This is a genomic window from Xanthomonas sp. NCPPB 2922, assembly GCF_041520885.1.
Lineage (GTDB): Bacteria > Pseudomonadota > Gammaproteobacteria > Xanthomonadales > Xanthomonadaceae > Xanthomonas > Xanthomonas campestris.
The window spans coordinates 1-230,686 of record NZ_JBGOFY010000001.1 but is presented as its reverse complement, the minus strand read 5'-3'; the positions used below and the strand labels follow the sequence as shown (position 1 = coordinate 230,686).

The following is a 230,686-nucleotide window of genomic DNA, read 5'->3' as shown; positions in this document are numbered from 1 at the left end:
AGCGATGGCTCCTATATCGACCAGGACGTGCACCGGCTGTGGTTGCCATTCACGGTGACCGCGGTGGACAAGGCCAGCGGCAAGTTCCGCACCCGCGATGGATTGTCCTCGCCGATAGGCATGGGCTACGAATACCTGGATGGCGCTGCAGGCGAAAAGCATCGCCTGCCTGGCGGGCTCATCGGCTACGGGCGCAGCTACGATGCACGCGAAGATGCGATCGCCGCGGCCAAGCAGGCGCGCGAAAAGCTCACCGCGCCGTCGGTGAAGGCCGGCAAGTACGATCTGGTGATCGACCCGAGCAATTTGTTCCTCACCATCCACGAATCGGTGGGCCACCCGCTAGAGCTCGATCGCGTGCTGGGCTACGAGGCCAATTATGCGGGCACCAGCTTCGCCACGCTGGACAAGCGCGATGCCGGCTACCGCTGGGGCAGCGATGCGGTGACCTTCGTTGCCGACAAGACCCAGCCCGGCAGCCTGGGCGCGGTGGGGTACGACGATGAAGGCGTCAAGACCAAGCAATGGGACCTGGTGAAGGACGGCATCCTGGTCGACTACCAATGCACGCGCGATCAGGCGCACCTGCTCGGCAAGACCGCCTCCGATGGCTGCAGCTATGCCGATTCATGGTCGAACGTGCAGTTCCAGCGCATGCCCAATGTGTCGCTGGCCCCGGGCAAGACGCCACTGGCGGTGGCGGACATGATCAAGAACGTCGAGCGCGGGCTGTATATCCACGGGCGCGGTTCGTACTCGATCGATCAGCAACGTTACAACGCGCAATTCGGCGGGCAGCTGTTCTACGAGATCGAAAACGGCCAGGTCACGCGCCTGGTCGAAGATGGCGCGTACCAGATCCGCACGCCGGAGTTCTGGAACGCCTGCAGCGCGGTCTGCGACCAACGTGACTTCCGCCTGGGCGGGTCGTTCTTCGATGGCAAGGGCCAACCCAGCCAGGTCTCGGCGGTCTCGCATGGGTCATCCACCGCGCGCTTCGATGGCGTCAATGTGATCAACACCGCGCGTTCGTTGGGCTGAGAGCTGCCAACAAACGGTTTGTAGGTCACTTTGTTAGAGCTGTCCTGGTTGCAAGTAGACACACCCACAATCTCAGCAGGTCGTTGCGTCGTTTAGGTGCGATCAAAAGCTTGGTCAGTCGAGTGCGCGGTGCCCTCGCCGCTCGCGGGACACGCCGCAAGTACGCCCATGTAGGCTCGGTGGCGGCATCCATGCCGCCACACGGTCCCGCAATCGGCGAGGACACCGCACCAGAAAGTGAGTCGGTTGCTTTGTTGAAAGCCTGCGTGTTACTCGGCTTGCCTTGCGACACTGATCGGACGCGCCGTTATCCGAACAACGCACGTCGTGCACTGCTTGCACCACGCAAACCGACACTCTCCACTGGTCCTTGCCCGCCCACCGTCGCGGGACCTTACGCGGCATGGATGCCGCGTAAGAGCCTACAGTGACGTACTTGCGGCGTGTCCTGCGAGGGTGAGCGGGCAAGGGCCCTGCAGCCACGCGGCAGACGATCTCTTCATCTTTAGCCTCTTTGAGCTATATGCAGCAGGCACTGCGCACGAGGGCGTGCGCGTCGCGCATTGCACGAGCGCCAATAAGAGAATGCACGCCGTTCAGCGATCCCATCGCATGCCGACACGATGACGCATCAAGCGCACGCAACCAGCCCCGCTCGCCACAGTTGCATGCAGTCAGCGTGTGCCGCTCGACTCACGCGAGCACAGCGATTGCCGCTACACCCCTGCCGAAAGTCATTTGACGCGGGATTCACCGTCCAGCAAGAATCGGGATCGACACGCGTGGGCAGCGATCCGCGCGTCAAATGGATACCCGCGCACCGCGCGGGACTAGTGGGGAGTTCGCCGTGCAGCGACGTGATTTCCTGGCCCTGACCGGGCTGACCATGGGTGGGCTGATCGTGCCCGCCTACTTCGGCAAGGCCATTGCCGCCGAGCAGTTGTTGACACCCTTTGATGTGGGCCGCAAGAAGCGCCTGGCCGATGCCGGCCTCACCGCGGCGCGTCAGGGTGGTGCGAGCTATTGCGATGTACGCATCGGCCGGTATCTGCGCCAGTTCGTGATCACCCGCGAAGACAAGGTGCAGAACGTGGTCAACACCGAGTCCATCGGTGCCGGCATCCGCGTGATCGTGGCGGGCGCGTGGGGCTTTGCGGCCACCAACGATCTCACCGAGCAAGGCGTGGCCAAGGCCGCGCAGCAGGCGACCGCGATCGCCAAGGCCAATGCCAAGGTGCAGGGCACACCGGTCCAGCTCGCTCCCACACCCGGCGTGGGCGAGGTCAGCTGGAAGACGCCGATCAAGAAGAACGCGATGGAAGTGCCGATCAAGGACAAGGTGGACTTGCTGCTCGGCGTCAACGCCGCGGCGACTGCCGCCGGTGCCAACTTCGTCAACTCGATGCTGTTCGTGGTCAACGAGCAGAAGTATTTCGCCAGCACCGATGGCTCCTACATCGACCAGGACGTGCACCGCATCTGGGCACCGATGAGCGTGACCGCCATCGACAAGGCCAGCGGCAAGTTCCGCACCCGCGATGGGCTGTCCGCACCGATGGGGCTGGGCTACGAGTATCTGGATGGTGCGGCCTCGGGCAAGTTCGTTTCGCCCAACGGCGTGGTGAATTACGGTTTGTCTTACGACATGAAGGAAGACGCCATCGCCGCGGCCAAGCAGGCGCAGGAAAAACTCAAGGCGCCGTCGGTGAAGCCGGGCAAATACGACCTGGTGCTGGACCCCTCGCACACCTGGCTCACCATCCACGAGTCGGTGGGCCACCCGCTGGAACTGGACCGCGTGCTCGGCTACGAGGCCAACTTCGCCGGCACCAGTTTCGCCACGCTCGACAAGCTCAAGGCCGGCTTCCAGTACGGCAGCGACAAGGTGCATATCCTGGCCGACAAGACCCAGCCAGGCAGCCTGGGCGCGGTGGGTTACGACGATGAAGGCGTCAAGACCAAGCAGTGGGATCTGATCCGCGACGGCAGGCTGGTGGACTACCAGGCCATCCGCGACCAGGCGCATATTCTCGGCAAGACCGCCTCTGATGGTTGCTGCTACGCCGACTCGTGGTCGAGCGTGCAGTTCCAGCGCATGGCCAATGTCTCGCTGGCGGCCGGCAAGACGCCACTGAGCGTCAGCGATTTGATCAAGAACGTGGAAAACGGCATCTACATCATCGGCGATGGCTCGTTCTCCATCGACCAGCAGCGCTACAACGCGCAGTTCGGCGGCCAGCTGTTCTACGAAATCAAGAACGGCGCCATCACCCGCATGCTCGAAGACGTGGCCTACCAGATCCGCACCCCGGAATTCTGGAATGCCTGCAGCGCCGTGGCCGACCAGCGCGACTACCGCCTGGGCGGTTCGTTCTTCGACGGCAAGGGCCAGCCGAGCCAGTCCTCGGCGGTGTCGCATGGTTCGTCCACCGCCCGTTTCGACGGCATCAACGTCATCAACACCGCCCGCTCGCTCGGCTGACAGGAGAAAACTAGATGAGCATCCTTACCGAAGCGCAGGCCAAGGCCATCCTGGACAAGGTCATCAAATTATCCAAGGCCGATGAGTGCACCGCACAGCTCACCGGCTCGATCGACGGCAACATCCGTTTTGCGCTGAATAACGTATCCACCAGCGGCATCGTCGACAACACCGACCTGCAGGTGCAGGTGGCGTTCGGCAAGCGCGTGGGCGTGGCCACCATCAACGAGTTCGACGATGCCTCGCTGGAACGCGTGGTACGCCGCGCCGAAGACCTGGCACGGCTGGCACCGGAGAATCCGGAATTCATGCCGGCCGTCGACAAGCAGACCTACACCGCCAGCCCCACCTTCAGCGAATCCACCGCGGCCATCGACCCGGCGTTCCGTGCGCAGGTGGCCGCCGATTCGATCGCGCCGTGCAAAGGCAAGGGCCTGATCGCCGCCGGCTTTCTGGAAGATGGCCAGAGCTTCACCGCGTTCGCCAACAGCAAGGGCAACTTCGGTTACCAGCGCGGCGCCCGCTTCGACTACACCTGCACCGTGCGCACCGAAGACGGCCGCGGCTCGGGCTGGGTGGGGCGCAACCTGAAAGACGCCGCCGATTTCAAGGCCGAGCAGGACGTGCGCATTGCGATGCGCAAGGCCAGCGATTCGGCCGAGGCCAAGGCGCTGGAACCGGGCAAATACACGGTGATTCTGGAGCCCGCCGCGGCCGCTGGCCTGATCTCGTTCATGATGCGCTACTTCGATGCGCGCATGGCCGATGAAGGCCGCAGCTTCCTGTCCAAGAAGGGTGGCGGCAACAAGCTCGGCGAGCAGGTCTACGACCCGCGCGTGAACATCACCGCCGACCCGTGGGACCCGCGAGCGGCGGTCATGCCGTGGGATGAAGAAGGCCTGCCGCGCGAGAAGATGCCGATCGTGGAAAACGGCAAGATCGCCAACCTGCAGTATTCGCGCTTCTGGGCGCAGAAGAACGGCAAGCGCGCGATCGGCGAGCCGGGCAACCTGTTGATGGCCGGCGGCGAGAAGAACATTGCCGAGCTGGTGCGCGGCACAGAGAAGGGCATCCTGGTCACGCGCACCTGGTACATCCGCATGGTCGACCCGCAGACGGTGCTGCTCACCGGCTTGACCCGCGATGGCACGTTCTACATCGAGAACGGGCAGATCAAATACCCGGTGAAGAATTTTCGTTTCAATGAATCGCCGATCATCATGCTCAACAACATCGACGAGCTGGGCAAGCCGGTGCGCGTGGCCGGTGACGAGTCCAGCTACGTGATGATGATTCCGCCGATGCGGCTGCGTGATTTCACGTTTACCTCGTTGTCGGATGCGGTGTGAGTCGGAGCCGGGAATCGGGAGTGGGGATTCGGGAATCGAAGAGCAGAAACCGCTCTTTGCAGACGGATACCTTGCAGGCGCGCGCGCCTGCGGCTCCCCTTCACGGTTTCCCGGCTCCTATTTCGCGGCGCCACGTCCTCGGCCTGCTGCTCGGTAGCGTCGCCACCCTTGCGCTGCCGTTGCGCGCGCGCGCGGCCGGCAACTACGATTTCTGGTTTACACGTTTGCGCTACGACTCCGGTGACTGGGATGTGGATGCGCGCATGCCGTCCAACCTGATCACCTCGCTGATCGATTACACGCAGCTGCGTGTGGACCCGCAGGAACATGTGATCGCCTTGTCCGATCCGCGCATGCTGCAGGCGCCGTTCTGCTACCTGGCCGGGCACAAGCTGGTGGAGTTCAATCCGGCCGAGCGGCGCAATTTCGAACGCTATGTGCGCAATGGCGGGTTCGTGTTTGTGGACGACTGCAATCACGATATCGATGGTTTGTTCGCCACCTCGTTCGAAGCGCAGATGGCTTCGATCTTCGGCAAGAGCGCGCTGCAGAAATTGCCAAAGAACCACCGGCTGTACAACGCGTTCTTCAAGTTTCCGGACGGCCCGCCGGCCACGAGCTTCGAGCTCAATGGCTGGGGCGACGACCTGGTGCACGACTACCTCAAGGGCATCGCCATCGATGGCCGGCTCGGGGTGCTCTACAGCAACAAGGACTATGGCTGCGAATGGGATTACGACTGGCGCAACAAGCGCTTCCTGGCCGAAGACAACACCAAGTTTGCAGTCAACATTGTCATGTATGCATTGACCAATTGATAGAACCAGCTGGGCGCGCGTTTGGGGTGTATCGGTAAGGCATCGCGCACAAGTGCGCTCCTACCAAGTCAGATGGAACATTGCAGAACCGAGCTGGAGATTCATAGGGTGATAAAGGCGATGAGCAGCCACCATCCCCGCAGGAGCGCTTGCGCGCGATGCTGCGTTACCGGTCACCCATCGCGCCCAAGCACGCTCCTGCATCGCCACATCCACACGCATCGCACCCTCGCCCTTGCAATGACACGCACCACGCTACGCACACCGCCCACAACGAGACTTCCCGCATGAGCTCCCCCAATGACGACCTCCTCACCGCACAGCTCTCCAAACTCGGCGCGCTGCGTGCAGCGTTGGCGCAGGCGGTGGTGGGCCAGGAGGCGGTGGTCGAACAACTGCTGATCGGCCTGCTGGCCGGCGGCCACTGCCTGCTCGAAGGCGCGCCCGGGTTGGGCAAGACGCTGCTGGTGCGCTCGCTAGGCCAGGCGCTAGAGCTGCAGTTCCGGCGCGTGCAGTTCACTCCGGACCTGATGCCCAGCGACATCCTGGGCACCGAACTGCTGGAAGAAGATCACGGCACCGGGCACCGGCATTTCCGCTTCCAGCAAGGTCCCATCTTCACCAACTTGCTGCTGGCAGACGAACTCAATCGCACCCCGCCCAAGACCCAGGCCGCGCTGCTCGAAGCGATGAGCGAGCGCACCGTCAGCTACGCCGGCACCACCTATGCATTGCCGGCGCCATTCTTCGTGCTGGCCACGCAGAATCCGATCGAACAGGCCGGCACCTATCCACTGCCGGAAGCGCAGCTGGACCGTTTTCTGCTGCATGTACGCGTGGATTACCCCAGCGAGCAGGAAGAGCGCGACATCCTCACCCAGACCACCGGCACTGCCAGCGCACAGGTGCCCAAGGTGATGGATGCGGCCAGCGTGCAGGCGCTGCAGCAACATGTTCGCGAGGTGCACGTGGGCGCGGATCTGCTGACCTGGATCAACCGCCTGGTGCGCGCAAGCCGGCCTGGTCCGCAGGCCAGCGAGGAGGTGCGCCAGTGGATCAAGTGGGGCGCCGGCCCGCGTGCCGGGCAGTCGCTGGTGCTCGCGTCCAAGGCGCGTGCGTTGCTGCATGGCCGCCTGGCCGCCACGCGCGAGGACGTCACCGCACTGGCCGCGCCGGTGATGCGCCACCGCCTGCTGCTGTCGTTCGCCGCCGAGGCCGAACAACGCAGCGCCGACGATGTCATCGCCGCGCTGCTGCGCGCCGTGCCGTACCCCGCGTAAGGCATCCACACGCGTGAGTATCGACGTGCCGGCCCTGATTCCCGCCGCGCTGCGCAGCCGCCTGCGTGGCCTGCAGTTGCACGAGCGCAACGCGCAGGGCCAGCAGGGCATCGGCCAGCACGCCAGCCGCAGCCGCGGTGCCGGGCTGGAATTTGCCCAGTACCGCGCCTACGAACCCGGCGACGCGCTGCGCCAGATCGACTGGAAACTGTACGCACGCTCGGACCGTTTCTTTGTGCGCGAAGCCGAGCGCGAGAGCCCGCTCACGCTCTGGCTGTTGCTTGACGCCACCGCCTCCGCCGGCCAGGCCGATCAGGCGCGCCCGGGCAGCACCCGCCTGCAGGCGATGGCCACACTGGCCGCCTGCGCGGCCGAAGTGGCGCTGCGCCAGGGCGACCAGGTCGGCCTGTTTGCGGTGCATGGCGGTGGGCTGGTGGCGGTGCCGGCCGGCGGCGGGCCGCGTCAACGCGACCGGCTGTGGCTGGCCTTGCACGGGCTGCGGGCCGGCGGCGCCTGGCCGGGCATGGACGCGCTGCACCCGCTGTGGGAACGCATCGCCGCGCATGCGCTGGTGCTGTCGATTGGCGATGGCTTCGACGATGCCTTGCTGGAGGCACTGGAAAAACTCGCCGCCGCACGTCGCGACGTGCTGCAGCTGCAGGTGCTGACTTGCGACGAGCGCGACTTCCCCTTCGACGGCGGGCACCGCTTCCGCGACCCGGAGACCGGCGAGGAACTGCTGGGCGATGGTGCGGCTATGCGCGCGGACTACCTGCTGCGCTTCGATCAGGCGCAGCGCGCGCGGCAGGCGCGCTGGCACGCCGCCGGCATTGCGCACACCGTGCATTACCTGGATGCGCCGCCGGACATGGCACTGCGGCAGTTGTTCGCGCGCGAGGCGCGGCGATGACGCACGGCTGCGTTCTCGCCAGTGCAATGCGGCGGCCTGATGCAGCATGCGTGCACGCTGCATGTTTGCCTTCGTTGCATGACATGCATGACGTCCGCACGCCATCCGCACGCATGCAGGCATCGCCGCATCCATCTGCATCCACGGCAGCGGCGCGATGATGCTGTTGCTCTTCCCCGCCGGCCTGGCCGCCCTCGCCGCCCTGGTGCTGCCGTTGCTGATCCATCTGGCGCGGCGCAGCGAGCACCGCCCCACCGACTTCGCTGCACTGCGTTGGTTGCGTGCCGTGCCGCGCCCGCGTCACCGCGTGCGTTTCGACGAATGGCCGCTGCTGCTGGTGCGCCTGTTGTTGCTGGCGGCGCTGGCCGTGTTGCTGGCCGAGCCGGCGCTGCGTGACCACGACGATGCACGCCCGCGCATCGCGGTGAGCCCGGGGGTGGATCTGGCCACCGTGCGCCTACACGCGCACGCAGCCGATGCGCAGTGGGTGTGGCTGGCGCCTGGCTTCCCGCCGATCGATGCGCAGACGCGCGCGCCTGCGGTGCCGGCCGGCAGCACTGCCACGGCCACCAGCCTGCTGCGCGAGCTCGACGCCAGCCTGCCCGCCGCCAGCACGCTTGGCGTGATCGTGCCGGCGCAGTGGGGCCGGCTGGATGCGCAGCGCCTGCAGCTGGGTCGCCAGGTGGAGTGGCAGGTGGCGCCCGGACGCTCGCCCGTGCCCGCGGACACGCCCCCCGCACCACTGCGCCTGCAGGTGATTGCCGATGATGCCGCCGCACCGGCACTACGCTATCTGCGCGCGGTGCATGCCGCCTGGGCCACGCCTGGGGCGCTGCCGGTCAGCACGCCGGAGACGGCGGTGCCCAGCCGCTGGGCACCGGGCACGCTGGTGGTGTGGCTGCCGCAGCGCGCGCCGCCGGCGTCGGTCATTGCCTGGGCCACGGCCGGCGGCCAGCTGCTGCTCGCTGCCGGCACGCCGTTGCCGCCATCGCTCAACGCACCGCTGCAGCCGCTGTTGCGTGATGCCCAGGGCGCCCGCGTGCTGGACGCCGCCGCGCTCGGGCGCGGCCAGGTGCTGCGCTGGGCCGCACCGCTGCAACCGCAGCCGCTGCCGGCGCTGCTGGACGCCGACTTCCCCACCCGCCTGCAGGAGGCCCTGCAACCGCGTCCCACTCCGCAGCGCGCGGTGGCGCAGGCCGTTCGCCCCATGCGTGGCCCCGCCATCCGCCTGACCATCGACCCACAGCCGCTGGCGCCGTGGCTGATCGGCCTGGTGCTGCTGCTGTTCGGTATCGAACGCTGGCTGGCCACCGGCCCGCGCCGGGGGAGGGCGGCATGAGCACGCCCGCACTGCAACGCGCCTGGCAGGCGGCACGGCGGCGGCGCGCGGCAGCGGTGCTGCTGTTCTGGCTGCCGTTGGCGCTGCTGCCGGCGCTGCTGAGCTGGCGGCTGGGCGCGGGCACCGCTGCTTGGCTGGTGCTGTTGGCGAGCGTGGCCGCGCTGGCCGTGGCGGCCTGGCAAGCCGCGCGGCGGCTGGACCAGGCCTGGCTGATCCGGCGCCTGAACCAGGCGCCGGACCTGGACGACAGCAGCGACCTGCTCTTCGCCACGCCCGCCGCCCTGGGCCCCTTGCAGACCTTGCAACGCCAGCGCCTGGAGCAGCGCCTGCACGCCCGCCCGCGCGACCTGCGCCCGGCCTGGCCCTGGCATTGGTGGCCGTGGACCCTGCTCGGCGTGCTGGCCGGCGTCGCGGTGCTGGTGTGGCCACAGCCCAGCGCGCCCGCCGCGCCCACCACCGACCCAGTCGCCACGACGCGCGCCGCAGCCGGCAAACCCGCCCTGCGCCAGGCCCGGCTACGCAGCACACCGCCGGCCTACACCGGGTTGCCGCCGGCCGAGCTGCCGGAGCTGGATGGCCGCGTCCCGGCCGGCACCCGGCTGCAGTGGCAGCTGCAGGTGCAGCCGGCGCCGCACACGGTAGCGCTGCGTCTCAACGACGGCCGCGTGCTCCCGCTGACCCGGCAGCCAGATGGCGAGCAGTGGCGCGGCCAACTGCTGGCCGAGCGCCCCACGCTGTACCGCATCCTCATCGACGGCCAGCCGGCCGACCGCCACCTGCACCGGCTCGACGTGGTACCCGACCGCCCGCCGCAGGTGCGCGTGCTCGCGCCCGAACAGAGCCTGGTGCTGTGGACGCCAGCCAACGGTGCCTGGACGCTGCGCTTCGAGGCCAGCGACGACTACGCCGTGGCCGCCGGCGCCGAGCTGCGCCTGACCCTGGCCCAGGGCAGCGGCGAGAACATCACCTTCCGCACCGAGCGCCGCCCGCTCACCGGCAGTGGCCCGGCCACCCGGCGCAGCTTCGTGGCCACGCTGCAGCCGCAGGCGCTGGGCATGGCCGCCGGCGATGACCTGATCGCCCAGCTGGTGGTGCGCGACACCCGCCAACCCGCCCCGCAGGAAGGCCGCAGCGCCAGCGTGATCCTGCGCTGGCCGCCGCCCCAGCAGACCCAGGCCGCCGGGCTGGAGGCCAGCGTCAAGCAGACCTTGCCCGCGTATTTCCGCAGCCAGCGCCAGATCATCATCGATGCCGAGGCGCTGCTGAAGGACAAACCGCGCCTGGATGCGGCCACCTACCTCAAGCGCTCGGATGCCATCGGCGTGGACCAACGCCTGCTGCGGCTGCGCTATGGCCAGTTCCTGGGCGAAGAGAGCGAAGGCGCGCCCAAGGGGCCGCCCACTGCCGACGAGCCGCCCACCAGCGATGCGCCAGCCGACGACCTGCCCACGGCCGACATGCCCACCGCCGATGCACCGGCAGCACCTTCCGCAGCCCCCGAGCACGTACATGCCGAGCACACAGCCAAGGCCACCGGTGAGGCTCACGACGCTCACGACCATCCACCCGGCGCAGCCGCGCTGGACCCACACGATCATGACCATGACGGCGCGCAGCCGGCCCGCGGCGGGTTTGGTCAGGAACAGGACGTGCTGACCGAGTTCGGCCACACCCACGACCACGCCGAAGCAGCCACCCTGCTCGACCCACAGACCCGCGCCCTGCTGCGCGCCGCGCTGGACCAGATGTGGCAATCCGAAGGCGAGCTGCGCCAGGGCCACCCCGAGCGCGCATTGCCGTACGCCAACAAGGCATTGGGTTTCATCAAGCAGGTGCAGCAGGCCGAGCGCATCTATCTGGCGCGGGTGGGGCCGGAGTTGCCGCCGATCGACCCGAGCCGGCGCATGACCGGCAAGCGCGATGGCCTGGGCGACCGCCCCGCCGCGCTCGACACCCGCCCGCCAACGGACCCCACCGCGTTGGCACTGTGGAGCGCCTTGGACGAAGACAGCGCGGTGCCCGACGCGCTGCTCGACCGGTACGCACGCTGGCTGCAGACCGCACAGGACCAGCTGCCCGACCCGCTCAGCCTGGCCGCCGCGGTAGAGACCCTGCGCAGCGAACCGGCCTGCCGCGCGTGCCGGGCGCAGCTGCGTGCCCTGGTGTGGCGCACGGTCACCGCGCCGCCGGCCCCGGTGCACCGCCGCCCGGCCGCAGACGCGCGCGGCCAGCGCTACCTGGATGCCCTGCGCGAGGCGCCACAGCCATGACCGCTGCCGTGCCGCCGATGCTTGCCGCATCCCGTTCCCGCAGGTCCTGGTTCTGCCAAGCACACGGCAGCCTTCAACCGTGTGCGCTGAGCCGTGCGACGCGTCCGCCAGCATCGGTGCTTCGTGATACGGCTCAGAGGGGGCAGTCATGAACGTCGCCCTGCCCTGGATGGTCGGCGCGGCCTTGCTGCTGGTCGTGGTGCTGGGCTGGCTGCGGTTGCTGCGCGCGCACGCACGCCACCCGTTGCCGCACGGCAGGCTATGGCTGTTGCTTGCGGCCCAACCGGTGCTGGCTGCCCTTCTCTACCCGGTGCTGTTGCCGCCGCCGCGTCTGCAGGATGGCGGCCCGCTGCACGTGGCGACCGCCGGCACCCAACCGGCGCAGGTGGGCCAGGCCGCGCAATGGGTGGCGTTGCCGGAAGCCCCGCACCTGCGGGGCGTCGCCCGCATGCCGGACCTGGCCACCGCGCTGCGCCGCGCGCCCGGCACCACCACCGTGATCGTGCATGGCGACGGCCTGCCCGCGCGCGACCGCGACGCCCTGCGTGTGCCGGTGCGGGTGCAGCCGAGCCCGGCACCGGCCGGCCTGGTCGCCGCCTGGGCACCGCCGTCAGTGGCGCCCGGTGAAGCGCTGACCATCGCTGCGCAGGTGCAGGGCCTGCCGGGCGCGCAGGTCGAACTGCTCGACCCGGCCGGTAAACGCGTCGACCGCGCCTCGCCGGATGTGCACGGCCAGGTGCGCCTGCACGGCCTGGCGCGCGCGCCCGGGCAGGTGCTGTTCGGCCTGCGCCTGCGCGATGCGGCCGGCGCCGAGCGCGGGCATCTGGCGGTGCCTGTGCAGGTGGTCCCGGTGCCGCCGGTCCGGCTGCTGTTGCTGGCTGGCGCCCCGCAGCCGGAGGTCAAATACCTGCGCCGCTGGGCCAGCGATGCCGGCCTGACCGTACGTAGCCAGGTGACCGTGAGCGCCGGCCTGCAGCTGGGCGATGCGGCCAGCCTGGACGCCGCCAGCCTGGACAAGCCGGATGTGCTGGTGCTGGACACCCGCCGCCTGCTGGCCTTGAGCGCAGCACAACGCCAGCTGCTCGGCGCCGCCATCGCACGCGGCCTGGGCGTGCTGGTGCGGGTGACCGGCCCGGTGGATGCGGCCACCCGCAGCGCGCTCGCCGCGCTCGGCCTGCCGGTGAGCGGCGGCGACACCAGCACCGCAGTTGCCGTGGCAGCGGCGCCGGCCGACGCCGGCATCGACCCCGACACCACTACCAACACCGGCAGCACAACCACCGACACCGCCCTGCCGCCCCTGCAACGCCACACGCTGCAGCCACAGGTGCAAGACGCCATTGTCGCCGCACGCGGCAGCGATGGCACCGCGCTGGGCTGGTGGCGCAGCGCCGGCCGCGGACGCATCGGCGTGAGCGTGGTCGACGACAGCTATGCGCTGGTATTGGCAGGCCGCAGCGACCTGCATGCACAGCTGTGGGCGCAACTGCTCGGCGCGGTGGCACGCCCAGGCGCCGCACTTCCCGCACCAGTGCAGGACGGCTGGGCGCAGCAACGCATGATCCTGTGCGATGTCGGCGCAGACGCCCGCGTGATTGCGCCTGATGGCAGCCGCCACCCGCTGCTGCCCGAACGCAGCGGCAGCGCACCGCCTTGCGCCGGCTACTGGCCGGCCGCCACCGGCTGGCATCGCCTGCAGACCGGCACCACCCAACGCTGGCTGTTTGTCCGCGCCCCCACCGACGCGCCCGCGCTGTATCGCCAACAGCTGCGCGAGGCCACCGCCGCATTGGCGGCCAGCGGCTCCAGCCGCGCGAGCGCTGCCACACCAACAGCACACCCCGGCGCACGCTGGCCGTGGCTGCTCGCCTGGCTCACCGTGGCTGCGGGAGTGTGGTGGTTGGAACGGCGGCGCACCTGACAGGACCGTGCCGCGTTGCCAACGGCGCGAATGAGTTCCTTCCAACGGAAAAAGCGCGGCGTCATCGTCACCGAAGGATCAAGCGCGCTGCCACACCCGGCAGCGGTTGTTCGCCGGCATGTCCACATCGTCCACCAGCTGCAAGCCCACCTGCGCGGCCAGTGCATCCACCTCCGCGGCATCGCGGATGCCCGATGCCGCATCGCGCGCTCTCAACATCGCATCGAAGTCGCGATTGCTGTCGCTGGTGAATTCACCGTTGCGGTTGAACGGCCCATAGATCACCAGCACCGCCTGCGGCGCCATCACCGCAGGCAAGCCGGCAAACAACGCCTGCACCTGTGGCCAGCCCATGATGTGCAAGGTGTTGGCGCTGTAGATGGCGTCATACCCGGCCGGCGTGCCTGCCTGCACCGGCGGCAACGGTGGCGCCGGTGCCAGACCCGGCGCGGGCGTCAACACCGCCTGCAGTGCAACCGGCGGCGGCGTATTGGGCAACGCGGCTTCGTCCAGCCACTGCCGCATCCCCGGCAGATGGTCCGGATGATCGCTGGCCTGCCAGCGCAGCCACGGCATCGCTGCAGCGAAGTGCACCGCATGCTGCCCGGTGCCCGCACCGATCTCCAGCACGTGCTGCCGGTCAGCGAAGTACCGCTGCAGCACGCTCAGAATCGGATCGCGGTTGCGTGCGGAGGCGGGGGCAAAGGGTTTGGTCATGGAGACTTCCAAAGAGGGCGAATCGCCGAGTGCGCGTGGTGATGATGGAGCAAGCGCGAAGCAGCGGCATTGCTCTACACGGCGCCGGGCACTATGCCTGAGCAGATGCGTCAGCGCGGGGCGCTCGGTCCGATGTGTCTTACGAACGTGGTGCAGGCTGCTGCTACGCATGCGGTATGCACATGCCACCGTGTGATCAGCGTGGCGCAGGCAACGCGTCATACGCGCGGCGCACGGCCTCGGCGCCGAAGCGGCGTTCCAGCCGGCGCACGATGAAGTGCCCGCGTGCCATCGCCTGAAAGTGGCGCATGAACAAGGTGTTGAGCGTGGCGCCGCTCACCGCGCCCACCAGCGGTACGGCCTGCACGGCGAGTTTTTCGCCCACGTTGACCGAGAACTTGGCGGCGATGCGCGAGACCAGCGACACCAATGCCGGCGCGCCCTTGCTGGCGAAGCCGTGCGCGGCCACGTAGTGCGCGGCGGCGCTGAGCTGCTGCGCCATCGCAGTGCGCACCGCGAAGTAGCCCGATTCGGCGCCGTCGTCGCTGGCGCTGCGGCCGCCGTGCGCCAGCACTTCCAGACAGGCCAGCGCGGTCTCCGGGTCGTGCAGCGATTCGCCTTCCGAGCGCGCAATGTCGGCGATGGAGCGCAGCATCACCGTGGTGGTCACCGGCAATTCCACCATCAGCCCAGGCAGGCCGAAGAATCCGCCAGCGCCGCCGGCCACAGCCACCGCCAGGGTGTGCCGCGCGGTGGCGGCCGGCGCGTGCGCCACGGTCTTGCCGCGCAGGCTCAGCAGCGCGGATTTCATCGCCACCTGCAGCGCGCGGCGGGTGACGCCGTCGATGCTGCGCGTCACCACCTTGGGCAGCCGCTTGGCCACCAGGCTTTCGATGGGCGCGCCGAGTGTATTGGCGATCTGTGCGGCCACACCGGGGTTTTCCAGCAGCGCATGCGCTGTGGCCAGATCGTGCTGCGCTGCGGCATCCATCACCGGGATCGGGAGCGTCGTCATGGCGGTCGTCATCGTGTTGGGGCCTGTGGCGATGGTACTCAGCCGCATGTGAGCGGTGCACAAGCGGGCGCAACCTTTGCGGCGAAAACTGCATGTTGCGCGCAAGATGCGCGATCATCGGCCTCCGCGCAGGCAACACCGTGACCGATGAACCGCGAGATCCGCCATCGCTTCGTCATTGCCGCCGCCCCGGAGGTGGTCTCCGCCGCGTTGTCCGAGCCCGCGCAGTTGGCGCGCTGGTGGACACGCGAGGTGCGGCAAGTGGGCGAGCGCGTGTGTCTGGACTGGAGCGGCCACGGCTGGCAGGTGGAACTGCGCATTGATGGCGGTGCCGACCACCGGCAGGTGTGCTGGCGCTGCGAGCGCTCCAACATGCTCGACACCACCGCGTGGGAGGGCACGGTGATGCGCTTTGATCTGCTGTCCACCAGCGATGGCACGCGGCTGGACTTCGTGCAGTCCGGTTACCGCGACTCACCGTGCTTCGAGGTCTGTGCGCAAGGCTGGCAGTTCTTCCTGGGCAGCAGCCTCAAACGCTACGTGGAAACCGGGCAGGGCATGCCCTACCCGGACATGCCCGACACCCGCGACCCGGCCTTGCGCTGAGCGCGCCGCCCGGCCTTACGCCGGGCGCGGCTGACCGATCGACGGCGTGCCGCTCAACGGCAACTGCGCATCCACTGTGACCGGGCTGTCGCCCTGCAGCAGCGCGCGCGCTTCGGCGTCGCTGGCCACTGCCGGCGGCGAGCCACGCAGCGGCAGCCCGGCGGTTTCGCGCACGAACAGCATCGTCACCAGGCCGATCGCCGCCGCGCCCATCAGGTAATACGCCGGCACCAATGGGTCGCCGGTGCGCTCCACCAGCCACGCGGTGACCAACGGCGTGGTGCCACCAAACAACGACACTGAGACGTTGAAGGCGATCGACAGCGCGCTGTAGCGCACCGGGGTGTAGAACAGCGCCGGCAGTGTCGAAGGCATCGAGCTGGTGAAACACACCAGCGCCAGGCCAAGCAGCATCAACCCGGTGAAGATCAGCACGTCCGAGCCACTGCCGATCAGCAACAGGCACGGGATGGCCAGTGCGAATAACGCCGCGCACGCGCCGATGATCATCGGGCGCCGGCCCAGCTTGTCGCTGAACATGCCACCGACCACGTTGAGCGGCATCATCACCAGCATCACCAGGATGATCAGCAGCAAGCCCTTGCTCTCGGCGTAACCCATGGTGACGCTGAGATAGCTGGGCATGTAGGTCAGCAGCATGTAATCGGTGACGTTGAACACCAGCACCAGGCCCACGCACTTGAGCAGCTGCGGCCAATGCAGGCGCAGCAGGGTCATCAGGCCCTGGCCTGCGGTTTCGCGTTCGCGCTGTTCGGATTGTTCGGTATAGGCGCGAAACGCCGGGGTTTCTTCCAGCTTCATGCGCATGTACAGGCCGAGCAACCCCAGCGGCCCGGCCACCAGGAATGGCACCCGCCAGCCCCAGTCCAGCATCTGCGCCTGGCTCAGCGCCATGTGCAACGCGGTCACGGTGGCCGCGCCGGCGATATAGCCGCCCAACGTGCCAAATTCCAGCCAACTGCCCATCAAGCCGCGATTGCGGTCGGTTGCGTATTCGGCAATGAAGGTCGCCGCGCCGCCGTATTCGCCGCCGGTGGAAAACCCCTGCAGCAACCGCGCCAGCAACAACAGCGCCGGCGCCCACAGGCCGATCTGCGCGTAGGAGGGAATCAGGCCGATGCTGAAGGTGCCCAGCGCCATCAGGATCATGGTGGCCGCCAGCACCTTTTGCCGGCCATAGCGATCACCGAGCGGGCCGAATACCATGCCGCCGATCGGCCGCACCAAAAACGCCACGGTGAAGGTCGCAAAGGTGGCGATCAACTGCGCGGTGGGACTGCTGGACGGAAAGAACACCTGGCCCAGCGTCACTGCCAGATAGCCATAGACGCCGAAGTCGAACCATTCCATTGCATTGCCCAGCGCGGCCGCGCCCACGGCCTTGCGCAGCATGCCGCGGTCCACCACGGTGACCTCGTCGAGTTGCAATTGGCGGCGGCGTTTGAACCAACCGAAATGCGAGCGGATCGCGCGCGTGTCGTGCATATGCGGAAGTCTCCTGGTGCGGCCATCGCTGCCTGCTCGCCCTGGCACTACGCTAGGCACGGCACATCACGCGCTGCACGGCTAAGGCACATGCAGTGGACGACGCCGGAGGCATTCCCGGACGGCCGCGTGAACTCAGCGACGCTGCGGGACAGACGACCAAGGGGTGGGCAGTGCCCAAGGGCTTGATCAGCCCGACATGTTACACCAGCGTGCACAGCATTGCAGGCGCGAGCGTGGGACGCTGCGGGAGATGACCTGATTTCAGGGGTTTTCCTGAATGTGTCTTCAGCAAGTGCGTGGTTTTGCAGGCATGAGTCATCCGCACCCGCTTGTCGTAGGGGCGTGCTTGCGCGCGATGAGGCTCTGTCGGTAGAGCTTCATCGCGCGCAAGCGCGCTCCTACGGAGCTATCGATCTCTGCATGGTGCGCGCTTGCGTTATTGATGCTGCAAACACCCTCGCTCTGAAGGCGCAACGACTTCTGCACAACCTGCTTTTAGTAGGAGCGCGCTCGCGTGCGATGAAGCCTTCCCGGTAACGCCTCATCGCGCGCAAGCGCGCTCCTACGGAGCTATCGATTTCTGCATGGTGCGCGCTTGCGTTATTGATGCTGCAAACACCCTCGCTCTGGAGGGGCAACGACTTCTGCACAACCTGCTTTTGGTAGGAGCGCGCTCGCGCGCGATGAAGCCTTCCCGGTAACGCCTCATCGCGCGCAAGCGCGCTCCTACATGGTTTGCCTGATGTGCCAGGGCACTGCAGCGGTGCTTCATACCAGCAGAACAGCAGACTGCGCCGACTGCACCAGCGGATTCACCCCACCGCCTCCAACGCCGATAACACGGCCTGCAAATCCTCACGCGTCTGCGGCCTGACGGCGCGGGCGACTTCTTCGCCATCGCGCAGCAGGATGATGGTGGGCCACAGCTTCACGCGAAACGAGCGGCCCAGCGGCCGCCCTTTTCCGTCTTCGATCTTGCGGTACTCGATATCCGCGTAACCGCCCAGCAGCTTCTGCAACAGCGGTTGCGCGGCCATGCAGTGGCCGCACCAGTCGGTGCCGAACTCCAGCACCTGCAGCCCCGGTTGCGCATCGACCGCGCTACGGTCCGGCGCCTGCGCTGCGTACTCCCGCACGAACGCCATCGCTGCGTGCGCTCCTTACGACAGCGCGCGCTGGATATCTTCCAGCGGCAGGTTGGTGAAGTCCTTCGCCAAATCGCCCACCAGGCGCTGCTGGGTTTCCTTGTGCAGCAGCGGGCGCACCCGGCCGAGCGTGGTCGGGTCGGCCACCAGTACCAAGTGGTTGTACTCGTGCTTGAGCGCCCCGTCGTTCAAGGCCTGCGACAGCTGCTTGGCGAAGGTCATTTCGTCGAGTTCCGCCTCTGCAGTGCGGGGCGGAACTTTGCCGGCCGGGCCTTCGTCATCGACGTTCTGCACATCGGTGCGGGCATGCTGGCGCAGCACCACCTTGGCTTCGTCGCCGGTATTGGTGAACCACCGCGCTTCGCCGCCATCGGCCACCACCACCAACGCACCCTGGGGAATTTGCAGACTCATCCGTCGTTTCTCCTGTTTCAGTGTCAGCGCTGCAATTGCAGCGCCGTCGACCTCAACCTAAGCAAGCCGATGTAAGCACCGCGGGTAGCCGGTGTGTGTGCCGCGTTAGCGTGCCGCCGGTAGTGGCGGCGGCGGCAGGCCCAGATGCTTGCTGAAAAAGCGCGCCATCACCCGCAAGGCCTGCTGGCTCTCAGGCAGCGTGTCGGTGAGATGGAAGGCATGGCCCAAGCCGTCCCAGACATGCAGGTCCGATTCGCGTCCCAGATCCACCAGGCGCGCGTGCGTATAGGACGCATTGCTCAATTCTGCTGCGCGTGTGGCGGTGATCAGCAAGGTGGGCGGGAACTGGCGCAGCACCGCATCGGAGAACACCGGCGACACCAGCGGGTCGCGGAAATCCACATCCGGCCCGTAGTACAGGTCCTCCATGATCGGCAGGGTGCCTGCCGCATCAGGCAGCAGGGCATCGTTCACCGCTGCGACCACGCGCTGCGAATCGCCGCGGTAACGCGCGTCGCCCGCAGCGCAGAACAGGCCTGCCGCCGCCGGCATCGGCAACTGTTCCTTGGCAAACCACGCCAGCGCCTCGCCGGTGAGCACGCCACCCGCCGAACAGCCGAACAGGCCCACCTGCGCGGGAGTGTGGGTCTTGAGGGCGGCGCGATACACCGCGGCCACGTCCTCGCTCGCCGCGGGAAACTGGTGCTCCGGGCCCATGCGGTAATCCACCGCCACCACGGTGATGCCGGTCATCGCCGCCACCGGAATGGCTTCCATCAACCCGAAGGAGGCCGCACTGCCCATCACGAAGCCGCCGCCATGCAATTCGATCAGCAACCGCTTGGCCTGCTCGGGCGTGCGCGTGCGCGGCTGCACACGCAGCACCGGTACACCGTTCCACTGCTCGGGCGTGATCTCCACCGCGTAGCGCGTGCGCATCTGCGCGATGACGCCTGCGGCCCAACGTTCGGTATCGGCGCGAATGGTGGGCAGCTGGCGCAGCAGCGTGGCGTTGTCGGCCTTGGCCAGCGGGTCGCCGCGGTCCACGTCGCCACTGACCTGCGCACGTGCCGCAGGGCTCAGGTACTCAGACACGGGCAGATCGAACGCGGGCACATGCCGAACGCCCTGCGTTGCCGCCGGCTTCGATGCGGCTGCAGCTGCGGGCGTAGCGGCACTCGCGCTCGCCGCACTTAGCAACGCCAGGCAGCCCAGCAGCATGCGTCGTGTCCATCGATGGTGTGTCATGCAATGCCCTCCCAGGCGTCGGTCAACGCACGAGCATAGCCTGCGCACTGCGGCGCGCCGTGTGCGCGGCTGCCATGGGAGACGGCGCTGCAGTGATCGCGTCGTAGGCGATGCGCAGCGCACAAGCAGGCACATCCATTCCTGGACAACACGCTTGCATTGCAGCGTTGCCGCTTACGCAGACGCCTTACTCAGTGGTGCTTCTGCCCGGGGATGGAGGTGGGCGTGTGCAGTGCTTCCTGCACATACAGGCGCTTGACCAGCACGAAGGCCACCACCGTCAACGGTGCAGCAAGCAGCACACCTGCGGGCCCCAGCAAGGTACCGATGCCGAATAGCGAAAACAGCAGCAACACCGGTGGCAGATCCACAGTGCGTTGCTGGATCAACGGCAGCAGGATGTTGCCTTCGATCTGCTGCACGACCACGAACAACGCCGCCGTGGCCAGCGCCATCTGCGGGCTCACCGTAAAGCCCAGCAGAATGGCCGGAATGGCAGCCAGGATGGGCCCGACGATCGGCACGAAATCCAGCAGCCCGGCGATGATGCCCAGGGCCAGTGCGCCGGGAATGCCCAGTGCCCACAGGCCCAGCCCGGTGAGTGCGCCCACCACCACCATCGCCAGCAATTGCCCGCGCAGCCATAGCCGCAACGCGGTGCCGCTGGCACGCACGGCATCGTCCATGGTGGCGCGCGCCTGCACGGGAAACAGCAACAACAGCCCGCGCCGATACAACTGCGGTTGCGCGGCCAGATAGACCGCACCGGCCAGCACCAGGAACAGGTTCGCCACCCCACCGGTGATGCTGAGCGCGAAGGCGCCGGCACGCGGCGCCAGATTGGACACGCGCGCCGGTGCCTGGCGGGTGAGTTCTTCCAGCGCTGGCCCCAACGGCCCGGCCGCAACCCAATCATGGAAGCGCGCCCAGGCCTGCGGCAAGGTGCGTTGCAGGGCGCCGAGCTCCGTTGCCAGTTGCGAGCCGAACAACCACAGCAACGCCGTGAATCCCACCGCCACCACGACCACCACCAGCCCCAATGCCATGCCATCTGACAGCGGCGTATAGCGGGTGACCCAACTGGCCAGCGCGCGCAGCAGCACCGCCACCACCACCGCACCGAACACCATCAGCAGCAGGCCCGACAGCGCCCACAACAACCACGCGCAGGCCACCAGGGCCAGCACGATGACCACACGGACGACGAAGGCACGCAGATCGGAGGACGGCATGGACAACAGCTCGCAACGCGGAAACAGCACTCAGCCTAGCGAGGCGTGCGAGAAGATGCTGTGCCCGTGCTGGCGGGGCTGCATCCGTTGCGCATGCGGTGTGCGACGTGCGGCACGCGCAATCGCATTCGCTGAAGCGTTCTCCGGGCCACACGAGCAAGCAGGCGTTGCGCCGCTACATCAGCGCCTCAAACAGCAACACCGCTTGGCGGCAGCGTACCAAATGCCGGAGGTGTCTCACTGCGCTCCTGATCAGGCCACACGTCTGCATCGAACGCGCCAGTCGAGCCACGTGAGCTAACGACGCCGGTCGCGCCGCCGCACCGTCTCTTCAAGCAGGGGCCACCGCTTGGCGGCAACCTGCCGCAAATACCGGGGTGTATCCCCGCGCCCGCTTCGGTGTACACACCTCTGGATCCAACGTGGCAAGCGTGTCGCGCCGTTGCACCACTACCCCGTGCAGCACTCACACTATGTGGATGTCCCGCTCAAGCAGCCGCCTCATGCGCCAGCTGCTGCACCGCCAGCGTTGCCGAGCGGGTCAGCGGCGTGGGCAACGCATCGAGTGCGAACCAGCCAAGGTCGTGCAGTGCTTCCGGTTCGCGCAGCACGGCGGTTTCGCTGCCGTCGATCGCGGCCAGGTACACCGGTGCCACCCAGTGCTGCGGCGGCGACAGCGCCCGCTCGAACTGGCTCACCACGCACAGCACGCGCTGCAGGTGAATGTGCAGGCCGGTTTCTTCCAGGGTTTCGCGCACTACCGCGTCTTCCACTGTCTCCATCCAGTCCACCTTGCCGCCGGGCAATCCCCAGTGGCCTTGTTCGGGCGCGCGTCCACGCAGCACCAGCAACAGGCGGCCGTCGCTGCGGCGGATAAAGGCGCCGCAACCAACGCGGGCGTGGGAATCAGACGGAGCGGTCATCGGTGGGTCCGGTACGCCACGGTGCGTGGCGGACGCATTGTCCGGCAGCGCTGCGGGCGCGGGCAAACTGCGGAAATGCCGTGGCCGCCCTGCGTCACCGCGGCGGCGCCGTCAGGGCATCGCATGCATTTGTTGCCAACGCCTTGCGAACGCAACCAATGACATCGCCTTAGCGCTGCAGCCGTCACGCTAGGTCATCACGCCTCGCAGCAGGCGCATTGGCTGGAACTCCATGTCTCGCATTCTGTTGATCGGTGGCCACGGCAAGGTGGCGCGACTGCTCACCCCGCTGCTGCTGGCCGGTGGCCACCACGTCACCGCGCTGTTTCGTAATCCCGACCACGCAAGCGATGTGATCGCCGATGGCGCCACACCCGCGCTATTCGATATCGAACATGCCGACACCGCGGCGATCGCCGCGCACATCACCGGCCACGATGCGGTGGTGTGGTCGGCCGGTGCCGGCGGTGGCGATGCCGCACGCACCTATGCGGTGGACCGCGATGCCGCGATCCGCTCGATGCACGCGGCCGAGCAGGCGCGGGTGCGGCGCTACGTGATGGTGTCCTACCTGGGCGCGGGGCTGGAGCACGGGGTGAGCCCGGAGGATGGCTTCTTCGCTTATGCGCAGGCCAAGGCAGCTGCCGATGCGCACCTGCGCGGCACCACGCTGGACTGGACCGTGCTTGGGCCGGGCCGGCTCACCCTGGACCCACCCAGCGGCTGCATCGCCCGCGACCCGGGCAGCGACACCACCGAGGGCGTGTCGCGCGCCAATGTCGCGCAGGTGATCGCCGCCACCCTGGCCACGCCGGCCACCATCGGCAAGACCGTGGGATTCGTGGATGGGCCCACCCCCATCACGCAGGCGCTCGCGCAGCTGGCATGAACGCCAGCCCGTCCGCAGCGCGCTGCCATGGCAAGGGCCGCTGGCAGCTAACGATTTCCTAAAGTCGCACCGCGCATAGTCGCCGGCGCAGCCCCCACTGTGGAGATCGCTATGTCTGCGTTTGTTGCGCCCCGCCGCGCCGGCATCCTGCCGCCGTATCTGCTGGACCACGTGGCGCAGGCCGCACCGGAGCGCGCACGGCACTGCGCGCAGCTCACCCGCCACATCACCGCACAGCTGCGCCAGCGCCGCGCGCGGGGGTTGCTGGCGCGCGACAGCGCCGACGATGCGCCCACCGCCACCACTGACACCGCAGTGCGGCGGCATCTCTACGACGCCCAGCAAGGCACTGCCCTGCCTGGCGTGCTGGTGCGCGAGGAAGGCGCGCCGCCCACCGACGATGTCGCCGTGACCGAGGCGTACGATTACCTCGGCGCCACCCATGCCTTCTTCCAGCAGGTGTATGCGCGCAACTCGATCGACGATGCCGGCATGCCGCTGCTCGGTACCGTGCACTACGAGCGCAACTACGACAACGCGTTCTGGACCGGCGAGCAGATGGTGTTCGGCGATGGCGACGGCGAGATCTTCACCCGCTTCACCATCGCCATCGACGTGGTGGCCCACGAGCTCACCCACGGTGTTACCGAGCGCACCGCCAACCTGATCTACCAGGGCCAGTCCGGTGCCTTGAACGAATCGGTCTCGGACATGTTCGGCGTGCTCGTCAAGCAATACGCGCTGCGCCAGGACGCCGCGCAAGCCGATTGGCTGGTGGGTGCCGGCATGTTCCTGCCCGGCGTGCAGGGCGTGGCGCTACGCTCGATGCAGGCGCCGGGCACCACCTACGATGACCCGGCCTTAGGCAAGGACCCGCAACCGGCGCATATGGACGCCTACGTGGACACGCAAGAAGACGACGGCGGCGTGCACTACAACTCCGGCATTCCCAACCGCGCCTTCCAACGCGCCGCGGTTGCCATCGGCGGTTACGCCTGGGAAAAGGCCGGGCGCATCTGGTACCGCGCCCTCACCGGCGGCGCGCTGTCGGCCAGTGCAGACTTCGCCACCTTCGCCGCACTCACTGTGCGCGTGGCCAGCACCGATTACGGCGCGGGCAGTGCCGAGGCCAGCGCGGTGGAACAAGCCTGGCGCGACGTGGGCGTGCTCGCATGACCGTGCAACTGCCGCCCTTGCAACCGGGTGTCGTGTTGCGGCTGGCACGCGAAGGTGGCGTGGCCGCATTCCCGGCCATGCGCCGCGAGCGCCAGCTGGTGCTGGAAGAGCTGGACGAGGTGCAACGCCAACACCTGGGCGCGCTGCTGGATCAGTGCGTGGCGCATGCACTCCCCGCCCCGCAAGCCGGCGGCGGCGACCGCCGCTATTTCAGCATCATCTGGGACGGCGCCAGCGAACCGCTGCGCATCCCCGAAGAACACGCCCCCGCGGAAATCGTGCGGCTGTGGAAGCAGGGCACGTTGTAGATGAGTGACGCGCCAGCCCGGCACGCGGAGACGCAGAGGCGCCGGTCACGTCGCGGGCGATCGACGCCTCGTAGGAGCGCGCTTGCGCGCGATGAGGCTTCACCGGTAACGCCCCATCGCGCGCGCGCTCCTACAAAGGCGGCCTGGTCGCGGGTGCCGCAGCGGCGGCCCAAAATCAGTGCGCCAGGGCGGCAATCTCCGCCACATTCGACATTGGGCAGAACGCGCGGCTCAGGACAGATGTTGTAGCGGCGATGACGCGCAAGCGATCGCAGCACGTGACGCGCCAAGCAAATGCAACGTAGGAGCGCGCTCGCGCGCGATGAGGCTTTGCCGATAACGCCCCATCGCGCACAAGCGCGCTCCTACAAAGGCAGCTTGGTCGCGGTTGCCAAAGCATCAACGTACACAAGACTGGTGCGCTTATTCGGCGTACAGCCGCCACAGAGCGTGCGACTACAGCTCGAAAACCTTGGAGCGGCCAGCACGCAAACGATCAGAATACGTAACCACGCAAGCAGCCGCGTAGGAGCGCGCTCGCGTGCGAAGAAGCTCTACCGGTAACGCTCCATCGCGCGCAAGCGCGCTCATACGGATACCGCCGGCGGCGTCGACCAGCACATCCAGCAAACGCCACACACGGCGCGACAGACCTCCATGCCTGCACGGGGTCTGTCGAAGAAAGTGGTCCAACTGCGGATGCCTGCACCCTTTAAGCTGCCTAGATGCTCTAGGGCTGCACAGCTGGTGACGCATAGTCGCGGTGTCCCCGTTAGCACCGCGTGCAGCGCAGCGGTCAACCTGAAGACAGCCCGCTCATCGCTGCACCGACGCATCGATCGTGCAGCGGCCGCTGCGGCCGCTGCGGCGCCAGGTTCACTCAGCGTGCTGCGCTTCCACCAACAACGCCAGCAAGGTCAGCGACTCCTGCCAGCCCAGGTAGCAGGCGTGCAGCGGGATATGTTCGGGAATCCCCTCCTGCACCACGTGCAGGTCGGTGCCGCACGGCAACGGCAGCAACCGCACCGTGGTCAGCAGCGTGCCGGGCAGTGACGGGTCGTCGAAGACATCGTCGTAGCGCAGCAGCGCGTTGGGCACCAGCTCCCGGTAGGTGCCACCGAATGCGTGCCGCTGGCCGCTGCCAAACTGGGTGAATGCCATGCGGAAGGTACCGCCGACGCGAGCATCCAGATGCTCCACCGTGTTGGTAAACCCATGCGGCGGCAACCACTTGCTCAACGCAGCGGCATCCAGGAAGGCGCGGTAGACCCGCTCGGGGCTGGCACGCAGAACACGGTGCAGGGTGACAGTGGACATGGCGCTCGCAGCTGGCAGAGGACGACCCTCTACCCGACGACGCACCAGGCCGCCGGAAATCGACATGACCGCGCCAGGCCGCGCCCGCACGCGTGCCACGTTGCCGGCACGGCCCGCTTCGCGGATAGTCGCGCCACTGATCAAACGATTTCTCAAGATGCTTGTGATTGTGCTGTTGGCTGTTGTGGGGGTGCTTGCCATCGTGCTCGGCGTGGTCGCCGCCTCGCGTCGTGGGGACCCGCCCGCCGTCTCCACCGCCGACCCCGCACCGTTGCCCGAGTCCGCGCCAGCGGCACCGGCTGCGGGCGCCACCGCGGCGCCCGATGGCGCTGCCACCGCCATGCCTGCAAGCACACCCGAGCCGCGCGCGGTGATGGCCGAGCCGCCGCCGATGCGCCCGTTGCTGCGGCGCATGTATGCCGCGGTGATGGACACCCCTTCGCTGGCCGATGCCGACGTCGCCATCGACTCCGCCCAGGCCACCGTGCTGGCCAGTGCGGTCAGCGCGCTCGACCACGTGGACATGCGTCCGCAGCTGCTGCCGCGGCGCCCGCACCTGTTGCCGCAACTGATGCGTGCGGTCAACGACCCGGATGCGTCCGGCCGCGGCATCGCCGCGATCATCGCGCAGGACCCGACGCTGGCCGCCAACCTGCTGCGCATCGCCAACAGTGCCCTGTACCGCCCGCAAGGCGGACCGCTGGAAAGCCTGGAACGCGCGGTGGTGCACATCGGCACCGAAGGCGTGCGCCAGATCGTGGCCGCCGCGGTGATGCAACCGGTGCTCAGCCTGGAAGGTGGCCTGTACGCCCGCCTGCCAGCGGCGGTCTGGGACTACGCGCTGCGCACCGCCACCGCCGCGGCCGCCTATGTGCGCGAGCGCGGTGGCGACACCTTGTCGGCGCAACTGGCCGGCCTGCTGCAAGGCCTGGGCGCGGTGGTGATCCTGCGCGTGCTGCGCGACGCCTACGCCGAGCAGCCGTCGGTGCCGTACAGCCTGGAGGTGGCCGCCACCCTGGTCGACCGCCACACCGCCGCGGTGGCCAAGACCATCGCCACGGCCTGGGAGCTGCCCGCCCAACTCGGCACCGCGCTGGACGAACAACGCCCCGAGCACGACAGCACCCTGCTGGCCACATCGCTCGGGCGCGCATTGCGCTACGGCCGCCTGGCCGCCGCCCTGGCCATGCTGGCCCGCCACGGCGCCGAAACCGAAGCCCACGCCCTGAGCGTGCTTGCCACGCTGGAACCGGACGAGGCGGCCAATGCCGCGCTGTGGCAGCGGCTGGTGGCGGCGAGCGTGGAGTGAGTTGCTGCAACGCAATGACAGCTGCCTTTTCTGCACCAGCCAGCGAACGACCATTTCAATGACCAAATCAGAGCGTTTCCACTATGCTTCGGCACACGCCCTGCGAGTGATCAAAATGCGCGAACGGAGTCCTGACGGGCAACCTGGCAAGCCAAATAGGCTTTCCTTTGCCAAGCATCACCGATCGATAGCGCAGCAAGCGCGCGCGCATAGTCAAGCAGCGCGAGCCATCGCGTTCGCGGCCCTTTTACTCCTCACTTCATTGACGGCGTGTGCCATGCAAACGACACAAGACTTCGACTCAACTGCCTGGAAATCACAACGCGGCGTCGCCTTTGAAGACAACACACGCATCTACATGACTGGGGCGCTGAAACAGGTCATCCATGTGGGAATGCGCAGAGACGACGTCATCGTGCTTTTGGGCCCGCCTGATTATATGAAAGAGAGTGAAACCACCTCGACTGATGCGTATTACCTTGGTATCTCGCCCTATGCGGCTGATACAGAGAAATACATTATTCAATACCAGGATGGAAAAGTGATCAGCCATCACAGCGTACAGGGCTAAGGAGGAAACAAGGATGTCGGACAAACCTGATTTGGATCGAATCCGCAGCCAGTTCCAGGTGCAGGACGATGAAATGATCCAGTATCACCCCCGTTTGGCGGGAAAAGTGGATATCCCGTTTTCGCCTACGATTCAGGTCACCCGGACCGAGGGAAAGCTCCTGGACGAGATGACCTGGAGCAGAGGCCTGCAAGGCTTGTTGGAACTCAAAGAAACACATGATTTGGCGTTCCGCGAAAGCAAGCAGCACGTACCGGACCAACCAGTTCCCGACGGTATTCCAAATGAGCAAGCCGAGGAGTGGCAACTCAATGACGGACACCGTGATGCCTTTCGTCATACGTACTGGAATGCACTGCTTGCCAAGGAGTTCGGAAACGAATGGGCACAGGCATTCGCCACCGCGCACGAGGGAAGGCCGGGCAATCCTGCAAACCGCGAGGCGATGGACCTGTACAACAACCAGGTCGGCAGAGGCATCGCCGCAGCCCACCCCAGCGCGTCCAAAGAGCAGCTTGCGCAGCTGGTAGGCGACGCAATGAAGGAAGGTAAGTTGATCCTCATGGATCACCAGGGAAAGCTTGCCTGGAGTGATCAGGTGCAGGTGGGGCAGCATGGTCTATCACCTGAGGACGCGATCCAGCCACATCTACAGACACCCGCGGTTGTACCAGCAGCGCCGCGCACGTCTGGTTTTTTTGGTGCCAACGCGCCAGGTGACCAGGGCCTAACACCAGATGATCCAATTCATCCGCGTTACGCGCTGCATCAGCAATGCAAGACAGGCGTCGGTGCGTTGGATCAGCAGTTGGGACGGGTGCCTGACGAGAAGAGCGCTTGTATGGCCGCAAGCCTTACCAACCTCGCCGTGACCAATGGCCTGGAGCGTGTGGATCACGTGCTGCTAAGCGACCAGACCAAACCGGCGAGCCTGGGACAAAATGTCTTCATTGTTCAAGGCGAACTGAGCGACCCTGCCCATTTACGCGCCCATATGTCGGCGGACCAGGCAATTTCTACGCCGGTAGAAGCCTCATTCCGGGAGTTAGCTCAGGTGGAGCAGCGCAACGTGGCGATGCAAAGTCAGCAAGCTCTGACGCAACAGCAGGATGAGCAAGTCAAAGCCGTGCAGCGCGTGTAACTTCAAAATGCACCAGTTCCAGGTGTTCAACTGCACAAGCGTTGTGAGAGCAAACGACCTTCAATCCCACGTTAACTCTCCTGCACACAGGTCTCAGCAGTTTTTGCTTCAGCGCGTTCGGCGTGTGGCTGTACTGCAGTATCTGAAAAATTTCTGGATGCTTGCTTCATCAGACAAAAAACACCGGGCCATCTGCAGATGGCCCGGTGTCGACTGAGTTACTGCAGACACCGCTGGTACCTTCGCTGTCTGCCCGATCGTAACTCTCAGCTCACAGCGCGGTGTCCATACAGGGCTCCGCGTAGCAGGCAGACATAGCCGCGCGGCGGCTTACCCCTCCACCACCGGATCGCTACGGCGGCCCACCCGGCCGGCGGCGAACGACACCGCGGCGCCCAATAGCAGCAGCACCAGCGTGGTCCAGGCAGCGCGCGAGACACCGCGTGCGGCGGTGTCGCCGGCTTCGCGTGCCTTCTGCTCGGCGGTGCGCTTGAGCGCGTCGTACTGGGCCACGGCCTTCTGGTAGGTCTGCGCGTAGTTGTCGGCCATCTGCTCGGCCTCGGCGCGTGGCTTGCCGGTGCGGGCGACGATCAGGTTGATCAGCGCGTCGCGGTCGGCGGCATCAATGGCCGGCTTGGCCTGCGCGCGGACGCGGTCGAACCAGGCGGCCAACGCATCACCGGCCACCTGCGGGGTCTGTGCGGCGTCGCTGGCGGCGGCCTTGCCGTCGGTGGCCGCGTCCTGGGCCTGGTCCTTCAGCCGCTGCGGGTCCAGTTCGGCCTTGCCGGTTTGGCGCAGCGCAGTGTCCAGCTGGCCGCGCAGGTCGGCCCAATCCAGGTCGATGCCCTGCTGCTTGAGTTCCTGCTGCACACCATTGCTCAGCGACGGCGCGGCCGCGGCAATGCCCTGCCCGGTCAACGACAGGCCCTTGCCGACCACACCGGACACCGCGCCCATCGCACTGCTGGCCAGCGCGGCCACCAGCCAGGTGGTGATCAGCGAGGTCACTGCCCAGCTCAGCAGGCCATGCAGCCCGCCACGTGCGGTGGCCAGGCGGCCGGCCACGAACGCGCCGACGGCGATCGACACCAGCGTGCTCAGCGCAAGCCAGATGCCGGCACCGGTGCCGAGCCCGCTGACCGGGTTGGCCTCGCGCAGCGGGTCGATGGTGGAGGCGCCAATCGCGGTACCCAGCACGCTCAAGGTGAGATAGGTGACCAGCGCGAAGGTGCAGCCGGCAAGGACCGCGCCCCAGGACATGCGGGGCGCGTAGGAAGAACGGACGACGTGGGCCATGGAATGCCTCGTGGAGGGAACGTGCCGCCAGTGTGTGAGCCGGCCTGCGGCGATGCCTGAGCCGAATGCACCAGGCCGGCTAGTGCATTCGCGTCAGGCAGCCGCTACCGTTGGGCGCCACGCTTGGTGTGGCCTGCCGCCGTCCTCAGGAGTTAGTGCATGTCGTCCGCGTGTGAACCCACAGCGCCGCTCGCGCCGCCGCCACAGTCCACCAATCGCCGCCAGTTGCAGCAGATCATCACCGGCCTGAGCGAAGGTGTGATCCTGGTGGAGCCCGACCAGACCATCACCTGGGCCAACGAGGCCGCGCTGGCCATGCATGGCGCCAGCGAGTTGGCCGAACTCGGCGCAACGGTGAGCGACTACCGCGCGCGCTTCCAGCTGCGGTACCGCAACAACCACCGCCTCAACGCCGGCAACTACCCCATCGACCGCGTCATCGCCGGTGAAGTGTTCAACGACGTGGTGGTGGAAGTAGTCCGCGCCGACACCGACGCGCAATGGGTGCACCGCGTGCGCAGCCTGGTGCTCACCGACGCGCAGGGCGCGCCCGACTGCCTGGTGCTCATCGTCGCCGACGCCAGCGACTGGGCCAGCGCCGAGCAGCGGTTCGAACGCACCTTCAATGCCAACCCGGCACCGGCGGTGATCTGCCGGCTCGCCGATCAGCGCTACATCAAGGTCAACCAGGGCTTTGTGGAAATGACCGGCTACACGCGCGAGGCAGTGGTGGGCAAGAGCGTGTTCGAGGTGGATGTGCTGGAGCTGGCCGAGCGCCGCGAGCTGGCACTGGAACGGCTCAACGAAGGCGCCACCATTCCGCAGATGCAGGCAGAACTCAGCCTGCCCGATGGCAGCACCAAGATGGTGGTGGTGGCCGGCCAGCCGATCGAGATCGGCGAAGAGGCCTGCATGCTGTTTACCTTCATGGACCTGGAACCGCGTCGCCGCGCCGAGGCGGCGCTGCGCCAGAGCGAGGAGCGCTTTGCCAAGGCATTTCGCATCACGCCAGTGCCTACCTTGATCTGCAACGCAGAGAGTCTGCAGATCGTGGAGATCAACGATGCCGTCTCGCAAACCACGCAGTACGCCAGCGAAGACATCATGGGCAAATCCATCGATGAAATCGGCCTGCTTGCCACGCGCCAGGCGTACCAGCAGTTCTGCCATGCACTGGCCGAAAGCGGCAGCATGCTCAATGTCGAATATGCCATTGCGCGCAAGGACGGCGAACCCCTGGATTGCCTGGTGTCGGCCGAGACGGTGAGCATCCACGGCGTGCAGTGCTATCTGGTGTCGCTGATGGACATCACCGACCGCAAACGCACCGAGATGGAACTGGTCACCGCCATTGAAGCGGTGATGCAGGACGCCTCGTGGTTCAGCCAGACCTTGCTGGAAAAACTCGCCAACGTGCGCCGCGCCAACCGCCCCAGCCAGGCGCACGGCTGTGGCGTGGCCGACCTCACGGGCCGCGAGCGCGATGTGTTGGGCCTGCTCGCCGAAGGTCTGGCCGACAAGGAGATCGCCCAGCAACTGGGTGTGTCGCCCAACACGGTGCGCAACCATGTGGCCGCGCTGTATTCCAAGATCGATGTGCATAGCCGCGGCGAAGCCATTGTCTGGGCGCGTGAGCGCGGCTTTGCCCGCCGCCCGGCAAAGAAATCTGCACGCAAGCCGTGAGCGCGGGGTAGATGACGCGAATGCACCAGCCCAGCTAGTGCATTCGCACGTGGGCAGCGCCGCAACAGACGCACACCATGCTCACACCGGCCCAGACAAACTGGACCGGTTCCCCAAACTACGAGAAACGTCCCATGGATAAGAACCGTATCGAAGGCGCCGCCAAGCAGGTCAAGGGCTCGGTGAAGGAAGCCATCGGCCGTGTCACCGGCGACAAGAGCACCGAACTGGAAGGCGCCGCCGAAAAGAATATCGGCAAGGTGCAGCGCAAGGCCGGCGAACTCGCCGACGACGTGCGCGACGCGACCAAGTCCACCAAGTAACTCCTTCGCTTCAGCGCTGCTGTTGCAGATGCTGTCGGTGGTGCGTGTGCCAGGTTGAGTTGGTGCGCAGTGCTGCAGCCTGCGGGTAGTGCACAGTCGATGGAAGGCGGAATGCGTTGAGGGCCATCGCCGTTGAATGTCCACGCGCACTACGCCAATGAGTCAAACGCCAAACGCCCCGGCTTGTCCGGGGCGTTTGGCGTTTAAGGCTCTGCGCGTGCGTTCCGTACACAACGCCCCGCTCACACGTATCAATGCCGCGTCGGCATGATCACCTTCCTGCATGCAAGACAGCGCGTGGATGATGTCGGGAAGGCAGGCCCTGCTATGCGCGACGCAGATGTCTTGTGTCCAGCAGCCACCGCGCTACTGACAACGAGCGGCGCCAGGCATTCCTACGCGGGCCGATACGTTTGCGCCATGAAGCCGCTGGGGAAGGTGTGGGTGCTCACCAGCGTGAGCGGCCTGGGGGCCGGCAGGTCGTTGAAGATCGGCACGCCCTTGCCCAGCAGGATCGGGTAAACGCCCAGCACATATTCGTCTGCCAGGTTGTGCGCGATGAGGCTGCGCGCGAAGGCAGCGCCGCCGTGGGCAATGATCGGTTTGCCGTCCTGGGGCTTGAGCCTGGCGATTGCATCGGCCAACGGGCCGCTGGCGACCGTGGCGTTGGCCCAGCTGTCCGCGCCGGCCTGCAGCTGCGCGCCCGGCAGGGTACTCAGTTGCGCGCGCGCAGCGGCGAGTGATGCGCGGGCCACCTTCAGCACTGCCGGGCCCTGTGCCGAACACACTGCCTTGGGGATCTGGTTCATCGGCGCGGCAAACGGCGAGGTGGCCGTCGGCCAGAAGCTGGCCATGCCCGCCGTGGAGGGCCGCCTGGATGACCCTGCCCACAAGCGTGTGCATGTGGACGTGGAGCAGGCCATCAAGACACCGGTCGAACAGTCCGACCAGCAACTGCTGGCCACCAATCAGGCGCTGGTGCAGGAACGCATGCTCACCCAGCAGCACGAGGTGTCGCGGAGCATGGGCGAGCCAAGCCAGACGGCGCCGGTCCGATAAGCGGTGCAGTTGCGGCGTGCCTGCATGGCGACCACGCCAGCGTTGCGGCGGCAGGGTACGTCCTTTGCCTTCTTTTTCATGCGGGCCGTCGTACATAGCACAAGCCATCCTCGGGCAATCGCGCGCGAGCTGCATCTGGCTTGACCCTGAGAAGCCCTAGCAGCACACTCCGACACGGAGCCTAGAAACTCTACACAGACAGCGGCACCCACCTCCGAGAATTTGGTGGGTTTTTTGTGCTCGGCCATCTGGCCTGGCACTGCTCGGCGTTCTTGCGCCGGGAGGGCGGCGAATACAACACCCGCAAGGGGAATAAGCCCGCCGGCTGTCTGCGGTTTCTAGCCTCCCGGCATCCCGCTGCGTTGTGCAGCGGGAGCTGCCTGATGGCAAGGAGAGCGGCATGCGCGACGAACCCGGTTACTGGATGCCCGAAGGCACGCAATACCACCTACTACGCGTGCGCGACCAACTGCGCCTGCTCGCCACCCTAGCCAGCCCACGCACACGCGACGAAGGCGCCATGGGCGTGCCCGCCATTCCCCTGCAACAGTGGGCGCACTGTCTACAGCATCTGGCCGAGCAGGTGGAGGATGTGCTGGAGGATTTGGGTGATGCGCGGTAGTGGCGTGTGTCTGGTTCGTGCGTGAGCTGCCTGGCCGGCGGACTGGCCGGTTGGAGCCAGGGCGAGTACCTTGCTTCGTATCACCGCGCCGCGCTGGCTCATACGACATCAATGACACGCTTTCGCTTACTTACGCTGTTTCTTTTCTTGGTGCTCATCTCGATGCTGCCGAGCGCGTGCGCCCGGCCGTCTGAGAACGCCAGCGCCCTGTCCGCTACTACATCGCCGCTACCTGCCGTAGATTCTGAGCCGGCCGGGCTGAGTCAGAACGCATCCCTCAGCATCCAGGACATTGAGACCAATCTGTTGAGATTTGCGGCGTCGCTAAAACAGCCAAGCGACATGAGTTACAGGCGGGTGGAAGAGATCCTGGGCATCCGATTCGAGACGCCAAAGGATCTGGCGGTGTCTCGGCGTGTGTTGAAAAGCCGTCCGCTCGCGCACGGCTATACGCTGTATGTCTCGCACAGCCCGCAGAAGAAGGGCTATTCCTTTATCAACCTGCTAATTGGCCTACCCGATCAGCAAGATCCCACGCTGTCGCTGAATGCACAATGCGTGTGGAACGCAGCTGAATTTTCCAAGAAACTCGAGGCTATGGGCTACACGCGTGGCGGGCAGCGCCCATTCCAGGGCGGTATGCTTCGGCAGCATTGGCGCCCTGTCCAGAACGGAGCGCAAGGTTTCTCGGTGGCCTTGATGATTTACGAAACCAACGACGGCGGCGCAAAACGCGAGTGCGTGTATGGCGCACAGATCGATGGAGGTGATGAGTGACGCCAGTTGATCCAAGAATTGAGCCCCTGCTCTTGCAGATGAGGAAAGACCCCAGCCTTCCCAAAGAGGCTGAAGCTTCCATCCGGCAGGCCATCTCCGAATCGCCATATCTGTCCAACCTGTTGGGGAACGCCATCGAGAAAGGGCAGATTGGTGCTATCGCTGTCTCCCATGACCAAAACAATGCTGGTCACTTTCAGGATGGCAAGGATGGAAAGGCAGGCACGCTCAACATCAGTGGGTCGCTCTTTCAGGATTGGCAGGGCCGCGCACGCATCGATCACCTGACAGAAGTACTGGGCCACGAGACGATGCATGGTGTTTTGGCAGAACATCGAGCCAGTGCGTTGGCGGAGTTCGGCAGGACCATGGGCGAGAAGATGCAGGACGCGCACTCTCAGCGCGAAAGTCAGGTAGATCTGACAGAGCCGACCCGTGCATATCTGGACAAGACACGGCAGGACGAAGCATTAGCAGAGATCTCGGCCTTGCGTGCACTCAACAGCCGTATCAAGCATGAAAACCCTGGCGTATCTGCAGAGGATGCCGAAGGCATGCTGTTGGACCGCTCTGTCACCCGCTGCGTTGACAAGCATGTGACACCCCCAGCGTTTGCCCGGGGCCTTAGCTATGAGGCGCTGACCACACACGAGCAAGGGCGTGGAAAGCCGCTGACGCGTGCTGTAGAGCAATGCTTCTACGACAGCAGAGGCACGCTTGGGCCGCACAGTGACTCCGACTACCGCAACTATTACGGCGTAGGCCCGATCAGCCATATTGCGAGAAACTACGATCATCTAGCCCATGATCGCCAGCCTCCGGAGGTGCGCATCGACCTCAAATCTTTGGGGCTGGAGCCAGAGCAACTGGAGCGCAATGGGCTGGACCTGGGTTCTGCAAAAACGTTCAACATCGTAGACCTCGGCAAAGACGGCTACGGGATGGTCCAGCTGAAGAACACGGGCGCGCGTGACATTGACCCGCAAGCCATGGCAACTCCTGCCCCATCAAGCCAGCTATTAACGCCTGCAGATGCAGGCCACCCGGACCACGCAATGCATCAGCAGATCCGAGGCAAGGTGGAGCAGCTGGATATAGCCAGCGGCCGCACGTTCGATGCGACCAGCGAGCGTATGACCGCCAGTCTCCTGACGTTGGCCAAGGACAATGGCTTGACCCGTGTGGACCACGTGCTGCTCAGTGACAAGACAAGAGAACTGACCGCCGCACAGAACGTATTTGTGGTGCAGGGTGACCCGCAAGATCCCGCAAAGCTACGCGCACACATGCCGACAGCGGAGGCTGCACAGCGACCCGTGCAGGAAAGCTTTACGCAGCTTGAGACGGTGAACCAACGGCTGGCGCAAGAACGTATGCAAGAGCAGGCGTTGGATCAGCAGCGGTCGCAGGAACAGCAGCGTGGACAGGTGCACTCGCTTTAATCCCGAGGGGCGCGTCAGCGTGTTACTTAGCTCAGTACGCCCTCTACTCAAGGTGATCTACAGCGATCCACCGCATCTGAGTGAGGTGAGCACCGCGGTACGCACGACCATTCAAGCGGGCTGAACCACCCGCGCGCGTGGCACGTGGGCTAGGATCCGTGCGTACAGGGGGAACATCATGGACAGGATCACCACCGCGCGCCGCGGCGCGCTGACGTTGGCCGCGCTGTGCCTGCTTGCGTGCGCATATGGCGCAGCAGCACAAAGCATGCGCTCGGCCACGGGCAAGGCCACGCAGACGTACATCCCGCCGGTGCGGCAGCCGCATAACTACCTGGCGCGTGACACCACGCCGTTCAATTGCGAGCAGTACCGCACGCACCCGCATCCGGGCATGGTGCGTTACTGCCAGGGCATCGAAAACATGACACTGCGCAACGAAGCACAACGCCAAGGGCGCCCCGCGCCGTCGGATTCCATCATCGCACTACCTGGCCTGGGCACCGCCGAAGCCAAACAACTGGGTTATGCGTGTGTGGCCGGGCAAGCGATGAAGCGGCTGCGCAACGGGTGGGAGCAGGTGTCTGCTGCTGCGGGTGGGTGGCAGCGGTGTCGGGGTGGATAAGCACCCCGACAACTCCCACTCTAGTTAAGAGCTTTGGGTAGAGGAATTAAACCTTCCTCGCTATGCCTTGCGTGTTTCCTAATGCCTTCTTCGCACGGTAGCCGCGAAACGCATCAACCTTACGCTAGGAGTGAACTCAATTAAAATTTAAATTTAAATAATAGAATTTGTAAGATTGAGCATTTCGTACTGCGCGAGTGCGATTACCAGCCAGCGCCTTCGTTCCGGCGTATGTGTAACCTGAGGGGTCATCAATCGTGCCGTTTACGATTTCATCTGAAAAATGCGTAATTTCGTGTAAAAATGTTCCCACTTGAGAAAATTCATCGTAAACCGTTGGAAACTGTGGCGATTCAAAAAAACGGGGGCATAAATTCACTTGGTATAGCGTTCCAGGAGTGACCCAAGCTAGAGCATTCGGAGAAATGTTATTTTCCACCGGGTCGCATTGGCAAGTAATAGAAACCGGCGGCTTAGGATTCATTGGATCGTTGGTTAATCGATACCATGTGGCGAATACCATACTGTCATTATATTGGTCGTCCGGCAGGTAGTCATCAGGATCACCATGAACGCCGAACCAAGTCGTAAATCGCGCGGTCGGTTCAAACGACATGTCAACATATGGCGGAACATCGAAGGTCTGAACTTTCGTCTGCTGGCCGTATTCAGTAAGAGCTTCGTAAGCAATCGCGGTTGATTGCGGTATAACATTTTGTCCAACATGCTGGACCTGAGCTGCGCTGCAAGATGCGAATTCCGCCTCAGTTGTCTTGTGATGACTCGTCTTTGGAGATGTTAATTCAGTCTTTAGCTGATCGCCAGCAAAAATTCTAACTTCATTTGATGACGCTTCAAGCCACGATGCCCGAAGTGAGTCTCGGGATGCATTCTTATAAGCCAGTTTAGGCCTGTTCAAATAACGAGAGGGACTTCTTAAGCTAACAGTGTAGTGCCGCCCTGGCTTGAGACGATAATTCAATTGAATATTTACGTCCACCACCTTTTTCTGCTTTGGACCCACTTTGACATATACATCTTCTGGCGCACCGTCCATGTTGACATAGATGCCAAAATAGGGAGCTTCACTTCCATCATCTGCCAAGACACGAAAAACATTGTTCATCAAAAGACCACTTTTGTTGGTCTTTGGAAACCACTGATCTACGACTTCGATGTCCTGATCACCTAGATTAGTAGCAATGACGCGTATACCTGTTTCATCTTGCTTGTTACTTACAGGCTTATCGCTATTAATAGCTTTAACTGCTTGTTCAATCTTAATATTCAATCGCCCCGCCGCTGATGCCGAGTGAGACCAGATTATTAAGGCCACTATTGCCATTACTCTCCATGCATGCATTGCCAACTCCTTGTTAGTAAGCAAACTTTGTCGATTTTTTTATTTTGCAATGGTGCTTAAATATAAAATCATACTTATAGCGTAGCGTCAACGGAGCCCGATTTATCAAAACACAAATATAGGTGGCCTCCTGCATAGGGACAGCAAAATTCTTTGCCATCTTGCGTGGATGACAACGGTTTCCTGCGTGACTAAGCTCGCCGGTGTGATCGCCTAGTGCATTCGTCGAAATGGTCGTGACGCACTACCAACTGCCGTTGGCGGCGCGTGCCGGAGGATGCAGACGTGGCCGAGGTGGCGCAGGCCATCGTGCGGGTGGTGGATGCGCCGTTCGGCAAGCGCCCGTTCCGCGTGCATATCGACCCGGCCGGCGATGGTGCCGACGTTGGCTTCGGCGTGCTCGATCGCCTACGTGCGGAGATGCTGCACCGGGTGGGATTGGGTGATCTGTTGGCACCACGTGTGGTGGGCTGATGAGATGCGGCAGGCGTTTTGCGCGCCTGCCGGCTATGCTGTTGTGCTGACTGCGCGGGTGCATACGCGTGGTGCTGGTTGGGAGGCGGCGTGGTGGTGTTAGCGCCACGCAGGTATTCACGCAGCAGCGTTGTGGTGCGCTTGCTGTTGTACGCACCGGCTTTTGGCCATGCAGGCCTGACGTTAGGTCGCGCCCAGGTGCGCTCCTACGCGTAGGTCCAAACTTGGTACGTGTTTTCTCAACTCTTACAAGGACGTCGCCGTTGTTGACCGTTGCCTTCCGCATCCTCTGGCCCGTGGCCCTGGTTGGCCTGATGACTTCCTGCAACGGCAGCCACACCGCTGACCCGCCGCGCCCGGAATCCGATCACTTCACCCTGGCCGAGCTGCAGCAGCTTGGCTGCACCGTCAAGGCAACGCCCAAGCGCAGCCAGAGCAGCATCCCGTTGGTGGGCACGGTCGATGGCTATGGCATGACCAGCACCACGCCGTGCGCCACGCAATTGGTGAGCCTGCTGCAGCCCATCAACTATGAAGATGCCGTCTGGGAAGGCGCGCGCTCGGCCGCCAAGAACTTCGCCAAGGAGCACGGCTACACGCAGGAACGCTTCGAGGGCGAGATCGGCGAGTACAGCGAGATCGAGGTATTCAGCCGCAACGGCAAGCAGGTGGGCTTCGAATACAGCGTGCAGGCGCGGGGCACGCTGCATTCGGTGATCGTGCTTTCCGATAGCCTTGAGCCGGATGCGGCGTTCGAGGCGGTGCTGAAGACCAAGCTGTGAGGGTGCGAGCCTGACCGACAGCCGTTAGCTGGCGCCCCTGATCAATGGCAAGGTGAATGCCATTTAGAGCGGCTAACAAAACGTAGCGAGCAGCCGTCAGGTGGGTGCGGGCGGCGCGGAGGAACCGGAGTGTACGTGGGTACATGAGGATTCCGAGCACCGGCCGCGCCCCCCTGGCGGCTGCGCAGTAGTTTTGATAGCTGCTCTTAATCGTTAACTGGATAGCGCCATGACGAATCTAGTCAAGCTGGCGACCGCATGCGCCCTGGTCGACGCCAGTGCGGTCAGGCAGGCGTCGGTCATCGGGGAAGCCGGTGCCTGGACCGTGCGGTTGCAGACCCATAACCAGACCCGTGTGCTGGCCACCAAGGCGAATGCGCCGCGCCAGTTGGCAGCTTCGAAAGTGCGTTGAAGGTCTTGCGCGAGATGGGCATGCCATTGGACGTGCTTCATGTGGACGCTGCGCAGTGGGACGCCAAGGGCGGCAAGACGAAGCGCCGGCCTGACTGCTCCGAGGCGATGAAGGTCAAGGAGTTGGACGCACGCTATGCGGTGTCGCTACTCACCCAGACCGAGCATGCCCTGGCCGACCCCCGCCCCGCACTCTCCAGCGCGCAGGCGAGCAGCAGATGGAGACGCTCAAGACGCAACAACGTGCGGCGCTTGAGGCAGCACTGGCTGCAAAGGGCACGCGTGCGTGAGCGTGGCCTGGAAGCAGAGCGCGCTGGATGCGCGCACCGCATTGCTCGCCTCAGCACTGGCGCGCGCGATCGACATCTCCGACCCGCAGATGTATTCCGCCGCATGTGAACAGGACGACCGGATCGAAACCGAGGGCGACGCGCTGGATGGTGCCGCCATCTATCACTCTGGGCCACTGCCGTGAACGCGTTTGTCCACCTGCCAGGACGGCAGATATCTCTTGATCTACACACGCGACGGCGACGATGTGCTGATCCTTGTCCTTGTACCTGCGCGCTCTGATTGGAAGCCGACGTCGTCAGGCGATCAATAGATCCATGACGTGTCGATGCTGGCGAGCGAGGGGCATACGCGACTGCGCGACGACATCGACAGCGCGCTACACCTCGCCCATCGGCCGCAGGCACAGCCAGATGGCGCACCAGTGCGACAGTGCGCCGCCCAGCACGTGGGCGTGCCAGATGGCGCGGTTGTAGACCATGGACTTGCGCACGTAGAAGCCCACGCCCACGGTGTAGAACGCGCCGCCGGCGGCGATGAGCCACAGCACGGTGCTGTCCAACCCGGCGACGATCTGCTTGATCACCACGATGCCGGCCCAGCCCAGCAGCAGGTAGATGGCCACCCAGAAGCCCTTGGCGATGCCGGGCAGGAATAATTTGGCGAACACACCGAACAAGGCCACACCCCACACGCTCAGGATCATGGCCCAACGCCAGCTGCCATCCAGCGCCAGCAGGAAGAACGGCGTGTAGGAGCCGGCGATCATCACGAAGATGCCGGCGTGGTCGAACTTGCGCAGCATCGGCTGGCGCTGCGGCGGGGCGAAGTTGTAGGCCGCCGAGCAGGCGAACATCACCAGCAGCCCCAGCGCGTAGACGCAGGTGGCCAGCACCATCGTGCCGTTGGCATGCGCGCGCCAGATCATCCAGGCGCCGCCAACGATGGCCAGGAACAACCCGGCGGCGTGCACCACAACGTCGGCACGGCGGGCGGAAGGGGTCTTGTAGTGCGGGGCGAGAGCGCTGGGGGGCACGGGCACGGCAGGTCTTCGAGGTGGGGGAGCCCGCCGGTGCCGCATGGCGCGGCCCGGTGGGGCCCGACAGGATACCCGCTTGCTGAATCCGCTCAGTGACACAGGCTCGCCGGTTTGGCGCTGATGTCACGTGTGCCCAGTTGCCATCGCCGCGACGATGCGGTACCTGGCCAAACCTGCAGCACGCTCCGGCTGACCCTCCGTCGCGTAGCAACGAGGTGTTTCACAACGCCCTGTCTTATTAAGGCATTCTTTAATAGCCAGCACTACTAGGAAAGGATCCTTGAATGACCCGTGTCACCGGCTCCTATACCGTCATCAACACCCATGACGAGACCGTGCGCGCGTTTGTTCCAGCGCCGCTGCCGCCGGCCGCCCCTGCGCTGGATCCGGCCGCGTATCTGGAGCGTAATCGCCTTGCCGAGGTCGCCCTTGCGCGGCTGACAGGCATGGCCGGGCTGGTGGCCTCGAGCGAGTGGCTGATCTACAGCGCGGTCCGGCAGGAGGCGCTGCTGACCTCACAACTGGAGGGAACCCAGGCCACCCTGACCGACGTCTTCGATGAGGAGGCAGGGCTGACAGTGGCCAACGCAGACGATGTGGAAGAGGTCACCAACTACCTGCAGGCGTTCAAGTTCGTCCGTGAGCAGTTACAGGCGCCCACCGGATTGCCCATCTCGCTGCGCCTGCTTGCCGAGGCGCACAGGATTCTCCTGGCTGGCGTCCGTGGCGCGCACGCACTGCCGGGCAGCATGCGCACCAGTCAAAACTGGATCGGCGGCACCCGGCCCGGGAATGCGGCATTCGTGCCGCCGCCGGCCGAGCGCCTGGCCGAGGTGTTCGGTGATCTGGAGCGCTTCATCCATGACACGCGCCCGACGTTGCCGCCTCTGGTCCGCATTGCGCTGGTGCATGCGCAGTTCGAAACCATCCATCCGTTTCTGGATGGCAACGGCCGGATCGGGCGGTTGTTGATTGCCGCGCTGCTGGAGCACTGGCAGTTGCTGCCCGAACCGTTGCTATACATGTCCGGCTACCTCAAGGCCAGGCAGAACGACTACTACCGGCACCTGTCGGCCATTCGAACGCATGGCGATTGGGAAGCATGGGTGGCCTTCTTCCTTGAGGGCGTGGAAGCCTCTGCCGAACAGGCCCAGCGCAGCATCGTGGCGATTGCGGCGTTGATCGCGGCCGATCGCAAGCGCGTGCTGGGAACCGGCAGCAGCACGCTACAGGCGCTGCGGCTGTTCGAGTTCCTGCCGACCATGCCGAAGCTGACCGTTGATCGCGCGCAGCAGGCGCTCGAGGTCTCTTATCCCACAGCGCGCGCGGCGGTGACCACGCTGCAGGACATCGGTGTGCTGGTGGAAACCACCGGACGTGCACGCGGCCAGAGCTTCAGTTACCAGGCTTATGTGAATCTGTTGCGGGCCTAGCGCACGTTCGGCAACCACGCACGCTGCACACCACGGAACGCTGCTGCAACGCCGCCAGTGCCTGCGTGATTCGGTGCCAACGCGGCGCTGCCGATGACATCTGCGGCCGCATAGGCAGGCGCTTGCTGAATCCGCTCAGTGACACAGGCTCGCCGGTTTGGCCGCGGTCTCATACCCTGAGACACCTCCCCTGTCTCATGCCCCTCTTTGGGAGCCGCCGTATGCCTCCGTTTGCCCTCGCTCCCCGCACCGAAACCGCCGAACGCGCCCTGGCCACCACCGATGGCCGGCCCAGCCGCGACGGCGCATTGCTCACCGAGCGCCTGGAGCGGCGCTACCACGACCGCATCACCGGCAGCTTTACCCTGCCCGGGCGCGACGGCCGTTATGCGCCGATTCCCGCCGATGTGCCGGCCGCGCTGGCCGACGCCTTGCGCGCGCGTGGCATCAGCCAGCTCTACAGCCACCAGGCCGATGCCTGGGCGGCCACGCAACGCGGCGACCATGTGGCGATCGTGACGCCCACCGCGTCGGGCAAATCACTGTGCTACACGCTGCCGGTGGTGAGCGCGGCGATGCGCTCCGGGGCCAAGGCGCTGTACCTGTTCCCGACCAAGGCGCTGGCGCAGGACCAGGTGGCTGAGCTGCTGGAGTTGAACCGCGCCGGCGAGCTGGGGGTGAAGGCCTTCACCTTCGACGGCGATACGCCCGGCGATGCGCGCCAGGCGATCCGCCTGCATGGCGACATCGTGGTGAGCAACCCGGACATGCTGCACCAGGCGATCCTGCCGCATCACACCAAGTGGGCGCAGTTCTTCGAGAACCTGCGCTATGTGGTGATCGACGAGATTCACACCTACCGCGGCGTGTTCGGCAGCCATGTCACCAACGTGCTGCGCCGGCTCAAGCGCATCTGCGCGTTCTATGGCGCCAACCCGCAGTTCATCCTGTGCTCGGCCACCATCGGCAACCCGCATGCGCACGCGCAGGCCTTGATCGAAGAACAGGTGCATGCCATCACCGAATCCGGCGCGCCCACCGGTGACAAGCACGTGCTGCTGTGGAACCCGCCGGTAGTCAATGCCGACCTGGGCCTGCGCGCCTCGGCACGCTCGCAGAGCAACCGCATCGCGCGCATCGCCATCAAGAGCGGGCTGAAGACGCTGGTGTTCGCGCAGACGCGGCTGATGGTGGAAGTGCTGACCAAGTATCTCAAGGACATCTTCGACCACGACCCGCGCAAGCCGCCACGCATCCGTGCGTACCGCGGCGGCTACCTGCCCACCGAGCGGCGCGAGGTGGAGCGCGCGATGCGCGCCGGCAATATCGACGGCATCGTGTCCACTTCGGCATTGGAGCTGGGTGTGGATATCGGCGCGTTGGATGTGGTGATCCTCAACGGCTACCCCGGCAGCGTGGCGGCGACCTGGCAGCGCTTCGGCCGCGCCGGGCGCCGCCAGCAACCGGCGCTGGGCGTGCTGGTGGCCAGTTCGCAGCCGCTGGACCAGTACGTGGTGCGGCATCCGGATTTCTTTGCCGATGCCTCGCCCGAGCATGCGCGCATTGCGCCGGACCAGCCGCTGATCCTGTTCGACCACATCCGCTGCGCGGCGTTCGAACTGCCGTTCATTGCCAGCGAGCCGTTCGGGCCGATCGACCCGCTGGTGTTCCTGGAAGCGCTGGCCGAGAGCGAAGTGATCCACCAGGAAGGCGACCGCTGGGAGTGGATCGCCGACAGCTACCCGGCCAATGCGGTGAGCCTGCGCTCGGTGGCCGACGGCAACTTCGTGGTGGTGGACAAGAGCGACGGCAAGCAGCAGATCATCGCCGAGGTGGATTATTCGGCCGCGGCGCTGACCTTGTACGAAGGCGCCATCCACATGGTGCAGAGCACGCCGTACCAGGTGGAGCGGCTGGACTGGGAAGGCCGCAAGGCCTATGTCACGCGCACGCATGTGGACTACTACACCGACAGCATCGACTACACCAAGCTGAAGGTGCTGGACCGCTTCGACGGCGGCGTGGCCGGGCGCGGCGATTCCCACCATGGCGAAGTGCATGTGGTGCGGCGTGTGTCCGGCTACAAGAAGATCCGTTACTACACGCATGAAAACATCGGCTACGGCCCGGTGAACCTGCCCGACCAGGAACTGCACACCACCGCGGTGTGGTGGCAGCTGCCGCAGGCCACCTTGGGCAAGGCATTCGCGTCCAAGCAGGATGCGCTGGATGGGTTTCTCGGCGCGGCGTATGCGTTGCACGTGGTGGCCACGGTGGCGGTGATGGCCGACGCACGCGACCTGCAAAAGGCCGTAGGCAATGGCGACGGCGCGTGGTTTGCGGTGGCCGACCAGACCGGCCGCGGGCAACTGCGCGGTGTGGAAGAAGGCGAGGAAGGCACGGTGGAGTTGCAGCAGGCCTTCGTGCCCACGGTGTATCTGTACGACAACTTCCCTGGCGGGGTGGGCCTGAGCGAGCCGCTGTGGCTGCGCCAGGCCGAGCTGCTGCAGCGCGCCGACGAGTTGGTGCGGCGTTGCGACTGCAGCGCCGGCTGCCCAGCCTGCGTGGGCCCGGTGCTGGCCGCGCATGAGGAAGGCAAGGGCGAGTCGCCCAAGTCATTGGCCTTGACGGTGCTGGCGCTGCTGTTCGATGCGGATGCGCCGTTGCGGCATGCCACCCAGGTGGACGACGACCTGGCGCTGGACGTGCTTGCATGAGCGTGAGTGCGGACCGGTTGCGCTTGTTGCGGCGTCAGGCCGGGCACGCCGATGTGCCGGCGCCGACGGCGGCTGCAGATGGCGCTGCAGCGGATGGTGCGGATGTTTCCGCTGCAGTCGACGTGCAGGCCGATGCATACCCGCTGCGCGCGGCAGGGGTGGCGCGTACCTCGGGTGATGCAGTGGCAGGCAATGCGCACACGCGTGCCGCAGGTGACATGCCTGCGGCGGCGCAGCCAATGCGTGCGCCGGCAGCGCCGGTGCCTGGCAGCGATCCTGGGGTGAGCGCAGAACGTTTGCGCCTGCTGCGCCGCCAGGTCGGCGGGCTGACACCCACGGCGCGCAAGGACGATGCGGTGATGCCGACGCGTGCGCAACGCCAGCCTGCGCCGGGTGCTGCTGCGTCTGGGTCACGCGCTTTGCCGCGCGATGCGGCGGTGCGAAGCGCGCAGCCCGGCAGCGCAGAGGCTGCCGGTGCACGGCGTGCCCAGCCCAGCGCACCGGCCATGACGCGCCGGGCCCTGCAGGCACCGGTTGCTGCAGCGCCTGCGCGCGATAGCTCGGCGTTTGCCTGGGTGGACCACGATGTGCGCCACAAGCCGGCAGGTGCGGCGGCCGATGCGGCAGCGCGCGTGCCGGCGATGCGCGCGACACCGGCTGCATCCATATCCAACCCGCCACCGCAGCGACGCACCGATATCGCCGGCCTGCGCAAGATGATCGGCCTGCGCGAGCGCGCGGTCTCGACGCACGCGCCGGTACGCGCGGCGTCCACCGATCGGCATCTGCCCGGCAACGAGATCGCGCCCGGCCTGCACCTGATCGAAGCGTTCCTGCCGCAGGCGATCCCGCGCCAGGCGCTGTCGCTGGCGTTCGCCAAGCGCGAGGACGCGGTGGACCCGATGGATCTATTGTTCTTCGACACCGAAACCACCGGCCTGGCCGGTGGCACCGGCACGCGCGCCTTCATGATCGGCGTGGCCGATTGGTACACCGACGTTACGCAGGGCAGCGGGCTGCGCGTACGCCAGTTGATGATGTCCACGATGGCGGCCGAAAGCGCGATGCTGGACCTGTTCCGCAGCTGGCTGTCGCCGCAGACGGTGCTGTCCAGCTACAACGGCCGCTGCTACGACGCGCCGCTGTTGAAGACGCGCTACCGGCTGGCGCGCCGCGGCGACCCGATCTCTGCGCTGGATCATGTGGACCTGCTGTTCCCCACCCGGCGCCGCTATCGCGGCACCTGGGAGAACTGCAAGCTGTCCACCATCGAACGGCAGCTGCTGCGCGTGGTGCGCGAAGACGACCTGCCCGGCTCCGAAGCCCCGGCCGCCTGGTTGAGCTACCTGCGCGGCGGCAGCGCGCGCAACCTGCGCCGCGTGGCCGAGCACAATCACCAGGACGTGGTGACCTTGTCGCTGCTGATGCAGCGCCTGGTGGCGGTGGACGCGCAGGACCGTGAAGTGATTCCGATGCTGGAGACGCCGTAGCGCCGGAGCAGGCGCAATGCGGGCGTCCTGGGTGCGCGCGCCAGTGCAGTTTGCCGGCAAAGGCGATGTCCACCGGCAACATTGCAAGGCCCCCCCCCATTGGCGATCCCCTGAGCGGTCAAGCCGCCGGGCCACGCGCGCCGGCGCAGCATCAGTGCGCCGGCATCACTCGCCCGGCTCGATCTGTCTGGCCTGCTCGTTGAGGTAATGGGTGACCGGTGCGCCACGGTACTGATCGGTCAGCCGCCCCAGCGCGTCGGCGCGTGCATCCACCGCCTGCCTGGCGGCAGCATCGTGCGGATGGTCTGCCGAGCGATCCAGCAGCCGGCCTTCGCGCACGGCCGCAACATGCGCCGGGTCGGCGGGCCTGGACGCGGCGCGGAATTCGCTGGTGCGCTGCTCCACGATCGCCGCATCGCGTGCGCTGTCGATGGGGGTCTCTGGCGGCAGGTCCAGTTCCATGCCGGTGTGGCCACGCGCCAGCGTGCGGTTTTCCAGCAGCGCGAGCAGTTCTTCTTCGGGCTGGTCGGTCAGCAGGCTTTCACCGGCGTCGCGAAAGGCGCCGGCGGTGGTGCGCTGGATGCCGAAGGCTTCGCCGCTGAGCTTCTGCATCTCGCCAAAGTTGCGCCAGACGTAATAGTCCTTGTCGTGGTTGGCGCGCGGCAGCGAGAAATCCTCATAGCGGTAGCCGGACGAGAATGCCGCCTGAGCGTAGGACGAGTCCGGCTGGCGCAGGCGCGTGCGTGTCAGCTCCATGGCCTTGCCCGCAGCGCTTTGCTGGTCGGTGGCCACCGCCTCCACGATGACCGGGCGCATCCGGTTCCAGCTTTCCAGCCATTGCACCGCCGTGTCGGCCAGCCCCTCCGGGCCATCGTCCTTGCCCCGGAAAAAATCGCGCAACTGCGCGTCGGCGAGCATGCCCTGGCTGAAGACCGGCACCACGTTGATCTTGGCCAGCAGGCGATCGAGCGCGGCACGGCGGGGCGCGTCCTGCGAGTGCAGCGGATTGATCTGGTAGTGCTTGTACAGATTGGACAGAAACTGATCGAAGCCGCCTGTGTAGTACTTGGCATACAGCTTGATCGCGGCGCCCTGGCGCAGGTCCGGCCGACGCATCAGCAGCATCGCCACCGCCTCGCCGGTGTCTTCCTTGCAATCCAGCGCCACCGACATCGCCTCCGGCTTCTGCAACGCGTGCTCCAGCGCCTGCTCCACGGCGGCAATGCTCTGATCGGTCTTGATGAAGTTGCCGTCGACCGGGTTGCGGATCACCAGCGGCATCTCGCGCAATTGCGCGAACGGTACTTGCGAGACCAATCTGTTCTGCGGGTCGTCGGTCATGCGGCCGATGCTGAAGTCGTGCATCAGCACCGGTACGCCGTCGGCGCTGACTTCGACATCCAGTTCTAGGTTGCGATAGCCGTGTTCGTAAGCGCGATCGATGGCGGCCAGCGAGTTCTCCGGGATGCCGGCGTGGTTGTCGAACAGGCCCCGGTGGACCATCACGTCCTTGCCCAGCGCGCGCGTGCTGGGCGCCTGGAAATACGCATCGTGGACGAGCTCCTTGCGGTGCTTGCGCAGCAGCGCGTCCTTGCCGGCCACCAGATGGTGGTCGTTGGGCTTGAAGAACGCTGCGCCGCCGTCGCGTGCCGGCACCTCGTGGCCGTGGTAGCGCGCGGCCTGCTGCAACTTGCGCCGCGGCTGCGCGGGCGTGGACGCGGCGGGCTTTAGCCAGCCCGGTGTTTCCAACCCATGGGCGCGCAGATCCAGCGCCTTGCGCAATGCCGTGCGCGCGGCATCGCTGAAGGTATCGCCAGGCGCAAACGCGTGGCCCAGATCGAAGACGATGCGGCCCTGCTGCGCATCGACCAGCACCGGGCCGGCCGCTGCACGCGAGTGCTCGGGCAAGCTGGCGGTCATCTCGTCGAACGTGGCGGTGTCCAGATACACCGGCTGCAGCGTTCCGGCGGCAAAGCGTGCCGCGATGCTGTCGGGCTTGGGTGCGGGAGTGGCCTGTGGCAGCTGCTTGGCCAGCGCGCTTTGCGCGGCCTGCAAGGTGATCTGGTGTGCCTGCACTTCGGCCAGGCGCTGCTCGGAGAACTCGCCGTCCAGCGCCACCAATGCCTGCTTGCCGGTCATCGCGCTGTCGTCCAATGGCACCAGCGGCGGTAGCACGGCGGCCTGGCGACGCGGGCGTGCGCGCAATGGCGGGTTGCCGCCTGGCGGGTGCGGCACCTCCATCGGGGTGATCGCGCTGGTGTGCGCCGGTGTGGCCAGCGCGGTGGTGGGCGTGGCGGCGGGTTGCAAGGGAGCAATACGCATGAGGACCTCAAGAGCACTGCGGGCGGCCAGTAAACCGCTTGGCAGATGACAATGCGCAACCGAGGCGAACTATGCCGCCGCGATGCGAAACGATGCCCCGCCGCAATGCCGGCGCGCTACGCCGGCTGGTCCATCGCCTGCGCTAGAACAGCGTTTCCTTGAACGGCAGCATGGCCGCGCCCAGCACCGTGGCGTGTGCCTGCACCTGCCCGACCAGCAATGCCGGATACGGCGATGCGACGCCCCGCCGTGGCGCCGGCTCGAAGGCGACCCGGGCGATCAGCCGCTGCGCAAGATCTGCCGGCAGGCGCGCGCCGAAGACGATGACGCGCGGGTCGATCAACGCGATGATCGCCGCCACCGCCAGGGTCACGGTGGGTTGCACCGCATCCAGCCAGGCCTTGATCTGCGGCCATGCCGGATCGTAGTGCTGCAGCATGGTGTGCAGGTCCGGCAGCGCATGGCCATCGGCGACCAGCGCCTGGCGCAGGCTTTCCAGCGTGGGCCGCGCGCTGCCGGTGATGGCCGAGATGCGCCCCAGTTCGCCCACGTTGCCGTGCGCGCCGCGGTGCACGCTGCCGGCGGCGATCACGCCTGCGGCAAACCCGTCGGCGATGGTCAGATAGACCAGATCCGGCGATTGGCGGCCGACCCCGTACAAGGCTTCGGCCAGGGCGGCGCAATGGGCGTCGTTGTCCATCCAGACCGGCAACTGCAGGCGTTCGGCGATGAAGCGGTCCAGCTCGACCTGCATCCATTCGGCGGCCAGCGTGAGCGGCGGATTGACCCGCGTGCCATCGCCGATGCGCGGGCCGGTCATGCTGACGCCCACCCCGAACAGCCGCTGCCGGTCGACACCGGCCGCCTGCAGCAACTGCTCCACCAGGTGCGGCAACTGCGCCGCGACCAGGTCCAGCGTCAGCGGGAACGCCGTGAGCTGGCGCATGCCGCGCACCTGCCCGGCGAAGTCGATCAGCACCACCGCGATGCCATCGACCATCAACGAGACCCCCACGCTGAATGCATAGTCGGGCACCAGACTCAGCTCGACGCTGGGTTGACCGCGCCCCCGCCGCAACGACGGGCCGAGCTGGAGCAGGCCATGTGCGACCAGCGGGTCGATGATGCCCTTGGTGCCGGGGACGCTGAGCCCGCTGGCACGCGGCAGATCCGCACGCGCCAGCTGGCCGGCACTACGGATCAGATCCAGCAGCGCGCGCTCGCTGGAACCGGCGGCCTGGCCGTCGCTACGACGGCGGTAATGCGAACGAATGGCCGCGTGGGCGAAGAAGGAAGACATGGAAGGCAAAAGAACCGGTGGTGTCACATAAGCTTAAATTAAGCAGATTAATTTAATCGGCTTGCGGCCACCACGTTGGGGCTGCCCGACAGTGCGGATCGTGCCATGCGTCTGTTTCATCGCTCTCCCTCTGGCTTCCGGTATCTGCCCGGCCCTGCCTGCATCGCGCAGCGTCGCACATTGTCGCTTGCGCTGGGCATGGCCGTTTCGGGCTGGATGCACGCGCCGGCGCAGGCCGCCGAGGCGCCCGCCGATGCCTCGCCGCAGACCCTGGATGCGGTGCAGGTGCGCACCTCGTTCCAGTCGCAGAACACCCGCGCCATCGCCACCAAACAGGCCGCGCCCACCGTCGTGGACTCAGTCGCCGCCGACAGCATCGGGCAGCTGGCGGACTTCAATGTGGGCGATGCGCTGCGCCGGGTCACCGGCGTCAGCACCGTGGAGTACCAGGGCGAGCCGCGCTACGTGACGGTGCGCGGCCTCAACGGCAACTACAACAGCATGCTGATCGACGGCTTTGCCTTTGCCAGCAACGACATCGGCAGCCGCCAGGCGATGATGGATGTGCTGCCGGCCAACTTTGTCGACCGCATCGATGTGGTGAAGTCGTTCCTGCCGGAAAACGATGGCGGCGCGATCGGCGGCGTCACCAACCTGGTCACCGCCACCGGCTTCGGCCGCCCGGACGGCCTGCTTACCTTCTCGGCCAAGGGCGGCGCCAACCTGATGGGCAGCCGCTACGGCGGCCGCTCACCGGTTGGCGAAGGCGATCTGAAATGGGGCAAGCGCTTCGGTCGCGACGGGCAGTTCGCCTTCCTGGGCGCTGCCAGCCAATGGCGGCGCGAGATCTCGGTGCCGCAGCAGGAAAACGGCGGCGGCTTGAACTGGTACGCCGCCGACGGCACGCGCGACCCGGTGCCCTACGGCGGCACCGGCGCTGCGGTGCCCAGCGAACGGCGCTGGTACAACTACGCCAACACCCGCGAACGGCGCGGCCTGACCGCACGCGTGGACTGGCAGCCGGAAGGTCCGCTCAGCGGCCATGTGTCCGGCTACAGCTTCCGCCAGCGTGAGGCCTCGGACCGCAATACCCAGAACGCCCAGGTGCAGAACAGCGCACGCCTGACCCGCACTGGCGCGCAGAGCGGCACGCTCGACAACCTCAATCAATACGTCGAACTGGGGCAGTTGCGATGGAAGCGCGCGCTGACGGGCATCAATGGCGAGCTGCTGGCCGAGTTGCCGGCGCAGTGGCGCGCCGCGCTGCGCGCGAGCACCTCGCGCGCCACAGTGGACAACCCGCAGACCTGGGACCGCTTCCAGCAAAATCGCCTGGCGTACGGGTTCGACTGGAGCGGCACGCTGCCCGCTTTCACGCCCCTGGACCCGGCCCTGGCCGACGACCCGGCGCGCTACCCCAACGCCTATCACCAGCAGGAGCGCACCGGCTACGCCGAACGGGTCGGCGACCTGCAGCTGGAGCTGCGGCGCAACATGGACGAGGACAGCCGCGGGCTGGGGCTGGCCGTGGGCGCGCGGCAGGTCCGCACGCATATGCGCACCACTGTGCAGCGCACCACCTGGAACGGCCTGCCCGACCCATTGGCCGACGTGCTGGGCCGCCCGACCTGCGCCCTGGGCTGCAACAGCGAGATGATGACCATCGACCCGGCATTGGCCGACGCACGCTGGGATGCCCTGGCTGGCCAGGCGCGCGGGGTGGTGGACACCACCGCGCAGAACAGCGGCAGCTATGGGGTCGACGAACAGGTGCGCGCCGGCTTTGCCCAGGCGCAATGGCGCGGCGAGCGCTGGCTGCTGGCTGGCGGCATCCGTCTGGAACAGACACGCTTTGCCAGCGCCGGCCAGCAGCTGAGCGGAACCACCTGGACACCGGTCAACGCGGTGCGCACCTACCGCAACTGGTTGCCATCGCTCAGCGGGCAACTGCAGACCAGCGCCAACGGCACGCTGCGCGTTGGCGTCTCGCGCTCGATCGGGCGCCCGCGCCTGGACCAGATGGCCTTGAACGGCGGCGTGCTCACGCTGGGCAGCACACCGCCCACGCTCAACCAGGGCAACCCGGACCTGCAGCCGCGCCGCTCGCAGAACCTGGACCTTGGCCATGACTGGAGCTTTGACGACGGCGGCAGCCTGCTGTCGGTCGCGCTGTTCCACAAGACCATCGACGATGAAATCTTCCGTTACGGCCAGATGGACAGCATCGACGGTGAGCAGGTGCTGGTCACCCAGCCGCGCAATGTGGACCGGCCGGTGCGCCTGCGCGGCGCCGAGCTGGGGGCCATCAAGGAGCTGGGGCCGTGGCTGCCTGCGCTGGCCGGCTTGTCGGTGACCGCCAATGTCACGTTCCTGGACGTGGACTACCCGGTGGTGCTCGGCGATGGCACCCGCACCACCCTGGACGTGCTGCCGCAGCAGCCCAAACAGTTGTGGAATCTGACCCTGAATTACGCCCGTGGGCCGCTGCGCGCCACGCTGGCCTGGAGCCGCACCGGCGAGCTGTGGGATGACCGCTTTCCCAATTACAGCAGCCTGCAGGAGTTCTATCGCAACCGTTACCAGCAACCGCTGGACCGCATCGATCTGAAACTGGGCTGGGACGTGTCCCCGGCAGTGTCGCTGAGCCTGGACGTGCTCAACCTGGCTGGCCAGGGCTACCAATACCGCATCGGCCGCGATCAGGAGTATGTGCAATCGGCCTGGAAGATGGCCCCCACCGTGATGGTCGGCGTCAACGTCAAACTTTGAGGAGCTAAGCATGTCGTCATGTCTGGATACCACCTTCAGCCGCCGTCGCCTGCTCACCGGCGCCGCCGGCGCCTCGTTGCTGGCAACCGCACTACCCTCGCTTGCCGGTGCAGCGCCGCCTGCGGATGTGGGCCGCAAGTTCCTGCGCTCCAGGCGGCCGATGCCGTTTGCCGGCAACACGTTTGTCGGCCATCTCGAGCAGCAGGGCGATGGCTACGCCAGCTTCGACCGGGTGCTGGACATCTACCGCGAGCTGCCCGAGCACGGCTTTGCCAACAAGCTCGCCGTGCTGCCGCCCAGCAGCTATCACGTGACCTTGCTGGGCGGGGTCAATGAAACCGACCGCGCGCACGGGCCGTGGCCGAGCGATCTGGCGCGCGATGCGGCGCTGGCCGACATCAACGCCAGCTTCCTGTCGCGGTTGCAGCAGCGCAACACCACGCCGCTGGGGGCGTGCCGGTTTGTGGTCGACCCCACCGCGGCCATGACCGGCAGCAACGACAATCTGCTGATTCCGTTGCTGCCTGCCGATGCGGCCACCGCGCAGCGGCTGGAGACGGCGCGCAAGGGCCTGATGGCGCTGACGCTGCTGCAGCGCCCGGACTACAGCCACTACCGGTTCCACATCTCGCTGGCCTATCTGTGCGAAACGCTCGATGCCGACGAACAGGCGGACTACCACGCTGCGGTGGGCGTGTGGCTGAAGCGCCTGGCTGCCGCCGGCCCAATCACTGTGCCGCGTTTCCACTTCTGCACGTTCAACGACATGTATGCGTTTCGTACGCTCCGCGAGGTGTGAAGTTGAGTGCGTATGGCCATCTGTTGTGCGTGTAACGACACCTGCTGCGGCGCTGCAAGCTGATCATTGGCCGTGTGTATGGACGCGCAGCGCTGTAAAGCCCCTCTCCCCTCGGGAGAGGGGCTCTACTCCCTGGCACGTTGGTTGTGACGTACTGGCGTTAGGTGTTGCGCACAGTGTGGTGATTCGTACGTCTGCAGCGCTCGTGCACAGCGTGTCCTCAGACACGCACGTCCGACACCTCGGTCACCATCTGCCACGCTGCAAACTCCTGCTCGAATTCGGCCAGCGTCAACAAGCCCATGCAGGCATGCGCGCCGATCGGTAACGCCTGCCCTGCGGCAAGCTTGCGCACCAGCAGGATTGCGGCGAAGCAGGGAATCTCCGGGCCGTGCAGCATCGCGGCGGTGAGGTCCCACTGCAGTCGCAGCGGCCTGGGATCGCCGATCCGGGGATGGCTTGTGCCACGCAGCTCCACGCGCATGCCACCGAGGTCGGTGCCGAAGCGATCAAACCAGCGTGCCGCACGTGCAAACACCTCGGCCAGGCGCGCCATCGGCAATGGCACGCCGTGCTGACGCAGCCAGGCGACACCGGCCAGGCAGCGCTGCAGGAACGGCACCTCCAACGCTGCGCGAAACTGCACGCTCTGCACGCCTGGATAGCGCGGTGGCAGCAGATCGTGATCGGGCACATCGCAGGGCGACGCAAGCCGCGGCGCGAGCTGGGCGAACTGCACGCGCGTGGGTCTGGCCCAGCCCACCACCGTTTGCCAGCGGCCCTCATGCAGCCATGCGAACGGCGTGCCGCAGTACGACAACACCGCACGCACGGTGGCCAGGCCAAGCGGTGTGCCTTGCGCGGGTGCGATGACGATGCGGATGTCATGCAACGCCGAAAAACGCGGGAGCAAGGCATCGATGACCGCGCTCGACAGCGCGGGCAAGGTGCTGGCGCCGCTGATGGCCACACGCTGCGCTTGCCTTGCCGCTGCATCAACTGCCGCGGGGAAATCGCGGACGAACGCGCGGCCGTCGGCCAGGTCGATGTAGTGCATGCCGGCCTGCAGGCAGGTGTGCGCCACGGCGTAATCCTGGCCCTGGAACGGGCCTGCGGTGTGCACCACCGCATCGGCGGCAGTGGCCGCCAGTTGCGCGGCAAAATCGCTTGCGTCGATATCCAGGCGACAGCATGCAATGCGACCGGGCGCGACATCCGGCCACCTGGCCGCCACATCGCCGGGATGCCGCCCGGCCGCGATCACCTGCAGTTGCGCCGTCGCCGCCAGCGCCCGCACGATGCGCGCGCCGAAATGCCCGAAGCCCCCCAACACCACCACCCGGTACGTCATTGTCTGCTCACCGTCTGCGCCTGTTGCACAGTATCGGCGAGCAACGGGGTCACCGAGTCACCAGCGCTGTCTGTCGCCCGCCGCGCATGCCTGCACGGCGCGTGCGGCGCCGAGCCAGTTTGACGCCAGTCACTGCCTCCGCCGAGATGGCGCCAGCTGCTCGCCGTCTGCGCGTGCTGCACAGTCCCGACGAGCAACGGCTTGCGACGATCAGCCCTCGATCTGTGTGGCCAGCCCCTGTGCGATCGCCTCGCGCATGATGCGTTGGGCTTCCTTGTCGGCGCGCACGCTGGCAGCGGCCTGCTGGCTGGCCAGATCTGCCTGCTCGGTGGCGAGCGCCGCCTGCTGCCTGGCCAGCGCCTGCATCCGCTGTTGGACGCCGCTGCGCTGCATGGCCTGTTCGGCCTGACGTACTGCGCGTTCTGCTTCCCGCGCCGCACGCTCGGCGGCCTGCTGTGCGCGCGCGTCGGTGTCGGGCAAGGATGCATTGACGTGCTTTGCGGCCGCGTCGGCAGCACGTGCACCCAGCTCACCCATCTGCGCACCCAACTCACCCTGCTGCTCGCCGAGCTCGCCCTGGCGCTCGCCCAGCGCGCCCTGCGCCTGGCCCAGTTTGGTGACTGGCGCATACACCGCATTCAAGCGCTTGAAGGTGTCGGGATCGCGCACGACGTATTGCTTGCCATCCTTGCGGAACCACATCAGCTGACCATCCTTGCCGGCCAGACGACGCACATGCTTGAGATCGTCCACCGAGCCATTCATGACGCTGTCGTTGCCCTGCAGCAGCACGTAGGCATCGCGGTCGGGGTCATGCGACAGGTTGATCTGGCCGTGCGTGGAGGTGGTGGTGAAGGTCTGGCTGGTAGATGACGCCGCTGCAGCCGGTGCGGCCGCGTTTGCCGGTGCGGCGGTTGCTGCCGCAGTTGCCGGTGCGGCTGCAGCGGCGGCAGTGGCCGGTGCCGCTGTGCTGGACACGCCGGCAGCGGGTTTGGCCGGTGTGGCCGCTGATGCGGCAGCAACAGCCGGCGCGGCGGGCATCGCCACCAGGCGCAGCGGCAGCACGCCGGTGATGGCCACCGCGCCCAGGATCAGGGCCGCGCCAAACCGCGGGAACGAGGTTGGGTTCTGCAACATGAGCAATCTCCGTTTGAGGCTGAGGAAGGACGGCGAGGCGCTGGCCACGCCGCCGTGCGGGCGCGGTGCCACGCCCAGTTGCAGCAAGAGCCGGCCATAGTCGTGGCGGCAATGACGGTGGCCTGCGACCACCGCGGCATCGCAGGCGGCCTCGCGGGCGGTGGCGTATTCGCGCGCGGCCAGATGCACCAGCGGATGGAAGAAGAACAGGTGCTGGGCCAGCGACGGCAACAAGCCCCACCACAGATCGCGCCGACGCAGATGGATCAGTTCGTGGGTCAGCGCCATATCCAGATCGTCGTCGGCCATGTGCGGCAGGCGTGCGGCGGGCAGCAGCAAGACCGGGCGCCAGGGACCGATCAACTGCGGCGAGGCGATCTGCTGCGACAGACGTATTTCCGGCGGCTGCGACAGGCCATGCGCTTCTGCTGCCATGCGCAGTGCGGCGACCAGGGCACGATCGGTGCACGGTGCGGCAGCGCGTACCAGGGCGCGGCTGCGTCGGTATGCGCGCACTGTGCCGAGCGCCATCACTGCAACGCCGGCAACCCACAATGCGGCCAGCCACAGCGCCCAGGACGGACCGCTTGCACCCTGCAGCACGTCTGCCGCGCCCGCACTGGCGACCGCGCTGGCGCCGGATGCAGTGGCATTGGCATTGGCCATCACCATCGGCGCCAGGCTATTGCCGGCAATCAAGGCAGGCGTGGGCGTGGCTGCGGGCAACACCGGCAACTGCAGCGGCGCGTTCCACAGCAGGCCGATCACCGCCTGCACTCCCACCAGCCACCACAGCCAGGTCTGCGTGGTGGCCGGCAGCCGCCGCACGCCGCGGCACAGCGCCCACACCGCCAACGCCAGCACGGCGGTCTGCACGCTGGTGGCACCCAGTCTCCAAAGCAAGGCTTCGATCATTGGCGACATGCTCAATCCTCCTTGCGCTGCGACTGCAGCTTGGCGACCAGGGCTTCGAGCTCGGCCAGCTCGCTGTCGCTGACCTCGGCGCGCTGCGACATCCACGCCACGAACGGCGACACCGAGCCCTGCAAGGTCTTTTCCACGAACTGCCCCACCGCCCCGCGCACCACATCGTCCTGGCCAGCGGTGGCGCTGTAGCGGTACATCCCTTCGACCTGCTTGCGCCGCAGGAACCCCTTGGTGCGCAGCCGCTCCATCATGGTCAGCACGGTCGAGCGCGCCAGCCCACGCGGCTCGCCGAACGCCGCAGCCACCTCACCGACACTGGCGTGCCGCTGTTCCTCGATGTGTTGCAGCAGGGCCAGCTCCTGGTCCCCAATGGTCTTGCCGCGCATGCCCGACTCCCTGACTACAGTTGTCGCTACGCTAGGCCTGACCACACCTGTAGTCAATAGGTCGGATGGCAGGGTGCCGTTGGTGGGCTTGGGCAGGAGGTGACAGCAAGGTCGACCGGCGTTGCTGTGCGCGAGCCTGCGGGCGTGAGTGGCGCAACGACTGCTCAGTGGCAGTGCAAAACGACTGCTACGGTCTTAAGTTCCGCTAGCCTCGGCCAATACGGCTGGATGGGCGAGTACAAGTCACGCGCGAGTCAAAGATGCCCTGCAGCGTGCGCGCGCGAAAGAAACCACGGGTTCGATGCCTGCCTGTTTTGCAAAGGCTCTCTAACTGGAAGGCACTATTTGCTACATCCACTGCGGGCTTGCTGCGTTGCCCGCGTGCAAATATTCATCAGGTCAGCGCTTCACCACCGCGCTGTCGGCGGATGTTCCCTGCCACCGTTCAATTTTGGGACACCTCGCTTGAGCCAAAGCAGGCCGTGGAGCTTGCGCTGCGCCGTTCGGCCAGGATGCAGTGCGAACGCGGCCATCCCAAGGGCTGCATGGTGACGCTTGGCGTCATGAGCACGCCGTCGCCGGAGTTCTCCGCGCTCTCTGCCCCGCTGACGCGCTCGCGTGCGCACACACGCGCCGGCATCCGCGCGTGCGTGGACCGCGCCATCGCCAATGGAAGCCTAGCAGCGGGTCTCGACGCGGCCGCGCTGACGTGCGTGTTCGACAGCTTCATGCTCGGGCTATCCACGCTCGCCAGGGACGGCAAAACCTTCAAGGCGATGGATGCGGCCATTACGCAACTCATGCACCTGTGGGACATGCACGCCCGCTAGCGGGCTCCTTGGCGCACGGCGTTTTTTCCGCTAGCCACTACCAGCCACCCTCGCGCGCCACCTCCAGCAGAAAGTCGCGCAGCAATCGGGCGCTGGGGCCGATCTTTTTCGAATGCACCAGGTAGATCTCCAGCGGTGCGGTCTGTGCCTGCGGCAGCACCTGCACCAGTTCGCCTGCGGCCAGCGGGGCGGCGGCATCGTAGCCGGGCAGGCGCGCGATGCCTTCGCCGGCAAGCACGAAGGCCAGCCGTGACACCGCACTGTCGGTGACGATGTCGCCCTGCACCGGGATGTCGATGCGTTCGCCGTCGATCTGAATCTGCGTCTGCCGCTGGCTGGGTGGATAGATCACCCAGCGGTGTTCCTTGAGTGCAGCGGCCGTGGTGGGCATGCCGTAGCGCTTTACATACGCCGGTGACGCGCACAGCAAGGTGGCTTCACGCACCAATGGCCGCGCGTACAGCGTGGAATCCGGCAGCGGGCCGGCACGCACCGCCAGATCCACGCCCTGCTGCACCAGATCCACGTTGGCATCGCCCATCGCGATGTGCAGGCGGATCGCCGGGTAGCGGCGGCGAAAGGCCAGCAGCGCGGGCAGGATGCGTTTGTTGCCGAAATGGTGCGAGCAGGTGAGCCGCACTTCGCCCTGCGGTTCGGCGCGCAACAGCTCCATGCCGCGCAAGCCGTCCGAGGCTTCGTCGAGCAAGCGCTCGCAATGCACGCGAAACGCCTCGCCCGCCGGGGTCAGGCTGAAGCTGCGCGTGCTGCGGTACGCCAACGGCACGCCCAGGCGCGCTTCCAACGCGCCCACGTGATGGCTGACCACTGCGCGGGTCAGCGCAAGTTCGCGCGCGGCCGCGGCGAAACTGCCACAGCGGACCACCGTGGCGAAGATCGCCATGGCGCGCAGTTCGTCCAGCAGAGCCATGGCAGCCTCAAGTGCATTTGTCTTATTGAATTTTACAATCTGTCAGCCGCTCGCTGTCTACTGCCAGCACTGCACGCCTTCTATCGTCTCTCCACCGGCTGCTGCCGGACTCAACCACCCTCAAGGAGAGCGCAATGCACATCAAGCATGTCTTGTTCGTACTGACAAACGCCGGCCAGATCGGTCCCCATCAGCGCCCCACCGGCTACTTCTTCCCGGAAGTGGCGCACCCGGTCGAGGTGCTGGAGCAGGCTGGCATCGCGATCGAATTCGCCTCGCCTGCCGGTGGCGCGGCACCGGAGGATGGCTACGACGCGTCTGATGCGGCGCAGCTGGCGTTTCGCCACAGCAAGGCCTTCGGCCGCATGGCGCATAGCCGCAAGTTGTCCGAAGTGGACGTGCGCAATTACGACGCGGTGTTCGTGCCTGGCGGGCTGGGCCCGATGGTGGACGTCAGCGGGAACTGCGATGTGCAGGCGTTGATCAAGCAGGCGTGGGAAGCCGACATGCTGGTCGCCGCCGTCTGCCACGGCCCGTCCGCGCTGCTGGGCATCACGCTGGACGATGGCACCGCGTTGGTCCAGGGCCGCCGCGTCACCGGTTTTTCCACCGCCGAGGAGGACGGCTACGCGCGCGCCGATGTGCCGTTCGACCTTGAATCCGCTTTGCGCGCGGAAGGCGCGCTGTACGCCGCCGGCGCAGACTGGCAGCCGCATGTAGTGGTGGACGGCAAGCTGATCACCGGCCAGAACCCCGCCTCTGCCGGCCCGCTTGCGCACGCACTGGTGGCCGCACTGCAGGTGCAGGCATGAGCGCGCCGGCCCGCCCCATCGTGGTGGTGGCGCGCTGGAGCGTGCCTGCCAGCGCGCGCGCCACATTGCTGGCGCTGCTGCCAGAGCTGCAGCGGCACTCGCTGCAGGAACCAGGTTGTCTCGGTTACGAGGTGCTGCATGCACCGCAGGCGCCGGAGTGCATCGTGCTGATCGAGCGGTACCGCGACAGCGCTGCCATCGAAGCGCACCGCAGCAGCACGCACTACCGCAGCCTGGTGGTCGAACGCATCGTGCCGCTGCTGAGCAGCCGGCAGGTGGATCTGCTGGAGACGCTCGACTGAGCCGTTGTCATGCGGGCTGTCAGGGATGATGGCCCGTGGCTTTTGTAGGAGCGCGCTTGCGCGCGAGGGGGCGTTCCCGAGAAGGCTTCATCGCGCGCAAGTGCGCTCCTACTCGGCATTGCGCGCTCCGTGCTCGACGTTGGCACTTACGCGTAATTGGCTGTTTGCTTGCCTGCACACCGGTTCAACCGCATCCATGCAGGGACGCGTCGGGCCTGATCAGCGCCTGCCGTCCGACGCACAACACCTGATCCCCGGCGCGCTTAAACTCACCGCAGACCGACAAAGGTGTGCCTGCCGTGATCGACCTCAATGACATTGCGCTGTATGTGCAGGTCGTGCGTAGCGGCAGTTTTGCCGAGGCCGCGCGCCGGCTGGGCACCGCGCCCAATAGCGTGAGCCGGCGCGTGCAGCAGCTCGAAGCGCAGCTGGATACGCGGCTGATGCAGCGCTCCACCCGCAAGCTCACCCTGACCGATGCCGGGCAGGCGTTTTACGAACGTTGCGCCGATGCGGTGGACGGGCTGACCGATGCCGGGCAATCGCTGATGGCCGGTGGCGAGGAGGTCGCTGGCCTGGTGCGGGTGGCAGCGCCGGCGGATTTCCTGGATTTCTTTCGGGTCGAATGGGTGGCCGACTTCCTGGCCGCGCATCCGCGCGTGCGCCTGGAATTCTTGCTCAGCGATGCGCGTGCGGATCTGATTGCCGAGCGCATCGACGTGGCATTTCGCGCCGGCATCCTGGCCGACTCCAGTTACGTGGGGCGGCCGATCCTAGCCGACAACCGCGATGTACTGGTGGCAAGCCCAGGCTATCTGCAGGCACGTGGCAGGCCGCTGCGCCTGGATGAGCTGCCGCAGCACGATTGCCTGGGCATTCCGCATCCCAGCGGGCACGTCAGCTGGACGCTGGTAGGTCCGTCCGGGCTTGCCGAAACAGTGCAGGTGCCCACCCGTTTTGCCGCAAATACAGCGCGCGCGCTACGCTTGGCGGCCGTGGCCGGGCTGGGAATCGCCTTGTTGCCGCAGGCACTGACCTGGCCGGATGTGGCCGAAGGCCGCCTGGTCACGGTGTTGCCGGATTTCCAGCGCAAAGGCCAGGGCGTGCATGCGCTGTATCCCAGCCGGCGGCATCAGCCGCGCGCGGTGACGGCGTTTATCGAGGCGGTCAGCGCGCGCTTGAATGCGATGTAGCGCGGTGCGCGGGCATTGGTTGAGTGGGTGATCGATGATTTCCTGCGCGCGTTTGCGACCAAGAGCGCTAACAAAACGTAGCGAGCAACCGTCAGACGCGCGCAGGGAACCGGAGTGTACGGTTACTTGCCGATTCCGATCGCCAGCCACGCCCGCGGCGCAATCGTGTTGATCGCTGCGCCAAGGCGTACGCAAGTGGTGTCTGTACCGCTTTCCACAACACACGTCGAGCGATGCAATCGCTCGATGTGTCTGCCTGAAGATCACGCCGGCGCAGTGATACCTCACCGCGCCAACCGGTTGCTGCGAGCGGCATGCAACCGCCCGCACCGGATCACACCGGCAATGCGTCGATCTGGGCCTGCGCAGCGGCCATGCCGGAGGCGCGTGCCTCCGGGCCCAGGGCCAGGCCTTCGGCAACCACCACTTCCGGTTGATGCAGACCAACGAATCCCAGCGCGGCGCGCATGTAGGTTTCCGCATGCTCCAGTGCCGCCGTCGGCGAGCCTTCGCCATACCGCCCACCGCGCGCCACCGCCAGGATCACCCGCTTGTTGCCGGCCAGCCCTTCGAGCGCGCCTTCGGCGGTGTAGCGGAAGGTCTTGCCGGCCACCAGCACGCGGTCGATCCACGCCTTGAGCTGGGTGGAGATGGTGAAGTTGTACAGCGCCACGCCGATCACCACGGTGTCGGCATCCAGGAATTCCTGCAGCACCTGCGCACCCAGTGCCAGGTCGTTGGCCAGCTCCGGTGTCTGGTCGCCGGTGGGGTTTTGCGCGGCCGCCAGATGTGCGCCGGACAGGTGGCCGATCGGGTTGGCCGCCAGGTCGCGGTAGGTGTACTGCAGCGCCGGATCGGCGGCCTGCAACTTGGCCACGATGCTGGCGGTGAGTTGGCGGCTGGCGGAATAGTCGCCCAGGATGCTGGAATCGAGATGGAGCAGTTTCATGGTGATGTCTCTGATGGAAGTGATGGAAAGTGATGCGCGGGGTGCGGCAACGCACGAAGGCGTTGCTGCGGTGGTCTGGCGGTGAGTCATGGAGCGCTGTGCACACGCGTGGTGGTCACAGCGCCCTGTTGAAAGCGGAGAACAGCGCAAGCTGCAGCGCGTCAGGCCGTGGCTACATCGTGCGAAGACGCATCTGCACTGCAGCGCACGGCTGAGATGCGTGGCGTGGCGCAATTCCTGCGGGCAATGGCATCAGCGCGTTGCGCTGCTCCGTCCTGGGTGCAGCGCAGTGATCGGCGGCACGCATGCCGCCGATCGCGTTGCTCAACCCAGGCGCCCCTGGCTGCGCAGCTGCGCGCCGATGCGGCGGATCTCCGCTTCGCCCTGGGCCAGGCTGGCCGCGTTGGTGTGCACCGAGTAATGGCCCATCACCAGATCATGCGGATGCTTGACCGCCGAGCCGAGCACGAAGGTGGTCGGGCCAACCGCAGTCACCTCGATCGCCTGCTCGCCGTCCTTGAACACCGCAATGTGCCCGCTGGCGATGGTTTCGGCCGCCTCCAGCTGCCCACCGTGCACCGCGATCCAGGCCACGTCGTGGCTGGCCGGCGGCACGTAGCGCCAACGCTCGCCGTCGGCCAGCTGCACGCGGAGGTAGGCATGTCGGCCGGTGCCGGGATCAGGCTCTGCGCCTGGCCATAGCGCCCCAGCAACACCCGCGCAGGGCCCACGCTGGGCACCTGCTCGGGCGACAGATACAGGCTTTGCGCCGGGGCGTTCTCCTCGGCGGCCGGCAGCGCCACCCAGAGCTGGAAACCCACCGCCGACGCGCCGCCCACCGGCATGCCGTCGTGCCAGACACCGTTGCCGGCGCGCATCCACTCCACTCCGCCGCTGGGCAGGGTGCCGTGCTTGCCGGTGCTGTCTTCGTAGCCCACCTCGCCCTCCATCAGGTAAGTCAGCGTGGCGATACCCGAATGCGGATGCATGCCCATCGGCGCCCCGCCAACGGTCGGCTTGACGGTGAACAGGTCCAGGAACACGAACGGCTTGACCAGCTGGCCCAGGTCGCCCGGGCTCATGAGCCGGGTGATCGGGCCGCGGCGGGTGCCACTGGTACGGAACACCACCGGGCGCGGCCGGGCGGTGGACGGCACGGGCGGCGCGCCCTGCGACGGAGTATCGGCGTGGAAGGAGGCCAGTTGTGCGTTCATGTCGGTTCCCCTTGGGGTGTCGGTGGAGCGGTCTGCTCCGGTGGGGAAAGACTAGGCGCCGCCACATTGATCGACTAGACGGAAGATTTGGAGTGGAGTCGTCCACTGTTCGAAGTAATCGACTGGTTGCTGGCAGTGGCCAGCCGGCTTGGCTCTGAGCCGCCTAGATCGCAGCGCGCGTTGCGTCACTGCCTGCTGCGCGGCACATAGCGTAGGCATCTGTTGCAGTACGGTAGGGCCTTCGTGACGCTGGCTGCTGATAGCTGATGGCCGCCTCGCACCAACTGGAGCGGACAGCGGCAACGTATATGCGTCCGTCCGCGTTGCAAAGGAGGCTTGATCGTGCTGACCGCTGACTACTGATCGCGGCACGCTCCTCCAACTGGCTGTGACAGCAGCACATGCGAACCCGATGCCCCAACCAGCGCGCGACATCCGCTCAACGCTTCGCCACACGCGTCGCAAGCACCCGCGTCTTCATCCGATCCCCACAGCGCGGCCTTCACGCTTGCGGCCATTCTTCCCGCTGGAGATCGCCATGGTCCGCACCCTCGCCCCGCTTGCCGCCGTCCTGCTGCTGTCGGCGTGCAGCACCAACCAGGTTGCGCAGGTGCAGCCGATTGATGGCGTGATCTCCGGCCAGTGCCATACCGATAAGGTGCGCGGTGCCGTTGGTCTGGCCGCCGCGGCGCAGACTGTAGAACGCGCCCGCGTGGACAGCGACAGCCTGCAGGTCAGCGTGCGCCGCGGCGAGCGCAGCACCGGCGGCACCACCGCCAGTGGCCTGGCCGACCCGGCCCAAGGCGCAAGCGAAACTGGTGGCGATCACCTCACCATCGAGACCGGCCCGAACGACAACATCACCGCCATCTATTGCGGCTGAGTAGTGCCGCGCGCTTTGGCGCGCCGTCGCCGCCTGGCGTCTCGCCAGCGCGGCGCATTCGCATACGTCTGCTGGGCGCCGATGGCATTGGATAAAGCCATGCGGCACAACGCGCGGACCATACGCATGGCGCATCGGTCCGAATTGCCTTGAAGCCACGCCGATGCGAGCAGGTTGCGGCCCTGCAGTTCGCCTGATGCCGATACGTTGAAGTGCTCTCCAAACGACCGTCGCGCACAGCAACGCTGTGCCACACGATCCGACAGACGAAAATTGGCGCAGCGCCAGCAAGGCTGGGCGGCGGCATCGGCGAGCGGTGGCATCCGCATGCGCGCAAGACGGCGTGTCGCCCAACATGAGCAAGGTCTGGCTGCGAGCCGTTGTGGCAGCCGCTTGGCTCTTCCCGGTGTCTCCGGCAGCCACCCGACCCTTTCCGATGGTCCCGATCGTTGCCGGTCACTAACGCATCGCGACGGTATGCAAAGCCACACAATGCCTACGCACATGCACATGCGACCGTGCGACGTCGCCGGCTGAGCTGTCGTCTAGTTGGCAGCAGCTGTCTTCTGCTGCCATCCACACTGCACATCCTTGCATGACCGAGCGTTCGCATCGCCCCGCAGTGCCCGTTGCCGCTCGCTCTGAAGCCCTGTCAGCAACCGCGCACAGTGCAGCGCCGTGACCAATGCGCGGATGCATTTCGCGACGTTGCTACTCCACAAAGACATCGCGCGCGCACTGAACGCACGCACCACCGCAAACACCCGCCCAGCCACAAACGGTTGAAAACATCCCACCGCCCGCGACAGACTGCCGGCGGACTCATCCTTGCGTGGATGCCTTGCGCGGCGTGCTGGCACACTGCATCCACAAGGTAGGCGGCAGGTGCCTGAGCCAGACTCTGCAACCGGTGTGAGGATTGATGGCGCGTTCGTACAGGACTTCATTTTTTCGCGAATGGATCACTGCGCCCGCATCGGTTGCGGCGATCCTTCCCTCCGGGCGCGCGCTGGCCGCGGTCATCACCTCCGAGCTCTCGCATACCACCGAGCGTGTGCTCGAACTCGGCCCCGGCACCGGTGTGTTCACCGAAGCGATGCTCGACAGGGGCGTGCAGGAAAACAACCTGGTGCTGCTGGAGTACAACGCGGCGTTTTCCGCATTGCTCAAACAGCGGTTTCCCCGTGCCAACCTGCTGCAGATGGATGTGACCGGCCTGGAAGCACTGCCGCGCATCGACGGCGGGCGCATGGATGCGGTGATCTGTGGCCTGGGCTTGCTGACCATGCCCATGCACCAGGTGGCGGCGATCGTGCGCGGTGCCTTCCTGCATCTCAAGGATGATGGCCGGATGTATCTGTTTACCTACGGATTGAAGTGCTCGGTGCCCGACTGCATTCTCGACCAGCTCGATCTGGAGGCGGTCAAGATCGGGCGCACGTATCGCAACCTGCCGCCGGCCACCACCTACCGCCTGCAGCGCCGTTCGTACGCCTGCTGATTCGCGCAAGCGGGTCGCGCACCGCGCGCACAACAGGTCGCGCGACAAACGCACAAGGCACCCGAAGCAACGCACACCGCCATCGCCTCGGCACCACGCCAGGACACGCGCCGCATCACGCCGCCTTGCGTACGCCAGCCTTCGCGGTGGTCGGCCGCTTGATGGCACGCTTGCTCGCGCGCTTGGCTGGCTTGACCGATGTGGCCGAGGACTTCGCCGCTTTCACCACCTTGCGCACCTTGGCGCGCGAGGCGCTCAAGAACCGCAGCGTGGCCGCTTCCCACTGCCGTTCGCCGCGTACACCGGTGGCCAGGGTCTGCAACTCGCCAGCGCGCCAGCCTTCGAACACGCAGGGGTCGATGTAGGCCTTGCGGCAGACCGACGGCGTGTTGCCCAGTGCATCGGCCACCTCGCGGATGACATCGTTCTGCACCTGCTTGAGCGCCCGCTCGCTGCTGCGCTCGGGCAAGGGCAGCCGCGCCAGGCGCTGCAACGCCGCCAGCGTGCCGCCCCAGGTGCGGAAATCCTTTGCGGTGAAGTCCTCGCCCATCGCCTCGCGCAGATAGTCGTTGACCTCGCCCGAATCCACCGGCTGCAGCTGGCCGTCATCATCCTTGTACTGAAACAGCGACTGCCCCGGCAGCTGCTGGCATTCGCGGATCAGTTTGACCAGGTGCTTGTCGTCGACTTCGATCTCATGTTCCTGGCCACTCTTGCCGCGGAACTTGAGCCGCGCGCGGCCGCCTTTCAGAAATTCCATGTGCCGGTTGCGCAGCGTGGTCAGCCCGTAGGAGCGATTGCTGCGCGCGTATTCGGCATTGCCCACACGCACCAGCGTGTCAGCCAGCAACGCCACCACGATGGCCAGTACCTTTTCACGCGGGAAGCCCGGCAGCAGCAGATCGCGGCGCAGCCGGCGGCGCAACTTCGGCAGTGCTTCGCCGAAGGCGATCACGCGCTCGAACTTGCCTTCGCCCCGCACCTGCGCCCAATCGGCGTGGTAGCGGTATTGCTTGCGCCGGCGCGCATCGCGGCCAGTGGCCTGCAGATGGCCGTTGGGCTTGGCGCAGATCCACACTTCGGTATACGCCGGCGGAATGGCCAACGCGCGGATCCGCTGCAGGGTGTCGGCATCGGTCACCCGCTGCCCGTCCGCGTCCCGGTAGCTGAAGCTCTTGCCAGCCTTGCGGCGGCTGATGCCCGGCTGCTGGTCGTTGACATAGACCAGGCCGGCCGCGCGCGCGGTGGCCTTGGCCTGAGCCACCGCGGCAGCGGTGGTGACGGCGGCGGTGGCGGCCACCGCAGTGGTGGCGACGGTGGCCAGCTTGCCCGCGGTGCTGGCAGCGACGGCGGCATTGCGAAGAACACGGTTGGCTTTCATTGCGCACACATCGGAAGGCTGGCGCCGATTGTTGGGCCGGGCCGGACTAGGCCGCGTCAACGTCATGGCAACGCAGCGTGCGCAAGCAATGCCTGCGGCGGCGTTTGTGCTTATGCTTGGGCCATCCCCCTGTGCTGGAGTCATCGATGAGGTTTGTCCTGCCTACCGCCCGCCTGGCCTGCACGCTGGTTGTGCTGGCCGCACTCAGCGCCTGTAACAAGCCGCAACCGGACGAGCAGGAAGCCGTCTCCGCCAAGGCGCAGCAAGCCGCCGAACAGGCCTCCGCCCCGGCACCGGCTGCCGCACCGGACGCACCGCCCATCGGCACCTGCGATGCCACCCAGGTGCAATCGCTGGTGGGTCAGCCCTTGACCGAAACCGTGAGCGAACAAGCCCGCAACGACGCCGGTGCCAAGGCAGTGCGTGTGCTCAAACCCGGCCAGATGACCACGATGGAGTTCAACGGCGAACGGCTCAATCTGGAAGTGGACGCCAAGAACATGATCACCTCGGTCCGCTGCGGCTGAGCACGCAGCAGGCCTGGCGCTCCCATCGGCCGCCAAGCCTGCTGGCACAAGGGATTCAGGCCGCTCTCGTTGCAGCTGTAACGGTGTATTGCGGCACCGCATCAACTGTGTTTTAGTCGATGATCCGGTGATCTCCTGCACCGCTCCATGGTCGAGCGGTGCAACGTCGTCGCCGTTTTTCCCGGATCGCAAAGAGGCAGACATGGCCCCCCGCACTCGCCAAGGGCTCGACGACTACGGTCTCTACAACAGCGCGCGCGACGAACGCGACGCCTGTGGTTTTGGCATGGTCGCGCAGTTGGACGACCAGCCTTCCCGTTCGCTGGTCGATACCGCGATCGCTGCGCTGTCGCGCATGACCCACCGTGGCGGCGTGGCCGCCGACGGGCTCACCGGCGATGGCTGCGGCCTGCTGATCCGCAAACCCGACGCCTTCCTGCGCGGGCTGGCCCGCGACGCCGGTATCACGCTGGGCACGCGCTATGCGGCCGGCGTGGTGTTCCTGCCGCTGGACGAGGCCGATGCGGCGCGCTGTCGCAGCGAGCTGGAAACCCAGCTGCAGATTGCCGGCGTGCAGTTCCGCGGCTGGCGCGTGGTGCCCACCGATGACAGCGTGTGCGGCCAACTGGCCCGCGACACCCTGCCGCGCATCGAACAGGTGTTTGTCGATGCCGGCGCCGAGCAGACCGAAGACGGCTTCACCCTGGCGCTGTTTCTGGCGCGCCGCCGCGCCGAGCAGGCCTTGCGCGAGGTGGACAACTTCTACGTCACCACGCTGTCGCCCAATGGCATCAGCTACAAGGGCATGGTGCTGCCGGACAAGCTGAGCACGTTCTACCCGGACCTGCAGCGCAGCGATCTGTCGTCCAGCGCGATTGTCTTTCACCAACGTTTTTCCACCAACACGCTGCCGCGCTGGCCGCTGGCGCATCCGTTCCGCCTGCTCGCCCATAACGGCGAAATCAACACCATCGAAGGCAACCGGCGCTGGGCGCAGGCGCGTAGCAAGGTGTGGCAGACGCCGCGCTTTGACATCGCCGAGTTCGACCCGGTGATCTCCATGCACGGCTCCGATTCGCAGAGCCTGGACAACATGCTGGAGCTGCTGATTGCCGGTGGCATGGACCTGCTGCAGGCGCTGCGCATCCTGGTGCCGCCGGCGACCCAGTCGCTGGAGTTCAAGGACGCCGATCTGGCTGCGTTCTACGAGTTCTACGGCCTCAACACCGAGCCGTGGGACGGCCCGGCCGGCATCGTGGCCTGCGACAGCCGTTATGCGGCCTGCATGCTCGACCGCAACGGCCTGCGCCCGGCGCGCTGGATGCTGACCTCCGACCGCCATTTCCTGGTGGCTTCCGAGGCCGGCGTGTGGGAATTGCCCGCCGAGCGCATCACCCGCAAGGGCAAGCTGGGCCCGGGCGAGATGATGGCGATCGATCTCAAGCGCGGCGACCTGCTGGACTCGGACGCCATCGACCGCATCAACCGCGCGCGCGCACCGTACAAGCAATGGCTGCAGCAGGGCGTGACCTACCTGCAGACCGAGTTGATCGACCCGTCGCTGGTGGAAGAACCCTTCAGCGAGCAGACCCTGCGCAGCTATCACAAGCTGTTCCAGCTCAGCACCGAGGAAGTGGAGCAGATCCTGCGCCCGCTGGCCGAGACCGAGCAGGAAGCCACCGGCTCGATGGGCGACGACACCCCGATGGCAGTGCTCAGCCGCCAGACCCGGCCGCTGTACGACTACTTCCGCCAGGCGTTCGCGCAGGTCACCAACCCGCCGATCGACCCGCTGCGCGAAGGCATCGCGATGTCGCTCACCACCCAGCTCGGCAAGGAGACCAACATCTTCCATGCCGGCACGGAGACGGTGAACCACGTCATCCTGAATTCGCCGGTGCTCAGCCAGCGCAAGCTGCGCCAGCTGCTGAAGATGGAGCAGTACGTCGCGCGCAATCGGCTGATCGACCTGTCCTACAGCGTGGAAGAAGGCCTGAAGGCCGGCCTGGAACGCATCTGCCAGGAAGTGGAAGCCGCCGCCCGCGATGGCGCGGTGATGCTGCTGCTGTCCGACCGGTACCCGGTGCCGGACCGCCCGATGGCGCATGCGTTGCTGGCCACCGGCGCGGTGCATCACCACCTGTGCAAGGTGGGCCTGCGCTGCGACGTCAACCTGATCATCGAAACCGGCACCGCGCGCGACCCGCACCACATGGCGTGCCTGCTCGGCTTCGGCGCCACCGCGGTGTACCCGTACCTGGCCTACCAGACCCTGTTCGACCTGGGCCGGCGCGGCATCCTGCAACTGAGCAAGGGCGGCGAGCAATCGCAGATCGGCCGCCGCTACCGCAAGGGCATCTACAAGGGCCTGTCCAAGATCATCTCCAAGATGGGCATCTGCACCATCGCCAGCTACCGCGGCGCGCAGTTGTTCGAGATCGTCGGGCTGGACCCGGACGTGGTGGAGCTGTGCTTTGCCGAAACGCCGGCGCGCATCGGTGGGGTGAGCCTGTCGCGGCTGGATACCGAAGCACGCGAACTCACCGCACGCGCCTGGAACGACCAGCTCAAGCCGGAAGTGGGCGGCCTGCTCAAGTACGTGCACGGCGGCGAGTACCACATGTACAACCCGGACGTGGTCATGACGCTGCAGCGCGCCACCCGCACCGGCGATGCCGGCGATTGGCAGAAATACGTGGATGCGGTGCATTCGCGCCCGGCCTCCACGCTGCGCGATCTGGTGCAGCTCAAGCGTGCCGACACCCCGACGCCGCTGGACGAGGTCGCGCCGGCCGCCGATGTGCTGCGCCGGTTCGACACCGCCGCGATCAGCCTGGGCGCGTTGTCGCCGGAAGCCCACGAAGCACTCGCCATCGCGATGAACCGCCTGGGCGGGCGCAGCAATTCCGGCGAAGGCGGCGAAGACCCCGCCCGCTACGGCACCGAGAAGCGCTCCAAGATCAAGCAGGTGGCCTCCGGCCGTTTCGGCGTGACCCCGGAATACCTGGTCAACGCCGAGGTGCTGCAGATCAAGGTCGCGCAGGGCGCCAAGCCCGGCGAAGGCGGCCAGCTGCCCGGCCACAAGGTCAACGAGCTGATCGCCCGGCTGCGCTACGCCAAGCCCGGCATCGGCCTGATCAGCCCGCCGCCTCATCACGACATCTATTCGATCGAAGACCTGGCCCAGCTGATCTATGACCTCAAGCAGGTCAATCCGACCGCACTGGTATCGGTGAAGCTGGTGGCGCATGCCGGCGTCGGCACCATTGCCGCCGGCGTGGTCAAGGCCGGCGCCGATCTGATCACCGTGTCCGGCCATGACGGCGGCACCGGCGCCAGCCCGGTCAGCTCGATCCGTTACGCCGGCGTGCCGTGGGAGCTGGGCGTCGCCGAGTCGCACCAGGCGCTGGTGGCCAACGACCTGCGCGACCGCACCATCCTGCAGACCGACGGCGGCCTGAAGACCGGCCTGGACGTGGTCAAGGCTGCGTTGCTGGGCGCCGACAGCTTCGGCTTCGGCACCGCGCCGATGATCGTGCTGGGCTGCAAGTACCTGCGCATCTGCCACCTCAACAACTGCGCCACCGGCGTGGCCACCCAGGACGAGCGCCTGCGTGCGAACTACTTCACCGGCCTGCCCGAACGCGTGGAGCATTTCTTCCGCCTGCTGGCCGAAGAGGTGCGTCAGTGGCTGTCGTACCTGGGCGTGCATTCGCTGGACGAGATTGTCGGCCGCACCGACCTGCTGGAACAGCTCGAGGTCTCACCGCGTCCGGGCGTCAAGGTCGATCTGTCACGCCTGCTCACCCATGCGCAGTACGAAGGCAGCCATTGCGCGGCCCAGCGCCTGTACGAATCACCGGACAGCCTGGCCACGCAGATGGACGGCCTGCTCGCCGATGCGATCGCCAACAAGCGCGGCGGCGACCACCGCTTCCTGATCCACAACACCGACCGCTCGATCGGCGCGCGCCTGTCCGGCACCATTGCGCGGGCGCACGGCAACCACGGCATGAGCGATGCGCCGTTGAACCTGCGCTTCCGCGGCACCGCCGGGCAAAGCTTCGGCGCGTTCAATGCCGGCGGCCTGCAGCTGGAGCTGGAAGGCGAAGCCAACGACTACGTCGGCAAGGGCATGGCCGGCGGCCGGCTGGTGGTGCGCCCACCACGCGGCGCACGCTTTGAAGCGCGCAATACGCCGATCGTGGGCAACACCTGCCTGTATGGCGCCACCGGCGGCGAGCTGTTCGCAGCCGGCCGCGCGGGCGAGCGCTTTGCGGTGCGTAACTCCGGCGCACTGGCGGTGGTGGAAGGCGCCGGCGACCACTGCTGCGAATACATGACCGACGGCGTGGTGCTGGTGCTGGGCAAGGTGGGCCTGAACTTCGGCGCCGGCTTCACCGGCGGCCTGGCCTACGTGCTGGATATCGAACGCGACTTCGTAGACCGCTACAACCACGAGTTGATCGACATCCACCGCGTCTCCGCCGAAGGTTTCGAAAACCATCGCCAGCACCTGCACACCCTGATCAGCCGCCACCGCGAGCTGACCGGCAGCATCTGGGCGCAGCAAATCCTCGACGAGTTCCGCGACTACATCGGCAAGTTCTGGCTGGTCAAACCCAAGGCCGCCAGCATTGAGTCGTTGACCGAGTCGCTCAGGCGGGCGGCGTAGCCGCCGCCGGGAATAGGGAATCGGGACTCGGGAATCGTAAAACTGGTTCCCCGCCCCTCTTCCCGTTCGTCGCGACCCGCTGTTCCGATTCCCCATTCCCCATTCCCGATTCCCAGCCCCTATGAGCCGCAAGCAAGCCTTCCAATTCCTTGACCTGCCGCGGACCATGCCCACGCGCATCCCGGTGGAGCTGCGTACGTCCGGTGACTGGGGCGAGTTGTACGGCAAGTTCGACAAGGCCGACGCGCAGTACCAGTCCGGCCGCTGTCTGGATTGCGGCAACCCGTATTGCAGCTGGAAGTGCCCGGTGCACAACGCCATTCCGCAGTGGCTGCAGCTGGTGCAGGAAGATCGCATCATCGAGGCCGCCGCGCTGTGCCATTCCACCAACCCGCTGCCGGAAGTGTGCGGGCGGGTGTGTCCGCAGGACCGCCTGTGCGAAGGCAGCTGCACGCTGGAGGAATTCGGCGCGGTCACCATCGGCGCGGTGGAAAAGTACATCGTCGATACCGCCTTCAGCATGGGCTGGCGCCCGGACCTGGGCAACGTGCAGCCCAGCGGCCACCGCGTGGCCGTGGTCGGTGCTGGCCCGGCAGGCCTGTCCTGCGCGGACCGCCTGGTGCGCGCCGGCATCGAAGCGGTGGTGTATGACCGCTACGAACAGATCGGCGGGCTGCTGCAGTTCGGCATCCCCAGCTTCAAGCTGGACAAGTCGGTGATCGGCAAGCGCCGCGAGATCCTGGAAGGCATGGGCGTGCAGTTCCGCCTAGGCGTGGAGATCGGCAAGGACGTCAGCATCGAACAGTTGCTCGGCGAATACGACGCCGTGTTCCTGGGCACCGGCGCGTACCGCTACACCGACGGCGGGCTGGACGGCCAGGATCTGAAGAACGTGCTGCCGGCGTTGCCCTTCCTGGTGCAGAACAGCCGCATCGTCAGCGGCAACGACCCGCACGGCCGGCCGATCGCCGGCTGGGAAGACCAGATCACCCTGCCCGACCTCAACGGCAAGCGCGTGGTGGTACTGGGCGGCGGCGACACCGGCATGGACTGCGTGCGCAGCGCTATCCGCCTGGGCGCGGCCAAAGTCACCTGTGCCTACCGCCGCGACGAATCCAGCATGCCCGGCTCGGCGCGCGAAGTGGCCAACGCGCGCGAAGAAGGCGTGCGCTTCCTGTTCAACCGCCAGCCGCTGTCGATCGAGTCCGGCGCCGACGACGAAGCCATCGGCGTGACCGTGGTGGAAACCAAACTCGGCGAGCCCGACGCCAGCGGCCGCCGCAACGCGGTGCCGGTGGAAGGCAGCGAATCGCTACTGGAAGCGGACGTGGTGATCATCGCGTTCGGCTTCTCGCCGACGGTGCCGGAGTGGCTGTCTGCGCAAGGCGTGGAAGCCGGCAGCAACGGCCGCATCGTCGCCCCGGCCGAGGGCAACGGCCGCCTGCCCTACCAGACCAGCAACCCCCGCCTGTTCGCCGGTGGCGACTGCGTGCGCGGCGCCGACCTGGTGGTTACCGCCGTGGCCGAAGGCCGCGATGCGGCCGGCAGCATCGTGCAGCTGCTGGATGTGAAAGCGCAGGTCAAGGAGCCGGCTGCGGCGTGAGAGACGCTGGCCCCATGCTCAGGTCACTCGTTACCTGTTTACTGATCTTGACAGCCAGTAGCGCTGCTGCAGCGCCGGCCGCCACATGCCAAGAATCGGACAATCTGCGGTTTGATGGCTTGCCTCTTTCCATCGTGCAAATGGAGCAGATTGGTGTCACGTACGCCGCTAAAAATACAAAGGCACCGCAAGTGCCATTTGCTTATGGCAACAAAGATTGGTTGTGGCTCAAGAAGCAGTACCGCTCTGGTGATTATTTCGTGGCTTATGAACAGCTTTGGCCGGTAAGTGGGAAGCCATTCGCCTGGGGTTATGCACTTGTTCGAGGACAATGTGTACTTGGCGTGCTGAACACTCGAACTTCGTAGGCCGATCCAGTAATGCTATTCAATAGGCTTGCACAGCTTGAATGCTGCAGGCGCGCCTGCTCCCATAAAGGCTCTTGACATGACCATTGCTGTTTATATCGACAGCTGCGCGTGGAACTATCTTCATGAGAAGGCGATAGATCTCCTACGTGAGCTTCCCCCTGACACGTATGCACTATACCTAACCCGAGAGGTGGAAATCGAACTTGAGGCAATCCCAGACGGCGAAAAAAAGCAAACGCTCAAGGCTTACATCAAATCTAGTCTTGAGAGGTCGTCCATAAAGACAACTTCGAGATTCGGCTTTCAAACCCATGGAATTGATGGCGTACTTTCAAAGGTCCAGGTTTATGGGGGATTTGGCCAGGGAACGTTTCAGTCTGCTACAGATCGCGCATTTTATGCGTCACCTGAGATCAAATCCCAGGTGGTTGGCAAAAAACCACGTAAGAGCGGACTGAGTGCCAATCAAGCTGATGCATCTTTGGCCGCCCGCTCATTTGGAGCCTTCGTACTGACCACTGATAAAAATAAGGGACCCTTAAAACGGCTTCAGAACTTGGTGGAAAGATTGTCTATCTCACTGCCGAAGTAGAAAAAAGTGGGTTCACGCTAGGCCAATACATGGCATCGCTGCAGCAGGCCATATGAGTAGATTTAACGTGTAGCCCATCCTTCAAGCGGCGCTATGTTCATATGCCACGGCCTGCGTCCGACGGACGCAAGCAGTGGTATTAGGCTAACGCAATCGCGACTCAGGCCGCCTTATCCAGCGTCGCCATATCGATCACGAAGCGGTACTTCACGTCGCTCTTGAGCATTCGCTCGTAGGCCTCGTTGATCTGGTCGGCGCGGATGGTTTCGATGTCGGAGACGATGTTGTGCTTGGCGCAGAAATCGAGCATTTCCTGGGTCTGGCGGATGCCGCCGATCAGCGAACCGGCCAGCGTGCGGCGCTTCATCACCAGGTTGAACACCGCCGGTGACGGATGCGAATGTTCGGGCACGCCCACCAGCACCATCGCGCCGTCGCGCTTGAGCGCATTGAGGAACGGGTCCAGGTTGTGCGGCGCAGCCACGGTGTTGAGGATGAAATCCAGGGTGTTGTACTGCGCCGCCATCTGCGCCTCGTCCTTGGAAATTACCACTTCGCTGGCGCCCAGGCGCAGCGCATCGGCGCGCTTGCTTTCGGAGGTGGTGAACAGCACCACGGTGGCGCCCATGGCCTTGGCGATCTTCACCGCCATGTGGCCCAGGCCACCCAGGCCGACCACGCCCACCTTCTGCCCCGGGCCAACCTTCCAATGCGCCAGTGGCGAATAGGTGGTGATGCCGGCGCACAACAACGGGGCCACGGCGGCCAGGTTGTCGCTGTGGGAAATGTGCAGCACGTACTTCTGGTCCACCACGATATGGTCGGAGTACCCGCCATAGGTGTTCTCGCCACCGCCAAACATCGGGCCGTTGTAGGTACCGGTGAAGCCCTGTTCGCAATATTGCTCCTCGCCTTCCTGGCAGGAGGCGCAGCTGCGGCAGCTGTCGACCATGCAGCCCACACCGGCCAGGTCACCGACCTTGAAGTTGGTCACCGCGCTGCCGACGGCGGTGACGCGGCCCACGATCTCGTGGCCCGGCACCGAGGGATACACCGTGTTGTGCCATTCGTTGCGGGCGGTGTGCAGGTCCGAGTGGCAGACACCGCAGTAGGCGATGTCGATCTGCACATCGTCGGGACCCGGCGCGCGACGTTCGAAGACGAACGGCGCCAGCGGCTGGTCGGCGGTTTGGGCGGCGTAGGCGTGGGCTTTGCTCATGGGAATACTCCAGGGGACGGAAACGCCGCCCGCGCAGGGCGCAGACAGCAAAAAAGTAGGTGCGTTAGCTTAGGACACCGCTCCGTCGCACTCCTGCGACAGTGCGTCTTGCCAGTCGGCTTGCGAACTCGACCGTGGCGCCAGCATGGCGCTTTGGACGTTCGCGCATCATCAAATCAGCGTTGTCCGCGTGAATGGCGCGCTAACGCTGGGGCCCCTACGCTGACCATCGATGGTGTGGCGCTGCACCATCCTCGCTGGCCGTGCCCTCCCCCTGCGGCCGCCTACGTCGACTGCCGAAGGAGGCTCCCCCATGTTCCCATCTCTCCCCCGCTCCCCCCGTACCCACGCTGCCGCACTCGCGCTGACCCTGCTCGCGTCGTTGCCGTTGGCGCACGCCAAAGAGCCAGACAACGCCCGCGGCGGATTGAAGTACGTAGGCGTCAACATCTCCGGCGCCGAATTCAACTCGCGCAAGAAGCCCGGCACGCTCTACAAGGACTACACCTACCCGGCAGCGGCGGATTTCAGTTATTTCGCCAGCAAGGGTATGAACACCATTCGCTTGCCGTTCCTGTGGGAACGCCTGCAGCCAACTCTCAATGGCGAGCTGGATGCGGCGCAACTGGCGTTGATCAAAAAATCCGTGGCCGCCGCCAAGGCCAACAAGCAGTTCCTGATCCTGGACCTGCACAACTACGCCAAGTACAACGGCAAGCGCATCGGCACCGACGAGGTGCCGCCTGCAGCACTGGCCGATCTGTGGCGCCGCCTGGCGCTGGAGTTCAAGGACGACAAGCAGGTGATCTTCGGGCTGATGAACGAGCCCAATGGCATCTCCTCCACCGACTGGGCCGCGGCCGCACAAGCGGCGATCAACACCATCCGCAAGACCGGCGCGAACAATTTGATTCTGGTGCCTGGCACGGCCTACACCGGCGCGCACAGCTGGCGCAGCACCAGCTACGGCGTCTCCAATGCCAAGGCCCTGCAGATTCTCAAGGACCCGGGCAACAATCTGGCCTTCGAAGCGCATCAATACCTGGACGGCGACTACAGCGGCACCAAGCCCGAATGCACCAGTGCCACGGTGGGTGCGGACAAGTTGCGCGGCTTTACCGACTGGCTACGCGAGAACAAGCAGAAAGGCTTCCTGGGCGAGTTCGGCACGGCCAACAATGCGGTCTGCAACGACGCGCTGAAAGGCATGCTGAGCTACATGGAAAAGAACAGCGACGTGTGGCTGGGCTGGACCTGGTGGGCAGCCGGCGCGTGGTGGAAGCCGGATTACCCGTTCAATGTGCAGCCGGGCAAGGACGGCAGCGAGAAGCCGCAGATGTCGATCCTGAGCGAGCACGCGCGTCGCGCCGGCAAGTAAGCGCCCAAGCACCATGTAGCGAGCAAACGCCAGGCAGGCGCATGCGCGGAGCCGTTGGCGTGGACACTCAGTCCATACCGATGCATCTCCACGCTCGCGCCTGCCTGGCGTCTGCGTCTCTGCTTCCTGGCCGCTTTAGCGCAGCCGAATGCGAGCGCCGCACGCGCGACGTTGGCGGTGTCTGTCACCTGGCACGCCGTTTGTGCGGCGTGTAGGTGGAACTGCCCCGTGCGCGTGCATCGGCTCGCAGCCACATAGGCAACCGTGATCACGCGGGCGCACCGCGGTCGTTGCGGTGTGGCTGCCCGTGCTGCAGTAATCCCCGCATGGCGTTTTTAGCCAGGCAGTTTTTTCGCCACAGGTCTCTTGGCCGATGCGCCACGCGCGCCGTTTCAAGCTGCGCACACGCTTCCATACATGGGCATGAAAACGTGCCTCTGTCGCGGATGCGTCGACCAGATCCTGCCGCCACTGCGAAACACCGCACAGCTTGGAAGAGTGATACCTCGCATCTGTAGTTTCAGTGTGCCGTTGCGCCTAGGGTAGAGACAGATGCGCTGTTGGCCGCGTCGCGCGGCATGACGTTGCGGGCAGCGTATCTCCCCCGCAACTGCAAGGAACACCCCATGTCTGCCTCCCCCTCCTGGCCACGCCAGCTGCTGCGCTGCGCGTTGGTCATGCTCTGCATCGCCACGATGTCCATCGCACAGGCGCAAAGCCCCAATCGTCTGAAATACGCAGGCGTCAACATCTCCGGTGCGGAGATCCAGTCGTCCAAGAAACCGGGCGTGCTCAATATCGACTACCGCTATCCAACCGCGTCCGAGTACAGGTACTTCGCGGGCAAGCAAATGAACATCGTGCGCCTGCCGATCCTGTGGGAGCGCATGCAGCCCAAAGCTCAAGGTCCGCTGGATCAGGCACAACTGGCATTGCTGAAGCAGGCAGTGGCCAACGCCAAGGCCGCCAATCAATACCTGATTATCGATGTGCACAACTACGCCAAGTACTACGGCCAGAAGATTGGCAGTAAGCCGGTGCCGGTGCGCACGTTCACCGATCTCTGGCGCCGTCTGGCCATCGCGTTCAAGAGCGACAACGCGGTGATCTTCGGGCTGATGAACGAGCCGTACGACATCTCGCCAGAGAGTTGGGCCGCCGCCGCGCAGGCGTCCATCGACAGCATTCGTGCCACCGGTGCCACCAACCTGATTCTGGTGCCCGGTGCATTGTGGTCGGGCGCACACAGCTGGTATTCCACCGTGGCCGGGCAGTCCAATGCAGTGGCGCTTGCGAATATCCGCGACCCATTGAATCGCTATGCGATCGAAGTCCATCAATACCTGGATACCGACTCCAGCGGCACCAGTGCCGGTTGTGTGAGCCGCACGATCGGTGCGGAGCGCTTGCGCAGTTTCACCGGCTGGCTGCGCGCGCAAGGCAAGCGCGGTTTTCTTGGCGAATTCGGCACCGCCAATAACGCAACCTGCAATGCGGCGCTGGACGGCATGCTCGGTTATCTCGAAACCAACCACGATGTGTGGATCGGTTGGACGTTCTGGGCGGCAGGCGCGTGGTGGAACACCAGCTATCCGTTCAATGTGCAGCCCGATGCGCAAGGCCGCGACAAGCCGCAGATGAAAACCTTGAGCGCACGCGCGCATCGCGTCACCCGATAACGGGCATCGATCAGTTCGCTTGTGTACAACTGCAGCAGCCGACGCACGCAGTAGACCTGTACTGCTGGTGCGTCGGTTGCATGCGTAGCCGGAGATTTGGCGTCACGCTTTCGTCGCTTAGCAAATCGCATGTCGAGATGTCGTCGCGGTCGCGTCACACGTGAAAGCGCAGTCTCCCTTGAAAGCAGGCACAACCGCACGATCCCGGTGCCAGCTCCTCCCACGCCGCATAAAGTGCAGGCCACAACGCAGTTTGTTTGTGAGCCCCTGCGCACATCATCTTTAACCACCGCGCGATGCGCGGCTGGCACGCGTGATGCATTGAACGGGCAGATGCAGCGTAACGAACGTCGATCGCACGCCATGGGGCTGCGATGCATCTTTTCCGTCGTCGAAGGAGTGGTTTCCATGTCGTGTTCTCTGTGGTTGCGCAGGCTAATGTCCTGCGCGGTGTTCTTCCTGCTGCTCGGTGTTCTGCCGATGGGCCATGCACAAACGCGTGCACTCAAGTACGCCGGCGTCAATTTGGCGGGTGCGGAATTTGCGTCATCGAAAAAACCTGGCGTCCTCAACAAGGACTACATGTATCCCGCCAGCACCGATTACAGCTATTTCGCTGGGACCGGAATGAACGTGATTCGCCTGCCGATCCTGTGGGAACGTCTGCAACCTGCCGCACGCGGCGAGCTGGATTCGGCGCAGCTGGCACTGGTGCAGCAAGCGGTGGCACGCGCCAAGGCATCGGGCATGTATCTGGTGCTGGATATCCACAACTACAGCAAGTACTACGGTTATAAAGTGGGTGGGCCGGAAGTGCCGCTCGCCACCTTTGCCGATCTGTGGCGGCGCCTGGCGGTGATCTTCAACAGCGATAACGCCGTGATCTTCGGGCTGATGAATGAGCCCAACAACATCTCTGCCAGCGAATGGGCCGGTGCAGCGCAGGCAGGCATCGATGCGATCCGTGCCACCGGCGCCAACAATCTGATCCTGGTACCGGGCGCGCTGTGGACCGGCGCACACAGCTGGCACGCGCTGACCAGCGATGGGTATTCCAATGCGACCGCGTTGGCATCGATCAGCGACCCGCTCAATCGCTATGCGTTCGAAGTGCATCAGTATCTGGATGCCGATTCCAGCGGCACCTCCAGTGTCTGCGTCAGTGAAACCATCGGCGCCGATCGCCTGCGTGCATTCACCGAATGGCTGCGCACCAACAACAAGCGTGGCTTCCTCGGTGAGTTCGGCACCGCCAACAACGCCGTCTGCAATACCGCGCTACAAGGCATGCTGGCCTACATGGAAAACAACGCCGATGTCTGGCTGGGCTGGACATGGTGGGCAGCGGGCGCATGGTGGAACACCAGCTACGCCTACAACGTGCATCCGAACAAGGACGGCACCGACAAGCCGCAGATGGTCATCCTCTCGCCGCAGGCCGCACGCGCTACACGCTGACACGATGTCGCATGCCCGCCTTGCGTAGGAGCGCCCCGGGGCGCGATGTAGCGTTACCGTTATTGGTAGGGCTTCATCGCGCCCAAGGGCGCTCCTACAGATTTTCTGCCTCAATTGCGACGATGACGTACGTGTAGCTGCCGTGGCAGTCGTGGCAATCGATTACCGTTGGTGCACAGCGGCTCTCCGCTTGCTCGCCCACACAGTCGTGCGTTTTCGCGGTCGACAACCGCGCCGGGCTGCAAAGACCGTTTTTAGCGACCTCATGCGCAGGTGTAAACGTCGCGTGCAGCACGGGTGAACATGCATCTGCGGTTGTCAGCTAACTGAACTTTTGCAATGCATAAGGTCGCTTTTTCACCACGCCGCGATCTACCGACGCCCAGCATGGACGCACTTCACTGCTAGGAGCACTCTAATGGCACAGCGTTTGATGACCACCGCGCTGGTTGGCGCACTTGCTCTCACCGCACACGGTACGTTCGCGCAGGACGCCGCCAAGCCGGCCAAGGCTCTCACTTCCGCCGAAGTCAGCAGCATGTTGACGGCCAAGGGCTACACGAAGGTGCACGACATCAAGTTCGAGCACGGCGTGTGGACGGCCGATGCGCGCAGCGGCGACGGCAAGGATGTGGATGTGCGGATCGACCCGACGACCGGCCGCGTGTATGGCGACCAGACTACCTCCAAGATGAGCGAGGCCGACATTCGTGCAGCGCTCTCCACCAAGGGCTATTCCAAGGTGCATGACCTCAAGTTCGAAGATGGCCTGTGGAAGGCCGATGCCGAACAAAGCGGTGGGCAGAAGGTAGACCTGCACGTCGACCCGGAAGATGGGCACGTGGTGAGCGTGGATAACGATTGATCGCTCCCGCCTAACGCTTGCGCGCAGCGGCCGCGCGGGATGTGCGTTGCGATTTAGAGCAGCTATCAAAACTAGTGCGCAGCCGCCAGGCGGGCGCGGCCGGTGCTTGGAATCGGCATTTACCGACGTACACTCCGGTTCCTCCGCGCCGTCCGCATCCACCTGACGACTGCTCGCGACGTTTTGTCAGCCGCTCTTAAACTCGCCACAAACGAAAGGGCCTCCATGTGGAGGCCCTTTTTTTGTTCGGCGCTAAGTGCTGTCAGACGTTGGACTCAACGTGCCAGCGTTTCGCACTGGTTGTAGCAGACCGCTGCAGCCCCTGTCGCCACGCAGCGCGCGGTCACAGGGGCTAGCCGCAGCTCAGCGCGACGGCGCAGGCGCAGGCTTGGCGTCGTCCTTGGGCGCTGGCGCCGGGGCAGCGGCCGCACCCGGCTTGCCGGCCATCATGCGGTCGCGCGCGGCCTTGAACGGATTGCCCGCATACCAGTTGGGCCACTGCTGATCAGCCGCCACCTGCTTGCCCACGCCATACACCGCCTGCAGGTCCTCGATGGTGCCATCGAGCTTCCAGGTAGCCGCATCGTACTGATCGCCAGGCGCGTGGTAGCGGTTGCGGCCGTAGTCCTCGGCGGCTGCGCGGCCGGCTGCGGTGCCGCCCTCGCGCAGGTCTTCGCCGCCGTCGGCGTACAACGCCGGTACGCCGGCCTTGGCGAAGTTGAAGTGGTCCGAGCGGAAGTACGAGCCGCTCTCCGGCGTGGCCTCACCGTGCAGCGTGCGCCCCTGCATGGCGGCGATCGGCTTGAGGATGTCTTCCAGCTCCGAGCTGCCCATGCCCACCACCGTGACATCGCGTGCGCGCCCGGCCACCGACATCGCATCCAGGTTGATCACCGCGGCGATCTTGTCCAGCGGAAAGCTCGGGTTGGCCACGTAGTACTTCGAACCCAGCAAGCCGGATTCTTCCAGCGTCACCGCCACGAACACCACCGAGCGCGCCGGCTTGGGATCCTGGTGCGCGAAGGCATCGGCGATTTCCAGGATGCCGGCCACGCCGGTGGCGTTGTCCACCGCGCCGTTGTAGATGTTGTCGCCGGTTTCGCCGTCGTGCTTGCCCAGGTGATCCCAGTGCGCCATGTACAGCACCGCCTCGTCGGCATGCGTGCTGCCGGGCAGCACGCCAACCACGTTGCGCGAGGACTTCTGGGCGATCGTGCTCTTCAGGTCCACCGACCAGTTGGCCTTCAACGGCACCGGCTTGAAGCCGCGCTTGCCGGCGTCCTTGTAGGCCTGCGCCAGGTCCAGCCCGGCGTCGGCGAACAGCTGCTTGGCGGTGTCGGCGCTGATCCAGCCTTGCACCGGCAGGCGCGGGTCCGGGTCGTCCTTGGCCGGCAGGTCGTACTGCGGGCCGGACCAGGAATTCTTCACCACGTCCCAGCCATAGCTGGCGCCGGGCGTGTCGTGCACGATCAGCGCGGCGGCCGCACCCTTGCGCGCGGCTTCTTCGAACTTGTAGGTCCAGCGGCCGTAATAGGTCATGCGCTTGCCGTCGAACAACTTGGCGTCGTTGCTGTGGAAGCCCGGGTCGTTGACGAACATCACCACCGTCTTGCCCTTCCAGTCCTGCCCGGCGTAGTCGTTCCACTGCTGCTCCGGCGCATCCACGCCGTAGCCGACAAACACCAGCTCGCTGTTGTCGAGCTTGACCTCGGCCTGGCCGGTGCGCGTGCCCACCACGATGTCGGTGCCGAAGGTGAGCGGGCGGCTCTGCGCACCGCTGCGCAGGCTGGGCGCGGTGGCCGGGTCTGCGGTGGTTTCCACCATCGGCACATCCTGGAACCAGCTGTCGCCATTGCCCGGCTGCAGGCCGATGCGCTGCATCTGGTCGCGGATGTAGGTCACCGTTTTCTCTTCGCCCGGCGTGCCCGGCCCGCGGCCTTCGAAGGCGTCCGAGGCCAGCGTCTTGACCAGCTCGGCAAAGTCGCCGGTGGTCAGTTCCGGCGAGAAGGCGTGGCTGCTGACCGGTGCGCTGGGGGCGCTGTCGGCAGGTGCCTGCGCGCTGGGCGCGCTGGTGGGGTCGGCGGACTCACGCTTGCAGCCCGCCAACGCAACGGCGGCGGCCAGGCACAACACGATCTTGCGGGGCATCGGGACTCCTCGGTGCGGCGGGGGTTCCCGATTCTAGGCGCAGGCGGTGGTGAGCGCGTCAGTCCTCCGGCGCCACATCGCCATCGAAGCTGCGCGCGGTGGCCCCGGTGACCGCGCCGATCTTGGCGCTGCGGTGCACGTACAAGGTGACCTCGCGTTCGAACTTCAGCGGGCCATCGACCACCGCATTCGGGCCGATGATCACGCGCGGCTTGCGGTTCGGCTTGAACGAGAAGCCGAAATTGGGCTTGGTGACCAGGATACCGCCACGCACGTGCGAACCCACGCCCACGGTGATGTCGCCGTTGACGGTCTCGATGCCCTTGCCCAGCTCGGTTTCCACCAGCCCGATGCTGCCGTTGACGGTTTCCACGCCACCGCTGATCTGGCTGCCGCGCTCGGCCAGCACCGAGCCGTTGACGGTTTCCAGATTGCCCGACACCACGACCTTGCTGCCCAGGCGGATGCCGCCGTTGACGGTGGAGACACCGCCGGTGCGGGCGCGCTCGCCGACCTGGATACTGCCATTGACGGTTTCCACGTTCTTGGTCTGCGTCGCGGCGCCGATCTCGATGGAACCGTTGACCGTTTCCAGGTCGCCGTAGGTCTTGCCGGCCTCGGCGCTGATGCGGCCATTGACCTTGCTGATGTCCTCATCGGCCCAGGCGCTGCCGCAGGCCAGGGAGAACACGAGGATCCAATGCGCGTGCTTCATGCTGAACCTCCCGCCGCGGCGGATATCGGTAACGTGGCAGCGATCACACCATGCTTGGCTACAATCGCGCACCTGCCTGAAGTCACTGGAACTTTCGTTTGCCTCCTGCCGCCGCGCCATTGTCGCACCCGACCCGCAGCCCGCCCGCACGCGCATGGCTGGCCGCGGCCGTGTTCGCCTGCACGCTGCTGGCCGGCACCAGCGCCGGGGCGCAGAGCCAGCGCGAGGCCGAGCGCAAGTTGCAGCAATTGCGCGATGAACTGAAAACCATCAGCGCCGACCGCCGCGACCTGGAAGGCAAGCGCGGCACCGCCGCCCAGCAGCTGCGCCAGGCCGATGAAAAAGTCGCCAAGACCGCACGTGCGCTGAGCGAGACCGAAACCGCGCTGCGCACGCACGAACAGAAACTCTCCGAACTGCAGCAGCAGCGCGCGCAGCTGCAGCGTGGCCTGCGCGAGCAACGCGTGCAGTTGGCCGCACTGCTGCGCGCCGCCGACCATGTAGGCCGCAACGCGCCGCTGAAGGTGCTGTTGTCGCAAGACACCGTGGGCGATGCCACGCGCATGCTGGCCGACCACCGCTACGTACAGAACGCACGCGCGCAGCGCATCCAGGGGCTCACCACGCAACTGGAGGCACTGACCCAGGTCGAGCAGCAAATCACCGAGCGGCGCCAGGCGCTGGACGCCGCACGCGCACAACAAAAAGCACAGGCCTCGTCGCTGCTGAAAGACCGCTCGCAGCAGGCCGCCACCGTTGCGCAACTGGACACCAGCTATCAACAGCGCGCCGAGCGCGAGAAAGCCCTGGGCCAGGATGCCAAGGCGCTGGAGCAGTTGCTGGCCAATCTGCGTGCAGCCGCGGCCAAGGCAGAAGCCGAGCGCCGCGCGGCGGCCAAGCGTGCAGCCGCCGAAGCCGCCGCGCAGGCCAAGCGCGGCAAAACCGATCGCCCGGAACGCCCCGGCAAGACACCGCCCAAGGTCGTGGCCAACGCACCGGCGCCAAAGGTCGGTGGCCTGAGTTGGCCGGTGTCGGGCAACCTGCTGGCGCGCTTCAACGCCACGCTGCCGGATGGCCATACCAGCAAGGGCGTGCTGATCGGCGCGCCCAAGGGCAGCACGGTCACCGCGGTGGCCGATGGCACGGTGGTGTTTTCCGACTGGATGACCGGCTACGGCATGATCCTGATCGTGGATCACGGCAACGGCTACATGAGCCTTTACGCGCACAACGACACCTTGCTGCGCGATGCCGGCGCCAGCATCAAGCGTGGCGAGGCCGTGGCCAAGGTCGGCAGTTCGGGCGGGCAGGGTGTGCCGGCGCTGTACTTCGAACTGCGTCGCAACGGCCAGCCAGTGGATCCTTCGAGCTGGCTGCAGCGCCGCTGAGTGCATGGGACGCCGCACTTAGAGCGGCTAACAAAACGTAGCGAGCAGCCGTCAGGTGGGTGCGGACGGCGCGGAGGAACCGGAATGTACGTGGGTACATGCCGATTCCGAGCACTGGCCGCGCCCGCCTGGCGGCTGCGCAGTCGTTTTGATCGCTGCTCTTATCCGGCATCTGCTTGCTGCATCGTGTTGGCGCTCGCATGCCGGCAGTTCACGACACCAGAGTGTCGCTGCGGACTTCCCCCGACGGCAGCACCGCAGCAGGTCTCATCGCGCAGCCTTGCCGGTGCTTCGCCCGCACACCGGCGTTGACGGCGATTCAACGCGGATTTACCGCTGCTTCGCGCATAATCCAGCCAGCGCCGCGCTGTGGGGCGTCTTCTCTCTTTTCGGAGTGCTTCATGCGCGTAGCCGTCCTGTCCGTTGCCCTGTCGCTGGCCCTGTTCGCGTCGCCCGGTTGGGCACAGCAGGCCAGCCCCGCTGCCGCACCGGCCACCGCGGACGACCCGGAAGCCAACGAAGCCGCCGTCTCCAAGGTGCCGCTGGACGAGATCCGCCGCTTCGTGGCCGTGTACAACGCGGTCAAGCAGGCCTACGTAGATCCGGTCGAGGACAAGAAGCTGATGCACGCGGCCGTGCGCGGCCTGCTGTCGGACCTGGATCCGCACAGCACCTACTTCGACAAGGAAGATGCCGAGGCCTTCGACGAACAGGCCACCGGCGCCTATGACGGCATCGGCGTGGAATTGCTGCAGCAGCAGGACAACACGCTCAAGGTGATTGCGCCGATCGACGACACGCCGGCTGCACGCGCCGGGGTCAAGGCGGGCGATGTGATCGTGGCCATCGACGGCAAGCCGATCGACGCCAGCAAGGCAATGGAGCCGCTGCGTGGCGAATCCGGCAGCAAGGTCACGCTGACCATCGTGCGTGACAAGGTCGCCAAACCGTTCGACATCACCCTGCAGCGCGAAACCATTCGCGTGGCCAGCGTGCGCAGCAAGCTGCTCGAACCCGGCTACGGCTACATCCGCATCAGCACCTTCCAGGCCGATACCGGCGCCGACTTCCAGAAGAACCTCAAGCAACTGCAGGCCGGCGGCAAGCTGCGTGGCCTGGTGCTGGATCTGCGCAGCAACCCGGGCGGCCTGCTGACCTCGGCCGTGCAGGTGGCCGACGATCTGCTCGACAAGGGCAACATCGTCAGCACGCGCGGGCGCATCTCCATCAGCGACGCCAAGTTCGACGCAACCCCGGGAGATTTGCTCGGCGGTGCGCCGGTGGTGGTGCTGGTGGACGCCGGCTCGGCAAGCGCGTCGGAAGTGTTGGCCGGCGCGCTGCGCGACAACCAGCGCGCGCGCATCATCGGCAGCCGCACCTTCGGCAAGGGCTCGGTGCAGACCGTGTTGCCGCTGGACAACGGCGACTCGGTCAAGCTCACCACCGCGCGCTATTACACGCCCAGCGGCAAGTCGATCCAGGCCAGCGGCATCGTGCCCGAAGTGATGCTCACCCCCGAACCGCAGCCCGGCGACGCCGACGTGCCGGCCAGCCTCACCGACTTCAGCGAGGCGACCCTACCGGGCCACCTGCGCGGCGATGCGGAAGGTGAGGAGGGCTACAGCGCCGGCGACGTGCTGCCGGGCGATGGCCCGATCAACGAGGCGCTGGCCGAACTCAAGCAACCTGGCTCGGTCGCCAAGGCACAGGCCGCCCGCAAGGCCAAGGCGCAGGCGCAAAAGCCCAAGGCCATCAAGCCAACGCCCGAGCCCAAGCCCGCCGCACCACGCCCGCCCGCCAGCGAGCAGACCACGCCGGCCGAGCCGACGGACAAGGCCAAGCCGGCGGCGCCCGCACCAGCAGCTGTGCCTGCCGAGCCGGTCAAGTAACGCGCAGTGCTGCGGGTGCCACGTGCACCCGCAGTGCGCAGCTGGTGCTGGTGTGCATGCGGGCATCGCACGTCGTGCGTTGTAAGTCGTGCCGCGAAATTACAACCAGCAGTTGTTAGCCACGCATGCGGTGATTGGACGCAGACGTTGCGGAATAGAGGCACGTCTCGTGGGCATCGTTGGTCGCCAGGCGACGGCTATTTGCCTTGAAAAAATCTCAGCAAGCTGCCGGCGCTTTTGTGCAGGTGGTCTTCCACGTTTGTCGCACTCACTTGATGATGCGCGCGATACGTAGGGACTCCGCGCACTGCACGTCATTAAACGTGTAGAACGTCTTTAGCGCGTCTTGGCCAGCAGCCTAGACGCTGGGCGAGGGCACCTAGCCTAAGCACTCTCCCAGCGACGCAGTTGCGCGTTGAGGGTGCGCGTTGAAAACACCACTTCATCAATAACGATTCTCTGCCGGCTTTTTGCGGGTGCCGCGCTGCTCGATGCAGTGATTCGCGCTCACCACCTAAGCTGGGTGACATGGAATGCACGCACTGCATATCGCGCGAATGCGTCACACCGCGATCGATACGCAGCGCAGCAGCACGACCAGTCCGGATAACGCCGGCCGCACGTGCGCGTGAGGCGTGCCACGCTGCAACCAATACGGCGGGTTCTAAACCTCGCCGTTGTGTCGCTCATGCGTGCTCCCTGCAGGTCATTGATGGCCAGCAAGACATGGGGTCGTGCCTCTTGGGCGCACTGTGCATCGCAGGACCACGACGCGTCCTTGCGGGAAGCCGCATGGACACATGCGGACTTGCTGCAGCTGTTTTCGCTACATCGTTCTAGAAGAGCAGGTGATGACAACCCGTTCGCGCATCAGACATCGGCAGCGCAGCAGCAATCCACAACGCAACGACGCAACATCACACCCTAACGCGCAACCAGCAATGCCTCAGGATTGACCAGATTGCGCGGTGTGCCAGCAGCGAACGCCAGCACGTTGTCGAATGCGGCCTCGAAGTAGGCCGCGTAGCTGTCGCGTTCCACGTAACCAAGATGCGGCGTGGCCAGCACGCGCGGGTGTTGCAGCAGCGGGTCGCGCGCATCCAGGACCGGTTCGCGCTCGAACACGTCCACGGCGGCGTGCCCGGGCCGGCCGGCGTCCAGGGCCGCGATCAACGCGCCGGGTGCAATCAGTTCGGCGCGGCTGGTGTTGACCAGTAACGCATCGGGGCGCATGCGCAGCAGGTCGGCAGCGGTCACGTCATGCCGGGTCTGCGCGCTCAGGCGCCGGTGCAACGACAGCACATCGCTACGTTCGAACAAGGCCTCGCGGCTGTCGGCGATTGCATAGCCATCGCGCGCCGCCTGCGCGCACGACGCTTCACCGCCCCACACCAACACCTGCATCCCAAATGCCCGCCCGAATCCGGCCACGCGTTGGCCGATGCGGCCATAGCTCCAGATGCCCAGCGTGCGCCCATGCAAGGTGCGCCCCAACGCGGAATCGCCCAGCGCCTGCCAGCGGCCTTGATGCAGGGCGCGCTGGTACTCGGTCAGACGCCGGCTGGCGGACAGGATCAACGCCCAGGTCAACTCGGCCGGCGCGACCGGCGAGCCCACGCCCTCGGTGACCGCCACGCCGAACTCGGTGCAGGCCGCCACATCCACATGCGGGCCAATGCGGCCGGTCTGGCTGATCAGTTTCAACCGCGGCAGGCGCCGCAGCAACGTGGCGTCCACGCGGGTACGCTCGCGGATCAATACCAGCGCATCGGCTTCCACCAGCCGCTCGGCCCATTCGTTGGGATCGGTGGCCAGCGCGCCCAGCACCTGCACTTCATGGCCCTGCAGACGCTGCAGGCAGGGCAGGGCGCGCACGGCGCCCTGGTAATCGTCCGGCACCAGGATGCGCATCAGCGTGGCTTGGTCGGCAGCGGGAACGGGGTGACCACCTTGTCGCCGGTGGTGGCATCGCGGATCACCGACTGCCCCTTCTTTTCCACTTCCTCGATGCGCACGATGCTCTGCATCGGCAGGTGCAGCACCTTGGTGTTGCCGAACTCTTCGCGCAGGCGCTCTTCGGTGGGGTCGACCACCAACCCGTCATGCACGTCGAACACCAGCTCGCTGATCTGGTTGAAGCCCCACAGATGGCTGCCGGTGACGTGCTGGGCGTAGAGCTCGTACACCTTGCCGTGATTGAGGAAGGTGACTTTGTACAAGGGCTTGGACATGCGGCGATTATAGGCGCAGGGCAGGGCGCTAGAACCCGTGGCGCTTGCGCAGCCGCCGCGCGATCGCCGCGCGCACATACAACCCATAGACGATGCCGAACACGAAACCGGCAATGTGCGCCGACCACGCCACCATGCCGAAGGCCGGGCCGATATAGGCAAACACCACCTGCAGCACCGCCCACGCACCGATCAACAATGGCGCCGGCACGCGAATGAATTCCAGGAACACGCCCAGCGGCAGCACCACACCGAGCTTGGCGCCGGGAAACAGCGCCAGATAGGTGCCGATCAACGCCGACACCGCACCGGAGGCGCCGATGATCACCCGGTCCGGCGTGCCGATGGCGAAGATCGCCGCCAGGTTGGAGGCCGCGCCGCCCAGCAGGAACAGCAGCAACAGCCGCCAGGGCCCGAGGATGCGCTCGGCCGGCAACCCGAAGATCAGCAGGAACACCAGGTTGCCCAGCAGGTGCGACCAATCGGCGTGCAGGAACAGCGCAGTGAACAGGCGCAGCACGCTGCCGTCGCGCAAGGTGGCCCACCAGTCGCCGAGATTGGAGACGCCGCTGGACAGCGCGCCCCAGTCCAGCCACAGCGTATTGCGCGCCTCGGTCGGGCGGCTGATCGACCACAGATAGGCCAGCCAGACGGCCGCGAACAGCAGCGGCACCGCCCAGCGCGGCGCGGATTTCTTGCGGGAGGGGATCGAGACAAACATCGGAGTGGCACAATAGCGGGTTCACCGTCCTGAACCCACCCCTAACCTGACCGGGCTGATAACGCGCACTTCGTTATTGTTCGGTTAATCGTCGTGTTTATACTGCGTACGGCGTCGTATGTCGGGGGGGGGTCTCCGGCGCGCTCCAGGGCCATGTTGGCCACTGAGCGCGGGCGCTGTACCGACCACTGCAGTCTTTATTCCGGAGAGCAACAACTCATGTCTACCGCTTCCACTCTCAGCCGCGCCACCCTGCTGGCCGTTGGTATTGCCGGCGTGCTGGCCGTTGGCCAGGCACACGGTGCCGCCTTCCAGCTGAATGAAAACAGCGCCAAGGGCCTCGGCCGCGCCTTCGCAGGTTCGGGCAGCGCCCCGGACGACGCATCGATCATCGCCAACAACCCGGCCGGCATGCGCCAGCTGGACGGCCGCCTGTTCCAGGCCGACGTCAGCGCCATCAGCTTCTCGGCCAAGTACCAGGGCGAAGGCGGCAGCTACGCCAACGGCGCCCCGATCTCCGGCGGTAACGGCGGCGACGCGGGCATGATCGCGCCGGTCCCGGCAGCGTATTTCCACGTGCCGTTCGGTGAGAACAACAACATGCACCTGGGTACGTCGCTGACCGTGCCGTTCGGCTTCAAGACCGAATACGACCGCGACTGGACCGGCCGCTACCACGGCACCAAGACCGAGCTGCAGGCGATCGAGTTCAACGTCGCGTTCTCCTACGACGTGAACCCCTACGTGTCGTTCGGCGCCTCGGTGTTCGCCGAGCGTCTGGATATCGACCTGGGCAACGCGGTGGACTTCGGCAGCATCCTGGCCGCGCGTCGCGCACCGGGCTTCGCGCCGGGCAGCGCCGATGGCTACTCGCGCATCAAGGGCGACAGCACCGAAGTGGGCTTCACCCTCGGCGGCTTGTTCAGCATCGACGAGAACACCCACATCGGCTTCAGCTACCGCTCGGAAGTGGAGCACAAGATCACCGACGGCGACGCCGACTTCACCGTACCGGGCAATGCCGCTGCCGCGCTGGGCTTCGCCGCACCGGGCACCTTCATCGACACCAAGGGCCGCGCCACCGTGACCCTGCCCGCCAGCGCCACCGCCAGCTTCACCCACAACGTGAACGAGCAGTGGTCGATCATGGCCGACGTCACCCGCACCGCCTGGAGCAAGTTCGACCAGGTGACCGTGGACTTCGCCTCCAATCAGCCCAACAGCGTGCTGGACTTCTCCTACCGCGACACCACCTTCGCCTCGATCGGTGCCGACTACCGCATGAGCGAGACGCTGACCCTGCGTGGCGGTGTGGCGTATGACCAGACCCCGACCACCGCCGAGCACCGTGACGTGCGCGTGCCGGACGCGAGCCGCAAGTGGGTGTCGCTGGGTCTGAGCTGGCGTCCGTCGCAGCAGGCCGAGTACAACTTCGGCTACACGCACCTGTTCACCAGCGATCCGACCAGCGACACCACCACTGCCACCGGCAACGCGCTGGCCGGCAGCTACAAGGTGCACGGCGACGTGCTGGCCGCATCGATCAACTACAAGTTCTGATCGCCGCTGCTGCATGACGTACGAAAAACCCCGCTTCGGCGGGGTTTTTTGTTGGGCGCAGGTGTCTGCATGGCATGGACTCGAGGCGCCGGGGCACGCTGCATCTGTGAGCTGGCGGAGGCGCAGGGCGTCGCCTCAATGGAGGTTTCGCATTGAGGCGCGGCTGCGAATGCGCTGTAAAAGTCGATCAAAGCCCGAGCACTGTTTTTCTGGTTGTGGCGGCAGTACATCGCGCTACGGCGTGGCAGATAGCGACGCGCGCACTGGCACGCACGGGAGCTTGGCGATGCACAATCCAGGGCCTACCCATGTCGGCGCGAAGATCCCGGCCGAAGGTTATTGCAGCGCAACCGCACCGCCGACCTTGCGCGCATGTGCAACAGCCATGGTGCTTTTACGGAACAGGCGAGTTGCGCGACCTCGCGTTGCAGCCAGTGATGCATCGTCGCCTGCATGTTGGTCGCTGATTGCGGTGCGCCGCCGCGGGCATCAACACCACGACCAATGGCACGACCTCGTTCTGGCCTCGCCGTTGCGCAGCGCGACGATCATCGACGCTGCGCAGGCGCCGCGTGCGTGAGCATGCCGCACCGCCACCCAGGGCTGTGCAGCACAGCGACGACGTTGCTATGGTCCTGCGTATGGACCAACCCGACTTCATCCAGATCACCGACGACGCCGTTTCGCGCGACGACTGCGCGGCGATCGTGCAACGCATGCGCGATAGCCAGCAGCTGCAGCCGGGCCGCATCGGCAGCGGCGTGTTCCCCGACCTCAAGCACAGCCGCGATCTGCGCATCAGCGGCCTGGCCGACTGGGCGGCAGTGGAAAACCGCCTGCAACAGGCCGTCTTCGAGGGCCTGCTCCGCTACCTGCGGCAGTATCCGCAGGCGTTGATTTCGCCCTTGATGCTGCAGGTCACCACCGCCGATGGCACTCCGCACCGGTTGGTCGCCGAGGACATCGCGCAGATGAGCGATGCGGCCTTGAGCGACCTGGCGCGCACCTGCCTGCGCCCGGGCGCCATCAACCTGCAGTGGTATCTGGCCGACCAGGGCGGCTACCCGTACTGGCACTGCGAACTGTATCCGCGTGACGTCGGCGCCGAGACCCTGCACCGCCATTTGCTGTGGACGCTGTATCTCAACGAAGAGTTCGAACAGGGCGAGACCGAATTCCTGTTCCAGCAACGCAAGGCGCGTCCGCGCACCGGCAGCCTGCTGATCGCCCCCACCGCCTTCACCCATACCCACCGCGGCAACCGCCCGGTCGGCGGCGACAAGTTCATCGCCACCAGCTGGATTTTGTTTCAGTCCGCGCAGGCGCTTTACGGCGGGGAATAGGGAATCGGCAATGGAGAATCGCACCAGCAGACCTGCGCTGTTGCGGTGGCTATCGCCGTTGCGAATCCCGATTCCCCACTCCCGATTCCCCGCCCTAAAACAGCTGACCCTGCGGCGAGTCCTTGACCGGTTTGGGCGGCGGTGCAGGGCGGCGGAATTGTTTGGTATCCAACGGCGGGGCGCGGCGGGTGTCGAAGCCGGCGCGCCGATGCGCCAGCGCGAAGCGGCGCGCCAGCAGATCTGCGTACACGCCCTGGCCGCGCATGCGTGTGCCGAAGGTGCTGTCGTAGTCCTTGCCGCCGCGCAGCTGGGCGATGGTGCTCATCACGTGCTCGGCGCGCTGCGGGTGATGGGTCTGTAGCCACTCGCGGAACAACGGCGCCACCTCGTGCGGCAGGCGCAGCAGCACGTAACCGGCACTGCTGGCGCCGGCATCGGCGGCGGCCTGCAGGATCGCTTCCAGCTCGTGATCGTTGATCCACGGGATCACCGGCGCGGCCATCACCCCGACTGGCACGCCGGCCTCGTGCAGGCTGCGCATCGCGCGCAGGCGCGCATGCGGCGCGGACGCACGCGGTTCCAGCCTGGCCGACAGATGCGGATCCAGCGTGGTCACCGAGAAGTGCACATTGACCAAGCGCGCGCGCGCCAGCGGGGCCAGCAAATCCAGATCCCGCGTGACCAGGGCGCTCTTGGTGATCAGCGTGAACGGGTGCCGCGCCTCCCACAGCACTTCGATCAACTGCCGGGTCAACCCGCGCTTGCGCTCGATCGGCTGGTAGGCGTCGGTGTTGATGCCCAGTGCGATCGGGCTGGGCACGTAACTGGGCCGCGCCAGTTCGCGGCGCAGCAGCTCCGGCGCATTGGTCTTGGCGAACAGCCGCGTTTCGAAGTCCAGCCCCGGCGAGAGGTTGAGGTAGGCATGCGAGGGCCGGGCGAAACAGTAGCTGCAGCCATGCTCGCAGCCGCGATACGGATTGACCGACTGCGAGAACCCGATGTCCGGCGACTGGTTGCGGCTGATGATGCTGCGCACGGTCTCATCGGTGACCTGGGTGCGCAATGTGGGCGCAGCGAACTCGTCGCTGTCGTCCACGTGCCAGCCATCGTCCACCGCCTGCGGCGTGGTGACCTCGAACCGTCCGGGCAGATGGCCGGTCGCACCCCGGCCCTTGATCGCGCTTGCCATGCCGGCATGCTACGGCGGCCGCGTCTCACCTGCTGGGATCAGCCCGCTGCACGGATGAAGGTTCAGCCTTCGTGTTCGATGTGCTGCCTGCAATGTCTGAGTAGAGCGCTCGCCTCGGCAACGGGCACTGCAGCACGACGTTCGGTAGCCCCCATACCGAAAACAAGACGTGCCTTCGCTCATTGAGCCCTAATCCGCAGCTTTCCCGTGCATGTGCTACCAGGATCGCCAGGGCAGCAGCCGGCAGTCATCGCAGCACAGCGTGTGCGCCGTAGAATCCGCGCATGCTCGCACTTGCACAGGGCGCGTGGGATTGGCTGGCCGACATTCCCCACCTCAAAGCGCTCCTCTTCGCCGCCTACGTGCTGTATCTGCTGTGGATCGTCAGCTGGATCATCCTGCAGAAGCGCGAGCCGGTGGCCACGCTGAGCTGGGTGCTGTCGCTGGCCGCGCTGCCGTATCTGGGCCTGCTGATCTACTACTGGCTGGGCCCGCAGAAGGTCAAACGCCAGCGTCTACGCCGCGGGCGGTCGCGTTCGGGCATGGAAAGCTACAGCAGCGTGTGTCCGCCCGATGCCGATTGCACCGAGCTGGCCAAGATCGCCCAATCCACCACCGGCCTGGCCCCAAGCAGCGCGACAGAAGCCTTGTGGCTGGTGGATGGCGCGTCCACCTATGCGGCGATCATCGAGGCGATCACACAGGCGCGCGACCACATCCACCTGGAGTACTACATCTTCCAGCCCGACCGCAGCGGCATGCCGATCTGCGAGGCCTTGATGGAACGCGCGCGGGCGGGGGTCAAGGTGCGGCTGTTGATGGATGCGGTCGGCTCCTCGGCGATGACCCGGCGCACCCTGCGCACGCTGCGTGCGGCCGGCGTGGAGACCGCCTGGTTCCATCCCACCCAGCTGCTCAAGCCGTTCAAGCGGCCGTGGTTGAACCTGCGCACGCACCGCAAGTTGATCGTCATCGACGGCAGCATCGCCTTCACCGGCGGCATCAATGTCACCGACGAAGAGAACGAACAGGTTCGCCCCGACGCGTTTCGCGACCTACATGTGCGTCTGCAGGGCCACGTGGTGCGCAGCCTGCAGCTGGTGTTCCTGGAGGACTGGCTCTACGCCACCCGCCAGGCCCAGGGCGCCTTCCATGGCCAGCAGCTGTGGCCGGAGGATGTGCCCACCCGCAAGCAGGGCAGCATCGATGCGCAGGTGCTGGTGTCCGGCCCGGATTCGTCCTGGGAAGCGATCCACCGGCTCATGGTGGCCGCCATCCATGAAGCCAGGCATCGGGTCTGGCTGGTCACGCCGTACTTCGTGCCGGGCGAGGCCGCGCGCATGGCGCTCACCTCTGCGGCGCTGGGTGGGCTGGACGTGCGCCTGCTGATTCCGCGCGTCAGCGACTCGCGCCTGGTCACCTATGCCGCGCGTTCGTATTTCGATGAATTGCTGGAGGCCGGCGTGCGCATCTACGAGTACGGCCCGCGCATGTTGCACACCAAGGCGCTGATCGCCGACGACGATGTCTGCATCGTTGGCAGCGCCAATTTCGATAGCCGCAGCTTCCGGCTGAACTTCGAGCTGTCGATGCTGTTCCGCGACCAGGCGGTGGCCGCCGAGCTCGCCGGCATGATCGGCACCGACATGGCCCAGGCACAGGAAGTGCGCTTCAACCTGCGCCGGCCATTCTGGCGATCGCGCCTGCCGGAAGCCTTCGCGCGGCTGCTGTCGCCGCTGCTCTGACCACCGCGCCGCGCCCCACGTGGAACCACGCCGGGCGCAGCGCTACACTGCCGCCACTCAACGGGGAGCTCGTCATGCACTGGCTGTTTCTGCTTATGGCACTGGGTGCACTGGTACTGGCCTTCAGCACGCCGCATGTGTGGTTGCTGGTGGTGTCGCTGCTGGTGGCACTGCTGCTGTTGCTGCTGTGGACCCGCGGCTGGTTCGCCGCACGCATGGGCGATACCCAGCGCGACACCGGCAGCATGATCGACCCAGCCGAACTGCGCCGGCTGCGCGAACTGGCCGACGCCCGCAAGGCCGCTGCACTGGCTGCCGCGCGCGACGGCGAGCCGCAGGCCTGAGCAGCGCGTGAGCACTCACCTCAGCGTCAACGTCAACAAGATCGCGGTGCTGCGCAATTCGCGCGGCGGTCAGGACCCGGATGTGGTGCAGGCCGCGCGCAGCTGCATTGCAGCCGGCGCCCAGGGCATCACCGTGCATCCGCGCCCGGACCAACGGCATATCCGCGCTGACGACGTGTCTGCGCTCAGCACACTGACGCGCACGCACGGTGTGGAATTCAACATCGAAGGCAATCCGTTCGCCCCGCCGCGCGCGGGCTATCCGGGCTTGCTGGAACTCTGCCAGGCCACGCGGCCGCAACAGGTCACCCTGGTGCCGGATGGCGACGGCCAACTCACATCCGACCATGGCGTGGACTTCGCCCGCGATGGCGCGCGGCTAGCGCCGTTGATTGCCGCCTTCAAGGCTCTCAGCTGCCGCGTGAGCCTGTTCGTGGATGCCGGTAATCCGGAGATTGCGCAGGCGGCCGCGCTGGGTGCCGATCGCATTGAGCTGTACACCGGCCCGTATGCCGAGGCCCATCAACACGGCCAAGCGCAACCGTCTCTGGCCCTGTTCGCCGGTGCCGCCAGGCGTGCCCACGCGGCCGGCCTGGGGATCAATGCCGGCCACGATCTGTCTCAGCACAACCTGGCCGATTTTCTGGCCGGCGTTCCCGGCGTCCTGGAGGTCTCGATCGGCCACGCCTTGATCGGCGAGGCGCTGTATCAGGGCCTGGAACCGACCGTGCGCGCCTACCTGGCGATCATAGCTAACGGCGCAACCACAGCCGCCTAGGCACGGGATTTAGCGAGCCGCGCGCAGTCCACGCAACATGCAGCTGCGCGTCCGTCATGCGCATCGGCCGCGCAGTCGAGCTTGCGATGCGTGCAATCGCGCTTCGTCCAAGCACTTTCGTAACCCACTCAGCCCGTGCCTCTCCGTACTCGAAATGGCCATGAGCTTTTGGAGGCGGCAACACGATGTTGCCAGCATTGATGGACTCAGCGCCGACTAGACATCAGATTCGATGTTCAAGAAGAGGTTGCCCGAAAGGCGGATGCGTTTGGGTGGAGTGGAAGTGCGTTTCTAGATGGATGTCAGGTTTGAATGTATGAGCGTCCGCAGATCGCATACGAATGCCGCTCGGCATGTCGTCCATCGCTTCACTACTTACCCATTGGATGGCGCTTGCTGCTTGGGTGTTGCCACGGCCGGCGCCAGTGAGTGGCGCGTGTTGGGCGGAATCAGGTTCTAACGAAACTGCATGCTCCGCACTTCGGGAGAAGGGATACCCAAGACGAATGACGATGAGACGTGGACCGGAATGTGCAGACATGCACGTCAGGTTTGCATGTGTGAGCGTTCGTCGATCTCATGCGAACGTCGCTCTGCATGTCATCTCATCAAGGCATCCCATCAAGCCACTGCACACACGTTCGAATGCACGTGTCAGCTGTTTGGTTTGTCACGGAAATCGCAAGAACGCGTCACAAGCTCGTTGCGTGTGCGCGGCACTACTTAGCGCATCTCTGTATGCATCTCGGCGATAGGCATCGCGTTCGATGCGATGCGATAGAAGCGATCTGCAGCTAGTGCGATTGCTTGCCAACGCATCGCAACCCACGCCTTTTCTCAAGACTGGCTTGATAGGTACGCAGCGCAGATGCCTTGAGTATGGCCCGGATCACTGGCACCGATGTACCTGCAGAACGTCAGCGACGTGCTAGTGACTGCCAATCAACTCTTCATCAGCGAGGCCGTTTCAACATCGCACCGCTGCCATCCGCACACGTGGATCAACAACAACGCATCGATTGCATCCACTATTTGGTCGGCAGCATCGAACGCGTATGCGCAGCACCCTTGCGTCATCACCGCACACAAAAAAACGCCACCGTTTCCGGTGGCGTTTGCAGTCGCGTCATGACTGTTGTGTTGCGGTCGTGCGATGTCTTACTGCATGAAGCCGATTTTCTTCATCTGCGAGTTCTTTGCCGCGGCGAGGACCTTGGCCATCACCTCGTACTCAGCATCCTCGTTGGCATCGATGCGCAGCTCCGGCTGATTGGTCGGATCGGCCTGCACCACTTCTTCCATCTTCTGCTGCAACTGCGCGACCGGGGTCGGGCTGTTGTTCCAGAACACCTGGTTGCTGGCGTCGATCCGCAATTCGATCGGCGGCGGCGGTTCGGTCGTCTGCGGTGGCGGGTTGAGCACCCGCTGCGGCAGATCCACGGCGATCGGGTAGGTCATGATCGGCGCGGTCACGATGAAGATGATCAGCAGCACCAACATCACGTCCACGAGGGGCGTGACGTTGATGTCGGCCATTGGGCCGCGGTTTCCACCGGTACTGAATGCCATGGCTTACTGCCCCTTCTCTTTGGTTGCAACGAAGCCGACGTCCAACATGCCCTGACCCTGCGCGATCTTGGTGATCTCGTTGATCGTACGCATCTTGGTGGTGCGGTCGCCGCGCAGGTTGAGCGGCGGTTGCGGGGTCTGCTGTGCGGCGGTGGACAGGCGCGACTCCAGGGCTTCCTTGGAGATCGGCTCGTCGTTCCAGTACAGCGACCCGTCTTCCTTGACGGCCAGGGTGATCGGTGCGGCGCGCTTCTCCGCATCCTCCTTCTGGATCAAGTTGGCCTCTGGCAGCTCCACCTTGACCTTGTGGGACATCAGCGGTGCCGTAATGATGAAGATGATCAGCAGCACCAACATGACGTCCACGAGGGGCGTCACATTGATGTCGGCCATCGGGCCGCCGCTGTTTCCACTACTGAAGGCCATAACGGGCTCCGTCTAAATCGTTGCGAAGGCGTTCTTTACTACCGGATTAGCGAACGCGCGAACCGGTGGCGAAGAAGTCGTGCAGGTCGTGGGCAAAGGTGTCGAACTTGGCGATCACCGAGCTGTTGACCTTGGAGAAGAAGTTGAACGCGAACACGGCCGGGATTGCGACGAACAGACCGATCGCGGTCATGATCAGCGCTTCACCCACCGGGCCGGCAACGGCGTCGATGGAGGCCGAACCGGTTGCACCGATCTTGATCAGCGCGCCGTAGATGCCCCACACGGTACCGAGCAGACCGACGAACGGCGCGGTTGCACCGACGGTCGCCAGCAGGGTCATGCCCGACTGCAGCTTGGTGCTTTCGCGGGTCACGGCCTGACGCAGGGCGCGGTCGACGAACTCCGAACGGCTCAGGCTCTCGCCCATACCGCCGGTGCTGCCTTCGGCACGCTGGTGGTGCGCAGCAGCCTGGGCTGCATCCAGTGCGATCTTGGAGAACGGCTCGGAAGCCGGCTGCTCTTCCATGGCGCGGATGGCGTCCTGTGCATTCGGGGCATCCCAGAACGCTGTGGTGACGCGGTCAGCCGCGCTCTTCAGACGGGTGGCGCGGAAGATGTTGATGACAGTCCAGTACCAGGAGGCAGCGGACATGGCGATCAGGGTGATCAGAACGACCCAGGACACGGCGAAGTCGCCGGGGCTGGAAGTCATTTCGGTGATCAGGTGCTCAAAGCCCATCTGCGAAAGAGCGGCCGACGGATTGGAGCCCCCTGCAGCGGCGGCGATAACGAATTCCTGCAGCATGACGCTTACCTTTGTTGTGTGTGGTGATGAAGGGTGGAGCGAAAGGAAGACAGGATCCTGGGCCGGCCGCAGCCGGCCCGTGGATCAGTTCAGAGCAAAGTTGACCGGGACGCGGACGCGGCCGGCGGCTTTCTGCCCATTGACAGTGGAGGCGTTGAACTTCCACTTGCGTGCTGCGTCCATCGCGGCACGGTCAAGGTCGCGGTTGCGGCTGGACTTTTCGACCGACACATTGGTCACGTTGCCGTTGGCATCCACATCCACGATCAGGATGACCTCACCTTGGACACCGGCACGGAACGCGGCCGGCGGGTACTTCGGTGGGTTCATGTTCTTGGACGAGATATCGACGCTGGCACCGATGTCACTCGGTGGAGCCGGCGGAGCTGGCGGGCTCGGCGGCGTGACGATATCGCTCGGACGCGGTTCGGGAACGTCGACCACCGGAGCTTCCGGCGGCGGCGGAACCGGTGACGGCTTCGGCGGCGACAGATTCTTGACCGGCGGTGGCGGCTTGTCTTCCGGCGGCGGCGGCGGCGGCGGCGGCGGGGGAGGAGGCGGTGCATCCACCAAGGTGACCATGGTGGTGCGCTCCTTCTCGGCCGGAGCCTTCGGCGCGACTGCAGGGATCAGCAGCATCATCAATGCAGTAAGGTGCAGGGCAATTACGAAAGCAATGCCGATAATGCGGGCCCAGCTCAGACCCTGGTTCCCGGCATCATAGTCATGCCTGTGGATAACGAGTTGTTCCGTCATGCGCCAATGGCTCTTTCAGTGGGGGCCCGGATCACTGTGATGATCCCCAGGTTTTCGGACGGCTTTGACACCGCAGGAACTCCCAAGCTTATACCAATCCCGAGTCCTGTAACCACTAAAAACACAGGGATTTCGGGGGTTTATTTTCTTTTTTTACTTCAGATTGATGATCTTCTTGGCGTCTTCGGGTTTTTTAACACCCTTGGCGATCGCCTGCTGTGCGGCCTGCTTGGCCTCGGGGATGCGTCCTTCCGAATGCAGCACCTTGGCCAGATTCAGATAGGTCTCGCCGTCCTTGGAGAGGGGGGCGGCCTTCTGCCAATTCTCGATCGCCTTCGGCACGTCTTCGCTGTAGTAGTACGACTGCGCCAACGCGAGGTAGGTCTGGTAGTCAGGCTTGAGAATGCCCTTCTGCATGCCCTCGGTGATGACGGCGATGACGTCCTTTTCCTTGTTCTCGGTGTTGGCGTAGATCGAGTACAGCTGCTTGTATTCCTTCTCTTCGGTCAGCTGACCGGAGGCGCGCAGCTTGTCCATCACCCCGGCCGCCTTGTCCATCTGGTCGGCCTGCATGTACATGCTGGCCAGATTGAGCTGGGCCTTCTTGTCGTTGGGCGTCTTGGCGGCCAGCGCTTCGGCGGCGGCCACGGCTTCACCGGTCTGGCCGGCTTCGGCGTAGGACGCCATCAGCAGCTGGTTCCACGTGTCCTTGGGTTCGGGCGAGGCGGCGATGGCCTGCTTGAGCACCGGAATGGCTTCCTTGTAGCGCTCGGCCTGGTACAGCGCCTGGCCCTTGAGGATCAGATCTTCCGGGCGCTGCGACTTGCTCTCGTCCAGGTACTTGTCCAGCGTGGCCAGACCTTCGGCCTGCTGGTCATCCTGCAACTGCAGCTGCGCCAGCATCAGCATCGACTGGAACTGGCCGTTGTTGTCCAGCGCGTTCAGTGCGATGGCCTGCTGCAGATAGGTCTTGGCAGCGGCGGTGTCGTCCATGTTGTACGCCGCCTGGGCGGCCAGCTGGCCGGCCAGCGCCTTGTCGGCCTCGTTGGCAGCGCTGTTGGCCAGGATCTCGTCGGCCTGTGCCCGCACCGCAGGGAAATCCTCGCCCTTGTTGAAGGTTTCGATCAGCTTCTGCAGCTTGCTGCCCAGCTTGGACGACGGCTTGATGGTCGGCGCGGTGCGGGTGGATTGCGGGTACAGCTCTTCGGCCTTGCCGCTGTTCTTGGACTTGCGGTTGGCCCGCTCGGTCGAGCGGTCCGACTGCGCGACCGCATCGGTAACGACAGCCCCGCCCAGCGATGCGGCGATGATCAGGGACAACAGGGCGTGCTTGCGGTTGAGCAGTTTCATGATTCACCTCGGACGAGCCGCCGTTGGGCGGTACGAAAAGCGGAATGGAAGCTGTACGAAAATTCTGAGCCGGCAAACTTAGCAGAAAGTCTCAGTTCCCGAAAACGGTTTCCGTGCTGTGGTGCAGCATCGGCGCGATTACCCACAACGGGGCACTCGACCGTCCTGTCGGGCCTGCTGATACACCGGTTGCAGGGCATTGACGTCGGCCTGCAACTCACGGATGCGGTTGGCCGGGTCCGGATGTGTGGACAACCACTGCGGCTGACGGTTGCCGCTGGCGGCCATCATGTTCTGCCACAGGCTCACCGCCTGGGCCGGGTCGAAGCCGGCTTGCGCCATCAGGCGCTGGCCGACCACGTCGGCCTCGCTTTCCTGGGTGCGTGAGCCAGGCAACAGGAAGACGGTTTGCGCGGTCATGCCGCCTACCTGGTTCACCGCACTGGCGGCGCCATCGCCATAGGCCGCGCCGGCCAGCGCGCCGATGATGCCCAGGCCGGTCTGGGCGCCGAGCTGGCGGGTGATGCGTTCTTCGTGGTGGCGCGAGATCACGTGCCCGATTTCATGCCCGAGCACGGCGGCCAGCTGATCCTGGGTCTTGGCCACGGTGAAGATGCCGGTATTCACACCGACCTTGCCACCGGGCAGGGCGAAGGCATTGGCTTCGTCGTCGACAAACAGCGCGGTCTCCCAACGGGTTTCGCGCCATTGTGGCGGCAACTGCGCGACCAGGGCGTTGACCACGCACTGCACGTAAGCGTTTTGCTTGCCGTCGGTGCTGACTTTTTCCTTGGCCTTGGTCTGCGCGAAGGATTCCGCGCCAAGCTTGTCGAGCTGGTCTTGCGTCACGCCGCCTACCACCTGACGGCGGCCGGTTGGCGAAGTAGTGGTGGCGCACGCCGTCAACGCGAGGACGGCAACAACGATCAACAACCTGGCTTTCATTCAATCCCCCTTGAACCCTGGGGGCATTTTGGCAGGGTCGTCTTAACTTTTCGTCAAGCGGGTCAGCCGAGACCGAAAAAGTACAGGGCTGCCAAGGCGGTCGCGTTGTTGATCCCATGCGCCAGGATCGGCGCCCACAGCGTGCCGGTGCGCCAATACAGCCATGCAAACGCCGCGCCCATGCCGCCGTAGACCAGCCACAGTTGGGCAATGGCAACCACGCCATTGCCGCTGATGCCGGGCACCTCGTGCACCAGGGCGAAGGTCAGGCTGCTGAGCACCACGCCCAGCCACGGCCGCCCGGCCGCCAGCAGACGCCCGAACAACACGCGCCGGAACAGCAGTTCTTCGTAGGCCGGCGCAATGGCGACCGCAAACACCACCAGCGCCAGCGGCCATTGCTTGATGGCTTCTTCCATCAGCGGCAGGTTGGTCGGCACCGGCTTGATGCCCAGTGCCGAGGCCAGAACGCTGACCAGATTGCTGAGCATGAACACGCCGGCGGCCACGGCGGCGATCCAGCCCCAGGTCGACCGGCGCCGGATTGCGGCACGCGACGTGGCCTGTTCGGCGGGCGTGGCACGGCGACGCCAGACGTACAGCAGCACCGCCGGAGTCGCGGTGCTGACCAGCGCGATCAGCAGCTGCACCATGACGCCCGGTTGGCCGATGGCGGCCATGATCGCGGCCGGGGAGGGGCTGCCGCCCTGCGCACGCACGGCCTGCACCTCGCCCATGCTGCGCAGAAAGCCCCACACCGCAAAGCCGGCCACGCTCAACAGCAGCAACAGGCCAATGGCGATCAGCAGATCGATGCAGAAACCGAGCACAGCGGACCGCAGTGTCGGTGGACCGGGCACCGAAACCGGCGCCGGGGAAGGCGGAAGAACTGCGCTCATCGTCATCCCTGCAGGGCGGCGCACACCGCCACATCGCGCGTGGCGATGCGGCGGTGCAGGCGGCGGATCAGATATCCAGGTTGGAAACCTTCAGCGCGTTGTCCTCGATGAAGTCGCGGCGCGGTTCCACCACATCGCCCATCAAGGTGCTGAAGATCTGGTCGGCCGCCACGGCGTCTTCAATGCGCACCTGCAGCAGGCGCCGCGTGTCCGGATTGACCGTGGTTTCCCACAACTGCTCGGCGTTCATTTCGCCCAGGCCCTTGAAGCGCTGCACCTGGCGGCCCCGTTTGGCCTCTTCCAGCAGCCAGGCTTGCGCCTGCGCAAAGCTGGTGATCGGGTGGCTCTTGTTGCCACGCAGGATCTGCGCGCCTTCGCGCACCAAGCCATGCAGGGCCAGCGCAACCTCGCGCAGCGGACGCAGCTCGCCACTTTCGAACGCGCCCATCGGCAGCACCTGGGTGAATTCCTCGCCCATGTGCTTGCGCACCGACACCAGCGAGGCGGCGGCACTGTCGGTGGCCGGATCGAAGCGCAGGTGATAGCGCGCCGTGCCCAGGGTGCCGCGGTTGAGCACTGCCTGCAGCGCATCCAGCGTGGGATGCACGTCGCCTTCGGCCTGCAGCTGCACCACGTCCAGCGGCGGCAGATCGATCAACGCGGTCAACAGCGCCGGGTCGTAGCGGTGGGCGTTACGGGCAATGGCCTCCTTGGCGCCAGCGAACAACAGCAGCAGTTTTTCCAGCGCCTCGCCGGTGATCGGCGGCTCGTCGCTGGCCGGGATCAGCGCTGCACCTTCGACCGCGCTGCTGGCCAGGTAGGCGTTGAGCGCGGCATCGTCCTTGAGATACAGCTCGCTCTTGCCCTGCTTGAGCTTGTACAACGGCGGCAGGCCGATGTAGATGTAACCGCGTTCGATCAGCTCCGGCATCTGCCGGTAGAAGAACGTGAGCAGCAGCGTGCGGATGTGCGAGCCGTCCACGTCGGCGTCGGTCATCAGGATGATGCGGTGGTAGCGCAGCTTGTCCGGGTTGTACTCGTCGCGGCCGATGCCGGTGCCCAGCGCGGTGATCAGCGTGCCCACCTGGTCGGAGGCCAGCATGCGATCGAAGCGCGCGCGTTCGACGTTGAGGATCTTGCCGCGCAGCGGCAGCACCGCCTGGTTCTTGCGGTTGCGGCCCTGCTTGGCCGAGCCACCTGCCGAGTCACCCTCGACGATGAACAGCTCGGACAGTGCCGGATCCTTTTCCTGGCAATCGGCCAGCTTGCCCGGCAGGCCGGCGATATCCAGCGCGCCCTTGCGGCGGGTCAGATCGCGTGCCTTGCGGGCAGCTTCACGGGCCCGGGCGGCATCGACGATCTTGCCGGTGATGGCCTTGGCTTCGTTCGGGTTTTCCTGCAGGAATTCCTGCAGGCGCGCACCGAAGGCATTTTCCACCGCCGGGCGCACGTCCGAGCTGACCAGTTTCTCCTTGGTCTGCGAGGAGAAGCTGGGGTCGGGCACTTTCACCGACAGCACCGCGATCATGCCTTCGCGCATGTCGTCGCCGGTCAGGGTGATCTTTGCCTGCTTGGCGATGCCGTTCTGCTCGATATAGTTGCTCAGCACGCGCGTCAACGCGCCGCGGAAGCCGGCCAGATGCGTGCCGCCATCCTTCTGCGGGATGTTATTGGTGAAGCAGTACATGGTTTCCTGGTAGGCGTCGGTCCATTGCAGGGCCACGTCCACCACGATGCCGTTGTGCTCGCCAGTCACCGAGATCACGTTCGGGTGCAGCGGAGTCTTGAGTTGGGCCAGATGCTCCACGAAGCTGCGGATGCCGCCTTCGTAGTGGAAATCGTCGCGCCGGCCTTCGCCGCGCTCGTCGATCAGCGCAATCTTGACGCCGGAATTGAGGAACGAGAGCTCGCGCAGGCGGCGCGCCAGGATGTCGTAATGGAACTCGACGTCGCTGAAGATCTCCACGGCCGGCTTGAAGCGCAGCGTGGTGCCGCGCTTGGTCGAGGCTTCCAGCTGCTTGAGCGGGTACTGCGGCTCGCCCAGCGCATATTCCTGCTGGTAGTGGAAGCCGTCGCGCCAGATATCCAGCCACAGGTGTTCGGACAGCGCGTTGACCACCGAGACGCCCACGCCGTGCAGGCCGCCGGACACTTTGTAGCTGTTGTCGTCGAACTTGCCGCCGGCGTGCAGCACGGTGAGGATCACCTCGGCTGCGGAGACGCCTTCTTCCTTGTGGATGTCCACCGGAACGCCGCGGCCGTTGTCCGACACCGCTACCGAGCCATCCACGTGGATCTTGACCACGATGTCATCTGCGTGGCCCGCCAGGGCCTCGTCGACCGAGTTGTCGACCACCTCGAACACCATGTGGTGCAGGCCGGTGCCGTCGTGCACATCGCCGATGTACATGCCGGGGCGCTTGCGGACGGCTTCGAGGCCACGCAGCACGGTGATCTTGCTGGAGTCGTAGGTGCCGTTGGGTGTTGGCGGTGTGGTTTGTTCGTCGGTCATGCGCGTGCCGTTGGCTCCACAACACGCACGAGGACGGCGGAAGCCGTATCGCGCGTGGGAAAAGGGGGATAGCGCGGCAATTATACCAGCCGGCTCATGCCAGCCGCGGCGGATCAGTCGGCGCCGGCCGTGGGCACCAGCTGACCGTGTTCCACGTGGAACCGGTGAAGGGTCTTACCGGCGTCGGCAAGTCCGGGGGGAAGTTCAGTTGCGGTAATCAGCACCTGCGCCGGCGCGCTGGCCAAGCGCTGGATCACCCGGGCTTGATGATGACGGTCCAACTCGGAACCCAGATCATCCAGCGCCATGATGGGCCACTCGCCACGCTCATGGGCGAAATCCTCCGCCTGGGCGAGCAGGCAGGCCAGCGCCGTAAGCTTGGCCTGCCCCCGTGAGAGCGCGTCCTTGCCGGGCAGAGCGTCGAACAACGGCGCCCAGTCGGCGCGGTGCGGGCCCTGCGAGGAGTAGCCGTTCTGGCGGTCGCGTTCGCGGGCGAGCAGCAGGGCATCCGCCAACGAAACCTCGTGGCGGCGCCAGCCGGGTGCGAACGTCAGTGCAGACAGGCCAAGCGAGGGGGCAATGGCCGTTGCGACCGGGATCAGGCGTTCCTTCAGCCGCTCAAGGTACTGCAGGCGCCGAGAGGTGAGGGTTTCGCCAGATTCGGCCAGTTCGTGATCCCAGGCATCCAGCATCCGCGGCTGTGCGCCCTGTTTGAGTAAGGCGTTGCGCTGCTTGAGTGCGCGCGCGTACCGACGCCACAGCGCCAGAAAGTCAGGTTCCACGTGGAACAAGCCCCAATCCAGGAAACGCCGCCGTGGTTCGCCGCCACCGCTGATCAGCACATGGCTGCCAGGCTCGAAAGTCACCACCGCAAGTGCGGCACACAGCGACCCGAGTTGGGCGACGTCTTCGCCATCCAGGCGGCCGGTCCATTCCTGCCCGCTGTGCCGCAGGCCGGCACGGCGTGTGCGCTCGGTGCTATCGCCCGCACGTTCGCGCCATTCGACGAAGATTTCCAGATCCTGCCCACCCTGGCGGATCAACCCGTCCCGCACCCGGCCACGAAAGCTGCGCCCGTAGGCCATGACATGCAGGGCTTCAAGCACGCTGGTCTTGCCGGCACCGTTGTCGCCGGTCAATAGATTCAACGTGCTGGCTGGATGAAACTCGACTGCTTCGAAGCGACGAAGTCGATGGATGGACAACCGCGCTACATGCATCGATCGGTCTGCTTGGCCTTGAAGTCCGGCATCGGACGGGGCGGAGCATACGTGATCGGCAGTGGACATGCTGCGGCAAACGTTTCCGTCACGCGGCGACAAACTGGGGACAAGTTGTGGACAGTTTCAATGCCCATGGCGGCCGTTTCGCTTATCCACAGGTACTCAGGGCGTTTGAGCGGATCTAGACACAGGGTTTCAAGGCCACAAAAGTGTTTAAAAACAGATGCTTAACCTACTTTTCGGCGAAATCTGGCCCTACCATCAACACCAAGCCTTTAAGATTTATCTAGATTTAAAAGCTTTGAGCGTTGTGCATAACTCAAAGTGACTTCCGAAGCCGTGCTCTAATCGCACGAAACTCTTTTGCAGAAGACCTAGTCTTTTTTCGCTCCCTGGTTCCATTTGTTTGTGGTGTTCCCTCACCAAGTGACGATCTCAGGTTTCTACGGAGCAGGCCGACCCGAGGCAGAGAGCGTGTGCCGATAGCCGCCGTGTTCTAGCCAGGAGACCACGAGTGCTTTCGAGCCGTGATTGGAAGAGAGCAGATAATCGCTTCCCTGATTGCTCGTGATGGCTCTTGCGTCTTCAGAGCCAGCCAAGAGCAAGCCCGCGATATCCCCCCATTGCCACGTAACACGGGACACCAGTCATCAGTCGATCCTGCGTGCGCGGAAGCTCGCTGCCCAGCCAATCCGCATGACTTCGCAGCAACGGTCGTTCACGACATCTCAGACCGCAACCAAGGCACATTGGCTCGAGAAACACCGAGTACGCCGGCAGGCACGTCGATGGCAGCGAGCCCCTTGTCTCAATTTCCCTTGGCCCACAAAAAAGCCCGGCGTAAGCCGGGCCCCTTCGTGTTCCACGTGGAACGCAGCGTCAGAGACGCAACGGCATCACGACGTGGCGGGACTTCTCGCTGCTAGCCTCACGCACCAGCGCCGACGAATTGGCATCGCGCAGCTGGATCACCACATGCTCGTCGCGCAGTGCAGAGAGCGCGTCCAGCAGATAGTTCACGTTGAAGCCGATGGCCAGATCATCGACCTTGGTATCGGCCTCGATCTCTTCCTGCGCTTCTTCCTGCTCCGGGTTGTGCGCGCTGATTTTCAGCTGGCCCGGCGATACTTCGACGCGAACGCCGCGGTACTTTTCGTTCGACAGAATCGCCGCACGCTGCAGTGACGCACGCAGCGCCTCGCGGTCCACCTTGACCTCACGGTCTGCGCCAATCGGAATCACCGCCTCGTAATCCGGAAAACGGCCGTCGATCAGCTTCGAGGTGAAGGTGACATCGCCGCGCTTGACGCGGATATGGCTACGGCCCAGTTCCAGCTCGACATCGCGATCAGCCGCCTCCAGCAACCGCAGCAGCTCGGTCACGCCCTTGCGCGGCACGATGATCTGGCGCTTCGCGCTACCGGACTTTTCCAGCTCGGTCTCGCACAGTGCCAGGCGGTGACCGTCGGTCGCCACGCAGCGCAGCAGGCCATCGCGCAGGTCGAACAGCAGGCCGTTGAGGTAATAACGCACGTCCTGCTGGGCCATCGCGAACGCCGTGCGCTCCATCAGCTCCTTCAGCCCGGCTTCCGGCACCGCCACACGCTCGGTGGCCTCGACTTCGTCCACCGACGGGAAGTCGTTGGCCGGTAGCGTGGCGAGCGTAAAGCGGCTGCGCCCGGCCTGCACCGTAACCTTGTCTCCGGTCTGCGAGACGGTGACGCGGCTGCCGTCAGGCAGGGCCCGCAGGATGTCGAACAGCTTGCGCGCCGGGATCGTGGTTTCGCCGTCCTGGGCGTCCTCGACCATGGTGCGCGAGATCATTTCGACTTCCAGGTCGGTCCCCGTCAGCGACAGCTGGCCGTTGTTCACCTGCACCAGCAAGTTCGCCAGTACCGGCAATGTCTGACGCCGTTCGACGACATTGACCACCTGGGCCAACGGCTTGAGGAAGGCTTCGCGCTGCAGTGTGAAACGCATGTGGTTCCGTGCCCCTATGCTTTAAAGATGTGGAATAAATCAAAAGCTTGGTGGTGATGGTAGGGCCGTTTTCGGCGGACAACCACACTAACGTATTGTTTCCAAAGACATTTTTGAGCTTGAAAGTCTATGGACTAGTGCCCCTGGAGCGGCGGGAAAACCTGTGGATAGTTTTCGCCTCAACGCTGCAGTCGCATTTATCCACAGATTCTCCCGCATTTGGCCCCAACTCATCCACGCTTTTTTCCAAGCCGGGCGAGAAGGGCGCCGAACGCTCACTCGCTGAGCTTGCGAATCAGCTTTTCCCAGTCCTCGCGCAGCTTGCCGTCGGCCTCCATCAGCGTGCGGATCTGCCGGCAGGCGTGCAGCACGGTGGTGTGGTCGCGGCCGGCAAACGCATCGCCGATCTCGGGAAGGCTGTGCTCAGTCAACTCCTTGGCGAGCGCCATCGCCACCTGGCGCGGGCGCGCCAATGAGCGGGTGCGGCGCTTGGAAAGCAGGTCCTTCATCTGCAGGCCGTAGTAGTCGGCCACGGTCTTCTGGATGTTGGGAATGCCGATCGCCTGCTGCTGCGCACGCAACAGGTCACGCAGCGTCTCCTGCGCAAACTCCACAGTGATCGAGCGGCCAGTGAAGTTGGCGCGGGCCACCAACGTGTTGAGCGCCCCTTCCAGGTCGCGCACGTTCGAGCGCATCTTCTTGGCGATCAGAAACGCCACGTCGTCGGGAATCTCGGCGCCGCGTTCGCGCGCCTTGGCCAGCACGATCGCCGCACGGGTCTCGAAATCCGGCGGGTCGATCGCTACCGACAGGCCCCAGGCCAGGCGCGACTTCAACCGCGGCTCCAGGCCCTCGACTTCGCGCGGATAGCGGTCGCAGGTCAGGATGATCTGCTGGCGGCCGTCGAACAGCGCGTTGAAGGTGTGGAAAAACTCCTCCTGCGTGCGGTCCTTGCCGGCAAAAAACTGGATGTCGTCGATCAGCAGCGCATCGATCTGCTGGAACTGGCGCTTGAACTGGTCCATTGCCTTGTCCTGCAACGCGCGGATCATCGCGCTGAAGAACTGTTCCGAGCGCAGGTACATCACCTTGGCGGCCGGATTGGCCTGGCGCAGCGCGTTGCCGGCCGCGAACATCAGGTGGGTCTTGCCCAGCCCGGTGCTGCCGTACAGCAGCAACGGGTTGTGCGCCCGGTCGCCAGGCTTCTGTGCGGCCTGGATCGCCGCGGCCAGACCGAGCTGGTTGCTGCGGCCTTCCACGAAGTTGGCAAAGGTGTAATGCGAATCCAGGTTGCCGGCGAAGGGCACGATCGGCGCGGCCGCCGGCGCACTGGCGACGGCTTGCGGTGCCGGCAGCGGCTCCGGCGCACGCGGACGGGAGCCGACCGCCAGCGCCACCTCGCCATTGCCGGCGAAATACGCCAGCAACTCGCGGATGCGCGGCAGGTATCGCTCGCGAACCTGCTCGACAATGAAGGCGTTCGGCGCGTACAGCACGATGCTGTCGCCGCGATCTTCGGCCTGCAGGGGTTTCAACCAGGTGTGGACATCTTCGGGCGGGAATTCAGCTTCGAGACGTTCCAGACAGCGGGGCCAAGCATCCATCAAAGTGTGATCATCTGTTGCTGGCTGCGGCGCGCAGAAAAGCGCCGTGCTCGCAGCCCGGTCGTGAAAAGAGGATGGACCAGACTAGCACCCGGGGCAGGGTTTTCCCAGGGTTATTCACAGGTCCATCCACAGGCCATGCACACCGTCACTTGCGGTAAAGCCAGCAGGGAGTTGACCCGGCCCCAACAGCTCCTATAGAATTTCCGGTTCTATTCGTCTCCATCCATGCAGAGGGCCCCATGGCCACCAAGCGTACTTTCCAACCCAGCAACCTGAAGCGAGCACGCGACCATGGCTTCCGCGCACGTATGGCAACCGCCGACGGCCGCAAGATCCTGGCTCGCCGCCGCGCCAAGGGCCGCAAGCGCCTGAGCGCTTGATTGCCGCGCCGCTCCCTGCGGCCGAGGCAATCCCTTCAGTGAACGCATCGAACCCGTGCAGGCGATTTCCTCGCTCTGCGCGGGTTCGTACGCGTGCGCAATATACGGTCGTCTTCGATACCGCGCGCCGCACCTCGGACCCGTTGCTGAGCCTGCACTGGCGCAGTGGCGAGACGCCGCCGCGCCTGGGCATGGCGGTGTCGCGCAAGGTCGATACGCGTGCGGTGGGGCGCAACCGCATCAAGCGGGTGCTGCGCGATGCCATGCGCCACCTGCTGCCGGAGCTTGCCGGCGGTGACTACGTCATCGTGGCCCGTTCGGCGGCCGCCAAAGCGACCAATCCACAGATCCGCGACGCCTTCGTGCGTCTGCTGCGCCGTGCCGGCGCATTGCCCCTGCCTGCCGCGCCCGGCACAATGCCGCCCGCCAGGGCACCGCGCCCATCCTCCCTTTCCCCGACAGAGCCGGACCCCCGTTCCGACTGAGCGAGTTGCTGCCCGATGAACCAGACCCGTGTTTTCCTGATTTTTGCCTGGCTGATGGTCGCGGCACTGCTGTGGATGGAGTGGGGCAAGGACAAGGCGGCCGCCAATGCGCCGACGCCGATCGCCTCGCAGGCGGTCCCGGCGGCGCGCGATCCGGACGCCGCGGCCCCCGCGGCGAACGTGCCGTCGGCACAGGCGATTCCGCAAGCCGGCAGCCCTGCCGCGGTGCCTGGGACCAGCACCACCACGGCCACGGCCACGCCCGTGGCGGCAGGTGCCGCGCCGGCAATCACCCTGACCTCGGACGTGCTGCGCCTGAAGCTGGACGGCCGCAGCGTGCTCGACGCCGAGCTGTTACAGTTCCCGCAAACCAAGGACGGCACCGAGCCGGTCAAGTTGCTGACCGAAGACGCCGCGCATCCGTATAACGCCACCAGCGGCTGGGCCAGCGAGCGCTCGCCGGTGCCGGGCGTGGGCGGTTTCCGTGCCGAGCAGCCGGGCACCACGTTTGAGCTGGCCAAGGGCCAGAACACCCTGGTAGTGCCGTTCGTGTGGAACGGCCCCAATGGCGTGTCGATCCGCCGCACTTTCACCTTGCAGCGCGGCAGCTACGCGATCTCGATCAAGGATGAGGTGATCAACAAGAGCGATGCGGCGTGGAACGGCTATGTGTTCCGCAAGCTGAGCCGGGTGCCGACCATCCTCAGCCGCGGCATGACCAACCCGGATTCCTTCAGCTTCAACGGCGCGACCTGGTACAGCCCGCAGGAAGGGTATGAGCGCCGGGCGTTCAAGGACTACATGGACGACGGTGGCCTGAATCGCCAGATCACCGGCGGCTGGGTGGCCCTGCTGCAGCATCACTTCTTCACCGCGTGGATCCCGCAGAAGGACCAGGCCTCGCTGTACGTGCTGGCGCAGGATGGCCCGCGTGACGTGGCCGAGCTGCGTGGCCCAGCCTTCACCGTGGCACCGGGCCAGAGTGCCAGCACCGAGGCGCGCCTGTGGGTGGGCCCGAAGCTGGTCAGCCTGCTCGCCAAGGAAGACGTGAAGGGTCTGGACCGCGTGGTCGACTACAGCCGCTTCTCGATCATGGCCATCATCGGCCAGGGCCTGTTCTGGGTGCTGAGCCATCTGCACAGCTTCCTGCACAACTGGGGCTGGGCGATCATTGGCCTGGTGGTGGTGCTGCGCCTGGCGCTGTATCCGCTGTCGGCCGCGCAGTACAAGTCCGGTGCCAAGATGCGCCGCTTCCAGCCGCGCCTGGCGCAGTTGAAGGAGCGCTACGGCGACGACCGCCAGAAGTACCAGCAGGCGACGATGGAGCTGTTCAAGAAGGAAAAGATCAACCCGATGGGTGGCTGCCTGCCGCTGCTGATCCAGATGCCGATCTTCTTCGCGCTGTACTGGGTGTTGGTGGAATCGGTGGAACTGCGTCAGGCGCCGTGGCTGGGCTGGATCCAGGACCTGACCGCGCGCGATCCGTACTTCATCCTGCCGGTGCTCAACATCGCCATCATGTGGGCAACGCAGAAGCTGACCCCGACTCCGGGCATGGACCCGATGCAGGCCAAGATGATGCAGTTCATGCCGCTGGTGTTCGGCGTCATGATGGCCTTCATGCCGGCCGGCCTGGTGCTGTACTGGGTCGTCAACGGTGGCCTGGGTCTGCTGATCCAGTGGTGGATGATCCGCCAGCACGGCGAGAAGCCGAGCAAGATCATCCAGGCCAACGCCAAGTAAGTGGAACAAGGCCCGCCGCAAGGCGGGCTTTGTACATGTGCCCCCGCAGTGCACCACCGCACGTGCTGACCATTGCCAAGGATGCGTTCGTGATGTCTTCGCCGCTGCACCGCCTGTTGCTGTGCGCCAGTTATGTGGGGCTGTTGCTGCTGGCTGGCTGCGGCAAACCGCAGGACGGGCGCGATGGGCAGGAGGCTGCCAAGCCGGCCGCATCCGCCACATCTGCCGTGCAAAACGATCCAGCTGCCGAAGATGCGCGCGCCCTGATCGCGCAGTTGCGCGAACAGCTGGACCGGCATCGCCGCATCATCGTGTTGCTGGCCGATGAGGCCGCGCAATCGCCGCGCGACCGTGCCACCTCCAGCAGCGTGGGCCAGCAGTTGTTCCATGAGAACCTGGAGCAGCGCGAGCGTATTGCTGCGCGGTTCGAGACCGTGCTGGCCTCCAAGGCATCCACCCGCTTCGCCACCCTTGCCACGGTGCTGGACGATGTCGAGTCAGCGCCCGATCTCTACGATGCCGATCGCCTGGCCTTTCGCGAAGTGCTGCGCGATTTGCACGCGCGCATTGGCCGCGATTCGGCATTGCCGGCGGTGAAACTGCACCAACGCATTGGCGAAGACCTGGAGGCGCTGGATGAAATCGAACGCACCTACAACACCGAGCTGACCCAGATCTTCAGCCGCTTCGATCGCAGCCGCGCCATCACGCCCAAGCGCGAGAAATGGGACGACTACGTGGCGCATCTGCGCACGCTGTACACGCGCGAAAAGATCCTGCGCGACCACGGCGTGGTGGAGCCGTATCCGTTCTCCGCGCGCGACAGCGAGAGCGAGATCTTCGGCCGCGATCTGCCGCCCAAGACGGTGGTGCTGACCTTCGACGATGGCCCGCACAAGGCTTACACCGAGGAGATCGTGACCATCCTCAAACGCTACGACGTGCCCGGCGTGTTCTTCGAAGTGGGCCGCAATCTGGGCAACCTGGATGCGCAAGGCAAGCCGACCCTGGCACCGCTGGCCAAGATCAGCCACAGCCTGATGGAAGAAGGCTATGCGGTGGGCAATCACAGCCTCACCCATGCACAGCTGTCCAAGACCACCGGTGCGGCCTTGCGCAGCCAGGTGCTGGATACCGACACGCTGTTGCGTGCGGTGGACGACAAGCGCGCGCCGCTGTTTCGGTTTCCGTATGGCGCACGCAATGCCGAAGGGCTGCAATTGCTCGGCGAAGCGGGCCTGAAATCGATCATGTGGAACATCGATTCAATGGACTGGGCCGACCCGGTGCCGGAATCGATCGTGCAGCGCGTGCTGGACCAGGTGAACAAGGAACAGCGCGGCATCGTGCTGTTCCACGATATCCACGACCGCGCCGTGAAAGCGTTGCCGCAGATCCTGGATCGCCTGATTGCCGATGGCTACCAGTTTGCCGGCTGGAACGGGCGCGATTTCTCGGTGGCGCGAGCACCCAGCGCGACCGCGGCCGCAACGGTGACCACCGGTTATGCCAAGTCGTGGGCGATCGTGATCGGCATCGACGACTACGCGCGCTGGCCCAAGCTCGAATACGCCGCCAATGATGCGCAGGCCATTGCCAACACCTTGACCGGCCCGTTGGGGTTTCCGTCGTCGCAGGTGATCGTGCTCAAGAATGCCGAAGCCACCCGCAACAACATCCTGGCCGCGTTCCATGACCGGCTCGGCGATGGACGCGCGCAGACCAACGACCGCGTGTTCGTGTTCTTCGCCGGGCATGGCGCCACGCGCCGGCTCGCCTCCGGGCGCGACCTGGGCTACATCACCCCGGTGGATTCGGACCCGGAGCACCTGGCCAACGACGCGATCGCGATGAGCGACCTGCAGAACATCGCCGAAAGCCTGCAGGCCAAGCACGTGCTGTTCGTGATGGACGCCTGCTACAGCGGTTTGGGATTGACCCGTGGCGGCCCAGGTTCCAGCGCCTACCTGCGTGAGAACGCCCGCCGTATCGCGCGCCAGATGCTCACCGCCGGCGGCGCCGATCAACAGGTGGCCGACAGTGGCCCGAACGGGCATTCGGTGTTCACCTGGGTGGTGTTGCAGGCGCTGGCCGGCAAGGGCGATCTCAATGGCGATGGCTTGATCACCGGAACCGAGCTGGCCGCGTATGTCGCGCCGGCTGTGTCTGCGGTGTCGGCACAGACGCCGGCATTCGGCAGCCTGCCGGGATCGCAGGGCGGTGAGTTTGTGTTCCAGGTGCCGAGTGGCGAAGAATTCCTCACCGCCGATACCGCGCAGTTGTCGGCGGCCGCGATCGCGCTCAATGGCCGCGTGGATGCGGTGCGCCCGGCTGCGGTCAGTGCCGGCGTACCGGCAAACGCGGCGCCGGTGACGGTCAAGACCTTGCAGGGCGGCGAAGCCACGTTGGTGCTGCCGACCGCGGTGAAGAGCAGCGACCGGCAGCGTGCGCAATTGGCCAACGAACGTGGTTTGCAGCTGTACAAGGAAAAACGCTACGCCGATGCCGCCGAGCAGTTCGCCGAAGCCCTGAAGCTACGGCCGGACTTTGCATTGGCTGCCAATAACCTGGGGTTTGTGTACTACCGCCAGGAGCGCTATGCCGAAGCCGCACGCTGGCTGGAAAACACCTTGAAGATCGATCCCTCGCGCGCGGTGGCCTATCTCAACCTCGGCGATGCCTATGCCAAGGCAGGCGATCGCGAGAAGGCACGCAAGGCCTACACCACCTATCTCGCCCTGCAGCCGCAAGGTGCAGGCGCCGAGCAGGCACGCGCACAGTTGCAGACTCTGTGATTTCTCTTCGTTCTCTCTTCGCATGAATGCTTCGCCTTCCACCATCGTTGCCATCGCCACTGCTGCCGGAACTGGCGGTATCGGTATCGTGCGGCTGTCCGGCCCGCAATCGGTACAGATCGCCGCCGCGCTGGGCATCGCCGGACTGCAAGCGCGGCATGCACGTTACGCGCGCTTTCGTGATGCGCAGGGCGAGGTCATCGATGACGGCATCGCGGTGTGGTTCCCCGCGCCGCACAGCTTCACCGGCGAAGAGGTGGTGGAGCTGCAGGGCCACGGCAGCCCGGTGCTGCTACGGCAATTGGTGGCCCGCTGCATCGCGCTGGGTGCACGTCAGGCGCGTGCGGGTGAGTTCAGCGAGCGGGCCTTCCTCAACGGCAAACTCGACCTGGCACAGGCCGAAGCGATTGCCGACCTGATCGCCGCTGGCGATCTGCGCGCAGCGCGTGCGGCGCGCAGATCGCTCGACGGTGTGTTCTCGCGACGCGTGGATGCGGTAAGTGAGAGCCTCACGCGGTTGCGCATCCATGTGGAAGCGGCGATCGACTTCGCCGACGAGCCCCTCGACACACTGGGCGGCGCGCAGGTGCGCGAGGAGCTCACCCGCACGCGCGCACTGCTTGCGCAGCTGTTGCGCGATGCCGAACGTGGACGCAAGTTGCGCGATGGTTTGCACGCAGTACTCATCGGCCCGCCCAACGCCGGCAAGAGTTCCTTGCTCAATGCCTTGGCCGGCAGCGAGCGGGCGATCGTCACCGATGTCGCCGGTACCACGCGCGATACCCTGCACGAGGCGATCCAGCTCGATGGCTTCGAACTGACATTGGTCGATACCGCAGGCCTGCGCGAGGGCGGCGATGCAATCGAGCGCGAAGGCATGCGCCGCGCGCGCGCCGAACTGCAGCGTGCCGACCTGGCGCTGATCGTGCTGGATGCACGTGACCCGCAGGCCGCGCGCGATGCCCTCGGCGATGCCATTGATGCGGTACCGCGCCGGTTGTGGATCCACAACAAATGCGACCTGCTGGCTGTGGCTGGGCCAATGGACGCCGATGCGATCGCGGTGTCTGCGGTGACCGGGCAGGGGCTGGAGCACCTGCACACCCGCCTGCGCGAACTGGCGCTGGGCGATGGCATAGAAAGCGTGGATGGCGAATTTTCAGCGCGCACGCGGCATGTCGATGCATTGCACCGCGCCGAACAACATGCCGACGCCGCAGATCTGGAGCTGCGCTACGAGCAGCTCGAACTGGCCGCCGAAGAACTGCGCCTGGCGCATGAAGCCCTCGGCGAAATCACCGGCAAGCTCAGCGCGGACGATTTACTCGGCAAGATCTTTTCGAGTTTTTGTATCGGGAAGTAATGCGGTGGCCGCGACCTCGCTCATGCGCCACCCATGAAAAATCCGGCCTCTTGCGAGGCCGGATGCTGTGGTCACTTCACTATGCGCACGCTTAGAAGTCGTAGCGTGCCGTCAGCCGGAATGAGCGCGGTGTCTGGTAATTGCCATCGTTCAAGTAGTTCGGGCTGATCACATCACGCGAGGCCTCACTGAACTCGTTGTACTCGGTGACGCGATCGTTGTTGAACAGGTTGAAGACGTCGAGCTTGATGCGCAGCTTGTTGTCGGCCCAATTGGGGATGTAGGCCGCTGCCAGATCGAAGGTCCAGGTCCACGGTGTGCGGCCTTCGTCGCCACGTTGGCGTAGCTCGCGTGTGCCTTCAGCGTTCAAGCAATAAAAGCTCGAGCCGCTGTAACCGCTGAGGTTGCCCTGGTCAGGCTGCGGAATATCGTCCAGCGGGATATAGCCCTGGCAGTTGATCGGGCGGCCGGACTGCAGCACCAGATTTCCGCCGAACTGCCATTCGGGCGTGAGGTTGTATGCCCCGAACAGCTTGAGCGTGTGCTGACGATCGTTCGGGGTCGGCCCATAGGTGCCATCGGTGAACAGACGGTGGTCGAAGTCCTGGGTGAGGCCGGCATCTTCCTGTTCCAGCGTGGAATTGACGTAGCCCTCGACGTTGCCGCGTGTCCTGGCAAACGTATAGGAGCCCTGGAAGTTGAACTTCTCGCCGGTCCGTTCCCAGAAGAATTCCAGTGCCGTGTGGAGGCGACGATACTCGGGTAGTCCAAGGTACGAGGCAGGCAGGGTGGCCAGTTCGACTTCGCCATCGCCGTTCAAATCGACATTGAGGGTGACATCGCTTCCTGGATTGAGGAAGTAGCAGCTCGGCACGGATCCCGGATCGAAATCGGGATAGCCGTTGTCTGCGGCCCAATCAATCCAGGGGTTGGTTGTGCAGGTGTCGTCCATGCCGGACTTCACTTCGCGGCGGATCATGCGCACACCCGCCATCCAGTTCTCGGTCAGCTGCAGTTGGCCACCCAGGATCACTTCGTCCTGGTACATCGGCGACAGGTTGGTCGATGCGACAGAGGCCGGATTCGGCGCAGTGAGCGAGCCATTGGCCTGGGTCTGGCCGATCTGCGCACCTTGACCCACCGGCGTGCCATCGGCTTCGCTCCAGCCATTGACGAAGTACCAGTTGGACACGGTCGATTCGGCACCGGTGGCCCGGATACTCGAGTTGGTCGCCACCGGAATGTAGTAGCGGCCGGCGGTACCGAATAGCTTCAGGCTGGCGTCGCCGAGCACATCCCAGGAGAAGCCAAGGCGCGGCGCCATCTTGTAATCGGACTCGATCCAGGCGATGCCATCGCCGTTCTTGTTTTCGAACTTTTCGCCGCGCAAGCCGAGCACGGCAAGGAAGTTCTCGGTGACCTGCCAGTTGTCTTCCAGATAGAACGCGCTATTGGTGTTCTCGTAGCTGGAGCTGCTGGTCTGATACACGCGTGAGCGTGCGTACAGCGCACCGCGCGGCACGAGCTGACCGTTGACCGTACGCCCCGGCTGTCCGGCAAACGCGCCGGTTGCCACAGCATTGCCCGGCACGGTGTAGTACGCCCAGTTGATGCCGCCGGCGTAGGTCTGGCCACGGTGGCTGGATTCGTATTTTTCCTGATCCACGCCAAAGCGCAGCCGGTGCTCGCCCAGCACCCATTCGCCATCCACGCGGAAGGCTTTGCGGACGTCTTCATCGGGTTCGGCATCCAGATCAGCGATGGTCGTGATCGTGCCCGGGTTGCAGCCGATATAGCGGTCAATCACGCTGGTGGTCAGGCCGAAGCTGTACGCCCATGGGCACTCTCCGCCAGCGGGATTGGCAGGTAAGCGGGAATCGATCAGGTTGCTCAAATAGCCGTATTGCGCCGACAGGGTGAAATTGTCGGTGAAGTAGCCGGTGTACTTGAGGATGCCGACCTTGCCGCCGTTTTCCATCTCGTACTGCTCGATCGGCACTTCGTGCCTGCCAACGTTGTAGCGGTTATCGCCGTTGGCGTCGGTGTCGTATTCGTAGGTGCGGTACTTGGTCTTGGCCTGGTTGTAGATGCCGGTGAATTCGACCAGGTTGCTGTCGTTGATGTACCAGTCGAGTTTGACCAGGCCCTGCGGCGTCGTGTCACTGACACGCCGGCTGGTCAGCGCGTAGAAGTTGTCTTCCGTCTCCTGGCGGCCTTCCACCATTGCAAAGAAGAACAAGCGGTCCTTGATGATCGGGCCGCTGGCGTAAGCCGAATAGATGGTGCTGTCGAACTGGTCATCACTACGGTATTGGTACAGCGGGTCCGACGCATCGGGATCGCGCTCGCGCACGTTCTTGCCTGCTGCAGCGCCCCAGTCCGGTGCCCATTCAACGCTGGCGCCGTAATGCCAGTCGTTGGAGCCGGACTTGGTCACGATGCTGACGATGCCGCCCAGCGAGCGCCCGTACTCGGCACCGTAGCCGCCGGTCTTGATCTGCAGCTGGCCGATGCCCTGGAACGGGATGTTGGCGAAGGACAGGAACGTGCGCATGTTGGTCACGTCGAAGCCGTTGATGTAGTAGCCGTTCTCGGCCACCGAGGAGCCGCCGAAAGAGGCCAGATTGCCCGCGCCCAGGCCGCTGTCGCCGCGAACGGCGCCCGGCGCCAGCAGCGCCACCGACGACACATCACTGGCCACCGGCAGCGAGACCATCTGCTCGGCCGTGAACACCGTGGTCGATTCCACCGACGACACGTCGATCGGATTGAAGGCCTGTACGCCCACGACCTCCACACGGTCCAGCGTCTTGGCATCGCTGCCGAGCAATACCTGCGAGCCGCTACCGACCTTGACGTCCACCTCGCGCGTCACCCCATCGGCGGTGATCACGTACTTGCCCGGTGGCAATTGGCTGAAAGTGAAACGCCCGTCCGCGCCCGCGGTGATCGAGCGGCTGACGCCGGTCTGCGGGCTCTGGATGGCGATCGTGCTTCCTGGCTGGCCACTACCGAAGATCGAGCCGACTGCGCTCTGCGCCTGTACCCCACCGACGACGCACATCCCCAACGCAAGACTCAAGGCACTGCGCTTGATGTTCCTGCACAACACACTACGGACCCCTGGACGCGTCATTCCTCTCTCTCCTGATGAATTCGGTCACGGACACTGCAGACGTGGGACTCGACTGCGATCGCAGTCGAGGGGAACTGCACTTCAGGGATCGCCTGAAAAACATGAACGGACGTCAGCTTCCTGAAGCCTGTCTGAAGATTAACCCAAGATTTACAGAGATGTCATCTTCCGGGAACTTTTGGCGAGATCGGTGCTTTCGGGTCGGGATTCGTTCGGCCAAATGCTGTACGCGAATGAAGTATTTGCAGCTGCTGCGAATGCCTCTAAGGCGCCAGGGGTTCAGGCGAACGCCGGACCAAGCACGCCAGTGCGCGCACGTCTTGTGGCCACAGCGAGGTGGTGCGACAGCTGGGCGAGTCAGTGCCGGGAGAACACGCCCGCAGGTCGACCAAGCGGGTCTCTCGCATCTCTTGCGGAAGCATGACCTGCCAAGAGGCCGCCAACTGCTGTGCTCAACGGATGGTGGGTTGCAGGCGCCTATGCCAGGCCAACGCTCTGTGATCGCTGATGCCGCGCATGACCAGCATCTCGGCGGCTATGCGCCAAGGCAGCGGTCAACAAGTAACCAGTGGAAACGGAACTATTGCCAGCGTTAGAGCGGGCAACGCACTGCTGCACGCATGCGCCAGATAGTCTGCCCATCGACTCAGAGCCCAGGCATCCCCATGCCGTCATGCCTGCATGCGCCAATCGACGAATGCTGCGAGCCGCAGTGTTCGGCTGCATGCCTGCGACCTGCACATCGCGCAGGCGCGCATCACTGCGATCTGGCCTACAGCACGCCCGGCAACACCGTCTGCAGGGCGGCGGCTTCTGCCGCGCATGTCGTGGAGTCCACTGGCGTAACTTTGGCAATCTCGCGGCGGGCGGCGGCCAGGTCTTTCTGGAACTCGGCGTTGCCATGCAGTGCCGCGACGGTGGCGGTGCCCATGATGCGGCCCTGCAGGACGTCGCTTTGCCAGTGCACGTTGCAGACCAGGCGGCTGTCGCCGAAGGCGCGGCCGCGGGCGAGCAGGGCATCGCGCCTGGCCGGTGCCAGCTCGGCCAGGATCAGGCCCCAACTCCAGCCGATGGCGGTGTGACCAGACGGGTAGGAGCCGTTCTTGCGCAGGCTGTCGTCGTCGGCCGGGGTGCACATCGGTTGATCGTTGCGCATGAACGGGCGCGGGCGTTGGTAGCGCGCCTTGGCCGCACTGGTGCTGGTGCTGGCATCGCGCAGGCTGCGTTCGAGCAGGCGCAGCAGGTGTGGCGTCGTGGCCTGGTCGATCTGCACGCCCAATGCGCAGCTGAAGTGGCCAGCCGCCGCCGGGAAGCCAAGCGCGGCGTCGCGCGTGGCCAGGTCCCAGCGTGCTGTGCCGCGTAGTTGCAGCATCGCCTTGGCCACTGCCTCGTCGTTGGCAAGCGCGGCGCTGCCATCCTGCGGCGGTGGCGGGACCAGCTGCAGGCTGTCGGGCAATTGCTCTTTCTGCAGATAACCACGCGCGTCGGTAGCAATCACCGAACCTGCGGAGGCTGGCTTCTCCCGTGCACCCGCCAGGCCGCTGCCGATCAGCAACGTGGCGATAGCGATGCCAGTCAGCGTCCGATAGAACGAGCGAGCACGGCGCTGCGGCATGGAACACTCCTCAAACGACACAACGGGAAGAACGCGCACATTACGACGCGCAGATGACAGCTGCATGCCGGCGCCACGCAGTGACGGCGCGCGCAACGCAGCGACTGTCGCCGCACTGTCATGTGGCCGTCGCATCGGCGCAAAACAGCTGTCGCACGCTTGCCGCCATCTTTTGACTCTTCCCCCACGCCGCTCATGCCCAAGACCCATCTCCTCAGTGCCGCTGTCCTTACCGCGCTCGTGCTGTCACCGGCCGTGCGCGCCGCCGATACGCCCGCCGAGGCAGGTGCCGACGCGTCTGCCGCAACGGGAACCGTGCAGCAACTCGATGCGGTGTCGGTGATCGGTCAGGGCGAAACCCGTCAGGTGCAGCGCATCACCCAGCAGGACATTCCGGTGCTGCCGCCGGGCACCAGCATCCAGAAGCTGCTCAACCGCATGCCGGGCGTCAACGTGCAGTCCAACGATGCCTTCGGCGCGAACGAAGAGTCGCAAACGATCAGCCTGCGTGGCTTCAACGGCACGCGTCTGGGCTACACGCTCGATGGGTTGCCGCTGGGCGATAACGCGTACGGCAACTACAACGGCCTCAACATCAGCCGCGCGCTGATCGCCGAGAATTTCGGCGGCGTGGAGCTGGCTTCGGGTATCGGTGCGCTCGGTACCGCGTCGACCAGCAACCTCGGCGGCACCATCCAGTACTACTCGGCCGATCCGTCCAGCGTGTTTGGCGGCCAGGTGTCGCAGACGGTGGGCTCCGATGCCAACCGCCGCACCTTCCTGCGTATTGATACCGGTGATTACAACGGGTTCTCGGCGTATGTGTCCGGCATCAATGCCGAAGCCGACACGTGGGCGCGCCCCGAGTCGCCGACCACCACCCGGCAGTTCAATGCCAAGGGCGTGTATCAGTTCGACGGCGGCAAGTTGACGGCCTTCGCCGATACCTCGCGCACTTCGCAAGCCGACTATTCCTACCTGTCCAAGAGCGGCATGGCGCGTGGTCTGGGCTGGGATTGGAATTTGTACGCACCGGACTGGAACCGTGCGTTGGCGGCGGCGTACTGCGCACCGGCCACGCGCAATGCCGCACGTTGCGGCTTCAGCGGCGGCGTGGATAACGTGGACGACGCGTATTACCAGAGCCGCGCGCTGCGCGACGACGACTTGTTCTACGTGGCCGGCGACTTCCAACCCAACGATGCCATCAGCCTCCATACGCAGGTGTATCACCATGAAAACAAGGGCCAAGGCCACTGGTGGTCGCCGGGCCAGGCATCCAACCCGGGCACGCCGCAGGCACTGCCGATCTCGATCCGCAGCACCAACTACTGGATCAATCGCACCGGCGGCATCGCCTCGCTCGGTTGGGATCTGGGCCCGCATCATCTGGAAGCCGGGCTGTGGTACGAGCGCAACCACCACGATGTGGAGCGCAATTTCTACTGGATCGATGGGCCGGTCAGCGATGACAAGTTCCTGCAGGATCCCGACCGCCGGCTGTTCTCGCAGAACTACATCATCACCACGCGGCAGTTCTACGTGCAGGGCAACTTCAAGTTTCTCGACGACCGCCTGAGCGTGGATCTGGGCATCAAGAGCCCGAGCACCGAAATGACCGCGCGCGAGACGCCGGGCATCGCAGTGGAAGCGCCGGTCGCCACCGGCTCGATCAAGGCCAGCGAGTCGGTGCTGCCGCAGATCGGGTTGGGGTATCGCCTGGCCGAAGGGCAGGAAGTGTTCGCCTCGTACGCGGAAAACATCGCCGCATTCCAGGGCGGTGGCGCCGGTGGCCCGCTGCTGGTGACGCAGGCCTCGTTCGATGCCAGCGTGGGCGCGCTGGAGCCGGAAAAGTCGCGCACGCTGGAAGCCGGCTATCGCTTCGTGCGTGACCGCTTCGAAGCCTCGTTGGTCGGTTACGACGTCACCTTCGACAACCGCCTGCTCTCGCTCAACCCCTGCGCCAGCATCCAGCAGGGCACCACGCCGGCCTGCACCACACGCTTCTTCAACGTGGGGTCGGTGAGCAGCCGCGGTGGCGAACTGACGGTGATCTGGAAGCCCACCAGCTACCTGCAGTGGTACAACTCGGCCTCGATCAACCGCTCCACCTATGACGACAACTACGTGCAGAACGGGGTGACCATTCCCACTGCCGGCAAGACCACGGTGGATACGCCCAAGCGCATGTTGGCCAGCGAAATCGCCTTCAACTACGCTGGCTGGAACGTCAACCTGCGTGGCAAGTACACCGGTGAGCGCTTCTACACCTACACCAATGATCAGGGCTTTGGCGGCTACACCTCGTTCGATGCCGGCGCCGGCTACGAGTTTGGCCAGGTCAGCATGCTGCAGTCGCTGAAGCTCTCGCTCAACGTGACCAACCTCACCGACAAGCGATACGCCTCCAACCTCACCGCGTTCGCCAACAGCGATCCGAATGGCCGCCAGCTGGCGTTCCACGCCAGTGCACCGCGGCAGGTGTTCTTGACGTTGGATGCGAAGTTCTGAGTTAGGGATTGGGGAATCGGGATTGGGGATTCGTAACGGCGGACGTGCTGCTGTGACGGCATTTTCGATGCTGCGTCGATGCTGTGATCTTGTCGTTTAGAGTGATCCGTCCACGCCGGGCGTTGGCGCACACATGCGCCAGGGCCTGTGACATCCAAGCGTGCGCCATGCCGCGATGCACACGTGCCTGCGCATGTGGCGCCGTGGCTGGTGGCAATGCTCTATGGGAGAACACCATGCTGATGTTTCACCGCACGCTGTTGTTGGGAGCCATGATGGCCGTCATGAGCAGCCCTGCACTGGCAGAAGCGCCGCTGGCCAAGACGGTGCAGATCTTCGCGCACCGCGGTGCCAGCGCATTGCGCCCGGAACATACCTTGGCGTCCTACGCCAAGGCTATCGTCGATGGCGCTGATTTCGTCGAGCCGGATCTGGTGTCGACCAAGGATGGCGTGCTGGTGGCGCGCCATGAGAACGAGATCGGCGGCACCACCGATGTGGCCAGCCATCCGGAGTTTGCCGCGCGCAAAACGCGCAAGACCATCGATGGCCAGGCGCTGGAAGGCTGGTTCACCGAAGACTTCACCCTGGCCGAGTTGAAGACCCTGCGCGCGCGTGAGCGGTTGCCGCAATTGCGCGGCACGCAGTGGGATGGCCGTTTTCAGATCGTGACGCTGGACGAGATCATCGACTTCGTTGCGGCAGAGTCGGCCGCAACCGGGCGCACGATCGGGCTGATTCCTGAGATCAAGCACCCGAGCTATTTCAGCGGCCTGGGCCTGGCGATGGAAGACAAGGTGCTGGCCACCCTGCAAGCGCACGCGTATACGCGCACGGCGCCGGTGATGATCCAGTCGTTCGAGACCACCAACCTGCGCTACCTGCGCGGCAAGATCGGGCGGCAGAGCAACATCCGGCTGCTGCAATTGCTCAGTGGTGCGCAGATGGCGCTGCCCGATGCGGGAAAGGGCGCTGCGCCAGCCAGCTATGCGCAACTGATGACGCCTGCGGGGCTCACGCAGGTTGCCACCTACGCCGACGCGATCGGCCCGGACATCCGCGCGATCATTCCGCTGGACGCGCAGCAGCGCCTGGGTCAACCGACCAGCCTGGTGCGCGATGCGCATGCGGCGGGATTGCAGGTGCAGCCGTACACCTTTCGACCGGAAAACTATTTTCTCGCCGCCGACAACCGCAGTGGCGGTGCGCCGACCGAACGTAACGAAGCGGGTGCGCTGGCGGAATTAAAGCGCTATCTGGACACGGGCATCGATGCGTTTTTCGCCGATGACCCGGGCCTGGCGCGGCGTGCGTTGAGCGCGAAAACACCGCGGTAAGCAACGCATACGTAGGAGCGCGCTTGCGCGCGATGGGGCGTTACCGGTGACGCTTCATCGCGCGCAAGCGCGCTCCTACGTGAGGCGGGCGGCGACGTGGATTGGTCGGTGGTTTGTTTGAAGAATGGTTGTACGTGCGTGGCGCACTGGCGCAATTCAAGCGCTATCTCTGCACCGGCATCGACGCATTCTTCGCCGGCAACACGGGCTTGGCGCGACGCACGTTGAGCGGGCAGACACCGCGGTAGGTAACGCGGAGTGCGTAGGAGCGCGCTTGCGCGCGATCGGGCGTTACCGGCGACGCTTCATCGCGCGCAAGCGCGCTCCTACAAACGCGGCACAGCACTGATTACTTGGTTAGTCGCCTGCAGAACGCGCACTACGTGCTCGGTGGGCGTTCGCGTGGCGGGAAATGCAGCACCACGTTTTCCGAGCCGTCGTCCTGGCGTTGCCACAGCACCGGCACCTGACGCGGCGGCGGCGGTTCCAGCATGGCGTGCTCGGGGTTGCTGACCTCCCACGCGGCGTCTTCGTCCTCGTCATCCCAGCTGTAGCGCGGCTTGGCCTGCTGCGGGTCGCGCAGGCGCAGCAGCAGCGCGGCAATCAGGCCGGCCACCGCGCCGCCCAGATGCGATTGCCAGGACACGCCGGCTTCGTGCGGCAGGATGGTCATCAGCATGCCGCCGTAGAACAGGAACGCGATCATGCTGGTGGCGATCGCCGGGCGGTCGCGGCGGAGAAGGCCCAGCACGAACACCAGGAACATCAGCCCGTGGGTGACACCGCTCGCCCCCAGGTGGCGGCTGCCGGGGTCGCCCAGCAGCCATGCACCCAGGCCCGAGCCCAGCCACAGCAGCGGCAACGCCATCGCGGTGGCACGCGGATACACGCTGCCGGCGAGGGTGCCCAGGATCAGCAGTGCGGCCGCATTGGCGCCCAGATGGGCGAGTGAGCCGTGCAACAGTGGCGCGGTGAGGATGCCGATGAGCCCGTCGGCCTGCAGGGGCGCCACCGCCCACGCACGCCAGTCGAACATGCCCTGGGCGGTGAACACGGCCACCAGCAGCAGCACGGCAGCGAGGCTGAGGTTGAAGGCACGCAGCACCCGGGAGCGATCCAGGCGGTCTTGCGTGGGGGCGTCGGCGGTGGCAACAGGATGCGAGGTCATGCCTTCACGGATGGCGTCGCACGGGTTTTTTACAAGCCTATGCGGCTCGGGATAAGCAGGCCCGGCGACGGGATAATCCACTTCCGGCGCCGATCGTTGGCGCATCACCCTGGACGATCTGCGGCTTGGCTGCAGGGCCCTTGCCCGCCCATCATCGCGGGACACGCTGCAAGTACATCCTTGTAAAGCGCTTACGCGGCATCCCTGCCGCGTAAGGTCCCGCGACGGTGGGCGGGCAAGGACCAGTCGAGAGTGGCGGTTTGCATGGTTCAAGCAGTGCATGGCGTGCGCTGTTCGATAACGGCGCGTCCGATCAATGTCCCAAGGCAAGCCGAGTAACGAGCAGGCTTTCAACAAAGCAACCGACTCACTTTCTGGTGCGGTGTCCTCGCCGCTTGCGGGACCGTGTGGCGGCATGGATGCCGCCACCGAGCCCCCAGGGACGGGTTCACGGCGTGTCCCGCGAGCGGTGAGGGCACCGCGCCCTCGACTCACCTAGCTTCTAATTGTTGATCTGTCGCTTGGCTGCAGCGCCCTTGCCCGCCCACCGTCGCGACACGCCGCAAGTACATCCCTGCCCGTGATGGTGGGCGGGCAGGGACCCCTCAAGATGGTCGGTGCGCCAGAGACGAGCAGCACACGCGGCGCTGCCCTTCACGAATCCCCAATCCCCCAATCCCAGCCCCTCAGTGCCCGGCCGGCTTCGCCGGGCGCAGCAGGCTCAGCACGATGGTGGCGATGAGGATGGCGACCACCACGGCCAGCGAGACCAGCACCGGGATCTTGTAGAGATCGATGATCATCATCTTGGTGCCGATGAACACCAGGATCACCGCCAGCCCGTACGGCAGCAGGTGGAAGCGGTCGGCCATGCCGGCCAGCAGGAAGAACATCGCGCGCAGGCCCAGCACCGCGAACACGTTGGAGGTCAGCACGATGAACGGGTCGGTGGTGATCGCGAAGATCGCCGGGATGCTGTCCACCGCGAAGATCACATCGATCACCGCGATCAGGATCAACACCACGAACAGCGGGGTGAACCAGCGCTTGCCATCCTTGATCACGCTCAGCAGGTTGCCGTGGTACTGCGGGCTCAGGCGCAGGTGGCCACGCATCCAGCGCAGCACCGGGTTGGCTTCCAGGTCCGGCTCCTTGCCGGCGGAGAACCACATCTTGATGCCGGTCAGCAGCAGGAATGCGCCGAACACGTACAGCAGCCAATGGAACTTGGCCAGCAACATCGAGCCGGCGAAAATCATGATCGCGCGCAGCACGATCGCGCCCAGCACGCCGATGATCAGCACGCGCTGGCGCTGTTCCTCGGGCACGCCGAAGTAGGTCATGACCATCAGGAACACGAAGATGTTGTCGACCGCCAGGGATTTTTCCACCAGGTAGCCGGTGAGGAACTGCAGCCCGATCTGGTCGGCCTGCGCATCGCCCACGCTGCCTTGCAGGTACCACCACAGCCCGGCATTGAACGCCAGCGCCAGCAGCACCCAGCCGATGCTCCACCAGGTGGCTTCCTTGAAGGTGACCTTGTGGGCACCGCCGTGGCGCATCAGCACCAGATCGATCATCAGCGCCGCGATCACCACGACCGCGAAGCCACCCCATAACCAGACATTGCCAATGGTTTGCATAAGAATCCCGAAAAGTGAAAACGACCTGGACAGCCGGTGGGGCTGAGGTCTTGTGACACGGAAATCGTGGATTCCGGGTGACGGACCTTCGCCTGCGCGGCGAAGGTCTCGCTCGCAACCGGCCGGGCCGGTTGCCGTTGCACCGGAGCGCCTGACAGGCAGGGCTCGTAATGACGGCGACAACGCTGGGAGCTACTCCCCTTCTGCGGCCGATTCTGCGGGCCGGGGGCGGGCGCGTCAATCCAGCCGGATACAATAGGTGAATGAATACTCCTGTCCCCGTCGTCCGACTCAAGAATGCGTGGCGCTCCAGCCACCCGTGGATCTTCCAGAAGCTGGTGGAAAAGCCCGCCGCCAAGCCCAAGCCCGGCACCATCGTCGATGTGGTCGGCGTGGACGGGGAATGGATCGGCCGCGGCTTCTACAACGGCCATTCGCGTATCGCCGTGCGCATCCTGGAAACCGACCAGTCGGTACCGGTGGATGCGGGCTGGTTCTCGCGCAAGATCGCCGCAGCGGTGAGCCTGCGCCGCGACTGGCTGCAGCTCGATGGCGTGTCCGATGCCTGGCGCGTGGTGCATAGCGAAGGCGATGGTCTCTCGGGCCTGGTGGTGGACCGCTATGGCGACCTGGTGGTGGTGGAATTCTTCGCCGCCGGCATGTTCCGCCACCGCGAGTGGATCTACGAGGCCTTGCGCGAGCAGTTCCCGGGCTGCCGTTTCCACAGCTTTGCCGATGAGCATGTGCAAAAGCAGGAAAGCTTCGATTTCCACAGCAACACCACCACCGAAGCGTCGGTGATCACCGAGTACGGCATCAAGTTCCGTGCCGACCCGGCCGGCGCGCACAAGACCGGTTTCTTTGCCGACCAGCGCGAGAACCGCCAGTGGCTGAGCGAGCAGGTCAAGGACAAGACCGTGCTGGACCTGTGCTGCAACACCGGCGGGTTTGCGGTATATGCGGCTGCGCGCGGCGCCACCGAGGTGCTGGGCGTGGACATCGACGAAGACGTGATCGCCATTGCCAAGGGCAACGCCAAGCTCAACAACGTGCGCCCGAAGTTCGTGCAGGCCGACATCTTCCCGTGGCTGCGCGATGCGGCCAACCGCGGCGAGAAATACGACGTGGTGATCCTGGACCCGGCCAAGATGACCCGCGACCGCGAGCAGGTGATTCCGGCGCTGAAGAAGTATCTGGACATGAACAAGCTGGCGCTGGGCGTGGTCAAGCCGGGTGGCCTGTTCGCGACCTTCTCGTGCACCGGCCTGGTGGCCGAGCAGGAGTTTTTGGACATGCTGCGGCGCGCTTCGTATTTCTCCGGGCGCACCATCCAGATCCTGAAAGTCGCCGGTGCCGGCCCGGACCATCCGTTCATGGCGCACGTGCAGGAATCGCGTTATCTCAAGGCAGTGTTCTGCCGCGTGGTCGACTGACAACGTCCTTGCTCCCTGCCGGTGCCGTGGGTATCGGCGGGGCGATGACGCGGGCCGCAGTACGATCGAGGCGTGATGCCCGCGCCATGCCCTCGCACCATGCACGGGGCACATGGCTACACGGACCGCGCTGCACGTGCGCCCATCACCGCGCGCCTGGCAGCCAGTGGGTTGCCGCCCTCCACATCCCGCAGCAGAGGCCTGGCGATGACCACCCACGACGACGAACGCAAGGCGCTGCGCCGGTTGTTGCGGCAGATCGAGCGCCCCAACACCAGCCTGCTGGCCAGCAATTGGCCGGTGTTCGGTGTGTGGCTGCTGTTCGCCGGGGCCTTCATGTATCTGTTCAAGACCGGCGTGCAGTCGCCGCTGCATCCGCTGATCCTGGCGCTGGGTTCGACCTGCCTGGGCGTGTTTGGCGCCTGGATCGTGTTCCTGTCGGTGTGGGCACGGCAGTGGCCGCACCTGCGCGACCACATCGATGCCGACAGCGTGCGTGCGCGGCTGGCTGAACTCGACGACTGAGCGGGCCGGTGCGCGCGGCGACATGAGCGCAGGCTGTTGATCGGCACGCGATGGGTGTCAGATGCGCGCGTTACTGGGCTACTCACGCGTGTCACCGCACGCGCAAACTTAAGAGCAGCTATCAAAACGACTGCGCAGCCGCCAGGCGGGCGCGGCCGGTGCTCGGAATCGGCATGTACCCCGTACACTCCGGTTTCTCCGCGCCGTCCGCACCCACCTGACGACTGCTCGCTACGTTTTGTTAGCCGCTCTAAAGACATGCGTGCTGCGCGATCCACGGCCGTGATCGCGCCAACACCGCACGCACGGCCTCCCTGGCCCACGCGCGCTGTCTGCGGGGCAGACAACGCTCAGCGCAACAGCTTGATTACCAGCCCGCCGGCCGCGCAGTGATCTCCGGCACCGCCTGGCGCAGGTCTGCACCGAACTCGGGGTTGCGCATCGTCTCGGTGTCGGCATAGCCGTAGAACACGCCCTGGCTAGGTGTGGTGCCTTCGCGCAGCTCCAGGTCGCCGCGCACCTGGGTGGTGCCGGCCACGGTGACCGCACCGAAGGCGCCCGGGCCCATGAACACGGTCTGGGCCTGCGCGGTGTTGCCGATCACCGCGCCGGGGTGCCACACGGTCAGCCCGCCGAGCACCGCGTTGCCCTGCACGGTGCCGCCCATCACCGTGCAGGGCCGTCGATGCGCGCATTGCCCAGCACGTTGCCGGCCAGCACGCGCGCGAACGGCCCCACATAGGCGGTGGAGGCGACATTGGCGGTGTTGGCCACCCAACCGCCGCCGTTGGCATGCCGGCGGCCCACCGGCGTGGGCGTTGGCGCGCCGGGCTGGCTGCCAGCGGCGGCGGCGTTGCTCAGGGTCACGCTCCACAGGTAGCGATAGATCGCGTAATAGGACTGGTCCCACTTGATCTTGTGCATGGTGGTGGGCGCGCCCATCACCATCAGGTACACCGCGCGGTCGCCGCTGCGCAGGGCCACGGTGACGCTGGCTTTGGCGCCGCGCTGCAGGGCGCTGTAGCGCGCGCGGCCGCTGCTGTCGATGCTGACCACGCCCCAGCGCCAGTCCGAATCCGGGGCTGGAATGCTGGCCGGGTCGGTCACCAGGCCGGGCAATGCGGTGACCGCGGGCGCAGCCTGCACCTGGCCCTCGAAGCTCACGCCGATGCTGGTGGTGCCGGCAGCGGGGATCAGCTGCACCAGGTTGTAGCCCCAGCGCTGCGGTGCCCATTCGAACGGCACGCGGTAGCGGTTGGCCTGGCCGGCGACCGGGTCGAGCACGGTCATGCGCAGCGCGCGGTCGCGGTTGTCCCAGTCCTGGGTGCGTTGCGGATCGAACGCCAGGTTGCTGCCGTAGCGCGCGCGGTACAGCGCGCCCTGATCGCTGCCATCGGGGTTGGTGTAGTCCCAGTTGACGTTGCGCAGCGCCCAGTCGCCGAACACATCGTTCAACTGCGCCTGCGTCCAGCCCATGTTGGTGCGGAGTACCGAAAACGGGTCGGCACTGCGTTGCGCCGGATCGCCCGGCTTGGGCGCCTTGGCCCACAGGTCGTTGACGATGGCGTAGCCGTAGCGGTTCTTGAGGTACTCCAGGAACTGCCAGTTGCAGTAGCGGTCGCGGGTGGAGCCCAGATACAGGTGCGGGTAGTTCACCAGCATGCTGGAGCAATGCACATCGCTGGCGTGGAACTCCGGCAGCTGGTGGGTCATCCAGTTGGCGTGCGATTCCCAGATCCAGCCGGTGTAGTCGGAGTCGCGCAGGCTTTGTGTCTGCCCCTGCAGTGCGTGCGTGAGTTCGTGTGCCAGGCCCCAGTGATCGCGCAGCCCGCCCGGTGCCATCCAGATGCCCATGTTGCCGCTGCCGGTGACCCCGCCGCTCAGCCCGAAGCTCGGATCCAGGTGGATGCTGGCCTTGGTCTTGGTGGTGCTGGTGCAGGCCGGCTCGGGGAATTGCAGGCGATTGATGAAGCTGTCCCAGACCATCTCCAGGTGCTCGCCAGCCGCGCGGACGTCGGCGCTGGACACGCCGTCGCCATTCCAGCGGAACGCAAAGTGCGTGGTTTCATAACGCACCGGTGGCATGCCGGCTTCGTTGGCGCGCGCAGTCCAGATACCGGCCGTGCAGGCCGCACTGGCGGTGGAGGCGGCACCCAGCAGCCCGGTGGCTATCAGGGCGGCGGCCAGTAGACGGCGGGCGGACAGGCGGCGGGGCAATGCAGGCGATGCGTTGGGCATGAGGGCGCTCGGGCATGAGTGAAGGCGCGCACGCCACCGCACACACGCGCTGGGGCGGTGTGGCGAAGCGAGGGCGGTGGCAGGCCGTTGGAGGGGCGGCGGCGCAAGTGTGCGCAGCGCGCGCGGGTCTGCAATTGGTTTTGAAGATGGATTATTCGGTTCTGCAACGCGGTCGGCGTTCGTGCTGTGGCACCGGTGGACATTGCACCGCTGCGCCCGCCCGATGGCGGCCAGCCGATGACGCAGTGCGGGCGCCCGCCGCGCCGACACCTGCGGCTATGATCCGGTGACCCCCCTGCAAGCGAGACCGCATGAAACTGCACACGCTGTATTTGTCGTTGTTGCTGGCCGCCACCTCCTCGGCGCAGGCGATGGAGTTTTCCGCCGCCGAGCTGGCCCGCGCCAGCGCACTGCAAAAGCGCCTGGTCACGCTGGATTCGCACCTGGACACGCCGGCCAATCTGGAGCGCGGCGATTTCGATGTGATGCAGGGCCATGCCGGCAATCGGCTGTCGCAGGTGGACTACCCGCGCATGCTCGAAGGCGCGCTCGATGGCGGCTTCTGGGCGGTCTATACCGGGCAAGGCAATCGCAGTGCGGCCGCGCATCTGGATGACCGCGACGCCGGCCTGCAGCGGCTGATCAAGATCCACAACCTGCTGGCCGCGCAGCCGCAACGCTTCGCGCTGGCCACCACGCCCACCGATGCCGCGCGCATCAAGGCCGCCGGCAAACGCGTGGTGTACATCAGCATGGAAAACGCCAGCCCGCTGGTGGCCGACCCGTCGCTGCTGCGCTTCTATTACGCGCAGGGCCTGCGGCTGATGAGCACGGTGCATTTTCTCAACAACGAGTTCGCCGATTCGGCCACCGACCCGAAAGGGGCCGAGTGGAAAGGCCTGAGCCCGGCCGGCAAGCAACTGGTGCAGCAGGCGCAGGCACTGGGCATCGTGATCGATCAATCGCATGCCTCCGATGCGGTGTTCGACCAGTTGATTGCGTTGTCGCCGGTGCCGATCGTGCTCTCGCACAGCGGCGCGCGGGCGGTCTACAACCACCCGCGCAACATCGACGACGCACGTCTGAAGGTGCTGGCCGCGCACGGCGGGGTGATCCAGGTGAATTCGTATGGCGGCTATCTCATCGACAGCGGCGCCAGCCCCGAGCGCAAGACCGCCGAGAAGGCGCTGGCCGACCAATACGGCGGCTGGGAGCATCTGAAGATGTCCGACGGCACCGCCCTGAGTGAGGCGCTCAAGGCACTGGATGCGCGCTACCCGGTCAAGCGCGCGACCGAAGAGGATTTCTTCGCGCATCTGGAGCATGTGCTCAAGATCGCCGGGCCCGCGCATGTGGGAATCGGCATGGACTGGGACGGCGGCGGTGGCGTGGTCGGGCTGGAAGACGTCTCCGACCTGCCGCGCATCACCGCCTGGCTGCTGCGCAAGGGCTATAGCGAGCCGCAGATCGCCGGTATCTGGGGCGGCAATCTGCTGCGGGTGATGGAGCAGGCGCAGGCCTATGCGGCTGGGAATCGGGAATCGGGAGTGGGGAATCGTTGAAGCGGTTGGTCGTGCGCGGAAGGGGCAGGGCGTTGTGCAGGGAGAGCGGTGGGGCTGGATGGCTTGTGGGTGGATGGGGTGATGGCTGCGGCGTGATTCGGCTGGGGGGCCCCTGCGTCCGTGCGCTGAGGTAGCGGGCAGCGCTCGCCGCGTCTGATGGTGGGGGTTGTCTGGCAGCGGTCGGGCGCGCGGCAGCAAGTGGCTGGCTCGGCTAGGTGGGCTGCTTGGCTGATAGGCCGAAGCGCTCTTGGGTGTTTGCACAAAAACCAGCGTTTGCCGGCGCCGCTACAGGCAACGCTCTGCCGAAGATTTCAGGAAAAAGCGCCAACTAGAATGCGTCCACCCCTTCCGCGGTGCGGGCGCTTTGGCGTCCGGTTCGCCTGGATGACCCCTGAGTTGGAGCGTGCGATGACCCCAGTCTCCCGGCCCCTGCCGCACCCTGAAGGTATGGCCGCCACCTACCGCAAGATCCTGCTGCGGCTGATCCCGTTCCTGTTCGTCTGCTACCTGTTCAACTACCTGGACCGGGTCAATGTCGGCTTCGCCAAGCTGCAGATGCTGGGCGATCTGGGCATGAGCGAGACCGTGTACGGGCTGGGTGCGGGCATCTTCTTCATCGGCTACCTGGCCTGCGGGGTGCCCAGCAACTTGATCCTGCAGCGGCTGGGCGCGCGCCGCTGGGTGGCGATCATGATGATCAGCTGGGGCCTGCTCTCCACCTGCCTGATGTTCGTGCGCACCCCGGCCGGGTTCTACACCCTGCGCCTGCTCACCGGCGCGGCCGAGGCCGGCTTTTTCCCGGGCATCGTGCTGTACCTGACGCGCTGGTTCCCGCGCGCGCAGCACGGCCGGGTCATGACCATCTTCATGTCGGCCATTCCCATCTCCGGGGTGCTGGGCGGGCCGTTGTCGGGCTGGATCCTGAGCCATTTTTCGGCTGGGCAGGGCGGGCTGGCCGGCTGGCAGTGGATGTTCCTGCTGCAGGGCCTGCCCACCGTGCTGCTGGGCGGGGGGGTGTGGTTCCTGCTCAGCGATGGCGTGCAGCAGGCCCGCTGGCTGACCCCGGGCGAGAAGCAGGCGCTGACCCGCGCGCTGGACGCCGATGAAGCGGGCAAGCCGGCCGGGGCGTCCACCTCGCTGGCGGCCGTGCTGCGCAACCCGGCGGTGTGGATGCTGGGCACGGTGTACTTCTGCATCCAGAGCGGGGTGTATGCGATCAACTTCTGGCTGCCGTCGATCATCCAGGGCAGCGGCGTCACCGACCCGACCCGGATCGGCCTGATGAGCGCCATCCCCTACCTGGCCGCGGCGGTGTTCATGGTGCTGATGGGGCGCTCGGCCGACCGCCGCCGCGAGCGCCGCTGGCATCTGGTGATCCCGCTGCTGATGGGCGCCGCCGGCCTGTGCCTGGCCGCCGCGCTCACCGACCACCTGTGGCTGGCCTTGCTGGGCATGACCCTGGCCACGATGGGCGCGGTGAGCGGGCTGCCGCTGTTCTGGCCGCTGACCAACGGCTTTTTGACCGCCGCCGCGGCCGCCGGTGGGCTGGCGCTGATCAATTCCACCGGGCAGGTTGCCGGCTTCGTCAGCCCCTACCTGGTGGGCTGGATCAAGGACACCACCCACAGCACCGAGCTGGCCCTGTACGTGCTGGCCGCGGCCATGGTGCTGGGCGCCGCGTTGGTGCTGCGGGTACCGGCCAGGGCGGTGAACCAGTGATGCCCGTGCCCCTTTTCGTTGAGCCCATTCCGTCATGAAGATCGTCATCGCGCCCGATTCGTACAAGGAAAGCCTGTCCGCGCTAGAGGTGGCCACCCAGATCGAAGCTGGCTTCCGCGAGGTGTTCCCAGACTGGAGCTACACCAAGGTGCCGGTGGCCGACGGCGGCGAGGGCACGGTGGAGGCGCTGGTCGCCGCGACCGGCGGGCGGGTGATCGACTGCACGGTCAGCGGCCCGCTGGGCACGCCGGTGCAGGCTTTCTTCGGGCTGACTGGCGATGGCCGCACCGCGGTGATCGAGATGGCGGCCGCCAGCGGCCTGGCGCTGGTGCCCCCGGCGCAGCGCTCGCCGCTGCAGGCCAGCACGGCCGGGGTGGGCGAGCTGATCCTGGCCGCGCTGGATGCCGGCGCGCGGCGCTTCATCATCGGGATTGGCGGCAGCGCCACCAACGACGGCGGCGCCGGCATGGCCCAAGCGCTAGGCGCGCGCCTGCTGGATGCGCGTTATGAGCCGATTGGTGCGGGCGGTGTTGCGCTGGCGGCGCTGGCCCGCATCGAGACCGATGGCCTGGACGTGCGGCTGCAGGAATGCCACATCGAAGTGGCCTGCGACGTGGACAACCCGCTGATCGGCCCGACCGGTGCCTCGGCGGTGTTCGGCCCGCAAAAGGGCGCAACGCCGGCCATGGTGCGGCAGCTCGATGCCAACCTGCAGCACTACGCCAACCTGCTCGAGCGCGACCTCGGCCTGCGCCTGCACGGCCTGCCCGGTGGCGGCGCGGCCGGCGGGCTGGGCGCTGCGCTGGTGGCGTTCCTGGGCGCGCAGCTGCGGCCCGGCGTGGAGATCGTGGCGCAGGCGCTGGGCCTGGACGCCACCATTGCGCAGGCGGATCTGGTCCTCACCGGCGAAGGCCGCATCGACAGCCAGAGCCTGCATGGCAAGACCCCGGTGGGGGTGGCGCGGGTGGCGCAGCGCCACGGCAAGCCGGTGATTGCCATTGCCGGGTGCCTGGGCAATGGCGCCGGCCTGCTGCATGCGCATGGCATCGCAGCGATGTTCGCGGTGGTGCACCGCGCCTGCACCGTAGAGCAGGCCCTGGCCGAGGCGGCCAGCAATGTTCGCATCGCGGCGCGGAACGTGGCCGCGGCGTTGCAGGTGGGCATGGCGCTGGCGCAACCGGCCTTTCCGGTCCCGGCGCGCGCGTCTTGATGGTGCGCCGCGCACGCCGGCCGGCGCCGGCTTTCCCCTAGCATAGGGCGATGCTTACGCTCGACCGCACCCTGGCGCAGTCCATCGTCGACCGTTCGATGACCATCATCGACGGCAACGTCAACGTGATGGACCACACCGGCGTGATCGTTGCCAGCGGCGACCCCGCGCGCATCGGCCAGCTGCATGAAGGCGCGCTGCTGGTGCTGTCGCGGCAGGGGCGGGTGGAGATCGACGCGGCGCTGGCGCAGCAGCTCGACGCAGTACGTCCCGGCGTCAACCTGCCGCTGATCGTCGATGGCCGCGTGCTCGGCTGCGTGGGCCTGACCGGCGACCCTGCGCGCATCGGGCAACAGGCCGAACTGGTGCGCATGGCCGCCGAGGCCATGCTCGAACAGGCCGGGCTGCTGCGCCTGCTGGCCCGCGATGCGCGCCTGCGCGAGGAAGTCACACTGGGGCTGATCCGCACCGACGGGCCGACCCCGGCGCTGGCCGGCTGGGCCGAGCGGCTAGGCATCGCGCTCGATCTGCCGCGCGTGGCCGCGGTGATCGAAGTGGAAAGCGACACCCTGGATCTGGACGCCATGCTGGTGGAGTTGCAGCGCCTGCATACGCTGCTGTCCACGCCCGAGCGCGGCAACCTGATCGCCGCCACCGCGCTCAACGAGCTGGTGGTGCTGAAGCCGGCGCTGGACCGGCGCGGGCAATGGAATGTGGACGAACAACGCCGGCGTGCACACACCTTGCTCGAGCGTATGCGTGCCAGCAGCCCGCTGCGCATCCGCCTGGCGCTGGGCCAGTATTTTCCGCAGCCCAACGGGCTGGCGCTGTCGCACCAGATCGCGCGCACCACCATGCGCATCGGCAAGGCGCGCACGCCGGGCGCCGATGCCTTCTTCTTCGACGATTACCGCCTGCCGGTGCTGGTGGACGACCTGCGCCAGGCCTGGCAGGCCGAGGAACTACGCAAGCCGCTGCAGGCGCTGCTGACGCAGGACCGCCGTGGCCAGTTGCTGCAGACCGTGTCGTGCTGGTTCGCCAACGGCATGCGCATGGCGCCCACCGCCAAGGCGCTGGGCATTCACCGCAATACGCTGGACTACCGCATGCAGCGCATCCAGGACCTGTGCGCGGTGGACCTCGGTACCACCGACGATTGCATGCGCCTGTATCTCGCACTGCAGATGCGCCAGGACAGCGCCGCGGCCGAGCCCGACAGCGCCCAGTAGGCCTGCGCAGGACAGTCACTGTGTGTGCCGGGACGCGGGGCGACGCCGTGCAGGTTCCACGCGCATGCGGCACTGCTGCATCGGTTGCCGCGCACTGCTGCCGGATGCAGCCGCACATGCCGTTGCACCCCTCGGCCAGCGACACATCTGCGTGACAGCGCACGGATTTGCTGCGCGGGCTGTTATGCCTGCTCCGCTAGACTGCGCGGATGACATCGGGCGAGCGACCACGTTGAAACAGCGCCACGTAGCAGCGCCGCTTGCGGCCAACGAGACCGACCGCCTGGCGCGGCTGGCGTTGCTGCAGGTGGTCGATAGCGAAGCCGAACCGTTCTTCGACGCCCTGGCCGCCGCCGCGCAGGCCATCGCCGGCACGCCGATCGCACTGGTGTCGCTGGTGGACGAACACCGCCAATGGTGGAAGGCCAACGTCGGCCTGCCGGGCGTGTCGCAGACCCCGCGCGAGCTGGCGTTCTGCGCGCACGCCATCCTCGATGACGCGGTGATGGAAGTGCCCAATGCGTCGGACGACCCGCGTTTCAGCGGCAACGAACTGGTCACCGACGCACCCGGCATCCGCTACTACGCCGGTGCCCCGATCGTGCTCTCCGATGGCCTGCGCATGGGCACGGTGTGCGTGATCGACCAGCGCCCGCGGCAGCTGCAACCGGCCCAGCTGGAGGCCCTGCGGCATCTGGCACGGGTGGCGGCCGAAGGCCTGGAGCAGCGCCGCCTGATGCTGGAGCGTGCCGAGACCAACGCCCAGCTGCAGCAGCGCCTGCGCGAGAGCGAAGCGTTCCTTGAGCGCACCGGGCGGGTGGCCGGCGTGGGCGGTTGGGAGGTGGATGTGGCCAGCGGCACCTTGAGCTGGTCTGACCAGACCTGCCGCCTGCACGATCTGCCGCCGGGCTACCGGCCCAGCCTGGGCGAGGCGATCGCGTTCTATCCGCTGGATGCGCGCGCGGTAATCACCGAGGCGGTGGAAGCCTGCGTGCGCGACGGCACGCCGTGGGACCTGGAACTGCCGCTGATCAGCAGTACCGGCCGCCACTTATGGGTGCAGAGCACCGGCGCGATGGACATGACCGACGGGCGCATGCGCCTGATCGGAGCCGTCCAGGACGTCACCGACCGCCACCGCGCGGTGGACGCCCTGGCCGCCAGCGAGCGCAAGTTCCGCAAGATGTTCCAGTACAGCCTGGGGCTGATCTGCACCCACGACATGGACGGCCGCCTGATCAGCGTGAACCCGGCCGCCGCGCGCTCGCTCGGGCGCAGCGTCGAGGACATGGAAGGCCGCGCGCTGGTGGAATTGGTGCGCCCGGAACGGCACGCCGCCTTGCACGGTTATCTGTCGCGGATGGTGCTCGATGGCCAGGACTCGGGCGTGATCGAGCTGGTCGCCGGCGATGGCAGCCTGCGCCACTGGCAGTACCACAACGTGCTCGACGTGGAAGCCGATGGCACCGTGGTGCTGGCGCATGCGCAGGACGTGACCAACCAGTACAAGCAGGAAAAGCAGCTGCTGGAATGGTCCTTCACCGACCCGTTGACCAACTGCTTCAACCGCCGCTATCTGGACGAGCTGGACAAGCGCGACCCCAGCGTGCGCTGGGGCTGCATCGTGGTGGACCTGGACAAGTTCAAGCTGGTCAACGACACCCACGGCCACCAGCGCGGCGACGAAGTGCTGGTGCAGATGGCCTGGTTCCTCAACCAGCCGCTGCGCACCCAGGACCGCCTGGTACGGCTGGGCGGCGACGAGTTTTTGGTGCTGCTGCATCAGCCCACACCTGCGCAGCTGAGCGCGCTGGCGCGCGACTATCTGGACGCGGCGGATGATGCGCCGATCCGCTTCACCCTGGGCAGCGCGCTGCGCCAGGACGGCGAGGCACTGGCGGCGGTGGTCGACCGTGCCGACAAGTCGTTGTACGCACTGCGGCGCTCCCGCCGCGGCAGCAGCCCCACCGACCAGCGCTGACCGCGTAGCGCCCCTTTGTTCCTGGTGATGTCCCGGGCGCCGAAAGAGCGTGCTCATGAATACGCGATCGCCTATCATGTAAACGTTTTCAATCACATTGGTACGGAATGGACACCTTCGATCGCACCCAGCTCAGCCCCAAGTGGCAGTTCCGCTTCGACTTCTTCGACCGTCATGGCGGTCCGAAGGATCCTGCCTACAAGGAAACGCTGAAGACGCTGCCGTTCGGCGAGAAGCTCAAGGTCGGCATGAACTTCTACGCGCTGTTCTTCGGCTTCATCTACTTCTTTATCCTGGGCCTGTGGCGCAAGGCGCTGGGCCTGATCGGCATCGGCCTGGTGGTGGGCATCATTGCCTCGTTCCTGCCCGGCTCGCTGGGCAACGCCTTGAGCATCCCGCTGGCCCTGCTGGCCGGCATGAGCGCCAACTACGCCTACTACCTGGACAAGGTGAAGGGCAGCACCAGCTTCAACCCGTTCGAAGGCATGCGCTGGTAAGTCATGGCATGGCCGCGCCGGCCCCTCCCGCCGCTGCGCAGCGTTGCCAAGCCCGGTCTCGACCGGGCTTTTTTATGCCTGTGGCTTGTTGAGCCTGCGCAGCGAGTCGGTGAGCGGTTGCTTGCTCATACGCGGAATCAGCGGGCTTTAAAGCGCTAATGCCGGACGATCAAGCCAGTTGACTGCTTTTAGTGAGACCACAAGCGGGCGAAACCGTTAGCGGCGCTTGCGTACCCTCAGCGCCCCAACTACGCCCACGACAACTGCCTGAATTCGCTACAGATCCGGGTTCACCCTTCCGCTTGAGTCCGTACGGTCTGCTGCGCCGCAGTATGGCGCCACGGTTTAGCCTTGCTTAATCTTTGCCACACCGTGACACACGTCGCGCCAGATTTGGATCGATCCAAAGCACACTGTCCCCCGCAAGTGTTTGAAAAGACGCAGTCTTTCCGTCGCACCACCACCCCCGACGAGACGCTTGAATGACCGATTCCCGTTGTCACCGCCCGCGTGTGCTGTCCCAGGCCCTTTTGCTCGCCATGCTGTCGCCGTTGCCGGCGCTGGCGCAGCAGGCCGATCCGCAACAACTCGACGCCGTCACCGTGACCGGCTCGCGCATCAAGCGTGTCCAGGCCGAAGGGCCGGCGCCGGTGCAGATCATCGGCTCGGAGGAGATCCGCGCCCAGGGCTTCACCACCGTCTACGACATGCTCGGCACGTTGAACCAGGCGATCGGCACGGTGGAGGCGGATGTCAGCTGGGGCTCGCACACGCCCAACGCCAGCCCGCTCAACCTGCGCAATCTCGGCCCCAACCGCAGCCTGCTGCTGGTCAACGGCCGCCGCGTGGCCGATTACCCGCTGCCCTATAACGGGCAGAGCAACGTCTCCAACTACAGCAACATCCCTGCCGCGGCGGTGGACCGGGTGGAAGTGCTCACCGGGGGTGCCTCGGCCATCTACGGCTCGGACGCCATCGCCGGCGTGGTCAACGTGATCCTCAAGCAGAACTACAGCGGCGACCAGTTCCGCATGCGCGGCGGCACCGCCACCGAGGGCGGGCGCGATACCGCGGATGTGTCCTGGGCCGGCGGGCGCACCGGCGACAACTGGAGCGTGACCTACGCGCTGCAGTACACCAGCCGCGACCCGCTGTTCGGCCGCGACCGCCCGCAGATGGACGACGCCAGCGACGCGCCCTACAGCGCCTGGACCACCGAGCAGCGCCGGGTGGGGTTTCGCCCCAGCAGCGGCATTGCCTTGATCGACAACGCCACCGGCACCCGCCAGGCGCCGCCACCGGGTGCGTGCGAACAGTTTGGCGGCGCCTATTACCGCGCTGATCGGCTGCTCTACAACCGCAATACCGACACCACCACCAACACCGGCCAGCTGTGCGGGCTGAGCGCCGACTACGGCGACTGGCTGCTGCGCAGCGGCAGCAAGGACCTGTCCGGGTATCTGTACGGCACCTGGGAATTCGGCAACGGCGTGCAGGCCTGGACCAACCTGGCGGTGTTCGATTCCGAAGCGCAGTGGGGCACCTCGCCGCCGTATGTGCAGTTGCCGGCCGGGCTGGATTACCCGGCCTTCCACGACGTCACCAGCGGCCAGCAGTTGATTGGCGTGCGCCAGTTCACCGCCAACGAAGTCGGCAGCCAGGCCGGCCTGCGCAACCGCAACCGCGAGCGCGAGCGCTCCTGGGACATCAGCGCCGGCCTGCGCGGCACCCTGGCCGACGGCCGCTTCGACTGGGATGCCTCGCTGGGCCGATCATACTACCGCGTGCAGGAACGTATTTCCACCGTGGACTGGCAACGTGCCAATGACTATTTCCTCGGCCCGCAGCTGGGCACCGTGGACGGCCTGCCGGCCTACGCCCTGGACCGCGCGCGCTGGTGGACCCCGCTCACGCCCGGCCAGTACGCGCAGATCGGTGCGCATTCGGTGAACCGCGCCGCGTCCTGGGTCAATCAGGGCGCGTTGAGCCTGAGCGGCACCTTGTTCGACGGCTGGGCCGGGCCGATCGAATTTGCCGCGGTGGTCGAAGCCGCGCAGCAGGGCTACCGGCTCAACCCCGACCCGCGCGCCAACCTCGATTACGAAGTGCAGAACGTGGACCGCGGCGGTGGCGAGCGCACCCGTTACTCGGGCGGTCTGGAGTTCAGCGTGCCGCTGACCACCACGCTCACTGCCACGCTGGCTGGCCGCTACGACCGCTATGGCGACTACGAGGCGTTCAACGATGACGCCAACCTGCTGGATATCGGCACGCAGAAGGAATCCACCTGGAGTGCTGGCCTGCAATGGCGGCCAATCGACAGCCTGCTGCTGCGCGGCAGCTACGCCACCAGCTTCCGTGCCCCGGACATGCATTACCTGCTCGGCCAGCCCAGCTCGGCGCAGGTGCGCACGCTCGACCAGTACCGCTGCATCGCCAGCGGCGCCTACCAGACCAACAACTGCACCGGCGACAACACCGCGGTGACCTATCCGTTTGCGATCAACCGCCGCGGCACGCCGGATCTGGAATCGGAACTGGGCGACTCGTGGACGGTAGGCTTTGTCTGGGATGCGTTCGAGAATTTCTCCTTCACCGCCGACTACTGGCGCATCCACCTGGAGGAAGAAATCCGCGATATCGACGAGACCACCATCCTGCGCGACGAGGCCGGCTGCCGCACCGGGCTGACCATCACGCCCGGGCAGGCCTGGTCCAACCCGGGCGGCGCCGACTACTGCGCCTCGATCCTGGCGCGGGTGCAACGCGATGGCAGCGGCGCGATCACCGCGATCGAGCGCGGCCCGATCAACCTGGCCCAGCGCGATGTCAGCGGCATCGACCTGTCGGCGCGCTACCAGCTCAAGACCGGTTTCGGCGATTTCCAGATGGGGCTCGACTACACCAACCTGCGCTCGATGCGCGAGCAGACCTACCGCACCGACCCCAACCCCGAGCGCCGCGACCGCGACATCCGCAGCAAGCTGCGCGGCAGCGTGAGCTGGCTGTATGGCAACTGGAACGCCACCGTCTACGGCGACCGCGTCGGCGCGGTGCCCAGCGTGCGCTCGCACTGGGGCCTGGACCGGCTGGACAACCCCGGCGGCTGCGTGCCGTTTGCCGATGGTGGGGTGCCGGACGACCGCGCCAACTGTACCGACACCGATCCCAACAGCCCCACTTTCGGTCAGAGCACACGCAAGTACTTCGGCCGCGTGGGCCCGGCGATCACCTGGAACGTCAATGTCGGCTACCGCATCACCCCGGCGATGAAGCTCAATCTGTACGTCAACAACGTCTTCAACAGCACCGGCTACAACCACAAGGACCCGTACAAGCTGGACTACGAGTTCTACAACAGCCGCCTGTTCAGCCCGGTTGGCCGCGAGATCGCGGCAGAATACGTGTTCGATTTCTAGAACGCGGTTGCGCGCGTGCCTGCCGGCGCCCTGCTGCGGCAGGCACGCTTCCCACCTGCGACGTCCGCGTCGCCCTCTCCCCCGAGGTGATTCCCGCATGTTGTCTGCCGTGCCCCGCGCCACCCTTGCCGTATCCGCTGCCTGCCCCTGGTGGCGCCGCGCCGCCGCCGGCCTGTGCCTGCTCGGTGTCACTCTTGCCGGCCCACTGGCCGCGCAGGACCCGGCGCAGGTCAACACCTTCATCGGCAGCAAGGACGACGGCAATACCTTCCCCGGCGCGTCGGCGCCGTTCGGCCTGATCCAGGTCAGCCCGATCGGCGCGCACTACGCCGGCTGGCGCTACGACGACCCCAGCATCCGCGGCTTCGGGCATTCGTTCCTGTCCGGGGCCGGCTGCTGGGAGCAGGGCGGGCAGGTGTCGATCCTGCCGGTAACCGGCAGCATCGGCCCCGGCGGCGATTTCGATACCGGCGACGCCAAGGCCTTCGACCAGACGCGCTATGCCGCGCGCTACACCCACGACGGCGAAGTGGGGCAGGCCGGCTATTACAAGGTGCGCCTGACCGATTACGGCGGCATCGACGCCGAGGCCACCGCGCTCACCCGCGCCGCCGCCGAGCGCTACACCTTCGCGCCCGGCGCCGACACCGGCCATGTGCTGATCAACGTGGCCCAGGCCAACGACCGCCACGTGGTGATCGGCAGCCAGGTGCAACTGGTGGGTGACCGCGTGGTGGAAGGCAAGCTGACCACGCAGAGTTTCTGTGGCGGCCAGGAATACACCACCTGGTTCCGGCTGGAATTCGACCGCCCGTTCACCACGTTCGGGGTGTGGGGCGAAGACGGCGGCGTGCCCGGCGCGCGCCACAGCATGGGCGGTGAGCTCAAGCCCAACGGCGCCTGGCTCAGCTTCCCGCTGGGCAAGGGCAAGAACGCGCGCGCGGTGACCGTGGTCAGCGCCATCTCGCACGTGGACGCCGAGGGCGCGCGCACCAATCTGCGCGCCGACGGCATGCAGGGCGGCACGCTGCTGGGGCTGGAGCAGATGCGCCAGCGCGCGCAGCAAACCTGGCGCACCGAACTGGCCAGTGTGCAGGTGGAGGGCGCCGGCCGCGACGACCGCACCGTGCTGTACACCGCGCTGTACCACGCCCTGCTGCAGCCGCTCACCGGCAGCGATGCCGACGGCCGCTACCGCGGCTACGACGATGCGATCCACCGCGCCGACGGCTGGACCTACTACGAGTATTTCTCGCTGTGGGACACCTACCGCTCGCAGAACCAGTTGCTGGCCCTGCTGCGCCCGCAGCGCGCGCGCGACATCGGCCGCTCGCTGCTGGCCATCCACCAGCAGGGTGGCTGGCTGCCGCGCTGGGGCTACGCCAACTACGACACCAACATCATGACCGGCGACCCGGTGACGCCCTTCCTGGTCGACCTGTGGCGCTTCGGCGCGCTGCAGGGCAACGAGGCGCAGGCCTACGCCGCGCTGCGCCAGAACGCCTTCGGCCAGCCGCCCACCAATTCGCGCCACGCCGGCCGCTCCGGCAACGCGAGTTACCTGGCCAACGGCTACGTGCAATACGACCGCGCCTTCCCCTCCAAGGGCATGGACGTGGACCCGCACCACGGCGGCTCGGCCACGCTGGAATACGCGCTGGCCGATTGCGCCCTGGCGCAGATGGCCGGTGCGCTGGGCCATGCACAGGACAGCGCGCAGCTGCGCCAACGCGGCGGCAACTGGCACCGCGTCTGGGATGCGGACGTGCGCGATGGCGACGCCGGCTTCAGCGGTTTTCCGCGCCCGCGGCTGGAAGACGGCAGCTGGTACGCACCCTCCGACGATCACTACAGCCCGCGCTCGCAGCACGGCTTCCACGAAGGCACCGCCTGGCAATACCAGTGGCTGGTGCAGCAGGACATCCCCGGCATGTTGCAGGCCATGCACGGCAGCGAACAGGCAGGCAAACGCCTGGACACCTTCTTCGCCTACGACGACCTGTTGAAGGACCTGGGCAACGGCGCACGCACGCATTGGGTGGTGGGCCCGTACAGCTACTACAACCAGTACCGCTACAACCCCAACAACGAACCGGACCTGCACGCCCCGTGGATGTACACGCTGATCGGCCAGCCGTGGAAGACCGCCACCGTGGTGCGCGCCGCGCAGCAGTTGTTCACCAACGCACCCAACGGCGTCACCGGCAACGACGACCTGGGCACGATGTCGGCGTGGTACCTGTTCAGTGCCTTCGGCCTGTATCCGGCGGTGCCGGGCAGCGGCGAATTCCTGTTGCATGCGCCGCGCTTCAAGCGGGTCACGCTGGACCTGGGTAACGGCAAGCGCCTGCGCATCGACGCCCCCGGCGCCGATGGCCGCACGCTGCAGTACGTCGATGGCGTCCGCGTCAACGGCAAGCCGCAGCCGCAGGTGTTCCTGGACTGGGCCCAGCTGCAGCAAGGCGGCACGCTGTCGTTTGCGCTGACCAAGCAGGCGCCCACTCAGGGCTGGGGCACGCAACCAGACGCATTGCCCACCTCGTTCTGCGCAACGCCTGCCGCCGCACAGTGACCGCCGGCTACAGCCACGCAGTAACCGCAAGCCTGGACGCCGCAAGCACTGACCAGCAGCGCGCGGCTTAAAGCCCCTCTCCCCCCGGGAGAGGGTTTGGGGTGAGGGTACGGGGCAAAGCCACTGACCAAGGTGGATGGCACGCGGCTTCGCCCGTACCCTCATCCGGCCCTGCGGGCCACCTTCTCCCGATGGGAGAAGGGAGTGGTCAGTGCATGTCCGCAAGCAGCCGCGCAGCACAGCACTGCTACCGCCAAGGCCTTTTCATCGATGATTCACTCTTGAAGGCGCGTGGCGACGCGTTCGTCATCGTTGGCACTGAAAGATATTTGAGGCGCCCCTCATCCGCCCTACGGATACCTTCTCCCGGCGGGAGAGGTAACTACCCAACCTTCCCCAAGCGACTATTCCGCCGCCCGTAGGCCAGGTAGACCACCACGCCCAGCGCGTTCCACACCAGGAACCAGCCCTGCGTGGTGCTCGGCAGGCTCCAGAACAGATACAGGCAGCCCAGGATCGCCACCGGCCCCACGACCCAGGCCAGCGGCGTGCGGAACGCCCGCGCACGGGTGGGTTCGCGCACGCGCAACACCAGCAGACACGCCGCCACTGCCGTAAACGCCGCCAACGTACCGGCATTGGCCAGCGCGGCGATCTCGTCCAGCCGCGCCACGCCCGCCAACGCGGCCACCAGCACCGCAGTGAACAAGGTGATCGCCACCGGCGTGCCGGTGCGTGCGTTGACCTTGGACAAGCCGCGCGGCAACAGCCCGTCGCGCGACATCACAAAGAAGATGCGGCTCTGCCCGTACAAAAACGCCAGCAGCACCGTCGGCAGCGCGATGATCGCCACCGCGCCGATCACCAGCGCCGCCTTGCCATGGCCGAGCTCGCGCAGGATCAACGCCAACGGCTCGGGGCTCTTGCCGAACACGGTGAAGCTCATCGCACCCACCGCCGACAATGCCACCAGCACATAGATCAGCATGCAACCGATCATCGAACCGACGATGCCGATCGACAGATCGCGCCCCGGGTTCTTGGTCTCTTCGGCCGCAGTGGAGATCGCATCGAACCCGTAGAACGCGAAGAAGATGATCGCCGCCGCCGCCATCACCCCGCGCTCCACGCCATCCGGGCCCATCGCCTTGGAGAAGCCATACGGCATGAAGGGCTGCAGATTGGCGCTGTTGAACGCCGGCAAGGCAATGGCCACGAACACGCCCAGCGCAATGATCTTCAGAACCACCAGCACCGCATTGAGCGTTGCGCTTTCCTTGGTGCCGGCCATCAGCATGCCGGCCACCAGGAAAGTGATCATCACCGCCGGCAGGTTCACGATGCCGCCGGCGTGCGGCCCGGCAATCAATGCATGCGGCAGGTTGACCCCCAACCACTGCAGGAACCCGACGAAATAGCCCGACCAGCCCACCGCCACGGTGCTGACCACCAGCGAATATTCCAGCACCAGGCTCCAGCCCACCACCCAGGCGATGCTCTCGCCCAGCGCGGTGTAGCTGTAGGTGTAGGCACTGCCGGCGGCCGGCATCATCGTGGCCATTTCCGCATACGCCAACGCCGCGCAGGCGCACACGATGCCGGCGGCCACGAACGACAACAGCACCGCCGGGCCGGCCTTGTCGGCGCCCACGCCGATCAGTGTGTAGATGCCGGTGCCGACGATTGCGCCGATGCCCAGCGCGATCAGGTGTGGCCAGCTCAGGCTGCGTACCAGCTGCCGCCCGGCCTCGTGCACGGTGACCTGATCGATGGATTTGCGCCTGAGCCAAGACGACATGGGGACCTCGCAGGAACCAAAAGAATTCCCGAGTGTCGCCCAACGCGGCGCAGCAAAGCTATCGGTCCAAGGTCACGCGACGTCGGGCACGGGCTGTGGCAGCGCGGCGCTAAGTGGATCGATGTGCTGGAAACGCAGCCGTTGGTGGCGATGCAGATGCGCGTGAGGCGTTGCGGCGTGACCAGCGCTGGCGCGTCATCGGTGGTGCGAGCCATCTGGCAATGGATGGCGGCAGCCGTTCCCACGGCATGCTCTGCCGAAGCGGGTGATCGCCATCAACAGTGACAACCGGATTGGTTGGTGATGCGCGCGCTGCAAGACACCGGCCAACACTGGCCAGTGTCGGCCACCCTCAATCGATCGACGGACGATGCGGCGGACGTGCACGCCGATACAGCAACTGCACCGCCCAGGCACTGGCCAGGCCAATCGCGCCGGCGGCAAAGTGGCTCCAGTCGAGCACGCGTGGCGCCGCGCCATTGGCATCGTGGCCCCAGAAGTTGAACCACAGCAGCACGATCGCAGTGACGATCATGCCCAGCCAGAACCACAGCCGCGTCGCGCCGATGGCATAGATCAGGAATGGCAGCGCCGCACCGATCAGGAAATGCACCGGGAAGAAATACGCGGTGCCGTACGGCCGCATCAGGTACCAGATGATCGCCCCAAACAGCCCCAGAAAGGCGAACAGGCCCAGGGCAAGCAAACGGGTTTGGGTCTTGACGGTGGTCATCAGGCAGCCTCGCAGGTGAGAACGTCAGCCTACCGGCGCGCAGGTCACGTTGAGGTCAATGCGCGTGCGCCTGCATGTTGCGCCTTCGCAGCATTGCTTCGGGCCGCTTGTGCAACTGCGATGCAGTCGGCGCTGCATGTGCGAAAAAAAACAGGCGGTTGCGTCATCAAGCACCATCGTGCTGGTGGCCGCTTGATGCGTCATTGATATCGTTGGCCAATCCCAATGGGATGCGGTTGTTGTGTACTGCCGATGCGATGGACCCGCAAACATCACGATGGCGGCGGTGTCGTACATGTTGCAACGTGGCGCTGCTGTCGCGTTGCCGTTCGAGTTGCCGCATGCATGGCGATGCAACACGCCAGTGTGCATGGCACATGTCGAACTGCTAAGGCTCGAGTTTGCCGGCGTAACGCTCGCGCACATGCTGGCTGATGTAGGTACTCAGTCCGCGTCCGTCCGCGGCCAGGCGTTGCATGGTGGCGATCGCCTCGGCGCCGGCACTGGCCTCGGTGTACACGTACGTTTCGCCACTGCGAAATTGCACCGCGATCGCGCCGGTGGTGATCGCATAGGCCACCACGCCGGAGTCGCCATCGCGGTTGCCGTAGCGCTGCAGCGAGGGAGGACGGCGCGTGACCATGCACGCAGGCTAGGGCGGCCACGGTGAGGATGCCTTCAACGGACGCGGCCGCGTGCGCCACTGTGCGCGCGGTGGTGGCTCAGCTCGCCGGCAGCCCTGGCAACAGCGCGGTCAATACCTGGCAGCGCTGCGCGAAGTCTGCATGCAGCTGGCGGATGGCGGGCGAGAATTGCTTGCGATGCGGGCACACCAGCTGCAATGGCAGCCGGTCGCCGTAGGCCGGCAACAGCACCTCCAGGCGCCCGGCCTGCACATCGGCGCAGACATCCAGCCACGATTTGTAGGCGATGCCTTCGCCCGCCACCGCCCAGCGCCGCACGACGTCGGCGTCGTCGCACAGCATCGCCCCACGCACCGGCACGGTCTGGCGGCGGCCATCACCCTCGAGCTGCCAGCGGTCGTACGGCCGCCCGGCCAGCACGTACAGCAGACAGGCGTGCTCGCGCAGTGCCTCCAGCGTGCTTGGCCGCCCATGCCGGTGCAGATAATCCGGTGCGGCCACCAGCACGCGGCGATTGTCCGGTGCCAGCGGCAGTGCCACGTGGTCGGCGTCGTCGATACGCCCCAACCGAAACGCCACATCCACCGGTGCGCGGTACAGGTCGGCCACCTGGTCGGACAGGTGCAGGCGCAGCGTCAGCCGTGGATGCGCGGCGCGGAACGCGGTCAGCCACGGCAGCAGCACGTTGCGGCCCAGGTCCGACGGCGCGGTCACCTGCAGCAGCCCATGCAGCGCCTGGTCGCCGCCGCGCACCTGCTCGCGGCCATCGCGCAGCAACTCCAGCACCTGGCGCGCGTACGGCAGGTACTGCTCGCCCTCGGCGGTGAGCCGCAGGCTGCGGGTGGAGCGTGCAAACAGGCGCAGGTCCAGCGCCCGTTCCAGCCGGGCCACTGCGGCACTGGCCTGGCCCGGCAACAGGTCGGCCTCGCGCGCGGCACTGGAAAAACTGCCCAGCGCCGCGGTGCGCACGAACAGCGGCAGATCATCGAACCGGACCATCTTCTCTCCAACAGTGAAACTGCTTGCGCAGTTTGCCGGTTTTTCCGGAAATGGCGATGGCGCACGCTGCAGCTCCTCGCCCCCACGGCCACCGCCATGAAAGCCATCGCCTACCCGCAACACGGCCTGCCCATCGACGACCCGCGCGCGCTGGTCGCGCTCGATCTGCCGCTGCCCACGCCTGGCCCGCGCGATCTGCGCGTGCGCATCCACGCCATTTCGGTCAACCCGGTCGACACCAAGGTGCGCGCCACGGCGCCGGTGGAGACGCCGCGCGTGCTCGGCTGGGACGCCAGCGGCGTGGTCGACGCGGTCGGTGACGAGGTGACCCTGTTCCAGCCGGGCGATGCGGTGTACTACGCCGGCGCGCTGACCCGCCCCGGCACCAATGCCGAATACCACCTGGTAGACGAGCGCCTGGTCGGCCGCAAGCCCGCCACGCTCGACGACCCATCCGCCGCCGCGTTGCCGCTGACCGGCATCACCGCCTGGGAACTGCTGTTCGACCGGCTCGGCATTGCCGAAGGCGGCGGCGCAGGCCAGACCCTGCTGGTGGTCGGCGCGGCCGGCGGGGTCGGCTCGATCCTGGTGCAACTGGCGCGCGCGCTGACCCAGCTCACCGTGGTGGGCACCGCCTCGCGCCCGCAGACGCAGGACTGGGTCTACGCGCTCGGCGCCCACCATGTGATCGACCACACCGAGCCGCTGGTCGCCGGCCTGCAGCGCATCGGCATCGCCCAGGTGCAGCATGTGGCCAGCCTCACCCATACCGACCAGCACTTCGCGCAGTTGGTCGAGGTGCTCGCCCCGCAAGGCCAGTTGGCGCTGATCGACGACCCCGCCACGCTCGACGCGCTGCCGCTCAAGCGCAAGAGCCTGTCGCTGCACTGGGAACTGATGTTCACCCGCTCGCTGTTCGCCACCGACGACATGATCGCCCAGCACCACCTGCTCAACCGTGTCGCCGTGCTGGTGGAGTCCGGTGTACTGCGCACCACGCTGGGCGAGCACTACGGCCGCATCACCGTGGACAACCTGCGCCGCGCGCACGCCGCGCTGGAATCGCACCGCACCCGCGGCAAGCTGGTGCTGGAAGGGTTTTGAACGAGCGGTGGGTGCTGCACGGGGCGTTGATGTTCACCGGCTCGCTGTCCGCCACCGATGACACGATCGCCCAGCATCACCTGCTCAACCGTATCGCTGGGATGGTGGAGTGCGGCGTGCTGCGCACGACGCTGGGCGAGCACGACGACCGCATTACGGTGGATAACCTGCGCTGCGCGCACGCGGCGCAAGAATCCCACCGCACCCGCGGCAAGCCGGTGCTGGAGGGATTTTGAGCGAGCGTTAGTGGTGATGGCGGTGGCCGCTGCGGGATGTGGCGTCACAGCGCGTCTCGCGTCCGCGCGCGATGCAGGGCGGGCACTAGGTCGGCGGCGGCGGCGGCGCTGCGGTGACAAGGCCTGGATTGCGAGTGATGGCACGCGCTGTGTGGATGGCGGCACCGGTCTGTGCGTGGTGTCGTGATCAATCCCGCGAAGGACCGACTGCGCCTGGCCGACGGCCGCGCAGTCGGTCGTTGCAGTGCGGCGCAGGTCGCAGTGCCCGCCAGCGCGCGCCACGCAGTTCACCCCGAACCAGCACGCGCGCCCTCCCGACCATCAGGCAGCCACCGTGCCGACCCCACAGCCGGCCACCCACTGACGCAGCTGCTGCGACCGGCACCGCTACACTGCGCGCATGTCATCCGAATCCCTCATCCTCATCGGGCTGCTTTGCGCAGTCTTCGTGCTGCAGCTGGCCATGCTGCTGCGGCGCTCTTCCACCACCGGGCTGGAGCAGGCGCTGCGCGCCGAACAACGCGACGGCCGCAGCGAACTGCGCGAACAACTCGAGGGCCTGGCGCGGCAGCAGGATGGCCGCCTGGAAACCTTTGCGCGCAATCTCACCGAGCTCTCCACCCGCACCGACCAGCGCCTGGACCTGCTGCGCGACGCGCTCGGCGAAGATGCCCGCAAGGCACGCGAAGAAAGCACCCAGGCGCAGCTGCGCACCGGCGAGCTGCTCACCGGGCGGCTGACCGAATTGCGCACCCAGCTCGATGGTTTTGGCCAGCAGCAGGAAGCCCGCATCCACGTGTTCGGGCAGCAACTCACCGAGCTGATCGCACGCACCGACACCCACATGGCCGCGCTGCGTGAAGCGCTCGCCGAGGACGCGCGCAAGGGCCGCGCCGAAGCGGGCGAGTCGCAGCAGCGCTTCACCGAAGCGCTGGGCCAACGCCTGACCGAACTGACTCAGCGCAACGAACTGCGCATCGGCGAGATGCGCGCCACGCTCGAGCAACAGCTGGCCAGCCTGCAGAGCGACAACGCCAGCAAGCTGGAACTGATGCGCGCCACCGTCGACGAGAAACTGCAGACTACCCTCAACACGCGCCTGGACGCCTCCTTCAAGCTGGTGTCCGAGCGGCTGGAGCAGGTGCAGCGCGGCCTGGGCGAAATGCAGCAGCTGGCCACCGGCGTGGGCGACCTCAAGCGCGTGCTCACCAACGTCAAGGACCGCGGCGGCTGGGGCGAAGTGCAGCTGGAGAACATCCTGGAGCAGACGCTGACGATGGAGCAGTACGCGCGCAGCGTCCGGGTCAAGCCCGACAGCGCAGAAGCGGTGGATTTCGCGATCCGCCTGCCAGGGCGCGGCGACGACACGGTGGTGTGGCTGCCGGTCGATGCCAAGTTCCCGCGCGAGGACTACGAACGCCTGATCGACGCGCAGGAAAAAGGCGACCTCGACGCAATCAAGAGTTCGACCGCGCAGCTGGAACGCGCCATCCGCATCCAGGCCAAATCCATCAGCGACAAGTACGTCTGCCCCCCGCACACCACCGACTTCGCGGTGATGTTCCTGCCCACCGAAGGCCTGTACGCCGAAGTGATCCGCCGTGCCGGGCTGGTCGATCTGCTGCAGCGCGAACATCGCGTGGTGCTGGCCGGGCCGACCACCTTTACCGCCCTGCTCAACAGCCTGCAGATGGGCTTCCGGACCCTGGCGATCGAAAAGCGCTCCAGCGAGGTCTGGCAGGTGCTGGGCGCTGTGAAGAGCGAGTTCGGCAAGTTCGCCGGCATTCTCGAAAAGGCCGAACGGCAGATCACCACGGTCGGCAAGAGCCTGGGCGAAGCCAGCCGCAAGACCCGCACCATCGAGCGCCGCCTGCGCGGCGTGGAGACCCTGGCCGGCGAGCAATCGCAGGCGCTGCTCGACGACGCCGGCAACGACGACACCAGCAGCAGTGATGACGAGGCCGGTGACGAGCAGGAATGAGTGCGGCGTGCAGCGTGCCAGTGCGAATCGTTCGCTCGCGCGCCCAACGGTGAGCCGGCCACACCGTAACCAGCGCGTGCAAGCCACTCACCTCACAGCCGCACCCAGTGCATCGAACCGCCTTCGGTAGGAGCGCCCTCGGGCGCGATGAGGCCTTCCCGGTAACGCCCCATCGCGCCCAAGGGCGCTCCTACACGGCCAACGCCATCTCACAGCCGTCGCTGGTTTAGTCGTGATCCACTCCGCTGCAAATCGATGCACGAGCCACGTGATCGGCAAGCTCTCACCTCGCAACGGATCTCCCGTAGGAGCGCCCTCGGGCGCGATGAAGCCTTCCCTGTAACGCCGCAGTGCTCCCAGCTACGCCCCAACGCCGCAGCCGCAGACATCGCCCACCCGAGCACGCCACGCAGACACACCAGCCGCGATGCTTGCCTCACCTTGTTCAAGAAGAAGCCCGCATGTCGAGCCGATGGATGTACACGACACTGTCCGCACTGCTGCTGGCCGCCTGCAGCAATACGCCCACCACGCAACCGTCCCAGGCGGCGGGCGTGACACCTGCACCATCCACATCCACATCCACATCCACATCCACATCCACAGACGCTGCCGCCTGCACCGCCAAAGGCGGTCAGATGCGTCCGGTAGGCCGCATGCAGACGCCGCGGTGTGTGGTGCCCTACGCCGATGCCGGCAAGACCTGCACCGACAACTCGGATTGCAGCGGTGATTGCCTGGCCACCAGCATCGTGCCCACCGGCACCGCCACCAGCGGCACCTGCCAGCGCGACAGCGATCGCTTCGGCTGCCGCCAGGAAGTGGTCGGCGGCATGGGCCAGGCAGCGCTGTGCATCGATTGATCCGCTGACCTTAGCGCGCCGGGTGCAGCGCTCGCGCTCGCCCGGCGGTTATGCTCTGGCGCTTCCTCCAACAGGACGCACCGATGAGCCAGAGCATCCACGACATTCCCGTGACCGACATCAACGGTGGCGCCACCAGCCTGGCCGCGCATCGCGGCAAGGTGTTGCTGGTGGTCAACGTCGCCTCCAAATGCGGGCTCACCCCGCAGTACGAAGGCCTGGAAGCGCTGTACCGCGACAAGCAGGCCCAGGGCCTGGAAGTGCTGGGTTTCCCGGCCAACGACTTCAATGGGCAGGAGCCGGGCAGCGAGGCGGAGATCGCCCAGTTCTGCCAGCTTACCTATGACGTCACCTTCCCGCTGTTCTCCAAGATCGCCGTCACCGGCGCCGAGATCCATCCGTTGTACCAGGCGCTGACCAGCGCACAGCCGCAGGCCACCGGCGATGGCCCGATGCGCGAAAAGCTGGCCGGCTACGGCATCGCCGCCAACCCGGCACCGGGCGTGCTGTGGAACTTCGAAAAATTCCTGATCGGCCGCGACGGCCAGGTCATCGAACGCTTCGCACCCGACGTCGCCGCCGATGACGTCCGCCTGCGCCAGGCCGTCGATGCGGCGTTGGCGCACTAACCGGCGCTGCTTGGACAAAGACATATTGCGACTCGTCATCCAGTCAGCCACCTGTTCGATTTCGGTCCAACAGGGCGCTGCTACGCGGGCGGTCTCAGCAGTTGCATTCCACGTTGACTGACCGTGCAGACGTAGAGAAGAGCAATGCGTGAAAGCCAAAGAGACACCGTGATGCACCTACTTCCACTCCTGAGCCTTCTTTACTGCGTTTCAGCACATGCATCTGATCTATGTGTGGACCTGGCGACGACTGCGCAGAGCAATGCTTGCTGGACCAAAGAGGTTGCGCAGTCGCAGGCACACCTCGACGACTATCTGCAGGCGGCACGCACAAGGGCGCTGACAGATTTTGGTCTGTCAGCCGATGCGTTCGATGCAGCGCAAGCTGCCTGGCGGACTTACAGCGAAAGGCAATGCGGTAATGTGCGTGTGTTGTGGGGCACCGCATCAGTCGCGCTGGCGAAAGCGGCGAGCTGTCGCGTCGATCTCAACGATCAGCGCTCCCATGATCTATGGAAGAGCTACCTCACCTACGCCGATCGCACTCCTTCCGTCATGCCCGAACCGGCGCTGCGGTCCGGTAAATAGTGGCGCCGTGGAACGAACGCCTGCTTAAACGCAGAAGGCATCGGTACCAACACGCCGCATGTACCACGCGGATCAGGGCGGCATGCGCCACAACAAAAAAGCCCGGGATCGCTCCCGGGCTTTTTTATATTTTCCAGCAAACCACTCACCCACCCATCAGCGAATCCACTGCGGGATCGGCATGGCGTCCACCGGGACCGTGCTGTCCTTGTCTTCGCGCAGGTATTCCGGCAGCTCGCCGTCTTCCTTGCGCTGGCTGCGCAGGTCGCGGGTGATCTGGTAGTTGCGGCGCTGCATCCAGGCATCGCGGGTCAGGGCGTATTCGTCCGGGGCCTGGTCGCGTAGCGAATCCAGCGACATCAGCTGCGCGCGGGTGTCCACCAGCTGCAGGCCCTGCAGGGCGAAGCGTGCGCCGCCATCGTTGACCTGGCGTACCCACGACAGCGGAATGTCGCCGCCCAGGCCCAAGGTATCGCGCACCGTGCGTGGGCCGAACAGCGGCAGCTCGAAGTAGCGCGAGTTGCGCCAGCCCCACACGCCCAGCGTCTGGCCGAAGTCTTCGCTGCGGCGCGGGATGCCGGCGGCGCTGGCCGGGTCGAACAGGCCGGCCACGCCCAGCGTGGAGTTCATCACGAAGCGGCCCAGGGTCTGCACCGCGTAGACCGGATGGCCCTGCAGCAGCTGGTTGACCATGGTCAGCGGCGAACCCAGGTTGTCGAAGAAGTTGGTCACGCCCAGGCGCGCCGGGCGCGGCACCACCTTGGTGTAGCCGGTCGCCAGCGGCCGGGCCACGCCGCGGTCCACCGCCAGGTTGAAGCGGTGCATGCCGCGGTTGTAGCGCTCCCACGGGTCGTAGGCCGGGGCACCGCCAGGCAGGGCCGGGCCTGCGGCAGCGCCGCCGGCTTGCGGCGTGGTGGAGCCGTACAAGGCGTCGAAATCATCTTCGGCCGTGGTCGGCGCGCCAGGCGTGCCGCTGTCGGCAGCGCTGCTGGCCGGTTCGGCCGGTGCAGTCGCCGCAGTGGCCGGCAGGGCGTCGGGCGCGGCGAAACCGGCCGCGGCCGGCTGCGCAGTCACCCCGGCATCGTCACGCACGGCGGTGTCGGAGGCGCTGGCAGCAGCATCGGCGGCGGGCGGGGCAGACTTGGGCGTCTGGCTCGCGCAGGCGCCCAGCAGCAGGCAGGCCAACAGGGAAAGGGAGCGGAACTGATTCATGGGGGTGGCACTCAGGCCTGAAAATCGAGAGAGGGCGACAAACGGTAGGCGGCGCACAATTCGTCCAGACCGGACGCCTTGCCCACCACCGTGCCATTGCCGTTGCTGCGCAGGCGCGCGGCCAGTTCGGCCAGCATCGCCACGCCGGCGCTGTCCAGGCGTTGTACACCGGAAAGATCCAGCGTGCGGGCGCCAGCGAGTTGCGCGAGCGCGCGCGGCCACAGATCCGTGACCGCGGCCCGGTCGAGCACGCCGCTTACCGCCAGCGTGTCGCCGTTGCGCTGCAGTTGGTCGTTACTGGCCATTGGCCGGTGTCGCACCCACCTGCAGGTTGCCGCTGCGCAGGTCGGCCGCGACCTTGGCGATGCCCTTTTCGCGCAGCGGGCCGTCGAACTGGGTCTTGAAGGTCTGCACGTAGGAAATGCCTTCGATCATCACGTCGAAGATCTTCCATTGGCCGCCGCTGTTGCGCATCAGGTAGTCGACCGGGGTCGGGTCGTTGCCGGCGCGCAGCAGGTCGGTGGAAACCTTGACGCCGCGGTTGCCCGGCAGCGCGCTTTCAGACTTGGCGCGGAAGGTCGGCTTGCCTTCGAAGTTCAACAGGGCAGTGCCGTAGCGCTGCATCAGGTTCTCGGCCAGCGCATCGGCAAACAGCTTGACGTCCGCATCGGAGGCACCGCGGCCGTGCACGCCCAGCACCAGGCGGGCCGAGTAATCACGATCGAAGGCCTTGTTCAATTCGCCATTGATGTACTGGCGCAGGGCGGCCGGGTTGCCGCGGAATTCGGCGCGGCGCTGATCCAGCGTGGACAGGATGCGGGTGCTGCTGTCGATGACGGTCTTGGTGGCCGCGCCCTGGGCAGCAGGCGCGCTGGCGGTGGCCGGCTGTGCCAGCGCCGTGGCCGGTGCGCACACCAGCAGGGTCGAGGCCAGGACAGCGGAGAGCAGGGTGGTCTTCATGGGGTTGGTTCCGTAGAGGGGGAGGCGGGCTGCGCAGGCGCGGGCGCCTGGCCGTTGGCAGCGGGGGCATTACTGCTGCCGCCGCCACCACTGAACATGTATTTGCCGACCAGCTGCAGCAGATCCACCGCCGGTTGGGTGAAGCCGATTTCTTCGCCCGGCTTGAGCGTCTCCGGGTCGCCGCCCGGCTGCAGCCCGATATAGCTTTCGCCCAGCAGGCCGCTGGTGAAGATGCCGGCCGAGGTGTCGGCGGGCAGATCCTTGTATTTGGTGTCCAGCGACAGGGTCACCACCGAATCGAACTTGGTCGGATCCAGGCTGATATCGGAGACCTTGCCGATGGTGACGCCGCCGATCTTCACCGGCGCCTGCGGGCGCAGCTGGCCGATCTGGCTGAAGCGCGCAATCAGGGTGTACTGGCTGGAGCCAAAGCCCCAGCGCTGGTTGGTCGAGGCCACCGCCAGTACCAGCAGCGAGGCCAGGGTCAGCAGCAGAAACGCGCCGACGGCAAATTCGAGTCGTGGTCCACGCATGGCCATGGGGTTATCTCACTCCTGGTGGTGCAGGTGCCCCGACGCGGATCGGAGCGGATGGTTCGGTGGGTCCACACACCGCATGTTGCGGGCGGGTGCGAGAAGAGCGGCGGATCATCGGAACAACATGGCCGACAGCACGAAATTGAACATCAGCACCAGCAGCGAGGCGTTGACCACCGCGCGCGTGGTGGCGATCGAGGTGCCTTCGATGGTGGGCTCGGCATGGAAGCCCACGTAGGCGGCCACCAGCGCAGCAGTGCCGCCGAAGATCGCCGACTTGAGCATCGCCACGCCGAAGTCGTCCCAGAAATCCACGCTGTTGCTCAGCCCCGACCAGAAGGTGCCATTGTCGATGCCCAGCACGTGGACGGCTTCGAAATAGCCGCCGGTAATGGCCAGCGAGCAGAACACGCCGGTCAACAACGGCACCGTCAGCACCGCGGCCCAGAACCGCGGCGCCACCGCCTTGGCAATCGGGTCGATGGCCATCAGCTCCAGCGCCTTGATCTGGTCGGTAGCGCGCATCAGGCCGAGCTCGGCGGCGATCGAACTGCCGGCGCGGCCAATGAACAGCAGCGCGGTCAGCACCGGCGCCAGCTCGCGGTACAGCGACAGGCCGAGCAAGGTGGACAGCGCATCGGAGGCGCCATAGGTGGTGAGCGTGCGGTAGCCCTGCAGCGTCAGCACCAAGCCGACGAAGGCGCCACCCACGGCGATGATCGGCAGCGAGCGCGCGCCGACCTTGTAGATCTCGCGCACCAGCTCGGCAATGAAGTCGCGTGTGGGCAGCGAGCCGCGCAGCACGGTCAGCGAGAACAGCCCGGCGCGGCCGAAGGCACGGATCGATTCGGCAATGGCCATCAGGCAGCACTCCGGTCGCGGCGCGGCGCCGCATCGAACGGGATCGGGCCGTCCGGTTGGCCATGCAGGAACTGCTGCACCAGCGGGTCGGTGCTGTCCTGCAATTGCTCGGGGGTGCCGGCGAACACGATGCCGCCATTGGCGATCACCACGGCCTGGTCGCAGATCGGCAGCGTCTCGTGCACGTGGTGGCTGACGATGATGCTGGTCAGGCCCAGGCTGTCGTTGAGGCGCTGGATCAGGCTCATGATTACGCCCGAGGCGATCGGGTCCAGCCCGGTCAGCGGCTCGTCGTAGATCATCAGCGGCGGGTCCAGCGCCAGCGCGCGCGCCAGTGCCACACGCCGCGCCATGCCGCCGGACAATTCGCGCGGCCAGGCATCGGCCGCGGCCAGCAGGCCGACCGCATGCAGCTTCATCTGCACCAGGCGCTGCAGCACCGGTGCCGCCAGGCGGGTATGCGTGCGCAGCGGCAGCGCGACGTTGTCGGCCACGCTCAGGTCGGTCAACAGGCCATTGCCCTGCAGCAGCACGCCAACATTGCGGCGCATCTCCAGCAGCGCCCGGCTACCGCGCGGAATCTCCTGGCCGAACAAGGTCACGCGGCCGGCTACCGGGCGCAATTCGCCCGTCAGTGCCGCCAGCAAGGTGGACTTGCCGCTGCCGGAGGGACCGAGCACGGCCGTGATGCTGCCGCGTGGGACATCCAGCGAGACATCGCGCAGGATCGCGCGTCCGCCGCGATCGATGCGGACACCTGACAATTGCACGACAGGGGATTCGGACGCCGTCATTGCAGCCTTTAACAGAATTCCAACGCGATAGAGTAACCGTCACACGGCTGAACATAACCGAACCGGTGCGTGCAGTATTGTCGCATGCGCCTGTACCGCAGGCAGATGGCCAACGTCCCCACAACTGCAACGCCCCGTCTCACGAGCGTGACGCAGCACGGGGTTCCTACATGGCTACGTTGTGTGAGGTATGCCTGCACGTGGATGATGGAGCCGCCTTAGCCAGCCCGAGCGTGCAGATGGATTTGCTGACCCTGGAACACTTCGCAGGAAGCGTCAACGACACCTTCTCTGCTGCCTTGAACGACGGCGAGATTCCCTTCGTGCTGGTCGAGGCACGCCCGCTGCCGACCACGCAGGCGGTGCACCGGGCGCCGTTCTCGCTGCTGTTCCGCAACAGTTCGGCGTTTCTGTTTCCACAGCAGATCTATCAGCTGCGGCACAGCCGGCTGGGCGAGGTCGGGGTGTTTCTTGTGCCGGTGGCACGCGAGCGCGACGGCTTTTTGTATCAGGCGATCTTCAACTGAGCGGCGTGGCCGCCCTCTCGGCAGGCTGCCAGTGCATCGCAAGGTGGGTACTGCTGGCGTCACCTGCGAGAAAGCCCAGGCGCGTATAAAGCCGGCGCGCCGCAGGATTGGCATGCAAGACGTGCAATGCCACGCCACAGCCTGCGGCCTGCGCCAACGCCTGCGCATGCATGATCAATGCGGTGCCCACGCCCCTGCCGCGCCAATGCGGTAACAGACTGATATCGACCAGCACGTGCTGCACGGCTGCGCGTTGAAGATACAGCCGGCCGATGCGTTCGTCCGGCGTCTGTACGATCAGAAAGTCGGCGTCGCGATAATGCTGCCGATAATGCGTGCGCTGCAGCGCGAACTGCTGATCCACAAACGCGCGCTTGGTCGCCTCCGGCCAGGGGACGTGCGCCAGTTCGTCGCTGCGTGTGCCGGCATAGAGATAGCGTAGCCAAGGCACATCGGTGTCGTGTTCGGCGCGCAGTGCGATGCGGTGCGCAAGCAGTGCAGGCATGCGCTCGCACGCTGCTTGCGGATACACGCTCGTTGGAGTCGCGGAAGCATCGCCCTGCATGGCGTCAATCGAACTGTGGATAGGTGCCAGACAATGCAATGCAGAAATTCACCGCCAGATACGGTTGCTGGTTCTGGTGGGCCAGGCCGTTGCCGGTTGGCAGCAGCGCCGCCGGCGAGAACTGGGTGTCGGGTTGTGTCACCGTCACGAACGGGCGTGCTGTGCTGCCGCCCAGCGCTGAAAGCGCTGCGCCATTGGCGGGCGTGCCGCTTTTCTTGGTCGAATCCGGTTGCGTGAACGCGCTGACGCCATGCTGGTGCGGCGGGATCTGCGTGGGCAACAGGCTCACGGCGGCCGTGCCGAAGCTATTACCCAACTGCCGGCTGCTCAGTCCCGGGCCCTGCCCCTGCTCGCAGCCGGCGCGTCCACAGAAGTTCGGCAGTTGAAACGTGGTCGTGCCGTTACCGCCATAGACGATGCCGAGCAGCGAGTACAGCGTGGTGTTCTGCTGCAGCGGCAGCGTGGCGCCGTTGCACAACGCCCAGCCGACGGGATTGAAATCGAAGCCGAATAGCTGGATTTCGCCGATATAGGGTTCGGTCATGAACGCGGTCCTTCTGTAGAACGTGCAGGCACCGCACCGAGCGCGGCGCGGTGAATGGGCTCAGCTCTGCTGCGGGAAAATGCCGACAGTGGAAATGCAGTACTGCACCGTCAAGGTCGGCATGGTGTTCTCGTGCGCCAGGCCACCGCCGGTGATCGTGGTCGACTGCGTGGCCATCGGCGCTGCCGTGGCACCGGTGGTGTCGGTCGCGTAGAACACGTCGCCGGTGACTGTGCCAGGCAATAGGCCGGACGGCGCGGTGGCCGTCGCGGCAGCGGTTGTGGCCACCAACGTATGTGTGTGCGCCGGCAACTGCAGTCCGGTCAGTGCAACTGTCTCGGTGCCAGCCGTCTGGGCGATCACGTAGTTGCTCAGGCCCGGGCCCTGGCCCTGATGCAGCGGCACGCGCCCGCGCAGATCCGGTACCGCGAAGGTGTTCTGCCCATCGCCGCCGTAGGTGGTGCCGATCAGCATGAACAGCACCTCGTAGTCGGAGATCGATAACAGGCTGCCGTCGCAGGCCTGCCAGCCTTGCGGAGTACGCCCGAAGCCGAACATGCGGATCTCGCCGATGAATGGAGTGGCCATGGTGTCCTTTCTGGTCGATGGGCGCGCTGCCCCGCGGCGGTGGCACGCTGCGTTTATGAAATGCAGGCGCCGCGCTAGCTGCGCGAGGGAAAGATGCCGGACAGCGCGATGCAGAAATTGAGCGTGGTGTACGGCTGCAGGTTCGGATGCGGCTGGCTGCCACCGGCCTGAGCCACGGTTGCTGGATTCATTGCCACCAGGGGTCCCGGCGCCGCATACAGCGCGGTGGCCGGACCGGTCGTGCTGGCATTGGTGCCGAAAGAGCGGCCGCTGGGACTACGGTTATTGCCCGCAGCGCTGGAACCCTCCAGCAAATGGTTGTGCGCTGGCAGGTTGTCGGGCAGCAGCGAAACGTTCTCGGCGCCGGAGTTCTGGCCCATCGGTAGCGGCGACGGTTGCCAGGCCGGATCTGCAGATGGCGCAAAGCCGACCGGGGTGCGCCCGCGCATGTCCGGCAGCGCGAAGGTGGTACTTCCATTGCCGCCGAAACGCGTACCAAGCAAGCTGAAGAGCGCCTGGTTCTGGTTGACCGGCAGCAACTGCCCATTGCACTGCGCGAAATATTTTGGCGCGAAAACGAAGCCGGTCATCATGATCTGACCCATGAAAAACTCGCTCATGCGGATTTCCTTCCCGTAAGTGCAACACCGACCGCGTGTCGGGGTTATTCGTACAGATACTTGTCCAGTCCTGATTGAGCAAGCCTGGAATATCTGGAACTGGAATGAAGTATTAAGTTTTCATTGTTTATTCGTCAGTCAGTTCCTGTTCAAATACGCTCGCAATGCCGAAGGGGAAAATCTCTAGGGCGGCGTTGCCTTCAGGCACGAGGATCGTTGCCGGCGCCGGGGATGGCGCGCTCCAGGGGTGTGGACAGTGAACAAGCAGCGTAGGTTTCTAGCGGACGCCACCGGCGGCCGCGCACGTTTGGTCGTGATGTTTGTCCTGTTCGCGATGACGCTCTTGGCACCAGGCTGGGCGATGGCGCAAGCCTCGACCTACTGCCCGACCTTGAACGCCACTGTGGTGCAGGGCGGTTCGGTACAGATCGACGTAACGACCTGCGATGGCACGGGGGTAGACGATATCGGCGTTGGCTGGAACGGTGTGCAACCTGCGCACGGCACGATCGTCGTTCCCAACCCAAGCGGCGCCCAGGGCACGCAGATCGTCACCTACACCCATAACGGTGACAACGCCACCAGCGATACGTTCCCGCTAGAAGATGGCCGGAGCGACATCATCACTGTCAACATCACCATCACCCCGAGCCAGCCGACGCTGTCGATCAACGACGTCTCGGTGAATGAAGGCAATGCCGGCACGAGCAATGCCACCTTCATCGTCTCGCTCAGCCAGCCGGCCGGTGCCGGCGGCGTCAGCTTCGATATCGCCACCGCCGATGGCTCCGCCACCGCAGGCGTGGACTACGTCGCCTCCAGCCTCACCGGGCAGACCATCCCTGCTGGTAGTAGCAGCGCGACTTTCACCGTGCTGGTCAACGGCGACACGCTCAGCGAACCCAACGAGACCTTCTTCGTCAACGTCAGCAACGTCAGCGGCGCCGGAGTCAGCGACGCCCAAGGCCAGGGCACCATCGTCAACGACGATGCGCTGCCTTCGCTGTCGATCAACGACGTCAGCATCAACGAAGGCAACAGCGGCACCACCATGGCCACCTTCACGGTGAGCCTGAGCGCGGCCAGCGGCCAGACCGTGTCGGTCAATTACGCCAGCGCCGACGGTACCGCCACCGCCGGCAGCGACTATGTCGCGCGTTCCGGCACCCTGACGTTCGCGCCCGGCACCACCGCGCAAGGCGTGGCCATCACCGTTAACGGCGATACCGCGGTCGAGCCGAACGAGACCTTCAGCGTCGGCCTGTCCGGTGCCAGCAACGCAAGCATCGCGCGCGCCACCGGCGCCGGCACCATCCTCAACGACGACGTGGTGGTGACGGTCGGGCCGGCATCGCTGCCGGCGGCGACCGCGGGCAGCGCCTACAGCCAGAACCTGAGCGCCAGCGGCGGCACCGCGCCGTACAGCTTCGCCGTCACTGCCGGTGCGTTGCCGGCCGGGCTGACCCTGAGCGCTGCCGGCGTGCTGTCCGGCACGCCCACGGCCACCGGCAGCTTCAACTTCACCGCCACCGCTACCGATAGCGGCGGCAGTCCCACCAGCGGCAACCGTGCCTACACGTTGACCGTGGCCGGCGCGACGGTGACCTTGCCGGCGACCAGCTTGCCGGCCGGCACTGCAGGCCAGGCCTATTCGGGGGCGCTCAACCCAGCGACCGGCGGCATTCCGCCGTATACCTACGCCGTCACTGCCGGCGCCCTGCCGGCGGGCATCACGCTCAATGGCAGCAGCGGCGCCTTGACCGGCACCCCCGGCAGCGTGGGCAGCTTTGCCTTCAGCGTGACCGCCACCGACAGCACCAGCGGCACGCCCTCGCAGGGCACACGCGGTTACACCTTGAACATCGCCGCGCCGCCGATTGTGGTTGCGCCGTCCACGCTGCCGGCCGCCACGCGTGGCACTGCCTACAGCCAGACGCTGAGCGCCAGTGGCGGCACCGCGCCGTACACCTACGCACTCGCCAGTGGCGCATTGCCGGCCGGCCTCACCCTGGCCAGCAACGGCACGCTGTCGGGTACCGCAACGGTGGAAGGCAGCTTCAACTTCACCGTGACCGCCACCGATGCGGGGAGCTTCACCGCCAATCAGGCCTACAGCCTGACCGTGGCTGGCCCGAACCTGGTGTTGCCGGCAAGCAGCTTGCCGGCAGGTACCGCCGGGCAGGCGTACTCCGCGTCGATCACGCCCGCCACGGGCGGCACCGCGCCTTACAGCTATGCACTGACCGCCGGTGCGTTGCCGACGGGTGTGGTCGTGGACGTGGCGACCGGTGGACTCAGCGGCACGCCGACCGTGGCGGGCACGTTCAACTTCACCCTGACCGTGTCCGACAGCACGCCCAGCCCGGCGGCGCAGGCCAGCCGCAGCTACACGCTGAGCATTGCGGCACCTGTCATCGTGGTCGCGCCCACTGCGCTGCCGGCGGCCACGCGCGGCACGGCCTACAGCCAGACGCTTAGCGCCAGCGGCGGCACCGCGCCGTACACGTATGCCGTCAGCGCGGGCAACGTGCCGGCTGGCCTCACCCTGGCCAGCAACGGCACGCTGTCCGGCACCGCGACGGTGGAAGGCAGCTTCAACTTCACCGTGACTGCGACCGATGCAAACATCTTCACCGCTTCGCAGGCCTATGCAGTGACGGTGGCCGGCCCGAACCTGGCCTTGCCGGCCAGCAACTTGCCGGCCGGTACGGCGGGGCAGGCCTACACGGCGGCGATTTCGCCGGCGACCGGCGGCACTGCGCCGTACAGCTATGCACTGACCGCGGGCGCATTGCCGAGCGGTGTAGTGCTGGACGCTGCGACCGGCGCGCTCAGCGGCACGCCAACGGTGTCGGGCACGTTCAACTTCACCCTGACTGTCACCGACAGCACGCCCAGCCCGGCCGCGCAGGCCAACCAGAGCTACACGCTGAGCATTGCCGGCGCCACGTTGGTACCTAGTCAACCCACGCTGCCGCCAGCGGTGCGCGGTACGCCGTACAGCCAGGTGTTGACCGCCACCGGTGGTGTTGCGCCGTACACCTACAGCGTTGCCAGCGGCACCTTGCCGGCCGGACTGACGCTGGCCAGCAACGGCGTGTTGTCAGGCACGCCCACCGCCGAAGGCAGCACGTCCTTCACCATCGCGGTGGCCGATGCCGGCAACGCTACTGCGACGCAGGCGTACACCTTCACGGTGAGCACGGCGGCCCCGGTTGCCGTGGCCGATACCGCAGCGACCATGAGCGATGCGGCGGTGACGGTGCCAGTGACCGCCAACGACACCGGCAACATCACTGCGATCGCCATTGCGACCGCGCCGACCAACGGCACCGCCGCGGTCAATGGGCTGGAGCTGGTGTACACGCCGGCGGCCGGGTTTGTCGGCACCGATGTGGTGAGCTACACGGTCACCGGCAGCGGTGGAACCTCGGCCGCAGCAACGGTGACCATCGCCGTCAATGCGCGCCCGATCGCCGTGTCGGTCACCGCCGAGGCGGTGCCGGGTGCGGCCTCTCAGGTCGATCTGACCCGTAATGCCACCGGCGGGCCGTTCGTGGCCGCCGCGGTGGTCGCAGTGCTGCCGGCCTGGGCCGGGACCGCCACCATCACCCAGGTGGGTGGTGCAGCGGCGGCAGCGGCGCGCACTTCCGGCTTTGTGCCTGCGGCCACTGCGCAGGCTTCTTCACCCAGCTTCATGCTGACCTTCGTGGCGAACCCGGCTTTCGTCGGTCAGGCCACCGTGCAGTTCACCTTGTCCAACGCGTTCGCCACCTCGGCGGCGGCAAGCGTGACCTTCACCGTGGCGCCGCGGCGCGACCCGAGTGTGGATGCGGAAGTGCGTGGCCTGATCGATGCGCAGTCCGAGTCGACGCGGCGCTTCGCCAAGGCGCAGATCGACAACTTCCAGCGCCGTCTGGAAGCCACCCACCGTGGCGGCAGCACGCTGAGCAATGCGGTGACCTTCCAGCCGACCTCGCATTGCCGCCAGGCCGATCGCGGCATCAGCGCGCAGCCGTGCAGCCCGGACACCCAGGATGCCGACAACGAGTTCCGCGATGCGCCAGCGATGGCGACCGGCGGCACCGGCGGTGCGCAGGGCCAGGGCGACCTGGGCCTGTGGGTGGGCGGTGCGATCCGCTCCGGCAGCCTGGACAGGCAGGCCAACACCAACGGCGTGGACTTCCAGACCGATGGCTTGAGCGTGGGCGCGGACTACCGGCTGGCGCCGTCGCTGGCAGTGGGTGCGGGCCTGGGTTGGGGCCGCGACGACAGCGATGTAGGCAGGAACGGCAGCCACTCCAAGGCCACCGCCTACACCATGGCGCTGTATGCCAGCTTCCATCCGGGCAAGGCGTTTTTCTTCGACACCCTGGTGGGTTATCAGTTGCTGTCCTACGACCTGCGTCGTTTCGTCACCGACGACGCTTCGATGGCCGAAGGCAGCCGCGACGGCAAGCAGTGGATCGCCTCGCTGTCCAGCGGTGCAGACCTGCAACGCGGCAATCTGCAGATCACCCCGTATGCGCGGGTGGATGTGGCGCGGGCAACCCTGGATGGCTACGTCGAAGATGGCATCGCGCCGTTCGCGCTGCGCTATGACGACATGGATGTGGCCACCACCACCGGCAACCTGGGCCTGCGCCTGGAATGGCGCCGCGATGTGGCTTGGGGACGCCTGACCCCGCAGGTCCGCGTGGAGTATCAGCGCGACTTCCAGGGCCGCGGCGACGCAACGCTGGGCTATGCCGACATCATCGGTGGCCCGGTGTATCGCACCGGTCAGAACGCGTTCGATCGCAACCGCCTGATGGTCGGTATCGGTGCGGCCCTGCTGACCGAACAAGGCCTGTCGACGCGGCTGGAATACCGCGGCATCACCGACGGCGACAGCGGCAACGATCAGACCTGGATGATCAACCTGGAAAAGAAATACTGATCGCGTCTGTCGACGGGCAGTGAGCAATGCGAAGGGCCGTGCAGATGTACGGCCCTTCGCGTTTGTCGGGTGCGTCGCTTAGGAGCGTGCAGCCGGCGAGTGGGTATGCCCGTCGCCGGGACTAGTGGTGCAGCGCTGCAGGTCCATAGAGAGGGCATGACAGCGGTCATTGCAGTGGCGATGTAGCGACCGCACCAGCAACGTGCATTGCGCTCTGCGGGGCGCAGTGCGCAATGCACGCATACGCCTCCCCAGACTGCGCATCTCGCCTGCATCCGGCACAATGCCGCACGCATGCATGCCACGTCCGCGCCCGATTTCCGTCTGTACCCGTCCAATGCGCTGGATACCCTGGCCGCCTTGCTCGCCGAAGAACTGCGCCGGCCGGTGCCCGAGCAACCGGTGTTGCAGCCGGAGGTGGTGCTGATTCCGCAGGTGGCGATGCGGCGCTGGCTGCAGTCCACGCTGGCGGCCGAGCACGGGGTGGCGGCGAATCTGGAATTCCTCACGCCCGGCGAATTCGTCGCGCGCGCGCTGGAGCGCAATCTCGGCCCGGCCGACGACGACCTGGACATGGCCACCACGCAGTGGCGTCTGTACCAGACCCTGCAAGGCGAGCTGGGCAGCGATGCGGCGTTGGTGCCGCTGGCCGGGTATCTGGCAGATGGCGATGCGCTCAAGCCGTGGGCGCTGGCCGGCGAGCTGGGCAGCGTGTTCGAGAAATACCAGGCCTGGCGGCGCGACTGGTTGCTGCGCTGGGAAAGCGGTGCCGATGCGGACGACCCGCAGGCGCGGCTGTGGCGCAGCATCGCCGGCGGGCGGCAGTACCGTGCGCGCCGCATCGGCCAGTATCTGGACCGTTATGCGCGCCCGGACGGCCCGCTGCCGCAGGGTTTGCCGAAGCGGCTGTTCGCCTTCGCCATCCTCAATGTGTCCCCGGACGTGCTGCGCGTGCTGGCCACGCAGGCGCGGGTGGGTACGCTGCATTTCTATCTGCCCACGCCCACGCAAGGCTATTGGGGCGATCTGCAGACGCTGTGGCAGCGCCGCCGCGAGGGCGGGGCGGTGGCGTTGTTCGCCGAGCAGGTGCAGGAAAACCCGTTGCTGCAGGCCTGGGGCGCGGCCGGGCGCGATTTCATGGCATTGGTCGGCGATTACGAAGTGGTGCACCCGCTGGCCGAGATCGCCGCCTACGCCGACCCGCTGGACGCCGGCCGCCGCACGCTGGCCGAGGGTGGCCTGGGCGACAGCCTGCTGCGGCGTATGCAGAGCGACCTGTTCCATCGCCACGCCCCGGCCGTGCCGCCCGTATTGCCGGCGGTGAACCTGCACGACCCCAGCCTGCAGGTGCACGCCTGCCACACGCGATTGCGCGAGCTGCAGGTGCTGCACGACCAACTGCGCGCCTTGCTGGACGATGCGCGCTTCGACCCGCCGCTGCAGCCGCGCGAGATCGCGGTGCTGTCGCCGGACATCGACCCGTACGTGCCGTATCTGGACGCGGTGTTCGGTGGCCATGGCAGCGATGACGGGCTGCCGTACGCACTGGCCGACGCCAGCCCGCTGGCCAGCGAGCCGTTGGCCGATGTGTTCCTCACCTTGCTGGGCCTGCCGATTTCGCGCTTTGGCCTGCACGAGATCCTGGACCTGCTGGCGAGTGCACCGATCGCCGAGGCCGCCGGGCTGGACGAAGCCGGGCTGGAGCGCCTGCGCGGTTGGCTGCATGGCGCCGGCGCGCGCTGGGGGCTGGATGCGGTGCATCGGCGCCAGCACCAGGCGCCTGGTGACGATGCCTACACCTGGCGCTTTGCGCTGGACCGCCTGCTGCTCGGCCACGCCAGCGGTGCCGAGGACGACATCGACGGCGTGGCGCCCTGGCCGCAGCTGGAAGGCAGCGCGCTGGCGGCGCTGGACACCTTGCTGCGGCTGCTGCGCGTGCTCGATCGCCACCAGGCCGCGCTGGCCGAGGCGATGACGCCGGTGCAGTGGCGCGAATGCCTGCTCGGCCTGCTGGAGGCGCTGATCCCGGCCGCCCCCTCGGCGCCGCGGGCGCAGCGCGCGCTGGAGCGGCTGCGTACCTTGATCGACCAGTTCGCCCGAGACGCCGTACGCGCCGAGTACGCCGGCAAAGTGCCAGCCGAGGTGGTGCGTGCGCACTTTGCCGCCGTGCTGGGCGAGTCGGACACGCGCGCGCCGCTGCTCACCGGCGGCATCAGCTTCGGCCGCATGGTGCCGATGCGCCTGCTGCCGTTCCGTGCCATCTGCCTGCTGGGCATGAACGATGGCGACTTCCCGCGCCGCGACCCGGCTGCCGGGCTCAATCGCCTCACCGCCGAACTGGGCACCGAGCGCCGCCGCCATGGCGACCGCTCCACCCGCGAAGACGATCGCTTTTTGTTCCTGCAATTGTTCGCCTCCGCGCAGGAGGTGTTCTATCTCAGCTATCTCGGTGCCGATGCGCGCGATGGCACGGTGCGCGAACCCTCGGTGCTGGTGAGCGAGCTGCTGGGCAGCGCCGCGCAGTACCACGCCGATCCAGGGGCGATCGATGCGCTGGTGGTGCGCCACCCGTTGCAGCCGTTCGCCGCCGCCGCGTTTGGTGCGGTGGGCGAAGACGGCGCCGACCCGCGCCGTTTCAGCTACCGCCGGCAATGGCGGCCGGCGGTGGACAGCCTGGCCGGGCAACGCCAGCCGCTGGCGCCGTGGGTGGCCGGTGCGTTGCCGGCCGACCCCAGCGCGTTGCCGGCCAGTGTCTCGATCGACGACCTGCGCCGCCTGTTCGCCGACCCGGCCGGGCAGTTCCTGCGCCATCGCCTGGGCATGCGCTTGCCGGACCCGGCCGGCGAAGACAGCGACCTGGAGCCGCTGCTGGCGTCCACCCGCGGGCTGGAGCAGTACGGCTTGCAGCAGCAGGTGTTCGACGCCGCCTTGGCCGGCGATGCCGATGGCCTGTACGAGCGCCTGCGTGCGCGCGCACTGCTGCCATCGGGCCCATTGGGGCGGCGCCAGCTCGATGAGCGCCTGCGCCAGTTGCGCCCGTATGCCGACGTGTTTCGGCAGTGGCGTGGCGATGAACCGGCGCAGTCGCACCGGCTGCAGGTGGAGATCGACGGTACCAACGTGCACGGCCGCGTGCCCGGGTGGTATGCGAACGGGGTAGGGCGTGTGCAGGTGGGCGCGCTCAGCGGCCGCAGCGCGATTCGCGACGGCCTGGAATGGCTGCTGCTGCGCGCGGCCGGCGAGCGCGTGCCGTTCGTGCGCTTTTTCGAGCACAACGACAGCCTGGGCCCGCATCCGATCGACCCCGAGCCGCTGTCGCAGACGCAGGCACGCGCGGCCCTGGCCGAGTTGCTGCAGCTGTACCGGCACGGCCTGCAGACGCCGCTGGCGTTCGCGCCGTACAGCAGCTGGAAATACCACCAGGCCGCCCGCAACGACGAATTGGACAAGGCCATCAAGGACGCGCATGGCCAGTGGCAATCGAGCTTCGGCTGGAGCGAATCGCACAGCCCGGAGCTGCGCCTGGTCACCCGTGGCCGCGACCCGTTCGGTGATGCGCAGCAGTTCGTTGACTTCGCCCGCACCAGCCATCAGCTGTTCGCGCTGCTCGAACACGGCAGCGCGCCGGAACCGCTGGATCCCGCGCGCGTGATCGAGAGTTGGCGACAGTGGCGTGGCGCGCAGGACGACGCCGAATGAGCAACAGCCCCGTGACCGACCCGTACCTGCACCTGCCACTGCACGGCGTGCGCCTGATCGAGGCCAGCGCCGGCACCGGCAAGACCTTCACCCTGGCCACGCTGTTTACGCGGCTGGTGGTGGAGCGGCAGCTGCGCATCGGCCAGATCCTGGCGGTGACCTTTACCGAAGCCGCCACCCAGGAGCTGCGCCGCCGCATCCGCGAGCGCCTGGCCCTGGCCGCCACCCTGGTCCCCGACGCCATCGCAGACGCGGCCGCAACCGAACCGCAGACAACGCTGCTGCGCGACGTCCCATCCGCCGTCGTAGGAGCGGCCTTGGCCGCGACCGAACCTTCCCAGGCGCAGACGACCGATGCGCCATCACCTGCGATCGGCACGGCCCTGCCCGCGACCGCACCTGCTAACCACCCATCGCACCCACACGCGCAGGACGCACCGGACGCCATCCTCACCCGCGCCATCCTTACCGCACACCTGGCCACTGGCACCGAAACTCCCACCGCGCTACGCCGCCGCCTGCAGCAGGCGGTGGAAGAAATCGACCTGGCGGCCATCTTCACCATCCACGGCTTCTGCGCGCGCGTGCTGCGCGAACACGCGCTGGAAAGTGGTCAGGCGTTTGCCGCGCCGCAACTGCTGGCCAACGACCGCGAACTGCTGGGCGAGGTGGCCGCCGACCTGTGGCGGCAGCGCGCTGCCGATGCCGCCATGGCCGACGATCTGGTGGCGCTGTGGCCGGCCGGCCCCACCGCCCTGGCCAGCGACCTGCGCGCGCTGGTGCAGCAGCCCGAACTGCTGCCCGCCGTCGCCGCGCCAACGCCGGACCCGCAGCCCGCGCGCCAGGCAGCCGCGCAGGCCGTGGTGGCCGCGTTGCGTGCGCATGGCGATATCGCCTACGACGCGGTGGCCGCCGCGTTCGAGCACAAGATCTTCGATGGCCGCCGCGCGCGCCGCCCCAGTTTCGACAAGGCCTTCGAGCAACTGTGGCAGGGCAGTGCCGAGGCGCATTGGGTGCTGGACGACGGCGGTCATCTGGACAAATTGCTGCCGCAGCGGCTGCGCGAATTCTGCAAGGACGGCGCGCACGACCGCGTGCCGTGCTCGCCGCTGTTCGACGCGCTCGCCGTGTGGCAACAGGCCGATGCGTTGGTGCGCCAGTGGGAAGGGCAGCGCCGCATCCGCCTGCTGCATGCGCTGCGCGACGATGCCGTGCTGCAGCTGGCGCAGCGCAAGCGCCAGCGCCGCGTGCAGACCTACGACGACCTGGTCGATGGCGTCGCTCGCGCATTGCAGGGCCCGCAGGCCGAGGCGCTGGTGCAGCGGCTGCGCGCGCAATACGCCATCGCGCTGGTGGACGAATTCCAGGACACCGACGACCGCCAGTGGCAGATCTTCTCGCGTGTGTTCGGGCCCGAGCAGGCCGCAGCGGGCGAGGCATTCGCGCCAGATGATGACGCGGATTTCGACAACGCTGCCGGCACCGCGCCGCCGCGCCTGCTCGCCTTGATCGGCGACCCCAAGCAGGCCATCTACGGCTTCCGCGGTGGCGACGTGCAGACCTATCTGGCCGCGGCCACCACCGCACAACGCGCGCCGCCGCTGGAGCACAACTTCCGCTCGCGCCCCGGCGTGCTGGCGGCCATCGACGCGCTGTACGCGCAGGCCGGTTATGCCGAGGCCTTTCTCACCGAGGGCATCGCGTTTCATCCGGTGCAGCCGGGCACCAAACGCAGCGACGCCGATCTGCTGCGCGATGGCGCCGCTGCCCCGGCGCTCACGCTGTGGCGCGCGCCTGCGCCGCCACCGCCGGCGAAAGGCAAACCCAAACCCTGGAGCGCCGGCCGCGCGCGCGAGCTGTGCACCGCTGCCTGCGTGGCGGCCATCCGCGGTTGGCTGGCCGGTGGTCGCGACGGCACCGCCACCATCAATGGCCGCCCGGTGCAGGCCGGCGATATCGCGGTGCTGGTGCGTAGTCATGGCGAGGCCACGCGCATCCAGCTGGCGTTGGGCGCGGTGGGCATTCCTGCGGTGGCCGCCGGCAAGCAGAGCCTGTTCGCCACCGACGAAGCACTGGAACTGCTCGCCTTGCTGCAGGCCTTGCTCGACCCGGGCGACGACAGCCGCCTGCGTGCCGCGCTGGCCACCGTGCTGATCGGCGAAGACGCCGCCGCCATTGCCGCCCTCGAACACGACGGCGAGCGTCATCGCCGCTGGCAGCAGCAGGCGCTGGACTGGCGCGAACGCTGGCAGCGCGGCGGCCCGTTGGCCCTGGTCGGCGATCTGGGGGCCACGCATGGGCAACGCCTGCTGGCCCTGGTCGATGGCGAACGCCGTCTCACCAACTACCTGCAACTGGCCGAGCTGCTGCAGGAAGCCGACACCCGCGCGCTCGGCCCGCACGGCCTGGTCGACTGGCTGGCACGCCGCATCGCCAATGCCGACGACAACGACGAAACCCAGCAGCTGCGGCTGGAATCGGACGCGCGCCGCGTGCAGATCGTCACCCTGCACAAGAGCAAGGGCCTGGAATACCCCCTGGTGTTCCTGCCGTACATCGGCATTGGCCGTGCCGATAAAAGCCCGGGCCGCCATTGCGTGGTGCACGCGCCACCGCATGGCCGCCAGCTGCACTGGAACACCTCCAAATGGAGCGCCGACGACACCGCCAGCTGGAGCACCGCCGAGACGGCGTGGAAGCACGAACAGCGCGCCGAAGACGCGCGCCTGCTCTACGTCGGCCTGACCCGCGCCGAGCACGCGCTGTGGATCGCCACCGGCGCCTTCCACCAGCACGAGCGCACCGCGCTGGCGCCGATGCTGCGCGACCCGGCCGCACTGCAGGCCAGCGCCGGTGCAGGGGTGATCGCCCTCGACGACACCGCGCCGCCGGTCACGCTGCCGCGCCTGCCCGCCGACGACGCGGTGCAGGTGCCCGCCGCACGCGTGGCGCAGCGCCACGTGGTGCCGGACTGGTGGGTCTACAGCTTCACCCAGCTGGCCAATGCCGACGCCGGCAGCGACCCGATGGCCAGCGCCACGCTCGCCAGCAGCGGCGGCAGCGACGAACCACCGGCCAGCGAGCCGGTGAGCGCGCCCGCCGAGGTGGAGGTGTTCGACCCCCGCTTTGCCGGCAACCGCTTCGGCGTGGCCATGCACGATGTGTTCGAACGCTGCGACTTCGCCGCCTGGCGCAACTGGCGCCCCGGCCAGCCCGCGCCCGAGGGCCAGGCCGCGGCCATTCTCGAAGCGCTGCAACGCGGCGGCTACGCCCAGGACGAACTGGACGACGGCCTGGCCATGCTCACCCGCCTGGTCGGCCACACCCTCACCGTGACCCTGCCCGAGGGCACCTGCCTGGCCGCGGTGCCCGAGCCGCAGCGCCGCAACGAGATGGAATTCCACTTCGCCATGCGGCCCACCCGCGTGGACGCCCTGCTGGCGCTGCTGCACCGCTTCGGCGTGGTCACCGGGCGCCAGGCCTTCGGCGCGCGCCACCGCCTGGAAGGCCTGATGACCGGCCTGATCGACCTCACCTACTGCGCGGACGGGCGTTGGTACGTGCTCGACTACAAATCCAACCGCCTGCCGGCCTATGACCCCGACGCCCTGGCGCGGGCCATGGCGCACAGCGAGTACGAACTGCAGGCGCTGATCTACACCATCGCCTTGCACCGCTGGCTGCGCTTCCGCCTGGGCGCCGGCTACGACTACGCCCGCGACTTCGGCGGCGTGCGCTACCTGTTCTGCCGCGGCCTGGATGCGGCCCGCCCGGCGGCCGACGGCCTCCCCGCGCCCGGCATCCATGCCTGGCGCTTCGACCCCGCCCTGGTCACCGCCCTGGATGCCCTGTTCGCCGGCACGCCAGAGGCTTCGGACGCATCAACGCCTCTGGCTAACCGGGAGACGGAGCGGAGTGAGGGCACGTCCGCACCGGGAAGGACAGCACCATGACCAACCAGGCGTCATTCCTCTCCAGCGCTGCGCCGGATTTGCTCTCCCCTTGGGGCGAGCGGGCACCGCTGACGCGCCACAGTGGGCTTGCTTCGGAGCGCACAGGCGGTCACGTGCGGGCAGGGGCGCGGAACGGCGGCTGGGGCGAGCGTCCGTCAGGTCGTGGGAAGGACCGCACCATGACCAACCAAGCTCCACACCTCTCCAGCGCTGCATCGAATTCCCTCTCTCACCGTGGCGAGCAGGCTCCGCGTACGCACCACGACGTGCTTGCATGGGAGCGGCCACGCGGTCACGCGCGTGCGCAGGTGCCGAGTGAGGAAAACGGCGAGGGCACGTTGACCTCGGGAGGCACCGCGCCATGACCCAACCCACCTCCCTGCTCGACGCCCTGCAACGCGCCGGCACCCTGCGCACCATCGACCTGGCGCTGGCGCAAAGCCTGCAGCGGCTGGAGCCCGACACCCATGGCGACGTACTGGGCGCCGCCGCGCTGGCCTCGCTCGCGGTGGCCAGCGGCCATGCCGGCCTGGACCCGGCGCGCGCCAGCGTGCTGCTCGACCCCCGCGACGGCCCGCCGCCCACGCTGCCCACCCCGGCCGACTGGCAACGCACCCTGGCCGCCTCGCGCTGGGTGGCCGAGCCCACGCCGGACGAGCCAGCTGCCGCCGACTGCCCGCTGGTGCTCGAACACGGCCTGCTCTACCTGCGCCGCTATCGCGAGTACGAACGCCGCCTGGCCCAGGGCCTGCGTCGCATCGCCGCCCACCCGCAGCCGGCCTTCGACGCGGCCGCGCTGGCCCCGCTGTTCGCGCAACTGTTCCCCCAAGCGTCCCCGCTCTCCCCGGAAGAGGGGGCCCGACGCGCAGGTGAGGGCAGGGACCTGCCCACACCATCGTTCGACCAAGAGGGCGCGCAACTGCCAGCGCCCTCCACCGACCGCCAGGCCCAGGCCGCCGCGCTCGCACTGCGCCGCGCGCTGCTGCTGGTCACCGGCGGGCCCGGCACCGGCAAGACCACCACCATCGCCCGGCTGTTGCTGCTGCGAATCGCCCAAGCGCTGCACGCCGGGCACTCCGGCGTGGCCACTGCGGCCAGCGTCGGCAACACATCAGCCGGTGAAGCCACGCAGCAGCCCGCACCATCAACGTGCACCAGCGCGCCACCACCAAGCGCACCCGCCACCCACGCCGCCGCACCACTGCGCATCGCCCTGGCCGCGCCCACCGGCCGCGCCGCCGAGCGCATGGCCGAGAGCCTGCGCGGCGCCGTGGCGCGTGCCATCGCCAGCGGCGTCGACCCCAGCCTGGCCGACGCCCTGCCCACCGGCGCCAGCACCCTGCATCGCCTGCTCGGCGTCATCCCGGATTCGCCGCACTTCCGCCACGACGCCGACAACCCGCTGCCGTTCGACCTGATCGTGGTCGACGAGGCCTCCATGGTCGACCTGCCGCTGATGTGCAAGCTGGTCGACGCCGTGGCCGATGGCACCCAGCTCATCCTGCTCGGCGACGCCGACCAGCTGCCCTCGGTGGAAGCCGGCGATGTGCTCGCCGCCATCCTGCAGGCCGCCGGCCCCGGCGATGCCCTGCAACAAGACGATGCCCAGGCGCTGCAGCCACTGCTCGGCAACCTGTCTGGTGACGTCACACCCAAAGCGGCCACGCCGGCCACCACCCACAGCGGCGGTCTTGCCGGCCACCGCGTGCACCTGCTGCGCGGCTACCGGCAGGCGGAAGACTTCGCGCTCGCCCCGCTGGCCGACGCCGTGCGCGCCGGCGACGCCGACACCGCCCTGGCCCTGCTGCGTAGCGGCACCCTGGCCGGCGTGCATTTCCACGAAGACGGCGAAGACCCGCTGGCACTCGGCCGCGACGCACTGCTCGCCCACTGGCGCGCCCTGGCCGACGCACACGACCCCGCCGCCGCCCTGCGTGAGGCGGGTCGCCTACGCCTGCTCACCGCCGTACGCGCCGGCCCGCAGGGCGCCCGCGGCCTCAACGCCCGCATCGAGCAACTGCTGGCCGAATCCGGCTCCGGCGCCCGCCGCCTCGGCAGCGCCTCGCCCTGGTTCCAGGGCCGCCTGCTGCTGATCACCGAAAACAGCTACCGCCACGGCCTGTTCAACGGCGACGTCGGCATCTGCCTGCGCAGCGAAGCAAGTCCCTTCCCGGGGCGCAGCGACGCACCGCCGTCGTCAGGGCCAAGCCAGCCCGGCGCCGCCGCGCACCGCCACGACCCACCCACCGACAGCCGTGCCCAAGGCCCGTTGGTCGCCTGGTTCGAAGGCGACGGCGACGGCCAGGTGCGCGGCTTCCACCCGGCCGCCTTGCCCGCCCACGAAAGCGCCTTCGCCATGACCGTGCACAAGGCCCAGGGCAGCGAGTTCGACACCGTCTGGCTGCAACTGCCCACCCGCGACGCCCGAGTGCTCAGCCGCGAACTGCTCTACACCGGCATCACCCGCGCCCGCCGCGCCCTGCACCTGGCCGGCAGCGAAGCGGTCATCCGCAGCGCACTCGCCCGGCACGCCGCACGCATCTCAGGCCTGGCGTGGCGGTTGGGTGCGCAGCAGCAGGCAGCACCCGCCAAGCCAGCAACAGAACCATCCACTGCGTTGCCCGTACAGGGGTCGTTGTTCTAATGGACGCGAGCCGGCGCAATGGCAGCAGGGAAAAGTGTTCTCAGGCAAAGAGCTGTAGCAAAAGACAGTTATTCGAAACTTTCGAATAACTGCCGCCTACAGCAATAGCTGCGGCACCAAGCATTAAAATCGCGGCGATCATCGCCAATGAGCAAGAGGCATCTGCCCATGACAGTCCTACCCAACATCCACCCCGGCGAAATCCTGCTTGAGGAGTTCCTCGAGCCGATGGGCATCAGCCAGAACGCACTGGCGCGGGCCACCGACGTACCGCCGCGCCGCATCAACGAGATCGTGCTGGGCAAGCGCAGCATCACCGCCGACACCGCTGTGCGTCTGGCCGCAGCGTTGGGCACGACCGAGCGCTTCTGGCTGGGCCTGCAAGCCGATTACGAGCTGGAACAAGCGCACCGCGCGCTGGGCGATCTGCCGTCGCGGATCAAGCGGCTGGCGGCTTGAGGGGAAGGGTGTCTCGCACGTCACGCTGACAACGGAGCACGCCCAGTGACCTGTAAGGCCTGTCGATCGCGGAGCAGCGCAGCGTGAGCGTGCACAGGCAGGAACGCGCACACTGATGCCTGGTGTCACCCTAAACGCGAGGTCAGGCGATCCACCTGACCTCGTCTGCCAGGTAGCAGGCCGGGCGGCTTACTTGCCCTTCTTTTCCTGCTTGGCCGCGCGCTTTTCCTTCAGCGTCTTGGTCGGCTCTTTCTTCTGGCTCTTCTTCTGGTCCATCCCCTTGCTCATGACACCCTCGTAGTTGTTGGATTGATCGGTGGGCAGCGCCATGGCCTGGCGTGCCTGCGCACTGTACGACGTGCGCGTGGCGGAGGGCAGGGGGATCGCAAGGCTGGGCGAGGGGCGGCCTCAGGCGTGGCGTTCAGTGGCAGGCCCAGCTGCCCATCGACGCGGCCGGTAAGGCCCCAAAACGCAAAACGCCCGCATGCGACCGCAAGGGTCTGCACGCGGGCGCTGGCGAGCGCTGCGGCCTTACTTGGCCGGCACGCGCTGGTACTGCTCGCCGCCGGTGTTGAGGTGGCCGTTGGCCTCGTCAATGGCGAAGTTCACCGTCTCGCCATCGCTGCTGACCTGCAGCGCCCCGTCCTTGTAGACCGCCGGGTAGCTCTCCGTCTTGGGCTTGCGGCTGAAGAACTTCGGCGTGGTGCTGCGGACCATGAAGGTCTCGCCATTGCGCTCGATGTCCATCGTCTCTTCCTGCGTCTGCACGTTGACCCAGTGGCCAACGAACTTCTCGCCCTCCACCTTGGCGCAACCGCTCACCAGCAATGCCGCGGCCAACGCGGTGCCCATCCACTTCATCATCGTGTGTTCTCCCGTTGAGTCTGGAGGCGAGGATGGCGGGTGGGGGATGTATGGGAGGTCAAGGACCAAGAATGCTTCCGGGGACAAAAAAACCGCTGCCGCCTCGGATGCATAATTGGAACAACGCGCTGCCACGTCTGATGAGGTTCCAAGCCCGATTTGACTTGCCAACTGCTCAGGGACGAGCGAAAGCTAGTGATGCCATCGCCAGCCCTTGTGACGTTCCGCTTGAGCTATGGGTAAGCTGAGTTGGTCTTGAAGCAGCCGTTAAGATGGGCCTTTCAGATGCCACCGCAATCAATAAAGGAAGAATGATGAGCATGGGTGCCTGTCGCTTGAATCCATATATCGCCTTTGCTGCGGTGCTTTGTATCTCTATGGCGGGATGCGCTTCGCCCGCCCAGGCAGTCGCCCCACAGCGTGAGCATCCCAGGCAGAACAACGGGCAAGCATCGGTCGCTTGTCCCTCGAAGGAGTTCACCACATTTCTTCAGCTCTATGCCGATGTTGCAAACGATGGCGTACGTCGCCGTTTCACCAATGATCCGCTGGAGTATGAGGTCCCGACTTACACTGTCGAAGACGTAACGCCAGCATCGCCGGCCACGCACATCTCCAAGCGGAAAGGCCCTTCTCGCCTCGACCTATTCCCGTTTCGTTATTTCAAGGACGCAAAAGTCTTTGATCAAACTATTCCAGGGGCAAAGGGGCCTGAGCGACAAAGTGAGGTTGGATATCCAATCTCCATTGAGTCGACAGCCGACGATGGGCGCAGGGTGGACTTTGGTATGGAGTATGAGATGGATACTTATGTCTTCAAGCGAAGCAGGGGTTGCTGGTACTTGACTCGCGTAATCAACCTCAGAGACTGACAAGGAGTTAGTCCATGGCAACATCAGACGCTACCCAGCAGGTCCCGTATCGCGTCATCCAACTCGAATGGGAAGCTAAGAAGGGATACACCAACGAGCCTGTCGAGAACTTCGACGGCTTAGTGACTCACCACCCAAATAGCAACAGATTCGCTCGTCTGGTCAATGGCAGCGCTGTTGGCGGTGAGCCAGGTCGCACGATGGGGCTGATTGGTGGTGAGATGCAGGAAATTGAGGTCGTCAAACCAGGCAGGTCGTATGGCCTTCGTGCTGACCAGGTGTTGTTGAAGAAGGACTTCATACTTGAAGATTCCAGGTCGCCTACAGGGCCGGCTTCAAGAGCGCTCGATGTTCCATCACCGGTTGCGGGAGTAGTAGGCGCCGTCGATACGACCGGGGGACTGGTTGAGGTTCTGGATAGGAAAGATGGTGACGTCATCCTGCGTGTCCGGCACATGTCTCCACTTCACGTAAAGGTTGGTGATCAGGTCGAGTACGGTCAGGCACTAGGAGTGCAGAGCAAGCAATCAACTGCAAAAATCCACGTACACATGGAAGTTGATACTCGCTACTACCAACACTACGAGAACTATGTAGGCGATCTGGTCAGCGGTCGCCTGTCGATCGATGCAGAAAGGCGGGATCGTGGCATTGAACCCAGGCCGTTCGTGGATGACGGAACAATCCGCATCGGTGAATCGTCTGAGATGGTTCAAAAGGTGCAGCAAACATTGAATGCCGAAGGCTATCGCGGCGCAGACAATCAGCCACTTCAAGAAGATGGTGTCTACCGTCTTTCGATGCAGGCAGCAGTGATCAACTACCAGCAGGCGCATGGCCTCTCTCAAACAGGCGACATCGACCCCGCGACATTGCAGCAGATTGCTCCGCGTACCTTCCCGCCCGAGCTGAATCGGGAGGATCACAATGCCACGCCAAACTATCGCAATCTCCAGGGCGCCGTGCCCTCGCAAGACCCACTACATCGTCAGGCCGAAGAGGCCGTGCGCCGCCTGGAGCAGAGCCTTGGCCGCGACTATGACGACAACAGCGCGCGGCTGGCGGCCAGCAGCGCCCACTTGGCCAAAGCGAACGGACTAACGCAGATCGACCACGTTGTATTGAGCAATCAAACAGCTGCCGTGGGGAAAGGCGAGAACGTGTTTGTGGTCCAGGGCGCATTGGATAACCCCGCTCATCTGATGGCGCACATGAAGACGAGCGATGCTATCGCTCAGCCTGTAGAGCAATCTCTATCGCAGCTGCAGACGCTTAGCGAAACGCAGCGGCAGCAACAGGCCCAGCAGCAAAGTCAGCAGCAGGAACAGCAACAACAGCCGAGCTCGCCTCAGCATCGAATGGTCTGAGCCGCTCAAGCTTTCATCTGTCAGTTCGACTCTGTGGCCGACGAGCTTTCACCCTCCACCTTGGCGCAACCGGTCACCAGGAGTGCCAAGGCCGGCATGGTACCGACCTCCTTCATCATCGTGCGTTCTCCCGGTGCGGATAGGGGCGAGCATGGCGGTGGGGATGCACGGGAGGTCAAGGTGTATCCGCCCAGGCCTTCGAAAGTGAGCGCTAGCGAGGGTAGAAAAAGTCAACCTGACCCCGTTACCCGCACTGATTAAAAATTGACTCCATTTACGGTCAAGAAGGCCGAAGCTTGTTTGCAAGATGCGCAAAGAGAGGGCGTCGGCATCGAATAGCTTGGCGAGCGCCTTCTATAAGTCGTAGCTGTGTCTATCGTGCTTTATGCACCTTAGCTCGCCTCATCGCTTGTTGGATGTTGAGCGGCGACCCCTCTCATTAGGATTGCATCCAGCCTTTCCGTTTGAAATTTTACGCTCTCGGGAGAGCTATAGCCCCGCTGAAGTAGAGATGTCATGATGAGGAGCATCCATGCTGTCCACTGACTCATGTCAGCAACGTCACGGGTAGTAACGTGTTGATATGAGGCGCCATGAAGTGCGCGACACCTCATGGCATAAAGTCTAGTAATTCTTCGCTTCAAACTCACGTACTCATCTGGTCGAAAGAAGTCCCCGCCACCGGCGACGAGCACCGTCGCCAATCCTGTTGAAACAGATCTAACTACTGATTCTTTCGTAGAGAAAAATGTTTCTACGCAACTCCAGTATTTGACAAATTGCATGACTGGTACAACGTCCCGCTGGGCATCCCAGAACCAGTACAATGCCTTCACCATAGCTTCTTCAAGTTCATTGCGTGACTCCATTTCTATAGCACGAATACCTCGCTCAAATAAACCTTGATCAAAAAGCTTCTCTTCAAAATCATTTAGTTTTAGCAGCTGACCGCTTGCAAAACCCATGTGAACTGTTGCTTCCTCTGAATGCTCAGCCCAGGAGAAGTAAGTGGCCTTTCCAAGTGCTGTCTCAGATGAATATCTAATGCCGAAGCGGAAGCCTGTTGCCCCATTCTCATAGTTGGCGCCCACGAACACAGCTAGAAGACCCATAAGAAGTTCCGCCCTCGAGCGGAATCTGGCTTCTGCAACTTCTGAGGTTCCTGTGACCTGTCCAACGATCAGTGGGTCTTGTCCAAGGTTGGCTATTGACCTAGATACGAGGTTATCTTTTGAATTAGGAAGATGTTCTATGTCTATCGGAAGTCCGACTGCCATTAAGCTCTCCATGGTTGGTGGGATGAGAGTGAAGTCTCCTAATTTGACAGGTTGATTGGCTTCTAAATGAATGCCATAGACGGATATGGCAAAGCTTCGTTTTATAACATCCGGCGCAATTTTTTCGCGTACCAACTGTACAAGCTCACTTCCATCGTCGGGTCTCTGGTCTTCAGACAGCAAAGACTCTATAACGCTCTTGGTTGCACGCCAGATGTCGCTATAGCTAGCATCTTGCCCTAGGATCTGCATCGAATATATGTTTTTAACGATATCTTTGAACTCGCTAAACCCGGCTTCCGTGAACTCAAGAATTCTATGCCTAGACAATTGAATCATTCGAGCAAGCGTATCTCGTGAGTCTTCCGCTTCTTTGCTAAATTTAATTGGCCCTATCCCTTTATACATTCTTCCGAGAGAATGGTCGATTTTTCGCATGGCCTTATTGTTGATTTTCACTTGATGCTCCATATTTTTATCCGGTGTCTCGCCGATCTGAGTGGCGGTCGATTTAAATTCCGTTTCAGATGGTATTAATTTTCACAATGGGTTGGGTATAAGCGGACAGTTCCATGTCGTCGATTAATTTCTAGATTCGGTCTTGTTTATATTCGAGTCGCCAGCGCTCGATTTTGGTTCAAGCCTCCCGTGTTGCTGGTAGCCAATGCTAGTTGAGGCCTTTCTAGCGTAATAGCCGTTAGACGATTCGAAATAGTCGTTCTGGTTAGGCCTAGCGAGTTGGATTAGCCAAAGAAACGTGGGGACAACGCCGAGGTTGCAAACGAACTTAAGTTTTTGCTAGTCGCGCGGTTCCCGTGATGGAAAGCCACCACTTGCGCGAGATAGAAATTGCATCGGTTTTCGATCTTAAGTTTACGAAAGAGTTGTTCACAGCCCCCCTAAGGAAGACGGTGTTAGGTTCATTTACGCAGTTCCTTTGCACTTCGGAAACTGGCTGCAGCCTAGGAAGTTTTCGCTCGTGCGCCGGTTTCTTCTCTGTACTAGCGCGCTGCCGCAGCGCGGGCAGCTCGATGTGGCAATGGCCGCGGAAGCAGCAGAAGTAGAAATAAAAGCGGGTTCGATGCGTGACGGTGTCGGCTGTGCTGTGACTTGTTGTTGCACCGTTTGAATCATTTTCAGCAGCTGTCCACCACCAATTAGCTCAATCGGCTTACCTTCAGCAAACCGCTTTGCGTCTTTCGTATAGGTGCCAACGCAGGCGATCTTGACCGAGTGGGCTTGGTGATGGGCCAGCAGGCCGTACATCTCTCGCACGACGCTGACGCCGACTTGCTGGTGCTTCCATTGCTTGCATTGCACCAGTGTGCGGCGGCCGTCCTTGCGCAGGATCAGGTCGATGCCGCCGTCGGCGCCGCCCAGGCCGGTTTCTTCGACGCTGTAGCCTTGGCGGCGAAAGGCTTCGCCCACCAATAGTTCGAACTGGCGCCAGCCGCCCGCGGCCAGGCTCTCCAGGCTAGTGCGTGTGTCCAGAAAGCGCCGCCGGCTGCGTGCGCCCAGATAGGAGAACAGCGCGGCGAGCCAGCAGATGCCGAGCAGCATCCACGCCAGTGGTCCAAACATCGCCGTTGATTGCTGTGCAATGCCCTGCGACAGCATTCCGCCGTGATGCGAGAACCACCAGCCAATGCCGTAGCGCACGCCAAGATACGCAACGATTCCCGCAACAACGCCCACCGGCCACGGCAACGTAGCCAACGCTTCAAACCCGCTCTGTTTCTTTCTGCGTCCCATGCAAGAACCCCCGTTCCAGCTTTGACCATAGCCGCTGCAACGGGTTTTGTCAGCAGACCATCGGTGCTGATGCGCGCAATTTCCTATCTGCTCGGCGCGAGGTTTTGAGCCGACACGAGCCCGATTTTCGCGCTACAGCTTGAGTTCGCTTGCGCGTGCATCGGCTCACTCGCGCGCACATGAGCATCGATGCTCTCAACCAAGCCGCACCAGATAGTGCTGTGTGCGTTGTCCAATCGCGTGTGCCACGGATATCGCTGGAGAGTCGCACGGCGGTGGCGATGAGCGGTACGGTTGCAGAGCAAGGCGTTGCGGCGAGGTACGATTCCCGCCTACTTGCTTGAGTGCGCTTTCGCCACTGCCATGTCCGTTCCACGCCCCATCCGCGATGGCATTCCCGCCAGCCAGTTCCAACTTCCCGTTGGCCCCTGGCAGACGGTGTTTGAGGCGCTATGCACTTGCTTTCCGGGCGTGGCTGCTGCCACGTGGCGTGACCGCTTCGCGCGCGGGCGTGTGCTGGATGCGCAGCAGCAGGCGCTGGAGGTTTCTGCGCCTTATCGGCTGGGTGCGGAGATCTACTATTTCCGTGAGGTGGCGGATGAGCCCATCATTTCGGCGGTAGAGACGGTGGTGCATGCCGACGCGCAGATTGTGGTTGCCTGCAAGCCGCACTTCCTGCCGGTTGTCCCCGCGGGTGCGTATGTGCGCGAGACGTTGCTGGCCCGGCTGGTGCGGCGCTTCGACAATCCATCGCTGGTGCCACTGCACCGCATCGACCGCGATACCGCCGGGCTGGTGCTGTTCTCAGCCAACCCGGCCACACGCGGAATCTACCAGGCGATGTTCCGTGAGCGACGCATCCACAAGCACTACCTGGCGGTGGCGCCGCCACTACCGGGGCTGACGTTTCCGTATGTGCATTGCAGCCGGCTGGAGCCGGGCGAGCCGTTCTTCCGCATGCGCGAGGGCGTGGGTGAGCCGAACAGCGAGACGGTGATCGATGTGGTCGCACGTGGTGCGGACACGTGGACGTATCGGCTGGAGCCGGTCACCGGGCGCAAGCACCAGTTGCGCGTGCAAATGGCCGCGCTGGGCGCGCCGATTCTGCATGACCGCTTCTACCCCGAGTTGGAAGATCAGCGGCCCGACGATCCGGAGCGGCCGTTGCAGTTGTTCGCACACACCTTGGCTTTCGATGATCCGGTCACTGGTGAGCTGCGGCGTTTTACGGCAACGGTCGGGCCGAATAGTCAGGAGTGAAGCAACACGCGCTGTCCGGGTGGATTACTTTAGTTCCTTCTCGAACTCGGTAACGAACTTGGTAAGCGAGGTTCCGCATGCATTGCAGAAATTCCGCAACTGGAGCAGATCCATCCGGCGACTGCCTCGCTCGACGTCGCTCACGTACGACTGTGGACGCTTGAGCGCTGTGCTTAGGGCCACCTGCGTTAGCCCAGCGGAGAGGCGAAGCTCGCGCAGTTGCTGCAGCAAGATGTCGTAATGATCTTTATGGATTGACTTGGTTGGCATGGCGGCAACGTTGATAGGCCGCACTAAAGCTATATCCCCTTTTCAAATATCTGAAAAAGGGATAAATTTGGGTGGCGGATATCTTGTCCGCTCACGTCGAGGACGGATGCCATGACGACTTCGAAAACCCGCAAGACGCCTACGCCAGAGGCCACCCTGCAAACTCAGGAAGAACACTTCACCTTCGGCGTCACCATCGAGCAGATCGACCGGTTCCACACGCTGTTGCGCACGATCACTGCGCAGAGCGACATGGTGGCGGTGTGCAGCGGCAAGCCGCTGGATGCCACCAGTCTGTCGGTTCTGGGCGAGAGCATCTTCAATGCCGCCCGGGCGGTGCGTGGCATTGTCGATGAGATCGATGCGCAGCGGCTACACGCTGGTGGTGGCGCAGACCCAACTGGCTGACTTGGCGCGGCAGGAAGTCGCGCGGGTACCGGCTCCAACAAACAGCATCAAACGCCCAGTGTGCGCGCACCGTGCGTTGGTGCCTCTTGCTGTTGAGCCAATGTCTGCGCGTTCTGCTGCTGCAACTGTCGGCGCTGATCGATCTGCGCCAGTTCGCGAAACGAGGTTTCCACTGGCGTCGTAACCGCCTGGTCGGTTGGCATGTGTGCGCGCAGATGCGCTGGGTTCTTTGGATCGCCTTGCACTACGAACACGTATTGGCCCGCCTGCGCATCGCTGCCGTCTTTGCTTAGAGACACGTGGTCCACACGGTCGAGCCCATTTGCTGCCGCCAGTGTGGTCAGGCTGGCGGTCATGCATGCGCTGCTTTGATCGGGTTGCCGTCCAAGTTGGCGGTCCAGTGCGTCGACCCCGGTGCTGCACTGCTGATGCAGCGCAAACCGTGGGTGGCCGGGTTGATCGGGCGTAACAGCGGCCGCTAGCTGTGTTGCCTGCTCCTGGGCATTGGACGGCGTGTTGTCGGATAACAGGTAAGGGCTGCGAACGATCGGCAGGTTCCGGTACGGGTCATCGGGATGGAACTCGCGCCTCAACTCCTGCCGGTCCAACCTGAGTTGGCGCGTCTCGTTGAGCTCCTGCAATTGGTCGGCATCTCGAATTGGTTGATACGTTGGCGTCTCTCCTGCTGAGGTCACCTGGGTCCATTGTCTGGAGCGCGCGTCGTACAGCGCGTAGGAACTGACCGCCCCAATCCGGTCTGGATCCGTATTGGGCAGCGCCTGGGTCGCCAATGTCCTTGCCCCAGCCATGCGCCCCATGTACCCCGCCGCATCCAGCTCCTGGTCGTTGTAGGTGTGCATGGTGTCCCAACTGGTCGTGCGCATGCGCGACAAGCCAAGGGCCGTGTTGTCCAGCATCATCGTCCAGGACTGTTCTGCCTCACCTTCACCGCCATGGCGACGTGCTGCTTGCAGAAACTCACGAGGCGTCCAGGCGTTGGGATCGATCTGGCGCGCTTGAAAGCTGCGGTCGTGCACATCCTGCACATCCCGGACAGGGAGGTTGAGTGCAAGATCCGGGCGCCCGGCGCGCATCTGGCTGACGCGCTCATCCAGATCGCGCCGCATGAGGTCCACACCGAACCCATTCCATTCGCGCTCACTCATCCGGACGCCGCCATCGCGTGCGCGGGTATCAGCGAAGATATTTGCGGTCGCTCCAGGGGCGTTGTCGTTGCGCACCACGCCCAGGGCAAGCAGGCCGTAGCCATCGTTGCCGTCCTTGTGGGCGAGATAGTTCCAGTAAAGCTCGCGATTCTCTTCCCGCGCATAGGAGGAAAGGATTCGGAGATCGTCTTGCGTGAGTCCTGGCATGTATCAATTCCTTGTGGCCAGCGATTGCTCAGGCGCCAACGGGGGCGGCCATGAACTCCTTCAGTGCGCTCCGCGCGCGGTCCTGGATCTTCTTCCAGTCCTTCAATGCAGCGCGCACATAGTCAATTTCCACTGCGACCTTCATTTCCGGAATGACGAAGACATGCGTGCAGGTGGGTAGTTCGTGTTCCTTGCTACGGGCAAGCTTGCCGTCGCGATATTCCACGCCCGATTGCTCAACCTCGCGTGAAGTGCACTTGATGATGGTTTCGATGTTTCCTTGGGCGTCGCGGCTGACATACCAGTCCTTGTAGTAACTTGCAGCCATGATGGAGTTGGACGGTTTCAGCCCTTGTGCCAGGTAGTGTTCGCGGTAGGCCGCGACATTGGCGTAGTAAGGCGTTAGTCCGTCAATTTCCTCCCCCTTTGTGCGGGTGTTGATATCTGCTTCGGGCGCGTCGTGTGCTGCCCCATCCGGCGTGTACTGCCGCTGCAGATAAGCATCGGTTTCTACGTGGTCGAGGTAGCGGTAGCCGATGTTGACGGTGCGGGTAGCGACATCCAGCTTCAGGTGCGCGCGCTCGCCGGGAGCGAATGCGTTCAACTCCGGGTACTCCAGATACAGCCCGAAGCTACCATCGAAGTTCGGGCCCATCTGATCATCGAAGTAGTTCGCAGGGATATGCAATTTGTAAGGACCCAGGCACGCCTCCATGACAGGCGGCGGTCGAGTGCCGGGATCTTGCGGACCGCCACGTTGCCTGACGCATCCTTGTTCGTTAGTCATGGTGCTGGTGCCTTTCTGTGGTGCGCTGCAGCCTGGGACGGAAAAGCCCAATGCCATGAGCGCAAGGCCTGCCAGGGCCAATGGGTGTCTCATGGATCCCTCCTTTGCTGCGTGCTGGGGTTGAGTATAGGTAGAGCTGGAAGCAGGTGAGGGAGTCTGTATCCGCCTGCAACGAGCGCGGTGCTGTCCCCCCGCGCGTCAGCTCAACGCACCTTGTACAACACCGCCGCACCCGGCCTGGGCTCGAACATCGGCACGGTCTGCTGCTTGAGCGCGGTGCCCTTGGCGTCCCACACCAGCGTCTCGACGGGGTAGTCCTCGCTGCGGGTCATGTTGCCGATCTGCTGGACGATCACAGTCTTGGCGGCGGGCACTTCCGGGTTCCAGGCGAACACGCCCAGGCGGCCGTAGAACACCGCCGGGGCTGCGGCATCCAGGCGACGGTCCGGACACATCACCAGGCCGCGTTCGAGCATCACGCGCAGCGCGCCGACGGGCACCGCCTTGACGGTGGGCGAGGTACGGTCGGTGCTGTGGCCGGGGCAGACATTGGCCGAGCGGGTGAGCATGTCTTCGACCACCTCGCGGTCGGGCTGGGCAGACGCCGGCAGGGCGGCGGCGGACAGGGCAAGTGCGGCAAGTGCGGGCTTCCAGGGCATCTGACAACTCCTCATGAGGTGACACTCCAATCCTGCAGCCCTGCAAGCGCGGGCTGCTGCCAGTAACGCGCCCGGATCCTAGCAATCCGTTCGTTAAGCGCCGGGAATGCGGGGCGCCGCGCGCGCGACGCAGTGGCCGTCACGCAGCGCACGTCGCACCTGGGCAGCGCCGCCACCGGGTGGCGCCCATGGCCGTGGCCGGGCCGGCGCGAATGACAACGCAAGCTGACGCCTTTATCGGCTGTCGGGAGACTCCTGATTGAGCGGCGGCGGTGCGGCAGATAGCGTGCGCTCTATCACACTGGTGGACTGCCCCATGGAACGTGCCGACCTCATTGCAGCACTGCTCACCGGCATGCGGCGTGCCGAAGATTTTCGCGCGCAGGCGGCGTCGTACCGCACCGCGCACAGCGAGCAGATGGAGCACGACCACGGCAAGGCCGCCGATGCCGAGCTGGTGCTGTCGCTGTTCGCGTTCACGCCCGACCACCTCAAGCTGCTGGGCAGCGCCGGCATCGAGGCCCTGGGCGAGATCGTCTGCCACGCATGGGCCTTGAACGGCGGCAATAACGAGGCGCTGATCCGCTGGTTCCGTGAGCCGATGAACGCGCTCGATGGCCAGACACCCGCATCCATGGTGCGCGCCGGGCGTCTGCAGGTCTTGCTGCTGGTGCTACGGCAACAGGCGCAGTGGGAGTTGCCGAGGCGCTCGGCGTGAGTCGCTGACGTGTAACAGCGCCGCTGCAGGGCCGGCGCCTGGATGGTGCGCGTCACGACGTGCCGATGCGGGCGGCTGATATCACTCGGTGCGGGTTGATGCGTGTTGCGCGTTCTTACCCCTGCACGCGAGTGAGTGTTGGCTAACGCAGAACTGCGCTGCGCCGTGAGTGGTGTTGATGCTGGCCGTACGCAGTGCAGCAAGCCGCAATGCCGCGTTCGTTGCGCGTGTGGCTGCGCAGCGTGCTGTTATTGCTGGGTTGATGCGTGTTGCGCGTTGTCAGCCCTGCACGCGAGTGAGTGTTGGCTAACGAAGAACTGCGCAGCACCGTGAGTGGTGTTGATGTTTGGCCGTACGCAGTGCAGCAAGCTGCAATGACGCGTCGTCGCGGCCACGGCAGGCGAGGGCGGCTACCGCTATGCGCCGACCCTGCGCGTGTGGCTGCGCTACGTGCTGTCATTCGCCATGCCCTGACACGCCGGCCGCACGTCGCACGCACGGCCGGCACACCCAACAGCACAGGCATCCATGCAGCGGCACGCTTAGCGCTTCGGTCGCGCCACTGCGTACATCTCCCAGGCGATCTTCTTCATCAAGGCGTTGCTGTCCTCGCCCTCTTTGTACAGATCGAAGTGGGTGCGGCCTTCCAGATAGCGGAAGTCGCTCTTGGCGCCCAGGCCGTCCAGCACTGCCTGGAATTTACGCGCCGCGCCATCCAGGTAGAACGTATCGGCGGTGCCCACGATCAGGTGGATCTTGCCGTCCAGGTCGGGCTTGAGCGTGGGCCACTGCGCGGCCACGCGCGCGGAAATGTCGTAGTGGGTGCGCCAGTAGGCCACCACGGCCGGGTCCACCGTGCCGGTGTCGCGGTCGAACATCGGCACCGGGCGCCCGTCGGCGCCGCGCGGTGAAAACACCCACTCGAACGAGGTGAGCTGGCCGCCGTAGGGGCCGAGCACGCGTTCGAGCTTGGCGAAGGTTTCCAGGTCGGCCAGCACCTTGCCCTGGTCACGCACCAGCTGAAACTGGCTGCCATCGGCGCGCCGGTAAACGTTGGCGTTGGGCGCGTACAGATCCGGGCCGGTGAAGTCGTGGAAGTCGCTGGAATCCGGTGAGGTGGACCAGGTGCCGCCAAATAGCTTGGGATAGCGCGTCTGCAACCACAGCGTGGCCCAGCCGCCGGACGAATGCCCGTTCAAGAACCGGCCGCTGGCCTTGCCATCCATCTTGTACTGCTTTTCCAACGCCGGAATCAGTTCCTCGGTGAGCGCGGCGCCCCAGGGCCCGTTGTTGACCGAATCGGCGAACTCGTGGGTGCCGGTGGGCGTGGCCTGGTCCAGGAACACCCAGATCATCGGCGGCATCTGCTTGGCTGCCATCGCGCTCCAGGTGGAGGCGATGCTGCCGGCAAAGCTGTTATAGCCGCCGCCGAAGCCGTGGGTGACATACACCGTGGGATAGCGCGTGGCGGCCTTGGCGTCGTAGCCGGGCGGTGTGAGCACGCGCGCACGGATGGACGTGGGCCGGCCCCAGAACGCACTCAGCGCCGGGCTCACCATCGACGCATCGGCACTGTGCAACTTGGCCTCGGGCACGGCATCGCGCACTGCCTGCGGCGCCCGCGGCGATACCTGCCACGGGTCGTCGGAGACCGGCACCTGCGTGCTCAGGGTCAGCGTGGGCAGCGCGGCGTTCTTGCCCAGCGTGGCCGGCGTGACCGCGCTCAGCAGGTCACCGCCACCGCGGCCGCTGTAGCCGTAGTTGTGGTCCGCATCCAGCACCGCCTGCAGCAGATACTCGCCAGCCGGCAGCGCGGAAAATGCGCTGGGGAAGGCGAGGTTATCCAGGTCGATCTGCACACTGCCGCCGGGCGCCAGGCCGGTGACTTCCTGCGCCGCTACTGCCACCGCGCTGGGGCGGAACGGGCTTGCGTCCACCTGTTCCACCTTGCCGTCCTTGTTGCGCTCCTTGGCCGCCGCCTGCGCGTCCTTGGCCAGGGTGGCGAACACCAGCAAGCGGCCAGACGCGGTCTGGTCGCTGGCGCCGCCCAGGGTGACGCGCAGCAAGTGATGGGCCGCCACCGGCGTGGCGGCGTGCGCGCAACAGGCACACAACAGGCCAATGGCCAGGCCCACACGCGGGGCAAGACGATGCAGGAGCATGGAGATCCTTTGGTAGCGGGTGGATGGCGTGGGCGACACCGCCCTGCGCAAGACTGTAGCCAGTTTCCTGCCGCTTACGTGCTCTGGGGGCGAGAGGACGTCGCTCGGGGCGACTTGCCGTTTGCGCGGACCTGCGGTGGCATGGCCTGCCTCCAGCGAGATGCCGTCGCGTGGGCGAACCCGGCACGCGGGCGCAACGCACCTGCGCAACGCTGCGCTGCCCGCGTGGTCTGCACGCGATCAACCCCAAGGGTTGATCACGTCCAAGCCCATCGCTGCGAACGGCGCCGTGTCACGTGTTGCCACCGCCAGGTCTTGCGAGGCTGCGGCTGCAGCGATGTAAGCATCTGCGCGGCCGAGGGTCAGCGCGGTGTTTCGGGAGTTCGACGCAAGCGATGCAAATGCGTGCGAGGCGTGCAAATCGAACGACAGCAGGCGCCCCTTGAACAAGGGCAACACCTCGCTTTCCAACCGCGAATGCAATGTGGACCGCTTGCGGCCCTCGGGCAGGTTGCTTGCACTTTAGAGAAGTGCAAGCACTCCGGTTAGAGAAGTGCAAGCACTCCGGCGACTTCAACCTGCCCGGTATCGATGCAGCCATTCCAGCATGTGCAGGTAAGTGGAATCCGGGCCCACCTAGTCCCCACCACTCACCGATACGGCCCAGGCCCACGCCATACCGGTTCGCCCTGGCGGTAGACCTCCATCATGTTGATGACTTCGCGGGCGTCGCCAATGCTTTTGAGCTCGGGCGAATCCGGCGGCAGCAGGCGGCATTTGCTGGAGCCGCGTTTGAGCGCGACGTCCAGCGGGCAGACCATGCGTTGCTGGGTGCCGGGCAGGATGATGGCGATCTCCTGCATGCCTTGCTCCTTCCAGGCGCGCAGCTGGGTTTCGCTGCGCACTTCGTAATACACCTGGAAGCCGCCCACATCCATGCTGGGTTGGGCGTTGTTGCGGTCGTTGCGGCGGCCCTGGCTGATGGTGGAGGTGTTGGCGGTGCCGTCTTCGGCGCCGTCTGCCTCTTCCTCCAGCATGCCGGGCGGGCGGCCAGTCCAGGTTTCCGGGCGGCGCTGGGTGGAGGCGGCCGGCGGCGCAGGCGGTTGCGGCGGGGTGGGACGGGTCTGGCGCCGGGTCTGGCGGCGGCGTTCGGCCAGGCTGCCGGGCGCGGTGTCGCCCTGCGGCGGCACCGGGTTCTTGGCCTGCTGCACCAGCGTGGACTGCACCGGCGAGGCGGCCGGCGGCGGTTGCACGGGCGTGGGTGTGGGCGATGGCGGTACCGGGGTGGGCGAGGGCACCGGTTGATCGGGCTGGGAGGTGTCGCCGACGAAGTCCACCTTGGTGCGGCCACCGCTGGCCGAGCCCTGTGGCGGGGTCATGCTGGGCGTGGAGGCCGACAACAGGATCAGCAGCATCAGCACATGCAGCAGCGCGCTGATCAGTGCGGCAATCCACGGTTCGATGCGCTCGATCACCGGTTCGGTGCGCGGCAGCCAGTCCTGGGTCTCCAGGCGCACATGCAGCAGCTGCAGGGCGTCGTCGCGCACGCGGTACACCAGCACGTACGGGGTGTGTTTCACCGTCCATTCGCGGGTACCTGCAACCCGGCCGGCACGGCCACGCCCGGGTTGCTCGGCCAGGGTGCGGGTGGCTTCGCGCACCTGCCGGGCCATCGCCGCAGCCGCGGTGGGGTTGAGCGCGTGGTAGTGATCCTGGGCGTGGGCGAGCTGCGTGGCGGCCGGGACGGTCCAGTCACGCCGCAACATCAACACCCCATCTGGCGAACATCGCCGTCACCTGCGCCGGGCTGGCGATCTGGCCCTGGTCGGCAGCGGCCATGCCTGCATGCACCGCGGCCTCGAAGCGGGCGCCGTCCACCGCGCGCGCAAGGTCGTCCCACCCGGCGGCCTCGGGCAGCGCGTCGATCAGCTGGTGCGCGTGTTGCTTGATGGGGGACATGGCACTGCGGTGGGGGAACACTGGCGGCAAGTCTACCGCCGCCGCCTGGATCCGCGTGTGGCAACGGCTGCCGCAGGCGGGCGTTGCGTTCACCGGCCGGCCGCGGCGTGTGCGAAGCCTCCCCGCGCGTTGCGGGTAGCTGGGGGTTCGGCGGCGCGGATAGCTGCAGAAAGTGACACTTGGCACCTTGTTCGTGCCGGGGCCGGGTTTCATCCTGCAGCTGTCGCTTCACCACCTCACCTGCAAAGGATGTTGCATGCCCGCCTTCGCCATTGCCCCGCTGACGCCCTATCTGTCGATGGCTGCGGTTGCGTTCTTCTACTACCGCCGCATCCGCCGCAGCTTCGGACGCCAACCCTGGAAGCCGGTGGCTGCGACCTTGCGCACCGCCCTGTTGCTGGTGGCCACTGCAGCCTTGGGCTACGCCGCCTACGGGTTGCCTGGGGTGGCGCCCGCTGTGGCGCTGGGCGCGGTGGTCGGCGCGGGGCTGGGCGCGGTGTCGTTGCGTTACACGCATGCCGAATGGGTGGACGGCCGCGGTTGGTACACGCCCAATCCGTGGATTGGCGGCGCGCTGATGCTGGTGTTGCTTGGCCGCCTGGCCTGGCGCTGGGCCGATGGCGCCTTCAGCGGCGGCGCGGCGGTGGCCGGGTCACAGGCCAGCCCGCTGACGCTCGGCATCGCCGCGGCGCTGGTGCTGTACTCGCTGGTGCACGTGGGCGGGGTGTGGTGGCGCTTGCGTCAGCTGCGTCTGCAGGCCTCGGCATACTGAGGGAGCTGGTGTTGGTTGGCGCGCTGCAGCTCACACCTGCGAGCGGATCGGAATCACCAGCTTCTCGGCCAGCTTCTCGCGCAGCGGGCGCGCGCGCCAGCGTTCCAGGCTGTAGGCCTGCGCCTGCTGCAGATCGCGTTCGAACACCGTGGTCATGCGCGCGGCCAGGGTGCGGTCGTACACGTTGAGGCTGGCTTCGTCGTTTAGCCGGAACGAGCGGATGTCGAAGTTGGTCGAGCCCACCGACACCAGCAGCCCGTCCACGATCAGCAACTTGGTGTGCAGCATGGTGGTCTGGTATTCATGGATCTCGATACCGGCCTGCAGCAACGGCTCCCAGCTGGCCTTGGACGCCAGCCGCACCGAAATCGCATCGATGTGCGGGCCGGGCAGCAGCACGCGGATGCGCACCCCGCGCGTGCGCGCTTCCAGCAGCGCGCGGGTGATCAAGGCATCGGGCACGAAGTACGCCGCCGCCAGGTCGATGGAGGTGGACGCCGCGGCGATGGCCACCAGGTACATCAGGTGCATGCTCTCGCTGCCACCGGAGGGCGAGGCGACGAACAGCTGCGCGTCGCTGTCACCGGCAGGTGTGAGCGCCGGGTAGTAGTCCGCGCCGTTGACCACGCGGCCGGTGCTCTTGATCCAGTTGTCGTTGAAGGCGGTCTGCACCTGCGCCACCACCGGCCCTTCAATGCGGTAATGCGTATCGCGCCAGTGCTCCGGGTCCTGCGCATCGCCCATCCACTGATCGGCCACGCCCACGCCGCCGGTGAAGCCGATGCGGCCGTCGATCACCAGCAACTTGCGATGGGTGCGGTTGTTGATGCGGTGCAGGTTGTACCAGGCCAGCGGGCGGTAGCGGTGCACTTCCACGCCGGCCTCGGTCATGGTGTCCACCAGCGCGTGATCCATCTTCAGGCTGCCGCCCCAGTCGATGGTGACGCGCACCTCCACCCCGGCACGCGCGCGCTCGGACAACGCTTCGCTGAACTCGCGGCCGATCTCGCCCGACCAATAGATGTAGGTTTCAAAGGTGATGGTGCGCTTTGCTGCGCGAATGGCGGCCAGCATCGCCGGGAAAATCTCCTGGCCGTTCTGCAGCACGTCGACCTTGTTGCCGGGCAGGATCGCCGGGCCCAGCAACACCGACATCTCGCGCTTGAACTGCGGGTCGGCCACGTCGTACAGATGCTTGGGGATGTGCTGGAGCTTTTTTTCCGGCGTGGCGAAGTTCAGCGCCAGCAACCCACCCACCAGCGTGGCAATGACCGAAGCCACGATGATCCATGTCATGCATCCACTCCCGTGTCCCGCGCCGTCGCGGCCTCAAGCGGCCGGCATTCTGGCAAGCCGGCGCGGTGGAGGTTGTGAAGGGGAGCGGCAACTGCGCGCTGGCGGAGAGATGCGAGCGGCCGTTATCAGCGCCGCGGCTTGCGCTAGTGCGCCGTCGCCGGTGCATCGGTGGAAAACGCGATCACGCGTTGGGCTTCGAGCGCGGCCAGGCGCGTGCTGAGGGCGGCGTGGATGGCGTGATACGCCGCGGTGCCCATGACCAGGCGCAGCGGCGGTGGGGTCTGTTCGGTGCAGGCGATCATCGCGTCCACCATGCGCTGCGGGTCGCCGGTGATGACCCAGCTGCCGTCGTCCAGCGCGCGGAGCAGTGCGTCGACCGGGGTGTTGGCGTAGTCGGGCGGCAGTGCGGTGCGTTCCAGTGCGGCGCCGAAGTTGGTGCGCGCCGGGCCGGGTTCGGCCAGGGTGAACTGGATGCCGAAGCCGGCCACTTCCTGGCGCACCGCTTCGACATAGCCTTCGATCCCCCACTTGCTGGCGTGGTACAGGCTGAAGCCGGGGTAGGCGATCTGCCCGCCCTCGGAGGACACTTGCACCACGTGCCCGCCACCTTGCCGGCGCAGGTGCGGCAGCGCGGCCTGGATCACGCTGATGGAGCCGATGAGGTTGGTGTCGATCAGCGCGCGCACCTGCGCGTCGGTGGCGGCCTCGGCCGCGCCCAGCGTGCCGTAGCCGGCATTGCTGATCACCACATCGATGCGGCCCAGCGCCGCGAATGCCTGTGCCACGACCGCCTGCACCGCGGCGGTGTCGCGTACGTCCAGCTGCAGCACGGTCAATGCGTTGCCGTGCGCTGCCTGCAGGTCGGCCAGGGCGTCGCGCCGCCGCACGGTGGCGGCGACGCGATCGCCGCCCGCCAGCAGGGTCTGGGTCAGACCGCGGCCGAAGCCGGAAGAGGCGCCAGTGATGAGCCAGGTCTTGGACATGGGAATGGCCTGTGGTTCGGAGAGAAGGCCCACTCTAGGAAGCGCGGATTGCTGGGTCTATGGCATAGAATTCGAATGAGTTGATGCGGTTTTGCCACCAATGCCCAAGCCCTCGTTCAACGACCTTGCCGCGTTCACCGCCGTGGCCACGCACCGCAGCTTCCGGCGCGCGGCCAGCGAGGTCGGGTTGGCGCCGTCGTCGCTCAGCCATGTGATCAGCGCGCTGGAGCGCAACCTCGGCGTGCGCCTGCTGCACCGGACCACGCGCAGCGTGTCGCTCACCGAAGCCGGCGCGCGCCTGTACGCAAAGCTGGTCCCGGCGCTGCAGGACGTGGACCAGGCGTTGCTGGAGCTGGACGATTTCCGCGGCGGGCCCAGCGGCACCGTGCGGATCAACGCGCCCGAAGTGGTGGTGCGGTTGCTGCTGCAGCAGGTGGTGCCGCAGGTGCTGGCGCGCTACCCGGCGCTGTCGGTGGATCTGGTAAGCGAAGGCCGGCTGGTGGATATCGTGGCGGCCGGGTTCGATGCCGGCATCCGCTTCAGCGAATCGGTGCCGCAGGACATGGTGGCGGTGCCATTCGGTGGGCCGGCACGTTTCGTGGCGGTTGCCGCACCGGACTATCTCGCACGCGCCGGGACGCCCGACACGCCCGACGCCTTGCAGCGGCACGCCTGCATCCGCCACCGCATGCCCAGCGGCAAGCTGTACCGCTGGGAGTTCGAACGGCGGGGCGAGGACGTGGTGATGGATGTGCCCGGGCGGCTCACCCTGGACCAGATTCCGCTGATGTGCAAAGCCGCCGAAGGCGGGCTGGGCATTGCCTATGTGCCCGAATACGCGGTGCGCGCAGCGCTGCAGCGCGGCACGCTGGTGCAGGTGTTGGAGGCGTGGTGCCCGGCGTTTCCGGGGCTGGTGCTGTATTACCCGGGGCGACGCCAGTTGCCGCCGGGCTTGCGCGCGTTGATCGATACGCTCAAAGAACTGCTGCCGCAGGAAGCGTGAGCGCGCGCATGCGGCCTCGAGCGTGTGGCGGTTTGCATGCCTGCGCACGCGCCAGCACCGCACCGCGCAGGCAGCAGATGCCAGCCATTTGCGGTGCTATCGTCCGCGCCATGGGCACCGCCGCCATCCGCTGCACCACCACCTTGCTGCAACCGGCAACGCCGGCCGATGCCACGTGGGTGTTTCTAGTGCTGCCTGCCAACGCAAGCGGCGCATTGCCGACGCGCAGCATGGTCAGCGTGCGCGGCCGCCTGGCCGGCCATCCATTGCAGGCCACGCTGCAACCGGACGGGCAGGGCGGGCATTGGCTGAAGCTGGACGCCGCGTTGCAGCGCGCCGCCGGGGTGGCGGCCGGCGACACGGTGACGCTGGAGATCGCACCGGTGGAAGTGGAGCCCGAGCCGGTGGTGCCCGACGATCTGCACGCCGCACTTGCCGCGCACCCCGCCGCGCAGGCGACCTGGAACGACATCACTGCGGTGGCGCGGCGCGACTGGATTTTCTGGGTCACCTCGGGGAAAAAGGCCGAGACGCGGAGCAAGCGCATTGCCACCGCCTGCGACATGCTGGCGTCCGGAAAGCGGCGCGCGTGTTGCTTCGATCGCTCGGGCATGTACAGCAAATCGCTGAGCGCACCCACGCCGAAAGCGAGCTGAAGCGTCACGCCTCACGCAATGGAGCGTGGCGATGGAACAGGCGCAGCGCGCCTGCAATGTAGTGGTTTTCCAGCCGCAGACACCGGCGGACTAGCCGCTTGCGCGGCGCCTGCCTATGCGCCGAAATGCTTACATGCGTCACACAAGCGCGCACCTATACTCCGGGGCTGTCCCACCAAGAGGTTCTGACCGCATGAGCGCACCCCCATCGTCTCCGATTGCCGCCGGTTCTGGCGCAGCGCCCGGCAGCCTTCGCCGCTCGGTGTCCAACACGCTCAAGGGATCGGCCGGCAATCTCGTCGAGTGGTATGACGTCTACGTCTACTCGGTGTTCGCGACCTATTTCGAATCGCAGTTCTTCTCCAAGGAAGACAAGAACGCCACCATGTTCGTGTGGGCGATCTTCGCGATGACCTTTCTGATGCGGCCGATCGGCGCGTGGTACTTCGGCCGCTTTGCCGACCGCTATGGCCGCCGGTTGGCGCTGACCATTTCGGTGTCGATGATGGCGCTGTGCTCGTTCGTCATCGCGATCACGCCGACGGTGTCCACCATTGGCATCGCCGCACCGATCATCCTGTTGCTGGCGCGCCTGTTGCAGGGCTTTGCGACCGGTGGCGAATACGGCACCAGCGCCACCTACATGTCCGAAGCGGCCATTCCCGGCCGGCGCGGATTCTTGTCGTCGTTCCATTACGTCACCCTGGTGGGCGGCCACGTGCTGGCGCAGACCACGTTGCTGGTGATGCTGCATTTCTTCGATGCCCCGCAGGTGTCGGAGTGGGGCTGGCGCGTGGCGTTCGGCCTGGGCGGTATCGGCGCGTTGGTGGTGTTCTGGCTGCGCCAGACCATGGACGAGTCGCTGAGCTCTGAGTCGATTGCCGATTCGCGCACCGGCAAGGCCAAGGCGTCCGGCTCGATGCGCGAGTTGTTCGTCAACCAGTGGCGCCCGCTGCTGTTGTGCTTCTTGATCACCGCCGGCGGCACGATCGCGTTCTACACCTACTCGGTGACCGGCCCGAAGATGATCCAGACCGCGTTCGCCGGTGGCGACGTGATGGCCGGCACCATCATCAACCTGGTTGCGCTGACGGTGCTGATGCTGATGCAGCCGGTGGGTGGCTGGTTGTCGGACATCGTGGGCCGCAAGAGCCTGTTGGTGTTCTTCGGCATCGGCGGCGTGCTCTACACCTGGTTCCTGGTGATGGAGCTGCCCAAGCAGACCGACTGGCTGACCGCGTTTGCGATCCTCACCGTGGGCTTTGTGATCCTGACCGGCTACACCTCGATCAACGCGGTGGTGAAGGCCGAGCTGTTCCCCACCCATGTGCGCGCGCTGGGCGTTGGCCTGGGCTATGCGCTGGCCAACTCCGCGTTTGGTGGCACCGCGCCGCTGTTGTACCAGGCCTCGTTGAAGACCGGCCACGTGAGCGAGTTCGTGATCTACGCCACGGCGGTGATCGCGGTGTCGTTGGTGGTCTACATCTTCTTCCTGACCAACAAGGGCAGCAATTGGCTGGACCACGAAGACGTGATGCATACGCGCAAGCGCTGAGGCGTGCTGGCGAGCGTTGGGGTCCTTCTCCCGTCGGGAGAAGGCGCCCGAAGGGCGGATGAGGGTGCGGCTCAGCGCACTGTGAGGTGGCGGCGAGGACTACCTTGCCGCCACACGTCTTTGAAGATGAGGCACCTGCTGCGTCAGATGGCGTCTTGAGATGGTGGTGAGCGCGCTGTCTCGGTCCACGAGCCGCGCGGTGGTTGATGACGATCAGCACTGCACGTATCGGTGCTGTCTCTTGCGTGCTGGCTACGCGCCAACACGCGGCGCGGTGTCGCAACACCGGCGCGCACGCCAACGCGCACCAGTGGCATGCAAGCACTGCCTGATCGCTCCGTGAGAAGCGCGACTCACGCCAACTGCGGATGCCCCGGCGCGTGGTCCGGCACGGTTGCGTCAACGAACAGGCTGGAACGCAGGCCGATCAAGCCGAGCAAGGCTTCATCGCGGTGCGTGCCGGCCGGCACCTGGCCAACGCGCGCCAGCGAGGCGTCCAGGCGTGTGCGCAAGGTGTCGGGGCCGGGCAGCGGGCGCTTGTGCGCCACCTGCTGCCGGTAATGCGTGGCCACATCGGCCAGGATCGCGTCCACCGCGGCGATGCTCGCTGGCGGCAGGCCATGCCGGGCGCGGCGCAGCTGCAGGATGTTCAAGCCCACGCGGATTTCGGTGAGCATGTCCACCGATGCCAGGTCGCTACCGGGCGGTGCCACCGCCAGGCGCGGCGCGAGCAGGCCGAGCAAATCGAGCATGCGTGCGGCGAACTGGTGGCGGTCCTGCGCACCACGGCCATCGGCGGCAGCGGCCAGCGTGCGCCAGCCCTGCCGCACCAGCCGGCGTGCGCTCCATTCGGCACCCACCGAGCGGAACAGCCGCGTCAGCACCACGGCAAATCCAATGCCTAGCACCATCGCCACCGCAGCGTTGACGAAGCTCTGGATGTTGGCGTTGTAGGTGTTCTGCAGGCTCAGCAGCGCGGTGAGATTCACCACCAGCGGCAGCGCGATCAACATGGTCTTGGGCCGATGCAGCAACGCGCCCAGCGGCAGGAACACCGCGGCCAGTACCAGCACCAGCATCGGGAAATCATGGATGGCCGGGAAGATGCCGAACAGGTAGATGCCCGCCACCACGCTGGCGACCACCGCCCAGGTAAGGAAGGACACCATGCTGGGCGCGGGGTCGTCCTGCGCGGCAAAGAAGGCGGCCGTGACCGCCGCCATCATCGCGCCGTTGCCGCCGCCTTCCCAGCCGATGCCGATCCACAGCACGCAGTACGCCATCAGTGCGAAGCCGGCGCTCAACGCAGAAAACGCCGCCATGCCGTAGTCGATATGCCGTGCGTCACCTGCCGTGGCCGGTGCATCGGTGGAAAGGCGGCTGGAAGAGCGGGCGAGGCGTTGTAGCAGCGATGCGGGCTGGCTGGGCGCGGTGTCCGCGTGCGTGGAAGAACTTTCTGAGGTGTCGCCGCCAGACCCGTCCACACGTTGCGGCACGGTCGATCGCAGGCGCACTTCGGTGCCGGCTTCGACTTCCGGTGCGGCGCGATCGCGTGCTGCAGCCGCCAACGCAGGCAGCGCAGTGCCCTGCAGCAAGGCGGATTCCAGCGCGCGGCAGTCCTGCCACAGGTCCAGCAGTTCCTCCAGGCGCAGCAGCAGGCTGGCCAGCAGCAGATGCTGCAGGTCGTCATCCACCGCCGGGCGCAGTGCAGCGATGCGGGCACGCAGGCCGGCCACTGCCGCGTGCGCATCGGCGTCGCCTGCAGAGATCATTTCGGGCTGCAGTGCAGCGACCTGCACGGCATCGGGCCCAGCGCGCTCCACCCAGGCGCCGATGTCCTCCAGCAGCGCGATCAGCTCGCCCGGCAGCGGGCGCGAGGCCGCGTGCAAGGCATCCAGCCGGTCGGCGATGGAGGACAGCACCGGCAGCAGCAACAACATGCGCGCGCGCAATTGTTCCAGCGCGGGGGCAGCCCCGGCGTGGCGTGGGTCGTCATGCCGCACGAAGGCGATCAAGGCCTCGAACTGCACCAGGTCGGCGGCCAGCCGGTTGCGCGGCGCCTGCGCCGGGCCGCGCTGCAGCACCTGCCGGCACCATTGCGCCGCGTCCTGCATCCAGTTGCCGATGCGCGCGGTGAGCATCGGCCGCACCGAGGCGGGGAACACCAGCGCCGCGAACAGCACCGCCATCACCGTGCCCAGAATGATCTCTTCGCTGCGCGCCACCACGGTATCGAAAATGCCTTCCGGCGCGGTCACCGCCGGGAAGCCGATGAAGGCGGTGGTGTAGCCGGCCAGCAGGAAGGCATAACCGCGCGGGCCACGATTGAGTAGCGCCAGGAACAGGCAGGCCGACAACCACAGCGCCATCGCCGCGCTGAGCAGCAGCGGTGTTTCCACCAGGTTGGGCAGCATGACCAGCGTGGCCGCGCCGGCCAGCAGGGTGCCAAGCACGCGGTACACGCCCTTGGCGCGGGTGGGGCCGAGCAGGGGCTGGGAGACGATGTAGACCGTGGCCATCGCCCAGTAGGGGCGCGACAGATTGCCGGCCAGGCCCACGTACAAGGCCGCAATCGCCGCAGCGAAGGTCTTGGCCGAAAACAGCCACGCCTGGCGGTCGCGCAGCAAGGCGTTCATCGCGCAGCTGTCGCGTCGGTGGCCGGTTCCCAGCCGCCGCCCAGGGCCAGGAACAACTGGATCTGGTCCTTGGACACCTGCGCCTGCGCATCGGCCAGGGTCATGTCGGCGGTGGCCAGGGTGCGCTCGGCATCCAGGCTGGAGAGGTAGGGCGAGCGCCCGCCCTGGTACAGCCGGCGGTTCTGCGACGAGGCCAGTTCGGCCTGTTGCTGCGCCTGTTCGAGCAGGCGCAGCCGGTCCATGTCCTGCGCATAGCGCGAGAGCGTGGTCTGCACTTCGCGCAGTGCCTGCAGCACGGTGTGGTCGAACTGCGCCACCGCCGCGTCGGCGCCCGCCTCGGTGGCACGCACGCGGGCATGCGCGCCGCTGGACGGCAGCGTCCAGGAAATCAGCGGGCCGATCGACCAGGCGTGGGTCGCCGGCTCGCCAATATCGGCCAGCAGGCCGGTGGCGCCGATCGAGCCGCCCAAGCGGATGTCCGGATACAGCTCGGCGGTGGCCACGCCGATGCGCGCGGTGGCCGCGGCCAGCCGGCGTTCGGCCTGGCGGACGTCCGGGCGACGGGCCAGCAGGGTGCGGCCGTCGCCGATCGGGATCGGCTGTTGCAGCGCCGGTGCGTGCGCGCAGCTGTCCACCCCGGCCGGCAGTTGGCCGGGGGTCTTGCCCAGCAACGCGGCCAGCGCGTAGCCGGCGGCCTGGCGGCGTGCACGCAGCGGCGGCAACGCGGCTTCCAGCATCGCCACCTGCGCGGTGGCGCGGGCCAGATCCGGCGGCGTGCCGCGGCCAGCGCTGATCAGGCGCTGGGTCACCGTGCGGCTGCGCTGTTGCAGTTGCAGCGAGTGCTCGGCCACATGCAGCTCGTGGTTGGCGTTGCAGATCTCCACATAGCTGCCGGCCACCTGTGCGGCCACGCTGACGCGGGCCAGGTCGATCGCCGCCTGCGCGGCCTGGGTGTCGGCGTGCGCGGCTTCGGCACCGCGTTGCAGCTTGCCGAACAGATCGAACTGGTAGGACACGCCGAACTTGCCGTCGGCCAGGTTGAACACGGGCAGTTTTTCTTCCTGCAGGAAGGCTTCGGCCGAGATCTGCGCGCGGCTGACGCCGGCTTCCACTTCATAGTCGAACCCGCCGGCGTCCAGCGCCTGCTCGTACACGGCCGCGGCGCGGCGCAGGTTGGCACTGGCCACCTTGAGCTCGACGTTGTCGCGCAGCGCCTGTTCGACCAGGCCATCGAGCATCGGGTCCTGATACAGCGCCCACCAGCGTGCCGGGAGTGGCGCCCCGGGGCGCACCTGCGCGTTGCCGGTGTCCAGGAACGGCGCGTTGGCGGCCGGCCGGTTGTAGACCGCCTCGTGCGGCAGCGCGTAGTCGGGGCCGACGGTGCTGCAGGCACTCAGTGCGGTCAGCGCGGTTGCCAGACCCAGGTGACGCAACGCGGCGCGGCTCATGGCGTGGCCTTCGCCTGCACGCGGGCAGGCGCACTGGCCGCTGCCGGGCGCGCGGCATCCGGCAGGATGGTGACGGTGGCGGTGCGCCCGGCGATCAACTGCACCTGCGCCGGTACCGCATCCAGCGCAATGCGCACCGGGATGCGCTGCGCCAGCCGCACCCAGTCGAAGGCGGGAGTGACGTTGGGCAGGGCGCCGGCGCTGCCGGTGCGGTAGCGGTCCTCGATGCCGGCGGCGATGCTCTGCACGTGGCCGTGCAGCGTCACCGGCTCGCCCATCAGGTGCACGTCCACGCGCTGGCCCGGGTGCACGCCCTGCAGGCGGGTTTCCTCGAAATAGCCATCGACGCGGAACGAGCCGGTGTCCAGCACTGCCACCACCGGGCGCCCGGCGCTGACGTAGTCGCCCACGCGCACGGTGCGGTCGCTGATATGGCCGTCGGCCGGGCTGCGCACTTCGGTACGGTCCAGGTTGAGCTGGGCCAGGTCCACCGCCGATTGCGCGGTGGCCACGGCGGCCTGCGCCTTCTGCACGTTGGAGCGGCGCACTTCGGCGTCTTCGGCGGCCACCAGGTCCTGCAGGCTGCGGTCGCGTGCGATCTCGCGGCGTAGCTGGGTCAGGGTAGCCTGGCGTTCGGCCAGTGCGGCGCGGGCCTGTTCCAGCGCAATCGCATAACGCGCGCGGTCCACCACGAACAGCAGCTGCCCGCGCGTGACCGCCTGGTTGTCGGCCACCGCCACCTGCTCCACCAGCCCGGACACATCCGGCGCCACCTGCACCACATCGGCGCCCACGTGCGCATCGCGCGTCCATGGTGCATCCATGTAGTACCGCCACAGGTGCTGCAGCACCATCGCGGCCACCACCACCATTGCCAGGGTCAGCAGCGCCGGCCCCGCCGTCTTGATCAGCTTCTTCACGATTGCATCCAACGCATGAGGGAAAACAGGCCGCCCAGCAGGGCCATGTACAGCGCCAGGTTGAACAGGGCCGGGTGCCAGATGTGGCGATACGCCCCGGCCCGCGTCAGCAGCACGCCAATGGCGCTGTTGAGCAGGTAGGCCAGCGTCATCAACGCCAGCAAGGTGGGAACGAACACACCGTAGAGACTGAATTCTCCGTACATCGGCCACATATCCTGGGGAAGGGGAACAACGACGCCCGGCGCGGCCAGGCCACGCGGCAACCACGGCGGGTCGTCGGCACAACTAGGGCAGGCGCGCGTTCGCCTCGGCGATCAGGCCCCACAGCTTCAACACCACCTCCACCTCGGCATCGCTGAGCGCGCCGAACACCTCGGCCCGCAGCGCCACCAGGCGCGCCTCGATCTGCCCGACCAACGCCTGGCCGGCCTCGGTCAGCCACAACTGGTTGGCACGGCGGTCGCTGCTGTCGGCTTCGCGGCGCACCAGCGCCTGCGCGCACAGCTTGTCCAGCAGCCGCACCAGCGAAGGGCCTTCCATGCCCAGCTGCTGGGCCAGGGCCACCTGGCGGATGCCGCCACCGGAGCGGCCAATCATCAGCAACGGCCCGGTGCAGGCGCTGGACAGGCCGAACTCGCCAAATGCCTGGTCGGCCAGGCGCTGCCATTGGCGGCTGGCAACCAGCAGGCCGGCACTGAGCTGGGCGCGGGGAGGGAGATAGGTGGTCATCACAATAGATAGGATGCTATCAATTCAACAATGAATCAACTGTCAACTAAACCCCCGGCAGGCAGGGCGGGCCACTGCTGGGGCCGCCGCCCCGTCCTCGGGTACCATGCACGCCCCCTTTGGGTGCATGCGCATGAGCCAGTCCGACCAGCCCGATTCATCCGTTACCCAGGCCCAGGCCGAAGAGGCCGTGCGCACCCTGCTGCGCTGGGCCGGTGAGGATCCTGCCCGCGAAGGCCTGCTGGACACCCCGCGCCGGGTGGCCGAAGCCTATGGCGACTGGTTCAGCGGCTACCGCGAAGAACCGCGCGAATACCTGGAACGCACCTTCGAAGAAGTCGCCGGCTACGACGAATTGATCGTGCTGCGCGACATCTCCTATGAAAGCCATTGCGAGCACCACATGGCGCCGATCATCGGCAAGGTGCACGTGGGCTACCTGCCGCGCGGCAAGGTGGTGGGCATCAGCAAGCTGGCCCGCGTGGTGGAAAGCTACGCGCGCCGCTTCCAGGTGCAGGAAAAGATGACCGCACAGATCGCCCAGTGCATCCAGGACGTGCTGCAACCGCGCGGCGTGGGCGTGGTAGTGGAAGGCGCGCACGAATGCATGACCACCCGCGGCATCCACAAGCGCGGCGTCAGCATGGTGACCTCCAAGATGCTCGGCAGCTTCCGCGAGGACGCGCGCACCCGCGCCGAATTCCTGCAGTTCATCGAAGTGGGCGGCAAGCGTTGAGGCAGCTCCGGCGGGCGTCATGAAGCATCAGGCACGGATTGCCGGCTACCGCCACTTGCGCGACCAGCCGGCGTGGAAATTGCTCGCCGCCGATCACGCACCGGAGCTGATCGGCCTGCTGCAGACCCTGTTGATGGACGGCGAACGCCGGCTGCCATCGGCGGTGTTGCATGCGCGCCTGCAGCGCCAGCTGGATGCCTTGCGCGGCGACGAACTCTCCCGCGAGCTGCCGCGCACCGCGCAGGCCTACCTGGCGCACTGGCTGGCGCAGGGCTGGCTGGAACGCCGCCTGCCCGAAGGCGCGGCCGAAGAAGAATACGAACTCTCGCGTGCAGCCACCCAGGCCATCCGTTTCATCGCCGGCCTGCGCGAGAGCGGCAGCAGCGCCACCGAAAGCCGGCTGTCGCTGGTGATCCAGCAGCTGGTGCAACTGGCCGGCCAGACCGAAGCCGACCCGGACGCGCGTCTGGCAGCACTACGCGCAGAGCGTGAGCGCATCGATGCCGAGATCGAGCGGGTGGCCGCCGGCCGCGTCGGTGCGCTGGACGGCAAGCGCGCGCTGGAACGCACGCGCGACCTGATCCATCTGTCCGATGAACTGGCCGAAGATTTCCATCGCGTGCGCGATGACTTCGAACAACTCAACCGGCAATTTCGCGAACGCATCATCGACGACGAAGGCGCGCGCGGCGATGTGCTGGAGCAGTTGTTCAACGGCGTGGACGTGATTGCCGACAGCGAGGCCGGACGCACCTTCGAGGCGTTCTGGAGCCTGCTCAACGACACCCAGCAGAGCAGCCAGCTGGACCAGGCGCTGGACGCACTGCTGGCACGCGGCTTCGCACGCAAGCTCGACCGCCGCGAACGCGCCTTCCTGCGCGGGCTCACCGGTACCTTGCTGGAGCGCGGCGGCGAGGTGCACACGGTGATGCAGCACTTCGCGCGCAGCCTGCGCGGGTTCGTGCAGAGCCGCGGGTATCTGGAACAGCGCCGGCTCAACCAATTGCTCAAGCAGGCACAGGGCGAAGCCTTGCACCTGCGCGAGAGCCTGCACGCCACCACCGCCACCGGCTACACGCAGGCATTGAGCGGCAGCCGCCTGCGCTCGTTGTCGCAGTGGCGCCTGCACGACCCGCGCCTCACCCAGGTCGATGGCCGCGTGTACGCGGCTGACGCGGCAGAGATCTCGCTGGACAGCGTGGGCGATTTGGTCGCGCAATCGGAGATCGACGTGCGCAGCCTGCGCCGCGATCTGCACGCGCTGCTGGGCGAGCGCCCGCGGCTCACCATCGGCGATGCGTTGCAGCAGCGGCCGGCGGTGCAGGGGCTGGGCAGTGTGATCGGCTATCTGTCGCTGGGCACGCGCCACGGCCTGGTGATCGATGGCCACATGGAAACGGTGCAATGGGAAGGCGGCGACGGCACGTTGCGGCGCGCGCGCATTCCCTTGGTGTGGTTTACCCGGGAGAAACGCAATGAACTGGTCTGAGCAGGCAGCGCTGGATGCGCACGACGACGATGACGCCGACGCACACGCCAGCGCGCTGAGGCTGCCGGCCAGCGATGCCGCCAGCGCCGCGCAGGGCGGCGCGTTGTTCCTCGGCGACACCGGCACGCTGCCATTCGATGCGCGCCGCGCGCTGTGCCAGCTGTTGGCCGGCCCCAGCATCGACGCGCAGCGGCACGGCGCCTTGTGGCCGGCCTTGCTGCGCAACGAGCCGGCCGTGCGGCAGGTGCTGTGCGAACTGTTTCTGGAGCTGGTGCTGGACCGCGAAGGCGGAGTGGCGTTCACCCGCCAGGCCGACACCGCCGAGCTGGAATCGCCCACCTTGCTGCGCAGCGCGCCGCTGACCTTCATCGAGTCGGTGCTGCTGCTGTTCCTGCGCCAGCAACTGGCCGAGGCCGATACGCGCGGCGAGCGCGCGGTGGTGGACGAGGCGCAGTTGGTGGAGGCGTTGTCGGTGTACGAAAAGAACGTGTCCACCGACCGGGCCGGGTTTACGCGGCGGGTGATGACGGCCATCGGCAAGATGCGCGAGAACCAGTTGCTGTCGCGGTTGCGCGGCAGCGAGGAGCGTTACGAGGTGTCGCCGGTGTTGAAGTTGTTGTTCTCGGCCGAGGATGTGCAGGCGTTGGTGGTGGCGTATCGGGAGTTGCGCGAGGGGGAGGTTGCTGCGGATTGATGTCGTCTGCGCCTGGGACGGCATCTCCCTTCTCCCATCGGGAGAAGGTGCCCGGAGGGCGGATGAGGGTGCGGTATCAGGGGGGGGGCGTGCTGTGCGGATTTGTTCTGCGCCTGGGCCTGCATCTTCCTTCTCCCTCCGGGAGAAGGTGCCCGTAGGGCGGATGAGGGTACGGCGTCGGGCGATGGTTGGTTTGTCGTGGGTTGTGGGTTTGCTTGAGGTTGGGTGGAGTAGAGCGAAGCAAGGCTTTCACGCCCTTGCGGGCGCGAGTTACTTTCTTTGCTTGTGCAAAGAAAGTAACCAAAGAAACACACCCCGTCCTCGCGCCTTCCGCGCTGCGCGCTCCAGGTGCGCAAGGCCGGCAGAAATTTTTGTAAGGGACATCCGTGTCCCTTACAAAAACGTCGCGCATCCCTGCGCGCCGCCCTGCGGGTTGTATCTGCCGGCCTTGCCGCTGCGGTATGGGGGCCCGGAAAGCAAACTGCGCAAGCAACGGCAACGGCAACGGCAACGGCAACGGCAATGGCAATGGCAATGGCAATGGCAATGGCAACAGCAATGGCAACAGCAATGGCAAGAACAGCAGCAACAGCAGCAACAGCAACAGCAACAGCGGCGAGAAGAAGAACACGTGAGGTTTTGTAAGAAACGCAGTGGCGTTCGCAGCAAGACGTCGATGCAGTCGCAAAGAGCGATGTAGTAACGAAAGACGGTGCAGTGGGCGAGAAGGAGCAGTGGTGGTCGGTTCATGCCAAGCGTGTTGATGGTGCAGGCGTTCGAAGAAAAACCTGCTGCCGCGCGTCTTCTGACCGTCGCCTCAACGGCCCAGGGCACCCGCTCTTGTAGGAGCGACCTTGGTCGCGAAGCCGTCCACGCAACCCATCCGTCGTTCTGCCACGCTCGTCCCGCAACACGCAACACGCAACACGCAACACCGCACCACAAGAAATGCGTCATCGTTCGTATTGGCCTGTCCCTGGTGTCTCTGTCGTTCCGTTTTTGGTGAGTGAGCAATGAATTCCCAGTCCAACCTGTCGCCGGCGTCGCCGGGTGCTTCCTTGTTTGCCGAGACGCTGGCTGAGCAGCGTGCGCAGCAGTTTCGTATGCGGCGTTTGCAGGTACACAACTGGGGCACGTTCAACGGGTTGACCGAGGTGCCGATCGCGGAAAAGGGCTTCCTGTTCGTGGGGCGGTCCGGGTCGGGCAAGTCGACGTTGCTGGATGCGATGTCGGCATTGTTGACGCCGCCCAGCATCGTGGACTTCAACGCAGCCGCGCGCGAGGCCGAGCGCAGTGGGCGCGACCGTAGCCTGGTGTCGTATGTGCGCGGTGCCTGGGCCGATCAGCAGGACAGCGCGTCCGGTGAGATCGCCACGCAGTACCTGCGCAAGGGCGCCACCTGGACGGCGTTGGTGCTGGAGTACCGCAACGCGCAAGGCGAGGCGGTGAGCCTGGTGCGGCTGTTCTGGATCGCCGGCAGCGGCAATGCCGCGGCGGATGTGCGCCGGCATTACATGGTGGTGCCGCGCGCGTTCGATGTGGCCAGCGAACTGGAGGGTTTCGATCTGGATCTGCGCAAGCTCAAGGCGCGGCTGGGCGAGGACGTGGCGCATTTCGACGGGTTCGCCGGCTATGCCGAGCGCTTCCGGCATGCGTTGGGCATCGGCAACGACATGGCACTGCGGCTGCTGCACAAGACCCAGTCAGCGAAGAACCTCGGCGATCTCAACGCCTTCCTGCGTGGCTTCATGCTCGATGAGCCGCGCACCTTCGAAGCGGCAGACCGGCTGGTCGAAGACTTCGCCGAGCTCGATGGTGCGCACCATGCAGTGGTCACCGCGCGACGGCAGGTGGAGACGCTCAGCCCGGCGCGCGAGCACCATGCCGCGCTGATGGCCTTGCGCCGCAGCGTTGGCGATTTGCGTGAATTGCAGCTGGGCGTGGACAGCTACCGCGAGCAACAACGGCTGGCCTTGCTGGAGGCGCGCCTGCAGGAGGTCGACAGCCAGGACCGTGGCCTGGCCGGCGAAGAAGGCCAGCGCCGTGAGTCGTTGGACAACCACGAACAGAAGCTGGCCGGGCTGGAGCGCGAGCAGCGCGCCGCCGGCGGTGAACAGATCGAAGAACTCGAACGCGAGCGCGTGCGGGTGGAGCGCGAGCGCGATGAGCGCCTGCGTCGCCGTGCGCAGATCGAGCAGGCCTGCCGCCAGCTCGGCACCGCCTTGGCGGCCGGTGCCAGTGGGTTCGCCGCCCAGGTGGCGCATGCGCAGGGCGTGCTCGATGGCGGCAAGCAGCATGCCAGCGCACTGGACGAGGCCATCGCCGAGCGCATGGGTGAACGCCGCGACGATGAGCGCCGCTTTGCCGAGATCCGTGCAGAACTGGACGCGCTAAAGAAAGCGCCGTCGAGCATGCCCGCACCGATGCAGGCGCTGCGCGCGCGGCTGTGCGACGACACCGGCATTGCCGAATCCGCGCTGCCCTTTGTCGGTGAGCTGTTGCAGGTGCGCGAGGACCAGGTGGCCTGGCGTGGCGCGATCGAGCGCGTGCTGCACGGCTTTGCGCAGTCGCTGCTGGTGGACGAGCGGCATTACGCGCAGGTCAGCGAATGGGTCAACCGCACCCACATCGGCACGCGGCTGGTGTACTTCCGCGTGCGCCGCAATGACGAGCTGCATTCGCGCCGTGTCGATCCCAACGCACTGCCCGGCAAGCTGCAACTGGGCGAGCATGCCTTCACCGAGTGGCTGCGCAACGAGCTCACCCGTCGCTTCGATTACGCCTGCGTGGACAACGCCGCAGCGCTGCGCAATGCCGACCGCGCCATCACCCGCGAGGGCCAAGTCAAGCATCCCGGCGACCGCTACGAAAAGGACGACCGCCACGCCGTCAACGACCGCAAGCGCTGGCTGCTCGGTCACGACAATCGCGACAAGCTCAAGGTCTTCGAGCGCGAAGCGCAGGCCCTGGCCCAGCGCATTGCCAGTTGCGACGCCGACGTGGCCGCGCTGCGCAAGCAACGCGAGCAGGACCAGGAAAAACAGCTGGCCGCGCACACCCTGGTGGAGCGCGACTGGGACGAGATTGACGTCGGCCCCAAGCTGCAACGCCTGAGCGATATCGACGAACAACTGCAACAGCTGCGCGAAGGTGATAGCGGCCTGCGTGCACTGGGCCAGGCGATCGACACCGCGCGCACGCTGCGCGATCAGGCCAAGCGCACGTATGAAGACGTACGGCTTGAGCGCGCGCAGCTGGCACGCGAGCGCGTGCGGCTGGAACAGCAGCAGGCCGCCTGCGCCGGCCGTGCCGGCACCGCTGCGCTTACACCCACGCAGTTGCAGGGCTTGCAGGAGCGCCTGGCCGCGTTGGCCCCGCTGTCGCTGGACACTCTGGAAGCGCATTTCCGTGTGGTCGAACGTGGGCTGGCCGAGCAACTGGCCGAAAGCCAGGGCCGCGACAGCCGGCTCAGTGCGCAGCTGCTCGAATGCTTCCGCCGGTATTGCCAGCAATGGCCGGAAGACAGCGGCGACTTCACCGTGAGCCTGGCCAGCGCCGACGATTTCCTCGCGCGGCTGGACCGTCTGGAAAGCGATGGCTTGCCGCGTCACGAGCACCGCTTCTTCGACCTGCTGCAGACCCAGAGCAAGAACAATCTACTCGCCTTGCAACGCCACACCGCCGAAGCCCATAAAGGCATCAAGCAGCGCATGGACGAGGTCAACGCCAGCCTGGAGCAGGTGCCGTTCAACCGCGACACCATCCTGACCATCGAGGTGAGCGACCGTCGCCTGGCCGAGGTGCAGGAATTCCAGCAGCAGCTACGCGCCGTGTTGTCGCATCAGCAGACCGAAGATCGCGCGTTGGCCGAAGCGCAGTTCGCCACCTTGCGCACGCTGGTGGCGCGGCTTGGTGCACAGGAGCCGGAGGCGCGGCGCTGGCGCGAGCAGGTGCTGGATGTGCGCCTGCATGTGGAATTCATCGGCGTGGAGCTGGATGCGCAGAGCCGCGCGCAGGTGGAGATCTACCGCAGCTGCGCCGGCAAGTCCGGCGGCCAGCGCCAGAAGCTGGCCACCACCTGCCTGGCGGCCGCGCTGCGGTATCAGCTGGGCGGCGAAGACGGTGAATTGCCGCGCTATTGCGCTGTGGTGCTGGACGAAGCCTTCGACAAGGCCGACAACGAATTCACCGCGCTGGCAATGAACATCTTCGAGAATTTCGGCTTCCAGATGGTGGTGGCCACGCCGCTGAAGTCGGTGATGACGCTGGAGCCCTTCATCGGCGGTGCGTGTTTCGTGGAAATCAGCGGCCGCCACAATTCCGGCGTGTTGTTGATCGAGTACGACGAACAGGCGCAGCGCTTGAAACTGCCAGAGCGCTCGCGTGGGGAAGAAGCGGCGGTGCCGGCCGAACAGGGTGGCGCTGTGGCACCAGGCGAGCGCGCAGAACGTGCTCCGGTGATCGCTGTGGAGTCTGGCGACGCGGCAAGCGTGCACGTAGCGGAGAGCACGGCAGAGTCTGCGCAGGGCGATGCAGCCACGGACGGACACTCGCGCGGCAACACGCGCACACGCGCGGCGGCCACCGCATCGATGGCGGCGCCAGTGCCTGCGCCCGCTGGCAAGCGCAGCACGTCTGCAGCTGCAACATCAGCGACGGCCGCGCCAGCCACGCGCACGGCGGACGCGTCGAACGGACAGCGCAAACAGGCTGTAACCCCTGCCGCGCCGCCGAAGCCAACCAAGCCGGCGAGCACGCGAACTGGGTCCTCCGGCAAGCCCGCTGCCAAGCGCACAACCACCGCGAAAGCCGCGGCCGTGCCGAAGGCCTCCAACGCCACGCCGGCCGTTGCGGCCAAGCGCACGGGCAAGGCGCCGAAACGCGTGAGCAAGCCAGCATCAGCTCAGAAGGTGGCCAAACCGGTATCGAAATCCAAGCCCACGGCCAAGCCCGCGACGGCGGCTTCCGCCACGAGCCGTGCCGCGTCCATGCGCGGCCCTGCTCCCAAGGCGCGCAGCAAACGCTGAGCGCGGCCCCCGCGACCGCGCCACCGGGGGGGTCGCGAGGGCGCGGTGTCTACGCGATGCGGCCGCACGCCTGCAGTCGCGCCGCGTCTGCAACGGCGACAGGGATGGACGCGCGCACGCGGGCGTTGCAGCGTCGCCAATGACGCCCGCTGACTGGATGGCACGCCTGTGTCGCACGTTGTGTGCCGCTCCGGCTTCAAGCGAGAGCCGGCCCACGGATACGCCGCCGCTCCAGGCAGGCCACGCCCGCAGCGACACCTGCAGGCTGTCCTGAAGGCTGCAGACACGCACGCACGTCAGGCCTCACGCGGAAGACCTCAGCGTATCCAACAAGCCAACCGCCACCGCCAGGCCCACCTACATGCCGACACGCGCGGATAAGAATCGTTATCATTGATGGCCGGATGTGTCCGCTCTGCGGCGTATCGCCCCCGCAGAAGAGCCCGATGACCACACTCCCCACGCGTCGCCACCTGTTGTTCGTATCCCTGTTTGCCGCAATGCCGGCCGCCGCGCAGGAGGCCAGCCTGCTCGACGCCATCGTGGTCAGCGAAAAGCGCGCCCTGTATCGGCCCGAAAAAGCCGCCGGCGCCACCCGCACGCAGACACCGGTGGAGCGCATTCCGCAGGCGATCCAGGTGGTGCCGCGTTCTGTGATCGACGAGCAGCAGCTCACCCGTCTGGTCGATGTGGTGGCCAATGTCTCCAACGTGCAGCCCGGCGGCACGCAGGGCAATCGCTCGGAAACCTTCGTGATCCGTGGCTTCGAAGCGTCCTCGTACGCGGTCGACGGCATCCTGCTCAATCCGGCGCAGAACTTCACCGAAACCGTGCGCGATCTGGCCAATGTCGCGCAGGTGGAAGTGCTCAAAGGCCCGGCGGCAGTGCTGTATGGGCGTGGCGAACCGGGCGGGGTGATCAACCTGGTCACGCTGCGGCCGGACGATACGTTCGGCGGCAACGCCTCGGTGCAGGTGGCCGAGCACGGCCTGCGCCGCGTGCAATCCAGCATCACCGGGCCGCTGAGCCCCACGCTGTCGGCGCGCCTGAGCGCGGCGGCGCAGCAGACCGGCAGTTTCCGTGACGCCCAGGCCGATGGCGACCGCGTGTTCGTGTCGCCATCGCTGGCGTGGCGGCCGAATGAGCGCCTGCGCGCGGATCTGGATATCGAATACACCCGCCAGACCAGCCCGGGCGATCGTGGTCTGGTGGCCATCGACGGGGTGGTGCGTGGCCCGGCGCAGCGCAGCTTCGGCGAGCCGTGGTCGCGCAATCACGGCACCTCGCGCACGGCCCGCGGGCGTATCGAAGTCGACGCCACCGATTGGCTCACGCTGCGCCAGATCGTCAATCACCAGGACGGCGACAGCGGCCGCGACGTGGCCGACTTCACTGGCTTCAGTGCCGACCGCGCGTTTCTGCAGCGCCGCGCCGTGCGCCAGGACCAGCAGGTGCGCGCCACCACCTCGCAGACCGAAGCGCTGGCGCGTTTCGACACCGGCCCGTTGCGCCATCAGGTTCTGGCCGGTGCCGAATATGTCGATGCGCATCGCCACACCGACGAGGCCCGTGCGCCGCTGGCGCGCATCAGCGTGCGCGCTCCGGTGCAGGGTGCCTTGCCGGGCACCTATGTGCCAGCACGCGAGATCGCAGTGGATGCGCGCTATGCCGCGCTGTACGTGCAGGACCAGATCAGCCTGGACGAGCGCTGGGATGTGCTGGCCGGCGTGCGCTGGGACGATGTGCAACAGACCACCGTCGACAACGGTGCGCGTACGCGCGAAGACGGCCGGCGCGCCTCGCCGCGCCTTGGCGTGGTGTGGAAGGCCGCACCGCAGTTGTCGCTGTATGCCAATACCTCCACCTCGTTTCGTCCGCGCAGCGCCAGTGTGTTGACCGGCGGCAGCGCGCCGCCGGAAACCGGCCGCCAGTACGAGCTCGGCATGAAGAGTGCGCTGCTCGACAACCGCGTGCTCGCCACCGTCGCCGCGTTCCAGATCACCAAGGACAATGTCGCCACCGCCGACCCGAACAACGATGGCTTCGTGTTGGTCACCGGCCAGCAGCGCGTGCGCGGACTGGAGCTGGATGTCACCGGCGAACTCACCCCGAACTGGCGCCTGATCCTGGGCGCCGGTTATCTGGACGCGCAGGTCACCCGCGACACCGTCATCGCCACCGGCAACCGCCTGCGTGGCGTGCCACGCGTCAGTGCCAGCCTGTGGAGCACCTACCACGTCGCCAGCGGCCCGCTGTACGGGCTGACGCTAGGCGCGGGCGCCGTGCATGTGGGCGAGCGCGAAGGCGATCTCACCAACAGCTACCGCATCCCCGGGTACACGCGCTTCGATGCGTCGGCGGCGTACCGCTTCGGCGGCCGCTACCAACTGGCGCTGCTGCTGCGCAATCTCGGCAACCGCTTCTACATCGAACAACCGGTCACCCAAACCACCAACTACCCCGGCGCGCCCCGCACGCTGTCGGCAACGCTGAGCATGGAATTCTAGGCATCGGATTGGCTCACGGCGTCACGCTGCCGCGGTGTGCGTCTCAGTGCAGCAGGTCCCAGCCCATCTTGCCGATCAACACCACCACCAGCACCAGGAACAACTGCCGGATCAACGGCGTGCCGCCGCGCAATGCCAGCCGCGTGCCGGCCACCGCACCGGCCACGTTGGCCGCCGCCATCGGCACGCCAATCGCCAGCATCACCTGGCCGGTGGGCAGGAAGAACGACAGTGCGGCCAGGTTGGTCGCCAGGTTCACCACCTTGGCCGCAGCCGAGGCGCGCAAAAAATCCAGCCCGAAGAAGCGGATGAACAGGAAGATCAGAAAGCTGCCCGTGCCCGGGCCGAAGAAGCCATCGTAGAAGCCGATTGCCGCGCCCATCGCCAAGGCGGTGACCAACTCGCGGCGGCCGATGGCGCGCGGGCGGTGCAGGGCGCCGAAGTCCTTCTTGATCAGCGTGTAGCCCAGCATCGCGATCAGCAACACCAGAATCAGCGGCCGCACCGCCTGCTTGGGCAGCAGGCTCACCGCCGTCGCACCCAGAAACGAAAACGTAAACGCCGCCGCGGTGGCGTAAAGCACCGGCCGCCACGGAAACCGCACATTGCGCGCATAGCGCCACGCCGATGCACCGGTGCCGAACATCGCGCTGAACTTGTTGGTGCCCAGGATCAGTGACGGCGCCTGCTGCGGCAGCGTGGCAAACAGCCCCGGTAACTGGATCAGCCCGCCGCCGCCCACCGCCGCATCCACCAGCCCGGCCACGAAGGCGATGCACAGCAGCCACGGCAACTCGGTGGGAATCAGTTCCAGCAAGGCGGTGCTCCGCACGACGGGGGCGACAGCATAGCCGCCGCACTGACGGCGCTCCACGCCGAGTTGCTCGCATGCGTGTCGCGATGTTCTCCGCGCGCTGGTCGCGGCATTCACAAGGACAACAACGCCGCTGTTCTGCGTGGCAACAAGGCAAGGCGCGCAGCTGCGTACGCCCGTGCTCGGCGATCTACGCTGGCGACTCCCCGTCGCGGTTCAAAAAGCCGTGCGAGTTTGCCGCGAAGCGATTACGGCGCAGGCCGCTGTCCACCACAAGAATGCGGCGGCGCGCACGCGCGCTGTAAGAGCGGCTAACAAAACGTAGCGAGCAGTCGTCAGGTGGGTGCGGACGGCGCGGAGGAACCGGAATGTACGTGGGTACATGCCGATTCCGAGCACCGGCCGCGTCCGCCTGGCGGCTGCGCAGTCGTTTTGATAGCTGCTCTAAGCCGGCCAAGGCGTACTCGGCACAGGCCTGCGTCTTCATCCCAATGGTCGTCGATGCAGTTCCAGTAGTCGCGGTGTTCGCGCACCAGGGGTGGCCTTGAACTCCTTGGCCGGCTGCGGCTAGCCATCGGCCTTCACGCGAGTGATCTCGAAGCGCGCGTTGCTGTTGGCATCGGCGCCGTCGGTGTCGTTGAACAAGGGGCACACGCCGATCAGGGCTTCGGTGTTGCGCGCCTGCGCAGCTGTGCAGCAAGCGCGGCCCGGATTAAGAAGTAAGCGGTGGTTTTACTGAAGCCCGCCTGCGGGGGAGAGCTAGGCGTGAGAGTAATGCGCGCAGCCTCGCTGATTCCAACGCACAAAGCTGCGGGCCACTGCCGAGAACGCCACTACGCAACTTTGCGCGTACGAAGTGACGAGGACGCGCAAGCAAGGAGCATCACTACGACGTGCATATCAGTGCCCGCTCATGCTCCCGCACACTTCAACTACCAAGTAGAAGCCCGCATCCCGCATCCCGCATCCCCAATTCCCACCCCAATTCCCAATTCCCAATTCCCAATTCCCAATTCCCAATTCCCAACCGCAGCCCGCACAATCCCACCATGTCACCGTCCACAGCCACCGATCCCTGTCCCTGCGGCCGCGCCGCCGGCTACGCCCAGTGCTGCGGCCAGTACCATGCCGGCGCTGCGGCGCCCAATGCGGAAACGCTGATGCGCGCGCGCTACAGCGCTTATGTCCGCCGCAACGTCGATTACCTGCTGGCGAGCTGGCATCCGTCCACGCGGCCGGCCGAGCTGGCGCTGGACGAAGGCGGCCGCACCACCTGGCTGGGCTTGAACGTGCAGCGCGCCATCGCCACCGGCGCAGACACCGCCGAGGTGGTGTTCCTGGCCCGTTACCGCATCGGCGGTGGCAGTGCGGTACGCATGACCGAACACAGCCGGTTCGTGCGTGAGGACGGCCACTGGTATTACCTCGACGCCCGGTAAGGCTGCGCTGACGCACCGACGTCATCGCCCAACGCCGCACCTGCGATCACGGTGCAAGGCCGGCGCGCTACACGGTCCGCCGGGTCGCCGGGCATTCCGCAGTCGCGCTCACGTGCCACGCCAGCCAGCCCCGACCGCCCGACGAACGGCGCCATCCGCCCGGTTTGTCGACGCCACGTTCGCAGCCGATCCCGGAAGCTTGCCGCGCCGGCGGACTGCGCCGCGGGGTGGGACGGGATCATGGCAACCTTCAATCTCTGGCAATGGCTGCTGCTGGCACTGGTGGTGTTCGCGATCGTGCTGCCGACGCTGGTGGCCGCCGCGATGATCTGGTTCGGCCCCCGTCACGACACCCCGCGCCTGCCACGCAGCGTCCGCCGCAGTGGCGACGCCACCGGCGGCAGCCCGGCGCTGTCGCTGCTGTCGGGCATCACCGGCGACGGCAGCTAAACCAGCGCCGCCTCACCATCACGGCGGCGCAACCAGCATCGCTAGCCCAGCACGGCGCCAGACGCCTGCCTGATTCCGGCGCCCCTGCACGCGCCCCGGCCGTCAGGTTGGCTATGCTCCCCGGCTCGACCCGCCGCGCAGGAGCCTTCACCGCATGCCGTTCGTTTTTCTGCCGGCCCTGAGTCCATGACGCCGCTGCGGCGTGCGTTGCCGCTGCTGCTGGGCCTGGCGCCGTTCGCCGCCTGGGCCGACCCCGCGTTCGACCGCTGCCTGGCCGGGCTGCAGACCCAGGCCGCCGCCAAGGGTGTGGATGCCGCCAGCTTCCAGCGCTTCACCGCCGGTCTGGCCGCCGATCCCAGCGTGTTGCCGCTGCTGGACGCGCAACCGGAATTCACCACCCCGATCTGGGACTATCTGGCCAGCCTGGTCGATAGCCAGCGCGTGAGCGATGGCCAGGCCATGTTGGTGACTCACCGCGAGCTGCTCACCCGCCTGTCCGAACAAACCGGCGTGGACCCGGCCACCATCGTGGCGGTGTGGGGCGTGGAGAGCGATTACGGCCGCATCACCGGCAAGCGCCCGTTGCTGGTGTCGCTGGCCACGCTGTCGTGCGCCGGCCGCCGCCAACCGTTCTTCCGCGGCGAATTCCTGGCCCTGCTCGGCTTGTTGCAGCAGGGCGACCTGGCGCCCGAGGGGCTGACCGGCTCCTGGGCCGGCGCGTTCGGGCAGACCCAGTTCATGCCGTCCACCTATGCGCGCATCGCCGTCGACGGCGATGGCGATGGCCGCCGCAACCTGGTCGCCAGCATTCCCGACGCGCTGGCCTCCACCGCCAACTATCTGGTCAAGGCCGGCTGGGAACGCGCCCGCCCCTGGGGCATGGAAGTGCGCCTGCCGGCCGGCTTCGACGCCAACAAGGCCGGCCGCACCCGCCGCCAACCGCTGCAGGCCTGGCAGGCTGCCGGCCTGCTCGGCACCGATGGCAAGCCGCTCGCCCCGACCGGGCTGCCGGCCGAGACCGCCGCCGCCCTGTTGCTGCCGGCCGGCCCCACCGGCCCCGCGTTCCTGGTGTTCCGCAACTATGACGCGATCTACGCCTACAACGCGGCCGAAAGCTACGCGCTCTCGATCGCCCTGCTGGCCGATCGCCTGCGCGGTGGCCCCGGCCTGGCCGCCGCCTGGCCCACCGACGACCCCGGCCTGGGCCGGCCCGAACGCCGGCAACTGCAGCAACTGCTGCTGGCGCGCGGCCACCAGATCGGCGAAGCCGATGGCATGGTCGGCACCGCCACCCGCCGCGCCATCCAGGTCGAGCAGACCCGCCTGGGCCTGCAGCCGGCCGATGGCCGTGCCGGCCAACGCATCCTCACCGCCTTGCGCACCGCCCCGCCGGTGACCGGCGCCGCCGTTCGTGGCACCGCGTTCACGCTGCCTGCCGCCTATCCCACATTCGTCCAATCTCCCATTGTCCAGAAGGCATCCCCCATGTCCGACGTCACCGGCCTGCGCACAGGCGACTTCCACGGTTTTCCCTCGCTGCTGATCGATACCCCGTATTCCACCGCGGCCATCAGCCTGTTCGGCGGCCAACTGCTGTCGTTCGTGCCCAAGGGCGGGCAGGACGTGATGTGGCTGTCGCCCACCGCCAAGCAGCCGCCCACGCCCATCCGCGGCGGCGCGCCGGTGTGCTGGCCGTATTTCGGTCGCCAGGATCAGACCGGCGACGTGCCGGCGCACGGCTTCGTCCGCACGGTGCCGTGGCAGCTCACCGAGAGCCGCCGCGAAGACGACGGCACTTTAGTGCTCACGCTGACGCCGCCGACCTTCGATGACCTGGCGCTACGCCTGCACATGACCCTGCGCATCGGCCGCACGCTAGAACAACACCTGGTCACCGAAAACGTCAGCAAGGCGCCGGTGCGCTTCACCCAGGCCCTGCACAACTATTTCCGCGTCGGCGACGCGCTCAAGGTGAGCGTGCAGGGCCTGGAAGGGCTGGACTATCTCGACAAGTACGAGAACTACGCCACCGCGCACCGCCAGCAGGGCGACTGGAGCCTGCGCGATCCGCGCGACCCCGGCCGCAGCGACCGCATCTACACCAACGCCGGCGGCCATTACACCCTCACCGACCCGGTGCTGGGCCGCCGCATCGACATCCGCACCGAAGGCAGCCGCTCGCTGGTGGCCTGGAACCCGGGCGAAGACGCCGCCAGCAAGATGGCCGACGTGGGCACCGGCTGGCGCGACTACGTCTGCCTGGAAGCAGCCAACGCCGGCCCGGACGTCATCGAACTCGCCCCCGGCGCCAGCCACACGCTGACCCAGACCATCAGCGTCGAGTAAGCGCAAGAATTGCCCCAGGCTCGCCCAGCGCCCGCGCCGCTTCCAAGACAGGAAAGAAGCAGCAACGACTCCCTTCTCCCATCGGGAGAAGGTGCCCTAGGGGCGAATGAGGGGACGTGCGAAGCCTGGTGAAGTTTGAGTGGACCTGCGGCTTCGCCCCGTACCCTCACCCCAACCCCTCTCCCGGCGGGAGAGGGGTTCTAACTCCATCACGCTGACCTTGCGCCAGACACAGGCCAAACGCTTCCCTTTCCCCAGCGGGAAAAGGTGCACCGCAGGGGCGGATGAGGGGACGGGGCGTATCAGGCGGCAGCCCATCCACATAACCCCACTATCCACTCCACCGCTACACTCGCCGCTTCGCCCCTGCGTGCCGCGCGATGTCCATCTCTCCTGATTCCGCATCCGCTCCCGCCCCGGGCCGGCGCCGCGCCGCACTGATCTTCATCTTCATCACCGTGCTGATCGACGTGCTGTCCTTCGGCGTCATCATCCCGGTGCTGCCCGATCTGGTCAGGCAATTCACCGGCGGCGACTACGAGGCCGCAGCCGGCTGGATCGGCTGGTTCGGGTTTCTGTTCGCCGCCATCCAGTTCGTGTGCTCGCCGCTGCAGGGCACCTTGTCCGACCGCTACGGCCGCCGCCCGGTGATCCTGCTGTCGTGCCTGGGGCTGGGCCTGGATTTCATCCTGATGGCACTCGCCCACACGCTGCCGATGCTGCTGCTGGCGCGGGTGATTTCAGGCGTGTGCTCGGCCAGCTTTTCCACCGCCAATGCCTACATCGCCGATGTCACCCCGGCCGACAAGCGCGCCGGCGCGTTCGGCATGCTCGGCGCCGCATTCGGCATTGGCTTTGTCGCCGGCCCGTTGATCGGCGGCTGGCTGGGCAGCATCGGCCTGCGCTGGCCGTTCTGGTTCGCCGCCGGTCTGGCGCTGTTGAACGTGCTGTACGGCTGGTTCGTGTTGCCCGAGTCGCTGCCGCCGGAGCGCCGCACCGCGCGGCTGGACTGGTCGCATGCCAACCCGTTCGGTGCGTTGAAGCTGCTGCGCCGCTACCCGCAGGTGTTCGGCCTGGCCTCGGTGGTGTTCCTGGCCAACCTGGCCCATTACGTCTACCCCAGCATCTTCGTGCTGTTTGCCAGCTACCAGTACCACTGGGGCCCGCGCGAGGTGAGCTGGGTGCTGGCCGGTGTCGGGGTGTGCAGCATCATCGTCAACGCCGTGCTGGTCGGCCGCATCGTGCGCTGGCTGGGTGAGCGGCGCGCGCTGTTGCTCGGCCTGGGCTGCGGCGTGATCGGCTTTGTGATCTACGGCCTGGCCGACAGCGGCCGCACCTTTCTGCTGGGCGTGCCGATCAGTGCCTTCTGGGCGGTGGCCGCCCCGGCTGCGCAAGCCTTGATTACCCGCGAAGTCGGTGCCGACGCCCAGGGCCGCGTGCAGGGCGCGCTCACCAGCCTGGTCAGCCTGGGCGGCATCGCCGGCCCGCTGTTGTTCGCCAATGTCTTCGCCTGGTTCATCGGCAGCGGCGCGCCGCTGCACCTGCCCGGCGCCCCCTGGTTGCTGGCCGGCCTGCTGCTGGCCGCGGGCTGGTTCATGGCCTGGAAGCGGGCAGGGCGCAGCCCGGCACTGGCGCAGGGCTGAAACCAACCGGTTCATCCACCGGACGCGCCCGCTTTTTGCCTGGCTCGCATGCCCTGCTAGGCTGAGCAGCTTGGCTTTTGACTGTCTTCCTACGCATGCGTTCTGACACCCCGGTTGCCCCGCTTTCGGCTGCGCTCGCGCTGCGGCATGCCACGCAGGAGGCGCACACCCGGGTTGAGGCGGTGCCGCTGATGCAGGCGCTGGGGCAGGGCCACATCGATGCCGATACCTACGCGCAGGTGCTGCGCCGGCATCACCGGCTGCTGGCCGGCTTCGAAGAACAGCTGAGCGACTGGCTGGTGACCCTGGTGGGCAGCGGCTGGCAGTACCGCCGCCGGGTGCCGGCGTTGCGGGAGGATCTGCGCGTGCTCGGCCAACCCGTCGATGCCGCCGTGCCGCCGCCACCGGCCAGCAGCGAGGCGGCGCGCTGGGGCATGCTGTATGTCATCGAAGGCTCTCAGCTGGGCGGCCGGGTGATCGCACGCATGCTGCGCAAACATCAGCCGGGCCTGGCGCATGCATTGCAGTACTTCGAACTGGCCGACGAAGACCCGGCCGGCTGGCGGCGCTTTCAGGCGGTGCTCGAGCAACGCCTGCAGAGCGCAGCGGCGCGTGCCGAGGCCATCGCCGGCGCGCAGGCCATGTTTGCCCATTTCCACACCTGCCTGGCAGCGGAGGCACGTCCTTGAGCACTGCAACCAACCCGTTGGACCTGGACGTCTGCGCGCGCGAACCCATCCATATTCCCGGGCTGATCCAGCCTTACGGCGTGCTGCTGGTGATCGACCCCGCCGACGGCCGCATCGTGCAGGCCAGCACCACCGCCGCCGATCTGCTCGGCGTGCCGATGGCCGCGCTGCTTGGCATGCCATACACCCAGGTGCTGACGCTGCCCGAAGCACAGCCGTTCGCCGTCGATGACCAGCCACAGCACCTGATGCATGCCGAGGTGCGGTTCCCGCAACGCGCCATGCCGCCAGACAGTGCATGGGTCGCGGCCTGCCATCTGTATCCGCAGCAGTGGCTGGTGGAGATGGAGCCGCGCGATGCGCGCCTGCTCGATGTCACCCTGCGCGAGGCGATGCCGCTGCTGCGCAGTGTCGAACGCGATCCCGGCATCGCCGAGGCCGCGGTGCGCGTGGCCAAGGGCCTGCGTAGCCTGATCGGCTTCGACCGCGTGATGATCTACCGCTTCGATGAGGAGTGGAACGGCGACATCATCGCCGAGGCGCGCAAGCCGGAGCTGGAGGCCTATCTCGGCCTGCATTACCCCGCCAGCGATATCCCGGCGCAGGCGCGCGCGCTGTACCTGCGCAACCGGGTCCGCCAGATCGCCGATGTCGGCTACCAGCCGTCGCCGATCCAGCCCACCGTGCACCCGCAGTTGGGCACGCCGGTGGATTTGAGCGATGTGAGCCTGCGCAGCGTTTCGCCGGTGCACCTGGAGTACCTGGCCAACATGGGCGTCACCGCCACGCTGGTCGCCTCCATCGTAGTCAACGATGCGCTGTGGGGGCTGATCTCCTGCCATCACTACAGCCCGCATTTCACCAACCACGCCATGCGCGATGTCACCGATGCGGTGGCGCGCACCCTGGCCGGGCGGATCGGCGCGCTGCAGGCGGTGGCCCGTGCGCGCCTGGAATCGGTGCTGCTCACCGTGCGCGAAAAACTCATCACCGACTTCAACGATGCCGAGCACATGACCGTCGAGCTGCTCGACGACATGGCCCCGGACCTGATGGATGTGGTGGACGCCGACGGTGTGGCGATCTTCCACGGCAACGACATCAGCCGCCACGGCACCACCCCGGACGTGGCGGCGCTGCGGCGCATCCGCGATCACATCGAATCCGAACACCACGAGGCCCTGCGCGAAGACGCGGTCGGCGCGCTGCATGTGGACGCCATCGGCGAGGTCTTCCCCGAGCTCGCCGATCTGGCGCCATTGGCGGCCGGCTTCATCTTCGTGCCGCTGATGCCGCAATCGCGCAGCGCCCTGCTATGGACCCGCCGCGAGCAGATCCAGCAGATCAAATGGGCCGGCAATCCGCAGCTGGCCAAGCTGGAAGACATCCCCAACTCGCGCTTGTCGCCACGCAAGAGTTTCGACCTGTGGCAGCAAACGGTGCGCGGCCGTGCGCGGCGCTGGTCGCCGCTGCATCTGGAATCGGCCCGCAGCCTGCGCGTGCTGATCGAACTGATGGAGCGCAAGCGCTTCCAGCAGGACTTCACCCTGCTGGAAGCCTCGCTCTCACGCCTGCGCGATGGCGTGGCCATCATCGAGCGCGGCACGGCCAATGCCGCACACCGCCTACTGTTCGTCAACACCGCCTTTGCCGATGTCTGCGGCAGCGACGTCGCCGAGCTCATCGGGCGTGACCTGCAGACGCTGTACGCCAGCGATGCACCACGCGCCAACGTGGAACTGTTGCGGGATGCGCTGCGCAACGGCCGGGCCGCCTACGTCACCTTGCCGTTGCAAGTGAGCGACGGCGCACCGGTCTATCGCCAGTTCCACCTTGAACCTCTCCCCAGCCCCAGCGGGGTGACCGCGCACTGGTTGTTGCAGCTGCGCGATCCGGAATAAAAGCAGCGATCAAAACGACTGCGCAGCCACCATGCGGGCGCGGCCGGTGCTCGGGATCGGCATGACTCCGGTTCCTCCGCGCTGTCCGCACCCACCTGACGGCTGCTCGCTACGTGTTGTTAGCCGCTCTAAGCCATCGCGCGCAGTGCGCGGGCGTACCCCGAGGCGACGCGCTGTCGAATGAGCGCGCACTCTTCGCGGCGTCAAGCATGGCGGCTTGATGCCGCAGGACCGCCGCCGGCCATATGCGGTGGCGGCAGCGACCTGAGGCACAGGCGCATCGTCCATGGCGCCGTATCAGTGCTGCGGTCGGCGCGGCCGCAAGGCGATCAAGGTGATCGCACCGGCCAGCAAGCCCCAGAACGAGGCCCCGATCCCGCCCAACGTGAGTCCGGAGGCGGTCACCAGGAAGGTGATCAGCGCCGCCTCGCGCTCCGGCTCCTCGCGCAACGCCGCCGCCAGGCTGTTGCCGATCGTGCCCAGCAGCGCAATGCCGGCGATCGCCATCACCAGTTCGCGCGGGAAGGCCGCAAACACCGCCGCCACCGTCGCCCCGAACAGGCCGATCACGATGTAGAACACCCCTGCGGCCACCGCGGCGGGATAACGGCGTGCCGGATCTTCGTGTGCCTCGCGGCCCATGCAGATCGCCGCGGTGATCGCCGCCAGGTTCAAGGCGTAGCCACCGAACGGCGCCAGGACGGTATTGACCACACCGATCCACCCAATCGTCGGCGAGATCGGCACCGTATAGCCGGAGGCCCGCATCACCGCCACGCCGGGCACGTTCTGCGAAGCCATCGTCACCACAAATAGTGGAATCGCCAGCCCGAACAGGGCCGACCACGAGAGGTCAGGCACCATCAGCACCGGCCGGGCCAGTTCCAGCCGCACCGTGTTCCAGTGCATCAGCCCGCCACCGGCGGCAATCGCGATCCCAACCAACAAGGTCGCGATGACCGCATAGCGCGCAAACCAGCGCCGCCCGATCAGATAAGTCGCCAGCATCGACAACGCCATGGCTGCCTGGCTCTGCATCGCCACGAACAGGTCCAACCCGAAGCGCAGCAGCACCCCAGCCAGCATGCCCGACGCCAGCGAGAGCGGAATCCGCCGGATCGCCCGTTCGAACAATCCGGTGAACCCGGCGATCGCACCCAGCACGGCGGCCACCACGAATGCACCGATCGCCTCCCGCAGCGGCACCCCGGCCGCAGTGCCAATCAACATTGCCGCACCAGGCGTGGACCACGCCGTGACCACTGGCACCCGGTACCGCAGCGACAGGCCGATGCAGGTCACGCCCATCCCAATGCCCAGCGCCCACATCCATGAAGCAATCTCGGCCTGATCGGCCCCCAGATGCCGGGCCGCTTCGAACACGATCACCGCCGAGCTGGCGAAGCCCACTAATACAGTGACGAACCCTGCCGCGATGGCAGGCAGGGACAGATCGCGGAACAGGCTGCGTGCGGAGGACATCGTCATCCTTGCGGGAGGGCAGTGCATTCTTACCGAGCACGTCGGCGTCTTGCATCTCTCTAGAGGGTGCATCTCTCTCTCTATGGCGCGCACTCCCAGGAACAATGTTGCACGGCAGAAGGGCGCTGCCAGTTACCTGCCCAGCTGCAGTCACCAGTTCGTACAGCGCGTGGCAACACGCTATCGACGGCCATGCGGCCTATCAGATAAAGAGGGCGTCAAAAAATGCTTGCACTTCTGCGCAGGCTCGATAAACTGCGCGACCTCGCTCAGGACGGCGGCGCTTCTCGAAGCACCGCAGCAACGAACGGGGCGAATCGGAGACACCACAAGGTGTTGACGAAACGGAAAAGCCGGCTATGATGGGCGGCTCGCTACACGGAAAGACGCTACGGCGGATTGATGTGCAGCGGCGGCAACGTCCTCTTCACGAGGGGTTGACGAGGATGAAAAGCCTGCTAATATGGCC

182 protein-coding genes, 6 other RNA genes and 6 pseudogenes (1 of these 194 cut by a window edge) are annotated in these 230,686 nt (G+C 66.1%); 110 read left to right on the top strand and 84 right to left on the bottom strand.

Going from position 1 to position 230,686, the window contains the following annotated elements; genetic code table 11:
• The 9 genes from ACD584_RS00970 to ACD584_RS00930 all read left to right on the top strand — a co-directional run.
• Positions 1 to 1,041, top strand: the 3' portion of a protein-coding gene (locus tag ACD584_RS00970) for a TldD/PmbA family protein (RefSeq protein ID WP_175611754.1). Its footprint begins 588 nt before the window's first position; only the last 1,041 of its 1,629 coding nucleotides appear in the window; the start codon falls outside the window, past its left edge; its stop codon occupies positions 1,039 to 1,041.
• 847 nt (positions 1,042 to 1,888) lie between these two features.
• On the top strand, positions 1,889 to 3,523 hold the full coding sequence (locus ACD584_RS00965; RefSeq protein ID WP_175611755.1) for a TldD/PmbA family protein: 1,635 nt from the start codon (positions 1,889 to 1,891) through the stop codon (positions 3,521 to 3,523).
• 14 nt (positions 3,524 to 3,537) lie between these two features.
• A complete protein-coding gene (locus ACD584_RS00960; protein ID WP_014506027.1) occupies positions 3,538 to 4,872 on the top strand; it encodes a TldD/PmbA family protein in 1,335 nt (444 codons plus the stop codon).
• The gene (locus ACD584_RS00955) at positions 4,869 to 5,690 is read left to right on the top strand and encodes a DUF4159 domain-containing protein (protein ID WP_076037537.1); all 822 of its coding nucleotides are present in this window, start codon (positions 4,869 to 4,871) and stop codon (positions 5,688 to 5,690) included. Before ACD584_RS00960 ends, ACD584_RS00955 begins: the two co-directional genes overlap by 4 nt.
• Positions 5,691 to 5,977: 287 nt before the next feature.
• Entirely contained in the window at positions 5,978 to 6,970 is a 993-nt protein-coding gene (locus tag ACD584_RS00950) for a MoxR family ATPase (RefSeq protein ID WP_043890221.1), read from the top strand.
• 13 nt (positions 6,971 to 6,983) lie between these two features.
• On the top strand, positions 6,984 to 7,880 hold the full coding sequence (locus tag ACD584_RS00945; RefSeq protein ID WP_076037538.1) for a DUF58 domain-containing protein: 897 nt from the start codon (positions 6,984 to 6,986) through the stop codon (positions 7,878 to 7,880).
• A 157-nt stretch (positions 7,881 to 8,037) separates the two neighbouring features.
• On the top strand, positions 8,038 to 9,219 hold the full coding sequence (locus tag ACD584_RS00940) for a BatA domain-containing protein (protein ID WP_076037539.1): 1,182 nt from the start codon (positions 8,038 to 8,040) through the stop codon (positions 9,217 to 9,219).
• The gene (locus tag ACD584_RS00935; RefSeq protein WP_175611756.1) at positions 9,216 to 11,489 is read left to right on the top strand and encodes a hypothetical protein; all 2,274 of its coding nucleotides are present in this window, start codon (positions 9,216 to 9,218) and stop codon (positions 11,487 to 11,489) included. Before ACD584_RS00940 ends, ACD584_RS00935 begins: the two co-directional genes overlap by 4 nt.
• A gap of 148 nt (positions 11,490 to 11,637) precedes the next feature.
• Complete coding sequence (locus ACD584_RS00930) at positions 11,638 to 13,410, top strand: hypothetical protein (RefSeq protein WP_076037541.1); 1,773 nt, start codon at positions 11,638 to 11,640, stop codon at positions 13,408 to 13,410.
• 78 nt (positions 13,411 to 13,488) lie between these two features.
• Here ACD584_RS00930 and ACD584_RS00925 read toward each other — a convergent pair whose 3' ends face one another.
• Together ACD584_RS00925 and ACD584_RS00920 are read right to left on the bottom strand one after the other, a co-directional pair.
• The gene (locus ACD584_RS00925; protein ID WP_019237068.1) at positions 13,489 to 14,127 is read right to left on the bottom strand and encodes a DUF938 domain-containing protein; all 639 of its coding nucleotides are present in this window, start codon (positions 14,125 to 14,127) and stop codon (positions 13,489 to 13,491) included.
• Between the two features lie 196 nt (positions 14,128 to 14,323).
• Complete coding sequence (locus ACD584_RS00920) at positions 14,324 to 15,142, bottom strand: EcsC family protein (RefSeq protein WP_161962121.1); 819 nt, start codon at positions 15,140 to 15,142, stop codon at positions 14,324 to 14,326.
• 147 nt (positions 15,143 to 15,289) lie between these two features.
• Here ACD584_RS00920 and ACD584_RS00915 point away from each other — a divergent pair, with 147 nt between their 5' ends.
• Positions 15,290 to 15,748 carry an SRPBCC domain-containing protein gene (locus ACD584_RS00915; protein ID WP_012436914.1) on the top strand — a complete coding sequence of 153 codons (459 nt, stop codon included), beginning with the start codon at positions 15,290 to 15,292 and terminating at the stop codon, positions 15,746 to 15,748.
• A gap of 15 nt (positions 15,749 to 15,763) precedes the next feature.
• On the opposite strand, the gene proP is transcribed toward ACD584_RS00915, so the two are convergent.
• The 6 genes from proP to ACD584_RS00885 form a co-directional block, all read right to left on the bottom strand.
• Positions 15,764 to 17,254 carry a glycine betaine/L-proline transporter ProP gene (gene proP, locus ACD584_RS00910; protein WP_011035341.1) on the bottom strand — a complete coding sequence of 497 codons (1,491 nt, stop codon included), beginning with the start codon at positions 17,252 to 17,254 and terminating at the stop codon, positions 15,764 to 15,766.
• An 815-nt stretch (positions 17,255 to 18,069) separates the two neighbouring features.
• Positions 18,070 to 18,402: a thioredoxin family protein gene (locus tag ACD584_RS00905; RefSeq protein ID WP_012436912.1), complete on the bottom strand. Its 333-nt coding sequence runs from the start codon at positions 18,400 to 18,402 to the stop codon at positions 18,070 to 18,072.
• Positions 18,403 to 18,417: 15 nt separating this feature from the next.
• Complete coding sequence (locus tag ACD584_RS00900; RefSeq protein ID WP_042595503.1) at positions 18,418 to 18,816, bottom strand: host attachment family protein; 399 nt, start codon at positions 18,814 to 18,816, stop codon at positions 18,418 to 18,420.
• 105 nt (positions 18,817 to 18,921) lie between these two features.
• Complete coding sequence (locus ACD584_RS00895; RefSeq protein WP_070689191.1) at positions 18,922 to 20,037, bottom strand: alpha/beta hydrolase; 1,116 nt, start codon at positions 20,035 to 20,037, stop codon at positions 18,922 to 18,924.
• A gap of 218 nt (positions 20,038 to 20,255) precedes the next feature.
• Positions 20,256 to 21,296 carry an AI-2E family transporter gene (locus ACD584_RS00890; RefSeq protein WP_070689190.1) on the bottom strand — a complete coding sequence of 347 codons (1,041 nt, stop codon included), beginning with the start codon at positions 21,294 to 21,296 and terminating at the stop codon, positions 20,256 to 20,258.
• Between the two features lie 488 nt (positions 21,297 to 21,784).
• Entirely contained in the window at positions 21,785 to 22,219 is a 435-nt protein-coding gene (locus ACD584_RS00885; protein ID WP_043921515.1) for an NUDIX domain-containing protein, read from the bottom strand.
• 232 nt (positions 22,220 to 22,451) lie between these two features.
• Between ACD584_RS00885 and ACD584_RS00880 the strand changes: the two genes are divergently transcribed.
• The 3 genes from ACD584_RS00880 to ACD584_RS00870 all read left to right on the top strand — a co-directional run bounded on the left by ACD584_RS00880 (position 22,452) and on the right by ACD584_RS00870 (position 24,592).
• On the top strand, positions 22,452 to 23,108 hold the full coding sequence (locus ACD584_RS00880; protein WP_011035335.1) for an SDR family oxidoreductase: 657 nt from the start codon (positions 22,452 to 22,454) through the stop codon (positions 23,106 to 23,108).
• A 111-nt stretch (positions 23,109 to 23,219) separates the two neighbouring features.
• A complete protein-coding gene (locus ACD584_RS00875) occupies positions 23,220 to 24,284 on the top strand; it encodes a M4 family metallopeptidase (RefSeq protein ID WP_175611757.1) in 1,065 nt (354 codons plus the stop codon).
• On the top strand, positions 24,281 to 24,592 hold the full coding sequence (locus ACD584_RS00870; protein WP_076037543.1) for a protealysin inhibitor emfourin: 312 nt from the start codon (positions 24,281 to 24,283) through the stop codon (positions 24,590 to 24,592). The genes ACD584_RS00875 and ACD584_RS00870 overlap by 4 nt, the downstream gene beginning before the upstream one ends.
• Positions 24,593 to 25,468: 876 nt before the next feature.
• Here the strand turns inward: ACD584_RS00870 and ACD584_RS00865 are convergent.
• A complete protein-coding gene (locus tag ACD584_RS00865; RefSeq protein ID WP_076037544.1) occupies positions 25,469 to 25,909 on the bottom strand; it encodes an SRPBCC family protein in 441 nt (146 codons plus the stop codon).
• 157 nt (positions 25,910 to 26,066) lie between these two features.
• Here ACD584_RS00865 and ACD584_RS00860 point away from each other — a divergent pair, with 157 nt between their 5' ends.
• From ACD584_RS00860 to ACD584_RS00850, 3 genes are read left to right on the top strand one after another with little or no spacing between them, the layout of a single operon-like run.
• A complete protein-coding gene (locus tag ACD584_RS00860) occupies positions 26,067 to 27,218 on the top strand; it encodes an HDOD domain-containing protein (protein ID WP_175611758.1) in 1,152 nt (383 codons plus the stop codon).
• A gap of 58 nt (positions 27,219 to 27,276) precedes the next feature.
• Complete coding sequence (locus ACD584_RS00855) at positions 27,277 to 27,789, top strand: hypothetical protein (RefSeq protein WP_139328408.1); 513 nt, start codon at positions 27,277 to 27,279, stop codon at positions 27,787 to 27,789.
• A 13-nt stretch (positions 27,790 to 27,802) separates the two neighbouring features.
• The gene (locus tag ACD584_RS00850; protein WP_081391606.1) at positions 27,803 to 28,930 is read left to right on the top strand and encodes an XVIPCD domain-containing protein; all 1,128 of its coding nucleotides are present in this window, start codon (positions 27,803 to 27,805) and stop codon (positions 28,928 to 28,930) included.
• Between the two features lie 330 nt (positions 28,931 to 29,260).
• Here ACD584_RS00850 and ACD584_RS00845 read toward each other — a convergent pair whose 3' ends face one another.
• Positions 29,261 to 30,226, bottom strand: coding sequence for a hypothetical protein (locus tag ACD584_RS00845; RefSeq protein ID WP_076037546.1), 966 nt, complete (start codon positions 30,224 to 30,226; stop codon positions 29,261 to 29,263).
• Positions 30,227 to 30,385: 159 nt separating this feature from the next.
• On the opposite strand from ACD584_RS00845, the gene ACD584_RS00840 reads away from it, so the two are divergent.
• Both ACD584_RS00840 and ACD584_RS00835 read left to right on the top strand, forming a co-directional pair.
• A complete protein-coding gene (locus ACD584_RS00840; protein WP_076037547.1) occupies positions 30,386 to 31,909 on the top strand; it encodes a helix-turn-helix transcriptional regulator in 1,524 nt (507 codons plus the stop codon).
• A gap of 134 nt (positions 31,910 to 32,043) precedes the next feature.
• Positions 32,044 to 32,232, top strand: coding sequence for a CsbD family protein (locus tag ACD584_RS00835; protein ID WP_057670974.1), 189 nt, complete (start codon positions 32,044 to 32,046; stop codon positions 32,230 to 32,232).
• 395 nt (positions 32,233 to 32,627) lie between these two features.
• On the opposite strand, the gene ACD584_RS00830 is transcribed toward ACD584_RS00835, so the two are convergent.
• Entirely contained in the window at positions 32,628 to 33,086 is a 459-nt protein-coding gene (locus ACD584_RS00830) for a dihydrofolate reductase family protein (RefSeq protein ID WP_228437949.1), read from the bottom strand.
• On the opposite strand from ACD584_RS00830, the gene ACD584_RS00825 reads away from it, so the two are divergent.
• The 5 genes from ACD584_RS00825 to ACD584_RS00805 all read left to right on the top strand — a co-directional run bounded on the left by ACD584_RS00825 (position 33,085) and on the right by ACD584_RS00805 (position 36,757).
• A complete protein-coding gene (locus ACD584_RS00825) occupies positions 33,085 to 33,291 on the top strand; it encodes an XVIPCD domain-containing protein (protein ID WP_076037973.1) in 207 nt (68 codons plus the stop codon). The two genes, ACD584_RS00830 and ACD584_RS00825, sit on opposite strands and share 2 nt — an antisense overlap.
• Before the next feature lie 400 nt (positions 33,292 to 33,691).
• Positions 33,692 to 33,913: an XAC0095 family protein gene (locus tag ACD584_RS00820; protein WP_175611759.1), complete on the top strand. Its 222-nt coding sequence runs from the start codon at positions 33,692 to 33,694 to the stop codon at positions 33,911 to 33,913.
• Positions 33,914 to 33,934: 21 nt separating this feature from the next.
• Positions 33,935 to 34,690 carry a hypothetical protein gene (locus ACD584_RS00815; RefSeq protein WP_228437950.1) on the top strand — a complete coding sequence of 252 codons (756 nt, stop codon included), beginning with the start codon at positions 33,935 to 33,937 and terminating at the stop codon, positions 34,688 to 34,690.
• On the top strand, positions 34,687 to 36,132 hold the full coding sequence (locus ACD584_RS00810; protein ID WP_228437951.1) for an XVIPCD domain-containing protein: 1,446 nt from the start codon (positions 34,687 to 34,689) through the stop codon (positions 36,130 to 36,132). The genes ACD584_RS00815 and ACD584_RS00810 overlap by 4 nt, the downstream gene beginning before the upstream one ends.
• Before the next feature lie 178 nt (positions 36,133 to 36,310).
• Positions 36,311 to 36,757, top strand: a complete 447-nt coding sequence (locus ACD584_RS00805; RefSeq protein ID WP_175611760.1) for a hypothetical protein — start codon at positions 36,311 to 36,313, stop codon at positions 36,755 to 36,757.
• A gap of 136 nt (positions 36,758 to 36,893) precedes the next feature.
• Here ACD584_RS00805 and ACD584_RS00800 read toward each other — a convergent pair whose 3' ends face one another.
• Complete coding sequence (locus ACD584_RS00800; RefSeq protein ID WP_175611761.1) at positions 36,894 to 38,102, bottom strand: M35 family metallo-endopeptidase; 1,209 nt, start codon at positions 38,100 to 38,102, stop codon at positions 36,894 to 36,896.
• A gap of 279 nt (positions 38,103 to 38,381) precedes the next feature.
• Between ACD584_RS00800 and ACD584_RS00795 the strand changes: the two are divergent.
• Together ACD584_RS00795 and ACD584_RS00790 are read left to right on the top strand one after the other, a co-directional pair.
• Positions 38,382 to 38,594 (top strand): annotated as a pseudogene (locus ACD584_RS00795) (oxidoreductase); the annotation flags it as partial.
• 314 nt (positions 38,595 to 38,908) lie between these two features.
• Complete coding sequence (locus tag ACD584_RS00790) at positions 38,909 to 39,376, top strand: hypothetical protein (protein WP_175611762.1); 468 nt, start codon at positions 38,909 to 38,911, stop codon at positions 39,374 to 39,376.
• 70 nt (positions 39,377 to 39,446) lie between these two features.
• On the opposite strand, the gene ACD584_RS00785 is transcribed toward ACD584_RS00790, so the two are convergent.
• Positions 39,447 to 39,521: non-coding RNA, sX9 sRNA (locus ACD584_RS00785), on the bottom strand.
• Positions 39,522 to 39,605: 84 nt separating this feature from the next.
• Here ACD584_RS00785 and ACD584_RS00780 point away from each other — a divergent pair.
• Both ACD584_RS00780 and ACD584_RS00775 read left to right on the top strand, forming a co-directional pair.
• Entirely contained in the window at positions 39,606 to 39,788 is a 183-nt protein-coding gene (locus ACD584_RS00780; protein WP_228437952.1) for a hypothetical protein, read from the top strand.
• Between the two features lie 285 nt (positions 39,789 to 40,073).
• On the top strand, positions 40,074 to 40,262 hold the full coding sequence (locus tag ACD584_RS00775; protein WP_228437953.1) for a hypothetical protein: 189 nt from the start codon (positions 40,074 to 40,076) through the stop codon (positions 40,260 to 40,262).
• A gap of 195 nt (positions 40,263 to 40,457) precedes the next feature.
• On the opposite strand, the gene ACD584_RS00770 is transcribed toward ACD584_RS00775, so the two are convergent.
• Positions 40,458 to 41,120: a hemolysin III family protein gene (locus tag ACD584_RS00770; RefSeq protein WP_042595485.1), complete on the bottom strand. Its 663-nt coding sequence runs from the start codon at positions 41,118 to 41,120 to the stop codon at positions 40,458 to 40,460.
• A 281-nt stretch (positions 41,121 to 41,401) separates the two neighbouring features.
• Here ACD584_RS00770 and ACD584_RS00765 point away from each other — a divergent pair, with 281 nt between their 5' ends.
• From ACD584_RS00765 to ACD584_RS00755, 3 genes are all read left to right on the top strand, one after another.
• Positions 41,402 to 42,550, top strand: a complete 1,149-nt coding sequence (locus ACD584_RS00765; RefSeq protein ID WP_070689179.1) for a Fic family protein — start codon at positions 41,402 to 41,404, stop codon at positions 42,548 to 42,550.
• A gap of 221 nt (positions 42,551 to 42,771) precedes the next feature.
• Positions 42,772 to 45,267: a DEAD/DEAH box helicase gene (locus ACD584_RS00760; protein ID WP_175611763.1), complete on the top strand. Its 2,496-nt coding sequence runs from the start codon at positions 42,772 to 42,774 to the stop codon at positions 45,265 to 45,267.
• On the top strand, positions 45,264 to 46,757 hold the full coding sequence (locus ACD584_RS00755) for a ribonuclease H-like domain-containing protein (RefSeq protein ID WP_076037554.1): 1,494 nt from the start codon (positions 45,264 to 45,266) through the stop codon (positions 46,755 to 46,757). Before ACD584_RS00760 ends, ACD584_RS00755 begins: the two co-directional genes overlap by 4 nt.
• Before the next feature lie 165 nt (positions 46,758 to 46,922).
• Here the strand turns inward: ACD584_RS00755 and avrBs2 are convergent, their stop codons facing one another.
• Complete coding sequence (avrBs2, locus tag ACD584_RS00750) at positions 46,923 to 49,079, bottom strand: type III secretion system effector avirulence protein AvrBs2 (RefSeq protein ID WP_076037555.1); 2,157 nt, start codon at positions 49,077 to 49,079, stop codon at positions 46,923 to 46,925.
• Positions 49,080 to 49,221: 142 nt separating this feature from the next.
• Positions 49,222 to 50,379, bottom strand: a complete 1,158-nt coding sequence (locus tag ACD584_RS00745) for an ROK family protein (RefSeq protein WP_070689175.1) — start codon at positions 50,377 to 50,379, stop codon at positions 49,222 to 49,224.
• A gap of 105 nt (positions 50,380 to 50,484) precedes the next feature.
• On the opposite strand from ACD584_RS00745, the gene ACD584_RS00740 reads away from it, so the two are divergent.
• Together ACD584_RS00740 and ACD584_RS00735 are read left to right on the top strand one after the other, a co-directional pair.
• Positions 50,485 to 53,148, top strand: a complete 2,664-nt coding sequence (locus ACD584_RS00740; protein WP_372357273.1) for a TonB-dependent receptor — start codon at positions 50,485 to 50,487, stop codon at positions 53,146 to 53,148.
• Between the two features lie 10 nt (positions 53,149 to 53,158).
• Positions 53,159 to 53,947, top strand: coding sequence for a DUF1868 domain-containing protein (locus ACD584_RS00735; protein WP_011035307.1), 789 nt, complete (start codon positions 53,159 to 53,161; stop codon positions 53,945 to 53,947).
• A gap of 220 nt (positions 53,948 to 54,167) precedes the next feature.
• On the opposite strand, the gene ACD584_RS00730 is transcribed toward ACD584_RS00735, so the two are convergent.
• The 3 genes from ACD584_RS00730 to ACD584_RS00720 all read right to left on the bottom strand — a co-directional run bounded on the left by ACD584_RS00730 (position 54,168) and on the right by ACD584_RS00720 (position 57,748).
• Positions 54,168 to 55,298, bottom strand: a complete 1,131-nt coding sequence (locus ACD584_RS00730; RefSeq protein WP_047129831.1) for a saccharopine dehydrogenase NADP-binding domain-containing protein — start codon at positions 55,296 to 55,298, stop codon at positions 54,168 to 54,170.
• Between the two features lie 210 nt (positions 55,299 to 55,508).
• On the bottom strand, positions 55,509 to 57,359 hold the full coding sequence (locus ACD584_RS00725; protein WP_076037556.1) for a M56 family metallopeptidase: 1,851 nt from the start codon (positions 57,357 to 57,359) through the stop codon (positions 55,509 to 55,511).
• Between the two features lie 2 nt (positions 57,360 to 57,361).
• Positions 57,362 to 57,748: a BlaI/MecI/CopY family transcriptional regulator gene (locus ACD584_RS00720; protein ID WP_076037557.1), complete on the bottom strand. Its 387-nt coding sequence runs from the start codon at positions 57,746 to 57,748 to the stop codon at positions 57,362 to 57,364.
• 428 nt (positions 57,749 to 58,176) lie between these two features.
• On the opposite strand from ACD584_RS00720, the gene ACD584_RS00715 reads away from it, so the two are divergent.
• A complete protein-coding gene (locus tag ACD584_RS00715) occupies positions 58,177 to 58,578 on the top strand; it encodes a transcriptional regulator (protein ID WP_228437954.1) in 402 nt (133 codons plus the stop codon).
• A gap of 37 nt (positions 58,579 to 58,615) precedes the next feature.
• On the opposite strand, the gene ACD584_RS00710 is transcribed toward ACD584_RS00715, so the two are convergent.
• Positions 58,616 to 59,506, bottom strand: coding sequence for a LysR family transcriptional regulator (locus ACD584_RS00710; protein ID WP_011035301.1), 891 nt, complete (start codon positions 59,504 to 59,506; stop codon positions 58,616 to 58,618).
• 134 nt (positions 59,507 to 59,640) lie between these two features.
• On the opposite strand from ACD584_RS00710, the gene ACD584_RS00705 reads away from it, so the two are divergent.
• The 3 genes from ACD584_RS00705 to ACD584_RS00695 all read left to right on the top strand — a co-directional run bounded on the left by ACD584_RS00705 (position 59,641) and on the right by ACD584_RS00695 (position 61,813).
• Complete coding sequence (locus ACD584_RS00705; RefSeq protein ID WP_040940275.1) at positions 59,641 to 60,318, top strand: type 1 glutamine amidotransferase domain-containing protein; 678 nt, start codon at positions 59,641 to 59,643, stop codon at positions 60,316 to 60,318.
• Positions 60,315 to 60,620: an antibiotic biosynthesis monooxygenase family protein gene (locus ACD584_RS00700; protein WP_076037559.1), complete on the top strand. Its 306-nt coding sequence runs from the start codon at positions 60,315 to 60,317 to the stop codon at positions 60,618 to 60,620. Before ACD584_RS00705 ends, ACD584_RS00700 begins: the two co-directional genes overlap by 4 nt.
• A gap of 299 nt (positions 60,621 to 60,919) precedes the next feature.
• Positions 60,920 to 61,813, top strand: a complete 894-nt coding sequence (locus tag ACD584_RS00695; protein ID WP_175611764.1) for a LysR family transcriptional regulator — start codon at positions 60,920 to 60,922, stop codon at positions 61,811 to 61,813.
• Positions 61,814 to 62,147: 334 nt separating this feature from the next.
• Here the strand turns inward: ACD584_RS00695 and ACD584_RS00690 are convergent, their stop codons facing one another.
• The 3 genes from ACD584_RS00690 to ACD584_RS00680 all read right to left on the bottom strand — a co-directional run bounded on the left by ACD584_RS00690 (position 62,148) and on the right by ACD584_RS00680 (position 63,976).
• Positions 62,148 to 62,762, bottom strand: coding sequence for an FMN-dependent NADH-azoreductase (locus ACD584_RS00690; protein ID WP_076037561.1), 615 nt, complete (start codon positions 62,760 to 62,762; stop codon positions 62,148 to 62,150).
• A gap of 324 nt (positions 62,763 to 63,086) precedes the next feature.
• The gene (locus ACD584_RS00685) at positions 63,087 to 63,257 is read right to left on the bottom strand and encodes a hypothetical protein (protein WP_228437955.1); all 171 of its coding nucleotides are present in this window, start codon (positions 63,255 to 63,257) and stop codon (positions 63,087 to 63,089) included.
• The gene (locus ACD584_RS00680) at positions 63,254 to 63,976 is read right to left on the bottom strand and encodes a pirin family protein (protein WP_228437956.1); all 723 of its coding nucleotides are present in this window, start codon (positions 63,974 to 63,976) and stop codon (positions 63,254 to 63,256) included. Before ACD584_RS00680 ends, ACD584_RS00685 begins: the two co-directional genes overlap by 4 nt.
• A gap of 538 nt (positions 63,977 to 64,514) precedes the next feature.
• Here ACD584_RS00680 and ACD584_RS00675 point away from each other — a divergent pair.
• Both ACD584_RS00675 and ACD584_RS00670 read left to right on the top strand, forming a co-directional pair.
• Positions 64,515 to 64,859, top strand: a complete 345-nt coding sequence (locus ACD584_RS00675) for a hypothetical protein (protein ID WP_012436881.1) — start codon at positions 64,515 to 64,517, stop codon at positions 64,857 to 64,859.
• A gap of 922 nt (positions 64,860 to 65,781) precedes the next feature.
• Entirely contained in the window at positions 65,782 to 66,360 is a 579-nt protein-coding gene (locus ACD584_RS00670; protein ID WP_076037563.1) for a class I SAM-dependent methyltransferase, read from the top strand.
• Positions 66,361 to 66,475: 115 nt separating this feature from the next.
• On the opposite strand, the gene ACD584_RS00665 is transcribed toward ACD584_RS00670, so the two are convergent.
• The gene (locus tag ACD584_RS00665) at positions 66,476 to 67,807 is read right to left on the bottom strand and encodes a DNA topoisomerase IB (protein ID WP_372357272.1); all 1,332 of its coding nucleotides are present in this window, start codon (positions 67,805 to 67,807) and stop codon (positions 66,476 to 66,478) included.
• An 80-nt stretch (positions 67,808 to 67,887) separates the two neighbouring features.
• Here ACD584_RS00665 and ACD584_RS00660 point away from each other — a divergent pair, with 80 nt between their 5' ends.
• From ACD584_RS00660 to ACD584_RS00640, 5 genes are all read left to right on the top strand, one after another.
• On the top strand, positions 67,888 to 68,268 hold the full coding sequence (locus ACD584_RS00660) for an I78 family peptidase inhibitor (protein WP_012436878.1): 381 nt from the start codon (positions 67,888 to 67,890) through the stop codon (positions 68,266 to 68,268).
• 202 nt (positions 68,269 to 68,470) lie between these two features.
• Positions 68,471 to 72,943, top strand: coding sequence for a glutamate synthase large subunit (gene gltB, locus ACD584_RS00655; protein ID WP_076037564.1), 4,473 nt, complete (start codon positions 68,471 to 68,473; stop codon positions 72,941 to 72,943).
• 121 nt (positions 72,944 to 73,064) lie between these two features.
• Positions 73,065 to 74,546 carry an FAD-dependent oxidoreductase gene (locus ACD584_RS00650; protein WP_076037565.1) on the top strand — a complete coding sequence of 494 codons (1,482 nt, stop codon included), beginning with the start codon at positions 73,065 to 73,067 and terminating at the stop codon, positions 74,544 to 74,546.
• Between the two features lie 14 nt (positions 74,547 to 74,560).
• Entirely contained in the window at positions 74,561 to 74,914 is a 354-nt protein-coding gene (locus ACD584_RS00645) for a hypothetical protein (RefSeq protein ID WP_076037566.1), read from the top strand.
• Between the two features lie 79 nt (positions 74,915 to 74,993).
• Entirely contained in the window at positions 74,994 to 75,509 is a 516-nt protein-coding gene (locus ACD584_RS00640) for a hypothetical protein (protein ID WP_228437957.1), read from the top strand.
• A gap of 160 nt (positions 75,510 to 75,669) precedes the next feature.
• Here ACD584_RS00640 and ACD584_RS00635 read toward each other — a convergent pair whose 3' ends face one another.
• A complete protein-coding gene (locus tag ACD584_RS00635) occupies positions 75,670 to 76,728 on the bottom strand; it encodes an NAD(P)-dependent alcohol dehydrogenase (protein ID WP_076037567.1) in 1,059 nt (352 codons plus the stop codon).
• A gap of 313 nt (positions 76,729 to 77,041) precedes the next feature.
• Here ACD584_RS00635 and ACD584_RS00630 point away from each other — a divergent pair, with 313 nt between their 5' ends.
• The 5 genes from ACD584_RS00630 (at position 77,042) to ACD584_RS00610 (ending at position 82,300) form a co-directional block, all read left to right on the top strand.
• Positions 77,042 to 78,106, top strand: a complete 1,065-nt coding sequence (locus tag ACD584_RS00630) for a glycoside hydrolase family 5 protein (RefSeq protein WP_070689158.1) — start codon at positions 77,042 to 77,044, stop codon at positions 78,104 to 78,106.
• 626 nt (positions 78,107 to 78,732) lie between these two features.
• On the top strand, positions 78,733 to 79,785 hold the full coding sequence (locus ACD584_RS00625) for a glycoside hydrolase family 5 protein (protein WP_076037568.1): 1,053 nt from the start codon (positions 78,733 to 78,735) through the stop codon (positions 79,783 to 79,785).
• A gap of 438 nt (positions 79,786 to 80,223) precedes the next feature.
• Positions 80,224 to 81,243: a glycoside hydrolase family 5 protein gene (locus ACD584_RS00620; protein ID WP_175611893.1), complete on the top strand. Its 1,020-nt coding sequence runs from the start codon at positions 80,224 to 80,226 to the stop codon at positions 81,241 to 81,243.
• Between the two features lie 418 nt (positions 81,244 to 81,661).
• Positions 81,662 to 82,108: a PepSY domain-containing protein gene (locus ACD584_RS00615; RefSeq protein ID WP_070689155.1), complete on the top strand. Its 447-nt coding sequence runs from the start codon at positions 81,662 to 81,664 to the stop codon at positions 82,106 to 82,108.
• Between the two features lie 117 nt (positions 82,109 to 82,225).
• Positions 82,226 to 82,300: non-coding RNA, sX9 sRNA (locus tag ACD584_RS00610), on the top strand.
• 171 nt (positions 82,301 to 82,471) lie between these two features.
• Here ACD584_RS00610 and ACD584_RS00605 read toward each other — a convergent pair.
• On the bottom strand, positions 82,472 to 84,256 hold the full coding sequence (locus ACD584_RS00605; RefSeq protein WP_076037570.1) for a M28 family metallopeptidase: 1,785 nt from the start codon (positions 84,254 to 84,256) through the stop codon (positions 82,472 to 82,474).
• 58 nt (positions 84,257 to 84,314) lie between these two features.
• Positions 84,315 to 84,971: a hypothetical protein gene (locus ACD584_RS00600; protein ID WP_070689153.1), complete on the bottom strand. Its 657-nt coding sequence runs from the start codon at positions 84,969 to 84,971 to the stop codon at positions 84,315 to 84,317.
• 98 nt (positions 84,972 to 85,069) lie between these two features.
• Here ACD584_RS00600 and ACD584_RS00595 point away from each other — a divergent pair, with 98 nt between their 5' ends.
• A complete protein-coding gene (locus tag ACD584_RS00595) occupies positions 85,070 to 86,359 on the top strand; it encodes a murein hydrolase activator EnvC (RefSeq protein ID WP_175611766.1) in 1,290 nt (429 codons plus the stop codon).
• Positions 86,360 to 86,384: 25 nt separating this feature from the next.
• Here ACD584_RS00595 and ACD584_RS00590 read toward each other — a convergent pair.
• Positions 86,385 to 86,459, bottom strand: a non-coding RNA gene (locus ACD584_RS00590) — sX9 sRNA.
• Between the two features lie 301 nt (positions 86,460 to 86,760).
• Here ACD584_RS00590 and ACD584_RS00585 point away from each other — a divergent pair.
• Positions 86,761 to 88,248, top strand: coding sequence for a S41 family peptidase (locus ACD584_RS00585; RefSeq protein ID WP_014505948.1), 1,488 nt, complete (start codon positions 86,761 to 86,763; stop codon positions 88,246 to 88,248).
• A gap of 924 nt (positions 88,249 to 89,172) precedes the next feature.
• On the opposite strand, the gene ACD584_RS00580 is transcribed toward ACD584_RS00585, so the two are convergent.
• Genes ACD584_RS00580 through ACD584_RS00570 form a run of 3 tightly spaced genes read right to left on the bottom strand, consistent with a single transcriptional unit; the run spans position 89,173 to position 91,200 of the window.
• A complete protein-coding gene (locus tag ACD584_RS00580) occupies positions 89,173 to 90,159 on the bottom strand; it encodes a D-2-hydroxyacid dehydrogenase family protein (protein ID WP_014505945.1) in 987 nt (328 codons plus the stop codon).
• Entirely contained in the window at positions 90,159 to 90,479 is a 321-nt protein-coding gene (locus ACD584_RS00575; protein ID WP_011035277.1) for a DUF1820 family protein, read from the bottom strand. The genes ACD584_RS00580 and ACD584_RS00575 overlap by 1 nt, the downstream gene beginning before the upstream one ends.
• Positions 90,480 to 90,507: 28 nt before the next feature.
• Positions 90,508 to 91,200, bottom strand: a complete 693-nt coding sequence (locus tag ACD584_RS00570) for a rhomboid family intramembrane serine protease (RefSeq protein ID WP_012436869.1) — start codon at positions 91,198 to 91,200, stop codon at positions 90,508 to 90,510.
• Positions 91,201 to 91,419: 219 nt separating this feature from the next.
• Between ACD584_RS00570 and ACD584_RS00565 the strand changes: the two genes are divergently transcribed.
• Together ACD584_RS00565 and ACD584_RS00560 are read left to right on the top strand one after the other, a co-directional pair.
• Positions 91,420 to 92,760, top strand: coding sequence for an outer membrane protein transport protein (locus ACD584_RS00565; protein ID WP_076037572.1), 1,341 nt, complete (start codon positions 91,420 to 91,422; stop codon positions 92,758 to 92,760).
• Between the two features lie 641 nt (positions 92,761 to 93,401).
• Positions 93,402 to 94,103, top strand: a complete 702-nt coding sequence (locus tag ACD584_RS00560) for a 2OG-Fe(II) oxygenase (RefSeq protein WP_076037980.1) — start codon at positions 93,402 to 93,404, stop codon at positions 94,101 to 94,103.
• 94 nt (positions 94,104 to 94,197) lie between these two features.
• On the opposite strand, the gene ACD584_RS00555 is transcribed toward ACD584_RS00560, so the two are convergent.
• Positions 94,198 to 95,292, bottom strand: a complete 1,095-nt coding sequence (locus ACD584_RS00555) for a PA0069 family radical SAM protein (protein ID WP_076037573.1) — start codon at positions 95,290 to 95,292, stop codon at positions 94,198 to 94,200.
• Positions 95,293 to 95,576: 284 nt separating this feature from the next.
• Here ACD584_RS00555 and cls point away from each other — a divergent pair, with 284 nt between their 5' ends.
• The 4 genes from cls to ACD584_RS00535 all read left to right on the top strand — a co-directional run bounded on the left by cls (position 95,577) and on the right by ACD584_RS00535 (position 99,291).
• Positions 95,577 to 97,037 carry a cardiolipin synthase gene (cls, locus tag ACD584_RS00550; RefSeq protein ID WP_076037574.1) on the top strand — a complete coding sequence of 487 codons (1,461 nt, stop codon included), beginning with the start codon at positions 95,577 to 95,579 and terminating at the stop codon, positions 97,035 to 97,037.
• Between the two features lie 74 nt (positions 97,038 to 97,111).
• Positions 97,112 to 97,381, top strand: coding sequence for a hypothetical protein (locus tag ACD584_RS00545; RefSeq protein ID WP_076037575.1), 270 nt, complete (start codon positions 97,112 to 97,114; stop codon positions 97,379 to 97,381).
• A gap of 7 nt (positions 97,382 to 97,388) precedes the next feature.
• On the top strand, positions 97,389 to 98,159 hold the full coding sequence (locus ACD584_RS00540; protein WP_076037576.1) for a pyridoxine 5'-phosphate synthase: 771 nt from the start codon (positions 97,389 to 97,391) through the stop codon (positions 98,157 to 98,159).
• Between the two features lie 901 nt (positions 98,160 to 99,060).
• A complete protein-coding gene (locus ACD584_RS00535; protein WP_076037577.1) occupies positions 99,061 to 99,291 on the top strand; it encodes a hypothetical protein in 231 nt (76 codons plus the stop codon).
• 26 nt (positions 99,292 to 99,317) lie between these two features.
• Here the strand turns inward: ACD584_RS00535 and ACD584_RS00530 are convergent, their stop codons facing one another.
• From ACD584_RS00530 to dnaA, 11 genes are all read right to left on the bottom strand, one after another.
• Entirely contained in the window at positions 99,318 to 99,728 is a 411-nt protein-coding gene (locus tag ACD584_RS00530; protein ID WP_011035269.1) for a biopolymer transporter ExbD, read from the bottom strand.
• 3 nt (positions 99,729 to 99,731) lie between these two features.
• Positions 99,732 to 100,154 (bottom strand): biopolymer transporter ExbD, encoded by a 423-nt coding sequence (locus ACD584_RS00525; protein WP_011035268.1) that lies wholly within the window; start codon positions 100,152 to 100,154, stop codon positions 99,732 to 99,734.
• 46 nt (positions 100,155 to 100,200) lie between these two features.
• Positions 100,201 to 100,962, bottom strand: a complete 762-nt coding sequence (gene exbB, locus ACD584_RS00520) for a TonB-system energizer ExbB (RefSeq protein ID WP_011035267.1) — start codon at positions 100,960 to 100,962, stop codon at positions 100,201 to 100,203.
• Between the two features lie 84 nt (positions 100,963 to 101,046).
• On the bottom strand, positions 101,047 to 101,604 hold the full coding sequence (locus tag ACD584_RS00515) for an energy transducer TonB (protein ID WP_014505935.1): 558 nt from the start codon (positions 101,602 to 101,604) through the stop codon (positions 101,047 to 101,049).
• Positions 101,605 to 101,871: 267 nt separating this feature from the next.
• Positions 101,872 to 103,068, bottom strand: a complete 1,197-nt coding sequence (locus ACD584_RS00510; protein ID WP_011035265.1) for a tetratricopeptide repeat protein — start codon at positions 103,066 to 103,068, stop codon at positions 101,872 to 101,874.
• Positions 103,069 to 103,206: 138 nt separating this feature from the next.
• Entirely contained in the window at positions 103,207 to 104,013 is an 807-nt protein-coding gene (locus tag ACD584_RS00505) for a M48 family metallopeptidase (protein ID WP_011035264.1), read from the bottom strand.
• Between the two features lie 62 nt (positions 104,014 to 104,075).
• Complete coding sequence (locus ACD584_RS00500; protein ID WP_181921316.1) at positions 104,076 to 104,912, bottom strand: CPBP family intramembrane glutamic endopeptidase; 837 nt, start codon at positions 104,910 to 104,912, stop codon at positions 104,076 to 104,078.
• 67 nt (positions 104,913 to 104,979) lie between these two features.
• Complete coding sequence (gene gyrB / locus ACD584_RS00495; protein WP_011035262.1) at positions 104,980 to 107,424, bottom strand: DNA topoisomerase (ATP-hydrolyzing) subunit B; 2,445 nt, start codon at positions 107,422 to 107,424, stop codon at positions 104,980 to 104,982.
• Positions 107,425 to 107,537: 113 nt separating this feature from the next.
• Positions 107,538 to 108,644: a DNA replication/repair protein RecF gene (gene recF / locus ACD584_RS00490; RefSeq protein ID WP_070689144.1), complete on the bottom strand. Its 1,107-nt coding sequence runs from the start codon at positions 108,642 to 108,644 to the stop codon at positions 107,538 to 107,540.
• Positions 108,645 to 109,526: 882 nt separating this feature from the next.
• Positions 109,527 to 110,627, bottom strand: coding sequence for a DNA polymerase III subunit beta (gene dnaN, locus ACD584_RS00485; protein ID WP_011035260.1), 1,101 nt, complete (start codon positions 110,625 to 110,627; stop codon positions 109,527 to 109,529).
• 275 nt (positions 110,628 to 110,902) lie between these two features.
• Positions 110,903 to 112,231 carry a chromosomal replication initiator protein DnaA gene (gene dnaA / locus ACD584_RS00480; protein WP_011035259.1) on the bottom strand — a complete coding sequence of 443 codons (1,329 nt, stop codon included), beginning with the start codon at positions 112,229 to 112,231 and terminating at the stop codon, positions 110,903 to 110,905.
• A gap of 242 nt (positions 112,232 to 112,473) precedes the next feature.
• Here dnaA and rpmH point away from each other — a divergent pair, with 242 nt between their 5' ends.
• From rpmH to mnmE, 5 genes are all read left to right on the top strand, one after another.
• Positions 112,474 to 112,614: a 50S ribosomal protein L34 gene (rpmH, locus tag ACD584_RS00475; RefSeq protein WP_002805908.1), complete on the top strand. Its 141-nt coding sequence runs from the start codon at positions 112,474 to 112,476 to the stop codon at positions 112,612 to 112,614.
• A gap of 38 nt (positions 112,615 to 112,652) precedes the next feature.
• Positions 112,653 to 113,099 (top strand): ribonuclease P protein component, encoded by a 447-nt coding sequence (gene rnpA, locus ACD584_RS00470; protein ID WP_011039302.1) that lies wholly within the window; start codon positions 112,653 to 112,655, stop codon positions 113,097 to 113,099.
• A gap of 15 nt (positions 113,100 to 113,114) precedes the next feature.
• A complete protein-coding gene (gene yidC, locus ACD584_RS00465; protein ID WP_076037579.1) occupies positions 113,115 to 114,842 on the top strand; it encodes a membrane protein insertase YidC in 1,728 nt (575 codons plus the stop codon).
• Between the two features lie 89 nt (positions 114,843 to 114,931).
• Positions 114,932 to 117,637: a polysaccharide deacetylase family protein gene (locus ACD584_RS00460; RefSeq protein WP_076037982.1), complete on the top strand. Its 2,706-nt coding sequence runs from the start codon at positions 114,932 to 114,934 to the stop codon at positions 117,635 to 117,637.
• Positions 117,638 to 117,659: 22 nt separating this feature from the next.
• The gene (gene mnmE, locus ACD584_RS00455) at positions 117,660 to 119,000 is read left to right on the top strand and encodes a tRNA uridine-5-carboxymethylaminomethyl(34) synthesis GTPase MnmE (protein ID WP_076037580.1); all 1,341 of its coding nucleotides are present in this window, start codon (positions 117,660 to 117,662) and stop codon (positions 118,998 to 119,000) included.
• Between the two features lie 91 nt (positions 119,001 to 119,091).
• Here the strand turns inward: mnmE and ACD584_RS00450 are convergent, their stop codons facing one another.
• Together ACD584_RS00450 and ACD584_RS00445 are read right to left on the bottom strand one after the other, a co-directional pair.
• Positions 119,092 to 122,136, bottom strand: coding sequence for a TonB-dependent receptor plug domain-containing protein (locus tag ACD584_RS00450; protein WP_076037581.1), 3,045 nt, complete (start codon positions 122,134 to 122,136; stop codon positions 119,092 to 119,094).
• A gap of 772 nt (positions 122,137 to 122,908) precedes the next feature.
• Positions 122,909 to 123,751 carry a phosphatase PAP2 family protein gene (locus tag ACD584_RS00445; protein ID WP_076037582.1) on the bottom strand — a complete coding sequence of 281 codons (843 nt, stop codon included), beginning with the start codon at positions 123,749 to 123,751 and terminating at the stop codon, positions 122,909 to 122,911.
• 195 nt (positions 123,752 to 123,946) lie between these two features.
• On the opposite strand from ACD584_RS00445, the gene ACD584_RS00440 reads away from it, so the two are divergent.
• Together ACD584_RS00440 and ACD584_RS00435 are read left to right on the top strand one after the other, a co-directional pair.
• Complete coding sequence (locus tag ACD584_RS00440; RefSeq protein WP_076037583.1) at positions 123,947 to 126,262, top strand: TonB-dependent receptor; 2,316 nt, start codon at positions 123,947 to 123,949, stop codon at positions 126,260 to 126,262.
• Between the two features lie 236 nt (positions 126,263 to 126,498).
• A complete protein-coding gene (locus ACD584_RS00435; protein ID WP_076037584.1) occupies positions 126,499 to 127,599 on the top strand; it encodes a glycerophosphodiester phosphodiesterase in 1,101 nt (366 codons plus the stop codon).
• 379 nt (positions 127,600 to 127,978) lie between these two features.
• On the opposite strand, the gene ACD584_RS00430 is transcribed toward ACD584_RS00435, so the two are convergent.
• Both ACD584_RS00430 and ACD584_RS00425 read right to left on the bottom strand, forming a co-directional pair.
• On the bottom strand, positions 127,979 to 128,767 hold the full coding sequence (locus ACD584_RS00430) for a rhomboid family intramembrane serine protease (protein ID WP_076037585.1): 789 nt from the start codon (positions 128,765 to 128,767) through the stop codon (positions 127,979 to 127,981).
• A gap of 686 nt (positions 128,768 to 129,453) precedes the next feature.
• The gene (locus tag ACD584_RS00425) at positions 129,454 to 130,410 is read right to left on the bottom strand and encodes a TerC family protein (RefSeq protein WP_050911854.1); all 957 of its coding nucleotides are present in this window, start codon (positions 130,408 to 130,410) and stop codon (positions 129,454 to 129,456) included.
• A gap of 263 nt (positions 130,411 to 130,673) precedes the next feature.
• Here ACD584_RS00425 and ACD584_RS00420 point away from each other — a divergent pair, with 263 nt between their 5' ends.
• From ACD584_RS00420 to ACD584_RS00410, 3 genes are all read left to right on the top strand, one after another.
• Entirely contained in the window at positions 130,674 to 131,843 is a 1,170-nt protein-coding gene (locus ACD584_RS00420; RefSeq protein WP_011039292.1) for a class I SAM-dependent rRNA methyltransferase, read from the top strand.
• A 207-nt stretch (positions 131,844 to 132,050) separates the two neighbouring features.
• Entirely contained in the window at positions 132,051 to 132,368 is a 318-nt protein-coding gene (locus ACD584_RS00415) for a hypothetical protein (RefSeq protein ID WP_011039291.1), read from the top strand.
• Positions 132,369 to 132,541: 173 nt separating this feature from the next.
• A non-coding RNA gene (locus ACD584_RS00410) (sX9 sRNA) lies at positions 132,542 to 132,615 on the top strand.
• A 120-nt stretch (positions 132,616 to 132,735) separates the two neighbouring features.
• Here the strand turns inward: ACD584_RS00410 and ACD584_RS00405 are convergent.
• Positions 132,736 to 134,606 (bottom strand): annotated as a pseudogene (locus ACD584_RS00405) (Svx/AvrXca family virulence/avirulence protein).
• A gap of 311 nt (positions 134,607 to 134,917) precedes the next feature.
• Between ACD584_RS00405 and ACD584_RS00400 the strand changes: the two are divergent.
• The 8 genes from ACD584_RS00400 (at position 134,918) to ACD584_RS00365 (ending at position 148,795) form a co-directional block, all read left to right on the top strand.
• Entirely contained in the window at positions 134,918 to 136,168 is a 1,251-nt protein-coding gene (locus ACD584_RS00400; RefSeq protein WP_076037587.1) for a dipeptidase, read from the top strand.
• Positions 136,169 to 136,576: 408 nt separating this feature from the next.
• Positions 136,577 to 137,887 carry an MFS transporter gene (locus ACD584_RS00395; protein WP_175611768.1) on the top strand — a complete coding sequence of 437 codons (1,311 nt, stop codon included), beginning with the start codon at positions 136,577 to 136,579 and terminating at the stop codon, positions 137,885 to 137,887.
• Positions 137,888 to 137,921: 34 nt separating this feature from the next.
• A complete protein-coding gene (locus ACD584_RS00390) occupies positions 137,922 to 139,097 on the top strand; it encodes a glycerate kinase (RefSeq protein ID WP_076037589.1) in 1,176 nt (391 codons plus the stop codon).
• A 50-nt stretch (positions 139,098 to 139,147) separates the two neighbouring features.
• Positions 139,148 to 140,326 carry a sugar diacid recognition domain-containing protein gene (locus ACD584_RS00385; protein WP_076037590.1) on the top strand — a complete coding sequence of 393 codons (1,179 nt, stop codon included), beginning with the start codon at positions 139,148 to 139,150 and terminating at the stop codon, positions 140,324 to 140,326.
• Between the two features lie 184 nt (positions 140,327 to 140,510).
• Positions 140,511 to 142,307 carry a diguanylate cyclase gene (locus ACD584_RS00380; protein WP_228437958.1) on the top strand — a complete coding sequence of 599 codons (1,797 nt, stop codon included), beginning with the start codon at positions 140,511 to 140,513 and terminating at the stop codon, positions 142,305 to 142,307.
• Between the two features lie 107 nt (positions 142,308 to 142,414).
• The gene (locus ACD584_RS00375) at positions 142,415 to 142,804 is read left to right on the top strand and encodes a DUF2628 domain-containing protein (RefSeq protein WP_011039284.1); all 390 of its coding nucleotides are present in this window, start codon (positions 142,415 to 142,417) and stop codon (positions 142,802 to 142,804) included.
• A gap of 482 nt (positions 142,805 to 143,286) precedes the next feature.
• The gene (locus ACD584_RS00370; RefSeq protein WP_372357271.1) at positions 143,287 to 146,223 is read left to right on the top strand and encodes a TonB-dependent receptor domain-containing protein; all 2,937 of its coding nucleotides are present in this window, start codon (positions 143,287 to 143,289) and stop codon (positions 146,221 to 146,223) included.
• 97 nt (positions 146,224 to 146,320) lie between these two features.
• Positions 146,321 to 148,795 carry a GH92 family glycosyl hydrolase gene (locus ACD584_RS00365; RefSeq protein WP_076037593.1) on the top strand — a complete coding sequence of 825 codons (2,475 nt, stop codon included), beginning with the start codon at positions 146,321 to 146,323 and terminating at the stop codon, positions 148,793 to 148,795.
• A 382-nt stretch (positions 148,796 to 149,177) separates the two neighbouring features.
• Here ACD584_RS00365 and ACD584_RS00360 read toward each other — a convergent pair whose 3' ends face one another.
• The 4 genes from ACD584_RS00360 to ACD584_RS00345 form a co-directional block, all read right to left on the bottom strand.
• The gene (locus tag ACD584_RS00360; protein WP_076037594.1) at positions 149,178 to 150,593 is read right to left on the bottom strand and encodes an amino acid permease; all 1,416 of its coding nucleotides are present in this window, start codon (positions 150,591 to 150,593) and stop codon (positions 149,178 to 149,180) included.
• A gap of 352 nt (positions 150,594 to 150,945) precedes the next feature.
• On the bottom strand, positions 150,946 to 151,326 hold the full coding sequence (locus tag ACD584_RS00355; protein ID WP_011039280.1) for a hypothetical protein: 381 nt from the start codon (positions 151,324 to 151,326) through the stop codon (positions 150,946 to 150,948).
• Between the two features lie 388 nt (positions 151,327 to 151,714).
• Positions 151,715 to 151,945: a hypothetical protein gene (locus ACD584_RS00350; RefSeq protein ID WP_175611895.1), complete on the bottom strand. Its 231-nt coding sequence runs from the start codon at positions 151,943 to 151,945 to the stop codon at positions 151,715 to 151,717.
• 103 nt (positions 151,946 to 152,048) lie between these two features.
• Complete coding sequence (locus tag ACD584_RS00345) at positions 152,049 to 152,969, bottom strand: LysR family transcriptional regulator (RefSeq protein ID WP_076037597.1); 921 nt, start codon at positions 152,967 to 152,969, stop codon at positions 152,049 to 152,051.
• A 96-nt stretch (positions 152,970 to 153,065) separates the two neighbouring features.
• Here ACD584_RS00345 and ACD584_RS00340 point away from each other — a divergent pair, with 96 nt between their 5' ends.
• The 6 genes and pseudogenes from ACD584_RS00340 to ACD584_RS00315 all read left to right on the top strand — a co-directional run bounded on the left by ACD584_RS00340 (position 153,066) and on the right by ACD584_RS00315 (position 158,370).
• Positions 153,066 to 154,073: a zinc-binding alcohol dehydrogenase family protein gene (locus tag ACD584_RS00340; protein WP_076037598.1), complete on the top strand. Its 1,008-nt coding sequence runs from the start codon at positions 153,066 to 153,068 to the stop codon at positions 154,071 to 154,073.
• A gap of 65 nt (positions 154,074 to 154,138) precedes the next feature.
• Positions 154,139 to 154,309 (top strand): annotated as a pseudogene (locus ACD584_RS00335) (zinc-binding alcohol dehydrogenase family protein); the annotation flags it as partial.
• Between the two features lie 448 nt (positions 154,310 to 154,757).
• Positions 154,758 to 156,290 (top strand): DNA recombination protein RmuC, encoded by a 1,533-nt coding sequence (gene rmuC / locus ACD584_RS00330; RefSeq protein ID WP_175611896.1) that lies wholly within the window; start codon positions 154,758 to 154,760, stop codon positions 156,288 to 156,290.
• A 461-nt stretch (positions 156,291 to 156,751) separates the two neighbouring features.
• A complete protein-coding gene (locus tag ACD584_RS00325) occupies positions 156,752 to 157,153 on the top strand; it encodes a hypothetical protein (protein WP_175611769.1) in 402 nt (133 codons plus the stop codon).
• An 83-nt stretch (positions 157,154 to 157,236) separates the two neighbouring features.
• Positions 157,237 to 157,782, top strand: coding sequence for a glutathione peroxidase (locus ACD584_RS00320; protein WP_011039274.1), 546 nt, complete (start codon positions 157,237 to 157,239; stop codon positions 157,780 to 157,782).
• Positions 157,783 to 158,016: 234 nt separating this feature from the next.
• Positions 158,017 to 158,370 carry a lysozyme inhibitor LprI family protein gene (locus ACD584_RS00315; protein WP_014509651.1) on the top strand — a complete coding sequence of 118 codons (354 nt, stop codon included), beginning with the start codon at positions 158,017 to 158,019 and terminating at the stop codon, positions 158,368 to 158,370.
• Between the two features lie 156 nt (positions 158,371 to 158,526).
• On the opposite strand, the gene ACD584_RS00310 is transcribed toward ACD584_RS00315, so the two are convergent.
• The 6 genes from ACD584_RS00310 to ACD584_RS00285 form a co-directional block, all read right to left on the bottom strand.
• Positions 158,527 to 159,582, bottom strand: coding sequence for a VacJ family lipoprotein (locus ACD584_RS00310; RefSeq protein ID WP_076037602.1), 1,056 nt, complete (start codon positions 159,580 to 159,582; stop codon positions 158,527 to 158,529).
• Between the two features lie 11 nt (positions 159,583 to 159,593).
• Positions 159,594 to 159,887, bottom strand: a complete 294-nt coding sequence (locus ACD584_RS00305; protein WP_012439719.1) for a lipid asymmetry maintenance protein MlaB — start codon at positions 159,885 to 159,887, stop codon at positions 159,594 to 159,596.
• Positions 159,877 to 160,542: a phospholipid-binding protein MlaC gene (locus ACD584_RS00300; RefSeq protein WP_076037603.1), complete on the bottom strand. Its 666-nt coding sequence runs from the start codon at positions 160,540 to 160,542 to the stop codon at positions 159,877 to 159,879. Before ACD584_RS00300 ends, ACD584_RS00305 begins: the two co-directional genes overlap by 11 nt.
• Positions 160,539 to 161,081: an outer membrane lipid asymmetry maintenance protein MlaD gene (mlaD, locus tag ACD584_RS00295; protein WP_011039270.1), complete on the bottom strand. Its 543-nt coding sequence runs from the start codon at positions 161,079 to 161,081 to the stop codon at positions 160,539 to 160,541. The genes ACD584_RS00300 and mlaD overlap by 4 nt, the downstream gene beginning before the upstream one ends.
• 108 nt (positions 161,082 to 161,189) lie before the next feature.
• Positions 161,190 to 161,939, bottom strand: coding sequence for an MlaE family lipid ABC transporter permease subunit (locus ACD584_RS00290; RefSeq protein WP_011039269.1), 750 nt, complete (start codon positions 161,937 to 161,939; stop codon positions 161,190 to 161,192).
• Positions 161,939 to 162,733: an ABC transporter ATP-binding protein gene (locus tag ACD584_RS00285; protein WP_076037604.1), complete on the bottom strand. Its 795-nt coding sequence runs from the start codon at positions 162,731 to 162,733 to the stop codon at positions 161,939 to 161,941. The genes ACD584_RS00290 and ACD584_RS00285 overlap by 1 nt, the downstream gene beginning before the upstream one ends.
• 239 nt (positions 162,734 to 162,972) lie before the next feature.
• On the opposite strand from ACD584_RS00285, the gene ACD584_RS00280 reads away from it, so the two are divergent.
• Positions 162,973 to 163,260 carry a hypothetical protein gene (locus tag ACD584_RS00280; RefSeq protein ID WP_040942156.1) on the top strand — a complete coding sequence of 96 codons (288 nt, stop codon included), beginning with the start codon at positions 162,973 to 162,975 and terminating at the stop codon, positions 163,258 to 163,260.
• Here ACD584_RS00280 and ACD584_RS00275 read toward each other — a convergent pair.
• From ACD584_RS00275 to ACD584_RS00260, 4 genes are all read right to left on the bottom strand, one after another.
• Positions 163,253 to 163,765 carry a GNAT family N-acetyltransferase gene (locus ACD584_RS00275; protein WP_175611770.1) on the bottom strand — a complete coding sequence of 171 codons (513 nt, stop codon included), beginning with the start codon at positions 163,763 to 163,765 and terminating at the stop codon, positions 163,253 to 163,255. The two genes, ACD584_RS00280 and ACD584_RS00275, sit on opposite strands and share 8 nt — an antisense overlap.
• A gap of 64 nt (positions 163,766 to 163,829) precedes the next feature.
• Complete coding sequence (locus ACD584_RS00270) at positions 163,830 to 164,369, bottom strand: phage tail protein (RefSeq protein WP_011039265.1); 540 nt, start codon at positions 164,367 to 164,369, stop codon at positions 163,830 to 163,832.
• Between the two features lie 60 nt (positions 164,370 to 164,429).
• Positions 164,430 to 164,957 (bottom strand): phage tail protein, encoded by a 528-nt coding sequence (locus ACD584_RS00265; RefSeq protein ID WP_012439714.1) that lies wholly within the window; start codon positions 164,955 to 164,957, stop codon positions 164,430 to 164,432.
• Between the two features lie 74 nt (positions 164,958 to 165,031).
• Complete coding sequence (locus ACD584_RS00260) at positions 165,032 to 165,577, bottom strand: phage tail protein (protein WP_014509642.1); 546 nt, start codon at positions 165,575 to 165,577, stop codon at positions 165,032 to 165,034.
• Positions 165,578 to 165,893: 316 nt separating this feature from the next.
• Here ACD584_RS00260 and ACD584_RS00255 point away from each other — a divergent pair.
• From ACD584_RS00255 to ACD584_RS00225, 7 genes and pseudogenes are all read left to right on the top strand, one after another.
• A pseudogene (locus ACD584_RS00255) lies at positions 165,894 to 167,519 on the top strand (Calx-beta domain-containing protein); the annotation flags it as partial.
• Positions 167,508 to 169,019 (top strand): annotated as a pseudogene (locus tag ACD584_RS00250) (beta strand repeat-containing protein); the annotation flags it as partial. The pseudogenes ACD584_RS00255 and ACD584_RS00250, both read left to right, overlap by 12 nt.
• A gap of 255 nt (positions 169,020 to 169,274) precedes the next feature.
• Positions 169,275 to 170,516, top strand: a complete 1,242-nt coding sequence (locus tag ACD584_RS00245) for an autotransporter outer membrane beta-barrel domain-containing protein (protein ID WP_372357274.1) — start codon at positions 169,275 to 169,277, stop codon at positions 170,514 to 170,516.
• 294 nt (positions 170,517 to 170,810) lie between these two features.
• Complete coding sequence (recC, locus tag ACD584_RS00240; protein WP_076037607.1) at positions 170,811 to 174,215, top strand: exodeoxyribonuclease V subunit gamma; 3,405 nt, start codon at positions 170,811 to 170,813, stop codon at positions 174,213 to 174,215.
• Entirely contained in the window at positions 174,212 to 178,168 is a 3,957-nt protein-coding gene (gene recB, locus ACD584_RS00235; RefSeq protein WP_076037608.1) for an exodeoxyribonuclease V subunit beta, read from the top strand. Before recC ends, recB begins: the two co-directional genes overlap by 4 nt.
• A 361-nt stretch (positions 178,169 to 178,529) precedes the next feature.
• Entirely contained in the window at positions 178,530 to 180,812 is a 2,283-nt protein-coding gene (gene recD / locus ACD584_RS00230; protein ID WP_076037609.1) for an exodeoxyribonuclease V subunit alpha, read from the top strand.
• Between the two features lie 168 nt (positions 180,813 to 180,980).
• Entirely contained in the window at positions 180,981 to 181,271 is a 291-nt protein-coding gene (locus ACD584_RS00225; protein WP_076037984.1) for a HigA family addiction module antitoxin, read from the top strand.
• A 531-nt stretch (positions 181,272 to 181,802) separates the two neighbouring features.
• On the opposite strand, the gene ACD584_RS00220 is transcribed toward ACD584_RS00225, so the two are convergent.
• Positions 181,803 to 182,135: a hypothetical protein gene (locus ACD584_RS00220; protein ID WP_076037610.1), complete on the bottom strand. Its 333-nt coding sequence runs from the start codon at positions 182,133 to 182,135 to the stop codon at positions 181,803 to 181,805.
• A gap of 272 nt (positions 182,136 to 182,407) precedes the next feature.
• Here ACD584_RS00220 and ACD584_RS00215 point away from each other — a divergent pair, with 272 nt between their 5' ends.
• Both ACD584_RS00215 and ACD584_RS00210 read left to right on the top strand, forming a co-directional pair.
• Positions 182,408 to 183,007, top strand: coding sequence for a hypothetical protein (locus ACD584_RS00215; protein WP_228437959.1), 600 nt, complete (start codon positions 182,408 to 182,410; stop codon positions 183,005 to 183,007).
• A 551-nt stretch (positions 183,008 to 183,558) separates the two neighbouring features.
• A complete protein-coding gene (locus ACD584_RS00210) occupies positions 183,559 to 184,374 on the top strand; it encodes a peptidoglycan-binding domain-containing protein (RefSeq protein ID WP_309545424.1) in 816 nt (271 codons plus the stop codon).
• A gap of 392 nt (positions 184,375 to 184,766) precedes the next feature.
• Here ACD584_RS00210 and ACD584_RS00205 read toward each other — a convergent pair whose 3' ends face one another.
• Together ACD584_RS00205 and ACD584_RS00200 are read right to left on the bottom strand one after the other, a co-directional pair.
• On the bottom strand, positions 184,767 to 186,110 hold the full coding sequence (locus tag ACD584_RS00205) for a hypothetical protein (RefSeq protein ID WP_139328019.1): 1,344 nt from the start codon (positions 186,108 to 186,110) through the stop codon (positions 184,767 to 184,769).
• A gap of 465 nt (positions 186,111 to 186,575) precedes the next feature.
• Positions 186,576 to 187,403 (bottom strand): restriction endonuclease, encoded by an 828-nt coding sequence (locus ACD584_RS00200; RefSeq protein WP_076037612.1) that lies wholly within the window; start codon positions 187,401 to 187,403, stop codon positions 186,576 to 186,578.
• A 363-nt stretch (positions 187,404 to 187,766) separates the two neighbouring features.
• Here ACD584_RS00200 and ACD584_RS00195 point away from each other — a divergent pair, with 363 nt between their 5' ends.
• A complete protein-coding gene (locus tag ACD584_RS00195; RefSeq protein ID WP_076037613.1) occupies positions 187,767 to 188,663 on the top strand; it encodes an RluA family pseudouridine synthase in 897 nt (298 codons plus the stop codon).
• A gap of 24 nt (positions 188,664 to 188,687) precedes the next feature.
• Here ACD584_RS00195 and ACD584_RS00190 read toward each other — a convergent pair whose 3' ends face one another.
• Positions 188,688 to 188,933, bottom strand: a complete 246-nt coding sequence (locus ACD584_RS00190) for a helix-turn-helix domain-containing protein (protein ID WP_042595378.1) — start codon at positions 188,931 to 188,933, stop codon at positions 188,688 to 188,690.
• A 111-nt stretch (positions 188,934 to 189,044) separates the two neighbouring features.
• Here ACD584_RS00190 and ACD584_RS00185 point away from each other — a divergent pair, with 111 nt between their 5' ends.
• Positions 189,045 to 189,341: a hypothetical protein gene (locus ACD584_RS00185; protein WP_076037614.1), complete on the top strand. Its 297-nt coding sequence runs from the start codon at positions 189,045 to 189,047 to the stop codon at positions 189,339 to 189,341.
• Between the two features lie 47 nt (positions 189,342 to 189,388).
• On the opposite strand, the gene ACD584_RS00180 is transcribed toward ACD584_RS00185, so the two are convergent.
• From ACD584_RS00180 to ACD584_RS00170, 3 genes are all read right to left on the bottom strand, one after another.
• Positions 189,389 to 190,714 (bottom strand): XVIPCD domain-containing protein, encoded by a 1,326-nt coding sequence (locus tag ACD584_RS00180; RefSeq protein WP_076037615.1) that lies wholly within the window; start codon positions 190,712 to 190,714, stop codon positions 189,389 to 189,391.
• Positions 190,715 to 190,742: 28 nt separating this feature from the next.
• Complete coding sequence (locus tag ACD584_RS00175) at positions 190,743 to 191,501, bottom strand: hypothetical protein (RefSeq protein ID WP_116923789.1); 759 nt, start codon at positions 191,499 to 191,501, stop codon at positions 190,743 to 190,745.
• A gap of 203 nt (positions 191,502 to 191,704) precedes the next feature.
• Positions 191,705 to 192,160: a hypothetical protein gene (locus ACD584_RS00170; protein WP_175611772.1), complete on the bottom strand. Its 456-nt coding sequence runs from the start codon at positions 192,158 to 192,160 to the stop codon at positions 191,705 to 191,707.
• A 316-nt stretch (positions 192,161 to 192,476) separates the two neighbouring features.
• On the opposite strand from ACD584_RS00170, the gene ACD584_RS00165 reads away from it, so the two are divergent.
• Entirely contained in the window at positions 192,477 to 192,878 is a 402-nt protein-coding gene (locus ACD584_RS00165) for an antitoxin Xre/MbcA/ParS toxin-binding domain-containing protein (RefSeq protein ID WP_161962890.1), read from the top strand.
• A 542-nt stretch (positions 192,879 to 193,420) separates the two neighbouring features.
• On the opposite strand, the gene ACD584_RS00160 is transcribed toward ACD584_RS00165, so the two are convergent.
• From ACD584_RS00160 to ACD584_RS00145, 4 genes are all read right to left on the bottom strand, one after another.
• Positions 193,421 to 195,040 (bottom strand): alpha/beta hydrolase, encoded by a 1,620-nt coding sequence (locus tag ACD584_RS00160; RefSeq protein ID WP_372357270.1) that lies wholly within the window; start codon positions 195,038 to 195,040, stop codon positions 193,421 to 193,423.
• Positions 195,041 to 195,280: 240 nt separating this feature from the next.
• On the bottom strand, positions 195,281 to 195,490 hold the full coding sequence (locus tag ACD584_RS00155) for a hypothetical protein (protein WP_228437961.1): 210 nt from the start codon (positions 195,488 to 195,490) through the stop codon (positions 195,281 to 195,283).
• 200 nt (positions 195,491 to 195,690) lie between these two features.
• Positions 195,691 to 196,806: a type II toxin-antitoxin system RelE/ParE family toxin gene (locus ACD584_RS00150; protein ID WP_012439694.1), complete on the bottom strand. Its 1,116-nt coding sequence runs from the start codon at positions 196,804 to 196,806 to the stop codon at positions 195,691 to 195,693.
• Complete coding sequence (locus ACD584_RS00145; RefSeq protein ID WP_014509615.1) at positions 196,793 to 196,999, bottom strand: hypothetical protein; 207 nt, start codon at positions 196,997 to 196,999, stop codon at positions 196,793 to 196,795. The genes ACD584_RS00150 and ACD584_RS00145 overlap by 14 nt, the downstream gene beginning before the upstream one ends.
• A 256-nt stretch (positions 197,000 to 197,255) precedes the next feature.
• On the opposite strand from ACD584_RS00145, the gene ACD584_RS00140 reads away from it, so the two are divergent.
• Positions 197,256 to 197,771, top strand: a complete 516-nt coding sequence (locus ACD584_RS00140) for a hypothetical protein (RefSeq protein WP_076037618.1) — start codon at positions 197,256 to 197,258, stop codon at positions 197,769 to 197,771.
• Between the two features lie 30 nt (positions 197,772 to 197,801).
• Here ACD584_RS00140 and ACD584_RS00135 read toward each other — a convergent pair whose 3' ends face one another.
• Together ACD584_RS00135 and ACD584_RS00130 are read right to left on the bottom strand one after the other, a co-directional pair.
• Positions 197,802 to 199,067, bottom strand: coding sequence for a phosphatidylserine/phosphatidylglycerophosphate/cardiolipin synthase family protein (locus ACD584_RS00135; RefSeq protein WP_043877851.1), 1,266 nt, complete (start codon positions 199,065 to 199,067; stop codon positions 197,802 to 197,804).
• Positions 199,068 to 199,210: 143 nt separating this feature from the next.
• Entirely contained in the window at positions 199,211 to 200,050 is an 840-nt protein-coding gene (locus tag ACD584_RS00130; protein WP_175611773.1) for an SDR family oxidoreductase, read from the bottom strand.
• A gap of 100 nt (positions 200,051 to 200,150) precedes the next feature.
• Here ACD584_RS00130 and ACD584_RS00125 point away from each other — a divergent pair, with 100 nt between their 5' ends.
• The 3 genes from ACD584_RS00125 to ACD584_RS00115 all read left to right on the top strand — a co-directional run bounded on the left by ACD584_RS00125 (position 200,151) and on the right by ACD584_RS00115 (position 203,264).
• On the top strand, positions 200,151 to 201,053 hold the full coding sequence (locus ACD584_RS00125) for a LysR family transcriptional regulator (RefSeq protein ID WP_175611774.1): 903 nt from the start codon (positions 200,151 to 200,153) through the stop codon (positions 201,051 to 201,053).
• Between the two features lie 110 nt (positions 201,054 to 201,163).
• The gene (locus ACD584_RS00120; protein ID WP_076037621.1) at positions 201,164 to 201,709 is read left to right on the top strand and encodes a YdeI/OmpD-associated family protein; all 546 of its coding nucleotides are present in this window, start codon (positions 201,164 to 201,166) and stop codon (positions 201,707 to 201,709) included.
• Positions 201,710 to 201,902: 193 nt separating this feature from the next.
• Positions 201,903 to 203,264 carry an MFS transporter gene (locus tag ACD584_RS00115; protein WP_011039236.1) on the top strand — a complete coding sequence of 454 codons (1,362 nt, stop codon included), beginning with the start codon at positions 201,903 to 201,905 and terminating at the stop codon, positions 203,262 to 203,264.
• A gap of 353 nt (positions 203,265 to 203,617) precedes the next feature.
• Here ACD584_RS00115 and ACD584_RS00110 read toward each other — a convergent pair whose 3' ends face one another.
• From ACD584_RS00110 to ACD584_RS00090, 5 genes are all read right to left on the bottom strand, one after another.
• Positions 203,618 to 205,900 carry an FUSC family protein gene (locus ACD584_RS00110; RefSeq protein WP_076037622.1) on the bottom strand — a complete coding sequence of 761 codons (2,283 nt, stop codon included), beginning with the start codon at positions 205,898 to 205,900 and terminating at the stop codon, positions 203,618 to 203,620.
• The gene (locus tag ACD584_RS00105; RefSeq protein WP_076037623.1) at positions 205,897 to 207,348 is read right to left on the bottom strand and encodes an efflux transporter outer membrane subunit; all 1,452 of its coding nucleotides are present in this window, start codon (positions 207,346 to 207,348) and stop codon (positions 205,897 to 205,899) included. Before ACD584_RS00105 ends, ACD584_RS00110 begins: the two co-directional genes overlap by 4 nt.
• The gene (locus ACD584_RS00100; protein ID WP_162277262.1) at positions 207,345 to 208,268 is read right to left on the bottom strand and encodes an efflux RND transporter periplasmic adaptor subunit; all 924 of its coding nucleotides are present in this window, start codon (positions 208,266 to 208,268) and stop codon (positions 207,345 to 207,347) included. Before ACD584_RS00100 ends, ACD584_RS00105 begins: the two co-directional genes overlap by 4 nt.
• The gene (locus ACD584_RS00095) at positions 208,265 to 208,483 is read right to left on the bottom strand and encodes a DUF1656 domain-containing protein (RefSeq protein ID WP_076037625.1); all 219 of its coding nucleotides are present in this window, start codon (positions 208,481 to 208,483) and stop codon (positions 208,265 to 208,267) included. The genes ACD584_RS00100 and ACD584_RS00095 overlap by 4 nt, the downstream gene beginning before the upstream one ends.
• Before the next feature lie 73 nt (positions 208,484 to 208,556).
• A complete protein-coding gene (locus tag ACD584_RS00090; RefSeq protein WP_011039231.1) occupies positions 208,557 to 209,000 on the bottom strand; it encodes a MarR family winged helix-turn-helix transcriptional regulator in 444 nt (147 codons plus the stop codon).
• Between the two features lie 133 nt (positions 209,001 to 209,133).
• On the opposite strand from ACD584_RS00090, the gene folE reads away from it, so the two are divergent.
• The 6 genes from folE (at position 209,134) to ACD584_RS00060 (ending at position 219,453) form a co-directional block, all read left to right on the top strand.
• Positions 209,134 to 209,736, top strand: coding sequence for a GTP cyclohydrolase I FolE (gene folE / locus ACD584_RS00085; RefSeq protein WP_043922256.1), 603 nt, complete (start codon positions 209,134 to 209,136; stop codon positions 209,734 to 209,736).
• A gap of 19 nt (positions 209,737 to 209,755) precedes the next feature.
• Complete coding sequence (locus tag ACD584_RS00080) at positions 209,756 to 211,225, top strand: DUF3375 domain-containing protein (protein WP_011039229.1); 1,470 nt, start codon at positions 209,756 to 209,758, stop codon at positions 211,223 to 211,225.
• Entirely contained in the window at positions 211,212 to 211,919 is a 708-nt protein-coding gene (locus ACD584_RS00075) for a DUF4194 domain-containing protein (RefSeq protein WP_076037627.1), read from the top strand. The genes ACD584_RS00080 and ACD584_RS00075 overlap by 14 nt, the downstream gene beginning before the upstream one ends.
• Before the next feature lie 461 nt (positions 211,920 to 212,380).
• Positions 212,381 to 212,554, top strand: a complete 174-nt coding sequence (locus ACD584_RS00070; protein WP_274340452.1) for a hypothetical protein — start codon at positions 212,381 to 212,383, stop codon at positions 212,552 to 212,554.
• Positions 212,555 to 212,932: 378 nt separating this feature from the next.
• Positions 212,933 to 216,946 carry an SbcC/MukB-like Walker B domain-containing protein gene (locus tag ACD584_RS00065; RefSeq protein WP_076037629.1) on the top strand — a complete coding sequence of 1,338 codons (4,014 nt, stop codon included), beginning with the start codon at positions 212,933 to 212,935 and terminating at the stop codon, positions 216,944 to 216,946.
• 446 nt (positions 216,947 to 217,392) lie between these two features.
• The gene (locus ACD584_RS00060; protein ID WP_076037630.1) at positions 217,393 to 219,453 is read left to right on the top strand and encodes a TonB-dependent siderophore receptor; all 2,061 of its coding nucleotides are present in this window, start codon (positions 217,393 to 217,395) and stop codon (positions 219,451 to 219,453) included.
• Positions 219,454 to 219,496: 43 nt separating this feature from the next.
• Here the strand turns inward: ACD584_RS00060 and ACD584_RS00055 are convergent, their stop codons facing one another.
• From ACD584_RS00055 to ACD584_RS00045, 3 genes and pseudogenes are all read right to left on the bottom strand, one after another.
• On the bottom strand, positions 219,497 to 220,270 hold the full coding sequence (locus ACD584_RS00055; RefSeq protein ID WP_181921315.1) for a TSUP family transporter: 774 nt from the start codon (positions 220,268 to 220,270) through the stop codon (positions 219,497 to 219,499).
• A gap of 306 nt (positions 220,271 to 220,576) precedes the next feature.
• A non-coding RNA gene (locus ACD584_RS00050) (sX9 sRNA) lies at positions 220,577 to 220,651 on the bottom strand.
• A gap of 95 nt (positions 220,652 to 220,746) precedes the next feature.
• Positions 220,747 to 220,936 (bottom strand): annotated as a pseudogene (locus ACD584_RS00045) (hypothetical protein); the annotation flags it as partial.
• A 380-nt stretch (positions 220,937 to 221,316) separates the two neighbouring features.
• Here ACD584_RS00045 and ACD584_RS00040 point away from each other — a divergent pair.
• The 7 genes from ACD584_RS00040 (at position 221,317) to ACD584_RS00010 (ending at position 228,860) form a co-directional block, all read left to right on the top strand.
• Positions 221,317 to 221,706 (top strand): YchJ family protein, encoded by a 390-nt coding sequence (locus ACD584_RS00040; protein ID WP_076037632.1) that lies wholly within the window; start codon positions 221,317 to 221,319, stop codon positions 221,704 to 221,706.
• Positions 221,707 to 221,946: 240 nt separating this feature from the next.
• Complete coding sequence (locus ACD584_RS00035; RefSeq protein WP_076037633.1) at positions 221,947 to 222,156, top strand: hypothetical protein; 210 nt, start codon at positions 221,947 to 221,949, stop codon at positions 222,154 to 222,156.
• Between the two features lie 186 nt (positions 222,157 to 222,342).
• Entirely contained in the window at positions 222,343 to 224,502 is a 2,160-nt protein-coding gene (locus ACD584_RS00030) for a lytic murein transglycosylase (RefSeq protein ID WP_076037634.1), read from the top strand.
• A gap of 380 nt (positions 224,503 to 224,882) precedes the next feature.
• Positions 224,883 to 226,145 carry a TCR/Tet family MFS transporter gene (locus ACD584_RS00025; protein WP_070693975.1) on the top strand — a complete coding sequence of 421 codons (1,263 nt, stop codon included), beginning with the start codon at positions 224,883 to 224,885 and terminating at the stop codon, positions 226,143 to 226,145.
• Between the two features lie 95 nt (positions 226,146 to 226,240).
• Complete coding sequence (locus ACD584_RS00020; RefSeq protein WP_076037635.1) at positions 226,241 to 226,834, top strand: biliverdin-producing heme oxygenase; 594 nt, start codon at positions 226,241 to 226,243, stop codon at positions 226,832 to 226,834.
• Positions 226,831 to 228,735: a bacteriophytochrome BphP gene (gene bphP, locus ACD584_RS00015; protein WP_076037636.1), complete on the top strand. Its 1,905-nt coding sequence runs from the start codon at positions 226,831 to 226,833 to the stop codon at positions 228,733 to 228,735. The genes ACD584_RS00020 and bphP overlap by 4 nt, the downstream gene beginning before the upstream one ends.
• A 55-nt stretch (positions 228,736 to 228,790) precedes the next feature.
• Positions 228,791 to 228,860, top strand: a non-coding RNA gene (locus ACD584_RS00010) — sX9 sRNA.
• Positions 228,861 to 229,032: 172 nt separating this feature from the next.
• On the opposite strand, the gene ACD584_RS00005 is transcribed toward ACD584_RS00010, so the two are convergent.
• Positions 229,033 to 230,217: a benzoate/H(+) symporter BenE family transporter gene (locus tag ACD584_RS00005; protein ID WP_076037988.1), complete on the bottom strand. Its 1,185-nt coding sequence runs from the start codon at positions 230,215 to 230,217 to the stop codon at positions 229,033 to 229,035.
• Between the last annotated feature and the right edge of the window lie 469 nt (positions 230,218 to 230,686).

Excerpts from the sequence above, each read along its gene's own strand:
- ACD584_RS00920 (WP_161962121.1), bottom strand. The coding sequence starts at position 15,142 with ATGACGACGCTCCCGATCCCGGTGATGGATGCCGCAGCGCAGCACGAT.
- ACD584_RS00115 (WP_011039236.1), top strand. The coding sequence starts at position 201,903 with ATGAGCGCACCCCCATCGTCTCCGATTGCCGCCGGTTCTGGCGCAGCG.
- ACD584_RS00025 (WP_070693975.1), top strand. The coding sequence starts at position 224,883 with ATGTCCATCTCTCCTGATTCCGCATCCGCTCCCGCCCCGGGCCGGCGC.
- ACD584_RS00095 (WP_076037625.1), bottom strand. The coding sequence starts at position 208,483 with ATGTGGCCGATGTACGGAGAATTCAGTCTCTACGGTGTGTTCGTTCCC.
- ACD584_RS00725 (WP_076037556.1), bottom strand. The coding sequence starts at position 57,359 with ATGTCGCCAATGATCGAAGCCTTGCTTTGGAGACTGGGTGCCACCAGC.
- recB (WP_076037608.1), top strand. The coding sequence starts at position 174,212 with ATGAGCAACAGCCCCGTGACCGACCCGTACCTGCACCTGCCACTGCAC.
- ACD584_RS00500 (WP_181921316.1), bottom strand. The coding sequence starts at position 104,912 with ATGAGCGCAGTTCTTCCGCCTTCCCCGGCGCCGGTTTCGGTGCCCGGT.
- ACD584_RS00040 (WP_076037632.1), top strand. The coding sequence starts at position 221,317 with ATGTCACCGTCCACAGCCACCGATCCCTGTCCCTGCGGCCGCGCCGCC.
- ACD584_RS00760 (WP_175611763.1), top strand. The coding sequence starts at position 42,772 with ATGCCTCCGTTTGCCCTCGCTCCCCGCACCGAAACCGCCGAACGCGCC.
- ACD584_RS00445 (WP_076037582.1), bottom strand. The coding sequence starts at position 123,751 with ATGCCGCAGCGCCGTGCTCGCTCGTTCTATCGGACGCTGACTGGCATC.
- ACD584_RS00840 (WP_076037547.1), top strand. The coding sequence starts at position 30,386 with ATGTCGTCCGCGTGTGAACCCACAGCGCCGCTCGCGCCGCCGCCACAG.
- ACD584_RS00710 (WP_011035301.1), bottom strand. The coding sequence starts at position 59,506 with ATGGCTCTGCTGGACGAACTGCGCGCCATGGCGATCTTCGCCACGGTG.
- ACD584_RS00525 (WP_011035268.1), bottom strand. The coding sequence starts at position 100,154 with ATGGCCTTCAGTAGTGGAAACAGCGGCGGCCCGATGGCCGACATCAAT.
- ACD584_RS00835 (WP_057670974.1), top strand. The coding sequence starts at position 32,044 with ATGGATAAGAACCGTATCGAAGGCGCCGCCAAGCAGGTCAAGGGCTCG.
- ACD584_RS00660 (WP_012436878.1), top strand. The coding sequence starts at position 67,888 with ATGAGGTTTGTCCTGCCTACCGCCCGCCTGGCCTGCACGCTGGTTGTG.
- ACD584_RS00950 (WP_043890221.1), top strand. The coding sequence starts at position 5,978 with ATGAGCTCCCCCAATGACGACCTCCTCACCGCACAGCTCTCCAAACTC.
- ACD584_RS00830 (WP_228437949.1), bottom strand. The coding sequence starts at position 33,086 with ATGGCCAGCTTCTGGCCGACGGCCACCTCGCCGTTTGCCGCGCCGATG.
- gltB (WP_076037564.1), top strand. The coding sequence starts at position 68,471 with ATGGCCCCCCGCACTCGCCAAGGGCTCGACGACTACGGTCTCTACAAC.
- folE (WP_043922256.1), top strand. The coding sequence starts at position 209,134 with ATGAGCCAGTCCGACCAGCCCGATTCATCCGTTACCCAGGCCCAGGCC.
- ACD584_RS00305 (WP_012439719.1), bottom strand. The coding sequence starts at position 159,887 with ATGGCCAGTAACGACCAACTGCAGCGCAACGGCGACACGCTGGCGGTA.
- ACD584_RS00915 (WP_012436914.1), top strand. The coding sequence starts at position 15,290 with ATGAACCGCGAGATCCGCCATCGCTTCGTCATTGCCGCCGCCCCGGAG.
- ACD584_RS00380 (WP_228437958.1), top strand. The coding sequence starts at position 140,511 with ATGCCTGCTCCGCTAGACTGCGCGGATGACATCGGGCGAGCGACCACG.
- ACD584_RS00875 (WP_175611757.1), top strand. The coding sequence starts at position 23,220 with ATGTCTGCGTTTGTTGCGCCCCGCCGCGCCGGCATCCTGCCGCCGTAT.
- ACD584_RS00070 (WP_274340452.1), top strand. The coding sequence starts at position 212,381 with ATGGGGGCCCGGAAAGCAAACTGCGCAAGCAACGGCAACGGCAACGGC.
- ACD584_RS00165 (WP_161962890.1), top strand. The coding sequence starts at position 192,477 with ATGGAACGTGCCGACCTCATTGCAGCACTGCTCACCGGCATGCGGCGT.
- ACD584_RS00225 (WP_076037984.1), top strand. The coding sequence starts at position 180,981 with ATGACAGTCCTACCCAACATCCACCCCGGCGAAATCCTGCTTGAGGAG.
- ACD584_RS00940 (WP_076037539.1), top strand. The coding sequence starts at position 8,038 with ATGATGCTGTTGCTCTTCCCCGCCGGCCTGGCCGCCCTCGCCGCCCTG.
- ACD584_RS00090 (WP_011039231.1), bottom strand. The coding sequence starts at position 209,000 with ATGACCACCTATCTCCCTCCCCGCGCCCAGCTCAGTGCCGGCCTGCTG.
- ACD584_RS00130 (WP_175611773.1), bottom strand. The coding sequence starts at position 200,050 with ATGTCCAAGACCTGGCTCATCACTGGCGCCTCTTCCGGCTTCGGCCGC.
- ACD584_RS00580 (WP_014505945.1), bottom strand. The coding sequence starts at position 90,159 with ATGCGCATCCTGGTGCCGGACGATTACCAGGGCGCCGTGCGCGCCCTG.
- ACD584_RS00850 (WP_081391606.1), top strand. The coding sequence starts at position 27,803 with ATGTCGGACAAACCTGATTTGGATCGAATCCGCAGCCAGTTCCAGGTG.
- ACD584_RS00885 (WP_043921515.1), bottom strand. The coding sequence starts at position 22,219 with ATGACCGCTCCGTCTGATTCCCACGCCCGCGTTGGTTGCGGCGCCTTT.
- ACD584_RS00510 (WP_011035265.1), bottom strand. The coding sequence starts at position 103,068 with ATGAAACTGCTCAACCGCAAGCACGCCCTGTTGTCCCTGATCATCGCC.
- ACD584_RS00020 (WP_076037635.1), top strand. The coding sequence starts at position 226,241 with ATGCGTTCTGACACCCCGGTTGCCCCGCTTTCGGCTGCGCTCGCGCTG.
- ACD584_RS00310 (WP_076037602.1), bottom strand. The coding sequence starts at position 159,582 with ATGAATCAGTTCCGCTCCCTTTCCCTGTTGGCCTGCCTGCTGCTGGGC.
- recC (WP_076037607.1), top strand. The coding sequence starts at position 170,811 with ATGCATGCCACGTCCGCGCCCGATTTCCGTCTGTACCCGTCCAATGCG.
- ACD584_RS00790 (WP_175611762.1), top strand. The coding sequence starts at position 38,909 with ATGACTTCCTGCAACGGCAGCCACACCGCTGACCCGCCGCGCCCGGAA.
- cls (WP_076037574.1), top strand. The coding sequence starts at position 95,577 with ATGCTCGCACTTGCACAGGGCGCGTGGGATTGGCTGGCCGACATTCCC.
- ACD584_RS00935 (WP_175611756.1), top strand. The coding sequence starts at position 9,216 with ATGAGCACGCCCGCACTGCAACGCGCCTGGCAGGCGGCACGGCGGCGG.
- ACD584_RS00745 (WP_070689175.1), bottom strand. The coding sequence starts at position 50,379 with ATGTCTTCCTTCTTCGCCCACGCGGCCATTCGTTCGCATTACCGCCGT.
- ACD584_RS00385 (WP_076037590.1), top strand. The coding sequence starts at position 139,148 with ATGCTTACGCTCGACCGCACCCTGGCGCAGTCCATCGTCGACCGTTCG.
- ACD584_RS00585 (WP_014505948.1), top strand. The coding sequence starts at position 86,761 with ATGCGCGTAGCCGTCCTGTCCGTTGCCCTGTCGCTGGCCCTGTTCGCG.
- ACD584_RS00845 (WP_076037546.1), bottom strand. The coding sequence starts at position 30,226 with ATGGCCCACGTCGTCCGTTCTTCCTACGCGCCCCGCATGTCCTGGGGC.
- ACD584_RS00180 (WP_076037615.1), bottom strand. The coding sequence starts at position 190,714 with ATGCCAGGACTCACGCAAGACGATCTCCGAATCCTTTCCTCCTATGCG.
- ACD584_RS00900 (WP_042595503.1), bottom strand. The coding sequence starts at position 18,816 with ATGAGTCTGCAAATTCCCCAGGGTGCGTTGGTGGTGGTGGCCGATGGC.
- ACD584_RS00670 (WP_076037563.1), top strand. The coding sequence starts at position 65,782 with ATGGCGCGTTCGTACAGGACTTCATTTTTTCGCGAATGGATCACTGCG.
- ACD584_RS00960 (WP_014506027.1), top strand. The coding sequence starts at position 3,538 with ATGAGCATCCTTACCGAAGCGCAGGCCAAGGCCATCCTGGACAAGGTC.
- avrBs2 (WP_076037555.1), bottom strand. The coding sequence starts at position 49,079 with ATGCGTATTGCTCCCTTGCAACCCGCCGCCACGCCCACCACCGCGCTG.
- ACD584_RS00555 (WP_076037573.1), bottom strand. The coding sequence starts at position 95,292 with ATGGCAAGCGCGATCAAGGGCCGGGGTGCGACCGGCCATCTGCCCGGA.
- ACD584_RS00325 (WP_175611769.1), top strand. The coding sequence starts at position 156,752 with ATGTCGAGCCGATGGATGTACACGACACTGTCCGCACTGCTGCTGGCC.
- ACD584_RS00530 (WP_011035269.1), bottom strand. The coding sequence starts at position 99,728 with ATGGCATTCAGTACCGGTGGAAACCGCGGCCCAATGGCCGACATCAAC.
- ACD584_RS00440 (WP_076037583.1), top strand. The coding sequence starts at position 123,947 with ATGCCCAAGACCCATCTCCTCAGTGCCGCTGTCCTTACCGCGCTCGTG.
- mnmE (WP_076037580.1), top strand. The coding sequence starts at position 117,660 with ATGAATGCTTCGCCTTCCACCATCGTTGCCATCGCCACTGCTGCCGGA.
- ACD584_RS00425 (WP_050911854.1), bottom strand. The coding sequence starts at position 130,410 with ATGCAAACCATTGGCAATGTCTGGTTATGGGGTGGCTTCGCGGTCGTG.
- ACD584_RS00820 (WP_175611759.1), top strand. The coding sequence starts at position 33,692 with ATGCGCGACGAACCCGGTTACTGGATGCCCGAAGGCACGCAATACCAC.
- ACD584_RS00570 (WP_012436869.1), bottom strand. The coding sequence starts at position 91,200 with ATGTTTGTCTCGATCCCCTCCCGCAAGAAATCCGCGCCGCGCTGGGCG.
- ACD584_RS00430 (WP_076037585.1), bottom strand. The coding sequence starts at position 128,767 with ATGACCTCGCATCCTGTTGCCACCGCCGACGCCCCCACGCAAGACCGC.
- ACD584_RS00625 (WP_076037568.1), top strand. The coding sequence starts at position 78,733 with ATGTCTGCCTCCCCCTCCTGGCCACGCCAGCTGCTGCGCTGCGCGTTG.
- ACD584_RS00895 (WP_070689191.1), bottom strand. The coding sequence starts at position 20,037 with ATGCTGCTGGGCTGCCTGGCGTTGCTAAGTGCGGCGAGCGCGAGTGCC.
- ACD584_RS00035 (WP_076037633.1), top strand. The coding sequence starts at position 221,947 with ATGGCAACCTTCAATCTCTGGCAATGGCTGCTGCTGGCACTGGTGGTG.
- ACD584_RS00805 (WP_175611760.1), top strand. The coding sequence starts at position 36,311 with ATGGACAGGATCACCACCGCGCGCCGCGGCGCGCTGACGTTGGCCGCG.
- ACD584_RS00375 (WP_011039284.1), top strand. The coding sequence starts at position 142,415 with ATGGACACCTTCGATCGCACCCAGCTCAGCCCCAAGTGGCAGTTCCGC.
- ACD584_RS00675 (WP_012436881.1), top strand. The coding sequence starts at position 64,515 with ATGGTCCGCACCCTCGCCCCGCTTGCCGCCGTCCTGCTGCTGTCGGCG.
- recF (WP_070689144.1), bottom strand. The coding sequence starts at position 108,644 with ATGCATGTAGCGCGGTTGTCCATCCATCGACTTCGTCGCTTCGAAGCA.
- ACD584_RS00220 (WP_076037610.1), bottom strand. The coding sequence starts at position 182,135 with ATGATGAAGTGGATGGGCACCGCGTTGGCCGCGGCATTGCTGGTGAGC.
- ACD584_RS00560 (WP_076037980.1), top strand. The coding sequence starts at position 93,402 with ATGGACCAACCCGACTTCATCCAGATCACCGACGACGCCGTTTCGCGC.
- ACD584_RS00135 (WP_043877851.1), bottom strand. The coding sequence starts at position 199,067 with ATGACATGGATCATCGTGGCTTCGGTCATTGCCACGCTGGTGGGTGGG.
- exbB (WP_011035267.1), bottom strand. The coding sequence starts at position 100,962 with ATGCTGCAGGAATTCGTTATCGCCGCCGCTGCAGGGGGCTCCAATCCG.
- ACD584_RS00145 (WP_014509615.1), bottom strand. The coding sequence starts at position 196,999 with ATGTCCCCCATCAAGCAACACGCGCACCAGCTGATCGACGCGCTGCCC.
- ACD584_RS00210 (WP_309545424.1), top strand. The coding sequence starts at position 183,559 with ATGGAAGTTGATACTCGCTACTACCAACACTACGAGAACTATGTAGGC.
- ACD584_RS00280 (WP_040942156.1), top strand. The coding sequence starts at position 162,973 with ATGGATTTGCTGACCCTGGAACACTTCGCAGGAAGCGTCAACGACACC.
- ACD584_RS00565 (WP_076037572.1), top strand. The coding sequence starts at position 91,420 with ATGTCTACCGCTTCCACTCTCAGCCGCGCCACCCTGCTGGCCGTTGGT.
- ACD584_RS00160 (WP_372357270.1), bottom strand. The coding sequence starts at position 195,040 with ATGCTCCTGCATCGTCTTGCCCCGCGTGTGGGCCTGGCCATTGGCCTG.
- ACD584_RS00360 (WP_076037594.1), bottom strand. The coding sequence starts at position 150,593 with ATGTCGTCTTGGCTCAGGCGCAAATCCATCGATCAGGTCACCGTGCAC.
- ACD584_RS00245 (WP_372357274.1), top strand. The coding sequence starts at position 169,275 with ATGCTGACCTTCGTGGCGAACCCGGCTTTCGTCGGTCAGGCCACCGTG.
- ACD584_RS00905 (WP_012436912.1), bottom strand. The coding sequence starts at position 18,402 with ATGGCGTTCGTGCGGGAGTACGCAGCGCAGGCGCCGGACCGTAGCGCG.
- ACD584_RS00505 (WP_011035264.1), bottom strand. The coding sequence starts at position 104,013 with ATGAAAGCCAGGTTGTTGATCGTTGTTGCCGTCCTCGCGTTGACGGCG.
- ACD584_RS00730 (WP_047129831.1), bottom strand. The coding sequence starts at position 55,298 with ATGACGTACCGGGTGGTGGTGTTGGGGGGCTTCGGGCATTTCGGCGCG.
- ACD584_RS00635 (WP_076037567.1), bottom strand. The coding sequence starts at position 76,728 with ATGAGCAAAGCCCACGCCTACGCCGCCCAAACCGCCGACCAGCCGCTG.
- ACD584_RS00345 (WP_076037597.1), bottom strand. The coding sequence starts at position 152,969 with ATGGTCCGGTTCGATGATCTGCCGCTGTTCGTGCGCACCGCGGCGCTG.
- ACD584_RS00195 (WP_076037613.1), top strand. The coding sequence starts at position 187,767 with ATGTCCGTTCCACGCCCCATCCGCGATGGCATTCCCGCCAGCCAGTTC.
- ACD584_RS00105 (WP_076037623.1), bottom strand. The coding sequence starts at position 207,348 with ATGAGCCGCGCCGCGTTGCGTCACCTGGGTCTGGCAACCGCGCTGACC.
- ACD584_RS00400 (WP_076037587.1), top strand. The coding sequence starts at position 134,918 with ATGAAACTGCACACGCTGTATTTGTCGTTGTTGCTGGCCGCCACCTCC.
- mlaD (WP_011039270.1), bottom strand. The coding sequence starts at position 161,081 with ATGGCCATGCGTGGACCACGACTCGAATTTGCCGTCGGCGCGTTTCTG.
- ACD584_RS00420 (WP_011039292.1), top strand. The coding sequence starts at position 130,674 with ATGAATACTCCTGTCCCCGTCGTCCGACTCAAGAATGCGTGGCGCTCC.
- ACD584_RS00545 (WP_076037575.1), top strand. The coding sequence starts at position 97,112 with ATGCACTGGCTGTTTCTGCTTATGGCACTGGGTGCACTGGTACTGGCC.
- ACD584_RS00930 (WP_076037541.1), top strand. The coding sequence starts at position 11,638 with ATGAACGTCGCCCTGCCCTGGATGGTCGGCGCGGCCTTGCTGCTGGTC.
- ACD584_RS00630 (WP_070689158.1), top strand. The coding sequence starts at position 77,042 with ATGTTCCCATCTCTCCCCCGCTCCCCCCGTACCCACGCTGCCGCACTC.
- yidC (WP_076037579.1), top strand. The coding sequence starts at position 113,115 with ATGAACCAGACCCGTGTTTTCCTGATTTTTGCCTGGCTGATGGTCGCG.
- dnaN (WP_011035260.1), bottom strand. The coding sequence starts at position 110,627 with ATGCGTTTCACACTGCAGCGCGAAGCCTTCCTCAAGCCGTTGGCCCAG.
- ACD584_RS00640 (WP_228437957.1), top strand. The coding sequence starts at position 74,994 with ATGACCATTGCTGTTTATATCGACAGCTGCGCGTGGAACTATCTTCAT.
- ACD584_RS00265 (WP_012439714.1), bottom strand. The coding sequence starts at position 164,957 with ATGGCCACTCCATTCATCGGCGAGATCCGCATGTTCGGCTTCGGGCGT.
- ACD584_RS00290 (WP_011039269.1), bottom strand. The coding sequence starts at position 161,939 with ATGGCCATTGCCGAATCGATCCGTGCCTTCGGCCGCGCCGGGCTGTTC.
- ACD584_RS00150 (WP_012439694.1), bottom strand. The coding sequence starts at position 196,806 with ATGTTGCGGCGTGACTGGACCGTCCCGGCCGCCACGCAGCTCGCCCAC.
- ACD584_RS00800 (WP_175611761.1), bottom strand. The coding sequence starts at position 38,102 with ATGGCAATAGTGGCCTTAATAATCTGGTCTCACTCGGCATCAGCGGCG.
- gyrB (WP_011035262.1), bottom strand. The coding sequence starts at position 107,424 with ATGACCGACGAACAAACCACACCGCCAACACCCAACGGCACCTACGAC.
- dnaA (WP_011035259.1), bottom strand. The coding sequence starts at position 112,231 with ATGGATGCTTGGCCCCGCTGTCTGGAACGTCTCGAAGCTGAATTCCCG.
- ACD584_RS00680 (WP_228437956.1), bottom strand. The coding sequence starts at position 63,976 with ATGAACGCACAACTGGCCTCCTTCCACGCCGATACTCCGTCGCAGGGC.
- ACD584_RS00340 (WP_076037598.1), top strand. The coding sequence starts at position 153,066 with ATGAAAGCCATCGCCTACCCGCAACACGGCCTGCCCATCGACGACCCG.
- ACD584_RS00355 (WP_011039280.1), bottom strand. The coding sequence starts at position 151,326 with ATGACCACCGTCAAGACCCAAACCCGTTTGCTTGCCCTGGGCCTGTTC.
- ACD584_RS00125 (WP_175611774.1), top strand. The coding sequence starts at position 200,151 with ATGCCCAAGCCCTCGTTCAACGACCTTGCCGCGTTCACCGCCGTGGCC.
- ACD584_RS00855 (WP_139328408.1), top strand. The coding sequence starts at position 27,277 with ATGACCAAATCAGAGCGTTTCCACTATGCTTCGGCACACGCCCTGCGA.
- ACD584_RS00185 (WP_076037614.1), top strand. The coding sequence starts at position 189,045 with ATGACGACTTCGAAAACCCGCAAGACGCCTACGCCAGAGGCCACCCTG.
- ACD584_RS00030 (WP_076037634.1), top strand. The coding sequence starts at position 222,343 with ATGACGCCGCTGCGGCGTGCGTTGCCGCTGCTGCTGGGCCTGGCGCCG.
- ACD584_RS00260 (WP_014509642.1), bottom strand. The coding sequence starts at position 165,577 with ATGAGCGAGTTTTTCATGGGTCAGATCATGATGACCGGCTTCGTTTTC.
- ACD584_RS00415 (WP_011039291.1), top strand. The coding sequence starts at position 132,051 with ATGACCACCCACGACGACGAACGCAAGGCGCTGCGCCGGTTGTTGCGG.
- ACD584_RS00735 (WP_011035307.1), top strand. The coding sequence starts at position 53,159 with ATGTCGTCATGTCTGGATACCACCTTCAGCCGCCGTCGCCTGCTCACC.
- ACD584_RS00285 (WP_076037604.1), bottom strand. The coding sequence starts at position 162,733 with ATGACGGCGTCCGAATCCCCTGTCGTGCAATTGTCAGGTGTCCGCATC.
- ACD584_RS00860 (WP_175611758.1), top strand. The coding sequence starts at position 26,067 with ATGCTTGTGATTGTGCTGTTGGCTGTTGTGGGGGTGCTTGCCATCGTG.
- ACD584_RS00865 (WP_076037544.1), bottom strand. The coding sequence starts at position 25,909 with ATGTCCACTGTCACCCTGCACCGTGTTCTGCGTGCCAGCCCCGAGCGG.
- ACD584_RS00365 (WP_076037593.1), top strand. The coding sequence starts at position 146,321 with ATGTTGTCTGCCGTGCCCCGCGCCACCCTTGCCGTATCCGCTGCCTGC.
- ACD584_RS00755 (WP_076037554.1), top strand. The coding sequence starts at position 45,264 with ATGAGCGTGAGTGCGGACCGGTTGCGCTTGTTGCGGCGTCAGGCCGGG.
- ACD584_RS00395 (WP_175611768.1), top strand. The coding sequence starts at position 136,577 with ATGACCCCAGTCTCCCGGCCCCTGCCGCACCCTGAAGGTATGGCCGCC.
- ACD584_RS00690 (WP_076037561.1), bottom strand. The coding sequence starts at position 62,762 with ATGAAACTGCTCCATCTCGATTCCAGCATCCTGGGCGACTATTCCGCC.
- ACD584_RS00780 (WP_228437952.1), top strand. The coding sequence starts at position 39,606 with ATGACGAATCTAGTCAAGCTGGCGACCGCATGCGCCCTGGTCGACGCC.
- ACD584_RS00715 (WP_228437954.1), top strand. The coding sequence starts at position 58,177 with ATGTTCCCTGCCACCGTTCAATTTTGGGACACCTCGCTTGAGCCAAAG.
- ACD584_RS00600 (WP_070689153.1), bottom strand. The coding sequence starts at position 84,971 with ATGAAGCACGCGCATTGGATCCTCGTGTTCTCCCTGGCCTGCGGCAGC.
- ACD584_RS00870 (WP_076037543.1), top strand. The coding sequence starts at position 24,281 with ATGACCGTGCAACTGCCGCCCTTGCAACCGGGTGTCGTGTTGCGGCTG.
- ACD584_RS00615 (WP_070689155.1), top strand. The coding sequence starts at position 81,662 with ATGGCACAGCGTTTGATGACCACCGCGCTGGTTGGCGCACTTGCTCTC.
- ACD584_RS00300 (WP_076037603.1), bottom strand. The coding sequence starts at position 160,542 with ATGAAGACCACCCTGCTCTCCGCTGTCCTGGCCTCGACCCTGCTGGTG.
- ACD584_RS00435 (WP_076037584.1), top strand. The coding sequence starts at position 126,499 with ATGCTGATGTTTCACCGCACGCTGTTGTTGGGAGCCATGATGGCCGTC.
- ACD584_RS00515 (WP_014505935.1), bottom strand. The coding sequence starts at position 101,604 with ATGATGCTGCTGATCCCTGCAGTCGCGCCGAAGGCTCCGGCCGAGAAG.
- ACD584_RS00065 (WP_076037629.1), top strand. The coding sequence starts at position 212,933 with ATGAATTCCCAGTCCAACCTGTCGCCGGCGTCGCCGGGTGCTTCCTTG.
- ACD584_RS00650 (WP_076037565.1), top strand. The coding sequence starts at position 73,065 with ATGAGCCGCAAGCAAGCCTTCCAATTCCTTGACCTGCCGCGGACCATG.
- ACD584_RS00765 (WP_070689179.1), top strand. The coding sequence starts at position 41,402 with ATGACCCGTGTCACCGGCTCCTATACCGTCATCAACACCCATGACGAG.
- ACD584_RS00880 (WP_011035335.1), top strand. The coding sequence starts at position 22,452 with ATGTCTCGCATTCTGTTGATCGGTGGCCACGGCAAGGTGGCGCGACTG.
- ACD584_RS00535 (WP_076037577.1), top strand. The coding sequence starts at position 99,061 with ATGTACCTGCAGAACGTCAGCGACGTGCTAGTGACTGCCAATCAACTC.
- ACD584_RS00005 (WP_076037988.1), bottom strand. The coding sequence starts at position 230,217 with ATGTCCTCCGCACGCAGCCTGTTCCGCGATCTGTCCCTGCCTGCCATC.
- ACD584_RS00720 (WP_076037557.1), bottom strand. The coding sequence starts at position 57,748 with ATGCGCGGCAAGACCATTGGGGACCAGGAGCTGGCCCTGCTGCAACAC.
- ACD584_RS00645 (WP_076037566.1), top strand. The coding sequence starts at position 74,561 with ATGCTCAGGTCACTCGTTACCTGTTTACTGATCTTGACAGCCAGTAGC.
- ACD584_RS00200 (WP_076037612.1), bottom strand. The coding sequence starts at position 187,403 with ATGGGACGCAGAAAGAAACAGAGCGGGTTTGAAGCGTTGGCTACGTTG.
- recD (WP_076037609.1), top strand. The coding sequence starts at position 178,530 with ATGACCCAACCCACCTCCCTGCTCGACGCCCTGCAACGCGCCGGCACC.
- ACD584_RS00740 (WP_372357273.1), top strand. The coding sequence starts at position 50,485 with ATGCGTCTGTTTCATCGCTCTCCCTCTGGCTTCCGGTATCTGCCCGGC.
- ACD584_RS00075 (WP_076037627.1), top strand. The coding sequence starts at position 211,212 with ATGAACTGGTCTGAGCAGGCAGCGCTGGATGCGCACGACGACGATGAC.
- ACD584_RS00705 (WP_040940275.1), top strand. The coding sequence starts at position 59,641 with ATGCACATCAAGCATGTCTTGTTCGTACTGACAAACGCCGGCCAGATC.
- ACD584_RS00215 (WP_228437959.1), top strand. The coding sequence starts at position 182,408 with ATGGGCCTTTCAGATGCCACCGCAATCAATAAAGGAAGAATGATGAGC.
- ACD584_RS00450 (WP_076037581.1), bottom strand. The coding sequence starts at position 122,136 with ATGACGCGTCCAGGGGTCCGTAGTGTGTTGTGCAGGAACATCAAGCGC.
- ACD584_RS00275 (WP_175611770.1), bottom strand. The coding sequence starts at position 163,765 with ATGCCTGCACTGCTTGCGCACCGCATCGCACTGCGCGCCGAACACGAC.
- ACD584_RS00890 (WP_070689190.1), bottom strand. The coding sequence starts at position 21,296 with ATGCCGTCCTCCGATCTGCGTGCCTTCGTCGTCCGTGTGGTCATCGTG.
- ACD584_RS00190 (WP_042595378.1), bottom strand. The coding sequence starts at position 188,933 with ATGCCAACCAAGTCAATCCATAAAGATCATTACGACATCTTGCTGCAG.
- ACD584_RS00390 (WP_076037589.1), top strand. The coding sequence starts at position 137,922 with ATGAAGATCGTCATCGCGCCCGATTCGTACAAGGAAAGCCTGTCCGCG.
- ACD584_RS00925 (WP_019237068.1), bottom strand. The coding sequence starts at position 14,127 with ATGACCAAACCCTTTGCCCCCGCCTCCGCACGCAACCGCGATCCGATT.
- proP (WP_011035341.1), bottom strand. The coding sequence starts at position 17,254 with ATGCACGACACGCGCGCGATCCGCTCGCATTTCGGTTGGTTCAAACGC.
- ACD584_RS00060 (WP_076037630.1), top strand. The coding sequence starts at position 217,393 with ATGACCACACTCCCCACGCGTCGCCACCTGTTGTTCGTATCCCTGTTT.
- ACD584_RS00080 (WP_011039229.1), top strand. The coding sequence starts at position 209,756 with ATGAAGCATCAGGCACGGATTGCCGGCTACCGCCACTTGCGCGACCAG.
- ACD584_RS00370 (WP_372357271.1), top strand. The coding sequence starts at position 143,287 with ATGACCGATTCCCGTTGTCACCGCCCGCGTGTGCTGTCCCAGGCCCTT.
- ACD584_RS00170 (WP_175611772.1), bottom strand. The coding sequence starts at position 192,160 with ATGCCCTGGAAGCCCGCACTTGCCGCACTTGCCCTGTCCGCCGCCGCC.
- ACD584_RS00575 (WP_011035277.1), bottom strand. The coding sequence starts at position 90,479 with ATGTCCAAGCCCTTGTACAAAGTCACCTTCCTCAATCACGGCAAGGTG.
- ACD584_RS00320 (WP_011039274.1), top strand. The coding sequence starts at position 157,237 with ATGAGCCAGAGCATCCACGACATTCCCGTGACCGACATCAACGGTGGC.
- ACD584_RS00270 (WP_011039265.1), bottom strand. The coding sequence starts at position 164,369 with ATGACCGAACCCTATATCGGCGAAATCCAGCTATTCGGCTTCGATTTC.
- ACD584_RS00140 (WP_076037618.1), top strand. The coding sequence starts at position 197,256 with ATGCCCGCCTTCGCCATTGCCCCGCTGACGCCCTATCTGTCGATGGCT.
- ACD584_RS00700 (WP_076037559.1), top strand. The coding sequence starts at position 60,315 with ATGAGCGCGCCGGCCCGCCCCATCGTGGTGGTGGCGCGCTGGAGCGTG.
- rpmH (WP_002805908.1), top strand. The coding sequence starts at position 112,474 with ATGGCCACCAAGCGTACTTTCCAACCCAGCAACCTGAAGCGAGCACGC.
- ACD584_RS00825 (WP_076037973.1), top strand. The coding sequence starts at position 33,085 with ATGCCCGCCGTGGAGGGCCGCCTGGATGACCCTGCCCACAAGCGTGTG.
- ACD584_RS00120 (WP_076037621.1), top strand. The coding sequence starts at position 201,164 with ATGGGCACCGCCGCCATCCGCTGCACCACCACCTTGCTGCAACCGGCA.
- ACD584_RS00620 (WP_175611893.1), top strand. The coding sequence starts at position 80,224 with ATGTCCTGCGCGGTGTTCTTCCTGCTGCTCGGTGTTCTGCCGATGGGC.
- ACD584_RS00605 (WP_076037570.1), bottom strand. The coding sequence starts at position 84,256 with ATGCCCCGCAAGATCGTGTTGTGCCTGGCCGCCGCCGTTGCGTTGGCG.
- ACD584_RS00665 (WP_372357272.1), bottom strand. The coding sequence starts at position 67,807 with ATGACGTTGACGCGGCCTAGTCCGGCCCGGCCCAACAATCGGCGCCAG.
- ACD584_RS00175 (WP_116923789.1), bottom strand. The coding sequence starts at position 191,501 with ATGACTAACGAACAAGGATGCGTCAGGCAACGTGGCGGTCCGCAAGAT.
- ACD584_RS00110 (WP_076037622.1), bottom strand. The coding sequence starts at position 205,900 with ATGAACGCCTTGCTGCGCGACCGCCAGGCGTGGCTGTTTTCGGCCAAG.